The sequence below is a fragment of the Kitasatospora sp. NPDC001132 genome, assembly GCF_053598415.1.
Genome location: NZ_JBSFKF010000018.1, coordinates 1 through 166,415, shown reverse-complemented (window position 1 = coordinate 166,415; position 166,415 = coordinate 1). Strand labels below are relative to the sequence as shown.

The 166,415-nt window shown below is 74.0% G+C and carries 127 protein-coding genes and 4 pseudogenes; 68 read left to right on the top strand and 63 right to left on the bottom strand.

All coding sequences use genetic code 11. The features are described 5' to 3' along the window. Window positions 1–9: 9 nt before the first annotated feature. The 3 genes from ACWDBE_RS23725 to ACWDBE_RS23715 are packed head-to-tail and all read left to right on the top strand — an operon-like array spanning window position 10 to window position 13,159. On the top strand, window positions 10–9,747 hold the full coding sequence (locus tag ACWDBE_RS23725; protein WP_449808988.1) for an SDR family NAD(P)-dependent oxidoreductase: 9,738 nt from the start codon (window positions 10–12) through the stop codon (window positions 9,745–9,747). Then, window positions 9,744–11,996, top strand: a complete 2,253-nt coding sequence (locus ACWDBE_RS23720; protein WP_449808987.1) for a cytochrome P450 — start codon at window positions 9,744–9,746, stop codon at window positions 11,994–11,996. The genes ACWDBE_RS23725 and ACWDBE_RS23720 overlap by 4 nt, the downstream gene beginning before the upstream one ends. Continuing rightward, complete coding sequence (locus ACWDBE_RS23715) at window positions 11,996–13,159, top strand: macrolide family glycosyltransferase (RefSeq protein ID WP_449808986.1); 1,164 nt, start codon at window positions 11,996–11,998, stop codon at window positions 13,157–13,159. The genes ACWDBE_RS23720 and ACWDBE_RS23715 overlap by 1 nt, the downstream gene beginning before the upstream one ends. 85 nt (window positions 13,160–13,244) lie before the next feature. On the opposite strand, the gene ACWDBE_RS23710 is transcribed toward ACWDBE_RS23715, so the two are convergent. The 5 genes from ACWDBE_RS23710 to ACWDBE_RS23690 form a co-directional block, all read right to left on the bottom strand. Beyond that, window positions 13,245–13,439: a hypothetical protein gene (locus ACWDBE_RS23710; RefSeq protein WP_449808985.1), complete on the bottom strand. Its 195-nt coding sequence runs from the start codon at window positions 13,437–13,439 to the stop codon at window positions 13,245–13,247. Next, on the bottom strand, window positions 13,436–14,110 hold the full coding sequence (locus ACWDBE_RS23705) for a hypothetical protein (RefSeq protein ID WP_449808984.1): 675 nt from the start codon (window positions 14,108–14,110) through the stop codon (window positions 13,436–13,438). Before ACWDBE_RS23705 ends, ACWDBE_RS23710 begins: the two co-directional genes overlap by 4 nt. A gap of 101 nt (window positions 14,111–14,211) precedes the next feature. Continuing rightward, window positions 14,212–16,071, bottom strand: coding sequence for a hypothetical protein (locus tag ACWDBE_RS23700; RefSeq protein WP_449808983.1), 1,860 nt, complete (start codon window positions 16,069–16,071; stop codon window positions 14,212–14,214). Window positions 16,072–16,247: 176 nt separating this feature from the next. Continuing rightward, window positions 16,248–17,027 carry a hypothetical protein gene (locus tag ACWDBE_RS23695; protein ID WP_449808982.1) on the bottom strand — a complete coding sequence of 260 codons (780 nt, stop codon included), beginning with the start codon at window positions 17,025–17,027 and terminating at the stop codon, window positions 16,248–16,250. Between the two features lie 109 nt (window positions 17,028–17,136). Then, complete coding sequence (locus ACWDBE_RS23690; RefSeq protein WP_449808989.1) at window positions 17,137–17,823, bottom strand: Crp/Fnr family transcriptional regulator; 687 nt, start codon at window positions 17,821–17,823, stop codon at window positions 17,137–17,139. 431 nt (window positions 17,824–18,254) lie between these two features. On the opposite strand from ACWDBE_RS23690, the gene ACWDBE_RS23685 reads away from it, so the two are divergent. After that, window positions 18,255–18,563 (top strand): sensor histidine kinase, encoded by a 309-nt coding sequence (locus ACWDBE_RS23685; RefSeq protein WP_449793436.1) that lies wholly within the window; start codon window positions 18,255–18,257, stop codon window positions 18,561–18,563. Between the two features lie 105 nt (window positions 18,564–18,668). Here the strand turns inward: ACWDBE_RS23685 and ACWDBE_RS23680 are convergent, their stop codons facing one another. The 4 genes and pseudogenes from ACWDBE_RS23680 to ACWDBE_RS23665 form a co-directional block, all read right to left on the bottom strand. Beyond that, window positions 18,669–19,985, bottom strand: a complete 1,317-nt coding sequence (locus ACWDBE_RS23680; protein ID WP_449808981.1) for an eCIS core domain-containing protein — start codon at window positions 19,983–19,985, stop codon at window positions 18,669–18,671. A 274-nt stretch (window positions 19,986–20,259) separates the two neighbouring features. Further along, window positions 20,260–22,458: a DUF7927 domain-containing protein gene (locus ACWDBE_RS23675; protein WP_449808980.1), complete on the bottom strand. Its 2,199-nt coding sequence runs from the start codon at window positions 22,456–22,458 to the stop codon at window positions 20,260–20,262. Window positions 22,459–23,212: 754 nt separating this feature from the next. Further along, window positions 23,213–23,497, bottom strand: a complete 285-nt coding sequence (locus ACWDBE_RS23670; RefSeq protein WP_449793442.1) for a hypothetical protein — start codon at window positions 23,495–23,497, stop codon at window positions 23,213–23,215. Window positions 23,498–23,732: 235 nt separating this feature from the next. Continuing rightward, window positions 23,733–23,885, bottom strand: a pseudogene (locus tag ACWDBE_RS23665) (DNA polymerase ligase N-terminal domain-containing protein); the annotation flags it as partial. Between the two features lie 331 nt (window positions 23,886–24,216). On the opposite strand from ACWDBE_RS23665, the gene ACWDBE_RS23660 reads away from it, so the two are divergent. From ACWDBE_RS23660 to ACWDBE_RS23645, 4 genes are all read left to right on the top strand, one after another. Further along, the gene (locus ACWDBE_RS23660; RefSeq protein ID WP_449793439.1) at window positions 24,217–24,489 is read left to right on the top strand and encodes a hypothetical protein; all 273 of its coding nucleotides are present in this window, start codon (window positions 24,217–24,219) and stop codon (window positions 24,487–24,489) included. 469 nt (window positions 24,490–24,958) lie between these two features. Next, the gene (locus tag ACWDBE_RS23655; protein WP_449808979.1) at window positions 24,959–26,290 is read left to right on the top strand and encodes an NADH-quinone oxidoreductase subunit D; all 1,332 of its coding nucleotides are present in this window, start codon (window positions 24,959–24,961) and stop codon (window positions 26,288–26,290) included. 375 nt (window positions 26,291–26,665) lie between these two features. Then, window positions 26,666–27,826, top strand: a complete 1,161-nt coding sequence (locus ACWDBE_RS23650) for a hypothetical protein (RefSeq protein WP_449808978.1) — start codon at window positions 26,666–26,668, stop codon at window positions 27,824–27,826. A 704-nt stretch (window positions 27,827–28,530) separates the two neighbouring features. After that, a complete protein-coding gene (locus ACWDBE_RS23645) occupies window positions 28,531–29,040 on the top strand; it encodes a hypothetical protein (protein WP_449808990.1) in 510 nt (169 codons plus the stop codon). A 75-nt stretch (window positions 29,041–29,115) separates the two neighbouring features. Here the strand turns inward: ACWDBE_RS23645 and ACWDBE_RS23640 are convergent. After that, window positions 29,116–29,361 (bottom strand): annotated as a pseudogene (locus ACWDBE_RS23640) (S1 RNA-binding domain-containing protein); the annotation flags it as partial. Between the two features lie 179 nt (window positions 29,362–29,540). On the opposite strand from ACWDBE_RS23640, the gene ACWDBE_RS23635 reads away from it, so the two are divergent. After that, on the top strand, window positions 29,541–30,623 hold the full coding sequence (locus ACWDBE_RS23635; RefSeq protein ID WP_449790527.1) for an alpha/beta fold hydrolase: 1,083 nt from the start codon (window positions 29,541–29,543) through the stop codon (window positions 30,621–30,623). Here ACWDBE_RS23635 and ACWDBE_RS23630 read toward each other — a convergent pair. From ACWDBE_RS23630 to ACWDBE_RS23610, 5 genes are read right to left on the bottom strand one after another with little or no spacing between them, the layout of a single operon-like run. Further along, window positions 30,613–31,902 carry an NAD(P)/FAD-dependent oxidoreductase gene (locus ACWDBE_RS23630; RefSeq protein ID WP_449790526.1) on the bottom strand — a complete coding sequence of 430 codons (1,290 nt, stop codon included), beginning with the start codon at window positions 31,900–31,902 and terminating at the stop codon, window positions 30,613–30,615. The genes ACWDBE_RS23635 and ACWDBE_RS23630 overlap by 11 nt on opposite strands. Then, entirely contained in the window at window positions 31,902–32,678 is a 777-nt protein-coding gene (locus ACWDBE_RS23625; RefSeq protein ID WP_449808977.1) for an ABC transporter ATP-binding protein, read from the bottom strand. The genes ACWDBE_RS23630 and ACWDBE_RS23625 overlap by 1 nt, the downstream gene beginning before the upstream one ends. Further along, a complete protein-coding gene (locus ACWDBE_RS23620) occupies window positions 32,675–34,552 on the bottom strand; it encodes a dipeptide/oligopeptide/nickel ABC transporter permease/ATP-binding protein (protein WP_449790524.1) in 1,878 nt (625 codons plus the stop codon). Before ACWDBE_RS23620 ends, ACWDBE_RS23625 begins: the two co-directional genes overlap by 4 nt. Before the next feature lies 1 nt (window position 34,553). Then, entirely contained in the window at window positions 34,554–35,522 is a 969-nt protein-coding gene (locus ACWDBE_RS23615) for an ABC transporter permease (protein WP_449790523.1), read from the bottom strand. A 14-nt stretch (window positions 35,523–35,536) separates the two neighbouring features. Further along, window positions 35,537–37,120: an ABC transporter substrate-binding protein gene (locus ACWDBE_RS23610; protein WP_449808976.1), complete on the bottom strand. Its 1,584-nt coding sequence runs from the start codon at window positions 37,118–37,120 to the stop codon at window positions 35,537–35,539. Window positions 37,121–37,397: 277 nt separating this feature from the next. On the opposite strand from ACWDBE_RS23610, the gene ACWDBE_RS23605 reads away from it, so the two are divergent. The 8 genes from ACWDBE_RS23605 to ACWDBE_RS23570 all read left to right on the top strand — a co-directional run bounded on the left by ACWDBE_RS23605 (window position 37,398) and on the right by ACWDBE_RS23570 (window position 68,921). Then, a complete protein-coding gene (locus tag ACWDBE_RS23605) occupies window positions 37,398–39,086 on the top strand; it encodes a DUF885 domain-containing protein (protein ID WP_449790521.1) in 1,689 nt (562 codons plus the stop codon). Window positions 39,087–39,398: 312 nt separating this feature from the next. Then, window positions 39,399–39,746: a DUF5132 domain-containing protein gene (locus ACWDBE_RS23600; protein ID WP_449790520.1), complete on the top strand. Its 348-nt coding sequence runs from the start codon at window positions 39,399–39,401 to the stop codon at window positions 39,744–39,746. Window positions 39,747–39,933: 187 nt separating this feature from the next. Beyond that, entirely contained in the window at window positions 39,934–42,231 is a 2,298-nt protein-coding gene (locus tag ACWDBE_RS23595) for an ATP-binding cassette domain-containing protein (RefSeq protein ID WP_449790519.1), read from the top strand. A 103-nt stretch (window positions 42,232–42,334) separates the two neighbouring features. Next, window positions 42,335–66,412 (top strand): non-ribosomal peptide synthase/polyketide synthase, encoded by a 24,078-nt coding sequence (locus ACWDBE_RS23590; RefSeq protein WP_449808975.1) that lies wholly within the window; start codon window positions 42,335–42,337, stop codon window positions 66,410–66,412. Between the two features lie 3 nt (window positions 66,413–66,415). Then, window positions 66,416–66,631: an MbtH family protein gene (locus tag ACWDBE_RS23585; RefSeq protein WP_392878922.1), complete on the top strand. Its 216-nt coding sequence runs from the start codon at window positions 66,416–66,418 to the stop codon at window positions 66,629–66,631. 5 nt (window positions 66,632–66,636) lie between these two features. Continuing rightward, window positions 66,637–67,938: a cytochrome P450 gene (locus ACWDBE_RS23580; protein ID WP_449808974.1), complete on the top strand. Its 1,302-nt coding sequence runs from the start codon at window positions 66,637–66,639 to the stop codon at window positions 67,936–67,938. Window positions 67,939–67,941: 3 nt separating this feature from the next. Further along, the gene (locus ACWDBE_RS23575) at window positions 67,942–68,712 is read left to right on the top strand and encodes an SRPBCC domain-containing protein (RefSeq protein ID WP_449808973.1); all 771 of its coding nucleotides are present in this window, start codon (window positions 67,942–67,944) and stop codon (window positions 68,710–68,712) included. Window positions 68,713–68,720: 8 nt separating this feature from the next. Beyond that, on the top strand, window positions 68,721–68,921 hold the full coding sequence (locus ACWDBE_RS23570) for a hypothetical protein (RefSeq protein ID WP_449808972.1): 201 nt from the start codon (window positions 68,721–68,723) through the stop codon (window positions 68,919–68,921). A gap of 75 nt (window positions 68,922–68,996) precedes the next feature. Here the strand turns inward: ACWDBE_RS23570 and ACWDBE_RS23565 are convergent, their stop codons facing one another. After that, on the bottom strand, window positions 68,997–69,677 hold the full coding sequence (locus ACWDBE_RS23565; RefSeq protein ID WP_449808971.1) for a hypothetical protein: 681 nt from the start codon (window positions 69,675–69,677) through the stop codon (window positions 68,997–68,999). A gap of 12 nt (window positions 69,678–69,689) precedes the next feature. Here ACWDBE_RS23565 and ACWDBE_RS23560 point away from each other — a divergent pair, with 12 nt between their 5' ends. Beyond that, on the top strand, window positions 69,690–69,824 hold the full coding sequence (locus tag ACWDBE_RS23560) for a hypothetical protein (protein ID WP_449790513.1): 135 nt from the start codon (window positions 69,690–69,692) through the stop codon (window positions 69,822–69,824). Window positions 69,825–69,920: 96 nt separating this feature from the next. After that, on the top strand, window positions 69,921–70,064 hold the full coding sequence (locus ACWDBE_RS23555; protein WP_449808970.1) for a hypothetical protein: 144 nt from the start codon (window positions 69,921–69,923) through the stop codon (window positions 70,062–70,064). 105 nt (window positions 70,065–70,169) lie between these two features. On the opposite strand, the gene ACWDBE_RS23550 is transcribed toward ACWDBE_RS23555, so the two are convergent. From ACWDBE_RS23550 to ACWDBE_RS23520, 7 genes are all read right to left on the bottom strand, one after another. Beyond that, entirely contained in the window at window positions 70,170–70,436 is a 267-nt protein-coding gene (locus ACWDBE_RS23550; RefSeq protein WP_449790512.1) for a dsRBD fold-containing protein, read from the bottom strand. Window positions 70,437–70,491: 55 nt separating this feature from the next. Further along, window positions 70,492–70,920: an Hsp20/alpha crystallin family protein gene (locus ACWDBE_RS23545; RefSeq protein ID WP_449790511.1), complete on the bottom strand. Its 429-nt coding sequence runs from the start codon at window positions 70,918–70,920 to the stop codon at window positions 70,492–70,494. After that, a complete protein-coding gene (locus ACWDBE_RS23540; RefSeq protein WP_449808969.1) occupies window positions 70,910–71,380 on the bottom strand; it encodes a CBS domain-containing protein in 471 nt (156 codons plus the stop codon). Before ACWDBE_RS23540 ends, ACWDBE_RS23545 begins: the two co-directional genes overlap by 11 nt. After that, window positions 71,377–71,604 carry a hypothetical protein gene (locus ACWDBE_RS23535; RefSeq protein ID WP_449790509.1) on the bottom strand — a complete coding sequence of 76 codons (228 nt, stop codon included), beginning with the start codon at window positions 71,602–71,604 and terminating at the stop codon, window positions 71,377–71,379. The genes ACWDBE_RS23540 and ACWDBE_RS23535 overlap by 4 nt, the downstream gene beginning before the upstream one ends. A gap of 518 nt (window positions 71,605–72,122) precedes the next feature. Further along, window positions 72,123–73,163 (bottom strand): zinc-dependent alcohol dehydrogenase family protein, encoded by a 1,041-nt coding sequence (locus ACWDBE_RS23530; protein ID WP_449808968.1) that lies wholly within the window; start codon window positions 73,161–73,163, stop codon window positions 72,123–72,125. A gap of 43 nt (window positions 73,164–73,206) precedes the next feature. Continuing rightward, on the bottom strand, window positions 73,207–75,570 hold the full coding sequence (gene ppsA / locus ACWDBE_RS23525) for a phosphoenolpyruvate synthase (RefSeq protein WP_449808967.1): 2,364 nt from the start codon (window positions 75,568–75,570) through the stop codon (window positions 73,207–73,209). 196 nt (window positions 75,571–75,766) lie between these two features. Next, window positions 75,767–76,726, bottom strand: a complete 960-nt coding sequence (locus tag ACWDBE_RS23520; RefSeq protein ID WP_449790505.1) for a LysR substrate-binding domain-containing protein — start codon at window positions 76,724–76,726, stop codon at window positions 75,767–75,769. A 129-nt stretch (window positions 76,727–76,855) separates the two neighbouring features. Between ACWDBE_RS23520 and ACWDBE_RS23515 the strand changes: the two genes are divergently transcribed. Both ACWDBE_RS23515 and ACWDBE_RS23510 read left to right on the top strand, forming a co-directional pair. Then, the gene (locus ACWDBE_RS23515; RefSeq protein WP_449808966.1) at window positions 76,856–77,611 is read left to right on the top strand and encodes an SDR family oxidoreductase; all 756 of its coding nucleotides are present in this window, start codon (window positions 76,856–76,858) and stop codon (window positions 77,609–77,611) included. 87 nt (window positions 77,612–77,698) lie between these two features. Then, a complete protein-coding gene (locus ACWDBE_RS23510; protein ID WP_449808965.1) occupies window positions 77,699–78,292 on the top strand; it encodes an ester cyclase in 594 nt (197 codons plus the stop codon). Window positions 78,293–78,402: 110 nt separating this feature from the next. Here the strand turns inward: ACWDBE_RS23510 and ACWDBE_RS23505 are convergent, their stop codons facing one another. Continuing rightward, window positions 78,403–81,990, bottom strand: coding sequence for a hydantoinase B/oxoprolinase family protein (locus ACWDBE_RS23505; protein WP_449808964.1), 3,588 nt, complete (start codon window positions 81,988–81,990; stop codon window positions 78,403–78,405). A 199-nt stretch (window positions 81,991–82,189) separates the two neighbouring features. Here ACWDBE_RS23505 and ACWDBE_RS23500 point away from each other — a divergent pair, with 199 nt between their 5' ends. Continuing rightward, on the top strand, window positions 82,190–83,347 hold the full coding sequence (locus ACWDBE_RS23500) for an NAD(P) transhydrogenase subunit alpha (protein WP_449790501.1): 1,158 nt from the start codon (window positions 82,190–82,192) through the stop codon (window positions 83,345–83,347). A 25-nt stretch (window positions 83,348–83,372) separates the two neighbouring features. Here ACWDBE_RS23500 and ACWDBE_RS23495 read toward each other — a convergent pair whose 3' ends face one another. The 3 genes from ACWDBE_RS23495 to ACWDBE_RS23485 form a co-directional block, all read right to left on the bottom strand. Continuing rightward, complete coding sequence (locus tag ACWDBE_RS23495; RefSeq protein WP_449808963.1) at window positions 83,373–84,587, bottom strand: flavodoxin family protein; 1,215 nt, start codon at window positions 84,585–84,587, stop codon at window positions 83,373–83,375. 153 nt (window positions 84,588–84,740) lie between these two features. Beyond that, complete coding sequence (locus ACWDBE_RS23490; RefSeq protein WP_449808962.1) at window positions 84,741–87,272, bottom strand: cation-translocating P-type ATPase; 2,532 nt, start codon at window positions 87,270–87,272, stop codon at window positions 84,741–84,743. A gap of 12 nt (window positions 87,273–87,284) precedes the next feature. Continuing rightward, a complete protein-coding gene (locus ACWDBE_RS23485) occupies window positions 87,285–87,527 on the bottom strand; it encodes a DUF1918 domain-containing protein (RefSeq protein WP_449790497.1) in 243 nt (80 codons plus the stop codon). A gap of 261 nt (window positions 87,528–87,788) precedes the next feature. On the opposite strand from ACWDBE_RS23485, the gene ACWDBE_RS23480 reads away from it, so the two are divergent. Next, complete coding sequence (locus ACWDBE_RS23480; protein WP_449808961.1) at window positions 87,789–88,406, top strand: Rv1733c family protein; 618 nt, start codon at window positions 87,789–87,791, stop codon at window positions 88,404–88,406. 57 nt (window positions 88,407–88,463) lie between these two features. Here the strand turns inward: ACWDBE_RS23480 and ACWDBE_RS23475 are convergent, their stop codons facing one another. Next, window positions 88,464–90,830, bottom strand: a complete 2,367-nt coding sequence (locus ACWDBE_RS23475; RefSeq protein WP_449808960.1) for a glycoside hydrolase family 65 protein — start codon at window positions 90,828–90,830, stop codon at window positions 88,464–88,466. A gap of 175 nt (window positions 90,831–91,005) precedes the next feature. Between ACWDBE_RS23475 and ACWDBE_RS23470 the strand changes: the two genes are divergently transcribed. After that, window positions 91,006–93,726 (top strand): bifunctional acetate--CoA ligase family protein/GNAT family N-acetyltransferase, encoded by a 2,721-nt coding sequence (locus ACWDBE_RS23470; protein ID WP_449808959.1) that lies wholly within the window; start codon window positions 91,006–91,008, stop codon window positions 93,724–93,726. A 198-nt stretch (window positions 93,727–93,924) separates the two neighbouring features. After that, entirely contained in the window at window positions 93,925–95,025 is a 1,101-nt protein-coding gene (locus ACWDBE_RS23465) for a D-TA family PLP-dependent enzyme (protein ID WP_449808958.1), read from the top strand. Window positions 95,026–95,334: 309 nt separating this feature from the next. Here the strand turns inward: ACWDBE_RS23465 and ACWDBE_RS23460 are convergent, their stop codons facing one another. Both ACWDBE_RS23460 and ACWDBE_RS23455 read right to left on the bottom strand, forming a co-directional pair. Then, window positions 95,335–95,904, bottom strand: a complete 570-nt coding sequence (locus ACWDBE_RS23460) for a TetR family transcriptional regulator C-terminal domain-containing protein (RefSeq protein WP_449790492.1) — start codon at window positions 95,902–95,904, stop codon at window positions 95,335–95,337. Window positions 95,905–95,955: 51 nt separating this feature from the next. Further along, window positions 95,956–96,816, bottom strand: coding sequence for an enoyl-CoA hydratase/isomerase family protein (locus ACWDBE_RS23455; protein WP_449790491.1), 861 nt, complete (start codon window positions 96,814–96,816; stop codon window positions 95,956–95,958). A gap of 155 nt (window positions 96,817–96,971) precedes the next feature. Here ACWDBE_RS23455 and ACWDBE_RS23450 point away from each other — a divergent pair, with 155 nt between their 5' ends. Beyond that, on the top strand, window positions 96,972–97,691 hold the full coding sequence (locus tag ACWDBE_RS23450) for a hypothetical protein (RefSeq protein WP_449790490.1): 720 nt from the start codon (window positions 96,972–96,974) through the stop codon (window positions 97,689–97,691). A gap of 73 nt (window positions 97,692–97,764) precedes the next feature. Next, on the top strand, window positions 97,765–98,658 hold the full coding sequence (locus ACWDBE_RS23445) for an alpha/beta hydrolase (RefSeq protein ID WP_449790489.1): 894 nt from the start codon (window positions 97,765–97,767) through the stop codon (window positions 98,656–98,658). A gap of 45 nt (window positions 98,659–98,703) precedes the next feature. Here ACWDBE_RS23445 and ACWDBE_RS23440 read toward each other — a convergent pair whose 3' ends face one another. The 3 genes from ACWDBE_RS23440 to ACWDBE_RS23430 all read right to left on the bottom strand — a co-directional run bounded on the left by ACWDBE_RS23440 (window position 98,704) and on the right by ACWDBE_RS23430 (window position 101,056). Then, a complete protein-coding gene (locus ACWDBE_RS23440; protein ID WP_449790488.1) occupies window positions 98,704–99,333 on the bottom strand; it encodes a CGNR zinc finger domain-containing protein in 630 nt (209 codons plus the stop codon). A gap of 144 nt (window positions 99,334–99,477) precedes the next feature. Beyond that, complete coding sequence (locus ACWDBE_RS23435) at window positions 99,478–100,188, bottom strand: flavin reductase family protein (RefSeq protein ID WP_449790487.1); 711 nt, start codon at window positions 100,186–100,188, stop codon at window positions 99,478–99,480. A 25-nt stretch (window positions 100,189–100,213) separates the two neighbouring features. Then, a complete protein-coding gene (locus ACWDBE_RS23430; protein ID WP_449808957.1) occupies window positions 100,214–101,056 on the bottom strand; it encodes an MBL fold metallo-hydrolase in 843 nt (280 codons plus the stop codon). Between the two features lie 180 nt (window positions 101,057–101,236). On the opposite strand from ACWDBE_RS23430, the gene ACWDBE_RS23425 reads away from it, so the two are divergent. Next, window positions 101,237–101,689, top strand: coding sequence for a nuclear transport factor 2 family protein (locus tag ACWDBE_RS23425; RefSeq protein ID WP_449790485.1), 453 nt, complete (start codon window positions 101,237–101,239; stop codon window positions 101,687–101,689). 463 nt (window positions 101,690–102,152) lie between these two features. On the opposite strand, the gene tgmC is transcribed toward ACWDBE_RS23425, so the two are convergent. Genes tgmC through tgmA form a run of 3 tightly spaced genes read right to left on the bottom strand, consistent with a single transcriptional unit; the run spans window position 102,153 to window position 104,529 of the window. Then, entirely contained in the window at window positions 102,153–103,295 is a 1,143-nt protein-coding gene (gene tgmC / locus ACWDBE_RS23420; RefSeq protein WP_449790484.1) for an ATP-grasp peptide maturase system methyltransferase, read from the bottom strand. Beyond that, complete coding sequence (tgmB, locus tag ACWDBE_RS23415; protein WP_449808956.1) at window positions 103,292–104,257, bottom strand: ATP-grasp ribosomal peptide maturase; 966 nt, start codon at window positions 104,255–104,257, stop codon at window positions 103,292–103,294. The genes tgmC and tgmB overlap by 4 nt, the downstream gene beginning before the upstream one ends. Further along, the gene (tgmA, locus tag ACWDBE_RS23410; RefSeq protein WP_449808955.1) at window positions 104,254–104,529 is read right to left on the bottom strand and encodes a putative ATP-grasp-modified RiPP; all 276 of its coding nucleotides are present in this window, start codon (window positions 104,527–104,529) and stop codon (window positions 104,254–104,256) included. Before tgmA ends, tgmB begins: the two co-directional genes overlap by 4 nt. A gap of 720 nt (window positions 104,530–105,249) precedes the next feature. On the opposite strand from tgmA, the gene ACWDBE_RS23405 reads away from it, so the two are divergent. From ACWDBE_RS23405 to ACWDBE_RS23380, 6 genes are all read left to right on the top strand, one after another. After that, entirely contained in the window at window positions 105,250–105,945 is a 696-nt protein-coding gene (locus ACWDBE_RS23405) for a CBS domain-containing protein (protein ID WP_449790482.1), read from the top strand. 9 nt (window positions 105,946–105,954) lie between these two features. Further along, complete coding sequence (locus ACWDBE_RS23400) at window positions 105,955–106,557, top strand: CBS domain-containing protein (protein WP_449790481.1); 603 nt, start codon at window positions 105,955–105,957, stop codon at window positions 106,555–106,557. A 14-nt stretch (window positions 106,558–106,571) separates the two neighbouring features. Then, the gene (locus tag ACWDBE_RS23395; protein ID WP_449790480.1) at window positions 106,572–107,378 is read left to right on the top strand and encodes a universal stress protein; all 807 of its coding nucleotides are present in this window, start codon (window positions 106,572–106,574) and stop codon (window positions 107,376–107,378) included. 72 nt (window positions 107,379–107,450) lie between these two features. After that, window positions 107,451–108,125 (top strand): response regulator, encoded by a 675-nt coding sequence (locus tag ACWDBE_RS23390; protein ID WP_449790479.1) that lies wholly within the window; start codon window positions 107,451–107,453, stop codon window positions 108,123–108,125. 121 nt (window positions 108,126–108,246) lie between these two features. Further along, window positions 108,247–108,546 carry an SHOCT domain-containing protein gene (locus tag ACWDBE_RS23385; protein ID WP_449808954.1) on the top strand — a complete coding sequence of 100 codons (300 nt, stop codon included), beginning with the start codon at window positions 108,247–108,249 and terminating at the stop codon, window positions 108,544–108,546. 22 nt (window positions 108,547–108,568) lie between these two features. Then, window positions 108,569–109,543 carry an Acg family FMN-binding oxidoreductase gene (locus tag ACWDBE_RS23380; protein ID WP_449790477.1) on the top strand — a complete coding sequence of 325 codons (975 nt, stop codon included), beginning with the start codon at window positions 108,569–108,571 and terminating at the stop codon, window positions 109,541–109,543. 3 nt (window positions 109,544–109,546) lie between these two features. Here ACWDBE_RS23380 and ACWDBE_RS23375 read toward each other — a convergent pair whose 3' ends face one another. Then, entirely contained in the window at window positions 109,547–111,256 is a 1,710-nt protein-coding gene (locus tag ACWDBE_RS23375) for a GAF domain-containing sensor histidine kinase (RefSeq protein WP_449808953.1), read from the bottom strand. 228 nt (window positions 111,257–111,484) lie between these two features. Between ACWDBE_RS23375 and ACWDBE_RS23370 the strand changes: the two genes are divergently transcribed. After that, on the top strand, window positions 111,485–112,528 hold the full coding sequence (locus ACWDBE_RS23370; protein ID WP_449790475.1) for a zinc-dependent alcohol dehydrogenase family protein: 1,044 nt from the start codon (window positions 111,485–111,487) through the stop codon (window positions 112,526–112,528). Between the two features lie 5 nt (window positions 112,529–112,533). Next, the gene (locus tag ACWDBE_RS23365; RefSeq protein ID WP_449808952.1) at window positions 112,534–113,208 is read left to right on the top strand and encodes a pyridoxamine 5'-phosphate oxidase family protein; all 675 of its coding nucleotides are present in this window, start codon (window positions 112,534–112,536) and stop codon (window positions 113,206–113,208) included. 42 nt (window positions 113,209–113,250) lie between these two features. Here the strand turns inward: ACWDBE_RS23365 and ACWDBE_RS23360 are convergent, their stop codons facing one another. The 11 genes from ACWDBE_RS23360 to ACWDBE_RS23310 all read right to left on the bottom strand — a co-directional run bounded on the left by ACWDBE_RS23360 (window position 113,251) and on the right by ACWDBE_RS23310 (window position 119,411). Beyond that, a complete protein-coding gene (locus ACWDBE_RS23360; protein WP_449808951.1) occupies window positions 113,251–115,116 on the bottom strand; it encodes a complex I subunit 5 family protein in 1,866 nt (621 codons plus the stop codon). 6 nt (window positions 115,117–115,122) lie between these two features. Beyond that, a complete protein-coding gene (locus tag ACWDBE_RS23355; RefSeq protein ID WP_449790472.1) occupies window positions 115,123–115,467 on the bottom strand; it encodes a sodium:proton antiporter in 345 nt (114 codons plus the stop codon). Further along, entirely contained in the window at window positions 115,464–116,204 is a 741-nt protein-coding gene (locus tag ACWDBE_RS23350; RefSeq protein WP_449808950.1) for an MnhB domain-containing protein, read from the bottom strand. Before ACWDBE_RS23350 ends, ACWDBE_RS23355 begins: the two co-directional genes overlap by 4 nt. Next, the gene (locus tag ACWDBE_RS23345; RefSeq protein ID WP_449808949.1) at window positions 116,201–116,470 is read right to left on the bottom strand and encodes a Na(+)/H(+) antiporter subunit B; all 270 of its coding nucleotides are present in this window, start codon (window positions 116,468–116,470) and stop codon (window positions 116,201–116,203) included. Before ACWDBE_RS23345 ends, ACWDBE_RS23350 begins: the two co-directional genes overlap by 4 nt. Further along, complete coding sequence (locus ACWDBE_RS23340; protein ID WP_449790469.1) at window positions 116,467–116,754, bottom strand: monovalent cation/H(+) antiporter subunit G; 288 nt, start codon at window positions 116,752–116,754, stop codon at window positions 116,467–116,469. The genes ACWDBE_RS23345 and ACWDBE_RS23340 overlap by 4 nt, the downstream gene beginning before the upstream one ends. Continuing rightward, on the bottom strand, window positions 116,754–117,011 hold the full coding sequence (locus ACWDBE_RS23335; RefSeq protein ID WP_449790468.1) for a monovalent cation/H+ antiporter complex subunit F: 258 nt from the start codon (window positions 117,009–117,011) through the stop codon (window positions 116,754–116,756). Before ACWDBE_RS23335 ends, ACWDBE_RS23340 begins: the two co-directional genes overlap by 1 nt. After that, window positions 117,008–117,454, bottom strand: a complete 447-nt coding sequence (locus tag ACWDBE_RS23330) for a hypothetical protein (protein ID WP_449808948.1) — start codon at window positions 117,452–117,454, stop codon at window positions 117,008–117,010. The genes ACWDBE_RS23335 and ACWDBE_RS23330 overlap by 4 nt, the downstream gene beginning before the upstream one ends. Window positions 117,455–117,635: 181 nt before the next feature. Further along, entirely contained in the window at window positions 117,636–117,812 is a 177-nt protein-coding gene (locus ACWDBE_RS23325; protein WP_449790466.1) for a hypothetical protein, read from the bottom strand. Between the two features lie 18 nt (window positions 117,813–117,830). After that, window positions 117,831–118,004 (bottom strand): CsbD family protein, encoded by a 174-nt coding sequence (locus ACWDBE_RS23320; protein WP_449790465.1) that lies wholly within the window; start codon window positions 118,002–118,004, stop codon window positions 117,831–117,833. 242 nt (window positions 118,005–118,246) lie between these two features. After that, the gene (locus ACWDBE_RS23315) at window positions 118,247–118,516 is read right to left on the bottom strand and encodes a hypothetical protein (RefSeq protein ID WP_449808947.1); all 270 of its coding nucleotides are present in this window, start codon (window positions 118,514–118,516) and stop codon (window positions 118,247–118,249) included. A gap of 445 nt (window positions 118,517–118,961) precedes the next feature. Beyond that, window positions 118,962–119,411 carry a nuclear transport factor 2 family protein gene (locus ACWDBE_RS23310; protein ID WP_449790463.1) on the bottom strand — a complete coding sequence of 150 codons (450 nt, stop codon included), beginning with the start codon at window positions 119,409–119,411 and terminating at the stop codon, window positions 118,962–118,964. Between the two features lie 529 nt (window positions 119,412–119,940). On the opposite strand from ACWDBE_RS23310, the gene ACWDBE_RS23305 reads away from it, so the two are divergent. After that, window positions 119,941–120,306, top strand: coding sequence for a DUF488 domain-containing protein (locus ACWDBE_RS23305; protein ID WP_449808946.1), 366 nt, complete (start codon window positions 119,941–119,943; stop codon window positions 120,304–120,306). 133 nt (window positions 120,307–120,439) lie between these two features. Here the strand turns inward: ACWDBE_RS23305 and ACWDBE_RS23300 are convergent. Further along, a pseudogene (locus tag ACWDBE_RS23300) lies at window positions 120,440–120,697 on the bottom strand (transposase); the annotation flags it as partial. 243 nt (window positions 120,698–120,940) lie between these two features. Here ACWDBE_RS23300 and ACWDBE_RS23295 point away from each other — a divergent pair. Beyond that, window positions 120,941–121,861, top strand: a complete 921-nt coding sequence (locus ACWDBE_RS23295; protein WP_449808945.1) for a tyrosinase family protein — start codon at window positions 120,941–120,943, stop codon at window positions 121,859–121,861. Window positions 121,862–122,233: 372 nt separating this feature from the next. Here ACWDBE_RS23295 and ACWDBE_RS23290 read toward each other — a convergent pair whose 3' ends face one another. After that, window positions 122,234–122,965 (bottom strand): SDR family oxidoreductase, encoded by a 732-nt coding sequence (locus ACWDBE_RS23290; protein ID WP_449790459.1) that lies wholly within the window; start codon window positions 122,963–122,965, stop codon window positions 122,234–122,236. A 95-nt stretch (window positions 122,966–123,060) separates the two neighbouring features. Between ACWDBE_RS23290 and ACWDBE_RS23285 the strand changes: the two genes are divergently transcribed. After that, window positions 123,061–123,912: a LysR family transcriptional regulator gene (locus ACWDBE_RS23285; protein ID WP_449790458.1), complete on the top strand. Its 852-nt coding sequence runs from the start codon at window positions 123,061–123,063 to the stop codon at window positions 123,910–123,912. 366 nt (window positions 123,913–124,278) lie between these two features. Here the strand turns inward: ACWDBE_RS23285 and ACWDBE_RS23280 are convergent, their stop codons facing one another. Then, window positions 124,279–125,784 (bottom strand): hypothetical protein, encoded by a 1,506-nt coding sequence (locus ACWDBE_RS23280; protein ID WP_449808944.1) that lies wholly within the window; start codon window positions 125,782–125,784, stop codon window positions 124,279–124,281. Between the two features lie 386 nt (window positions 125,785–126,170). Between ACWDBE_RS23280 and ACWDBE_RS23275 the strand changes: the two genes are divergently transcribed. The 8 genes and pseudogenes from ACWDBE_RS23275 to ACWDBE_RS23240 all read left to right on the top strand — a co-directional run. Beyond that, entirely contained in the window at window positions 126,171–126,317 is a 147-nt protein-coding gene (locus ACWDBE_RS23275; RefSeq protein ID WP_449808943.1) for a hypothetical protein, read from the top strand. Window positions 126,318–126,809: 492 nt separating this feature from the next. After that, a complete protein-coding gene (locus ACWDBE_RS23270; RefSeq protein ID WP_449808942.1) occupies window positions 126,810–127,976 on the top strand; it encodes a 4Fe-4S dicluster domain-containing protein in 1,167 nt (388 codons plus the stop codon). After that, window positions 127,973–128,425 (top strand): cyclic nucleotide-binding domain-containing protein, encoded by a 453-nt coding sequence (locus ACWDBE_RS23265; RefSeq protein ID WP_449808941.1) that lies wholly within the window; start codon window positions 127,973–127,975, stop codon window positions 128,423–128,425. The genes ACWDBE_RS23270 and ACWDBE_RS23265 overlap by 4 nt, the downstream gene beginning before the upstream one ends. After that, window positions 128,422–129,240 carry an FAD/NAD(P)-binding protein gene (locus tag ACWDBE_RS23260; RefSeq protein ID WP_449808940.1) on the top strand — a complete coding sequence of 273 codons (819 nt, stop codon included), beginning with the start codon at window positions 128,422–128,424 and terminating at the stop codon, window positions 129,238–129,240. Before ACWDBE_RS23265 ends, ACWDBE_RS23260 begins: the two co-directional genes overlap by 4 nt. Window position 129,241: 1 nt before the next feature. Further along, window positions 129,242–130,081: an NADH-quinone oxidoreductase subunit B family protein gene (locus ACWDBE_RS23255; RefSeq protein WP_449808939.1), complete on the top strand. Its 840-nt coding sequence runs from the start codon at window positions 129,242–129,244 to the stop codon at window positions 130,079–130,081. Then, the gene (locus ACWDBE_RS23250; protein WP_449808938.1) at window positions 130,078–131,439 is read left to right on the top strand and encodes a Ni/Fe hydrogenase subunit alpha; all 1,362 of its coding nucleotides are present in this window, start codon (window positions 130,078–130,080) and stop codon (window positions 131,437–131,439) included. Before ACWDBE_RS23255 ends, ACWDBE_RS23250 begins: the two co-directional genes overlap by 4 nt. Beyond that, entirely contained in the window at window positions 131,436–131,921 is a 486-nt protein-coding gene (locus ACWDBE_RS23245) for a hydrogenase maturation protease (protein WP_449808937.1), read from the top strand. The genes ACWDBE_RS23250 and ACWDBE_RS23245 overlap by 4 nt, the downstream gene beginning before the upstream one ends. A gap of 236 nt (window positions 131,922–132,157) precedes the next feature. Beyond that, window positions 132,158–132,479: pseudogene (locus ACWDBE_RS23240) on the top strand (hemerythrin domain-containing protein); the annotation flags it as partial. Between the two features lie 109 nt (window positions 132,480–132,588). Here ACWDBE_RS23240 and ACWDBE_RS23235 read toward each other — a convergent pair. Both ACWDBE_RS23235 and ACWDBE_RS23230 read right to left on the bottom strand, forming a co-directional pair. Beyond that, window positions 132,589–133,545, bottom strand: coding sequence for a ferritin family protein (locus ACWDBE_RS23235; protein ID WP_449790455.1), 957 nt, complete (start codon window positions 133,543–133,545; stop codon window positions 132,589–132,591). A 1,241-nt stretch (window positions 133,546–134,786) separates the two neighbouring features. Then, on the bottom strand, window positions 134,787–135,140 hold the full coding sequence (locus ACWDBE_RS23230) for an ArsR/SmtB family transcription factor (RefSeq protein ID WP_449790454.1): 354 nt from the start codon (window positions 135,138–135,140) through the stop codon (window positions 134,787–134,789). Between the two features lie 356 nt (window positions 135,141–135,496). On the opposite strand from ACWDBE_RS23230, the gene ACWDBE_RS23225 reads away from it, so the two are divergent. From ACWDBE_RS23225 to ACWDBE_RS23195, 7 genes are all read left to right on the top strand, one after another. After that, window positions 135,497–136,291 carry an MBL fold metallo-hydrolase gene (locus tag ACWDBE_RS23225; protein WP_449790453.1) on the top strand — a complete coding sequence of 265 codons (795 nt, stop codon included), beginning with the start codon at window positions 135,497–135,499 and terminating at the stop codon, window positions 136,289–136,291. A gap of 223 nt (window positions 136,292–136,514) precedes the next feature. After that, window positions 136,515–137,126, top strand: a complete 612-nt coding sequence (locus tag ACWDBE_RS23220) for an AraC family transcriptional regulator (protein WP_449790452.1) — start codon at window positions 136,515–136,517, stop codon at window positions 137,124–137,126. Continuing rightward, complete coding sequence (locus tag ACWDBE_RS23215) at window positions 137,020–137,958, top strand: NUDIX domain-containing protein (protein ID WP_449790451.1); 939 nt, start codon at window positions 137,020–137,022, stop codon at window positions 137,956–137,958. Before ACWDBE_RS23220 ends, ACWDBE_RS23215 begins: the two co-directional genes overlap by 107 nt. Window positions 137,959–137,963: 5 nt before the next feature. Then, window positions 137,964–138,575, top strand: a complete 612-nt coding sequence (locus ACWDBE_RS23210; RefSeq protein WP_449808936.1) for a MarR family transcriptional regulator — start codon at window positions 137,964–137,966, stop codon at window positions 138,573–138,575. Then, window positions 138,572–139,420, top strand: a complete 849-nt coding sequence (locus tag ACWDBE_RS23205) for an ATP-binding cassette domain-containing protein (protein ID WP_449790449.1) — start codon at window positions 138,572–138,574, stop codon at window positions 139,418–139,420. Before ACWDBE_RS23210 ends, ACWDBE_RS23205 begins: the two co-directional genes overlap by 4 nt. Then, a complete protein-coding gene (locus ACWDBE_RS23200; RefSeq protein ID WP_449790448.1) occupies window positions 139,380–140,273 on the top strand; it encodes an ABC transporter permease in 894 nt (297 codons plus the stop codon). Before ACWDBE_RS23205 ends, ACWDBE_RS23200 begins: the two co-directional genes overlap by 41 nt. 415 nt (window positions 140,274–140,688) lie before the next feature. Next, complete coding sequence (locus tag ACWDBE_RS23195) at window positions 140,689–141,075, top strand: AMP-binding protein (protein ID WP_449790447.1); 387 nt, start codon at window positions 140,689–140,691, stop codon at window positions 141,073–141,075. A 436-nt stretch (window positions 141,076–141,511) separates the two neighbouring features. Here ACWDBE_RS23195 and ACWDBE_RS23190 read toward each other — a convergent pair whose 3' ends face one another. Both ACWDBE_RS23190 and ACWDBE_RS23185 read right to left on the bottom strand, forming a co-directional pair. After that, window positions 141,512–142,240 carry an SDR family oxidoreductase gene (locus ACWDBE_RS23190; RefSeq protein WP_449790446.1) on the bottom strand — a complete coding sequence of 243 codons (729 nt, stop codon included), beginning with the start codon at window positions 142,238–142,240 and terminating at the stop codon, window positions 141,512–141,514. A 193-nt stretch (window positions 142,241–142,433) separates the two neighbouring features. Beyond that, window positions 142,434–144,356: an FAD-binding protein gene (locus tag ACWDBE_RS23185; protein ID WP_449790445.1), complete on the bottom strand. Its 1,923-nt coding sequence runs from the start codon at window positions 144,354–144,356 to the stop codon at window positions 142,434–142,436. A gap of 266 nt (window positions 144,357–144,622) precedes the next feature. Here ACWDBE_RS23185 and ACWDBE_RS23180 point away from each other — a divergent pair, with 266 nt between their 5' ends. Beyond that, window positions 144,623–144,922 carry a YciI family protein gene (locus ACWDBE_RS23180; RefSeq protein WP_449790444.1) on the top strand — a complete coding sequence of 100 codons (300 nt, stop codon included), beginning with the start codon at window positions 144,623–144,625 and terminating at the stop codon, window positions 144,920–144,922. Window positions 144,923–145,170: 248 nt separating this feature from the next. Next, the gene (pgm, locus tag ACWDBE_RS23175; protein WP_449790443.1) at window positions 145,171–146,811 is read left to right on the top strand and encodes a phosphoglucomutase (alpha-D-glucose-1,6-bisphosphate-dependent); all 1,641 of its coding nucleotides are present in this window, start codon (window positions 145,171–145,173) and stop codon (window positions 146,809–146,811) included. Between the two features lie 124 nt (window positions 146,812–146,935). Here the strand turns inward: pgm and ACWDBE_RS23170 are convergent, their stop codons facing one another. After that, window positions 146,936–148,117: an MFS transporter gene (locus tag ACWDBE_RS23170; RefSeq protein WP_449808935.1), complete on the bottom strand. Its 1,182-nt coding sequence runs from the start codon at window positions 148,115–148,117 to the stop codon at window positions 146,936–146,938. 135 nt (window positions 148,118–148,252) lie between these two features. On the opposite strand from ACWDBE_RS23170, the gene ACWDBE_RS23165 reads away from it, so the two are divergent. After that, window positions 148,253–148,597 (top strand): ArsR/SmtB family transcription factor, encoded by a 345-nt coding sequence (locus ACWDBE_RS23165; RefSeq protein WP_449808934.1) that lies wholly within the window; start codon window positions 148,253–148,255, stop codon window positions 148,595–148,597. 179 nt (window positions 148,598–148,776) lie between these two features. After that, the gene (locus ACWDBE_RS23160; RefSeq protein WP_449808933.1) at window positions 148,777–149,991 is read left to right on the top strand and encodes an alpha/beta hydrolase family protein; all 1,215 of its coding nucleotides are present in this window, start codon (window positions 148,777–148,779) and stop codon (window positions 149,989–149,991) included. A 127-nt stretch (window positions 149,992–150,118) separates the two neighbouring features. On the opposite strand, the gene ACWDBE_RS23155 is transcribed toward ACWDBE_RS23160, so the two are convergent. The 4 genes from ACWDBE_RS23155 to ACWDBE_RS23140 form a co-directional block, all read right to left on the bottom strand. After that, window positions 150,119–150,769 (bottom strand): GNAT family N-acetyltransferase, encoded by a 651-nt coding sequence (locus tag ACWDBE_RS23155; RefSeq protein WP_449808932.1) that lies wholly within the window; start codon window positions 150,767–150,769, stop codon window positions 150,119–150,121. 341 nt (window positions 150,770–151,110) lie between these two features. After that, the gene (locus ACWDBE_RS23150; RefSeq protein WP_449808931.1) at window positions 151,111–151,713 is read right to left on the bottom strand and encodes an AAA family ATPase; all 603 of its coding nucleotides are present in this window, start codon (window positions 151,711–151,713) and stop codon (window positions 151,111–151,113) included. A 71-nt stretch (window positions 151,714–151,784) separates the two neighbouring features. Then, window positions 151,785–152,309, bottom strand: coding sequence for a DUF6328 family protein (locus ACWDBE_RS23145; protein ID WP_449792001.1), 525 nt, complete (start codon window positions 152,307–152,309; stop codon window positions 151,785–151,787). Then, window positions 152,306–152,914 carry a MarR family winged helix-turn-helix transcriptional regulator gene (locus tag ACWDBE_RS23140; protein ID WP_449808930.1) on the bottom strand — a complete coding sequence of 203 codons (609 nt, stop codon included), beginning with the start codon at window positions 152,912–152,914 and terminating at the stop codon, window positions 152,306–152,308. The genes ACWDBE_RS23145 and ACWDBE_RS23140 overlap by 4 nt, the downstream gene beginning before the upstream one ends. A gap of 50 nt (window positions 152,915–152,964) precedes the next feature. Between ACWDBE_RS23140 and ACWDBE_RS23135 the strand changes: the two genes are divergently transcribed. The 5 genes from ACWDBE_RS23135 (at window position 152,965) to ypfJ (ending at window position 158,896) form a co-directional block, all read left to right on the top strand. After that, the gene (locus ACWDBE_RS23135; RefSeq protein ID WP_449808929.1) at window positions 152,965–153,900 is read left to right on the top strand and encodes a DMT family transporter; all 936 of its coding nucleotides are present in this window, start codon (window positions 152,965–152,967) and stop codon (window positions 153,898–153,900) included. 68 nt (window positions 153,901–153,968) lie between these two features. Next, entirely contained in the window at window positions 153,969–154,541 is a 573-nt protein-coding gene (locus ACWDBE_RS23130; RefSeq protein WP_449808928.1) for a nuclear transport factor 2 family protein, read from the top strand. Window positions 154,542–154,703: 162 nt separating this feature from the next. Then, window positions 154,704–155,225: a hemerythrin domain-containing protein gene (locus ACWDBE_RS23125; protein ID WP_449808927.1), complete on the top strand. Its 522-nt coding sequence runs from the start codon at window positions 154,704–154,706 to the stop codon at window positions 155,223–155,225. A 427-nt stretch (window positions 155,226–155,652) separates the two neighbouring features. Beyond that, window positions 155,653–157,740, top strand: a complete 2,088-nt coding sequence (gene fusA / locus ACWDBE_RS23120) for an elongation factor G (RefSeq protein ID WP_449808926.1) — start codon at window positions 155,653–155,655, stop codon at window positions 157,738–157,740. A 250-nt stretch (window positions 157,741–157,990) separates the two neighbouring features. After that, window positions 157,991–158,896, top strand: coding sequence for a KPN_02809 family neutral zinc metallopeptidase (ypfJ, locus tag ACWDBE_RS23115; protein ID WP_449791995.1), 906 nt, complete (start codon window positions 157,991–157,993; stop codon window positions 158,894–158,896). 15 nt (window positions 158,897–158,911) lie between these two features. On the opposite strand, the gene ACWDBE_RS23110 is transcribed toward ypfJ, so the two are convergent. Continuing rightward, window positions 158,912–159,889, bottom strand: coding sequence for a LysR family transcriptional regulator (locus tag ACWDBE_RS23110; RefSeq protein ID WP_449791994.1), 978 nt, complete (start codon window positions 159,887–159,889; stop codon window positions 158,912–158,914). 37 nt (window positions 159,890–159,926) lie between these two features. On the opposite strand from ACWDBE_RS23110, the gene ACWDBE_RS23105 reads away from it, so the two are divergent. The 4 genes from ACWDBE_RS23105 (at window position 159,927) to ACWDBE_RS23090 (ending at window position 164,778) form a co-directional block, all read left to right on the top strand. Further along, the gene (locus tag ACWDBE_RS23105) at window positions 159,927–160,394 is read left to right on the top strand and encodes a multicopper oxidase domain-containing protein (RefSeq protein ID WP_449791993.1); all 468 of its coding nucleotides are present in this window, start codon (window positions 159,927–159,929) and stop codon (window positions 160,392–160,394) included. Window positions 160,395–160,723: 329 nt separating this feature from the next. After that, on the top strand, window positions 160,724–162,361 hold the full coding sequence (locus ACWDBE_RS23100) for an alkaline phosphatase D family protein (protein WP_449791992.1): 1,638 nt from the start codon (window positions 160,724–160,726) through the stop codon (window positions 162,359–162,361). Between the two features lie 253 nt (window positions 162,362–162,614). Continuing rightward, on the top strand, window positions 162,615–163,691 hold the full coding sequence (locus tag ACWDBE_RS23095; protein WP_449808925.1) for an alpha/beta hydrolase: 1,077 nt from the start codon (window positions 162,615–162,617) through the stop codon (window positions 163,689–163,691). A 235-nt stretch (window positions 163,692–163,926) separates the two neighbouring features. Next, window positions 163,927–164,778 carry an alpha/beta fold hydrolase gene (locus tag ACWDBE_RS23090; RefSeq protein ID WP_449808924.1) on the top strand — a complete coding sequence of 284 codons (852 nt, stop codon included), beginning with the start codon at window positions 163,927–163,929 and terminating at the stop codon, window positions 164,776–164,778. 123 nt (window positions 164,779–164,901) lie between these two features. On the opposite strand, the gene ACWDBE_RS23085 is transcribed toward ACWDBE_RS23090, so the two are convergent. Further along, window positions 164,902–165,399 carry a hypothetical protein gene (locus ACWDBE_RS23085; RefSeq protein WP_449791989.1) on the bottom strand — a complete coding sequence of 166 codons (498 nt, stop codon included), beginning with the start codon at window positions 165,397–165,399 and terminating at the stop codon, window positions 164,902–164,904. A 99-nt stretch (window positions 165,400–165,498) separates the two neighbouring features. On the opposite strand from ACWDBE_RS23085, the gene ACWDBE_RS23080 reads away from it, so the two are divergent. Further along, a complete protein-coding gene (locus ACWDBE_RS23080; protein WP_449791988.1) occupies window positions 165,499–165,999 on the top strand; it encodes a winged helix-turn-helix transcriptional regulator in 501 nt (166 codons plus the stop codon). A 106-nt stretch (window positions 166,000–166,105) separates the two neighbouring features. Here ACWDBE_RS23080 and ACWDBE_RS23075 read toward each other — a convergent pair whose 3' ends face one another. After that, window positions 166,106–166,258 (bottom strand): DUF397 domain-containing protein, encoded by a 153-nt coding sequence (locus tag ACWDBE_RS23075; protein WP_449791987.1) that lies wholly within the window; start codon window positions 166,256–166,258, stop codon window positions 166,106–166,108. Window positions 166,259–166,415 lie beyond the last annotated feature (157 nt).

The following is a 166,415-nucleotide window of genomic DNA, read 5'->3' as shown; positions in this document are numbered from 1 at the left end:
CTGGAGCGGGTGGATGTGGTGCAGCCCGCCCTGTTCGCGGTGATGGTGGCGCTGGCGGAGCTGTGGCGTGCCCATGGTGTGGAGCCCGATGCGGTTGTCGGGCATTCGCAGGGGGAGATCGCGGCGGCGTACGTGGCCGGCGCGCTGTCCTTGGACGATGCCGCGAAGGTGGTCGCCCTGCGCAGCCGCGCGCTGGCGGTGTTGGCCGACCAGGGCGGGATGGTGTCGGTCGGCCTGGGGCATGAGCAGGCGGCCGAGTTCGTGGCCCGCTGGGACGGCCGGCTGACGGTGGCGGTGGTGAACGCCCCCGGTTCGGTCGTCGTGTCGGGTGATCTGGACGCGCTGGACGAACTGCTGAAGTCCTGTGAGGCCGACGGCATCCGCGCCCGCCGCCTGCCGGTGAACTATGCCGCCCACTCCGTCCAGGTCGAGGCGATCCGCGAGCAACTGCTCACCGACCTCACCGACATCACACCGCACCCGGCGGTGATCCCGTTCTACTCGACGGTGACCGGCGAGGAGATCGACACCTCCGCCCTCGACGCCGACTACTGGTACCGCAACCTCCGCGAACCCGTGCTGTTCGACCGGACCACCCGGCTGCTGCTCGCCTCGGGCAGCGACCCCGTCTTCGTCGAGATCAGCCCGCACCCGGTGCTCACGCCCGCGCTGGAGGAGCACGAGGCGGGTGTGGTGACCGGGACACTGCGCCGTGACCACGGCACCCCGGCCGAGTTCCTGGCCGCCGCGGCGCGGCTGTTCGTCGCGGGTGTGCCGGTGCGGTGGCCGTTGCCCGGAGGGGAGCCGGTGGCGCTGCCCACCTACCCCTTCCAGCGGACGCGGTTCTGGCTCGCCGGAGGCGCGGGAGACGTGTCCGCGGCCGGGCTCGACTCGGTGGACCACCCCCTGCTCGGCGCCGCTGTCGAGGTGGGCGAGCAGCGGGTCCTGACGGGTCGGCTCTCCCTGGCCACCCACCCCTGGCTCGCGGACCACTCCGTCCTGGGGACGGTGCTGCTGCCCGCGACGGCGTTCGTGGAACTGGTGGTGCACGCGGCCGGGGCGGCAGTGGAGGAACTGGTCCTGGAGGCGCCGCTGGTGTTGCCCGCGGACGGCGCGGTGGACCTGCAGGTCGTCGTGGGCGAGCCGGACGGGACCGGCCGCCGCACGGTCGACGTCCGGTCCCGCACGGACGGCTGGGTGCGGCACGCCACCGGCACGGTGAGCGGGCAGCCTGTGGTCGGGCGGGCCGTGGTCGGGCGGGAACTGACGCAATGGCCGCCGGCCGGCGCGGAACCGGTCACCGGGCTCTACGACACGCTCGCCGCGGCGGGCTACGAGTACGGGCCGGCCTTCCAGGCCGTGCAGGCGGTGTGGCGCCGCGGCAATGAGGTGTTCGCCGAGGTCACCGTGCCGGACGCGGCCCGGTTCTCCGTCCATCCGGCCCTGCTGGACGCCGCCCTGCAACCGCTGGCGCTGCTGTCCGGTACGGAAGGCGACGTGCGGCTGCCGTTCTCGCTGGGCGGGATCGCGGTCCACCGCACCGGTGTGACCTCGGCGCGCGTACGGCTGACGGTGGTGCGCCCCGGCACGTACGCCATCCACCTGGCGGACCGGTCCGGCGAGCCCGTGGCGACCATCGAGGCGCTGACCACCCGTCCGATGGCCGAACGCGGCCCGCTGTACGCCCTCGACTGGATTCCGCTGACCCCCGGCGAAGGCGCGCTCGGCGACGCCGTCGTCTCGCCCGGCTCGGTCGTCGAGGCGCTGGCGGCCGTCCAGGGCTTCCTGGCCGGGCCCGGCGAAAGGCTCGTGGTGCGCACGCGGGGCGCGGTCGCCGTCGTTCCCGGTGACGCGGTGAGCGACCCGGAAGCCTCGGCCGTATGGGGCCTGGTCCGGTCCGCGCAGTCCGAGCACCCCGGCCGGTTCGTGCTCGTGGACGCCGACGAGCTGCCCGACGGCCTGTCGGTCGGCGACGAGGACCAGCTGGCGGTGCGCCGGGGGGCCGTCTACGTGCCCCGGCTCGTGCGCTGCGCACCGGAAGAGGCGTTCGACGGACGGCTGACGCAGGCGGGCACGGGCAGCCTGGACGACCTCGCCTTCCTGCCGTACGAGCAGGCCCCGCTCGGACCCCTGGAGGTGCGCGTCGCCGTGCGGGCGGCCGGCCTGAACTTCCGGGACGTGCTGATCGCCCTCGGCGTCTACCCGGACCCGGCGCTGCTCGGCAGCGAGGGCGCGGGCGTCGTCACCGAGGTCGGCGCCGAGGTCACCGGGCTGCGGCCGGGTGACCGGGTCGCCGGGCTGCTTCCCGGCGCCTTCGGCCGGGTGGCCGTCGCCGACCACCGGGTGCTGGTGCGCATCCCCGACGAGTGGACGTTCACCCAGGCCGCCACCGTGCCGATCGCGTTCATGACGGCGTGGTACGGCCTGCGCGACCTGGGCGGGCTGAAGGCCGGTGACCGGGTGCTGATCCACGCGGGTACCGGTGGTGTCGGCATGGCGGCGATCCAGCTGGCCCGGCGGCTCGGGGCGGAGGTGTTCGCCACCGCCGGCCCGGCCAAGTGGCACGTCCTGCGTGCCCTGGGGCTGGACGAGGACCACATCGCCTCGTCGCGCACCCTGGAGTTCGAGCAGAGCTTCCCGCCCATGGACGTCGTCCTGAATTCGCTGTCCGGCGAGTTCCTGGACGCCTCCCTGCGGCTGCTCGTGCCGGGCGGCCGGTTCGTGGAGATGGGCAAGGCCGACGTCCGGCCCGGCGTGCTGGCCTTCGACCTGGCCGATGCGGGACCTGAGCGGCTGGCGGAGATCCTGGCCGAGGCCGTCCGGCTGCTCGGTGCGGGCGAGCTGCGGCTGCCACCGCTCACCACCTGGGACGTCCGCCGCGCGCGGGACGCCTTCCGGTTCATGAGCCGGGCCGCTCACGTGGGGAAGATCGTTCTCACCGTTCCCCAGCCGATCGGCCCCGACGGCACCGTGCTGATCACCGGGGGTACGGGGACGCTGGGGGGCCGTGTGGCCCGGCATCTGGTGGCCGAGCGGGGTGTGCGGCACCTGCTGCTGGTCAGCCGCGGTGGTGGCGGGGCGGCGTTGCGCGAGGAGTTGGAGGGGCTGGGCGCCGAGGTGACCGTGGCGGCCTGTGACGTGGCCGACCGGGACGCGCTGGCGGCCGTCCTGGACTCGATCCCGGCCGCGCACCCGCTGACCGCGGTCGTCCACGCCGCCGGCGTGCTCGACGACGCCGTGGTCGAGTCCCTGACCCCCGAACGTCTCGCCGCGGTCTGGGAGCCCAAGGCACGGGCGGCCTGGAACCTGCACGAACTCACCCGGGGAAGGGACCTGACGGCGTTCGTCCTCTTCTCCTCGGCGGCCGGGACGCTGGGCGCGGCAGGGCAGGCGAACTACGCCGCGGCGAACGCCTACCTCGACGGCCTGGCCGCGTACCGGCGTGCCCAGGGCCTGCCGGGGGTGTCGCTGGCCTGGGGCTACTGGGCCGAGGCCAGCGGGCTGACCGGGCAGATGTCCGAGGCCGACGGTGAACGCCTCGCCCGCGCGGGGCTGCTGCCGATGGCGACCGACTACGGACTCGGGCTGTTCGACGGGGGCCTGGACACCGCGCAACCGGCGGTGGTCGCGGCCCGACTCAAGGTGTCCGCACTGGGCGACCGGCCGGTGCTGCGCGCGCTGACACGCGCCCGCAAACCGGTGCGGACCACCGGACTGGCGGGCGAGCTGGGATCGCTCCCCGAGGCCCGGCAACGCGAGGTTCTGCTCGGCCTGGTCAGCGCCCACGCCTCGGCCGTGCTGGGCCGCAGCGACGAGATCGGTGGCGACCTGGCCTTCAAGGACCTGGGCTTCGACTCGCTGACCGGCGTGGAGCTGCGCAACCGACTGTCCACGGCGGTCGGGACCAGGCTGTCGGCGACGATGGTCTTCGACCACCCGACCCCGACCCGGCTGGCCGAATACCTGCGCGAGGTGGTCCTCGGCAGGGAGCGCCGGACGGTCGCGCCCGTGCCGGTGGGGGTTCCGGTGTCGGATGATCCGGTGGTCGTGGTGGGGCTGGGGGCCCGCTATCCGGGTGGGGTGGGGTCCGCCCAGGAGTTGTGGGATGTGGTGTCCGGTGGGGTGGACGCGGTGGGGGAGTTCCCCTCGGATCGTGGGTGGGACGTGGGTCGTCTCTACGATCCGGCCGGTGGTCCGGGGAGGTCGTACACGCGGTCGGGTGGCTTTCTGGGGGATGCGGGTGGCTTCGACGCGGCGTTCTTCGGGATCTCGCCGCGGGAGGCGTTGGCGATGGATCCGCAGCAGCGGGTGCTGCTGGAGACGGTGTGGGAGACCTTCGAGGACGCGGGGATCGATCCGACGTCGCTGAGGGGCAGCCAGACGGGCGTCTTCACCGGCATCTGGGCATCCGGCTACGCGGGCGGAGTGGACCAGATCTCGCGCGACGCGGACGGCTACGTGGCCACCGGCACGGCGACGAGTGTGACCTCCGGGCGGGTGTCGTACCTGCTGGGGCTGGAGGGTCCGGCGGTGTCGGTGGACACGGCGTGCTCGTCGTCGCTGGTGGCGATCCACCTGGCGGCGCAGGCGCTGCGCTCGGGGGAGTGCTCACTGGCCCTGGCCGGCGGGGTGACGGTGATGGCGACACCCGCCGCCTTCATCGACTTCTCCCGTCAGCGGGGGCTTGCGGCCGACGGGCGGGTGAAGGCGTTCGCCGAGGCGGCCGATGGTACGGCGTGGGGTGAGGGTGCGGGTGTCGTGCTCCTGGAGCGGTTGTCGGACGCCCGTCGTCACGGTCACCGGGTGCTGGCGGTGGTGCGGGGTTCGGCGGTGAACCAGGACGGGGCGTCCAACGGGCTGACCGCGCCGAACGGTCCGTCGCAGGAGCGGGTGATCCGGCAGGCGCTGGCGAACGCCGGGCTGGAGGCGTCCGAGGTGGATGCGGTGGAGGCCCACGGCACCGGCACCACCCTCGGTGACCCGATCGAGGCGCAGGCGCTGCTGGCGACGTACGGCCGGGACCGGGTGGAGCCGTTGTGGCTGGGGTCGGTGAAGTCCAACATCGGCCACACCCAGGCGGCGGCCGGTGTGGCGGGTGTGATCAAGATGGTCATGGCGATGCGGCACGGTGAACTGCCGCGGACCCTCCACGTCGATGCGCCGACCTCGCACGTTGACTGGTCGGCGGGCCAGGTCTCACTGCTGACCGAGGCCCGGCCGTGGCCGGAGACGGGGCGTCCCCGCCGCGCCGGCGTGTCGGCGTTCGGCATCAGCGGTACCAACGCGCACGTGATCCTGGAGGCCCCGGCGCCGGAGCCGGCCGAGGAGACCTCGCCTGAGTCCCCCGCCGCTCCCGCAGCCGTCGTGCCAGTGCCGTGGCTGCTGTCGGCCAAGTCCGAGCAGGCGCTCCGGGCCCAGGCCCGCAGGCTGCAGGCGTACGCGGCCAAGGCCCCCGACGCGGACGGAATCGCCGCCGCGCTCGCCGCGCGGACCCGGTTCCCCCACCGGGCCATGGTGACCGGACCGGAGGCACTGGCGGCCCTGCTGCGCGGGGAGGCGCATCCCGGGCTGGTGACCGGCGATGCCCGCGACTCGGGCAGGTCGGCGTTCGTGTTCTCCGGTCAGGGTGGTCAGTGGGCGGGGATGGGTCGGGGCCTGTACCGCGAGTTCCCGGTGTTCGCGCGGGTGTTGGACGAGGTCTGCGAACTGCTGGAGCTGCCCGTGGAGGTGCTGTTCGAGGACGAGGAGGGGGTGTTGGGGCAGACGCTGTTCACCCAGGGTGCGGTGTTCGCGCTGGAGGTGGCGCTGTTCCGGCTGGTGGAGTCCTTGGGTGTGCGGCCGGACTTCGTGGTGGGGCACTCGGTGGGTGAGGTGGCGGCGGCCCATGTGGCGGGCGTTCTGAGTCTGGAGGACGCGTGTGTGCTGGTGGGTGCGCGGGGCCGGTTGATGCAGGAGTTGCCCGGTGGTGGGGCGATGGTCTCGCTCCAGGCGTCGCTGGAGGAGGTGGAGGGGTCGCTGGTGCCGGGTGCCGAGGTGGCGGCGGTCAACGGGTCGGATGCGGTGGTGGTGTCGGGGGACGAGGCCGCGGTGGCGGCGGTCGCTGGGGTGTGGCAGGGCCGTGGGCGCCGGGTGAAGCGGCTGGAGGTCAGTCACGCGTTCCATTCGGCGCGGATGGATCCGGTGCTGGAGAAACTCGGCAAGGTGGCGGCTGGTTTGTCGTTCGGTGAGCCGGTGATCCCGGTGGTCTCGACGGTGGCCGGACATCCGGTGGACCTGGGGGAGCCCGGGTACTGGGTGCGCCAGGTGCGGGAGCCGGTCCGGTTCGCGGATGCGATGGAGTGGCTGACGGGCCAGGGTGTCACGGGGTTCGTCGAGGTGGGTCCGCATCCGGTGCTGGTGGGGAACGGCTTGATGCGCCGTGATGGTGACTCCCCGGAGCGGCTGTTCGCGGGGCTGGGGCGGTTGTGGGCGGACGGCGCCGCGCGCTGGACGCCACCCGCGACCACGACGGCGGGAACGCCGGACGTGCGGGTGCCTTCGTACGCCTTCCAGCACCAGCACTACTGGCTCCAGCCCACCACCCCGTCGGAGGGCCTCGACACGCCCGACCACCCGCTGCTGCGGTCCCTGGTGAAGCTCCCCGACGGGCAGGGCGTGGTGCTGACCGGGAAGCTCTCCGCTTCCCTCCACCCGTGGCTGGCCGAGCACACCGTACTCGGTTCGACGCTGCTGCCCGCGATGGCGTTCGTGGACATGGCCGTCCACGCCGGCGAGCACACGGCCAGCCCCGTCCTGTCCGAGCTGGTCCTGGAGGCGCCGCTCGTGCTGTCCGAGCGCGACGGCGTGCACGTGCAGGTCACCGTCGGCGCGCCCGACGACACCGGACACCGGCCCGTCACCGTCCACTCCCGCACCTCCGCCGAGCCCGACGAGTGGACCCGCCACGCGACCGGAGTGCTCAGTCCGCCGGACCGGGCGACACGGGCCGACGGGACGGCCGTGCCCGGGGCGGACGACAGCGAGGCCGCGCCGATCGACATCGGCTCGCTCTACGACCGGCTCGCCGAAGCCGGCTACGAGTACGGGCCGGCCTTCCAGGGGCTCACCGGCATCCGGCGGCACGGCGAGGACCTGCACGCCGAGGTGAGCTTCCCGGAGGACCCCGCACAGCTCACCGGTTACCGCGTCCACCCCGCGCTCCTGGACGCCGCCATACAGCCGCTGACCCTGCTCGCCGGCCTCGCGGCCGAGGACGGCGGCGCCGGCGGCAGCCCGGCGCGGATGCCCTTCTCCTTCTCCGGCGTGTCGGTCACCGGGTCGGCCGCGACGGTCCGCGTGGTGCTGCACCCGACCGGGCCGGACACCTACGCGGTGCGGATCACCGACACCGCCGGGACACCGGTCGTGAGCATCGACGAGATCGTCCTGCGGCCCGTCGAAGCGGCGGGTCACGGGGTCGGGCGTCGGCCGAACACGCTGTTCGCCGTCGACTGGACCCCGATGGCGGCACCGGACGGCCCGGACACCGAGACGGTCCTCCACGAGGTCGCCGGCGAGGGCGAACCGGTCGCGGCCGCCCACGCGGTGACCCGTGAACTGCTCGGCAGGGTACGGGAGTTCCTGGCCACCGACATGCCGGCCCGGCTCGTGGTCCTCACCGGCGACGACCTGGCCTCGGCCGCCGCCCGCGGCTTCCTGCGCAGCGCGCACAGCGAGAACCCCGGGCGGATCCTGACCGTCCGGCACGACGGCACGGCCGCCTCACGACGGGCGATCCCCGCCGCGGTGCGCGCCGCCGTGAGCGACGGCGAGCCCGAGATCCAGCTGCGCGACGGAACCGCCCTCGTGCCGAGGCTGGTGCGGGCTGTCCCGACCGCACCGACCGCCCCGGCCAGGCCCCTGGACGGTGCGCCCCTGGACGGCACCGTGCTGATCACCGGCGGCACCGGCACCCTCGGCGTCCTGGTCGCCCGGCACCTGGTCGCCCGGCACGGCGCCCGGCACGTGGTGCTCGCCGGCCGCCGCGGCGTCGAGCCGCCCGGGCTCCGGGAGGAGCTGGGCGCGGCCCTCACCGTGGTCGCCTGCGACGCCGGTGACCGCCGGGCACTGAGGGATCTCGTCGCCTCGATCCCCGACCTGCGGGCCGTCGTGCACGCCGCCGGGGTCGTCGACGACGCCGTGGTGGGATCGATGACACCGGAGCAGATCGACACGGTGCTGCGCTCGAAGGCCGATGCCGCGTGGCACCTGCACGAGGCCACCGAGCACCTGGACCTGCGGGCGTTCGTGCTGTTCTCCTCGGCGTCCGGGGTGTTCGGCGCCCCCGGGCAGGCCAACTACGCCGCCGCGAACGCGTTCCTCGACGCGCTCGCCGAGCACCGGCACGCGCGCGGTCTGCCGGCCACCTCCCTGGCCTGGGGCCAGTGGGCCGAGTCCAGCGGCATCACCGGGAACCTGACCGAGGCCGACCAGCGCCGGCTGGCGAGGACCGGGATGCTGCCGCTGGCCACCGAGCAGGCCCTCGGCCTGTTCGACACCGTCCTGGCCGGCGAACGCCCGGCGCTGGTGCCGGTCCGCCTCGACCTCGCGGCGATCGACACCCCGCCCGCGCTGCTGCGCGGACTCGCCCGGCCGCGGCGCGCGCCGGCCCCGGCGGCCGGCCCCGGCGACCTGCGGGCCAGGCTCGAAGCCCTGCCCGAGCCCGAGCAGCGCGCCCTGCTGCTCGACCTGGTCGTCAGGCACAGCGCGAGCATCCTCGGGATGGCCCCCGGAGGGATCGACGACCCGCGCCGGCTGTTCCGCGACCACGGCGTCGACTCGCTGACCGCCATCGAGCTGCGCAACCAGCTCAACGCGGCCACCGGGCTCCAGCTCCCGGCGACCCTCGTCTTCGACTTTCCGACGCCCGAACAGCTCGTCAACCACCTCTACGGGCAGCTGTGCTCGCCGGAGAACCGGGTCGCCGGGCCGATGGAGCGCCTGCTGCGCAAGGCCGTCGACGTCGGCCGCACGCAGGACGGCCTCGATCTGCTGGCCACGGTGTCCCGGCTGAGCCCGGCCACCGACGCGCCCGAGGCCGAGGCCGTCGCCCTCGCGACCGGCTTCCTCCAGCCGTCGCTGGTCTGCCTGCCGTCCGCGCTGGCGTCCGGCGGCATCGAGGAGTACGGGCGGTTCGCCGCGGCGCTGGAGGCCGCCCGCGACGTCATGGCGGTCACCCTGCCGGGCTTCGCCGGCGACCCGTTGCCCGCGGACGCCGACGTCCTGGTCCAGGCACTCGCCGAGGCCGCGTCGGCCGTCGCCGCGCCGGTGCTGGTCGGCCGTTCGGTGGGCGCGTGGCTGGCGCTGGCGACCGCCAGGGAACTGGAACGGCGGGGGGCCCGGCCGAGCGCCGTGGTGCTCATCGACGGCTACCCCGACGACCTGCCGGGTGTGCTCACCGGCATGCTCGACGCCGGCCACCAGGTCCACCCGGTCGACGACGACCGGCTGGTGGCCATGGGCCGCTACCTCGATCTGGCCGGCGCCCCGGAGCCCGTCACCGCGCCGGTGCTGCTGGTGGGCACCGGGGAGCGCTCGTGGCCCCGGCTGTCCACCACCGTCCAGGAGGTGCTCACCGTCCCAGGCGACCACTTCACCGCACTGGAGGAGAACTCCGCGGCCACGGCGCTGGCCATCAGTACATGGCTCCTCGACTTCGACGGGTACGGGGCCGGGTTGTCCGAACTCAGGGGAAAGGACCAAGCATGATCTGGGACAACGTCTACATCGGCGGAACGGGGCGGTACCTGCCGCCCCGCACGCCCGCGACGCAGGCAGTGCCGGACACCGAGACCATGCGGCGGCTGCTCGCGCTGTCGGACTTCGTGTCGTTCACCAGCTCCGACGACGTCACCGAGCACGCGATGGCCGTGCACGCGGCGATCGGAGCCCTGCGCGAGTCCGGCCTCAGCGGCGCCGACATCTCCATGGCCGCCTACGCGCAGATGGACCACCAGGACCACATGGCGTCCTCCTGCCACCTGCAGCGCGTCCTCGGCCTCGGCCACGCCCTCGTCTACGAGGTCGAGGCGACCAGCAACGGCGGCTCGGCCGCGCTGCAGTCCGCCGCCGCGCACCTGGTGGCCGACCCGGCCGCGACCGCGACCCTGGTCACGGCCACCGCCCGGTTCCTGCCGCCGCGGTGGGAACGCTGGCAGCCCACCGTCGGGATCTTCCTGGCCGACGGTGCGGTCGCGGCCGTGCTCAACCGCGAGGGCGGCCGGGCGCGCCTGGTCGCGACCGCCAACAGCTCCGCGACCCAGATGGAGGTCCTCGCCACCCCGACGATCCCGGACCCCAAGGGCCACCGCAACCGTACGCCGATCGAGGTCACCGGCCTGGCTCCGTACCTGACGCTCATGAGCGGGGCACTGGTCACCGCGGTCGAACAGGCCGCCAAGGAGGCCGGCGTCAGCATCGCCGACATCACCAGGTTCGTCGTCACCGGTCTGGGCCTGGCCCAACTGGAGGTCGTCGTGCTGGAGCCGCTCGGCATCGACCTGAGCCGCACCACCTGGCCGATGCTGCGCGAGCTCGGCCACGTCGGGCCGTGCGACCAACTGCTCGGCATGGACCACCTGCTGCACGACGAGACCCTCAAGCCCGGCGACACCATCATGTCGATCGGCCTCGGCATGGGCTCGCGGTTCACCGCGACCCTGCTGGAGGTCACCGAGCCCCCCAAGCCCCGTACGACCACCGTCTTCACCGAACCGGTGCGCGCGCAGGCCCCGTCCGCCGACACGTACGTCATCGACCCCTCGGGCGGCGACATCTTCGGCGAGGCCGCCGCGTTGCGCGAGCGCGGCCCGGCCACGCCCGTCGAACTGCCCGGTGGCGTGTCGGCCTGGGCCGTCACCGGGCACGACCTGACGAAGAAGCTGCTGCTCGACCCGAAAGTCTCCAAGGACGCGAACAAGCACTGGCCGCTGTGGCGCGACGGCGACATCCCGCCGGACTGGCCGCTGATCATGTGGGTCGCGATGCAGAACATGTTCACCGCCTACGGGTCCGATCACACCAGGCTGCGCAGCCTGGTGGCCAAGGCGTTCACCCAGCGCCGCATCGAAGCGATGCGGCCGCGCGTCGAGGAGATCACGGCCGGCCTGATCGCCGACCTGGCCGCGGTGCCGCCGGGGCAGACGGTCGACCTGCGCGCACGGTTCGCGTTCCCGCTGCCGATCCAGGTCATCACCGGACTGTTCGGGGTGACCGCGCAGACGGGCGCGGACCTGCGGCGGCTGGTGGACGCGGTGTTCAGCCTCGACGCGGACCCGGCGGGCGTGCAGGCCGCCTCCGGCGAGCTGTACATGCTGCTCAAGGACCTCGTGGCCGCCAAACGGCGCGACCCCGGCGACGACATGACCAGCGACCTGATCGCCGCGCAGGAGGCGGACGGCACACGACTGTCCGAGCGGGAACTGCTGGACACCCTGCTGCTGACCATCTCCGCCGGCTTCGAGACGACGGTCAACCTGCTCGACCACGCCATCCACGCGCTGGCCACGCACCCGTCCCAGCTCGCCCTGGTCCGGTCCGGGACCAGCACCTGGGAGGACGTGGTGGACGAGACCCTGCGCTGGCAGGCGCCGGTGCCGAACCTGCCGCTGCGGTACGCCGTGGAGGACATCTCCGCGGACGGCGTGCAGATCCGCAAGGGCGAGGCGATCCTGCTGTCCTACGGCGCGGCCGGCCGCGACCCGGCGCGGCACGGGGCCGACGCGGAGGACTTCTCCGTCACCCGGCCGTCGCGGGCCGACCACCTCACCTTCGGGCACGGCGTGCACTTCTGCCTCGGCAGCCCCCTGGCGAAGCTGGAGGCGACGACGGCGCTGTCCGCGCTGTTCTCCCGGTTCCCCCGGCTGCGGCTGGCCGTCCCGTCGTCCGAACTCGAGCCGCTGGGTTCCTTCTTCACCAACGGGCACAAGACCCTTCCGGTCATCCTGGAGGAGAGCTGATGGCCCATGTCGCCTTCGTGAGCGCGCCCGCGTCCGGGCATGTGAACCCGACCCTGCCGCTGGTCGAAGAGCTGGTGCGGCGCGGTCACCGGGTCAGCTACGCCACGGGACCGGCCACCATGGACGCCGCCGTCGCCGCCGGGGCGTCGCCGGTGACCCTGCCCTCGCAGCTGCCGCCCGACATGGCGGCGAGGGGCGAGTTCACGGCGGAACAGCTCGCCGTGACGATGGAGCACTACCTCGACGACGCGCGTGCCTCCTTCCCCGTCCTGGCCGAGCACTTCACGGCCGACCCGCCGGACGCGGTGTGCTACGACTCGGTGACCTTCACCGGGAGGATGCTGGCGAACCTGCTCGACGTGCCGGAGATCTCCCTGGTGCCGACCTTCGCGGAGAACGAGTCCTTCTCGGCGGCGCAGGTGTACCTGCCGGCCGACTTCGACCACACCGACCCCCGGCTGGTGGCCGCGATCCAGGACATGGGGAAGTTCGCGCAGGGTCACGCCTTCCTCGGGGACCCGAACCTGATGTTCGGCCACGTGGCCCCGACGAGCCTGGTGTTCATCCCCCGCGAGTTCCAGATGGCGGGGGACACCTTCGACGAGCGCTTCCACTTCGTCGGGCCGTCGCTGAGCAGCCGGCAGACCACCGAGGAGTGGAGCCCCCGGTCGCAGGCCCCGGTGCTGCTGATATCGCTGGGAACCGTCTTCAACGACCGGCCCGAGTTCTACCGGACCTGCATCGAGGCGTTCGGGGACAGCGACTGGCAGGTCGTCATTGCGGTGGGTGGGCTGGACCAGGAGTCGCTGGGCCCGATCCCGGCGAACGTCGAAGTGCACGCGCACGTGCCGCAGGTGGCGCTGCTGCGACACACCGAGGTGTTCCTGAGCCACGCCGGGATGAACTCGGCGATGGAGTCCCTCTACCACGGGGTGCCCTTCGTGGCGGTGCCGCAGATCCCGGAACAGCGGGCGGTCGCCCGGCGGGCGGAGGAGCTGCGGGTCGGCAGGACGCTCGCCGAGCCGACCGTGCAGGGCCTGCGCGACGCCGTCCAGGACGTCCGGTCCTGCCGCCCCCGGGCGGCGGCCCTGAGCCGGATCGTGCGCGGGGCGGGCGGCGCGTCAAAGGGGGCCGACGTCCTGGAGGAGCTGCTGACGCGGTAGCGGCCGGACTCCACCGGGCGGTGCGCGGGTGCGGACCGCCCGGTGGAGCCCGTTCCCGCGCAAGAACGACGTCACCAGAAGTTCCCTAGCCGGGGTCGTCGCTGCGAGGCGGCCGCTGTCGTCCCCGCCCCCGATAGACCATGTCGTCGGGGCGCAGCATCAACCGGGCGTACTGCCAGGCCGCGTCGAAGGGCATGCGGGTCGAACCCGCTGCCCGGATTCGCAGCGCCAGGAGACTGGTCACCGGAGCCAGGACCCAGCGCCACACGGACAGCCTCATCTCGCCGCTCCCGACCCGCCGGCCCGCGGCCGCGCCTCGTGACCGGCACCAGTCTTCGTGTCCGGTTCGGACGGCTCCCACCAAGTCCTGGTGTCTGCCCACCCCATCCGGTCGAAGACGTCCTGCACGGTGGCGGCGAACCGGGCGTGCCTACCAGGGTCGTTCTCCAGCTTGTCCCACAGGTGGGCCACCCCGTGCGCGAAGCGTTCCGCCTTGGCCTGCGCGTCGTCGGCGGCGCCGACGAGCGGCAGGATGTGCTCCCGGAATTCCTTCCACCCCGGATGCGGAGCGATTTCGGTGTGGTTGAGCAGCCACCAGACGCGTGCGCTGTCCGGCGCGGCGAGTACCACGTCCCGGATCCAGTCCTGTCTGACCTGCTCCTGTTGTGCTGTCCGTCGAGCGTCGCGGAGGGCATCGAGGTAATCCTGGGACCTGGCCTCGTCCTCCTGGCTCAATGTCAGCGTGAGCCGTGCCCGCCAGCGGGCCTCCGAGCCGTCCCCGACGTCGCGCCATGACCGGGTCTCCTGGGCGAGCCGCTGCCGGACGATCTCCAGCTCGTCCGGCGCGTGATCTCCCGCGATCGCCCGCCCCGTGCGCTCCAAGGCGAGCCGTGCGGCCGCCTCGGCGGCCGCACGGTCACCCCGGGCTCCGGGCGGTGGGCGGAAGCTCACGGCTCCGCGCACTCGGAAGCCGATTCCTGGAATCTTCGTCGGCCACCGGCCCTTCACCCGCCCCCGTCTTCTCCACCACCGAAAGCCGGGCCCACCGGTCCTCACGGTGCGGTGGTCTCTCGCGGCGGCTCGGGCGGCACGTGCGTGCGCCGCAGGGTCTCGCGCCAGAACGGGATGACGCTTCCGCTGTCGTCCACCATCACCATGTCGAAGAACCGCTGGAATTCGCTCGCGCCGAGGACTTCGGCGAGCACGTTCTGCACCGTGTCCCGCTGGGCGGCGTCCTCTTGGTCGAACCGGGCCCGCCAACGCTGCATCTGGGCCACCCCGGCCTCCTTGCCGCCCTCGATGCTCAGCAGGCCCTGCCAGGCCTGGACGATCTGCTCCCGGGCGGCCGGTTCGGCAGCGCCGGCCAGGACGAGGTCGGTCCCCTCATCGCTGCCGATGACGGCGAGGAAGACGCCGAGCACTTGGCGCTTCAGTTTCGGGTCCGCCCACACCCGGGGGGCGGCGAGCCACTGATCGACCGCCTTGCGCACCTCGTCCGGTCGTTTGCCGGCCAACTGCCGGAAAGCCCGGCGCACGCCATCCGATCCGAGCTCCTTGCGGCCCGCGGCCTTGCCGAGTCGGGTGAGGGCCGGCCCCGGGTTCTCCTCGCCCCACTTTCCACCGCAGATCTCGACCACCAGGTCGACCTTGTGCTCGGCCGTTCTGCTACTGCTGACCCACTGCAGCAGCCTGTCGCGGACGTAGCGGCCGAGTTCGGGGTCGCCGGCTGCCTTCGTCAGCGTCTCCGCGGCGAGGGAGCGACGGCTGGACTGGACGTCCGCCAGCTCATCGAGGATGGACCGGTCGCGCCGGTCCACCGCCAGGTTGTGCAGCGCCTCGGCGGCGAGACGGGCGTCGGCCTCGGGAATGCTCCGATTGCTGATGACGCCGACGGCCCAGCGCCGGATCAGGCCCCGCTGTGTGGGGAACTCGGTCCAGAGGCTGCGCAGGACCGCCATCGCCAGGCCGGGCTTGCTCGGGTCGTGGTGGACGCGTTCTCCGTTGGACTCGATGCCGGCCGCCTTGAGCCTGCTCGCGCTGGTGGCGTCGGCCAGCACCTGGGCGGGCGAACGCTCCAAGGCGAGTTCCTTCTGCAACTCGTCGCTGGCCCGAATCACCGAACTGCGCTGTCCGCCGTCGAGCAGTGCGCCCGCCCACACCGTCGCGCGGATCGCCAGAACCGTTTCCTGCGCTGCTGCCGCACCCCGCTGCAGCAGCTTCTCCACAGCAGTCGGCCAGTTCATGAACTCATCCACCAGCAGGGCGAGTCCGTCACGCTTCTCGGCTCGGGAGATGACGCCGGCCAGCCGGTGGGCTTCACGGGCGCCCGGATTCCCCGACCAGATCCTGTCCAGTGCCGGCTCGTTCAACCAGTCGATGCGGTCGGCCACCGGTCCGGCCCGCAGTTCTGCCTCCACCAGGGCCCGAGCGTCGGGCGCCTCAGGCCAGGCCGTGAGCTCGACGGTCCGGTCGGCCAGGTGACTGTTCCAGTCATCCGGCGTAGCCAGCACCACCAGGTACGACCCCTTGGCACGGAGCTTCTTGCCGTAGGTGACCAGGTCGGCCGCGAACCGGTCGGCGGGCGGCTCGGGAAGGTTGGAGAGGTCGAGGACGAAACCGCAGTCCTGGTCGTCCGGCAGCGGTCCGGTGGACACGTTGGACCACTCGGGGATCAGGTCGTCGATCTGGCGCACGGCAAGGTCGCGAAGCAGCCGAAGCGCCTGCGTCCGCCTGCCGGTTCCCGGCGGGGCGTTCAGCACGACCACCCCGAAGGTCCGGCAGGTGTCACGGGCGGCATTCCACTGCGCCGGGTTCCGCGGCAGCACGAACCGCCCGTTGGCCGAGGCGAGGAACTCGGCGTCCGTCGGCGGCACCTGCACCCGGTTCACGAAGTCGCCCTGCAGGAACAGCATGTACGCCTGGACGTTCCGGTCACCGAACTGGGTCAGGACGGGGGAGTTCTGGCCGGTCTGCGACGGCAGCGGCCCCGCGGCACCGGTCTCTCGACCCGGGCCGATCGGTTCCGTGGGCCGAGCGGATGGCACATCCTGCGGTTCGGGTTCTTGAGGCGCCCCGGCTCCGAAGTTGTTCACTTGATCTCCAGCCTTCCAAGGTGCTCGACCTGGACGTTCTTCTGCCCGTGTTGCGTGAACGAGGCCCCGGTCGAACGGGGGGACGCCGACTGCGGCGGTCGGTCTCCCGCTCCGTCGGCCGACGCCGCCGGGCCGGGTCCGTTGCCCTGCTCGAAGATCGCGGGGTCGGCGAGCCCCCAGTCGAAGCCCGGGATGTGCAGCCATGCGGGGCGCTGAAAGGTCTTCACCCGCACCAGGTGCGGGACGAACTGCCCGGTCAGGGCGTCGCCGCCGATGCAGCCGCTCTCGAAGACGTCTTCGTGGACCCGCTGCGAGATGATCACCGCGGTGTTGGTGATCGCCGGATTGGCGCGTGCCAGCAGGTCCCGCAACGCCTGGTCGTCCAGCAACCGGTGGGTCTGAACCATCGGCACACCGAGGCCGCTCACGGGAAGCGGGCCGACATGGATGCTGACCCGCAGCTGCAGTGGCGTCCCGTGGGGGCGCTCCTCCTGACGGTGCGCCAGCTCGTCGCGCAGGGCGCCCGGGAAGCACGCGACCAGGGCGGGAAGGGCCTCCGGCTCCACACCGGCGACGTAGCCGTCGCCCGTGTGCTGACCGAAGACCCTGCGCTCCCAGTGCGCACTCACGTTGCTGGTACTCAGCGCCTTCGCGAGCAACTGCGGGATGTCCGCGTTGACACGCTGCATGTCCCGGCTGGTCAGCGTGCCGAAGTTCCGTGCGTCGACCGCGAGTACGGCCCGGTAGGGCCACAGCGGCTCCCAAGACGGCAACACGAAGTGTTCCTCTCGTCGTGTCTGGCACCGCGTTTCGCGGCAGCAGCCACCTTCCCGGGGCCGGCCGGGTGAGAATGTCCAGCGCTGGACGCTACGGATGTGTGACAGGTCACATCGCGCCGGGAGCTCGCCCGTACGCCTCTCCGCGGGCTGCGGCCGCCAGCTGCCCGGGGTCGGTGACGATCAGATGCCGCCGCGCCAGTGAGAGGACTCCAGCCGCCTGGAGACAGCCGAGCGCCACTGCGGCCGAGGACCGCTTCATCGAGGCCATGGCAGCCAGCTCGGCCCGCGCCATTCCCAGGCCCACTACCACCGTGTCGCCCTCCGGTCTGCCCAGTTCCTCGGCCAGCAGGCTCACCACGCTCGCGATCCGGGCCACCGGGCTGGTGTGCAGCAGTGCGACCCGCAGCCGCTCATGGCTGTTCAGTCGCTCGACGGTCAACTGGTAGATCACCGCCTGGAGTTTGTGCCGATCGACGTAGTGGCGGAACGCGTGGGTCGGCAGCACCATGCCCACACAGCGCTGCGCCGCTGTCACATTCGCCGACCGTGGGCGCCCGACGAGGGCTCCCATCTCCCCCAGTACTTCGCCCGGCCCGCGGAGCATCAGGACCAACTCATCGCCGCACTCGTTGAGTTGCGTCACCCGTACCTGGCCCTCGACCAGGGCGATCACCGAGTCCGGAGACTCGCCCTGACGGAGCAGTAGCGTCCCCCGCGGGAAGGTCCGTCTCCGTCCGCGTTCCACCAGATCGCGCCACGCCTCCGGTGGCACCAAGGAGCGGAAGTTCACCATGGCCACCGGTGTCGTCACCTCACGATCGCAGCGAGACCGAAGGCGACACATCCGCCGACGGCGTGGAGCGGCGACCACTGCACACGCCGATGCCAGGCCCGGGCCGGATCGCTCGGCGCCACCACCTGCCACGCCATCTCGGCCGCGCCCGTCGCCACCGCACCAGCTCCCTCGGTTCGACCGGCACGCCGCCGGCACGCGCTCACCATCCTGCGCTCGGCGCCGAACAGGAAAACCCGGCCGGTGGACATTGGCCGATATCCGGCCGGTTACGGAATCACGCAGAAACGGGCCGAAGATTCCCGCCCGAACCAGTTCGGACCGCATATATCGACCTCCTGTCCGAATCCGCGCCGACCCACGGAAACGGCGGTGGGCCACCGCTTTCAGGACAGTCATCGGACAGCGGGCACGACACAGCCGGCAGGGGGATGCCGTGCCGGCGCCTGGTGGGCAACGCCGTCAAGTTCAGCCCGGACGGCACCCCGGTGGAGATCCGGGTCACCGGCACCCGGCTGTCCGTGCGCGACCACGGGCCCGGCATCGCCCCCGGCGACCGGCAGGCCGTCTTCGAGCGCTTCTTCCGCGCCGCCGGCACCCAGGCCACCCCGGGCTCGGGGCTGGGGCTGGCCATCGTCCACGACCTCGTCGCCGCCGACCACGGCACCGTCTTCGCGACCGCCGCCCCCGGCGGCGGTGCCGAGGTCGGCTTCCACCTGCCGCCCGCCCCTGCGCACTGACCGCCGTCGGGGAGCACTGACCACCCGTCGGGCAGCCGAGCGCCGCTCGCCCCGCGCCGTGAGGACCGCGGTGCGGGGCGAGGGGAGCTATCCGACGATCAGCGGCTACCTGGATTCCTCGCGGATCCTGTTCATGACCTGCAGGTACTTCTGGAAGAGTGCCAACATGTGAGCCTTCGTCGCTCGGACCCAGTCGTTGAGCGAGTCCTGCTTCTTCTTCCCCCTCATCCCGTTCTCCTGCACCTTCCTCCGGTAGGCGTCCTGGTCGAAGATCTTCGCCTCGAGGTCGCCGGCGGTCGTCACGGCGGTCACGGACAGCACCAGCGGATCTTCCTCCCAGGCGACGCCGTAGTGCAGGATGTCAGCCGCGTGCCGCATGCCCTCGACGAACTTTCCGTAGACCTGGGAGTTCGCGTCACCGGCTCGGCCGGCACCACCCCCCACCACGGCCTGCGCCGATTCGTACTCCTCGTTCGCACGCAGCCGCTTCGCCTGCTCCGCGAGCGTCTGCAGCTCGTCGATCAGGCCGTTGACAGCCTGCTGCGCGTCCGGACTCTCGTACAGCAGGCTCTCGTTCTGTTCTCTGAGCTTCGGGATGAGGCTGATCATCGCGTCCCCGAGGGCGTTGAAGAGGTGGTCGCCCTGCTTGGGGCCGTCCACGGCCTTTCCTTTTGTGGCATCTCCTTTCGAGGACCAATGACCGCTGTTCTTCTTGCCCATCCGCTGGACCGGTCCCGCTCCCGCGTGCGGCACCGCGCGCGGTGCCCGCTGGACAGCGGTCTCGCCGGCGGGCGCCCGCATGACCCGGGCGGTCGCGCGCATGACCCGGATCGCGTTGGCCTCCGCTTCGCGTTCGAAGCGGTCGGAGGGGTCGGAGACCCGCAGGCCCGCTCCGTTGTCGGTGCCGGCGACGGAGCCTTGGCGCTGTTGGATGACGTGGGTGAGCTCGTGGGCGAGGGTGTGCCGGTCGCCGCCGCCGTCGCCGAGGACGATGTGACTGCCGCTGGTGTAGGCGTGAGCCCCGATCTCGGCGGTGGAGGCCCTGGCGGCACCGTCGTCATGGACGCGGACATCGGTGAAGTCGGTGCCGAAGCGGTTCTCCATGTCGGTGCGGGTGGCCTCGTCGAGGGGCCGTCCAGCGGTGCGCAGGACGGCATGGACGGAGGAGCGCTGCACCGCGGGCACGTTGTGCGCGGCTTGCCGGTCCTCGAGGCCGGCGCTGTGCCCGGGCCGCCGCCTGCCATCGAGGAGGCCGGCCCGGCGCATCATCTGGACGACGGCGGCGTTGCCGGCCGAAGCCTGCAGGCCGAGGAGTCCCTGATCGGGGGTCAGTCCCGGGGCGGGCACCGAGGAGGAGCGCGCGGCAGGCCGCTGAGCGGGTTTGCGCCGGCCGGTCTCACGGCCGTGGTCGTGTACGGGCATGGGCACACTCCGGTATCCGATGTCACTACCCGGACAGCACAACAGACCGAGCGTGAACGCACCATGCCGAGAGGGGCAGTGTTCGTGTACCAGCTGATACGCCCGGGGTGCCCCGCAATGGTGACGGGAAAGGAACGTCAGGCCGCCCGCGACGGCGGAGGCGGTGCGGGAGCCGGCCGGGGGCGACTGCGCCCCGGCCGGCCCCCGGCGGCACAACGGCGGCAGGGCGGTCACCACCAGGTGGTGACCGCCCTGCCGCCGTTCGGTGTCCGGCTCAGTGGCGGTGGCGCTTGCGGCGGGAAGCCGCCAGCAGGATCAGTCCGCCGCCGATGACGAGCGCGGCGATGCCGGTGGTGAGGGCGACCTGGCTGCCGGTGCTGGCCAGGATGCCGCCGCCCGAGGACGGCTGGCTGGGCCGGCCGGTGGGCGCCGGGCTGTGGTCACCGCTCGGGCCGGTGCTCGGGCCGGTGCTCGCACCGGGGCTCTGCGTGGGCGAGCCGGTGGGTGCCGGGGTCGAGGTGTGGACCGTGACGGTCGCGGTGCACTCGCCGGCGGTCGCCGCGGGCGGGCAGTTGCCGCCGGGCCGGTCCGCCGTGACGGTGTTGCGCAGGGTGTGGTCCCCGGCGGCCGGGTTGTGGAGCGTGACGCTGTACGTCAGCTTGGCGGTGGCACCGGCGGCCAGGTCACCCTTCCAGCCGAGGACGGGCTGGGCGTAGGTGGTCGTGCCGGTGGTGGCGGTGGCGTCGTCGTTGTAGGCGGCGTCGTCGAGGACGGCGGTGAGGTCGTCGCTGACGGTCAGTGCGCTGAGCGGCGTGTTGCCGGTGTTGGTGATGTCGACGCGGTAGTGGACGGTGTCGCCGGGGTTCGCGTCGGTCTTGTCCGCGGTCTTGGTGAGGCGGTAGCCGGCGTTCTCGGCCACGGTGTTGCGGACGGTGTTGCTGGTGCGCTGCTGGTCGCGGCCGGTCTGGGCGCCGCGGTAGGCGAGGGAGGCGGTGTCGTCGAGCTTGGTGCCAGGGGGCAGGGAGGCGTCGACGCGGGCCCGGAAGGAGACGGTGGTCTCGGCGCTGGGGGCGAGGTCGGCGGTCGGGCAGGTGACGGTCTGTCCGGAGGCGGTGCAGCCGGGGCCGGAGCCCTCGACGTAGCTGGTCCCGTCGGGCAGGCGGTCGGTGAGGGTGACGCCGGTGGCGGTGTCCAGGTCGGCGCTGGTGCCGTCCTGGTGCCGGTTGGCGAGGGTGAAGGTGTAGGTGATCTCGGCGCCGGGCTGGACGAGTCCGGGGGCCTGGCCGCTGGTGTCGCCGGCCGGCTTGTTGGCCTTGGTGAGCTGGAGGTCGGGCTCACGCGCCTCGACGGCCAGCCAGATCGCCTGGGGCTCCAGCGCGTCGCCCTGGCCGGTGACGCGCAGGACGGCCTTGGTACTGCCGGCGGGCAGCTTGCCGGTGACGTCGATCATCCGTGCGTCGTAGCCGACGTTGTCGACCGGGTTCGGGGTGCGGTCGGTGATGTTGCTGCCGGTGCCGTCGGCCGTGACGCGGTCGATGCGGCTGGTGAAGGCGTTGTCGGTGGCCGGGCCGCCGGAGGTGGGCATGGGCAGGGCGGTCAGCTTGCCGGCGTCGGGGCCCACCTCCAGCGAGTCCCCGGCGATCGGCGCGTCGCCGTCGCCGACGATGACGCCCATGGTCGCCGCCGGCGCTCGGCCGGCCGGGGTGCGGATGCCGTCGAGGGTCATGGTGATGCTGGGCACGGGCGGGCGGATGAGCTGGTACCCGTCCCAGACCTGGAGGTAGCGCAGCGGCTCCTTCGGGTCCTCGTAAGCGACGACCAGGGACCAGCCGCCCCAGCAGCCGACGTTCTGGCCGCCGAAGTCGCCGGCGGAGGAACGGCCCTGGCAGGCCTGGATGTCGGCCACGGTGTACTCGCCGGAGCCGGCCGAGCGCACCAGCTCCGTGACGTCCTTGACGCCCGCGTGGGCGGTCAGCGGCGCCGGGGGCGTGCCGCCGACCTTCTGGTCGAACCAGTCGTAGGTGTCGGCCGTCAGGCGCTGGTAACCGGTGGCGCCGGGGACCTTCACGGACACCTGGTCCGCCTTGGACGCGTCCCCGGAGGTCGAGGTGAGCGAGGTGCCGACCGGGTTCAGCTGCCAGTACAGGCGGGCGTTCAGGACCCGGGCGCCGGCCGGAATGTTCAGCTTGGCCGAGGAGGCCGTGTTGCCGGGGGCGCCGGGGTCGGTCTTGACCCAGTTCACCCGGTTGTTGTTGTAGGCGTTGTCGTCACAGGCGGAGTCCTCCGGGTCGCAGGACACCACCGAGTTCGACGCCATCGTCAGATTGCCGTGCGCCAGCAGGTCCACCACCGGCTTCGGCCCGATCGGCCGCTCCTGCCCGGAACCCCGTACGGCCTGCCCGCCCGAGCCCGCCGCCCCGGCGGTGGTGGCCGGTATGACCGGCGACAGCGAAAGGACGGCGGCGGTCAGCACACCGACAGCGGTGCGCAGAGCGGGCCGACCGCCGCCGGGACGAGCGCCTCTCGTTGGTTCGCGGCGCGGGAAGGGGTAGGACACGGGAGGGCCTCCGAGGGTTTGAGGTAACCGTCAGGAGGCCGACAGAGCCACCTGAACGGCCGTAATATGAAAAGAGTATATATGTCGGAAATTCACAGAACCGTCACCGGGTCATGGGGTGCCGCGCCGACCCGCGGCGCACGCGCGTGGTGATCCCTCGCCGTCCGCCGAGAGCCCCGGGCAAGGAGCATGGCCCTGACCGGGTCGCCGGGAACCGTGCGGTCCGGGGGAGTCTCCTGATCGGGCGTCCACCGCGGATCAGGCGTCCACTGCCGGTGGGATCGAGGCCGCCCGTCGCCCACAGCAGGCCGAGGACCTCGGCGGGGACGGCGACGTCCTCGGGGAGGATGCCAAGCTGCGGGAAGCACTGCCGACTCGGGCCGTCCAGTCGCCGCAGGCTCGCCTCGACGGTCATCGCGACGGCCCGCTCCCTGCGGTCGGAGCAGTCCGGAGCGAGACTGCCGGGCCCGTCCCGGACGAGCTGGTCACCGATCAGCTCGACGGCCTCGTCCGGCGTCAGCCCGTCCACAGGGCCGTGTCGGGCGACAGCGGCGCGCGGTCCGGTCCCCGATCGGGTCGGCCGTCGGCCGCATCGGGAGCGGGCGCCGGTCCAGAGGGACGGGAGGGCCGGGAACTCGCGGATCCCGGCCGCCTCGCGGTATCGCGGTGGTCACGCCGACTCGAACTCGACCACCGCGTCGCCCGCAGCCGCGGCAGCGGCGAAGAAGTCCCTCAACCGGCTCAGGTCCGCCGTCAACTCCCCAGCCCGCGCCGGGCCCCACGGAGAGGAGAAGCCGAGGGACACGACCTCTCGCGCCAGCGCGGCGTCCAAGCGGTTGGGTGCGGCCGGGTGTGTGGCCGTCAGGTCGACGGCCGTCAGATGTCCGGTCTCCTCCCAGGCCACCGCCCGTCCCCGGGCCGGCCAGGGTTCGACCTCCTCCGGTTCCGCGGGCATCCTTATCCAGGTCCGCGGCACGGACACCGAGGCACGGCACTGCGGACCAGTGACTCCTCGGCCTCTGGCAGGACATGGTGCCCCATCTCGTCGGGGTTGTCCGCCACCTCGATGGAGAACCGACCGCCGCCGAGTGTCCGACCGAACGGAATCGCCCGGCCGTGGCGCGGTCCGTCGCCAGGCGGCGGTGGGTGCCCTCGTCCCAGAGGATGACGGTGCCCGCGCCGCACTCACCTCCGGCGATGGCGCCCTCGAAATCCGCGTGATCCATCGCATGGTCCTCGGCCGGCATCTCCAGGAGCCTGGCATGCGGGTCGTCGGAGGGGGCCTCGGGCCCTGTCCAGGACTTGAGGACGCCATCCACCGCAGACCGGAAGTCGAAGCGCATCGTGCTGGGCATCGTGGATCTGCACCAGGAAAGCGGGCTCGTCCGACCTCCGGCGAACCCTGCGTCTCCCTGTCCGTCGCGCCGGTCAGGTGACCGGCTCGGGTGCCGGTACGGGTCCCGGCATCGGGCCAGGGTGAGGGCCCGGTTCCGGCGCGGGCGCAGGGGGCGGCTGCGGATCGGGCTCGGGCTGCGGAGGAGCCGGCGGTACCGGGTCGGGGCCACCAGGCGCGGGAACCGGGCCGGGTACGGGCCCGGGCTCCGGCCCACCGGGTCCACGGCCGGGGCGGCATGGCAACTGGCGCTGAGGCACCGGTCACGCGAGCATCGGGCCATGACGGAATCCGAGCCTCCACCGGTGAGCCACGACGCCCACTACCTCGGCGCGACAGCCCATCTCTATGGCTGGCAGGTCACGCGCGAGCAGGACGGGGCGATGCGGTTCTCACTGCTCGACTGGACGCTGCGGGTGGAGTTCTCCCCGGACGGCCGGTTCTCGTCCGCCAGAGCGACCGGTCCCGGCAGCACGGACACCCGACTGGACCTACGGACGGTGATCGACGCGCTCGAGGAGTACGGCAGCCCTGCACTGCCCAAGCAGCCCTGAACCGCCGGTACGCGGCCGACGCCAACGCCCGCCCCGACCGGAGGGACGAGGCGGGGAACCGTAACCGGCACGCAGGCGCCCGCTACGGCCCGCCCTGGGACGTGATCGCCGATCCTGTGGCAGCCAGTCATGTGCCCCGCCCCTCTCCTCCCGGCAGGCCGCTGCGCTCCGGCTGCGCGGTCCCGCCGGACCTTCGGCGCGTGCCGATCATGCAGGCGGTCCGTCTGGCCCGGAACCCGTGACCGTTCCGCAGTATGGCCGTGGCCGTGGCCGGTGCACTGCCGGTCCGGCCGGGTGTTCACGGCAGATGTGCGAGATCCTGGACGTGAGCAGTCCGCGCCCCGAGTCGGGCCCGTGTGGCCGGCGCGAGGCCGGCCTGCCGAGACCGAGGCCCGGCGCGCCCGATCGTGCGTCGCGACACAGGCGCACAGACCGTGACCAACGGACCCGAGCGGAGGTCGTACGGCTGATGAGCGGCATCGAGCACGAGTCGGCAGAAGCGCGGGACACGACCGAGGGCCGCGTCTACACCGTCACCGGTGGCGACTGGGAGGAGGTCGCCGCTGCGCAGCGACGGGCGGACGACGAGCGGATCATCGTCAACATGGGTCCGCAGCACCCGTCCACGCACGGCGTGCTGCGCCTGGTCCTGGAGATCGACGGCGAGACGGTGAAGGAGGCGCGCTGCGGCATCGGCTACCTCCACACCGGCATCGAGAAGAACATGGAGTTCCGCAACTGGGTGCAGGGCACCACCTTCGTGACCCGGATGGACTACCTGACCCCGCTGTTCAACGAGACGGCCTACTGCCTGGCGGTGGAGAAGCTGCTCGGGATCACCGAGCAGGTCCCGGACCGGGCCGGCGTCATCCGGGTGATGATGATGGAGCTCAACCGGATCTCCTCGCACCTGGTGGCACTGGCCGCCGGCGGGATGGAGATCGGCTCCACCACGCTGATGGTCTACGGATTCCGGGACCGCGAGGTCGTCCTGGACGTCTTCGAGCTGGTGACGGGCCTGCGCATGAACCACGGCTACGTCCGGCCGGGCGGTCTCGCGCAGGACCTGCCCCCGGGCGCGCCGGACCAGATCCGCGAGGCGGTCAGGCTGCTGCGCTCGCGGATCCCGGAGTACGACAAGCTGGCGACCCACAACCCCGCCTTCAGGGCCCGACTGGTCGGCGTCGGCTTCCTGGACCTGCCCGGCTGCCTGGCCCTCGGCGCCACCGGGCCGATCCTGCGGGCCACCGGCCTGCCGCACGACCTGCGCAAGAGCGACCCGTACTGCGGTTACGAGACCTATGAGTTCGAGGTCGCGGTGGCCGACACCGCGGACTCCTACGGCCGGTTCCTGATCCGGCTGGAGGAGATGCGCCAGTCGCTGCGGATCGTCGAGCAGTGCCTCGACCGGCTGGCTCCCGGCCCGGTCATGGTGGCCGACAAGAAGATCGCCTGGCCCGCCCAACTGGCCGTCGGACCAGACGGGTTGGGCAACTCCCTCGACCACATCCGCAAGATCATGGGCGAGTCCATGGAGGCGCTGATCCACCACTTCAAGCTGGTGACGGAGGGCTTCCGCGTCCCGACGGGGCAGGCGTACGTGGCGGTCGAGTCCGCCAGGGGCGAGCTGGGCGTGCACGTCGTCTCCGACGGCGGCACGCGGCCGTACCGGGTGCACTTCCGGGATCCGTCGTTCACCAACCTGCAGGCGGTGGCGGCGATGTGCGAGGGCGGGCAGGTCGCGGACGTCATCGTCTCGGTGGCGAGCATCGACCCGGTGATGGGAGGCGTGGACCGATGAGACCCGGCGCACCGCGGACGCGCCGCCAGGCGGGCCGGAAGCAGGCGCGGCGTTCGGCCTTCCGCGCGCGGCGGCAGATACATCTGGCGCGCGGAGCGGGGCTCGGTGCCCGTGTGGCGCCGCTGCAGCACTACCAGGAGTTCCTCCTGGAGCAGGGCGGGAATTGACGTCCCCTCACCCGTCCGCTGCGGCCTCGGAAAATTTCTTCGAACCCGGGTGCAACCCCCCGGCGGGATGGACGTCTATCAGGGTGAGAGGCGGGGAGAGCGAGCCGGCGAAGCCGGGGGGCTCGGGCCGGCTCCTCGGGGCGCGACAGTAGGCGCCCGCTCATCCGATCAAAACCACCATCACCATGTCCTTTGGGGGGACTGTCACATGAACGCGTCCGTTATCGCCCGCATTGCGAAGATCGTCCCGCTGGCCGTCGTCGCCGCCGTCGGTGTCGCCGCCTGCGGCCCGACCAACGGCGGGTCGTCCGTCGCCGCCTCCGCCCCCACCCCCTCGGCCAGCTCCTCGGCCACCCCCGGCGCGGGCGCCGTCCCGACCACCCCCGCCCCAGCCGCGCCCACCACCGCCGCGCCCACCGCCGAGGCCCCGGTCGGGCAGGGCCCCGCCGTCGCCAAGACCGACGTCAAGGCCGACACCAAGTCGGCCGTGAAGCCGGCCACTAAGGCCCCGGCCAAGCCCGCCGGCGGCATCGGGATCACCTTCAACGGCCTCCACCAGGGCCAGAAGATCCAGGTCGGCAACCAGGTCTCGTTCTCGGTCACCTGGAAGAACAACGACGCCTCGGGCACCCGCAGCGTGGCCCCGGTGGTCGCGACCCAGCAGTACGAGGGCGCGCAGTGCCAGCGGATGCTCTCCATGGCGCAGGGCACCCTGGAGCGCAAGGACGCCTCCGGCTGGAAGGCTATGCCCTCGCTGAGCCAGGGCGGCGGCATGGACTACGCCGGCACCGGCAACGACGCGGCCTTCACCCTGGCCGCGGGCGAGAGCCGCACCGTCGAGTACCGGATGGTGCTCGACCGCGGCAACCAGCCGGGCCGACTGCTCGTCGAGGCCGACGCCGTGACGCCGTCCACCTCCCAGGTGCTCACCAAGGGCGTCGTGACCACCTCGGTCGTCGACAGCCACCGCCCGGCAGTGGCCTCCGCCTCCAAGCCCTCTCCGCTCGTCATCGGCAAGACCCCCACCGAGTTCACCTTCAAGGTCACCTCGCCCGACGGCCCGGGCCGGCTGCGCCCGACGGTGTACCTGTCCCTGCCCGCCAGCGAGGGCCTGACCGGGCAGGACGTCACGGTGGAGGCGAAGGTCGGCAACGAGTGGAAGTCCTTCGAGGTGACCGAGGACTGCAACGGGCGGCTCGGCGTGGCGCCGGCCCAGCTGGAGGGCGTGATGAAGGGCAACCCGGTCGAGTACACCTTCCGGGTCGGCCTCAAGCGGGCCCCCGCCGCGCCGGTAGGGATCGAGGTCGGCGGCGCCTCGGACGGCCACTACGGCGCCATCACCACCCTGCGGCCCACCGTCCGGAACTGACGCCGCAAGCCCGCACCTGAAGCCGAGGGGCCAGGCCTCCCGCTGCCCGGGAGGCCTGGCCGCCCAGGCCAACCAGGAATGGTGGTTCGAGCCCGTCGGTTCCGCCTACTACGTCAAGAGCAACGTCAACGGGGCGTACTGCCTGTCCCGCACCGCGCCGGACGCCCAGGGGCAGGTCGCCTGGTACCTCCTTGCGGCCCGCAACGCCAACCCGTTCCGCCTCTGACCACCGCCCTCCCCCCGCTCGAAGGGCCGGCCCCCCGCCGGCCCTTCGACGCGTTCCCGAGCGGTGGCGCCCGCGCCGGGGCGGGCCGACGGCCGGACCCCGGCTCGGACGCTCCGGCCGCCCGCCCGCAGGCACCGGTGACGAAGGCGGCGAGGAGAACTGGTCCAGGGCGCACAACCCGACGACCCGGTCGTCCTTCGGCCGGGCACCGCTACCTCGGACCGGCGAGCAGCTCCTTCACCACGTCGATGCCGACTTCGGAGGTCTCCACCCAAGTGCCGGGCACCGCCCGAGACATGGACGCGGCCCGACAGGTGGGTTCGGTGGATCGGACTCACCGACGCGGCGCGGCGCACGGTCGACCGTGGCGCCCGCCCGCGAGTGCCTTCAGCTCGGGGGCCGAACCATGCGCAACCCGCACCGATCCCCCCAGGGGAGCGGTACGTTGATGCTGCCGACTACGAGGAGAACCACCGACGTGACCATCGACCAGGCTGCCCTCGGCAGCGCCGTGAAGGCCGTCGCCGCCGCCGCGCGCGACGATGATGTGGCTGCGCTGTACCAGGCCGTGATGCCGCCGACGGGCGTGGACACTCCTCCCGGCGAGGCCGCCCAGTGGTTCGGACTGCTCCTTGTCCATCTGGCACTCACCGCCGCGAACGCTTCGAAGCTCGAACAGGGCTGCTCCCGGGAGGCCGTGTCGGCGTGGATCGGGGAGGCGCTGGGCCCTGCACCCACCCCGGCACGGTTGCGTGCCGAGGATCCTGTCCGCATCGACCACGTCGAGGCGGTGAGCGCCGCGGCGGACTACTCCCGGTGTCACGAGTATGCCGTCGACCTGGTCCGGTTGGGCCTGACCGACCCGGACGCGGCACCGGACGAGCGGGGCGTCGACGCCCACTGCGCGGTGACGAACGACAAGAAGACGCGGATCATCGTGATGGCGATGCTCGGCCGCCTCGCCGCCGAGGCCGGCGGGAGAGGTTGACGGCACGGCTTCGGTGGTGCGCGGGCGCAGGGGCCGCAGGGCGATCAGGGACAGGACAGCCTGCCCGCGCCTCTCGGCGTCGACTCCGAGGACCGCCGTGGTCACCCGCTGCCCGGTCGTCACGGCCTCGCCGCAGGAGGAGATCCACTTCCACGAGACCTCCGGTGGTGGGATGAAGCCCACCGAGGGTTCGGGGGCTCCGTCAACGTCGACGAACACGCCGAAGGTCTCGATCGAGGTAACCACTCCCGAGCGTTCTTCGCCCCGACGGAGTGTCGCCAGGAACTCCTTGAGCGCCGGGGAAGGCAGCGGATGGGTCACGGCTGTGACCCTGTGCCACCCCTACTTCGGTGGGCGACCGGCTTGGGCGTTCGATGCGTCGGCGCAGGTCGGGGCGGTTGAGAGGAAGAGGAAGGCGCGGGAGGCGCCGGCCTCGTGCTGGACGGCCCGGGGGAGGATACTGGCAAGGATCGGTTTTCGACTGCCCTCGCGGAGGACCGATGCGCCAGGACGGACGGGTCGCGGACTCCCTGCTCGCGCTGTTGAGCCGGGACTGGCTGGGAGTGCCCGTCGCGGTGCTGGTGGTGGCAGTCGGGGGCCTGCTGGTCGGGACGGGGGCGGCCTGGGCGGTGGCGCTCGGTGGCCTGGTGATGGCCGTCGGTGTGCTGCTGGCGGCGGGAGCCGTGCGGCACCTGGTGCTGGTGGCCCGCGGGGCGCGGGGGAATCCGCCGCCGGGGCGGCTGGTGGACGTGGGCGGTCACCGGATGCACGTCCTCGCCGAGGGGGAGGCGGGGGGCGGGCCGACGGTGGTCTGGGTGCCCGGCGGGCACGCCCCGGGTGAGGACCTCCGGGAGCTGCACACGATGCTGGCGGCGAGGGCCCGGTCGGTGCTGGTGGACCGCCTCGGGACGGGCTGGAGCGACGTCGGGCCGTTCCCGCGGACGACGGCGGCCGAGGCGCAGGAGCTTCCGGCGGCGCTGGAGGAGGCGGGGGAGCGGGCTCCCTTCGTGTTCGTCGGTCACTCCTTCGGCGGGCTGCTGGTCGCGAACGTGGCCAGGCGTCGGCCGGACCTGGTGGCCGGCCTCGTGCTGCTGGATCCGACGCCCCTGGAGGTGATCGCCTTCGCGCCGCCCAACCGGCAGCTGGCGGCGATGCGCCGTGGCCTCCTGCGGACGGCGGTGCGGCAGCTGTTCGGCGCCCGCCGCGGCCCCGGGCTCAGGACCGGGCCGGCCTGTGCCGCCGCGTCGGTCTTCGCCGAGCTGTCGCCGTCCGGGCTGGCGCGAGTGGGTTGGGAGACCGTGGTGTACGACGGTGACCTCGGCGACCTGCCGCTGGTGCTGGTGATACCGCGGGACCTCGTCGGCGGTGAGGCGGTGCTGGCCGGTGCCCGGGACGCGGCCGAGGCGGAGCGGATCAGCCGCTTCTACCTCCGGAGCAGGACGCGGTACCTGGCGGCGTCGACATCGTCCCGGCTGGTGTACACGCCGGAGGGGACGGGCCATGACTTCCCGCACGAGGCGCCCGAGTTCGTGGTCGGTGTGGTCGAGGACCTGGTGCGGGAGCTGGGCGCGGTCAGCCCATGACCGTCCGGGCGGAGTCGGGTCGCAGCGGGCGCAGGCGGGAGTAGGCACCCAGGTCGACGACGTTGCCGGTGTGGTCGCAGCGGTGGCGGACCGGGGTGCGGTCGTGGTCGTGGCCGGACTCGACCGCGTCGATCAGGGCGGTCAGGTAGCGGCCCACCAGCGGGGCGTTCTTGAACTGGTTGCCGCTGGTGCCCATGGCGACGTAGTAGCCGGCCAGGGCGGTGCGGTCGTAGATCGGGGTCCAGTCGTCGGCGACGTCGTACACGCCCGCGATCCCGAGGGGCCGGTTGGGGACGCCGATCTCCGGGAAGCGGCGGGCCGCCCGGGTGACCTGGGTCCGGAAGCGGCGGGCGGTCGGGCGGGGGTCGGCTTCGTCCGGGTCGTCGATCCACTGCGGCGGGTCGCAGGCCGGCTCGGTGCCGCCGACCAGGAGCCGGCCGCCGGGGGCCGCTCGGAGGTAGGTGCCGAGGTCGAGGTCGGCGACCACCGGGCCGAAGCCGGGGGCGGTGACCTGGTGCACCTCCTCGCGCAGCGGCCGTACACCGACGGTGAAGTCGTCGCCGACGCCGGCCAGCCGGTTGAGGCCGCCCGACCACGGGCCGGCGGCGTTGACCACGACCGGTGCGGCGATCCGGGTGCCGTCGGCCAGCCGTATGCCCGTCACCCGGCCCGCGGCGCGGTCGACGGCCACCACGGTGTGGTGGAACAGGAAGCGCGCGCCCAGCTCGCCCGCCGCGTCCGCGAGGTTCTGGGCGGCGAGCTGCGGGTCGTCGACGAACCCGGCGTCCGGGGTGAAGAGTGCGCCGAGTTCGCCGGAAGGCGCGTCGAAGAACGCGTCGTCGTCCACGGGTTTCGGCGGCCAGTACCGGCCGGCGTCGATCCCGGGCAGGTGGCGGCGCAGCGCGCCGGCGTCCCACCGTTCGTACGGGACGCCGGCGCGGTCGAACAGCGCGGTGACGGCGGACGGGTCGGCGGCGGGGGAGTCGAGCAGGACGACGCCGGTGCGGTGGAAGGCGGCGAGCGGGCGGTGGCCGGTGAGCCGGAGGTGCTCGGGCCAGGACGTCCAGAGGTGTTGGGCCTCCCAGGCGGTGGCGACCCCGTCGAAGGTGGAGTAGTTGAACCGGATGATCGCGCTGGAGGCGCTGGTGGAGCCGTGGCCGGCGGCGCCCGCCTTGTCGACGACGGTCACCTGCCGTCCGGTGCGGGCGAGTTCGAGGGCGATGGCGGCGCCGATCACTCCGGCTCCGACCACCACGGCGTCCGCTGGGCGACTGGGCATCAGGACCTCCCGGAGGGCAGGCGGGGCACGGCGTCGAGCAGCGCCCGAGTGTAGGGGTGCCGCGGCGTGCGCAACAGGGCCTCGGTGGGGGCGGTTTCGACGATCCGGCCGTCCCGCATGACCGCCAGCACGTCGGAGACGTGGCAGACCGCGGGCAGGTTGTGGCCGATGAACAGCATGGACAGGCCGAGCCGCCGCTGGAGGTCGCGGATGGTGTTGAGGACGGCGGCCTGCACCGACACGTCCAGGGCCGAGGTGATCTCGTCGGCGATCAGCAGGCCGGGCTCGACGGCCAGGGCACGGGCGACGGCGACCCGCTGGCGCTGGCCGCCGGACAGCTGGTGCGGCAGGCGGTCCGCGAACTCGGTTCCCAGGCCGACGAGTTCGAGCAGGGCGGGGACGCGTTCGGCCCGGGCCGGCCGGTCGAGCCGGTGGAAGGAGGTGGCCGCTTCGAGGAGCGTCCGGCGGACGGTCATCCTGGGGTCCAGTGCGGTGTCCGGGTCCTGGAGGACGATCTGGACCAGTCGGCCGAGCCGGCGCCGGTCGCCGACCGTCCGGACCCGGACCTCCCGGCCGTCGAGCAGGACCCGGCCGCCGTGCACGGGCGTGAGACCGACGATCGCGCGGGCCAGGCTCGACTTCCCGGAGCCGGACTCGCCCACGAGCCCGAGCGTGGTGCCGGCCGGGATCTCCAGCGAGACCCCGTCGACGGCGGCGACGGGGCCGTACGGGCCGTGGTGGCGGACGGTGAGGTCGAGGAGCTGAAGGGTGGTCATGGGGCGAGGACCTCCACCGGCGCCGGGTTCCAGCACGCCACCCGGTGGTCCGCGTCGAGCTCTCCCAGCGGCGGGGCCTGTTCGGCGCAGTGGTCCCGGCGGCGCGGGCAGCGGGGCTCGAACGGGCAGCCCGGGGCGGGCGCCAGCGGGTCGGGCGGTGCGCCCTGCACCGTGGGCAGCGGCCGGTCGCGGTCCGCCGCGAGGTCCGGTACCGACGCGACCAGGGCCCGGGTGTAGGGGTGCCGGGCGCCGCCGGCGAGCCGGTCGGCGGGCAGCGACTCGACGACGGCCCCCGCGTACATCACGAGGACGCGGTCGCAGAACTCGCCGACCAGTGCGACGTCGTGGCTGATGAACAGGACGGCGGCGGAGGTCTCCCGCCGGATGTCGGACAGCAGCCGGGTGATCTGCCGCTGCACGGTGACGTCCAGCGCGGTGGTCGGCTCGTCGGCGATGACCAGGCCCGGTCGCAGCATCAGCCCGGCGGCGATCATCACCCGTTGGCGCTGGCCGCCGGAGAGCTGGTGGGGGCGCGAGCGCAGCAGTTCGGGGGGAAGGGCGACCTTGCGCAGCGCGTCGGCGGCCTCCGACAGCGCCTGGGCACGGCTCGCGCCGCGGTGCGCCCGGACGGCCTCGGTGAGCTGGGTGGAGATCCGCAGGGACGGGTTGAGCGCGGAGGCCGGGTTCTGGAAGACCGTCGTCAGGCCGGTCGCGAGGTGGCGGTCGCGTTGCTTCGGCGTCATGGTGGCGAGGTCGGCGCCGAGCAGCCGGAGGGTCCGCCGGGTGACGCGGGCCCGTTCGGGCAGCAGGTCGGCGATGGCGAGCGCGGTGAGCGACTTGCCGGAGCCGGACTCGCCGACGAGCCCGACGATCTCGCCGGGGCGCAGGGAGAGGCTCACGTCGCGCACCGGCCGGATCATCCCGCCCGGGGTGGGGAGTTCGACGCTGAGGTCCTCGACCTGGAGCACCAGGCCGTCCTCGGCGGACACTCCCCCGGCCTTCGGTCGGGGGGACCCGCATGGGGCGGTCGGCGGCGCGGGTGTACGGGGTGCCGGGGTGCGCCGGGCGACGCCGCCGGCCAGGACCTCGCCGAGCAGTTGGAACGTCACCGCCGCGTAGAGGACGGCCAGACCGGGGGCGAGCGCGGGCAGGGGGTCGGCGTAGATCCGGTCGAGTCCCTGGTTGAGCAGCTGCCCCCAGTCGTAGTCGGGTGGTTGGACACCCAGGCCGAGGAAGCTCAGCCCGGCGAGCGCGACGAGGGCGGTGCCCGCGGCCGTGGTGGTGGCCAGCAGCAGCGGTTCGGCGATGTTCGGCAGGACGTGCCGCCACAGCAGCCGGTGTCGGCGCAGGCCGAGCACCCGGGCCGCGGCCAGGTGGTCGGTGCCGGCGACGGCGGCGGCGAGCGTCTGGGCGAGCCGGGCGAAGCCGGGGACGCCGGCGACGGCGAGGGCGAGCACCGCTCCGGCGGCGCCCGCGCCGAACACGACCGCGAGGAACATCGCGACCAGCAGCGCGGGGAAGGCGAGGAGCAGGTTGATCAGCGCGGTGAGCAGCCGGCGGGCGCGGTGGCCGACCACGGCGGTGGCCGCGCCGAGCAGGACGCCGCCGGTGGCGCCGAGCAGGGTGGCGGCCAGGGCCAGCAGCAGGGATGGCCTGGTGGCGGTCAGGACCCGGGCGAGGACGTCCCGGCCGAGGTTGTCGGTGCCGAACGGGTGGGCGGTGGAAGGGCCCTGGAGCACCGCGAAGGGGTCGGGACGGTCGGCCGCGGTGCCCCACAGGAGCGGTGCGACCAGTGCGAGGACGAGCAGCGAGGCCAGCATGACCGCCGAGGTCCAGGCCATCGGTGAGCGGAGGTGCCGGGTGGGAAGGGACATCTCAGCTCTCCCGGATCGTGGAACGCGGGTCCAGCACCGCCAGCAGCACGTCGACCAGGAGGCCGGAGAGCAGCACGGTGGAGCCCAGGATCAGCACCATCGCCTGGATCACCGGGTAGTCCTGGCTGACCACGGACTGGGCCATCGCCGAGCCGATGCCGGGCCAGGCGAACACCTTCTCCACCAGGACGGTGCCGGCGATCATGGCGGGCAGCAGGCTCCCGGCGACGGTGAGCGCGGCGGTGGCCATGTTCGGCGCGGCGTGCCGCAGGTAGCGGCGGGCGGGGGACAGCCGTTTGCCGCGTGCGGTGCGCAGGTAGTCCTCGCCCAGCACCTTCAGCGCCTCCACCCGGACGATGCGCACCAGGACGGCCGTCGGCGCGAGGGCGAGCGCGAGGACCGGCAGCACGAAGGACTCGGCACCCGCCGCGCCGGCCACCGGCAGCAGCTGGAGGCCGACGGCCAGCAGTGCGGTGAGCCCGGCGGCCAGCACGAAGTCCGGCACCCCGGCCAGGCCGGCGGTGAGCACGGTGAACGCCAGCTCGCTGCGCGGGCGCCGGCCGTCGCGGGTGCGGACCGCGGCGAGCAGCCCGCCGGGCAGGGCCACGGCGAGGGTGACCAGGAAGGCCAGGCCGGCGATCTCCAGGGTGGCCGGCAGCCGGGTGCGGACCAGCTCGGCGACCGGCGTGCCGGTGACCAGCGACGTTCCGAGGTCGCCGTGGACGAGGCCGCCCAGGTAGTGCCGGAACTGGGTCGGGAACGGTACGTCGAGGCCGAGTTGGTGTCGGCGCGCGGAGACCAGGGCGGGGGCGGCGTCGACACCGAGGGCGGCGCGGACCGGGTCGCCGGGGACGAGGCGGATCATCGCGAAGGAGGCGGTGAGCACGATGACGAGGGAGAGGACCAGTCGGGCGGTGCGGCGGCCGAGGAACGCCGTCCAGGGGTTCCGCAGCAGGCGGGGCAGGGACACGGTCGGCCTCCCGGTCACCGGTGGAGGCGGATGCTGGTGGGGACGAGCTGGCCGCCGAAGGTGGTGGTGAAGGTGGTGCTCCGGCCGTACACGGTGCTCCGGCCGTCGGCGATCGGCAGGGCGTCGGCCGAGCGGAAGAGCGCGGCGGCGGCCCGGTTCCAGGTGCCGCAGCCTTCGGTGTCCTGCTCCCGGAGGGCCTGGGCGACCAGGGCGTCGTACTCGGGGTCGGTGACGCCCGCGAAGTTCAGCCCCTGGGAGGGGGCGGGGCCCGAGAAGAACGGGATGAAGCCGACCGGCAGGGCGAAGCCCGGAGTGGTGCCGACCACGACGTCGAAGTCGCCGGTCTGGTACATGGCGTTGACGAGGGCGGGCAGGCTCTCGGTGACGAGCTTGACGTCCGCGCCGAGCGCCGTCCAGGTCCGGGCCATCAGCTCGGCGGCGGGTGGCAGGGTGGGGCCGAGGTCGGGGCTGGTGATCAGGCGCAGCCGCAGCGGTCGGCCGTCCTTGGTCAGCCGGCCGTCCGGCCCGCGGGCCCAGCCGGCGGCGCGCAGGGCCTCGGCGGCGTCCTGGGCGGGCAGGTTGGCGTCGGCGAGGTCGGCGTGGCAGACGGCGCCCTCGGCGCCGAAGTCGCCGGCCGGGTGGCCGGTGCCGCCGACGGCGACGTTGGCGAGGCCCTGGCGGTCCAGGGCGGACACCAGGGCCCGGCGCAGTGCCGGGTCGGCGAGCGGGTGGCCGGGGCGCTGGTTGAAGAAGGTCAGCCCGACCACCGTCGCCACGTCCTCGGCGGTCAGGCCGTGGCCGGTGAGCCGGGCGCGGTCCGGCCCGTTCACGCTCGCGATGTCGATGCCGCCGGTGAGCAGCAGGTTCGCCGCGGTCGCCGCCTGGGGCACCACCGAGAGGACGATCCGGGCCGGCAGGCCGGGCGCAGCGGTGGTCGCCCCGGCCGGGCCCCAGCTGTAGCCCTCGCGGACGGTGAACTCGTAGGGCCCGCCGGGGGAGTAGCGGGTGAGCACGTACGGGCCGGTGCCCCGGGTGGTGCGTCCGAGCGACGGCGGATCGTCGAGCCCGGTGGGGCAGACGATCGGCAGCAGGCCGAGGGTGCGGGTGAGGAACGGGAAGGGCGCGGTGGTGGTGGCGGACACCGTGCCGGCCCGGTCGTCGGCGCTCGCGGTGAACGGGACGTTCGGCAGGACGGTCTGGGCACCGGCCAGCTGCTTGGCCGGGTCGCTCGCGTACGTCAGCGCCCGGGCCACGGCGGAGGCGGTGAGCGGGGTGCCGTCGGAGCAGGTGACGTCCGGGCGGAGGGTGAAGGTGGCCGTGGTGGTGGAGGCCTGCCAGGAGGAGGCGAGGCCGGAGACCACGGTGCCGTCGGGGGCGAGGTTGACCAGCGAGTCGTAGGAGAAACGGGCCTGACTGGCCCCGAAGGTGGAGTACGGGTCGAAGCTCGGCGTCTCGCTGGACGCGGCGATCCGGACGGTCCCGCGCTCCACGAGCAGAGTGCTCGTCGAGGACGGGGCGGCGCCCCCGCAACCGGCCGTCGCGAGGGCCAGTACGGCGGCGGTGAGGGAGCGGGCGGCCGACGGGGTGCGACGGGGCATGGGCGTCATGGTGCCACCGAGTTCTGTCCCTGGCGAGTCAACTCGCCTGCACAGTAAGCGTGTTCGAATAGCGCGTGGTGCAGGTCGGGGTCGGATCGTTCCTTCCCGGGTGACGCCTCCCGGAGGCCTCGGTCGGGACGGCCCGACGGGCCGGCACGGGGGTTCCGTACCGGCCGGCGCCGGTGCGCCCTCCGTCGCCTCACCCGTTCGAGGGACACGGGGGCTGCCGCCCCGTGGACCGGGTGGCAGGGCGGCCCGTCACCGCCACACTGGCCGCATGAGCGTGAGGACGAACGAGCCCGGCCATCTGGCGGACCGCTACTGGGAGTTCCTGCTGGAGCGCGAGCCACTGCTGAGAGTCCGCCAGGGGCTCCCGGTCGAGACGCTGCCCCCGGCCTCGCCCGCCGAGGCCGAGGAGCGGGCGCGGTTCGCCGAGGGGGTGCTGGCCGGGGTGCGGGCGCTCGACGGCGCGGAGCTGTCCGGCACGGATGCCGACACCGTCGGATTCCTCGCGGGGCTGGCCGAGCAGGAGGTGCGCGCCCACCGCTGCTACTGGCTGACACCCGCGGCCACGCCGTACCGGCTGTTCCCGCTGTCGCTCTACGTCGACGCGGTGTTCCGCCCGTTCGTCTTCGCCGGACGGGCCGACTGCGAACGGTACGTGTCGCTGGTGCGCGAGCTGGCCCGGGTGGTCGGCTCGATCGCCGACCGGACGGCGGAACAGGCCACCCGTGGCTTCCGGGTGGCAGCCCCGGCCCTGGCCGGGGCGCGCGCCACGCTCGTCGGCCTGCGGACCTCCGTGGCGCAGCGGGTGGAGGTGGACGACGGTCGGCTCCGCGGGCTGGGACCGGCCGAGCACGGGCACCTCAGGGCCGGCGTACGGCGGCTGGTGGACGGCGAGTTGGTGCCGGGCTTCGACCGGCTGCTCGCCCTCCTCGACGACCCGGACTACCGGCGGGAGGCGCCGCAGGAGGTCGGCTGGGCGCGCTACGAGGGCGGCGAGGAGGCGTACCGGGACTTCGCCCGGACCCACAGCGGGGGCGACACGCCGCCCGAGCGTCTGCACGAGCTGGGCCGCGAGCAGTGCCTGGAACTCGCCGAGCGGATGCGGGAGGTGCGCGGAACGCTGGGCTTCCACGGCTCGGAGGCCGAGTTCCACGAGCGGCTGCGCACCGAGCCCCGGCTGTACGCCCGGACCCCCGAGGAGGTCGAGGCCCGCTACCGGGGCTACCTCGACCGGCTCGCCCCGCTGCTGCCGCGCTGGTTCGCGGTGCTACCGGCCGCGCCGTACGGGCTGGCGCGGCTGGACCCGGCACTGGAGGCGGGGATGACCTTCGGGTACTACGAGCAGCCGACTCCGGCCGCGCCGGTCGGGCGCTACCGCTACAACGGGTCTGGCCTGGAGGGGCGTTCGCTGATCGGCGCGGCCTCCCTGATCCACCACGAGCTGGCTCCCGGGCACCACTTCCACCTCGCCCGGCAGGCGGAGAACCGCGCCCTGCCCCAACTGCGCCGCGAGGTGGCCGAGTTCGGCGCCTTCAACGAGGGCTGGGCCGAGTACGCGGCGGGTCTCGGCTGGGAGATGGGCCTCTACGACGATCCGTGGGACGCCTACGGGCGCCTCGCGCAGGAGCGGTTCACCGCGCAGCGCCTCGTCGTCGACACCGGGCTCAACCTCGGGACGATGGGCCTGGAGCAGGCCCGGGACTTCATGCGCGCCAACTCCACCGAGGCGGAGGGCCAGATCGCCTCGGACCTGCTGCGCTACGCGACGGATCTGCCCGGGCAGGCGCTCTCCTACCGGGCGGGGTACCTGGAGTTCGTCCGGCTGCGGGCCCGGACGGAGGCCGAGCTGGGCGCCGGGTTCGAGGTGCGGGCCTTCCACGAGGCGGTGCTGGGTGGCGGTGGGCTGCCGTTTCCGGCGCTGGGGCGGCGGGTGGAGCGGGAGGCTGGCAATCTGCATTGATCTGAAAATCGGATCATATGTTAAATCAATGGCTCCGCGTGTCACAACCTGCGGAAGGGGTGTTTTGTAAAGCACTCGCACGGGTGAATCTGCCGAGGATATTTGGCCCCGACGGGACCGGCTCGACTACGGTGACCAAGGAGCGGGCGGTGGACCCCATCGACTGAGGAATTCGGCCCAGTAGGGAAATCCGGCACGGGAATCGAGAATTCCGGACATGGGTGCTTCGGCCCGCTCTGTTGTGCGTGCTCCGGAGTTCGCAGTGCCCCCGGGGTCCCCTGTCATCCGTCTGCGTAGAGAGGTTGGAGCATCATGCCGCCCGTAGTACCGCCCTTCCTGGTCGGCCTCATCGTCGCGCCACTGGCCAAGCGCCTCCTCAAGCCGCTGGTGCGCGGCGTCGTCAAGACGTCCGTCGGAATCGTGATGGAGGTGAAGAAGGCGGCCCACGAGGCCGGGGAGAACATCCACGACCTCGCGGCCGAGGTGGCCGCCGACATGGTGGCCGCGCAGGTCGCGTCCGACGAGCACCATCACCGGGCCGCCGAGGGCGCCACGCCGAACGGCGAGAAGGAGGACGAGGCCGTCCACCGGACCGAGCAGGAGGCGAGGGGCCCCAGGATCCGCGCGACCGCCGGCTCCGGCGCAGGCAAGACGAACTGACGCCCCCGCCCGAGCCGCCGCCTGGGCGCGTGTTCCGGTCGAACCCGGAGGATGTGTCCGAGCGGCGGGTCGGCCGTCGGCCCGAGGGCCGCACCGCATTCCCCTCCAGAATTCCCACTTCGTCGCAGTGCTCCGCCATGCCCAATGACGGCCCATCCGCGACCTCCGCAAACAGGTGATCGTACACATGCCATCTCTGCTGGGTGCCGCAGCCGGGAACCTCTCCGTGGATTCGGACGTGCGTCCGCGTTCGGTCGTCCCGGGGCGCCAGCGCTGGGACGTCAAGCCGGTCCTCGGGCGGCCCAGGACCGCCGAAATCCTCGCCGCCGCCCTACGGCGCGTCCCCGGGATCACCGAGGCGCAGGCAAGCCCGATCACCGGTGGGGTCCTCGTCCGGTACGACGCGCGGGTGCGCGCCGCGGACGTCGGCCGGATCATCCGCAGGGCGGTCGCCCTGGTCACCCAGGGGCCGGCCGGGACAGGCGGTCCGCTGCCGCCCCGGCCCGCCGCCGCACCGGCCCCGCGCCCGGACCGTGGCCTGGTCGTACGCCCGGTCCTCGCCGTCGGCGGCGGGGTGGCGGCCGGCGTCGCGCTGATCCGCGGGTCGGCGCTCAGCAGGCAGCTGGTGGCACTCGGCGGGGTCGCGGCCGCGACCGTGGCCGTCCTGCGGAGGGCCTGGCGCAGAACCGTCGACACGGCCGGCGAACTGGCCGGGCTCGGGGACGAACGCCACCCCCTGCTGGAGATCGTCGGACCACACCGGCGGCGGCTCCTGCGCGCCTCCGCGCTCTCGGTCGCCTGCCAGTTCTCGGAGATGGCGCTCGCCACCTTCCTCGGCTGGACCGCCCTGGTCCTCATCAAGGGCGAGGCCGCACCGCTGGTCCGCCTCGGCCTGACCACCGCCTCCGCCCAACTCTGGGGCCTGGCCGGGCTGGTGGCCGTCGCCTGCGCCGCCGTCGCGGGCCTGTCGTACTCCTCGAACCTCCAGTGGCGCGGGCTCGGCCAGGACATCGAGCACGACTGGCGCAGCCGCACCTACGACCACGTGCAGCACCTCGAACTGCGGCACCTGGAGGGCGAGCGGACCACCCGGATCGCCGGAGTGCTCACCGACGACGTCCGCCAGCTCGGCGCCTTCTTCGCCACCTCGGCCAACGACGTGCTGCAGATGGGCACCAGCCTGGCCGTCCTGGTGCCGGTGTTCCTGCTGCTGGCACCGCAGATCGCCTGGATCGCCTTCCTGCCCATCCCGGTCATCGCCTGGCTGTCGCTCCGCTACCAGGAGAAGGTCACCGCCGACTACGCCGTCGCCGGGGAGGACCGGGCCAGGCTGCACAGCCAACTGGTGAACACCCTGGAGGCCGGCGCCACCGTCAAGAGCTTCTGCACCGAGGACTACGAGGCCGGGCGCATCGACCGGCTGAGCGCGCGGGCCCAGGACAGCAACGAGCAGACCGACCGGAGCACGATCCGGCACGCCGAGACCGTCCGGGTCTGCACGACCAGCTCGATGGCCGGCACCCTGCTGATCGGCGGCCGGTCGGTGCTCGACGGCAGCCTGCGGTTCGAGGTGTTCAGCCCGCTGATCGGGCTGCCCCAGATGGTGCTGCTGCGGATGAACCGGCTCGGCGGCATCGTCGACCAGTACCAGCGCACCCTCTCCGCCTACGACCGGGTCCACCGGCTGCGCGCCCTGCCCGTCGAGGCCGAGGGCACCGGCGACCCGCTCGACACCGACAAGGTGCGCGGCGAGATCGTCCTCGACGACGTGACCTTCGCCTACCCCGGCCGGCCGCCGGTGCTGGAGGACCTCTCGCTGACCATCCCCGCCGGGCGGGTCACCGCCCTCGTCGGCGCCACCGGCTCCGGCAAGACCACGGTCGCCAAACTGCTGATGCGCTTCCAGGACGCGGAGTCCGGCAGCGTGCTGCTCGACGGACAGGACATCCGGGAGCTGCGGCGGCACGACCTGCGCCACGCCATCGGCTTCGTCGCCCAGGACCCGTTCCTCTTCGACGGCAGCATCGCCGACAACATCCGCTACGGCAGCTTCGGAGCCTCGGACGAGGCCGTGGTCAGGGCGGCCACCATGGCCGAGGCCCACACCTTCGTCGCGGCGCTCCCGGACGGCTACGACACCCTGATCGGCGAACGCGGCGCCGCGCTCTCCGGCGGCCAACGGCAGCGGATCGCCCTGGCCCGCGCGATCCTCAAGGACTCGCCGGTGGTGATCCTCGACGAGGCCACCTCCGCCGTGGACAACGAGACCGAGGCCGCCATCCAGCGCACCCTGCGCAGCTTCGCGGCCGACCGGACCATGGTCGTCATCGCCCACCGGCTCTCCACCGTCCGCCACGCGGACCGGATCTACGTCATGGACAAGGGCGGCGTGGTGGCCGAACAGGGCACCCACGACGAACTCCTCGCCCTGCACGGGCTCTACGCATCCCTCTGGCAGCTCCAGGCCGGCGAACTCGCCGCCTGACCACAGCGGCAGCGCCCGCCCGCCGACCGCGTGACGCCACCGCGGTCGGCGGGGCCCGGCGCGCCCTGCCCGCACGCCTGCCCACACTTCTGGAGGTACCCCCATGTCCCGTCGCGACGGCGACGTCCTTCCGCTGACAGCGGCCCAGCGCGAGATCTGGCTCGCCGAGCAACGCTCCAGGACACCGATCCCGGGCTACCGCGTCGGCGAGTGCCTGGAGATCCACGGGCCGGTGGACCGGGAGCTCTTCGAGACCGCGCTGCGCCGGGTCGTCGACGAGGTCGACGCCCTGCACGTGACCTTCGTCGAGGACGGCGAGGGCCCGCGCCAGGTCCTTCGGGAGAGCTGGGACTGGGCGCCCGCGCACCTCGACCTCAGCGGGGAGCCGGACCCCCGGGCGGCGGCCGTGGAGTGGATGCAACGGGACCTGCTGCGCCCGCTGGACCTCGCCCGGGACCCACTGTTCGGCCACGCGCTGATCAAGGCGTCGCCGACGGAGTTCCTCTGGTACCTGAACTACCACCACGTCGTGCTGGACGCGATCAGCAGCTCCATGCTCCGGCAGCGGGTCGGCGAGGTGTACTCGGCGCTCGCCGAGGGCGGCGGCGCCGTGCCGCCGTGCCCCTTCGGCTCGCTACGGGACCTGGTCGACAGCGACGCCGCCTACCGCGCGTCCGCCGACTTCACCGCCGACCGCGCCCACTGGACCGGGCGGTTCGCCGACCTGCCCGCCCCGACCCGGCTCGCCGACACCTCCGCCACCGACCCGCACCGCGCCCTCCGGCTGGCCGAGGAACGGGAGCTGCGCCGCCCGGACGCCCTGCGGGCCGCGGCCGACCGTTCCGGCGTCCGGTGGTCCCGGCTGGTGATCGCGGCGACGGCGCTCTACGTCCACCGGCTGACCGGCAACCAGGACGTGGTGCTCGCCATGCCCGTCACCGCGCGCCGGGGCGCCGACCGCGACCTGACGGCGGTGCCGGGCACCCTGTCCAACGTGGTGCCGCTGCGGCTGACGGTGCGACCGGGCCTGCCGTGGCGCGACCTCGTCGCCCAGGCGGCGCGGGAGGTCGAGACGGCCGTCGCGCACGAGCGCTACCGCAGCGAGGACCTGCTGCGCGACCTCGGCGCCCCCGGCAGCATCGGCACGGCGTTCCCGCTGATCGTCAACATCATGGCGTTCAACTCCCGGCCGAGCTTCGCCGGGCACCCCGCCGACGTGCACCACTTCGTGTCCGGGTCGACGACCGACCTCGCCGTCTGGGTCTTCGACTACCGGGACGGCAACCCGCCGCTGCTGCGGCTGCACGGCTCGCCGGAGGCCTACGGCGACGCGGACCTCGCCGGCCACCAGGAGCGGCTGCTCGCGCTGCTGGACACCGTCGCGGACTGCGACCCGGACGAGCCGGTGGGCCGGATCGAACTGCTCACCGCCGAGGAGCGGCGCGAGGCGGCGGTGCTCGGTACCGGGCCGGTCGCGCCGGCCCCGGCCACGAGCCTGCCGGAGCTGTTCCGGGAACACGCGCGGGCGACCCCGGACCTGGTCGCGCTGGTCTGCGGCGACGTCTCGCTGACGTACGCGGAGCTGGACCGGCGGGCCAACCGGCTGGCGCACGCCCTGATCGCGCGGGGAGCCGGGCCGGAGCGGCGGGTCGCGGTGGCCCTGCCACGCTCGGCGGAGCTGGTGGTGGCGATCCTCGCGGTGCTGAAGACCGGCGCGGCGTACGTCCCGGTCGACCCCGAGTACCCGGCCGCCCGGATCGCCTACCTGCTCGACGACGCCCGGCCGGCCCTGCTGGTCACGGACTCCCGCGGCGAGGGGCGGCTTCCGCAGGCCGGGCCCGTCGACCGGCTGGTGCTGGACACCGCCGACCTGGACGGGCTGCCGGACACCGACCCGATGGTGGCCGTCCACCCGGACCACCCCGCGTACGTCATCTACACCTCCGGCTCCACCGGGCGGCCCAAGGGCGTGCTGCCGACCCACGGCGGCCTGCTCGACCTGCTCACCGACCTCCGCCAGGTGCAGCTCGCGCCGGTGCTCGCGGAGCGGCGGCGGCTGCGGGTGGCGCTGACCACCTCGGTCTCCTTCGACGCCTCCTGGAACCAGCTGATCGCCCTGTTCGGGGGCCACGAGCTGCACGTCCTGGAACACGCGACCTGGACCGACCCGGACGCCTTCGTCGCCTACTCCGGGCGGTGCGGGCTCGACTACGTCGAGGCCACCCCGTCCTACCTCCGGGTACTCGTCGAGCACGGGCTGCTGAGCGACCAGCGGCGGCGGCCGGCCGTGGTCGCGGCGGGCGGCGAGGCCGTCCCGGAGCGGCTCTGGGCGCAGCTGCGGGCGGCTGAGGGGGTGCGCTGCCTCAACCTCTACGGACCGTCCGAGTGCACCGTCAACTCGGTGGTGGCGCCGCTGGGTTCGAGTCCGCGCCCGGTGATCGGGCGGCCGGTCGGCAACGCCCGGCTGTACGTGCTGGACGGCGCCCTGCGGCCGCTGCCGGCCGGTGTGGCGGGTGAGCTGTACGTCGCGGGTGCGGGGCTGGCCCGCGGCTACCTCGACCGGCCGGGGCTGACCGCCGGGCGCTTCGTGGCGGACCCGTTCGGGCCGAGCGGATCGCGCATGTACCGCACCGGCGACCTGGTGCGCTGGGACGCGTCCGGCAACCTGGAGTTCCTCGGCCGCACCGACGACCAGGTGAAGGTCCGCGGCTTCCGGGTCGAACTCGGCGAGATCGAGGCCGTGCTCACCGAGCACCCGCTGGTCGCCCGGGCCGCCGTGCTGGTGCGCACCGAGGAGGAACCGCGGCTGGTCGCCTACGCCGTCGCGGAGCCCGGAGCCGCGCCGACCGACACCGTGCTGCGCGACCACCTGCGGGACCGGCTGCCCCGGCACATGGTGCCGGCCGCTTACGTGCTGCTGGACGCCCTGCCGCTGACCCCGAACGGCAAGCTCGACCGGCGAGCCCTCCCGGCGCCCGAGCAGACCACCGCCGTCCGGGGCCGCGCCCCGCGCACCGCGACCGAGCACCTGCTCGCCGGACTGTTCGCCGAGGTGCTCGGGGTGTCCGAACCCGGCTTGGACGACAGCTTCTTCGACCTCGGCGGGCACTCCCTGCTCGCCACCCGGCTGGTCGCCCGGGCCCGCTCGGCACTCGGCGTGGAACTGCGGCTCGGCGACCTGTTCGACGCGCCGACGGTGGCGGAACTGGCGGCGGCCGTGGACGTCGCGGGCCGCGCGCGCCCGGCGTTGGGGCGGCGCGAGAGGCCGGACACCGTTCCGCTGTCCTTCGCGCAGCGGCGGCTGTGGTTCCTGCACCGCATGGAACCCGCCCAGAGCGCCACGTACAACATCCCGCTGGCCCTGCGGCTGTCCGGCGAGCTGGACCAGCGGGCCCTGGAGGCCGCCCTGGCGGACCTGGTCGAGCGGCACGAGAGCCTGCGCACCGTCTTCCCGACGGTCGACGGCGTGCCGTGCCAGCGGGTGCTGGACCCGGACGAGGCCCGGCCTCGGCTGCGGATGACCGAGACCGCCGAGCGCGAGCTGCCCGAGCGGCTGGCGGCGGCGGCCCGGTACGGCTTCGACCTCGCCGGGGAACCGCCGCTGCACGCCGAACTCTTCCGGACGGCGGCCGAGGAGCACGTGCTGCTGCTGGTGATGCACCACATCGCCGGTGACGGCTGGTCGGCCGGGCCGCTCTCACGGGACCTGACGACCGCCTACGCGGCCCGCGCGCAGGGCGCGAAGCCGCAGTGGTCGCCGCTGCCCGTCCAGTACGCCGACTACGCCCTCTGGCAGCGCGAGCTGCTCGGCGACGGCACCGACCAGGACAGCCTGCTGAGTCGTCAACTCGCCTACTGGCAGGCAAAGTTGGCGGACCTTCCGGAGCAGGTCGAGCTTCCCTTCGACCGGCCCAGGCCGGCCGCGATGTCCTACCGGGGCGCCCACCTGCCGGTGCGGATCGACGCCGAGCTCCACCAGGGCCTGCGCGCGCTCGCCCGGGACGGCGGGGCCAGCCTCTTCATGGTGCTCCAGGCCGGACTGGCCGCGCTGCTGGGCAAACTCGGCGCGGGCACCGACGTCCCGATCGGCACCCCGATCGCCGGACGCACCGACGAGGCCGTGGACGAGCTGGTCGGCTTCTTCGTCAACACCCTGGTGCTGCGCACCGACCTCTCCGGAGACCCGTCCTTCACCGAACTGCTCGGCCGGGTGCGCGCCGACGCGCTCGCCGCGTACACGCACCAGGACGTGCCGTTCGAGCACCTGGTGGAGGCGCTGAACCCGACCCGGACACTGGCGCACCACCCGCTGTTCCAGACCATGCTCGCCCTGCAGAACGCACCGCTCGGCACCTTCGACCTGCCGGGGCTGCGGGTGGCCACCGACCTGGTCCACACCGGGACGGCCAAGTGCGACCTGACCTTCATCCTGGCCGAACAGCCCGACGGGCTATCGGGCGTCCTGGAGTACAGCACCGACCTGTTCGACGAGGCCACCGCCGCCGGGATCGTCGAGCGGTGGCTGCGGCTGCTGCGCGCCGTGGCCGCCGACCCCGGCCGGCGGATCGGCCGGGTCGACGTGCTGTCCGCCGAGGAACTCGCCGCGCTGCTCCCGGCCCGTACCGACCGGGGCGAGCGGCCGCCGGAGCTCGGCCTGACCGCGCTGTTCGAGCGGCAGGTGCGGGCGAACCCGGCCGCCGCCGCCCTCACGGACGGCGAAGTCACCCTGACCTACGGCGAGTTGAACGCCCGGGCGAACCGGCTGGCGCACGCCCTGATCGACCGGGGGGTGGGCCCGGAGCAGCTCGTCGCACTGGCCCTGCCGCGCTCGGCGGAGCAGGTCGTGGCGGTGCTCGCCGTACTCAAGGCGGGCGGCGCGTACCTCCCGGTGGACCCGGACTACCCGGCCGCCCGGATCGCCTACCTGCTCCAGGACGGCCGCCCCGCGCTGCTGGTGACGGCCGGCGCGGCCGGCGAGCTGCCGGGAGCGGACGGCGTGGACCGGCTTCCGCTGGACACCGCAGACCTGGCCGGGCAGCCGGACACCGATCCGAAGGTCGCGGTGGACCCCGGCCAGGCGGCCTACGTCATCCACACCTCCGGCTCCACCGGCAACCCCAAGGGCGTCGTGGTCCCGCACCGGAACGTGGTGCGGCTGTTCGACGCCACCCGGGAGCTGTTCGGCTTCTCCGCCGAGGACGTCTGGACGCTCTTCCACTCCTACGCCTTCGACTTCTCGGTGTGGGAGCTGTGGGGGCCGCTGCTGCACGGAGGCCGGCTGGTGGTCGTCGACCACGAGACCAGCCGCTCGCCCCACGCGTTCCTGCAACTCCTCGCCCGCGAGCGGGTGACGGTGCTCAACCAGACGCCCTCCGCCTTCTACCAGCTGATGCGGGCGGACCAGGAGGCGGGCCCCGAACTCGCCCTGCGCACCGTGGTGTTCGGCGGCGAGGCGCTGGAGCACGTCCGGCTGGCGAGCTGGTACGAGCGGCACCCCGAGGACGCGCCGCGGCTGGTCAACATGTACGGCATCACCGAGACCACCGTGCACGTCACCCACGCGGCCCTCGACGGCCCCGGCACCGCCGCCGGGCAGATCGGCACGGCCCTGCCGGACCTGCGGACGTACGTGCTCGACGACGGCCTGCGCCCGGTCGCCCCGGGCGTCGCGGGAGAGCTGTACGTCGCGGGCCCGGGCCTGGCCCGCGGCTACCTGAACCGGCCCGGCCTGACCGCCGGGCGGTTCCTCGCCGACCCCTTCGGGCCGGCCGGCTCCCGGATGTACCGCAGCGGCGACCTGGTGCGCCGGGCGGCGGACCACAGCCTGCGCTACGTCGGCCGGGCCGACCAGCAGGTGAAGGTCCGCGGCTTCCGCATCGAACTCGGCGAGATCGAGGCAGCCCTCGCCGCCCACCCCGGCGTCGCCCAGGCCGCCGTGCTGGCCCGGCAGGACCGCGCCGACGACACCCGGCTGGTCGCCTACCTGGTGCCGGCCGCCGCGGCCGCGCCACGCCCGGCCGAGCTGCGCGGATACCTGGCCGAGCGACTGCCGGAGCACCTGGTGCCGTCCGCGTTCGTCCTGCTGGACGCGCTGCCGCTGACCGCCAACGGCAAGCTCGACCGCCGCGCCCTGCCCGCCCCCGACCTCGCCCCGGCGGCCGCCGCCCGCGCGCCGCGCACCCCGCAGGAGCAGGTCCTCTGCGAACTGTTCGCCGAGGTCCTCGGCGTGGCGTCGGCCGGCGTCGACGACGGCTTCTTCGACCTCGGCGGGCACTCGCTGCTGGCCACCCGCCTGGCCGCCCGGATCCGCGCGACGCTCGGCGTGGAGATGCCGCTGCGCACCCTGTTCGAGGCGCCGACCCCGGCCGGCCTGGCCGCCGCCCTGGTCGCGGCCGGACCGGCGCAGGCCGCCCTGGTACGGCGCGAGCGCCCCGAGGCGATCCCGCTGTCGTTCGCGCAGCGGCGGCTGTGGTTCCTGCACCAGCTGGAGGGCGCCGACGCGAACTACCACATCTCCCTGGCCTGGCGGCTGTCCGGGGTGCTGGACCGGCGGGCCCTGGAGGCCGCCGTGGCGGACGTGGTGGCCCGGCACGAGAGCCTGCGCACCGTCTTCCCTGCGGTGGACGGCGTGCCGCACCAGCGGGTGCTGGACGTCGCGGCGGCCCGCCCGCGGCTGCTCGTGAGCCCGACCACCGAGGCCGGGCTGCCGGCCGCGCTGGCGGCGGCGAAGGACCGCCCGTTCGACCTGGCGGTCGACGTGCCGCTGCGGGTCGGGCTGTTCGAGCCGGCACCGGACCACCACGTGTTCCAGCTGGTGCTCCACCACATCGCCGGTGACGGCTGGTCGCTCGGCCCGCTCGCGCGGGACCTGACCGCCGCCTACACGGCGCGCCGTCGCGGCGAGGAGCCGCGGTGGGAGGAGCTGCCGGTCCAGTACGCCGACTACGCCCTGTGGCAGCACGAGCTGCTCGGCGAAGCCGGCGACCGTGACAGCCTGCTCGCCCGCCAGTCCTCCTACTGGAAGCGTCAGTTGGCGAATATGCCGGAGCTGCTCCAGTTGCCCACCGACCGGCCCCGCCCGGCGGTCGCCTCGCACCGGGGCGGCTTCGTGCACGCCGGACTGGACGCCGAACTGCACCGCGGTCTGCGCGAGCTCGCCCGTGCGCACGGCACCAGTCTGTTCATGGTGCTCCAGGCCGGTCTGGCCGCACTGCTGAGCAAGCTCGGCGCGGGCGACGACATCCCGCTCGGCAGCCCGGTCGCCGGCCGGACGGAGCAGGCGCTGGACGAGCTGGTCGGCTTCTTCGTCAACACCCTCGTGTTCCGCACCGACACCTCGGGCGACCCGACCTTCGTGGAACTGCTGGGCCGGGTCCGGGACACCGCGCTGGCCGGATACGCCCACCAGGACCTGCCGTTCGAGCACCTGGTCGAGGACCTCAACCCGGCGCGCTCGCTGGCGCACCACCCGCTGTTCCAGGTCATGCTGGTGCTGCAGAACGCGCACGGCGCCGACTTCGCGCCGCCCGGGCTGCACGTCGACGACATGCCGCTGACCACGACCACCGCCAAGCTCGACCTGACCTTCACGGTGTCCGAGCGGCACGCGTCGGACGGTCCCGCCGGGTCCGGCGGCCCGGGAGGGGCCCCCACCCCGGAGGGGATCGACGTCGTCGTCGAGTACGCCGCGGACCTGTACGACCCTGCCACCGTCGAGACGATGGTCGGGCGCTGGGAGCGACTGCTCCGCGCCGTGACCGCCGACCCGCGGCGGCGACTCAGCCGGTGCGACGTGCTCTCCGCCGCGGAGCACGGCGACCTGGCGGCACTCGGCACCGGACCGGAGGTGGAGCTTCCGGCCGCGAGCGTGGCGGAGCTGTTCCGGGCGCAGGTGCGCGCCACCCCGGAGCAGGTGGCACTGGTGTGCGGGGACGTCTCGCTGACGTACGAGGAAGTGGACGCGCGGGCGAACCGGCTGGCACACGCCCTGATCGCCCGTGGCGCGGGGCCGGAGCGGCTGGTGGCGGTCGCCCTGCCGAGGTCGGCCGAGCTGGTGGTGGCGGTCCTCGCCGTGCTGAGGACCGGAGCGGCCTACGTCCCGATTGACCCCGAGTACCCGGCCGCGCGGATCGGGCACATGCTCGATGACGCCGGTCCGGTCCTGGTGGTGACCGACGCCCGGACGCGGGACGGGCTGCCGGAGGCGGGCCCGGCCGGGTGGCTGGTGCTCGACGACCCGCGGACGGCCGCCCTGGTGGCCGGCTGCCCGGCGACGGACCCCCTGGTGGCCATCGACCCGAGGCATCCGGCCTACGTGATCTACACCTCCGGCTCCACCGGGAAGCCCAAGGGCGTGGTGTCGACCCACGGCGGCCTGCTCAACCTCTTCGTCAGCCAGCGTCCGCTGCTGTTCCCCCGGCGGACGGAGGAGCGGCTGAGGATCGGACTGACCACCTCCGTGTCGTTCGACGCCTCCTGCGACCAGATCTCCAGCCTGTACGCGGGCCACGAACTGCACGTCCTGGACGAGGCGACCTGGTCCGACCCGGACGCCTTCGTGCACTACGCGGCACGCGCCGGTCTGGACTACGTCAACGCCACCCCGTCCTACCTCCAGGTCCTCGTGGCGCGGGGGCTCCTGGACGATCCGGTGCGTCGTCCGGCGGTGGTCTCGATGGGTGGGGAGGCCGTTCCGGACCGGCTGTGGGAGCGGCTGCGGGCGGTCGAGGACGTCTCCTGCCTGAACTACTACGGGCCGTCCGAGTGCACGGTCGACGCGGTCGTCGCGGCAGTGGCGTCGAGCCCCCGCCCGGTGATCGGCCGGCCGCTCGGAGGCATCCGGCTGTACGTCCTCGACAGCGCGCTGCAGCCGGTGGCCGCGGGCGTGGCGGGCGAGCTGTACCTCGCCGGAGCGGGCCTGGCCCGCGGCTACCTGAACCGGCCAGGACTCACCGCGGGACGGTTCGTGGCGGACCCGTTCGGTCCGAGCGGTTCGCGGATGTACCGCACCGGCGACCTGGTGCGCTGGGGCGCGGACCGGAACCTGTGGTTCCTCGGCCGGACCGACGACCAGGTCAAGGTGCGCGGCTTCCGGATCGAACTCGGCGAGATCGAGGCGGCGCTGGCGGAACACCCGCAGGTCGCCCACGTCGCCGTGATCGTCCGGGAGGACCGGGAAGGGGACGTGCGCCTGGTCGCCTATCCGGTGCCCGCCGCCGGGGCGGAACTCCGCGCGGACGAGCTGCGGGCGCACCTGCGCGAGCGACTGCCGGACCACATGGTCCCGGCCGCCTTCGTGCCCCTGGAGAGCCTGCCGCTGACGGCCACCGGCAAGCTGGACCGGCGCGCGCTGCCCGCGCCCGTCCACGGTGCGGCGCGCACCGGCCGGGCCCCGCGCACACCCCGGGAGCAGGTCCTCGCCGAGCTGTTCGCCGAGGTGCTCGGCGTGGCCGAGGTCGGGGCCGACGACGACTTCTTCGACCTCGGCGGGCACTCCCTGCTCGCCACCCGGCTGGTCGCCAGGGCACGGGCGACCCTCGGAGTGGAACTGGAGCTGCGCGCCCTCTTCGAGACGCCGACGGTGGCCGGGCTCGCCGCCGGGCTCGGCCGGAGCGGCCGGGCGCGGACCGCGCTGCGCCGCGCGGAGCGGCCCGGCACCGTGCCGCTGTCGTCCGCGCAGCAGCGGCTCTGGTTCCTGCACCAGCTGGAGGACGCCGGCTCCGCCTACAACATGCCGCTGGCGTGGCGGCTGTCGGGCGGGCTCGACCGGGCTGCCCTGCACGCGGCGCTCGGCGACGTCGTCGCCCGGCACGAGGGCCTGCGCACCGTCTACCCCCAGGTCGACGGGGTGCCCCACCAGGATGTGCTGGACGCCGGAAGCGCCCCGCCGCGGCTGCCCGTCACCCGCGTCGGCGAGGCGGAGCTGTCGGGGCTGCTGACGGCCGTGGCGGCGCGGGGATTCGACCTCGCGACCGAACCGCCGCTGCGCGCCGAGCTGTTCGAGCTCTCCGCCGACGAACACGTGCTGCTGCTGGTGATCCACCACATCGCCGGTGACGGCTGGTCGCTGGGCCCGCTGGCCGCCGACCTGGCCACCGCCTACGCGGCGCGCCGCCGGGGCGAGGAGCCGCAGTGGGCGCCGCTGCCCGTGCAGTACGCCGACTACACCCTGTGGCAGCGGGAGCTGCTCGGCGAAGCCGCCGACCCGGACAGCCTGTTCGCCCATCAGCTGGCCTACTGGAAGCGGACGCTGGCGGGCCTGCCGGAGCAGATCCGGCTCCCCGCCGACCGCCACCGCCCCGCGACCCCCTCCCACCGCGGCGGCCACCTGGCGGTCGAGCTGGACGCGGAACTGCACGCCGGGCTGGTCCGGTTGGGCCGGGAGCACGGCGCCAGTGTGTACATGGTGCTGCAGGCCGCCCTGGCCTCGCTGCTGGAGAAGCTCGGCGCGGGCACGGACATCCCGCTCGGCAGCCTGATCGCCGGCCGCACCGACCAGGCGCTGGACGACCTCGTCGGGTTCTTCGTCAACACCCTGGTGCTGCGGACCGACACCAGCGGCGACCCGACCTTCGCCGAGCTGCTGGGCCGGGTCCGGGAGGCCGCGCTCGGCGCGTACGCCCACCAGGACCTGCCGTTCGAGCACGTCGTCGAGGCGATCAACCCGTCCCGCTCGCTCGCCCGCCAGCCGCTGTTCCAGGTGCTGCTCGCACTGCAGAACACGCCCCGCACCGAGTTCACCCTGAGCGGTCTGAGCGCCGAGATCCTCCTGGTGCGGACGCCGACGACGATGTTCGACCTCGGCTTCCACCTGCTGGAGCGCGGCGGCACCGGCGGGCCGGCCGAGGGCATCGTCGGGCGGGTCGAGTACCGCACCGACCTGTTCGACCTCGCCACGGTGGAGGCGCTGGTCGCCCGGTGGCTGCGGCTGCTGGCGGCGGTGGCCGCCGAGCCGGACCGGCCGCTGAGCCGGATCGACGTCCTCACCGCCGAGGAGCGGCACGAGCTGCTGGTCGCGCGCAACGACACCGCCCGGCCGGTGCCCGCCGCCACGCTGCCGGCCCTGTTCGAGGCGCGGGTCCGGGCCACCCCGGAGGCCGAGGCGGTGGTGTTCGAAGACACCGTGCTGACCTATCGCGAGCTGAACCGCCGGGCCAACCGCCTGGCGCACGCCCTGATCGCCCGCGGGGTGGGGTCGGAGCAGGTCGTCGCCCTGCGGCTGCCGCGCTCCGCCGAGCTGGTGGTCGCCGTCCTCGCGGTGCTGAAGACCGGTGCGGCGTACCTGCCGGTCGACCCGGACTACCCGGCCGCCCGCATCGCGTACATGCTGGAGGACGCGCGCCCGGCCGTCGTCCTCGACGACCTCGCCGCCGTCACCCCGGCCGGGGATTGGCCGGAGCACGACCCGGCCGTCGCCGTGGACGCCCGGCACCCGGCCTACGTCATCTACACCTCAGGCTCCACCGGCCGGCCCAAGGCCGTGGTGATGCCCGCCGCCGGCCTGCTCAACCTGCTGGCCTGGCACCACGAGGCCGTCGGCGGCGAACCCGGCACCCGCACCGCGCAGTTCACCGCGATCAGCTTCGACGTCTCGGTGCAGGAGCTGCTCTCCGCGCTGCTGTACGGCAAGACGCTGGTGGTGCCGACCGAGGAACAGCGCCGCAGTGCCGAGCTGTTCGCGCACTGGCTGGACCGGCACCGAGTGGGCGAGCTGTTCGCGCCCAACCTGGTGGTCGAGGCGCTGGCCGAGGCCGCCGAGGAGGCCGGACTGGAGCTGCCGAGCCTGCGGCTGGTCGCCCAGGCCGGCGAGGCGATGCGCCTCGGCGGTGCGGTGCGCCGCTTCCAGGCCCGCCGCCCTGGCCGGGTGCTGCACAACCACTACGGGCCCGCCGAGACCCACGTGGTCACCGCCTACCCGCTGCCGGCCGACCCGGCGGACTGCCCGCTGCCGGTGCCGATCGGCCGACCGATCGCCAACTGCCGTGCTTACGTGCTGGACTCGGCGCTCCGGCCGGTCGCCCCCGGGGTGCTGGGCGAGCTGTACCTGGCCGGCGCGGGGCTGGCCCGCGGCTATCTGAACCGGCCGGGGCTGACGGCGAGCAGGTTCGTCGCCGACCCGTACGGCCCGGCGGGCGCGCTGATGTACCGCACCGGTGACCTGGCCCGCTGGCGCGCCGACAGGGAGCTGGAGTTCGCCGGGCGGGTGGACCACCAGGTGAAGGTGCGCGGCTTCCGGATCGAGCCGGGTGAGATCGAGGCCGAGCTGACGGCCCACCCGGGCGTCGCCCAGGTCGCGGTGCTCGCCCGCGAGGACCGGCCGGGCGAGACCCGGATCGTCGCGTACGTCGTCCCTCCGGCCGGGACCGGTGCGACGGCGGCGGAGCTGGCGGCGTACCTGCGCGAGCGGGTGCCCGACTACCTGGTGCCGTCCGCGTTCGTGCTGCTGGACGCGCTGCCGCTGACGCCCAACGGCAAGCTGGACCGCGCCGCGCTGCCCGCGCCCGAGCCGACCGGCACGGCCGTCGGCGGTCGCGGGCCGCGCACCCCGCAGGAGCAGATCCTCTGCGAGCTGTTCGCCGAGGTGCTGGGAGTGGCCCGGGTCGGGGTCGACGGGGACTTCTTCGAGCTGGGCGGGCACTCCCTGCTCGCCACCCGGCTGGTCTCGCGGGTCCGGGCGACCCTCGGGGTCGAGCTGGAGCTGCGCAGCCTGTTCCGGACCCCGACACCCGCCGGACTGGCGGCCGGGCTGCACGACGCCGGCACCGCGCGGCAGGCCCTGGTGCCCCGGCCCCGCCGTGACCCGATGCCGCTGTCCTTCGCCCAGCGCCGGCTCTGGTTCCTCCAGCAGTTCGGCGCGCCGAGCGCCACCTACCACCTGCCGCTCGCCCTGCGGCTCTCCGGCGACCTCGACCGGGCCGCGCTGAGCGCCGCGCTCGCGGACGTGGCGGCCCGGCACGAGACCCTGCGCACCGTCTTCCCGCACCTCGCCGGAGTCCCGTACCAGCGGGTGCTGGACGCCGCCGAGGCCGCCGTCCCGCTGACCGTGCGAGCGGCCGGGGAGGCGGAACTGCCCGCCCTGCTGCGCGAGGCGGCGGTGCGCGGCTTCGACCTCACCTCGGAGGTGCCGCTGCGGGCGGAACTGTTCGCGGTCGCGGAGAAGACCGACGAGCACGTGCTGCTGCTGGTCATGCACCACATCGTCGGGGACGGGTGGTCCCTGGGCCCGCTGGCCCGCGACCTGGCCACCGCCTACACCACCCGGCAGCGGGGCGGGGCGCCGGCCTGGCCGCCGCTGCCGGTGACGTACGGCGACTACACCCTGTGGCAGCACGAGATCCTGGGCGACGAGCAGGACGGCGACAGCGTGTTCGCCCGTCAGGTCGGCTACTGGAACGAGGCGCTGGCGGGGCTGCCCGAGCAGCTGCGGCTGCCCGCCGACCGGCCGCGCCCGGCCACCATGTCGTACGGCGGCGACCTGCTGGAACTCCGGATCGACGCCGAACTGCACACCGCGCTGGTGGGGTTGGCGCGCCGCTCGGGCGCGACCCTGTTCATGGTGCTGCAGGCGGCGCTGGCGGCGCTGTACACCCGGTTGGGTGCGGGGACGGACATCCCGATCGGCAGTCCGATCGCGGGGCGCACCGACGAGGCGCTGGACGACTTGGTCGGGTTCTTCATCAACACGCTGGTGCTGCGGACGGACACCAGCGGTGATCCGTCGTTCACCGAGCTGCTGGGGCGGGTGCGGGAGACGGCGCTGGAGGCGTACGCGCACCAGGACGTGCCGTTCGAGCACCTGGTGGAGGCGCTGAACCCGTCCCGCTCGCTGTCCCACCACCCGCTGTACCAGACCGGGCTGGTCGTGCAGAACGCGCCGGGCGGCGACTTCGACCTCCCCGGCCTGCGGGTCTCCGGGGTGACGGTGCTCACCGGGACCGCGCGGCTCGACCTGACCTTCGGATTCGCGGAGGAGCACGGGCCGGACGGCGCGCCGGCCGGGCTCAGCGGGGCGGTCGAGTACAGCACCGACCTGTTCGACCGCTCGACGGTCGAGGCGCTGGTGGCCCGGTGGACCAGGCTGCTGGCGGCCGTCGCCGCCGCCCCGGAGCAGCCGATCGGCGGGATCGACCTGCTGTCCGCCGAGGAGCGGCGCGAGCTGCTGCCCGCCGTCGACGGCGAGGTGGCGGCGGCGAGTCTGCCGGAGCTGTTCGCGGCGCAGGTCGCGGCGACGCCGGACGCGGTCGCTCTCGTCTGCGGGGACACGGAGTTGACATACCGTCAGTTGAGCGCGCGGGCGAACCGGTTCGCGCATGCGCTGATCGCCAGCGGTGTCGGCCCGGAGCAGCTGGTGGCGGTGGCGCTGCCGCGCTCGGTGGAGTCGGTGGTGGCCGTCCTCGGTGCACTGAAGGCCGGGGCGGCGTACCTGCCGGTGGATCCGGCGTACCCGCCGGCGCGGATCACGTTCATGCTGGACGACGCCCGTCCGGCGGTGCTGGTCGACGATCCGGCGATGGTCTCGGACGGGGACTGGCCGGACGGCGACCCGGGCGTCGTGGTGGACGTCCGGCACCCGGCGTACGTGATCTACACCTCGGGCTCGACCGGCCGCCCCAAGGGCGTGGCCGTGAGCCACAGCGGGGTGTCGGGCCTGGTGGCGGCGCAGACCGAGCGGCTCGGCATGGGGCCGGGCAGCCGGGTGCTCCAGTTCGCCTCGCCCAGCTTCGACGCCTCCTTCTGGGACCTGTGCGGCGCACTGCTGACCGGTGCCGCCCTGGTCCTGGCCCCGGCCGAGGCCCCGCTGGAGGCCCTGGCGGGCCGGCGACTGGACGTCACCCACGTCACCCTGCCGCCCTCGGCCCTGGCCGCGCTGCCGGAGGACTCGGTGACCGCGTCGACCCTGGTGGTGGCGGGCGAGGCCTGCCCGCCGGAGCTGGTCGCCCGCTGGGCGCCGGGCCGGCGGATGATCAACGCGTACGGTCCGACGGAGACGACGGTGTGCGCCACGATGAGCGAGCCGCTGTCCCCGGGGGCGGGCGTGCCGCCGATCGGCCGGCCGGTCGCGGGTTTCCGGGCGTACGTGCTGGACGAGCGGCTGCGTCTCGTGCCGCCGGGGGTGACGGGGGAGCTGTACGTCGCCGGCCCCGGGTTGGCGCGCGGCTACCTCAACCGGCCCGGTCTGACGGCCGGACGGTTCGTCGCCTGCCCGTTCGGTCCCTCGGGCGCCAGGATGTACCGCACCGGTGACCTGGTGCGGCGCCGTGCATGGGGGTCCCCCCGGTCGGAGGTCGGGGGAGGCGAACTGGAGTACGTCGGCCGGGCCGACGACCAGGTGAAGGTGCGCGGCTTCCGCGTCGAACTCGGTGAGGTCGAGGCCGCCCTGGCCGGCCACTCCGCCGTCGCCCAGGCCGCCGTCCTGGCCGGGGACGACCGGCTCGTCGGCTATGTGGCGGCGCGTCCCGGCGCGGCGGTCCGGCCGGTGGAGCTGGCGGCGCACCTGCGCGACCGGCTGCCGGACTACCTGGTCCCGTCGGCGTTCGTGGTGCTGGACGCACTGCCGGTGACGCCGAACGGGAAGCTGGACCGCGCCGCTCTGCCCGCGCCGGAGGCCGCGGCCACCGAGGCGGGCCGGGCGCCGCGCACGCCGCAGGAGCAGATCCTGTGCGGCCTGTTCGCGGAGGTGCTCGGCGTGCCGCAGGTCGGGGTCGACGAGGACTTCTTCGACCTGGGCGGGCACTCCCTGCTCGCCACCCGGCTGGCCGCGCGGGTGCGCTCGGTGCTCGGCGTGGAACTGGGGCTGCGCGCGCTCTTCCAGGCGCCCACCGTGGCGGGCCTGGCCGGGGTGCTGGCCGGGGCCGGCCACGCCCGTCCGGCACTGACCGTGCACGAGCGACCGGACGCGGTGCCGCTGTCCTTCGCGCAGCGCCGGCTCTGGTTCCTGCACCGGATGGACGCCGCCGCCGCGACCTACCACATCCCGCTGGCGCTCCAGCTGACCGGAACGCTGGACCGGGCGGCGCTGGACCGGGCGCTGGCCGATGTGGTGGCCCGGCACGAGAGCCTGCGGACGGTCTTCCCGGAGATCGACGGCGTCCCCCGCCAGTGCGTCCTGGATCCGGCCGCGGCCCGCCCCCGGGCAGGGTCGACGGAGGTGCTGGAGGCCGAACTCTTCGAGCGGCTGGCCGAGTTCGCCCGTCAGCCGTTCGACCTGGCGGTGGAACCCCCGCTGCGGACCGGGCTGTTCGCGCTCGCGGACAAGGCCGGCGAGCACGTGCTGCTGCTGGTCATGCACCACATCGCCGGCGACGGCTGGTCCACCGGCCCACTGGCCCGGGACCTGGCCGAGGCGTACGCGGCCCGCAGCCGGGGTGAGGAGCCGCAGTGGGCCCCGCTGCCGGTGCAGTACGCCGACTACACGCTGTGGCAGCGCGAGCTGCTCGGCGACGCCGATGACCCACAGAGCCGGTTCGCCGAGCAACTCGGTTACTGGAAGCGGCAGTTGTCCGACATCCCGGAGCTGCTCGCGCTGCCCACCGACCGGCCCCGGCCGGCCGTCGCCGGCTGGCACGGGGACCACGTCGGCCTGGAACTCGACGCCGAACTGCACGCCGCCCTCACGGAGTTGGCGCGGCGCACCGGCACGAGTCTGTTCATGGTGCTGCAGGCGGCGCTGGCGGCGCTGTACACCCGGCTGGGTGCGGGGACGGACATCCCGATCGGCAGTCCGATCGCGGGTCGTACCGACGAGGCGCTGGACGAGTTGGTCGGGTTCTTCGTGAACACGCTGGTGCTGCGCACCGACACCAGCGGTGATCCGAGCTTCGCCGAGCTGCTGGGCCGGGTGCGGGAGACGGCGCTGTCGGCGTACGCGCACCAGGACGTGCCCTTCGAGCACCTGGTGGAGGTGCTGAACCCCGCCCGGTCGCTGTCCCACCACCCGCTGTTCCAGACGATCCTGGCCGTGCAGAACGCGCCGATGGGCCGGTTCTCGCTGCCCGGGCTGGACGTCGCCACCTACGCGGTGGCCACCGGAACCGCCAAGTTCGACCTCGGAGTGAGTCTGGTCGAGCAGTTCGGCCCGGACGGGAGCCCCGCCGGGATCGTCGGCGCGGTCGAGTACGCCACCGACCTGTTCGACCGCTCGACGGTCACCGCCCTGGCCGCACGGTGGGCCAGGCTGCTGGAGGCGGTCACCGCCGATCCGGAACGGCCGATCGGGGGGATCGACCTCCTCGACGCCGACGAGCGGCACCGGCTGCTGGAGCGCGGCAACGAGACCGCCCGCGAGGTGGACGCCGTCCCGGTGCCGCGGGCCTTCGCGGCGCAGGTCGCGGCGACGCCGGATGCGGTCGCGCTCGTCCATGGCGAAATCGAGTTGACGTATCGCCAGTTGAACGCGCGGGCGAACCGGTTCGCGCACGCGCTGATCGCGCGCGGCGTCGGGCCGGAGCAGCTGGTGGCGGTGGCGCTGCCGCGCTCGGTGGAGTCGGTGGTGGCCGTCCTCGGTGTGCTGAAGGCCGGGGCGGCGTACCTGCCGGTGGACCCGGCATACCCTGCCGCCCGGATCGCGTTCATGCTGGACGACGCCCGTCCGGCGGTGCTGGTCGACGACCCGGCGATGCTCTCGGACGGCAACTGGCCGGACACCGACCCGGAGGTCGCGCTCGACGTCCGGCACCCCGCCTACGTGATCTACACCTCGGGCTCGACCGGCCGCCCCAAGGGCGTCGTGGTCGGCCACGGCGGCGTGGCCAGTCTGGTGGCCGCCCAGATCGAGCGGTTCGCGATCGAACCCGGCAGCCGGGTGCTCCAGTTCGCCTCGCCCAGCTTCGACGCCTCGGTGTCGGAGATCTTCACCGCCCTGCTGTGCGGCGCGGCCCTGGTGCTGCCCCCGGCGGCCGAGCCGCTGTCCGCGCTGACCGACCCGGGCCTGGCGGTCACCCATGTGACCGTGCCGCCGTCCGTCCTGGCCGCCCTGCCGGTGTGCTCGGTGGCGGTGGTGTCCACGGTGGTGGTGGCCGGTGAGGCCTGCCCGCCGGAGCTGGTGGACCGCTGGGCACCGGGCCGGCGGATGATCAACGCGTACGGTCCGACCGAGACGACCGTGTGCGCGACGATGAGCGACCCGCTGTCGCCGGCGTCCGGCGTGCCGCCGATCGGCCGTCCGATCACCAACGCCCGGGTCTACGTGCTGGACGAGCGGCTGCGACCGGTGCCGCCGGGAGTGCCGGGGGACCTGTACGTGGCCGGCGCCGGCCTGGCGCGCGGGTACCTGAACCGGCCCGGACTCACAGCCGGGCGGTTCGTCGCCTGCCCGTTCGATCCCTCGGGCACCAGGATGTACCGCACCGGGGACGTGGTCCGCTTCCGTGCCGACGGCCAGCTGGAGTACCTCGGCCGGGCCGACGACCAGGTGAAGGTGCGCGGCTTCCGGGTCGAGCCCGGCGAGGTCGAGTCGGCCCTGACCGAACACCCCGCCGTCGCCCGGGCCGCCGTCCTCGCCCAGGACGACCGGCTCGTCGGCTACGTCGTCCCGCGGCAGGAGCCCGCCCGCGACAGCGGCATCGAGGCCGACCACGTGGACGAGTGGCGGGGCATCTACGACGCCCTGCCCATCACCCCCGAGGAAGCCGCGTTCGGCCAGAACTTCGTCGGCTGGAACAGCAGCTACGACGCCGCCCCGATCCCCGTCGAGCAGATGCGGGAGTGGCGCGACGCGACCGTCTCCCGGATCCTGGCCCTGTGCCCCCGCCGGGTTCTGGAGGTCGGCGTCGGCACCGGGCTGCTGCTCTCCCGGATCGCCCCGCACTGCGAGACCTACTGGGCGACCGACTTCTCCGCCACCGCGATCGACGCGCTGTCCGCCCAGGTGGCGCGCCAACCGGACCTGGCCGAGCGCGTCGTGCTCCGGACCCGCCCGGCGCACGACACCGACGGGCTGCCGGGCGGGACGTTCGACACCATCGTGATCAACTCGGTGGTGCAGTACTTCCCGTCCGCCGAGTACCTCGCCGACGTGATCGGGAAGCTGACGGCGCTGCTCGCCCCCGGCGGCGCGCTGTTCATCGGCGACGTCCGCAACCTGCGGCTGCTGCGCCCGCTGGCCACGGCCGTCCAGCTGCACCGCGCCGGGGACGGCGCCGACCTCGCAGCGGTGCGCCGCGCGGTGGAGCAGGCCCTGCGGGTCGAGAAGGAACTCCTGGTCGACCCGGACTTCTTCACCGCCCTGCGGGAGCGTGGCGCGGAGCACGGCACGGAGATCGGCGCGGTGATCGTGGAGGTCAAGCGCGGCCGCCACCACAACGAACTGAGCCGCTACCGCTACGACGTGACGCTGCACAAGCGGCCCGCCGTGCCCGTCCAGCCGCTCGACCTGGCGTGGGGCCGGGACGTCACCGGCCTGGCGGAGCTGCGCGAACTGCTCGGGCGGCCGGGCACCGGCCCGGTGCGCCTCACCGGGATCCCGAACCGCCGCGTCGCGCGCGAGGCCGAGCTGGCCCGGGCGGTGCGCGACGGGGACGGCACGCTCGCCGGGCTGCTGGAGCGGCTGCACGGCCCGGACGGCGCCGACCTGCCCGACCCGGAGGACTTCCACGCCCTCGGCGGGGAGCTCGGCCGCCGGGTCAGCCTCACCTGGTCGGCCGACGCGCCCGAAGCCCTCGACGCGCTCTTCACCGGCTCCACCGCCTCTGCCGGCTCCACCGACGGGCCGGCGGACGCACCCGTCGAGGCCTACCGGCCGGCGCGGCGGGCCGGCGTCCCGCTGTCCGGGCTGACCAACCGCCCGACCGGCAGCCGGGGCACCGGCGCCCTCCTCGGCGAACTCCGCGACTGGCTGCGGGGCCGGCTGCCCGACTACCTGGTCCCCTCGGCGTTCGTGGCGCTGGACGCGCTGCCGCTGACCGCCAGCGGCAAGCTCGACCGCCGTGCCCTGCCCGCCCCCGACCTCGGCCCGGCCGTGGCCGGGCGGGCGCCGCGCACCCCGCAGGAGCAGCTCCTCGCCGAGCTGTTCGCCGAGGTGCTCGGGCTGGCGCAGGTCGGGGTCGAGGACAGCTTCTTCGACCTGGGCGGGCATTCCCTCCTGGCGACCCGGCTGGCCTCCCGGGTCCGGGCGACCCTCGGCGCGGAACTGGAGGTCCGCACGCTCTTCGAGACCCCGACCGTGGCCGCCCTGGCGGCCCGCCTCGACGGCTCCGGAACGGCGCGGCCCGCGCTGACCGCCCGGCCGCGTCCGATGGGGGCACCTCCCGGCCGTCAAGGCTGGGGGAGGGTGCCGCTGTCCTTCGCCCAGCGCCGGCTGTGGTTCCTGCACCGGATGGACGGGCCGAGCGCCACCTACAACATGCCGCTCGCGCTGAGCCTCACCGGTGAACTCGACCGACCGGCCCTGCACGCGGCGCTCGCGGACGTGGTCGCCCGGCACGAGAGCCTGCGGACGGTCTTCCGCGAGACGGACGGCGTGCCGTACCAGGTCGTGCTGAGCGCCGCGGACGCGTACCCGGAGCTGCCGCTGGTCGAGCTGGACGAGGGCCGCCTGGCCGAACGGCTGGCGCGGACGGCCCGGCGCGGCTTCGACCTGGCCGCGCAGCCGCCGGTCCGGGCGGAGCTGTACGCGCTCGCGCCCGACCGGCACGCGCTGCTGGTCGTGGTGCACCACATCGCCGCCGACGGCTGGTCGATGGGCCCGCTCTCCGCCGACCTGGCCGCCGCCTACGCGGCCCGCTGCCGGGGCGAGGAACCGCGGTGGGCCCCGCTGGCGGTGCAGTACGCCGACTACACGCTCTGGCAGCGCGACCTGCTCGGCGACGCCGCCGACCCGGACAGCCTGTTCGCCCGGCAACTTGCCTACTGGAAGGACGAGTTGACGGGAATGCCGGAGCAGCTCCAGCTGCCCGCCGACCGGCCCCGCCCGCCGGTGGCCTCCCAGCTGGGCGACCGGGTCGCGGTCCGGCTGGACGCCGAACTCCACCAGGCCCTGCGGGACCTCGCCACCGCGCGCGGCGCCAGCATGTTCATGGTGCTCCAGGCCGGCCTCGCCGCACTGCTCACCCGGCTCGGCGCCGGTACCGACATCCCGATCGGCAGCCCGATCGCAGGCCGCACCGACCAGGCACTGGACGACCTCGTCGGCTTCTTCGTCAACACCCTGGTGCTGCGCACCGACACCGGAGGCGATCCCGGATTCGCCGAACTGCTCGGCCGGGTGCGGCAGAAGGCGCTCGCCGCGTACGACCACCAGGACGTGCCGTTCGAGTACCTGGTCGAGGTGGTCAACCCGGCGCGGTCGCTGGCCCGCCACCCGCTGTTCCAGGTCATGCTGGCCCTGCAGAACGCGCCGCTGGGCGAGTTCGCGCTGCCGGGGCTGGAGACCGGCCACCTGGAGGCGCCGACCGGGACCTCCCGGGTCGACCTGACCTTCAGCCTGGCCGAGCAGTTCCGCCCGGACGGCGGCCCCGACGGCCTGGTCGGCGCGGTGGAGTACGCCACCGACCTGTTCGACGCGCCCACCGTGGAGCTGCTATTCGACCGCCTGGCCCGGCTGCTTCGTACCGCGGTCGCCGACCCGGACCGGCCGATCGGCCGGATCGACCTCCTGTCCGAGGCGGAACGCCACCAACTGCTGCACGGGTTCAACGACACGGCCGCCGAGCTGCCCCGGGCCGCGGTGCCGGAGCTGTTCGCCCGCCAGGTGCGGGCCACCCCGGACGCGGTCGCCGTCGTGGCGGGCGGCACCGAGCTGACCTACCGGGAGCTCGACCGGCGCTCCAACCGGCTCGCACGGGCACTGGTCCGCCGGGGCGTCCGGCCGGAGACGCCCGTCGCGGTGCTGATGGAACGCTCGGCGGACCTGGTCACGGCCATCCTGGCGATCGTCAAGGCGGGCGGCGCCTACGTGCCGCTGGACTCGCGCTTCCCGGCGACCCGGATCGAACTGATCCTGCGGGAGAGCGGCGCGGCCCTGGTGCTCACCGAGGAGGTGCTGGCCGCCCTGGTGGACGCCGAGCCCGATCCGTCCGACGTCGAAGTCCCGTGCGAGCCGAAGCAGTTGGCGTACATCATGTACACCTCAGGATCGACCGGGCGGCCGAAGGGCGTGGCCGTCACCCACCGCGACGTGGTCGGCCACGCGCTGACCCCCGAATGGCGCGGCGGCGGACACGAGCGGGTGCTGATGCACTCCCCGACGGCCTTCGACCTCTCGACCTACGAGCTGTGGGTGCCGCTCCTGGGCGGCGGCCGGATCGTGGTCGCACCGCCCGAGCAGCTCGACCTCGACCTGCTCCAGCACACCATCGGCACCCACGGGGTGACCGGTCTGTGGCTCACCGCCGGACTCTTCCGGCTGGTCGCCGAGGAGCGCCCCGGCCTGCTCGCCGGGGTGCGCGAGGTGTGGACCGGCGGCGACGTGGTCTCCCCGGCCGCCGCCGCCCGGGTGCTGGAGGCCTGCCCCGGCATCGAGGTGGTCAACGGCTACGGCCCCACCGAGGCCACCACCCTGGCCACCTGCCACCCGGTGCGCGACCTGCCCGAGCAGGCCGCCTCCGTGCCGATCGGCGGCCCGATGGCCAACATGCGCGCCTACGTGCTCGACGACCACCTGCGGCCGCTGCCCGTGGGGATGGTCGGCGAGCTGTACCTCGCGGGGGTCGGCGTGGCCCGGGGCTACCACGGCCGGCCGGGACTCACCGCGGAGCGCTTCACCGCCGACCCGTACGGGCCGTCCGGGAGCCGGATGTACCGCACCGGCGACCTGGCCTGGTGGCGCGCCGACGGCACCCTGGAGTTCGCCGGACGAGCCGACCACCAGGTCAAGCTGCGCGGCCTGCGGATCGAGCCCGGCGAGATCGAGGCCGTCCTGGCGGGCTGCCCGGGCGTCGCCCAGGCGGCCGTGGTCGCCCGCGAGGACCGGCCGGGCGACAAGCGGCTGGTCGCCTACCTGGTGCCCGCCCCCGAGGGCGCGCCCGAGGCGGTCGAGCTGTCCGCCCGGCTGCGCCGCGAGCTGCCCGACTACATGGTGCCGGCGGCGTTCGTCACCGTGGACGCGCTGCCGCTGACCGCCAACGGCAAGCTCGACCGGGCCGCCCTGCCCGCCCCCGAGTACGGGGCTTCGGACGCCGGCCGCGGCCCCCGGACGCCGCAGGAGCAGCTGCTGTGCGGCCTGTTCGCCGAGGTCCTCGGCCGGGAGCCGGTGTCCATCGACGACAACTTCTTCGACCTGGGCGGGCACTCGCTGCTGGCCGCCCGGCTGGCCTCCCGGGTCCGCGAGACCCTCGGCCTGGAGCTGGGACTGCGCATGCTCTTCGAGGCGCCGACCGTGGCCGGGCTCACCGAGCGCCTGGTCATGAACGATCCCGACGACGCGCTGGACGTGGTGCTGCCGCTGCGTTCGACCGGGACGGGCACGCCGCTGTTCTGCGTCCACCCCGGGGGCGGCATCAGCTGGTCGTACAGCGGGCTGCTGAACCACGTCGGCCCGCAGCACCCGGTCTACGCGATCCAGGCGCGCGGCCTCGGCCGGCCCGAACCGCTGCCGACGTCCTACGAGGAGATGGCGGCCGACTACGCCGACCACATCCGGAAGATCCAGCCGGAGGGCCCGTACCTGCTGCTCGGCTGGTCCGCCGGCGGGCTGATCGCCCACGCGCTCGCCTGCGAGCTGCAGTCGCGCGGTGAGCGGACCGCGCTGCTGGCGATCCTCGACGCCTACCCGGTGAAGGACGTGAAGTTCGAGGAGGTGCCGGTGCCCACCGAGCGGGACGTGCTCGTCGGGGTGCTCGACGTCGACCCGGACGAGCTGGGCGACCGGGAGATCACCTACGCGGAGGTCGCCGAGGTGCTGAACCGGCGGGGCAGCGCGCTGGCCGGCCTGACCGAGCGGCAGGTCGAGGTGGTCGTCCAGATCATGATCAACAACGCGAAGCTGGCGGTCGACTTCGTCCCCGGGACCTTCGACGGGGACCTGCTGCTCTTCAACTCCACGATCGACCGCAACGCCGAGGACAACGCCGGGCCGGGGATCTGGCAGCCCTACGTCACCGGCCGGATCGAATCGCACGAGGTCACCACCCGGCACAACCGGATGACCCAGGCCGGCTCGCTGGCCCAGATCGGACCGGTCCTGGCCGCCAGGATCGCCGAGGCCACCGGCGACACCACCGTTTCCCACCACCACCAGGAGGACTGACCCATGACCAACCCCTTCGACGACCAGGACGGCACCTTCCTCGTGCTCGTCAACGACGAGAACCAGCACTCGCTGTGGCCGCAGTTCGCGGACGTCCCGGCCGGCTGGACCGTCGCCCACGGCCCCGACACCCACGCCGCCTGCCTGGAGTACGTCGAGAAGTCCTGGACCGACATGCGGCCCAGGAGCCTGGCCGAGGCCATGGACGCCCGGCGGTAGCCGACGTGACCACCACCGACACCAGGGGCGGGGCCCGCGCCACCGCGGGCCCCGCACGGCCCGGCGGCCCCGCCGAGCCTGGAGATCCCGCCGAGCCCGGAGATCCCGCCGGGCCCCGCGACCTCGCCGCGGACCTGCTCACCCCCGAGGCCCGCCGCGACCCGTACCCGTTCTACGCCCGGATGCGGAGTGAGAGCCCGGTCCACCGCAGCGCCCAGGGCATCTGGTACCTCACCCGGTACGCCGACGTCGAGGCGGCGCTGACCGACCCGAGGCTGTCCAACGACCGGGACCGGATGACCCGCGCCTACGTCGCGCTCGGCGGCGACCTCAAGGCCTTCAGCCGGCTCACCGACCGGCTCGGCCGGGTGATGTCCAACACCGACCCGCCGGACCACGCCCGGCTGCGCAAGCTCGCCAACCGGGCCTTCACCGCCCGGCGCGTCGAGGCCCTGCGCGACGGCATCCAGCGGATCGTCGACCAGCTGATCGACCGGGCCGTCCAGGCCGGGCCGGCCATGGACCTGATCGAGGCCGTCGCCGCCCCGCTGCCGACGTCCGTCGTCTGCCGGCTCTTCGGCATCCCGGACGACGACCTCCCGCAGGTCAAGACCTGGTTCAGCCGCTTCGGTCGGCTGAGCGAGGACCTCGACAAGTCCGAGGAGGCGATCGGCCAGTACGAGGAGTACCTCGCCCGCCTCGTCCGGCAACGCCGGGCCGATCCGGGCGACGACCTGATCAGCGCCCTGGTCGCCACCCAGGAGCAGGACGACCGGCTCACCGACTCCGAACTGCTGTCCACCTGCTTCGTCCTGATCACCGCCGGCGACGAGACCACCACCCAGCTGATCGGCAACGGCATGCTGGCCCTGCTGCGCCACCCCGACCAGCTGGCCCGGCTGCGCGCGGACCCGGGGCTGATCCGCGGCGCCGTCGAGGAACTGGCCCGCTACGACACGGTGACCCAGGCGATCGTCCGGGTCGTCGCGGAGGACCTGGAGATCGGCGGGCGGACGCTGCGCGAAGGCGAGCTGGTCTACCTGTTCCTCGGCGCGACCAACCGGGACCCCGAGCGCTTCGAGGACCCCGACCGGCTCGACCTGACACGACCCGACAATCGCCACCTCAGCTTCGGCAACGGCCCGCACTTCTGCCTCGGCGGCCCGCTGGCCAAGCTCCAGGCGGAGGTGGCGGTCGGCACCCTGGTGCGCCGGCTGCCCGAGCTGCGGCTGGCCGACGGGGCGGCGCTGGAGTGGCGGCCCAACCCGCTGCAGCGGCGGCTGAGCGCCCTCCCGGTCAGCTACTGACCCATGACGACGACGAAGGAGAACCCGACCATGGCCCGAGAGTTCGAGGTCCGCAAGGAACAGGACCTGCCCGCGACCCCCGAACAGGTCTGGGCCGCGGTCGCCACCGGCGTCGGCAACCTCGGCTGGCTGTACCCGATGGAGATCGAGCCGCGCGTCGGCGGAAAGGTCACCCGGGCCGAGAGCACCGTCGTGGCGTGGGAGCCGCCACACCACTTCGCCGTCCGGGCGACCCTGGGCGACGAGTTCTCCAACACGCTCAGCTACCGGATCGAGCCGGCCGACGGCGGAACGAGCCACCTGCGGATGGGAATCCACTGGGTGCACCAGGGCGTCTGGGACGAGATCTGGGACCGGAAGGCGGACGCGGCCGAGAAGCACGTCCACTTCTACCAGCACAGCCTCGCCGAGTACCTGCGGCACTTCGCCGGCCGCCCCGCCGTCTACGTCAAGGCCGTGCGCCCCGAACCCACCGCCGACCCGGCCGACTGCGCCGCCCTGCGCCGACGTCTCGGCCTCGCCGAGGACGCGGCCGTCGGCGACCGGCTCGCCGTCCACGTCCCCGGCCGGGACGGCGGCCCGGAGGAGGTGGTCGTGGACTGGCTCAGCCCCGACTTCGTCGGGCTGCGCGGCCCGGACACGCTCTACCGCTTCTTCAACGGCAGCACCTGGAACACGCCGATCTGGCTGGCCCACCACGTGTTCGCCGGGAACACCGACGAGCAGCGGGCCACCGAGGCGTGGACCGCCTGGCTCAACGACACCCAAGCCTAGGACCCCCGATGCGGACCTCCACCGAAACCCTGCTCTACGCCGCCGAACTCGTCGAGGAGAACGGCACCTACACCCTCGTCGTCCAGGACGTGCGGAGGGACACCGTCCAGACCGTCCCGGTCCCCAAGTCCATGGTCGACAAGCTCCCGACCTTCCTGTCGGCGCTCGCCGCCAGGCTCAACCCCGCCCCCTCGCGCGGCCGCTGGTAGTTCCGGGACATCCGGGCGCCGGGTCGTCTCCAGCCGGGGACGACCCGGCGCCCGGTCCCGCGTCCTGCGGCGGGATCACCGCCCGGCCGGCGCCTCCGGGTCGGCGGCGCCGGCCGGGGTTCCGCGCGAGGAGAGGAGCTCCGCGACCGGATCGGCACTGCCCGAGGCGCTCAGCTCCTGCACCAGCTCGCAGTTCCGGGAAACCCTGCCGGAGACCCACTCGCGCAGCCACGCGGACAGCCGGGGGAGCGGCAGGTCGGACGGGGCCAGCCCGGCGAGCACGCACCCGGTGGCCGCCGCCCCGCCGACGTTGACGACCACGTCCGGCAGGACGGTGTGGCCGGCCTCGCGCAGCAGCCGGCGGGCCGGTGCGGTGCAGCTCATGTTCCCGCCCTCGACCACCAGACGGGCCCGCACCGCCGGTACCGCCTCCTCGTCGACCGCGGAGGCGGACGCCGCCAGCACCAGCACGTCGGCGTCGACGTGCAGCCACGCCTGCCCGGGCCCGTGGACCGTGACCCGGGCGGGCAGTCGGCTCCGGTCGATCGTGCCGTCGCTGCTGGTGAGTGCGGCGAGTTCGGCGACGGGCAGTCCGCGCTGGTCCTCGACGGTGCCCCGGACGTCGGCCACCACCCGGTGGCCGTGCGCGGCCAGGTGACCGGCCACCGCGCGTCCGACGGTGCCGAAGCCCTGGAGCGCGACGCGCTGCGGGGTCCGCGACCGTTCGGCGTCGGCGCGCACTACTGCATCGGACACACCGTCGCACGGGTGGCCCTGCGGATCCTGTTCGCCGAACTGCTGGGCCGGTTCACCGACTTCGAACTCGCCGGTGCGCCGCGGCGCATGCGCTCGAACGTCATCGCGGGCTTCACGCACCTGCCGATCACCGCGCGGACCCGATAGGAACCGCTCATCGCCGCCTTCACCGCAGCCGGCGTCACCTGCACCGGCAGCACCGCGGTCGAATCCGAGAAGAAGCCCCCACCCGGAAGGACATCAGTGGACGCTCCGACGGCCCCCATCCGCAACAAGTGGTTCATCCGCGAGCCGTCGCCGGTGGCACCGGCGCGGGCGCCGGCGGAACTGCTGGCGCTCCTGGTCGCGGATCTGACGCCCGACCGGCGGGAGAACGGGCGGGTGTGATCACCCGCGCCCGGGCGGACCGGCGAAGGGCGGTGGCGCATCCCGGCCGCGCGGCACAGCTCACCACCCACCGGTTCGGACCCGACACCACCGATCCGGTCGACCTCACGGCTCGTTCGCGGCGGCGTCCGTCCTTCCGGCGTGGAGCAGCTGGCGTGCGAGCTCTGCGAGGGCGCGGCCGGCGGCGTACTCGTCGCCGATCTCGGGGACGGGCGGGTCGTGGGGGCTGCGGTGGGCGGTGGTGCGGGCCTCCAGGGTGTTGTCGCCGGTGTCGAGGACGGCGTGGACCTTGGTGGCGTCGCCCTCCTCGAAGAGGTCGAGGCGCAGGGTCCAGCGCTTGGTGCGCATCGGTGTCGGGGTCTTCGTGGTCATCTTCGGCTCCAGGGTCCGACGGGCCCGGGGTGGTGCCCGGGCCCGGAATCGGGGGTCAACTGCCCCGGGTTATCTCGATCCTGCGGGCGGGTCTGGCGACTTCGCCGACGGGCGCCCGGACGGTCAGGACGCCCTGGTCGTACGACGCGGTGACGTCCTCGTCGCGGACGCCGGCGGGAAGCCGGACGCTGCGGCTGAACGAGCCGTAGCGGAACTCGGAGTGCTGCTTGTCCTTCGTCTCCTCGGTGCGTTCGGCCTGGACCGTCAGCACGCCGTCGTCGATGCTGATCGTGATGTCCTTGTCGGGGTCGACGCCGGGGAGTTCGGCCTTGAGCTGGTAGACGCCGTCGGTCTCGGACTCCTCGATGCGGATCACGTGCTCGCCGTGTGGCATGCGGAACTCGGCGGGGAAGTCCTCGAAGAAGTCGGGCAACGACGGCCACCGGCCGCCGAACGGGAATCGTCTGCGAAGGTCACCGGCCATGACGGCCTCCAAGGGGTTCGAGGGGAGGGTGAGGGCGGACAGCGGCTTCCCGCAGGGCGCTGCGGGAGACCGGGATCAGCACGTCGAGGAGCCGTTGGACGACGTCACGGAGCAGGTCGTCGACGGTGAGCATGCCGATCGGGCGGCCGTCGTCGATCACGGGCAGGCGGCGGACGCCGGCGTTGCGGAAGGTGCGGTAGGCGGTGTCGAGGTCGTGGTCGGCATCCAGGGTGGCGACCCGCACGGTCATGAGCTCGGTGACGGGCCGCTCGGGGCTCCCGTCGTGGGCCAGGCCGCGGACGGCCAGGTCGCGGTCGGTGAGGATGCCGAGCAGTCGGTCGTCCTCCGTGACGAGGACGCAGCCGACCGCCGCCTCCTCCATCCGTCTGGCCGCCTCGACGGCCGTCGCGGTGGCGCCGACGGTCACCGGGGGTGACGTCATCAGGTCGGAGGCCCTCATGACGCGGTGGCCTTCGCGGTGTCGTTCCCGACCGGCCGCCGGGCCTCGGCCGGGGTGAGCGAGAGCCGGACCCGGTCGGTGTCGTACGGTTCGCGGGCGGGGTCGAGGGCGACGCGGCCGGTGTCCGGCAGGACCTCCGGGGCGAAGCGGGACACGGACACGGTCCGCCCGGCGGCGGTGTGCGGCAGCAGCCGGGTGGTGGTGCGGGATTCGTCGGTCAGCACGGCCGGTGCCTCCGCTCGTCAGGGCCCGGAACGGGGAGCGGGCCTTCGTATCCAGCAGACCGCCGCCGCGAGCGGGGCGGCAGGGCCGTTCGGCCCATCACCGGGCCCCATTGGTGGGGCCGTCCGGGTCGGTGCGGTGCGGCCGGGTGCGTCCGGACGGTACCGGTGAACCGGGGCAGGGCCGGGGCGGAGGCGTACCGCACGGCTCGCCGGGTACCGCGACCCCGGTGAACAACTGTTCCTCGACGACCTGCCGCGCTGGCGCTCCCGGGCGCCGGGCGGTTGACGCGCACCGGGGGCGCGGGACCGGGCCGTGATCCGCCCGCCCCGGGAGTCAGCGGGAGAGCGATCCGATCGTGGGCGATCGAGCGCCGTGCTCCACCCGCGGTGCCTCCGGTGTGCGCCGCACGGTGAGGCGCCGGCGTTCGCCCGGTACACCGTGTTCGCCGAGCAGGTCGAACAGTGCGGTGACGAGGCGGTCGCCGCGCTCTTCCGGGGTACCGCCGCGGTGCGTGGCCCTACTTCGGGACGAGCACCGCGACGCCGGTGACCCGGTCCGCGGCGAGGTCCGCGAGGGCGGTGTCGGCCTGCCGCAGGGGGTAGCGGGTCACGTGGACGGCCGGGCGGGTGCGGGCCGCCTCCGTGAGGAAGGCCCGCCCGTCGGCGCGGGTGTTGGCGGTGACGCTGCGCAGGGTGCGTTCCTGGAAGAGGTGCCGCTGGTAGTCGAGTCGCGGGATGTCGGTGAGGTGGATGCCCGCGACGGCGAGTGTGCCGCCGCGGTCCAGGGCGGCGAGGGCGGCGGGTACGAGCTCGCCGGCCGGGGCGAAGAGGATGGCGGCGTCCAGTGGTTCCGGGGGCGGGTCGTAGGAGTCGCCGGCGAAACCGGCGCCGAGGTCCAGGGCGAGCCGCCGGGCGGGTGCGGCGCGGGTGAACACGGCCACCCGGGCGCCCCGGGCGAGGGCGATCTGGGCGGTCAGGTGCGCGGACGCGCCGAAGCCGTAGATGCCGAGCAGTCCGCCGGCGGGCAGTTCGGCGCGTTCCAGGGCGCGGTAGCCGATGATCCCGGCGCACAGCAGCGGGGCGAGCTGCTCGGCGGGCGGGCCCTCGGGCAGCCGGTAGGCGTAGCGGGCGTCGGCGGTCAGGTGCCGGGCGTAGCCGCCGTGCCGGTCCCAGCCGGTGTAGCGGGAGTCGGGGCAGAGGTTCTCGCGGCCGCTGCGGCAGTAGCCGCACCGGCCGCAGGTCCCGGCCAGCCAGGCCACCCCGGCCCGGTCCCCGACGCCGAACCCCTCGGCCCCGGCGCCGACCGCGAGCACGCGGCCGACCACCTCGTGCCCGGGGGTGCACCGGGCCGTCCTGGGGGAGAGGTCCCCCTCCGCGAGGTGCAGGTCGGTGCGGCACACCCCGCAGGCCTCCACCTCCACCAGGATCTCCCGCGGCCCGGGCGCCTCCAGCGGCCGCCGCTCCCACAACAGTGGTCCCGGCCCGGGACCGCCGACCGGCCCCGGGCGGTCCACCACCCAGGCGTCGGTCTCCGTGGGGAGGGGTTCCGTCGTGCTCATCGCCGTCTCCTGCCGCTCGGCCCGTGACGTCGGACGTCCGCGTTCAAGTCTCCTGCTCCGCGGCTGCCACCGCGTGCTTCACGGCGGCGAAGCTGTCCGGGGTGACGGAGATCGAGTCGATCCCGGCCCGCACCAGGAATCGGGTGAAGTCCGGGTCGTTGCTGGGGCGCTGGCCGCAGAGGCCGACGTGGCGGCCGGCCGCGTGGGCGGTGGCGATCAGGGACTCGATGCTGCGGGTGACGGCCGGGTCGCGCTCGTCGAAGAGATGGGCGAGCAGACCGGAGTCGCGGTCGACGCCGAGGGTGAGCTGGGTCAGGTCGTTGCTGCCGATCGAGAAGCCGTCGAAGCGTTCGGCGAACTGCTCGGCGAGCAGGATGTTGGCCGGGATCTCCGCCATCACGTACACCCGCAGGCCGTTCGCCCCCCGCGTCAGCCCGTTGTCGGCCATCACCGCGAGGACGCGGTCGGCCTCCTGCGGGGTCCGGCAGAACGGGATCATCACCACGACGTTGGTCAGCCCGAGCTCGTCCCGGGCCCGGCGCAGCGCCCGGCACTCCAGGGCGAAGCCCTCGCGGTAGCCGAGGTCGTAGTAGCGGCTCGCGCCGCGCCAGCCGATCATCGGATTGGCCTCGACAGGCTCGAATGGCGTGCCGCCGATCAGCCGGGCGTACTCGTTGGTCTTGAAGTCGCTGGTGCGCACGACCACCGGGTCCGGCCAGCGGGAGGCGGCGATCCGGGCCACGCCGCGGGCGAAGAGGTCCACGAAGTAGTCGGTGCGGTCGGGGTAGCCGTACGCCAGCTCGTCGACCCGGCGCCGGTCCTCCGGCGAGAGCCGCTCCGGGTGAACCAGTGCCATCGGGTGGACGCGCACCTGGTGGGCGACCACGAACTCGGTGCGGGCCAGGCCCACGCCGTCCGCCGGCAGCCGCCACCAGCGGAAGGCCGCGCCCGGGTCGGACAGGTTGAGCATCACCTTGGTCCGGGTGGCCTGCAGTGAGCCGAGGTCGGTCTCGGTCGCCTCGTACCCGACGAGGCCCGCGTAGACGTGGCCCTGCGCGCCCTCGGCGCAGGAGACGGTGACCTCCTGTCCGCCGGTGAGCACGGCGGTCGCCGATCCGGTTCCGACCAGGGCCGGTACGCCCAGTTCGCGACTGACGATCGCCGCGTGCGAGGTCCGGCCGCCGTGGTCGGTGACGATCGCGGCGGCCCGCTTCATCAGCGGCTCCCAGTCCGGGTCGGTGATCTCCGTGACCAGGACGGCGCCCTGCGGGAAGCGTTCCAGGCCGACCGGCTCGGACAGCTCGCACACCGGCCCGGCGCCGATCGCCTCGCCGACGGCGATGCCGTCCACCAGCCGCTCGCCCGTACCGGTGAGCCGGAACCGGCGCAGCACCTCGCCTCGGCGGCGGGACTGCACGGTCTCCGGCCGGGCCTGGACCAGGAACAGCCGGCCGGTGATGCCGTCCTTGGCCCATTCCAGGTCCATCGGGCAGCCGTAGTGCTCCTCCACGGCCACCGCCCACTCGGCCAGCGTGCGGACGTCGCCCTCGCCGAGCACCGGGCGGGACCGCTCCCGGGCGTCGGTGTCGACGACCGTCGTCGAGCCGTTCCCGCCGTAGACGGCCTTGCGGCGCTTCGCACCGAGCCGCACCTCGATCACCGGGTCGATGCGGTGGTCCTTGAGCACCGGCTTGAACACCGTGTACTCGTCCGGATCCACCTGGCCGCTGACCACCGTCTCGCCCAGCCCCCAGGCGGCACTGATCACCACCACACCGGGGAAGCCGGTCTCGGTGTCGAGCGTGAACGCCACCCCCGCGCCCGCGAGGTCGGAGCGCACCATCAGCTGCACGCCGACGGAGAGTGCGAGGGAGAGGTGGTCGAAGCCCATCCGCTCCCGGTAGTCGATCGCCCGGTCGGTGAACAGCGAGGCGAAGCAGCGTCGGCAGGCGTCCAGCAGGGCGGCGGGCCCCCGGACGTTGAGGAAGGTCTCCTGCTGCCCGGCGAAGCTCGCCTCCGGCAGGTCCTCGGCGGTGGCGCTGCTGCGCACCGCGACGTCCGGGTCCTCCCGCCCCGCCTCAGCGGCGAGCCGGGCGTACGCGTCCACGATGTCGTGTTCGAGCGCGGGCGGCAGCGGGACGGACAGGACGGCGGCGCGGATGGCGGCGCCGACCTCGGGCAGCGGGGCGCCCCCGTGCAGCCGGTCGACCTGCTCCGCGACCCGCTCGCGCAGACCGTCGGCGCCGAGCAGTTCGCGGTAGGCGTCCGCCGTGGTGGCGAAGCCGTCGGGCACCCGGACGCCGGCCGGGCCCAGGCCGTTGATCAGTTCGCCGAGCGAGGCGTTCTTTCCGCCGACCAGGCCGACGTCCTCCCGGCCGAGGTCGCGGAAGCGGATGACACGGCGCATGGCTGCCTCCAGGCGCGCTGGCAGGATGGCCCGGCGGCGCCGGACGCGCCGGGGGTCCGTCTCTTCCACTGTCCTCTGCGGGGCGGGAAGCTTCGAGAGGACGTACGCCCCTCGGGCCGGGCCTGGTCGGCCGCCGTACCGGGGCCGTTCGGCCCAGGAGCCGATGTGGAGGCGCGCGGGTGGGTACCGGGCGTGATCAGGCGTTCGGCGCTGTGCCGGGACCGCCCGGCCCGTCCGGCGCGGCCCCGGCCGACCGGCCGGGGCCGGCGGGGTCCACCCGGGCCCGGCGGGCCAGGAGGTCGGCGAAGGCCACGGTGAGCGGGTCCGGGCGGGTGCGGGTGTAGGCGGTCAGGGTGCGCAGGATCGGGGGTGCCGGGCGCAGCAGGGCGCCCTCGAAGTGGGCCGGGACGATGTTGGCGGGCACCAGGGCGGGGCCGAGCCCGGCCGCGGCGAGCAGCGGTGCGGCGGAGGTCTGCTCCGCGCGGATCGCCGCCCTGGGGTGGAAACCGGCCCGGGCGCAGACCTGGTCCAGGAGATCGGCGAGGCCGTTGTCGGGGGCGTAGTGGACCCAGTCGCGGTCGGCGAGTTCGGTCAGTTCGACCGTGCCGGTGGGGCGGTCGGCCAGTGGGTCCTCGGCGGGCAGCACGACGGTGAACTCCTCGACGCCGAGCTCCCGGATCGGCCCCTCCCAGCCGGTCGGCGTGGGCCCGATGGCGAGGTCGGCGCGGCCCGCGAGCATGGCCTCCTGGAGCCGGTCGGTGTGGGCGTACTCGCGCAGCCGGATCCGCACGCCGGGGTGGCGGCGGTGCCAGTCCCGGAGCACCGGCGGCAGGATGCCGAGGCTGACCGAGTAGACGACGGCGACCTCCAGTTCGCCCTCCTCCAGCCCGGCCGTCCGGCGGGCCGCCGTGTGCAGGCGCTCGGCCTCGGCCAGCGCGGCGCGGGCGTGCGGCAGGACCGCCCGGCCCATCGGGGTGAGCCGTACGGAACGCGGCAGCCGTTCCAGCAGCGGGCCGCCGAGGGTGCCCTCCAGGGCGCGGATCTGGTGGGAGAGCGCGGGCTGGGTGACGTGCAGTTGTTCGGCCGCCCGGGTGAACGATCCGGTGTCGACCACGGTGGTCAGGTACTCGAGCTGCCTGAGCGTCGGCGTTGCCATGAACGGATTTTATCGCTGGGGTAGAAAACAAGCCTTGGACTCATCACGGGCGGCCGGGAGAGGGTCGTGGTGTGGCCGCCGCGGGAAACAGCGGGCGGTCTGATTCCCCGACGATCCCAGGAGTTCTCCATGTCCGTTTCCGCCTCCGCACCCGGCACCACGTACCCCCCGGCCTCGCTCCAGGGCCGACGGCTCGTGGTCGTCGGCGCCGGCTCCCGCACCGGGCGGGCCCTGGCCAAGGCGGCCTCGGCGGCCGGCGCCTCCCTGGTGCTGGCGGGCCCGGACCCGCGCAAGCTGGAGTGGACGGCCGGCGAGCTGACCGGGCCGTCCGAGGTGATCGCCCTCGACATCGCCGACGAGCGGTCGATCGCCGACTTCGCGGCCCGGGTCGGCCGCTTCGACCACCTGGTCTCGACCGCCGCGATGCCCGCCAACGGCCCCCTGCGGGAGCTCGAGGCGGCCGACGTGCAGCGGGCGTTCGCGGCGAAGGTGATCGGCCCCCTGCTGCTGGCCAAGCACCTGGTCGGGCAGGTCGCCGAGAGCGGCTCGTTCACCTTCTTCTCCGGCGTGGCCGCGTGGCGCCCGGCGCCGGCGCGCACGGTGATGGCCACCACCAACGGCGCGCTGGCCTTCCTGGTGCAGGCGCTGGCGGTCGAGATCGCGCCGGTCCGGGTCAACGCCGTCTCTCCCGGCATCGTCGACACCGGCTCCTGGGACGGCCTGGGCGCCGACAAGGAGGCGTTCCTGCGCGGGGTCGCCGAGCGCAATCCGGCCCGGCGCGTCGGCACCCCGGAGGACCTGGTCAAGGCGGTCCTCTACGCCGTCGACAACCCGTACGTCACCGGCACGGTGCTGCACGTCGACGGCGGCGGCCGGCTCGCCTGAGCCGCGGCCGCGGCGTCTTCTTCCCCGTCCTTCTCCCGGCACGCCCGGCCCCCGGGCGTGCCCACCCCGATCCGAGGAGCTGTTCCCATGCGCTCGCGCACCCTGATCCGTACCGCCGCCGTCCTGGCGGCCGTGGCCGCCCTGGCGGGTGGCACCGCCGCGGCCGCCCCCGCCCACGACTCCGACCGTGACTGGCCGCAGCGCCTGGTCGACCGTTCGCCCGGCCTCGTCCAGCCGAAGGCGCTCACCGCGGACCGCTCCATCGGCGCCCGGCGAGCGGCCCAGGAGGTCCACCTGGCCCAGCAGTTGTACACCTTCTGGAACACCGGGCAGCAGCGCTACCTGGATGCGGCGGTCAGCCCGCGGTTCCGGGACAACACCCTGCCGCCGGGCCGTCCGCAGGGCCCCGCCGGGCCGCTGTTCGCCTCGAGGAACTTCCGCGCCGCGGTGCCGGACCTGACCTGCGAGCTGTCCGACCTCCTCGTCAGCGGCGACAAGATCACCGCCCGGCTGGTCTTCCGCGGCCACTTCACCGGCACCTTCGACGGCGTGCGGGGCCAGGGCCAGCGCGTCGAGTTCAACGCCATCGACATCCAGCACGTCGGCACCGACCGGATCACCGAGGACTGGCACATCGAGGACAACGCGACGCTGCTTGCCCAACTGGGCGTCCACGCCTGACGGCTCGCGGCAGCCGGCCGCGTTCACCGGGCGAAGGCGGTCACCGCCTCGGCGGCCCGGCCGGTCCCGGCGCCGACCGGCCGGATCGGGTCAGGGCCGGGCGGATCGCCTCAGGCCGGGCTGCCGTGGCCGCCGCCGCCCGGTGTGCGGATCTCCAGGGCGTCCCCGGTGGCGAGCTCGGTGCTCCCGCAGCCGGGCAGCTCCTCGACGGTGCCGTCCGCGCGCAGGACCCGGTTGTCGCCGAGGGCGCCGGGGGAGCCGCCGTCGAGGCCGTACGGGGGGACCCGGCGGTGGCCGGTGAGCAGGCTGACCGTCATGGGCTCGCGGAAGCGCAGCCGACGCAGCGCGCCGTTGCCGCCGTGGTGGCGCCCGGTGCCGCCGCTGCCGGGGCGGACGGCGAACTCCTCGACCAGGACCGGCAGCCGCCACTCCAGGACCTCGGGGTCGGTGAGGCGGGAGTTGGTCATGTGGGTCTGGACGGCGTCCGCCCCGTCGAAGTCCGGGCCGGCGCCGGAGCCGGAGGCGATGGTCTCGTAGTACTGGTGCTCCGCGTTGCCGAAGCTCAGGTTGTTCATCGTGCCGGAGCCCTCCGCCTGCACACCGAGTGCGGCGTAGAGGGCGCCGACGATGGCCTGGGAGGTCTCCACGTTCCCGGCGGCGACGGCGGCGGGGTACTCGGGGGCGAGCATGGAGCCGGGCGGCACGACGATCCGCAGCGGGCGCAGGCAGCCGTCGTTGAGCGGGATGTCGTCGGCGACGAGCGTGCGGAAGACGTACAGGACGGCGGCGGTGACGACGGCGGAGGGCGCGTTGAGGTTGCCGTCGAGCTGGGGGGAGGTGCCGGTGAAGTCGATGACGGCGCCGCGCTCCCGGCGGTCGACGCGCACCGAGACGGCGATCACGGCACCCGAGTCGGTCTCGTAGCGGTACGTGCCGTCGGTCAGGCCGTCGACGGCGCGGCGCACCGCCTGTTCGGCGTTGTCCTGGACGTGCCGCATGTAGGCCTGGACGACGTCGAGGCCGAAGTGGTCGATCATCGCGTTGACCTCGTCGACGCCCTTGCGGTTGGCGGCGATCTGGGCGCGCAGGTCGGCGAGGTTGGTGTCCGGGTCGCGGGACGGGTACGGCGCCTCGGTGAGCAGCCGGACGGTCTCCTCCTCGCGCAGCCGCCCGTCCACCACCAGCGGCCAGTTGTCGAAGAGCACGCCCTCCTGGTGGATCTCGCGGCTGTCGGCGGGCATCGAGCCGGGGGCGGTGCCGCCGATCTCGGCGTGGTGGCCGCGGGAGGCGACGAAGAACAGCACGTCCTTCCCGTCCGGGTCGAAGACCGGGGTGACCACGGTGATGTCGGGCAGGTGGGTGCCGCCGTGGTACGGGTCGTTGACGGCGTAGGCGTCGCCCGGGCGCATCCGCGGGCCCTGCCGGCGGAGCACCTCCTTGACGGTGGTGCCCATCGAGCCGAGGTGGACGGGGATGTGCGGGGCGTTGGCGACGAGGTTGCCGTCCGGGTCGAAGAGCGCGCAGGAGAAGTCGAGCCGCTCCTTGATGTTGACCGACTGGGCGGTGGACTCCAGCCGGGCGCCCATCTGTTGGGCGATCGCCATGAAGAGGTTGTTGAAGACCTCCAGCAGCACCGGGTCGGCGGTGGTCGGCACGGCCTCCTCGGCGGTGGCGCCGACCTGTTCGACCAGCAGGTGCCCGGCGGCGGTGACGGTGGCCTTCCACCCGGCGTCCACCACGGTGGTGGCGTTGGCCTCGGCGATCACGGCCGGGCCGGTGACGGTGTCGTCCGCGCGCATCGACTCCCGCTCCAGCAACGGGACTTGGCTCCACGCGCCGCCGGTGTACAGGCGGACGGAGGCGGGCTCGGCCGCGGTGCCGGCGGGTTCGGCCGCGGCGCCGGCGGGGCAGAGGGCGTCGAGTGCGGGCTGTTCGGTCAGGCCGGTGCCCTCCACGGCGAGGGCCTCGACCACGAGCGGGCGGTCCATCAGGAAGGAGTAGGTGGCCCGGTGCCGCTCCTCGAACTCGGCCCGCATGCCGGCCGGTTCGCCCAGTGGGACGCCGATCGTGGTGTCGGTGCCCTGGTAGCGCAGCCGGGCCCGGTGCGCCAGCCGGATCCGTTCCCGTGGGACGCCCTGGTCGAGCAGCTCGCCCGTGGCCGTCTGCGCGAGTTCGTCGGCGAGAGCCCGTACCGCGGCCATCTCCTCCTCGGCGAGCGGCCGTTCGACGGCCCGCTCGCGCAGGACGGTGGTGTCGGCCAGGCCGATGCCGAGGGCGGACAGCACCCCGGCCATCGGCGGGACGAGGACGGTGCGGATGCCGAGTGCCTCGGCCACCGGGCAGGCGACCTGGCCACCCGCGCCGCCGAAGGTGGTCAGGGCGTAGCGGGTGACGTCGTGGCCCTGCTGGACGGAGATCCGCTTGATCGCGTTGGCGATGTCGCCCACCGCGATCCGCAGGAAGCCCTCGGCCGTCTCCTCCGCCGAGCGGCCGCCGATCTCGTCGGCCAGTTCGGTGAAGCGGCGCCGGGTCAGGTCGGTGTCGAGCGGCTGGTCGCCGTCCGGCCCGAAGACGCGCGGGAAGTGCCCGGCCTGGATGCGGCCGAGCAGCAGGTTGGCGTCGGTGACGGTCAGCGGCCCGCCGCCCCGGTAGCAGGCCGGCCCCGGGTCGGCGCCGGCAGAGTCCGGTCCGACCCGCAGGCGGTCGCCGTCGAAGCGCAGCACCGAGCCGCCGCCCGCGGCGACGGTGTGGATGGCCAGCATCGGTGCCCGCAGCCGGACTCCGGCGACCCGGGTGGTCACCACCCGCTCGTACTCGCCCGCGAAGTGCGACACGTCGGTGGAGGTGCCGCCCATGTCGAAGCCGATCACCCGGTCGTGGCCCGCCAGTTCGGACATCCGCACCATGCCGACGATGCCGCCGGCCGGGCCGGAGAGGATCGCGTCCTTGCCCCGGAAGTGGCCGGCCTCGGCGAGGCCGCCGTTGGACTGCATGAACATCAGCCGGACACCGGCGAGTTCCTCCGCGACCCGGCGGACGTAGCGGCGCAGGCCCGGGTCGAGGTAGGCGTCGACCACGGCGGTGTCCCCGCGCGGCACCAGTTTCATCAGCGGGCTCGCCTCGCTGGACAGCGACACCTGGTCGAAGCCGAGCCGCTCGGCGAGCCGCCCGATCTCCTGCTCGTGGGCGGGGTGCAGACAGCTGTGCAGGCAGACCACCGCGACCGAGCGGATGCCGGCGTCCAGGCAGCCGTGCAGGTCCTCGGCGAGCCGGTCGAGGTCGGGCGGGCGCAGCACCTCGCCGTCGGCGGTGATCCGTTCGTCCACCTCGACCACCCGGGCGTAGAGCGGCTCGGGCAGGACGATCTCGCGGGCGAAGATCTCCGGCCGGTCCTGGTAGCCGATCCGCAGCGCGTCCGCGAACCCGCGGGTGACGCACAGTGCGGTCGGCTCGCCGGTGCGCTCCAGCAGGGCGTTGGTGGCCACCGTGGTGCCCATCCGGACGGAGTCGACGAGGGCTCCGAGGTCGGCGCCGGGCGGCAGCAGGGCCCGGATCCCGGCGACGGCCGGGTCGCGGTAGCGGGCCGGGTCGTGCGAGAGCAGCTTGCGGGTCAGCAGCCGGCCGTCCGGAGCCAGCGCGACCACGTCGGTGAAGGTTCCGCCCCGGTCCACCCAGAACTGCCAGCCCCTGGCTGCCATGACCGGCTCCCTCCGCCCTGCCGCGCGGCGTTCCGTGTGCGCGCGGCGTTCCGTGTGTGCGTGGTGTCCGGATGCGCGTGCCGTCCGGATGCGCGTGGTGGTGCGCGCACGAGTGGCCCCGCGCACGAGTATCCGACCGGGCGAACGACCCGGGCAAACGGGACATACTGGGCGGGAGGGCCGACCCCTGGAGGCAGCGTTGACGGCCACGACGGTGGGGGTGCTGCGCGAGACCGTGCCCGGTGAGCGCCGGGTGGCCCTGGTGCCCGACCTCGTCCCGGCCGTCGCTCGACTCGGTGTGACCGTCCTGGTCGAGTCCGGAGCCGGTGCACCGGCCGGCCACCACGACGCGGAGTTCCGCGCCGTGGGCGCCACCGTCACCGGTCGCGCCGAGCTGCTGCGCCGTGCCGACGTCCTGCTCGGCATCCACCCGCCGAACGTCGACCCGGCGCGCGAGCTGCGGCCCGGGCAGGTGCTGGCCGCGCTGCTGCGGCCGCAGCGGATCCCCTACCTGGTCCGGCAGTGGGCGGACCGCGGGGTGACGGCGATCGGCCTGGACCTGGCGCCCGACCTGCCCGCCGCCTACCCGCTGGACGCCGGGGCCTCCCAGGCCAGGGTGGCCGGGTACCGGGCGGTGCTGCTCGCCGCCGGCCGTCTGGGCCGCTGCCTGCCGCCCTGGGGCACGACGGACGGCCTGTTCGACCCGGTCCGGGTGCTCGTGGTCGGCGCGGGCCCGGCGGGTCTCCAGGCGATCGACACCGCCCGCCGTCTCGGCGCCCCGGTCGACGCCGTCGAACCGCGCCACCGCGAGCGCGCCGCGGCCGTGGCCCTGGGCGCTCGGCTCTCGGACCTGCCCGGGCTGCGCCCGGTCGCGGACGAGGGGGAGCCGGGTGAGTCGCTCGACCGGGACCGTTCGGCCTGGTCGGCGGCGCTGGCCGAGGCCGTCCTGCGGTACGACCTCGTGGTGACGGCCCTCGCCCTGCCGGGCCGGCCGCCGCCCGTCCTGCTGCACGGGGCGACGCTCGCGCGGCTGCGGCGCGGCTCGGTGCTGGTGGACCTCGCGGCCGGCCCGGAGGGCGGCAACGTCGAGGGCGTCCCGCCGGGCACGACGACGGCGGGGGCCGGGGGCGGGGCCACGGTGATCGGCGCGGCGGACCTCGCGGCGCAGGCGCCCGGAACGGCCTCGCGGGCGTACGCCCACAACGTGCTGGCGCTGCTCGACCGGCTGACGCGCACCGGTCGGCCGGGCGCGGATCCCGTACTCGGCCCGATGCTGGTGACCGACCGGGGCGCCGTACGGCACGAACCCACCGCCCGGCTGCTGATGGCGGCGACCGCCGTCGCCGGTCTTCCCTGAGGGGTTCAGACCGCGTGCGAGGGGTTCAGACGGCGTGCGAGAACAGCCCGGCGTGCCGGGCGATCGCCCCGGCGCGGTCGGCGCACTGCTGGTAGCAGCACGACAGCAGCACGAGGTCGGTGACATCGACCGGATCGCCGCCCTGCTCGCCGAGCAGCAGCTCGTACAGCAGCCGCTGCCGCTGCCCGAGCTCGTGCATCCGCGTCAGCAGGTCCGCGACGTCCTCCGGCGAGCCCGACTCCAGGGCGTCGGCGGAGCGGGCGACCAGGTCCAGCGCAGCGTCGGCGATCCCGATCAGGGGCGCTCGCAAGCGTTCGTCGAACGGCTCCCGCTCCTGGCGCGCCCAGGCCGCCTCCAGCAGCCGCAGAGCCAGCCGACCGAGAGCCTCCACCTCGCATCCCACGTGGACGCCGACCACGATTGCGGCCCGGCCGCCGGGCGTCGCGGCGGCGTCCTCCTCGACGCGGGTGAGCAGTTCCGCCAGGGCCTTCTCCGCGGCGGTGATCCCGGCGCCCCCGTCGGCCGGGTCCGTGAGTGCGGCCGTCGCGCCGCCCAGCGCGGTGTTCGCCAGCCGTACCAGACCGGCCAGCTCGCCGACCAGGGCGCGGCGCCCGGTTCCTCCGCCGTCGGACATCCCGTCGTCTCCTGTCCTGCGGCCCCTCGACCAGTCTCCCTCCGGTGCGGCGAGGGCGCCTCGGCGCGGGATCAGACCAGGCTCGCGCCCCCAGGCGCGGGCACGGTCGAGTTCACCGGTGCGCAGCGGCCCGTCGTTGTCCTCCACGATGAAGCCCTCGGGTTCGACGACCACGTCGTAGCGGTGGTGGGAGAGCCGGTGGGCGATGCCCTTGGCCGCGCCTCCGGCCCGGGGCGTGTCGATGCGGGTGTCGAACGCGGCGGCATGGGTGCCGGACTCGGTCTCCGGGAGGTCGTGGAACCAGGCCCGCAGGCCCGGACCCTCGACCGTCTCCCGCGCCTCGGCCGCCTTCTCGTCCGCGCCCTCCTTGTGCCCCTCGGCCGTGGCGGCCATCCGGCGGCTGAGCCCGGAGGACATGCCGTGCATGTGGGTCGGGCCGCCGACCACCAGCAGGTCCGCGGTCCGGGTGACGTCGGCGCGGGCCTCGGCCACCGGGATGCAGTCGACGGCCGCCCCGGGATCGGCCTGGTGCACGCCCTCGGCGATCGCCTCGGCGACCTCCCGGGTGTTGCCGTACATGCTCTCGTACACGATCACGGTGTGCATGGTCTCCACCTTCCGTCGTCTCCAGTCTTGCGCCCGAATTCCACCGCCGACTTGGGCCGTTCGGCCCGGACCGGTCGGCGGGACGGGCACGTCCGCGCAGGCCGGTGGCGGACGGGCCGGGACGCCGCCGGCCGGGCCCGGCCGACGGGGACGTCAGTCTCCGGGCCCGTACAGCCGGGCGGCCGCGAAGCCGACGAGTCCGGCGGCCACGGGGGCGGCGAGGTCGGCCCAGCCGAGCGGTTCGGTGGCGAGGACGTCGCGCAGGAAGGGCAGGTAGAGGGCGGCCACGGCGAGGGCGGCGGAGGCGAGGACGGCCAGCGGGAGGAAGGGGTTCGCGCGGGTCAGCAGCCGGTCGCGCAGGCCCAGGACGGTGCCGAGCTGGGCGGCCAGCAGGGCGAGGAACAGGACGGTCTGCCAGGGCCGGTCGTCGTCGTGGGCCCGGAGCGCCGCGCCGAGGGACGCGGCCGCGACGACGAGGCCGAGCAGCAGCACCCGCTGCCAGACGCCGGAGCCGAGGATGTTCTGGTCCGGTGGGCGCGGGGGCCGGGACATCGCGCCGGGGGAGACCGGCTCCGCGCCCATGGCCACGCCGGTCAGGCCGTGGGTGAGCAGGTTGATCCAGAGGATCTGGCCGGCGCGCAGGGGCAGGGCGAGGCCGAACAGCGGGCCGGCCAGCATCACCAGGATCTCGGCGCCGCCGCCGGCCAGGCCGAAGACCAGGAAGCGGCGGATGTTGTCGTAGACCCGGCGGCCCTCCTCCACCGCGCCGACCACGGTGGCGAGTTCGTCGTCGGCGAGGACCAGGTCGGCGGCCTGGCGGGCGACCTCGGTGCCGCGCCGACCCATGGCCACGCCGATGTCGGCCTGCCGCAGGGCGGGGCCGTCGTTGACGCCGTCGCCGGTCATCGCGGTGACGGCGCCCCGGGTGCGCCAGGCCTGGACGATGTCGACCTTCTGCCGGGGATCGGTGCGGGCGAACACCCGGGTACCGGTCGGGTCGGTGACCGCGCCGGTGACGAGGTCCCGCCCGGTCGCGACCGCCCCGGCTCCGGCGGACGCGTCCAGCAGCCCGATCCGGACGGCCAGGGCGCGGGCGGTGGCGGGATGGTCGCCGGTGATCAGGACAGGCAGGATGCCGGCCCGGCGGCAGGCGGCCAGGGTGGCGGCCGCGGACGGCTTGGGCGGGTCGGCCATCGCGGTCAGGCCGAGCAGCCGCATGCGGTGCTCGGCCGCCTCCGGAGGGTCGGGCACGTGGTCGACGTCCCGCCGCGCCACGGCGAGCACCCGGTAGCCCTCGGCGGCGAGGTCGGCGGCCGCGTGCCGGGCCCGTTCCAGCAGCTCCGGGGGCTCGGCGAGGACGACGGGGTCGAGGACGGCCTCCGGGGCGCCCTTGAGGCAGGCCGACAGGGTGCCGTCGGGCCCGCGGTGGAGGGTGCTCATCCGTTTGCGGGTGCTGTCGAACGGCGTCTCGGCGACCCGGGGGAGGTCGGCCCGCAGCCGTTCGTGGTCCAGCCCCGCCTTGCCGGCGGCGGTCAGCAGGGCGGCCTCGGTGGGATCGCCGAGGGCCCGCCACTCGGTGTCCCCCTCCGCGGGCGGGCGCAGCTCCGCGTCGTTGCACAGGACGGCGGCGGTGAGCAGCGCATCCGCTTCACCGGGGGCGGCCCCGTCGATCCGGACCTCGCCCGCGGGCCCGTAGCCGAGGCCCGTCACGGTCGCCGTGGAGTGCGGCGTCCAGAGGCGCTCGACCACCATCCGGCCCTCGGTGAGGGTGCCGGTCTTGTCGGTGGCCAGCACGGTGACCGAGCCGAGCGTCTCCACGGCCGGCAGCCGCCGGACGACGGCGCGGCGGGCGGCCATCCGGCGGGCGCCGAGGGCGAGGGCGAGCGTGACGACGGCGGGCAGCGACTCCGGCACCGCGGCGACCGCCAGGCTGATCGCGGTGACCGCCATCTCGCCGGGCGGCTGGTGCCGGACCAAGCCGAGGACGAAGACCAGCGCGCACAGGCCCACGGCCACCGCCGCCAGCACCCGGCCGAGCCCGGCCAGCCGCCGCTGGAGCGGGGTGGGTTCGGGCCGGGGGCGCAGCAGCGCGGCGATCCGGCCGAGCGCGCTGTCCGCGCCGGTGGCGGTGACCCTGGCCATGGCCCGGCCGCGCAGGACGACCGTGCCCGCCCACAGCACGCCGTCCCCGGCCTCCTTGGCCACCGGCAGGGACTCGCCGGTCAGCATCGACTCGTCGAGCAGCAGGGCGGCGGCATCGAGGATCCGGGCGTCGGCCGGCACGATGTCCCCCTCGGCGAGCGCCACCACGTCGCCCGGGACGACCTCGGCCGAGGGCACCTTGCGCGGTTCTCCGTCGCGCACCACCCGGGCCGCCGGTGCGGAGAGCCGGGACAGCGCCGCGACGGCGCTCTCCGCCCGGACTTCCTGGACCACGCCCACGGTGGTGTTGACCACGATCACCAGGGCGATGACCACCGCGTCCGGGTGGTCGCCGATGGCCAGCGTCAGGGCGACGGCCGCGAGCAGCACGGTGATCAGCGGGTCGCGCAACTGGGCGACCACCCGGGCCCACAGCGGTACCCGGCGGTCGGCGGCGACCTCGTTGCGGCCGTGCTCGGCGAGCCGTCGGGCGGCCTCGGCGCCGGTCAGCCCACGCGTGCGCGGATCGACGGTGACGGTCACGAGGGCGGCCCGTCAGTCGGCGAACAGGTGCGGGTTCGGCGGTACGCGGTCCGGGGCGGCGGGCTCGTGGGCGAAGTGGTGGATCCGGGCGTCCGGCCCGGGGAAGTACTCGGTGACCCGGTCGTCGTCGGACCAGCGGACGTCGTACGGCGGGCTGCCGTCCGGGTGGTGCAGGCCGACGATCTCGCCGTCCCTGCGGGCCGCGCCCGGCCGGGTGCCCTGGACGATGATGCGGTCTCCCACGGCGGCTTTCATGCCCGCCTCCCTGGCTCGGTGCGGGGCCCGGGCCCGTGGCCCCGGCCGTTCGTACTTCCATGGCACCACCGAACGAGCGTTTCGGCAGGGGCCGGACGGTCCCCGGGGACGGGACCGGGCCGGCCCGGTCCGGGACCAGCGGCCGGTGGACCGCGGCCCGGGGGCCCAGAGGAGCAGGGCCGTCAGGCCCTCGGCGGCGGCCGGCGGGCCCGGAAGACTGATCGGTGAGACAGAGCCGTTCCGGCACCGAGGAGACGCGTCATGTCCGCCGCAGCCGCCACGCACAGGCGTCCCGCCTCGCACACGACCCTGCGCGGGCACGTGCGCCGGGCCGCCGGTCGGGACCACAACCCGCTCTGCCGGCCGGTCGACCGTGCGTACAGCCGCCTGGTGGCGTCGGCGGTCCTGACGGCGCTCGCCTCCATCGTCCTGGCGGCGGTGGCGGCGCTGCTCGTCCACCACGTGGAGACGGCGGACGCGCGGGACGCCGCCCGCGACCGGCACGTCGTCACCGCCGTGACCACGGGCCCGGCCCAGTCGGTCGACCCGCGTGCGGGCCGCGTGCGGGAGCAGGCCCCGGCCCGCTGGACGTACCCGGTGGGGCCGGAAGCCGGCCAGGTCTCCGTGCCGGCGGGCACGCCGGCCGGGACGGCCGTGGCGGTCGGGCTGAACGGCGCCGGGCAGCCGGTCGACGCGCCCCGGTCGGGCGAACTGATCGTCGCGGACGCCGTCCTGGCGGGCCTGGGCACGGTCCTGGTGCTCGCGCTCGGGGCGGACGGCTGGTTCGCGCTGCGCCGACGCCGGTTGGACCGCCGGGCCGAGCGGGACTGGGAGTCCGCATGGGAGCAGGTGGAGCCGCGCTGGTCCGGGCGGCGGTGAGCGGGCCGCTTCCGAGGTCGCGTGTTCCGGGACCGCGTCTTCCGAGGGCCCCGTCGCTCAGAGGTGGAAGAGCCTCGCCTCGCCGGGCCGGACCGTTGCCGTGCTGCCCCGCAGCCGGATCCGGACCGGCTCCTGACGGTCCTCGCGCAGGCTGACCGTGACGGTGCGGCGGTCGACGGCGATCGTGAGGCCCCAGTGGCCCCGGTAGCGCAGGTCCAGCTCCAGCCGGCCGAGGGCGGAGGGCAGCCGGGGATCCAGCCAGAGGGCGTCCTCGCGGACCTCCAGGCCGGTGTAGCAGCGCTGCAGCAGGTCCACGGCGCCTGCCATGGCGCCCAGGTGGACACCCTCGGCGGTGGTGCCGTGCTGGCTGTCCCTGAGGTCGGCGACCAGGGCGTCGCGGAAGTGGTGCCAGGAGGCGCGGCGGTCGCAGCGGGTGAGCACCCAGGCGTGCACCACCGAGCTGAGGGTCGAGCCGTGGACGGTGCGCCGCAGGTAGTAGTCGGTGGTGCGGCGCAGCAGTTCGTGGCCGGCGGGGTGGCCGAGGCGGCGCAGCAGGTCGCGGACCTCGCGGGCGGAGAAGAGGTACCAGAGCATCAGCGCGTCGGCCTGTTTGGAGGCCTTGTAGCGGTTGACGGTGTCGCCCTCGGCCTCCATGATCCGGTCGAGTCGGCGCAGGTCGGGGTAACGGCGCCGGTAGGTGGGCCAGTCGAGTTCGGCGAGGCGCTCGTAGCCGTCGAACTGGCTCAGGACGCCGTCGTGGAACGGGACGTGCAGGTGTCGGCCGACCTCCTGCCAGCGGTCGAGCTCGGCGGCGTCGAGCGCCAGGCGCTCGCGCAGCTCGTCGCGTCGGTAGCCGGGCAGGACGTCCAGGGCGTCCTGGGCGCGGGCCAGCACCCAGGAGGCCAGGACGTTGGTGTACGCGTTGTCGTCCAGGCCCGGCCGGGTCTCCCACGGGTAGGCGTCGTGGTACTCGTCGGGGCCGACCACCCCGCGGATGGACCAGCGCCCCCGGGTCGGGTCGTGGACGGCGGCGGAGGACCAGAACCGGGCGATCTCCAGCAGCGTCTCGGCGCCGGCGGTGGCGAGGAAGTCCCGGTCCCCGGTGGACTGGTAGTACTGCCAGATGTTGTACGCGACGGCGGAGCCGACGTGCCGCTGGAGGTGGCTGTGGTCGGGCAGCCAGCGGCCGGACAGCGGGTTGAGGTGCAGCCGCTGGGACTCCTCGCGGCCGTCGCGGGCGCTCTGCCACGGGTAGACCGCGCCGCGCAACCCGAGGGCCCGGGCCTGGCGTCGGGCCGCGTCGAGGCGGCGGTGGCGGTAGCGGAGCACGGCGCGGGCGAGTTCCGGGAAACGGAGGTTGAGCAGCCGCAGGACGAACAGCTCGTCCCAGAAGACGTGCCCCCGGTACGCCTCCCCGTGCAGCCCCCGGGCCGGGATGCCGACGTCCAGGTCGACGGAGTGCTCCGAGTAGGTCTGGAGCAGGTGGAACAGGTTCAGGTGCAGCGGGCCGGCCCCGTCGAAGTCCGCCTCGATCCGGCAGCGGCGCCACAACTCCGCCCAGCGCAGAGCGTGTTCGGCGAGCAGCCGGTCGAACTCCCCGGCCTCGGCGGCGAGCAGCCGGGAGGCGAGCAGCGGAGCCTCGACGGCCCGGTCGCGGGAGGTGTGCACGGCTACGGTCTTCGTCACGGTGACGGGGCGGTCGGGGGTGGCCTCCACGGTGAGGAGGTGGGCCGCCCACCCGTCGCGGACCTCGGCCGTCCGGGCGTGCTCGCGGTCGGCCTCGGTCCGGGCGCACAGGGCGATCCGCAGCGGCGAGTTGACCGTGTCGGCTTCGAGCCGGAGCAGACCGCTCTCGTCCACCCCCTGACCGGCCGGGACGAGGTGGCGTTCGGCCAGCCCCCGGTAGCGGGCGACCCCGGCGTTGGCGACGCGGCCGTCCAGGCCCGAGCGGACCTCCAGCGGGCCGGACCAGTTCTCCGGGGTGAGGATGCTCTCCAGTGCCAGCAGGTGCGGCCGGGCCTGGCTGGCCAGGCGGCGCTGCACCAGGCGGGTCCGCCGCCCCTGCCCGTCGACCACCAGCGCGGTGCGGGTCAGCAGCCCCCGGCGCAGGTCCAGCTCCAGCGTCTGCTCGGCGGGCGGGCCGGCGAACCACCCACCGCCCGCCGGGCGGAAGGTCAGCGGCAGCCAGTTCGGACAGTTGACCAGGTCCTCGTTGGCCACCAGGTGTCCGGCGGCGACGACTGACTCCGCACGGTCGTAGCAGCCCGCCAGGTACGTCCCCGGGTAGTGCACCCCGTCGGCGGCCGACTCCGGCGCGGCGCCCCGGCTGACCACGTAGCCGTTGCCGACCGCGCACAGCGCCTCGCGCAGGCCCTCCTCCACCGGGTCGAAGCCCCGGTAGCGGAGGGTCCACGGGTCCGGCATGTCGGGATACCCCCTGGGTGGGTCTGCTGCCACGACCTGACCTCCGTGCCGACCGGCCTGCCTCCAGTCTGCGCACGGCGCCGCCGGGCCGCCGCCCGACCGGCCCGGGCCGGTCGGCCCTTCCATCGGCCGGGGGTGGGCGTGGAGCCTGGGAGACGGAGACAGGAGGTGTGCCATGTCCACCGTCCACCCGCTCGGCGGCGCCGAGGCCCTGCTGGCCGACGGCACGACCGTCGAACTCCGGCCGCTGCGGCCGGACGACCACCCGGCGGTGCTCGACCTGCACACCGCCGGGATGTCCGAGGAGAGCCGCCGGCTGCGGTTCTTCGGCGTCAGCCGCAACGCGCCGCGGCAGGCCGCCGACCGGCTGTGCGGGCCGCCGCGCACCGACCTGCTGGCGCTCGGCGCCTGGGTGGGGGAGGAACTGCTCGGAGAAGCGGACTGCGAGCTGATGGACGACCCGCCCGAGACGGCCGAACTGGCCCTCGCGGTGGCCGACCGCTGGCACCACCGGGGCGTCGCCACCCTCCTGCTGGAGCACCTGGTGCACGCCGCCCGGGCCGTCGGCGTCCGCTTCTTCGAGGCCGACACCCTGGGCGGCAACCACGCCGTCCACCAGGTCTTCGCCGACCTCGGCCTGCCCGTCGAGCGCCGGTACGCGCAGGGCGAGGTCAGGCTCCGGGTGCCGCTGGACGAGGGCGACGAGCGCTACCGCTCGGCAGTGGACGAACGCGGGCGCACCGCCGACCTGGCCAGCCTCGCCGCGCTGCTGCGCCCGGCCTCGGTGGCGGTGGTCGGGGTGTCCCGGCGGGAGGGCTCGGTCGGCCGGACCGTCTTCGGGAAGATCCGGCGGGGCGGTTTCGCCGGTGCGGTGTGGGCGGTCAACCCGCACGCCGGCGAGATCGACGGCGAGACCTCGTACCCGTCCGTCCGGGTGCTGCCCGCCGTGCCGGACCTCGCCGTGCTGGCCGTGCCCGCCGGCGCCGTCCCCGGGGCGGCCGAGGAGTGCGGCGCCGCCGGGGTGCGGGCCCTGGTCGTGCTCACCTCCGGGCTGGGCGCCGAGGAGGCCCGCGGGCTGATGCGGGCCTGCCGCCGGCACAGCATGCGGCTGGTCGGACCGAACAGCCTCGGCATGGCGCAGACCGACCCCGCCGTCCGGCTGGACGCCGAGTTCGGCGGCGCCTTCCCGCGGCCCGGCAGCGCCGGGGTCGCCGTGCAGAGCGGCGGCGTGGGGATCGCCCTGCTGTCGCGGCTGGCCTGGCTGGGCATCGGCGTGTCGAGCTTCGTGTCGCTCGGCGACAAGTACGACGTCAGCGGCAACGACCTGCTCCAGTGGTGGGAGGCCGACGGCCGCACCGACCTCGCGCTGCTCCACCTGGAGTCCTTCGGCAACCCGCGGGCCTTCGCCCGCACCGCCCGCCGGGTGACCAGGAGAGTCCCGGTCCTGACCGTCGACGCCGGACGTTCCACCGCCGGGCGCCGGGGCGCCGCCTCGCACACCGCGGCCGCCGCCACCCCGACCGTCACCCGGGAGGCGCTGTTCCGGCAGGCGGGCATCACGGCCACCCGCAGCATCGACGAACTCGTCGAGGCGGCCGCCCTGCTGCGCTCCCAGCCGCTGCCGGCCCCCCGCGGCGCGGTCGCCGTGGTCTCGAACGCCGGCGGCATCGGCATCCTCGCGGCGGACGCCTGCGCCGAGGCAGGCCTGGAACTGCCGGAGCTCCCGGCGGAACTGGGCGAACTGCTGCCGCCCGGAGCCTGCGTCCGCAACCCGGTGGACACCACGGCTGCCATCGGGCCGAACGAACTCACCTTCTTCCTGAGGGCGTTGGAACGCGAGGAGGCCGTCGACGCGATCCTGGTGTGCCTGGTGCCGACGGCGCTGGGCAGCACCCCCGCCCAGGACCCGGTGCGCGCCCTGCTGGAGGGCCCGGCCCGGCGCCGCGTCCCGATCGCCGCCGTGCTGCTCGACCAGCAGGTGCCCGTTCGCTACCGCACCTGCGCCGACGGCGGCGTGCTGCCCGCCTACTCGGACTCCGTCGCCGCCGCCCGGGCCCTCGGCCACGCCCGGGACCGCGCCCGCCGGCTCGCCGAAGCCCCGTCCCCGCCCGCCGACGCCCCGGACTGCGACCGCCGCGCCGCCCGCAGCCTGATCGACGGCCACCTCACCGCCCACCCCGACGGCGGCTGGCTCGACCCGCTGTCCACCGCCGACCTGCTGGAGGCGTACGGGCTGCCGCTGACCACCTCGGTGTGGGCCCGCGACGAGCATACGGCGGTCGCCGCCGCGCGCGGGCTGCGCTGGGTCGGGCACGACCACGAGGTGGCCCTGAAGGCCTACTGGCCCGGGCAGCTGCACAAGAGCGCGCTCGGCGCCGTCCGCACCGGGCTGGGCGCCGAGGACGAAGTGCGCGACGCCTACCGCGAGTTCGCCGAGCGGTTCGGTCCGCAACTGGCCGGAGCGGTGGTCCAGCCGATGGCGGCGCCCGGTGTCGAGCTGCTCGCGGGCATCGTCCAGGACCGGGTCTTCGGGCCGCTGGTGGTGCTCGGGGCGGGCGGCACCGCCGCGGACGTCCTGGCCGACCGGTCCGCCCGGCTCGCCCCGCTGAGCGAACGCGACCTGACCACCATGGTCGACGAGCTGCGCAGCGCGCCGCTGCTGTCGGGCCACGCCGGGGCGCCCGCCGTCGACCTCACGGCGGTCCGCTCCGTCCTGGCCCGGCTCTCCCGCCTCGCCGACGACTTCCCGGAACTCGTCGAGGTCGATCTCAACCCCGTGATCCTGCGCCCCGACGGCGCCGTCTGCGTGGACGCCCGGGTGCGCCTGGAACGCCGTCCGTCCTTCGACCCCTACCTGCGCAGGCTGCGCCGCCCGGCGGCCGCCGAAGGGGAGTGAGCCCGGCGACGCGCGGCCCTCACCGTGCGGCCGTACGCGCCCCAGCCCTCGGCCGTCGACGGAGCCTGGCAGCCCCGGCCCTGTTGCCCGCCGCCCGACCGGTCCCGGGACCCGCACCGAGTCGGCGCGCCGGCATGTGGCAGATTTGCCCGTGCCCGCGCGCCCGCACGGGCGTGGTCCGAGACGACGAGGAAGCCGATGACCAGAGTCCCCGAGGACGTCGACACCCCGGACATCGTGGTCGAGCTGGACGTGCTCCGGCGCAACGTCGACCGCATGGCGGCCGGGCTGCGGGCCAAGGGCCTGCGGCTGCGTCCGCACGCCAAGACCCACAAGATGCCGGAGATCGCCGAGTTGCAGCTCGCCGCAGGGGCCGTCGGGCTGACGGTGGCGACCATCGGGGAAGCCGAGGTCTTCGCCGAGCACGGCGCCACCGACCTCTTCATCGCCTATCCGCTCTGGATCGGCCCCCGTCAGGCGCAACGGCTGCGGCGGCTCGCTGCCGGGGCCAGGATCGCGATCGGAGCGGACTCCGCGGAAGCCGTCGGGGCAGCCGGTCGGCAGCTGGGCGACGCGGCCGGTGACATCGAGGTCCTGGTGGAGATCGACAGCGGCCACCACCGCAGCGGTGTCCTCCCGGCCGCGGCCGTGGCGGTGGCCCGCGCGGCCGCCGCCGCCGGGTTCCGGGTCGGGGGGGTGTTCACGTTCCCGGGCCACGGCTACGCGCCGGACATGCCCGAGCAGGCGGCGCGGGAGGAGGAGCAGGCCCTCGGGCGGGCCGCCGAACTGCTGACCGCGGCGGGATTCGACGTCACCCGGGTGAGCGGCGGATCCACCCCCACCGCTGAGCTGGCGGGAACCTCGGCGATCACCGAAGTACGGCCGGGCGTCTACGTGTTCGGTGACGCCCAGCAGCTCGAACTCGGACGGTGCGCGATCGCGGACATCGCGCTGACGGTCGCGGCGACCGTCGTCAGCCGTCACGAAGGAGACGGCACCGCACCCCGGCGGATCGTCCTGGACGCGGGCAGCAAGGTCCTCGGCGGCGACCGGCCCGCGTGGGCCACGGGCTTCGGCCGGCTCATGGACGAGCCCGACGCCCGCATCACGGCCCTGTCCGAGCACCACGCCACCGTGGTCTGGCCCGACGGCGGCGACCTGCCCGCCCTCGGCGAGCGGCTGCGGGTGATCCCCAACCACGTCTGCGTGGCGGTCAACCTCGTCGACGACGTCGCGGTCGTCAGCGGCGGCGAGGTCGTGGGCCGCTGGCGCGTCGCCGCACGGGGCCGGAACTCCTAGCTGGAGAGACGCGGGAACGAGCCGGGTCAGCAGCCGGGTCGATCTTGCCCGATGCTCACGGTCGCCGACCTCACCGAGGCCATCGGCTTCATCAACGACCGCGACAAGCCGCTGGCCGTCTACGCCGTCACCGGGAACGACACCACGAAGTCCCGGATCACGGCCGAAACCTCCTCCGGCACCGTCAACGTCGGCAACTGGTTCGGCCGCTACTCCCTGGAATCCTTCAGCCACCGGAAGACGGCCTTCGACGTCCCGCTGAACCGACCCGGGTACGGCCGGCGTCCGTCCCCGGCGCCGGCCGCCGGGTCAGGCGGTCAGCGAATCGAACACGGTGAGGAAGTCGTCCAACGGCGCGCTGCCGCGGACGACCTTCGCCTGCATGGCCGCCCCCTCCCACGCGCTCACCAGGAATCGGGCCAGGACCGCGCTGTCCACCTCGCTCGCCAGAGTCCCGGCCGCGCTCGCCTCGTCCAGCGCCGAGGCGAGCGCGGAGGCCCAGCGCCCGAGCCGGTTGCCCACCTCGTCCCGGACCGCGGGGCTCTGCGTGGACAGCTCCGCCCCGAAGTTGCCGAACATGCAGCCCCGAGCGTAGTCGTACCGCTCCAAGTCCGCGATCAGGTAGGCGAAGTGGCCGCGGATGCGTTCGACGGGAGGAACGGACTTGTCGGCGAGCATGTCCAGCCCGCGCGATGCGGCGTAGCGGCGCATGACCTCGACGGCCATGGCTTCCTTGCTGTCGAAGTGGTTGTAGAACGAACCCTTCGGGGTGCCGGCGGTGTCGGTGATGTCCTTGATGCCGACGCCGTTGAAGCCGTGCTCGTGGAAGCGATCGTGCGCGGCTTCGAGCAGATGTTCGCGCATGCTGGGACGCGGCACGGTGCACACTCCTTCTGTCGTTCTCAATATGTCCGGTCGTCTTTCAATATGTCAAGCAGTGCGGTCGGCGTCGGGCCAGTGGGGGAGCTGTCCGACGGCCTCACCCAGGTCGGCCTCGAGGTCGCCGGGTGTCTGGAGGCCCAGGCGCGCGAGGCGGTCCAGGCGCTCGCGCGTCTGAGGCAGGGCGACGAGGCTCTGGAAGACGGCAGCGTCGGAGCGGACCTGCGCGGGCTCTGCCAGCGTGAGATCGCCGATGGCGCGTTTGGTGGCCCTGACTCCCTCGGGCGGGAAGCCGGCGATGCGCTTGGCCAGCCGCTCGACGAAGCCGTCCAGCTCGTCGTCGGGCAGGGCGCGGTTGATCCAGCCATAACGCTCGGCGAGGTCCGCGTCGAAGTCGTCCGCGCCCACGATGGCCTCGACGGCCCGCGCCCGGCCCAGTCGCCGGGTCAGGTGCTGAATGCCGCCGGCGCCGGGCAGGGCGCCGGTTCCGACCTCGAACTGTCCGAAGACCGCGTTCTGTCGCGAGGCGAAGATCATGTCGCAGGCCAGGGCCAGCTCGTTGCCGCCACCGCGGGCCCGGCCGCGCACCTTGGCGATGGTGATCACCGGGACCCGCGCCAGCCTGTGCAGGAACATGCCGAGCGAGGCGTCGCCCGGGCCGCCGGCCTTCGCGGCCTCGGCGGTGTACTGCGGAACGGCCGCAAGGTCCACATGTGCCGAGAAGTACTCGGGAGAGGCGCTGTCGAAGACGATGACCCGCACGTCGCCGGGGTCCGCGTACAGCGCGTCGACGAGCCCGGCCAGGGCGCGGACCAGGTCGACGCCGATCAGGTTGAGCGGGCCGGCATCGAGGGTGGCGAACAGGACGCCGTTCTCCAGCCGGGTGCGGATCGAGGGGTGGTCGAAGGTCATGATGGCTCCCAACGGTTCGTGGATGCCGGGCAGTTGCCGCCCGATCCGGCCGCGCGAGCTCGCGGCGGAGTTCCTTGACACTACCAAGACGACCGGCCATATTTATGTCCGGTCAACGGCCGTACCCGCCATCGCCGAAGCTGGGAGGAGCGCAGATGAACACACTGCTCGACGAGGTGCTCGAAGCCCACGGCGGGATGGACCGCTGGCGCCGGTTCAGCTCCGTCCACGCGACGATCGTCAGTGGCGGCGACCTGTTCGCGATCAAAGGGCTTCCGCAGGACCCGACGCCTCGGCAGATGACGGTGCGGCTGCACGAGGAGCACGCCTCGGTCGCCCCGTTCGGGGCCCCCGACCAGCGGACCGACTTCACCCCCGACCGCGTCGCGATCGAGCGGACCGACGGCACCGTGGTCGCCGAGCGCACACAGCCGCGCAAGGCCTTCGACGGACACGTCCTGCAGACCCCGTGGGACGCGCTGCACCGTGCGTACTTCAACGGCTATGCCCTGTGGACCTACCTGACCACCCCGTTCCTGCTCGCGACGCCCGGCGTGGACGTCGAGGAGATCCGGCCCTGGCGCGAGGACGGCGAACAGTGGCGCGTCCTGCGCGCGACCTTCCCCGCCGCCCTCGCCAGCCACAGCACCGTCCAGGACTTCTACTTCGGCCCGGACCGCCTGCTGCGCCGCCACGACTACCAGGTCGACGTCGCGGGCGGCCTCGCCGCCGCCCAGTACGTCCACGACACCGTCGAGGCCGACGGCATCCTGCTGCCCACCCGGCGGCGCGCCTACAACCGCGACGCCGACCTGCGTCCCGTCCCCGGCCAGGTCATGGTCGCCATCGACCTCAGCGACATCCACTTCGGCTGAACCCGGCGCCCGCCGCCGACCCGGCCCCCCTCCACCGGGGCCGAACCCCGACAAGCCCAAGGGAGCGATTTCCATGGTTGAACGCCAAGACGTCGAGTTCGAGGCCGACGCGGGGGCGATGCTGCGGGGCTGGCTCCACCTGCCGGACGGGCCGGGCCCCCACCCGGCGATCACGATGGCCCACGGCTACGCCGGGGTCAAGGAGCACGGTCTGGAACCGTTCGCGCGCACCTTCGCCGAGAACGGGTTCGTCGTGCTGCTCCACGACCACCGCGGCTTCGGGGACAGCGACGGCCTGCCGCGTCAGGACGTCGACCCCTGGCAGCAGATCGCCGACTGGCGGCGAGCCATCTCCTACTTGGAGAGCCGGCCCGAGGTCGACCCCGGCCGCATCGGCCTGTGGGGCACCAGCTACGCCGGCGGCCACGCCATCGTGCTGGGCGCGACCGACCGCCGACTGCGCGCCGTGGTCGCCCAGGTGCCGACCATCAGCGGCTACGAGCAGGGCCTGCGCCGCATCGCCCCGGAGGCCGTCGCCGCCCTGGAGGAGGCCTTCGACGAGGACGAGCGGGCCCAGCTGCGCGGCGAGGCTCCGCGCACCCAGGCCGTCGTCGGCGGGGACCGGGCGGTGGCGGCGTCCTACCGTACGCAGGAAGCCGTCGACTTCTACCTCCAGCCCGTGCCCGACGGCGCGTGGGAGAACCGGGTCACCATCCGCTCCACCCGCGCGGCCCGCATGTACGAGCCCGGCACCTGGATCGCCCGGGTCTCCCCGACGCCGCTGCTGATGGTGGTCGCCCTCGCCGACACCGTCACCGTGACCGACCTCGCCCTCGCGGCTTACGAACGCGCCTTGGAACCCAAGCGGCTGGAGCTGATCCCCGGCGGCCATTTCGCGCCCTACACCGCCCGGTTCGAGCAGGCGAGCGGCGCAGCACTCGCCTGGTTCCGGGAACACCTGGGGTGAACCGGGGAGTCGGGCACGTCGTGACCGGACGCGGCACCCGGGGTGTCAGGCCCCGGCTGCCGCGGCGTCTCGCCTGCGCGCGCGGTGCGCGCGCAGGTTCGCGGCGTTGCCGCAGGTGCGTACGTCGTGCCAGGCGCCGCTGTTGTTGCGCGAGCGGTCGTAGAAGGCGACCGCGCACCGGGGGTTGCGGCACAGTTTCAGCCGCCGGTCTTCACCGCTGTTGCGGGCCTGCCACAGCGTCAGCAGCAGCGTGGCGACCAGGAAGCCCGCGCCGCCGCCGCGCGGCTCCAGGCGCACCGTGCCGGTGGCGTCCAGTTCCAGCGCCGCCTGTGCGGTCTCCACGACGGGGGATCCGGTGTCCCCGCTCGGCTCCGGCGCTCCGTCGGCCGGCGGCGTCAGGGCGTCTCGCAGTGCCGTGCGCAGGTCGCGGAGCCGGCTCAGGTCCTCCTCGTGGAGGCGCGGCCTCGGAGAGGGCTGTTGTGTCGTGGCCGCCCAGGCGGCCAGCGCCGAGTCCGCCCAGGCCTGCGCGGAGTCGGTGTCCGCCAGCAGGTCCGGCCTACGGGGCCGGCCGGCCGGTAGGGTGTTGAGCAGGTCCTGGACCAGACCCAGCGCGCCGGGAGCCGACGCGAGCTCGTACCGGCCGGTCGCCTGCCACATGGCGTCCATGGAACCCATCGCCTTCCTGTCCCGGGGCGGTAGTGACCGCCCCATGCACGTCGAACAACCGATCCTAGACGGTCCTTCCCGAGGGCCTTCCGGTTCCCGCCCGGGCAGGCGTGCTGCCCTGCCCGGGCGGGCCGGCCGTGCTGCGCGCCGGGTTCACTCCCGGACGGCTCCGGCGGCGGACCAGCCCGGTCCGTCGACCGCCGAGTACTCCTCCCCGTGGCGGTCGATCCGCCGCATCCGACGCGCCATTCGCTCGGCCACGACCTCGTCGGTGAGCGGGGGAACGAAGGTGTTGTCGACCACGGTGTACTCCGCCGCGAGACGGCCGACAGGGGCGAGTGCGCCGAAGTCGATCCGCCCGTTGACGTAGATGTCGTCGCGGACATGGAAGCTCACGACCTCCCCCCACACCACGTGGTGCAGTCCGTCCGGGGCGGAGAAGATCTTGTCCACCCTGCACTCCAGGGCGACCGGCGCGCCCTTGACCCGGGGCGGGGTGACCAGCGTGGACGGCTCCTTCTCGACGCCCACCGCGTCGAACTCGTCCACGTCCGGCTCGAACTCGATGGCACTGCGGTGCAGCGGCACGATCTGCGGGAGCGTCGCGAGGTTCGTGACGAACTCTCCGGTGTCACGGATGTTCAGGAAGCTGTCCTTGAGCGACAGCCCGTCCGACTTGGGCTGGATGGACAGCGAGACCTTCGGGGGCTTGCGCCCCACGCAGGTGAAGAACGAGACGGGGGCGAGGTTGCCGACGCCGGCCGCCGACTGGGTGCTGATCCACGCGATGGGCCGCGGGATGATGCTGCCGATCAGCAGCTTGTACGCCGCTTTCGCGTCCAGCGTGCGCGAGTCGATGTCCATGGGTACTCTCCCTTCCCTTTCAGCCTCAGGCGCCCAGCAGGCCGACGGCGCCGTACCAGACCGGCCCCGGGTTGAGGCGGTCGGGGTGGAGCCGCAGCAGCTCCTCGTAGAAGTCGCGGGCGGTCGGCTTCTGCGCCAGCAGGCGGATCACGTCCCGCAGGTACTCCCGTGTACTGGCGATCGTTGCGGGGTCGTCCGGCAGCGCCGCGTTCTTGTGGCCGGCGACCACGTGGCGGGGACCGAGCGCCTCGATCACGTCGAGCGCCTCCAGCCAGGACTCCAGTCCGCCCTCCCCGCCCTCCAGGAGGTACTGGTGCACGCCGTTGTAGACGGCGTCGCCGGCGATCACCAGGCCGATCGGCGGCACGTGCAGCACCGAGGTGCGGTCGGTGTCCGTGTGACCGACATCGACGGCCCGCAGCAGCTCGCCCTCCAACAGGAACCCCTCGTCGGGCACCGGCTCGGCGAGCACGGGGGAGGGCGGGACCAGGCCGGGGAAGTCGACGTCCCACATGGCCGACCGCCCCTCGGCGGCCTGCTGGTGCATGACCTCGATCGTGCCCGGCGTCGCGTAGACCCGGGCGTCCGGGAAGCCGGGGAGCAGCGCGGCGGTGCCGAACCAGTGGTCGCCGTGACCGTGGGTGGCGAAGACGTACCGGACCTTCTTGCCGGAGGCGGCCACCCAGTCGCGCACCTGCGCGATCTGGGAGTCCAGGAACGGCGGGTCGACCAGCACCGCCTCCTCCCGCCCGTACACCAGGACGGTGGAGACAGGCGAGGAGACGATCGGATCGCCGTTCGGCAGGGACTTTCCGGCGCGCTCCGCGCCGGGTGTGACCAGCACGTCGTAACCGAGGTGGGAAGCCATGGGGCTGTTCCTCCAGCCGGGATTCGGGGGAGTTGCGGTGTGAAACAACCATACAGCTATTGCTTCTTTCGTGTAAGCCATCTGGCGCTTTGAGCTGCCAAGGTCGTAAGATGCGAAAAGTATTTGCTTGGTACTTGCTGTCATGGAAGCGGGACAGGCGAACGATCAGGGGGTTGCGGCATGGGTGAATCGACGGAACGGCCGGGTGGGAACACGGCGCCCGGGGTGGAGGGCGGCGCGTGGACGCGGGCGTTCGCCGCCCGCGAGGAGGACGCTTTCGCCGGCGCCTTCTCCCAGGACGTCGTCCTGGAAGGGCCGACACTGAGCCGGCCGGTCCGAGGGCGAGAGGAGGTAGCGCTGATCATGGGAACGGCGAGCAGGGTCTACGAGTCGCTGGTTTTCACGCACGAGGCGCACCACGGCGACCGCACCTACGTCGAGTGGGAGGCGACCGCCCTGGGCGGGACCACGCTGCTGGGCTCGACCATCCTCGTGCGCGACGGGGAGGGGCGGATCGTCAAGGCGGTCGTCCAGCACCGGCCGCTGCCCGGCCTGCTCGCCTTCTCCGCCGAGATGGGGCGCCTGCTGGAGGGGCAGGTCGACGACGACCTGTTCCACCGGCCTGTGGAATGAGCCCAGTTGGACCTGTAAGCGACTCGTCGCCGTCCGCGTCGCGTGTCGCGCCGGGGGACCGTGTCTAGGCGTTGCACGGCGCGCGGAACACGGCGTTGGCTTCGGCGAGGCTCCAACTGCGTTCGTAGGTGCCGTCGGGGTGCTGCGCGGAGAGGTCGGTGTGTCAGCGCGGGGGGATCGCTCCTGGGCGCCTTGTGTTCCTCATGCGCGCGGGATCCCTCGCACCGGTCGGAATCGGACGTCGGCCGGTCGTCCAGCTGGGGCGCCATGGGCGTCACCTCAGATTCAAAATGACCGGTCAGCTTAAATTTGTCAATGGCTGCCTGCGGGCAGTCGACCAGCAGGTCGTTCAGCGCGGCCCGTCCAGTCTTCGATCAGCCCCGAGCATGCCCACTGGCCAGGCTGGCACACCGGGAAAGCTCCAAGATCCCCGAAAGAGTCAAGCCAGGAGCCCGGCCTCGGCTCAGATCGGCAGGTCCCAGCCCGGACCGTCCTCCGTACCGATCCACACCCGTTGCCCGGCGGGTGAGACCGTGATCCCGAAGCCCTGCTGGTGCGGCTCGCCGGCCTGCTGCCAGAGGTGTACGGCCTCCTCGACACGGTCCCACAGCCGCAGTGGGCCCCGCTGGGTGACGGTCCAGCCCCCGTCGGGACAGGGTGTGGTGCGGGCCTGGGAGCCGGTGGCGACGTCGGAGAGGATCTGGGTCGCGCCGCTGCCCATGCGTTCGGCGGAGGGCGCGGCGAGCTGGGCGACCCAGCTGCCGGTCCAGGTGTCGATGACGGCCGGGTCGATCAGGCTCGGCCGTTCGTCGCCGGGCAGCATGGCGACGGTCGAGCGGGGCGGGCGGTCGTGCGGGCGGGCGATCATGAAGCTGGTGTAGCCGGGCAGGAACCGGCCGGTGGCTTCGCCCGGGCCGGTCACGGTGAGCTCCGCCAGGCCCGAGGCGTAGCTCCAGCCGGACAGGGTGACCAGGATGCGCCCACCCGGCTTCACCTGGTGGAGCCAGGGCATCGGCAGGTAGCGGACCGAGCAGGTGGCGATCAGCCGGTCGTAGGCGCCGCCGTCCGGGTCGCCGCGCAGCCCGTCGCCGAGGACGAGGCGGGGCGCGTAGCCGGCCGTCCGAAGGGCGGCGGCGGCGCGTTCGGCGACCTCGGGGTCGTACTCGATGCTGGTGAGGTTGGCGTCCCCGAGCCGGTGTGCGCCGAGGGCGGTCGAGTAGCCGGTACCGGTGCCGATCTCGAGGACGCGGTGTCCGGTGTCCGTTCCGAGCCGCTGCCACATTCCGAGGACGAGGGAGGGCAGGGTGGAGGAGGACGACGGGGCGCCGACCACCGGTTGCCCGCCCGCGTCGTCCGCTCCGGTGCGACCGTCGAGTTGGGTGATGAGCGTCTGGTCGGTGTAGATCCCCTCCAGCCAGCCGGGGTCTCCCCGCCGCACCGCCCGGTAGCCGGTCGGGTTGCTGCCTTCGACCGGGAGGAAGTACGCCCCGGCGAAGACCTCACGGGGAACCGCTTCGGCCGCCTTGATCCATGCCGGGTCGGACAGCGCGCCGTTCTCGGCGAGGCCGGCCGCCAGGGCGGCGCGCAGCTCTTCGGACGTGCTCATGCGTCAGGGCCTCTCAGTAGCTCGTCGGCGAGGGCGTGGGCGATTTCGTCGGTGGTCCCGGGCGGTTGCCACGCCCACTGGCCGTTGGGGTTGCATTCGAGGAAGGACCAGCTGCCGTCACTCGTCACGGCGAAGTCGAATGCCCCGAACACCAGCCGGAAGTGGCCGAGGTAGCGGACCACGGACCTCGCGACCGGCTCGGGTACGGCGATCGGTGTGCAGGTCATCAGGTCCTGCCGTCGGCGCCAGTCGAGGTCCGGGCTGTCGATCCGCACGCCGAACAGCCGGTCGCCGACGGCGGTCACCCGGACGTCGAACGCCTTGGGAACCCGGGCCTGGAACATGTGCGGGCAGGCCCGGACCGCGTCCGTGATCTCCTGCGACCTGACCTCCCGCACCCACACGGCCCGCGGCTCACCGTCGACGGAGTACGGGGTGTTCCACACGGGCTTGTAGACCGCCCCGGCCGGCCGGCGCGCCACGAAGTCCCGTGCTTCCTGCGGGTCGTTCGTGATCAGGGTGTCCGGGACGGCGAACCCGAAGCGCTGCGCGGCGGCGAGCTGCGCGGGCTTGTGCTCCGCGGCGCGGTTGGCCCACGGGTGGTTGACGTAGTGCGCTCCGGGAAGGGAGGCGAGGATGCCGCCCGCGCCCCACACGGACTGCGAGGCCGCGAAGCGGCGTTCCTGGCCGTCGAGGTCGACCGGCCCCTCGTACGGGGAGGCCCTGCGCACCCACACGGCCCCCACCTCGGTGAGGTCGAGCGCGCGGCTCCGGGTGCGCAGGGTGCCCCGCTGGTCGCCCGTACGGAACGAGGCGGTCAGCGAGGCGCCCGTGTGCAGGTCGGTGCCGGGGTCGAGACGGACCACGGTGGCGCGGCGGTGCGCGAGGATGCGCAGGACCACGTCCGCGGTGACGTCACACGGGTTGGTCAGCACCAGCACCGGCCGGCGGCGATGTGTCAACTGGCGCTCTGGTCCTGGTCGTATGACTCGGTGCTGTCGGCATCGGTCGAACCGCCCGGCCCGGCCCCGTCGCCGGGGCGGGTGGTGGTCGGAGTGAGCCCGCTGGTGCTGGTGCCGTGGGAACCCAGTTCCACCGTCCGGCCGTTCTCGTCCACGACGACCGCGATCTGCGTCTCGGGGTCGATCACGGGCGTGAGCGCCGGGAGCGTGGCAGTGGTGGCCGCGTACGGCCTCATCCTGCCGATGCCCCACGGTACGGGCGTCTGCGTCATGCATCCTCCTCGTATCGATGGTGCCGGTTCACTGGCCATCACTCTGCCGATCCGCGGGGGTGCTTTCAAGCCCGTCCTGACGGACGGAATATGCCAGGTTGACGGGGCCGGCTCCGCCCCTCACCACGGTCGGCCGATCCCCGGCCGCGCGGAGGGGGAGCATCGAACCCGCGGACCCCGCTCGGGGAACGCGGTCCGAAACCGCGGTACCGGACGCCTCGTCAGGGCTGGGACGGCAGCAGAGCTGGGCGCGTCGGCGGCTTGGGTGCCGTCGTCCTCCACGTCGCGCCGACGGGTGCGTCACCCGGTCGGTCCCGCACCTCCCGCGGCAGGCGCGCGTACCGCGCACGCTCGACCCGTGGCGGCGACATCACCCGTACGGATGCGGTGGTGTCCGCCCGCCGCGCGTACAACGCGGCAAGTCCGCAGACGGGAATCGCTGAGCACGATGTCCACGACCGCGACCCCGGGTGGCGGTGGATCCGACGGTCCGGGGGGCGTGCGCGGCGCGACCGCCTCGACCGGCGGGCGCGGAGGCCCCCGACGTCGGTGTCCAGCGGGACGGGGTCGAACATCCGCAGCGCGTTCCCGTCGTCCTGCCGACCGGCCGCACTGTCCTGGGGCCGGAGCGACCCGACGGCATGGCCCGACCGGCCCTGTCCGGCGGCTCCGGGCGGGCGGACAGTGAAGACGGGACCACCCGCAGGAGGAGTGAGGACGATGCAGCACCGCAGCGTCAACGACGTGATGACCCGCGAGGTCGTCACCGCCCGGCCCGACACGCCGGCCAAGGAGGTTGCGGCGCTGTTCCACCGCAACGACGTCACCGCCATCCCCGTGGTCGACGACCAGGGCCGCCCGCTCGGCCTGGTGTCCGAGGCCGACCTGATCCGCAAGGAGGCCGTCCTGCCGGACTCGGAGGGCCGCTACCCCGGCCGCTGGTTGTCGGCGGGCGACCGCGCCCGCGCCGAGGCGGAGACGGCCGGCGGCCTGATGACCAGCCCCGCCGTCACCGCCCGTCCCGGCTGGTCGGTTCCCGAGGCGGCGCGCGCCATGGACAGGCACAAGGTCAAGCGCCTGCCCGTGGTCGACGAGGTCGGTCGCCTGGTCGGCATCGTCAGCCGCGGGGACCTGCTGCAGGTCTTCCTGCGCCACGACGCGGCGATCCGGGACGAGATCAAGCACGACGTGCTGGGTGAGGCCCTCTGGGTCGTTCCCGGCGAGGTCCAGGTCGCGGTGCACAACGGAGTGGTCACCCTGAACGGGCGGCTGAGGTCGCGGAGCCTGGTCCCCGTCGCCGAACGGCTCTGCCGCACCGTGGACGGCGTGGTCGCCGTCCACGCCACCCTGGACTGGACCGAGGACGACACCGACCGCTCCGTGGAACACCCCCGCGCCTACCGCGCGGCATCGTAGGAGGCCGTCATGTCCCGTACACCGAGTACCGTCGCCGACGTCATGACCCACGCGGTGGTGGCCGTCGGCCGCGACGCGGACTTCCGTGAGGTCACCGACACCCTCCAACGCTGGCGGGTCAGCGCCGTCCCGGTTCTGACCGGCGACGGGCGGGTGATCGGGGTGGTCTCGGAGGCCGACCTGCTCGCTGCCGGGGACCGCGACGGCGCGCGCGCCGCCGCCCTGACGGCCGGGCGGATGATGTCCGTCCCGGCGGTCACCGTGCACCCCGGCAGCCCGCTCAACGAGGCTGCCCGAGCGATGGCGCGCGGCCACCTGAAGCGGCTGCCCGTGGTCGACGAGGAGGACTACCTCGTCGGCATCGTCAGCCGCGGCGACCTGCTGAAGGTCTACCTCGAGGACGACCGCGAACTCGCCGACCGGGTGCGCTTCGAACTGGTCGCCACCCTCGGCCCCGGAGCCGGGGTGGGTACCGACGTCCGGTCCGAGGACGGCCGGATCACCTTGACGGGCGAGCTGCCGGACGCCGTGTCCGCGGCGGTCCTGGAACGGCTGGTCGGCTCGGTGCCCGGTGTGGTCGGCGTCGAGGTCCGGCTCGCCGCCCCGGCCTGAGCGGAGGCGTGGACATGGTCGTGCTCGCCGCGGTGGACGGCTCCCCGGAGAGCCTCGCCGCCGCCCGCTGGGCCGCTGACGAGGCCGTCAGGCGCGGCCTGCGGCTGCGCCTGGTGTACGCCTGGCCGTGGCCGCAGCACGCGGCGCCCGGACTGCCCGGCGTCGGTGAGGTGCGCGGCCGGGCGGTCGACATGGTGGCCGACGCCGCCGCGTCGGTCCGGGAGAGCCACCACGGGCTGCACGTCGACACCGCGCTGCTGGACCAGCACGCGCCCGCCGGGATCAGGGCGGCCGCCGCCGCGGCCCCGGCCGAGCTGCTGGCGCTCGGCTCCTCCGCTCCGCACGTCCTGCCCGGCTCGGTCGGCGTGGCCGTCGCGGCCAGGGCGGTCTGCCCGGTCGTCCTGGTCCGGGAACCCCCGGACACGGCCGGAGTGCCGCGGGAGGTGGTGGCCGGGATCGACACCGACGACCCGGCGGAGGCGGCTCTCGCCTTCGCCCGCCTGAGCGCGCTGGCCGCGGACGCCCCGCTGCGCGTCGTCCACGCCTGGACACCACCGTGGGACTGGCCACTTCGCCCCGCCGCCGAGCGGGCGCTCGCGGCCGAGAAACAGGAACGAGCCCTGGCCGACCTGCTGGCATGGGAGCCCGATCCGCCCGCCGTCCCGGACGTCCGGCAGGCCCGGGCCGCCGACGCGCTGGTGGCGGCCGCCGGATCGGCCGGTCTGCTCGTCCTCGGCCGCAGGGGACACCGCCTCGGCCCGGTCACCCGAGCGGTGCTCCGCCGCGTCCGCTGCCCGGTCGCCGTCGTCCCGCGCGGCTGACGCGCTGCGCGGGCACGGGCGTGCGCGGAGAATCGGTGGTGTCAGCGCCCCCGCGCACCCCAGGAGCAGGCCATGGACACGCCCCAGCCCGTACGGGTGTTCCTGCTGGACGACCACGAGGTGGTCCGCCGGGGGGTGCGCGACCTCCTGGAGGCCGAACCGGACCTGCAGGTCGTCGGCGAGGCCGGCACCTGCGCCCAGGCCCTCGCCCGCGTCCCGGCGCTGCGCCCGGACGTCGCGGTGCTCGACGTCCGGCTCCCGGACGGCGACGGGGTGAGCGTCTGCCGGGACCTGCGTGACCGGATGCCCGAACTGGCCTGCCTGATGCTGACCTCCTTCGACGACGACGACGCCCTGCTCGACGCGATCATGGCCGGCGCGGCCGGCTACGTCCTCAAGCAGGTCAAGGGCACCGAACTGGTAGGTGCGGTCCGTACGGTGGCCTCCGGCCAGTCGATGCTCGACCCGGCGACCACCCGCAAGCTGATGGAGAGCCTGCGCCACCACGAGGAGAGCGGGACCGACGCCGCGCTCGCCGCGCTCACTCCGCGTGAGCGGGAGATCCTCGCCCTGGTGGGGGAGGGCAAGACGAACCGCCAGATCGGCCAGGAGTTGTACCTCGCCGAGAAGACCGTGAAGAACCACGTCTCGCGCCTGCTCGCGAAACTGGGCGTCGAACGCCGCCTGCAGGCCGCCGTCATCGCCGCCCACGCCGATCCCGAGCAGCACCATCAGCGCCCGCACTGAGCCCGGCGGGGCCGGAGGGGCCGGGCGGGCCCGGAGGAGGCCCGAACGGCCCAAGCGAGGCGGAGGGTGCCGGCCGCACCGTGGAGGTGATCGACCTCCCGCCACGGCTGAGGAGACGGCGATGATGTACTGGAACAACGGCGGCGTGAACGGCTGGGCCACCGGCCTGATGACCGTGAGCATGCTGCTCTTCTGGGCGCTGGTGGTCCTCGGTGTGATCGCGCTGGTCCGGTACGTGGGCCGCACGGCCGCGCACGGGCCCGCGGTGCCGCCCCCGACGACGGCCCCGCCCGCTGCGCGGCCGACACCGGAACGACTGCTCGCCGAGCGCCTCGCCCGCGGCGAGATCGACCCCGACGAGTACCGGGCCCGACTGGCCACCCTGCGCGGCGGCGTCGGTGACCCGCCCGCCTCCGGCTGACGCAGAATCCCTGGAGGCGGTCATGTCCACCCCGGCCCTCGACGCACCCATGCTGGAGAAGCTCGTCTCAGCGGCGGTCGCGGCGCCCTCGATCCACAACAGCCAGCCCTGGCGCTTCCGGCTCCAGCCGGACACCTCGACCCTGGAAGTCCGGGCCGACCGCAGCCGGGCCCTCCCCGCGGCCGACCCCGAGGGCCGGGCGCTGCACATCTCCGTCGGCGCGGCCGTCCTCAACCTGCGGGTCGCCGCCCGCCACCTCGGCTGGGCACCCGAGGTACGCCTGCTGCCCGACCCCGCCGAACCCGAGCTGGTCGCCGCCGTCGGACTCGACACCCCGGCGAGCGCGCCGGCCCCCGGCACCGAGAAGCTGTACGAGGCGATCTGGCGCCGGCACTCCATCCGCACACCCTTCACCGACGTACCGGTCCCGCAGGCCGTGCTCGACGAACTGAGCAGTGCGGCCCGGGTCGAGGACGCCGCGCTCCACCTGCCCGACGAGGCGGAGACCGCCCGACTGCTGCACCTCACCGCGGAGGCCGAGCGCCGCAACACCACCGACGAGGCCCAGCGCACCGAGAGCCGCGGCTGGATCCGCACCGGCGACGCACTGCCCTACGGCATCCCGGTCGACGCGCTCGGCCCCCAGGACGCGGCAGGCCGCCTGCCGATGCGCGACTTCTCCGCCATCCACGCCGCCGAGCACCGGGCCCCGGCCCGCTTCGAGCGCGAGCCCCGCATCGCCGTCCTCACCACCGGCCGCGACACCCCGGGGGACTGGCTGCGGGCTGGCATCGCCCTGGAACACGTGCTGCTCGCCGCCACCGTCCACGGCGTCCGTGCCTCCCTGCTGCACCAGGCGATGGAGTGGCCCTACCTGCGCTGGGAGGCCCGCGACCCGCACCAGCGGCCCGGCTTCGTCCAGATGCTGATCCGCCTCGGCTACGGCCCCGAGGGGACCCCGACACCCCGCCTACCGGCTGGCACGGTGTTGGAATGACGTCTACCGGAGCGGCACCTGCCAGACCAGCTCGGTGCCGCCCTCGGGGCGCGTGCGGGCGGTGAAGGTGCCGTTCAGGGTCGAGGCCCGCTCGGAGAGATTGGCGAGGCCGCTGCGCCGGCCGCCCTCGGGGAGACCGACCCCGTCGTCGGTGACGGTCACCGTCAACTCGTCGTCGGCGGCGACGGTGACGTCCACGGCGCCGGCCCGGGCGTGGCGGGAGGCGTTGGACAGGGCCTCCTCCAGGACGGCGACTGCCGCGTCCGCGACCTCATCGGGCACGGTGACGTCGATCAGGCCGCTCATCCGCAGGTCCGGGGCGAAGCCGAGGGAACGCGCGGCCCGGTCGACCACCTCGACGATGCGGGCGCGCAGGCCGCTCGCCGCCGGGCCGCTCTCGCGCAGGCGCAGGCCGAAGATCGTGGCGCGGATGGTCCTCGCGGTCTCGTCCAGGTCGTCGATGGCCCGCAGGACGCGGGTGGTCGCCTCGGGGTGGTCGATGAAGCGGGTGGCGCCCTGGAGGGTCATGCCGGTGGCGAAGAGCCGCTGGATGGCCAGGTCGTGCAGGTCGCGGGCGATCCGGTCACGCTCCCGCAGCAGGGCGATCTGCTCGGAGTCCCGGCGACGCTCGGCCAGCTCCAGGGCCACGGCGGCCTGCCCCGCGAAGCCCAGCAGCGGACCGGACTCCTCCTCCTCGAACAACGGGGTGCCGGCGGCCCGGGCCAGCAGCAGCACGCCCCGGATACCGCGCTCGGCCGTGCCGACGGGCACCGCGACCGCGGGGCCGAGACCCTTCCATCGGGGCGGGCCGGCCGTGATCCGAGGGTCCCTTCGGACGTCGGGGCTCACCACGAGCCCGCCGGTGCGGAAGGCCGCGCCCATGAACGAACCCTCGATCGGCAGTACCAGACCACGGTGCTCCCGCTCACCGAGGCCGACGGCGATCCGCACCTCCAGCTCGGCGGTCTCCGGCAGCGGCACGGCGACGACCGCGAGGTCCGCTCCGGCGATCTCGGCGGCTCGGGAGAGCAGCAGGTCCTGCACCTCCTGCTCGGCGGCGCCCGACAGGAGGCTGCTGGACACCTCGGCACTCGCCTCCAGCCAGCGCTGGCGCCGGCGGGCCCGGGCGTAGAGCCGGGCGTTGTCGATCGCGACCCCGGCGGCCACCGCGAGGGTGGCGAGCACCGACTCGTCCTCGGCGTCGAACTCGCCGCCGCCGCGCTTCTCGGTCAGGTAGAGGTTGCCGAACACCCTGTCCCGGATCCGGATCGGCACCCCCAGGAAGCTGCTCATCGGTGGGTGGCCGGCCGGGAAGCCGTAGGAGGCCGGGTGGTCGGAGAGCCGGCCCAGCCGCAGCGGCTCGGGTCGGCGGATCAGTTCGCCGAGGATCCCGTGCCCGGACGGGAGGTCGCCGATCAGCTTGACCTGCTCGTCCGTGACCCCGACCGGGATGAACTGCGACAGCCTCTGGTCCTCGCCGATCACGCCGAGCGCGCCGTACCGCGCGTCCACCAGCGTGACCGCCGCCTCCACGATGTGCCGCAGCGCCTGGGACAGCTCCAGGTCCCGCCCGACCGCGAGCACCGCCTCCAGCAGGCTGTGCACCCGGTCCCGGGTGCCGCGCGCGGCGTCCAGCCGGGCCTGGAGCTCTCCGAGGAGTGCGTCCAGCCGCAGGTTCGGCACGGGGGCGGGACTCTCCGACGCGCTGTCCAAGGGGAACCTCCGTGGCTCGCCCCCCGATGCCCACTGACCAGCGTAGGCGCGCTCGCCGCGGAGCAGCGTGCAACGGCGGGGGAAAGCGGGCAACGGGGTCCATCGGCCCACCGGGAGCACCCCACCGGCCCCCTGGCGACGGGCCCGGCCGCGGAGAACGCTGGAAGTACGAGCGGAACCGGTTCGGCTCCGCCCCGGCCAAGCCCTCCGAGAGGAGCGACCGCCGCCATGAAAGCGCTGACCTACCACGGACCAGGCCGCCGTACCTGGGGCGACGTCCCCGACCCGACCGTCCGCGACCCGGAGGACGCCGTCGTCCGGGTGGACGCGGTGACCATCTGCGGCACCGACCTGCACATCCTCAAGGGCGACGTCCCCGAGGTCGGGCAGGGCCGCGTCCTCGGCCACGAGGCCGTCGGCACCGTCACCGAGACCGGCCCCGGCGTGCGCACCGTCGCGGCCGGCGACCGCGTGTTGATCTCCTGTGTCTCCGCCTGCGGCCGCTGCGCCTACTGCCGAGCCGCGAGCTACGGGCAGTGCACCGGCGGTGGCGGCTGGATCCTCGGCCACCTCGTCGACGGCTGCCAGGCCGAGTACGTCCGCACCCCCTTCGCGGACGCCTCCCTCCACAGGCTTCCCGAAGGCGTCCGGGACGAGGACGCCCTGCTGCTCGCCGACATCCTGCCCACCTCCTACGAGGTCGGCGTCCGCAACGGCCGCGTCGGCCCCGGCGACACCGTCGCGATCGTCGGCGCCGGACCGATCGGCCTCGCCGCCGTCCTGACCGCGCGGCTCTACAGTCCCGCCCGCGTCATCGCCATCGACCTCGCCCGAAGCCGCCTCGCCGCCGCCGAGCGCTTCGGCGCCGACACCGTCCTCACCTCCGCCGAGGCCACCCCCGACGCCGTCCGCAAGCTCAGCCGTGACGGGCTCGGCGTGGACGTGGCCATCGAGGCGGTCGGCGTGCCCGAGACCTTCGAGCTGTGCACCCACCTGGTGCGCCCCGGGGGCCGGGTCGCCAACGTCGGCGTGCACGGGCGGCCGGCGGTGCTGCACCTGGAGGACCTCTGGATCCGCGACGTCACCATCACCACCGGCCTGGTCGACACCAGCAGCACCCCGATGCTGCTCGACATGCTGGCCGTCGGCCGGCTCGACACCGGCGGGCTGGTCACCCACCGCTTCGGCCTCGACGAGATGCAGGAGGCGTACGACGTCTTCGCCGACGCGGCCGACACCGGCGCCCTCAAGGTCGCGCTGTTCCGGACGTGATCGCCATGTACGCAGGAGTCGCCGGCACCACCGACCGTCCCGACCCGGCCGACATCGCCCGCCGGATCGACCGACGGCGCGAGCAACTCGGCCTGAGCGAGGGAATGCTGGCCCACCGGGCCGCGATGTCGCCCGCCTATCTGAGACAACTCCTCTGCTCGGGGCCCGAGTTCGACCCGCCCGGGTTCGTCCGGATCACCGCCGTGCTCGGCATGGCCTGGCCCGAGCTGCTGTCCGGTCGACGTCCGGACGCCCCGCCGGGCCGGACCGACGCCGCCCCGCGCGCCGGGCTCCGCCGCCTCACCGAGCCGCAGTGCTGGGAACTGCTCGGCACCCGGGGCATCGGCCGGATCGGCCTGCCCGGCTCGTCGGCGCCCGTCGTGCTCCCGGTCAACTACGTGGTGGACGCCCGGACGATCGCCTACCGCACCGCTCCCCGGGGCGCGGCCGCTCCCGACGAGGGGGCGCCCGTCTCCTTCGAGGTCGACCACATCGACGAACACCGCCGCCAGGGCTGGAGCGTCCTCGTCCTCGGCGAGGCCCACCACGTCGACACCCCGGAGGAGGAGCAGCACCTCTCCGCCCTCCCGGGCGCCGCCCCCTGGGCCGGCGGCCCCCGCCCCCTGTGGGTGCGCGTCCGCCCGGCAGGCATCACCGGCCGCCGCGTCCAGGCGGGGTGACCCTTCGCCGCGAAACCCACGCCGCTGCGCGGCGGCGTGGGTTCAGAGCTGCGCGGTGATCGTCACCAGCAGGGCCGCCAGGCCCACGGCGAGCCAGGCGACGTAGTCGCCCAGCAGGCCGGAGTGCAGGCGGCGCAGCGGCAGGACGACGGCGCGGTAGAGGCCGCCGGCGCGGTGGAGGCCGCCGGTGCCGCGCCGCGGGTCGCGGCGGACGGCGGCGACGGCGAACGCGGCGGCCAGCAGGGCGGAGAGCAGGCCGAGGCCGATCCCGGACGGCGTCCACCAGGCCTCGGGGGCCGGCGGCGCGGGGGGTGCGGGCGCTCCGAGTACGTCGGCGAGGTAGGCCGCGCGGTCGGTGAAGGCGGCGGCGCCCGCCGCGAGGGCCCGGCCGACGCCGGGCAGCACGCCGACGGCCAGGCAGCCGGCCAGCAGCAGCCCGGGGGCCAGGACCATCGGCGGGGGCAGCCGTCGGCCCGGTTCGCGGATCTCGGGCTCCTCGCCCTCGCCGGTGGTCGCGGCCACGTCCGGGTGCTCCTTCGGCGGTGCGCCGAACCCGCCGAAGACCCGCAGGGCCGCCCGCAGCACCGCGCCGCCGGTGAGCACCGACACCAGAACGAACACCGCGGGCAGCCAGGCCAGTTGACGTCCGGCGGCTTCCTCGGCAACGGCCTTGCCGAGGCCGGTGCCGAACGGCGGCAGCCCGGCCAGGGCCAGCGCGCCCAGCGTGAAAAGCAGCCCGGTGGCCCGGAGTTCGCGGGCCCGGCCGTGCAGCCCGTGCTCGTCCACCGAGCCGTACCGGTCGAGCAGTACGCCGGTGAGGCCGAACAGCGCGGCCTTGGCCCCGGCGTGGCCGGCCACGTACACGGCGGTGCCGGCCAGTCCGGCCGGGGTGAGCAGGGCCGCGCCGGTCAGGAACAGTCCGACGTGCCCGACCGTGGAGAACGCCAGCATGCGCTTCAGGTGCCGTTGCTGCCAGCACATCACGGCGCCGACCAGCGCGGTCAGCACCCCGACGGCCAGCAGGGTGTCCCGGACGACGGCGTCCGGCAGGCCGCCCGCGCCGGCGAAGACCACCCGGTGGATGCGGGCCGCGCCGTACACCCCGAGCTCGACCATCACCCCGGACAGCAGCATGCACACCGGGCTCGGGGCGACGGCGTGGGCGTCCGGCAGCCAGAAGTGGAAGGGCGCCGCGGCGGCCTTGACCAGCGGGCCGGCCAGGACCAGGACGAAGGCGAGGACCAGCAGGGCGTCCGGACCGCGGCCGGGGGCGGCGAGCCGGTCGAGTTCGGCGCCGAGCTGCGCCATGCCGAGCTCGCCGGTGCGGGCGTAGAGCAGGCCGATGCCGAGCAGCGAGAGGTAGGCGGCGGCCGAGTTGACCAGGCCGAAGGCCATCGCGCCGTGCAGCGGGCGCGGGTCCTCGATCCGGTAGCCGGTCAGCGCGTAGGCGACGGCGCCCATCAGCTCGAAGAAGACGAAGGCGTCGAAGAGGTCGCCGGTGAGCGCGAAGCCGCACATCCCGGCCTCGAAGAGCAGCAGCAGCGCGGGGAACAGGCCGCCGCGTTCGCCGGAGGGCTCGTCGAAGTACCGCCAGGCGTAGCAGAGCACGGCGAGCACGAGGACGGCGGCGAGCAGCGCGAGGCCGCTGCCGAGGCGGTCGGCGACCAGCACGATGCCGACGCTGTGTCCGCCGCTCGGGGTCCAGCCGCCCAGCCAGGAGACCGCCCGGCCGTCCGGGCTGGTCCGGGCCCACAGCAGGGCGAGGCAGAGGACCTCGGCGGCGGCGAGGACGGTGGCGAGCGCGTCGCGGCCGGGGCGGGGCAGCCACCGGCCCGCCACGGCGGTGACGGCCGCGCCCAGCAGGGGGACGGCGACGGCCAGGGGCAGCAGGTCGGAGGTGGGGAGCACCCGTCGTCAGCCCCGCAGTCCGGTGAGTTCTTCCGGGTCCACCGTGCCGTGGCGCTTGCGCAGTTGGATCACCAGGGAGAGGAGCAGCGCGGTGACGGTGGCGCCGACCACGATGTCGGTGAGGGTCAGTGCCTGGACCACCGGGTCCACCACCGGGGCGTCGGTCGGCAGGTCGGAGAAGACGGGTGCGGTGGCGCCGCGGCGGTAGCCGACGGCGAGCAGCAGCACGTAGGTCGAGGACTGCGCGACGGCCAGGCAGCCGACCGCCTGGACGAGGTCGCGGCTGGTCACCAGGCCGTACAGCCCGGCGAGCAGGATCCAGCCGGCCACCAGGTAGGGGAACAGGTTCATGCCCGCTCCCCTCGGGGCGCGACCTCGACGGCCTGGTCCAGGAAGTGGGCGAGCAGCACCACCACGCCCGAGGCGACCTCCACCCCGACGGCGGCGTTGATCACCGCCACCAGCCCGCCGGAGGAGAGCTGGTTGAAGGTGCCGAGCGGCAGGGTGTTGGCGAGGTAGCCGGCGCCCTGGGCGAGACCGATCAGGCCGAGCGCGGCGAAGGCGCCGGCGGCCAGCGCGTCGGTGACGTCCAGCGCGGCGAGCGGACGGATCCGCTTGAGCACTCGGTAGTCGGCGGCGACGTAGGCCAGGTGCAGGGCGGTGGCCAGGGCGACGCCGCCCTGGAAGCCGCCGCCCGGGCTCAGCGCGCCGTGCGCGACGAGGTACCCGCCGGTCAGGACGGCGACCGGCAGCAGGGTGGCGCCGAACAGCCGGGTGGTGGGCAGGACGGGCTCGGCGGCGGCGCGGCGCTTGCGCTCGTCCCGGGCCAGCCGCAGCAGGATGCCCGCGCCGAGCACCGAGCCGAACAGGATGGACTCCTCGCCGAGGGTGTCGAAGGCCCGCTGGTCGAAGTTGACGGAGGAGACGATGTTGGCCGTTCGCCGCTCCAGCCCGGCCGCCACCGCGCGCTCGCCGTAGGGGTGGTGGGCACCGCCGAAGCCGGGTAGCTCGCCGGCGGCGGCGATCAGGGCGGCGGCCAGCACGCAGGCCGCGAGGAGGAAGAGCCCGAGCCGGACGGTCCGGTTCACTCGGTGCGGTCCGGGTGGTCGTCGGTGTGCTCCTTGCGGCGCACCCGGCGGACGGTCAGCAGGATCAGCAGCGGGGTGATCGCGCTGCCGACGCCGAGCTGGGAGAGCGCGACGTCGGGTGCCTGGAGCACGGTGAAGAGCAGCGCGAGGCTCAGCCCGAGCAGGGCGAGGACGGCGGCCTGCCGGACGGGGTCGCGGGTGAGCGCGGCCGCGGTGGAGGTGGTGGCGGTGAGCAGCAGGGCGATCACGATCAGGGTGTCGGTCACCGGCCGGCCTCCGAGCGGCGGGTGGCCCGGGCAACGGCCATGGTGGTGACGGTGCCGCCGGCCGTCACCAGCAGGCCGATCACCAGCAGCTTGACCGCCGCCCGGCCCGGCCCGGTGTCCACGGCGAGCGCGAGCGCGATCAGCGGGGTGCCGAGCACGGCTGCGGGGGAGAGGGCGTGCAGGCGCAGGTACCGGCCGGGCAGCACGGCGAGTGCGACGGCGGAGAGCAGCAGCGCGGTGGTGCCCGCCCAGAGCAGCACCAGTGCCACGGCGTGCCGGCCCATCAGCGCTCCTCCCCGGCCAGGAAGCGGGTGAACACCAGGGTTCCGGCGGGCGCCAGCACGGCGAGGTCGAGCGCCAGGTCGGTGTAGGAGGGGCGGCCGAAGCCCTGGGCGAGCAGCAGCAGGACGACGCAGGTCGTCACGGCGGCGAGGTTCAACCCGGCCAGGCGCCGGTGCGTCGGGCCCCACAGCCCGAGCAGCAGGCACGGCGCGATCCCGCCGCCGGCCAGGACGGCCGCCGCCAGCAGCCAGGCGTTCACTCGGCCGCCTCCGTCAACGCGCCTTCCAGGGAGGAGGATTCACGGCCGAGCGAGTGCACCAGGAGGGTCTGGCCGTCGACGTCCACGACGTAGGCGCCGGGGGTGGAGGAGAGCAGCGCGGCCGCCCAGGCGGGCCCGGTGCCGGGCGAGAGGCGGACGGCGCGGAAGCCGGAGCCGCGGTGGCCGGGGGAGAGGACGGCGAGTGCCAGACGGCCGGTGTCGGCCAGCAGCGTCCCCGGGAAGGCCAGGAGTGCCGCGCCGAGGCGGGCCGGACCGCCCGGGGCCGCGCCGGAGGTCCGCCGGACGGCCACCGCGCCGAGTGCCGCGAGAAGGGCGATGCCGCCGCCCACGGCCATCTCGAGCGGCGTCACCGAGCTGATGAACACGACGTTCAGCAGGAGCAACAACCCCCACCAGATCAGGAGTTCGGCCACCGTCCGCATCTCGTCACCCCCGTCCCGACCATCGGAAACCACGCCGCTGCTGCGGCGAGCGGCCCCAGGTGTACCGTCCGGCCGGGGACGGCGTCCCGCGCGCAACGCCGTTGCGCGCGGGATCGCGGTGGCGGACCACCCGTTCGCCCGAGCGTGACGCCGGAACCTGTGATGATCGGTCCGGGGCCGCTCAGTCGGGCGGCTCGTGCGGTTCCGGGTCATCGGCCGGCCCGGTCGGTTCGTTCGAGGGGTCCGTCCCCTCCTCGGGAGGGGGCGGCGGCGCGCCCTCGCCGGTCATCCGGGAGTCCGGCGTCTCGACCGGCACCGGGGGGTCCTTCGGTACGGGCCGGTGGTCCTGGTCGCTCACCTGTTCAGTCCTTTCTGTTCAGTCCTTTCCGACGTCCTTGACCTTCTCGGCGGCCTGCTTCAGATCGCTCTTCATCTGCTTGCCCCGGCCCTCGGCCTCGACCGCGCGGTCGCCCGTGGCCCGTCCGGCGGCCTCCTTGGCCTTGCCGTGGGCCTTCTCGGCGGCGTTGCGCAGCTTGTCCTGGGTGCCCATGGTGTGACTCCTCTCGTTGCTGGGGCGTTCTGTTCGCCTGTGCCGCGTCTGCCCGGAAATGCTCGTTCCACTCCGCGCGGCCGGAAGTCGTCGGGAGTCGAAGCAATCGGAGGGCCGCGACGTCTGCGGCCGGAGCCGCGGACCGTGACGAACGCGGGTGACGATCCCCCGTGTCGGTCAGCCCCGCTGGGCGGCTCGCCCGTAGGTGAAAGCGCAAAGGTGAGAACGGAGTTGACGACGGATCACTGCGCAGGGAAGGGGTGTGTTCGACCAGCCGGACGAACCCTTCCCGGAACGACGGCCCGACCGCTTCGGCAGGCGGGCACACCGCGACGCCGGCCAACCCGTCCGGGGCGCCGATCCCGGCCGGCCCGGCACAGCTCGACGCCGCTGCCGAGCACCGCGACGGGCTTGCCGTGGCGCAGCGCCTCGGTGAGGAAGCGGACGGCGTCCGGATCGGAGGGCAGCGCCTGCTCGCCGCCGTCCGGCACCACCAGCGCGTCGTAGAGCACCGAGACGGTGGTGGGCGGCGCCGGTCCACCGGCAGCCGGGCGCCGTCGCCCGCCAGGACGTGGCCGTCCTGCGCGGCGAGCGTCTCCACCACGGCGCCCCGGGCTGCCAGCCGGTCGTGCGCGGCCCGGACCTGGTTCGGGTCCGCCCCCTCATGGTTCCCGCGCGAACCGCGCCTACCTGCGCGGACGCCGGACGCTCGTGCACTATTCCGGGGAAGACGGACCAGGTCCGCAACCGCGAGAACCTCGGCTCCCGCGGGCAGGCCGCGCCGAAGTTCGACCGGGAAGACTACAGGCGGCGTCACGCAGTGGAATGCGGTATCAACCGCCTCAGAAACGCCGTGCAGCGGCGACACGGTACGACAAGCTCGCGGTCAGCCATGAGGCAACCGTGCTGGTCACGGCCATCAACGAGTGGCCGTGACCAGCGGACTCACCGTCCACATCAGCCGGTCGCCCTCGGCTCTGCGCAGGCGTCGGCGATGACCTGTGTGTCCCAGTAGAACGGACGGACCTCAGTGATCTTCCCGTCCTTGACCGTGATCGTCTGCAGGATCGGAAAGGAGAGTTCGCGGCCGGTCGCACGAGCACGAGCACGGACCTGGGTGAGCACTACGGCAGTCTCACCAGTGGCGAGGAACTCTTGCTCCACCATCTCGAATGACTCCCAAACGGAACCCATCGTGAGGAAGAACCGTGTCATGCCCGAGTGCCCGCGCCAGGTGCCCCCATAGGGCAGAGAATCGGCTTGACGCAGCACGACATCCGGTGCGAAGAAGGGGGCGAGCAGGTCGAATGAAGCCTCGCCGGGGCCTCCGGCCGCCAGGTACTCCGCCTCAGCCGCATACATGCCGGTGAGGACAGTAATCGAGTCTGTAGTGGACGACATGGTCATGCCGCCAGTGTGATCAGTAGGGGCAGACCACGCTGGCGGCAATCAGACATCGAAGGGCACCGGCGGGAAGAAGAGCACCTCGCGCTCCCGCAGCGGGGGCGGGAAGCTGGCCGCGAAGAAGCGGGTCTCCGTCGGCGACGAGGACCCGAAGCAGTTCACCAAGGCCGAGCTCTACGAGAGGGCCACGCAGTTGGACGTCCCGCACCGTTCGACGACGAACCGCGACGAACTCCAGAAGGCGGTCGAGAAGGCCTCCGGTGGACGCCGGCTGCGTGTCGCGCCGTGAACCGGCTGGTCGTGGCTTGGCTGGTCGTGAATCGGCTGGTCATGGATCGGATGTGCGGCGGAGCCGCGGCCAGGTGAGGATCCTCCTGATGCGGGCAGACGCCCTCGTGGGACGCCCGCGGTGTCGCGGGCCGTCCCAGCCGGTCGCCGGACCGGCGTCCGGCGTCCCGAGCGCTGCCACGACCCACCGCCGCCAGGGTCGAAAGCGCTCGAAGCAGCCGATCGACCTGGAAGGAAGCCGCCCATGGCCACACGGATCGCCTACCGGCGGATCTACGAGGAAGCCTCGCCTCAGGACGGGCGGCGCGTGCTCGTCGACCGGGTCTGGCCGCGCGGGATGAAGAAGGAGGACGCCGCCCTGGACGAGTGGCTGCGCGACGTCGCCCCGTCGACCGAGCTGCGCCGCTGGTACGGCCACGAGCCGAGCCGGTTCCCCGAGTTCCGCCGCCGCTACCTGGCCGAACTGCGGGATGCGCGACACCACGAGGCGGCCGGGCACCTGCGCGACCTCGCCGCCCACGACAAGCTCACGCTGCTGACCGCTACCAAGGATGCGGACCACAGCCAGGCCGCCGTGCTCGCCGAATGGCTGGCCCGGCGGCGACACTGACTGCCACGGACACCGAGTCCTGCCACGCGCCCGCCGCCGTCGTCGCCGGAACCTCCGAATGCGATGCCCCTCATGGATCCGTCCGTCACCGGCTGGTCGACGTACAGGAGATGCACCCGCTCGGCGTACCCTCCTACCCGGTCCCCGTCCGGGGGCCTGCCCGCTCGGCTACTGCCCGGACTCGGCCCGGGACATGCCGTTTGCCCTGGCCGATCTTCCTGTCGTCGTAGGTGCGGGAGGCCGGGTCGCTGAGCGAGGCGAACGCGGCCAGAAAGAACGCTCGTTTCAGCTGCTCGTCATCCCTCCGGGAGGGTTGTTCGCCGCGTACGGAGGATCCGGAACTGCGGGTCGCGGGGGCAAGGCCGGCGTACGAGGCGAGGTGGGCGGCGGTCGGTAGGCGCTCGCGTCGCCGACGTCGATCAGGGGGGCCGGTCCTGGTGCCGCGCCACCCGCCAGGGTGCTCCCGAGCGCGCCAGGTAGCAAGGGCAGTCCGGGTCAGCGCATCTGATGACTCAAACCGCTGATCTGGCGGAGTGAATGTCTGCCCGCTCGGCGCGTCCCGACCGCGACCCGCGCACCCGCCGCGTGACCGTGGCAGCAGACCCACCAGCCACGCACCGACGGGATGCTCCGTATGCCACCCATCGACCAGGCCGCCGCCGAACTCCCCGAGACCGGGCACTTCCCCGACCACGACGAACTGCTCCGCCTCAAGGACGGCTGGGGCCTGCACCCCGCGCTCGACCCCGAGGCAGTGGCCGTCCGCTTCGACCGACACCTCGCCACGCTGCCGCCCCAGCTCGGCGCCGCAGCCGGGGACGGGGCCTGGTCGAACCTGGTGCCCGCCGACACCGCGCGGGACTTCATCATCCAGCTCGCCGGCAGCCTCACCCGCACCCGGGTCGACCACCGCAAGCTCAGCCAGGCCGACAAGGACGCCTTCAACACGGCCCTGAAGGCCGCCCACGCCGCCGGGACGTACAAGACGCTGGCCGACATCCACGGCGACATGAGCCACCGGATGCACTCGATGAGTGGCCCGATCGGCACTCAGCGCTTCCTGCCCTGGCACCGCCGCTACACACTGCAGGCGGAGAACCTGCTGCGCTCCGTCCAGCCCGCCAACGGCGCGCCGACCCTGACCATCCCGTACTGGGACTACGCCAACGACCACGCCCGCCCCGACTGGGTCTGGCAGCCCCCGAACGTCACCCGCGGCGTCCCCGGCGCGAACGGCGGCTCGCTGCCGACCCAGACGCTGATCGACAGCCTGCTGCTGCGCCCGCGCTACACCCCGTTCACCAGCCACCTGGAGACGGACGCGCACAACGACGTGCACAACTGGTGCAACGGCACCATCAGCGACATCATGGCCGCCCCGCACGACCCGATCTTCTGGCTTCTGCACGCCAATGTGGACCGTATCTGGGACCGCTGGCAGCTCGACCACGCCGGCAAGCCGAGCCTCTCCGGCAACGATGCCATCCTCGACCCCTGGACCAGCACCGCCACCGACGTGGCCAGTACCATCGCCCTCGGCTACTCCTACGCCTGACCGCCGACGATGCGCCGCCGCCTCGCTCTCACCGTCCGGCCGGCTCAACTCCTGGCCGGTGAAACGGCCGTGGCCGCCGAGGCAGCGGCCTTCGACCCGGGTCCGACCTCGAGCGTGCGTCGCACGGTGCCCGACCCGGATCCCCGGGGCACGATTGTTGGAACCAAGTGGTCACGCCGCTTGCAACCTGCGATGAACTGCCATCCATGTCGAACCAGTAGCGGTGCGGAGCGTTGCCCCGAGCACCGGGGCGTTGCCCCGAGCACCGGAGCGTCGGCCGGGGCGGCCGACGCAGTCGATGAAGCTGTTCGAGACGTGCGGGCGAAGCGGCCTCACCCTGGTGGCTGCGCGGGTGATGACAAGCCGTTCACTTCACCAGGGCACTACGCCAGCGTCGTCGAAGAACTGGCCCGTCGGGCCGTCGTCGGGCAGGGTCGCGAGTTTGATGGCGATGGCCGCGCCCTGTTCGGGGGTGCGCACGCCCCGGAAGCCGTTGAGGTCGGTCGCGACGTAGCCGGGGCAGCCGGCGTTGATCAGGATGTTCGTGCCGCTCAGCTCCCGGGCGTACTGGAGGGTGACGGCATTCAGGAACGTCTTCGACGGCGCGTACGCCACGGCCACTGGACCTGTGGTCAGTTCACCAGCAGGCCCTGACTGCAGGGTGAGGGAGCCGACACTGCTGGACATGTTCACGATCCGCGGTGAGGCGGAGCGGCGCAGCAGCGGCATCATCGCGTTGGTGACGCGGATGACGCCGATGACGTTGGTCTCCACGACCGTGCGGACGGTGGCGGGGTCGACGCGGGTGGGTTCCTGGGGAGTGCCGCCCGCGATGGCGGCGTTGTTGACGAGCACGTCGAGGCGCCCGGCCTGTTCCTCGATCAGCCGTGCCGCGGCTGTCACGCTCGCGTCGTCGGTCACGTCCAGCGGTACGCCGAACGCGTCGATGCCGGCCGCGCGCAGTCTCTCCACCGCGGCCTTGCGGCGCTGATCGTCGCGGGCGCCGACGCCGACGCTCCAGTTGAGGGTGCCCAGGCCTGCGGCGATCTCGTAGCCGATTCCCTTGTTCGCGCCGGTGACCAGCGCGATCGTTCGTTCGCTCATGGGGACCATGCTGCTCTCGGACCCCGGCGGGGGTCCAAGACCGATGGGGTGGGCAACGATACCTTCCAGGTATTGATCCGGAGTACCGTGGCCGGATGGAGACCAGGGAACTGCGCTACTTCGTCGCTGTCGCCGAAGAGTTGCACTTCGGGCGCGCCGCGCTGCGGCTCGGGATCGCGCAGCCGCCTCTGTCACGGGCGATCCAACGGCTCGAACGCCGACTCGGGACGGCGCTGCTGGACCGGACCAGCCGCACCGTCACGCTGACCGAAGCCGGCTCGGTGCTGCTGGCCGAGGGCCGGGCGGCCCTCGACGCGATCGAAGCGGCCGAGCGCCGGACCCGCCGCGCCGCCCTTGCCTCGACCGGCCGTCCCGGCCTGGTCCTGGTCGCGAAGGCCAGCGCGTCCCGCGAACTGCTGGCGAAACTGCTCGACGCGTACGCCGCCGAGCCCGGCGCGGTCCCCGTCGACGTCATCCTGTGCGGCCCGGCCGAGCAGGAACGACTTGTGCGCGAGGGCCGGGCCGACGTGGCGCTACTGCACCGGCCGTTCGACTCGACGGCCGGGTTCCACACCGAAGAGCTCAGCACGGAGGGCCAGGTCGTGGTCCTGCCGGCCGGACATCCGCTCACCGTCCGGTCCCATGTGCACATGGCCGACATCACCGGGCTGCCCGGCCTGCCCCTGCCACGCTGGCCCGACCCCGACGGCACGTACCCGCCCGGTCCCGGTCCGCGGGTCCGCGACCATGCGCAGTTGTTGCAGCTCGTCGCGCTCGGCCGTGCTTGCGCGGTCTCACCGGAGTCGTGCCGAGCTCAACTGCCCGGTGACCTCGCCGCCGTGCCCGTGCTGGACGCGCCGACAGTCACCACCGTGATCGCCTGGCCGCCGCACAGTCGGTCCAGAGCCGTCGCCGACCTCGTCCGGACTGCGACCTGTCTCCGGTAGTCCCAATGCGCCCGGCCAGGTTCCACCCAGCCCGGCTCAAGACCTGGGACGCTGCATGCTACCTGTCGTCAAGTGCGCTGGTTGACGTGCGGTTCTTCGGTCGGTTCAGCGCGACAACTGTCGCCGGATCAGTGAGATGTCTGACGGGCCGTTGTTGTTCAGACGGCCCGTTGTTGTTCAGCACGCAAGTTGTCGCCAGCCCCGACTCTTGTGACGATCTTGTGGCGCCAGTCGGCCTTCGGGCCCAGCTCACCCCGGGAGCGAGGACGCCTCACCCATCGTGGCGAGCAGTTCGAAGGGCAGCTCCCGGTCCGCCTGACCGATGGCCAGCGCGAGCCATCGACAAGAGGACGGCAGCCGCACGCCTCAGTGCCGGCCCTGCACCGCCGGATCGGTGAAGCCCACGGCGAACACCGTGCGCAGCGAGGCCGTGATGCTCCCGCCGTAGTTCTTGCAGACCCCGGAGTCGTCGGCCCCGGCGGCGAAGTGCTTGTCCCCCTTGGCCCGGCAGATGCCCTCCGTCAGACCCCACAGCTCATCGACCTGGCTGGCCCCCAGCTTGGGCCAGTAGCTGAGCGCCTGGGGCGAGCCCGCGCCCCAGTTACCGCCCCAGGCGGTCTCGCTGCCGCAGCCGGTGACCGGACGGGTGTCGCCGACCCAGGTGTGTGAGAGCACCGCCGGCTTGGTACCGCATCCCTTGGAGAACGCGAAGTTGAGCGTCCCCTGCGCGTCGGTCCAGGTCATGCCGCCCTGGAGGCCGCGGTAGCCGGGGGTGGTGAAGGCGTCCTGGACGACGGTGCGCTCGGCGGAGGTGGTGAGCAGGCCCGGATCGGTGGCCGAACTCGCCGGGTTGAGCCGGTAGCGGACCACCCGGGAGCCGTAGGTGTCGCCGTACCACTCGCCGGTGACCAGCTTGAAGGTGGAACCGCCGCCGGTCTTGTCGAGAGCGAGCCAGGAGAAGCAGAGCGAGGCCGGGTCGATCGGCGCGTCCGGGGCGCAGCTCGGCGCCTTCTTCGCCTGGAAGTAGCGGTGGGTCTCGGGCAGCACGTACGGGTAGCCGCAGGCGGTGGACTTCCCGCCGCTCATGCCTGCGGTGCTGACACCGGAACCGTAGGTGTCGACCTTGGCGAGCTTGTTGAGATCGAAGACCCGGATGCCGTTGGCGGTGTCCGTGACGTACAGGTAGTTGGCGTACCAGGCGATGCCGCCGCCGTGGCCGGTCACGTACGTGAAGTCGGCGGCCGAGCCGGAGGTGCTGGTGGGTTCGACCAGGAGGACGTGCCGGTACTTCTGGGTGGTCCGGTCGATCAGGGTGAGCTTGAGCAGGTTGTTGGTCTTGCAGCCGGTGGTGACCGTGTCGTCGTCGTACGTGGTGTAGTGCCAGGCGACCGCGGTGACGCTGCGGCCCTGGATGGCGCCGTCGCCGCCGTCGGCCGTGCCGGTGGTGCTGAGCCCCTGGGGGAACCAGTGCTGGGTGGTGTCGTCGCCGTAGGCGCTGGACCAGCACCAGGCGACCTTCTTCTCGACGTCGGCGGGTGGCAGTCCGGCCTGCTCCAGGCCGGTGCAGGGGCGCATCTGCCGCAGGCCCAGCCAACCGTCAATCTGGCCAGCCGAGTTGACAGTGTAGTCGGTGGTGACGACGTCGGTCAGGTCGGCGTGCTTGGTGAGGTGCCGGTTGTAGAGGTTGGTGGTGGCGGCCGTGTAGTCGGTGTCGGTCAGCCGGAACTGGTCCGCACCGGGGGTGAGCGACTGGACCACGGGGGCGTCGGCGGCGGCCGCGGGGCCCGCCGCCGGCCCGGTCAGCAGCGCGATACAGGCGGTGGCCAGGGCGGCGAGGGCCGCCTTCCACCGCAAGGCGCGGACTCGTGCCATGAGGGTGTACTCCTTGCGCGATGATCGGCTACAGCGGGCAGATGATCGCACAGACGCCCGCTGTCAGGTGCACATCGCACCCAACCTGCATAACATCCCCGAACCCACCACCCGCTCCGTCACTTCCAAGCGCCGTGCGGGCCACCGCCGTCCCCCGTCCGCTCCAGCAGTTCCCTCAGGCCGACCATCCCCTGCGGGGTCGGTCTCTCCTCGCCTGGGCCGTCGTGCACCTCGCCGTGGTACCGCGATGGGAAGCGGTTGTCACCGGTCGGGCCGCGCAGTCCCCGGCCCGCTCAACAGGTCGGCCCAGCGCCTCGCGGAGACATCGGTCGACTTCGGGGCCGACTCGGCCCGCCCCCTCAGGTGTCCGGGGCCGAGGCGTCTGTATGTCCGGGGCGGAGGTCCCTCTCGGCCACGAGGCCGCCCCGGCGTCGATGCGCCTCCCTGCGCTGTCGCTGCTCCTGTTCCCGCTGCTCGACCCGCGCGCACTTGGCTTCCAGGACCTGGAAGGTGAGCGGAAGCAGCTCAAGTGAGGTGTTCTGACGGAGGCGGCGAGGGACTCCTGTCTCGGGGTGGAGACCCGCAGCCGAAGCGTCGCCTGTCCGGCCGTGCTCTTGTTCGTTTCCGCGGTGACGGGCCGGCAGGTGATCGGCGCGTTCGGCGTCGGGCGCGAGGTGGTGCTGATCGCCGCTGTCGAGATCGTCGGCAGTCCGCACCTGGCCGCTCGTACCGTCCGCGCCGCCTGCCGGGCGGGTGGCCGGCGGGTCCTGGCGGTGGACGGGGCCGACCCGCCCCAGGCCGCCCGGCCTGCCCGTACGGCCCTATCGGAGCTGTGTCGGGCCCGAAATCCGGCTCATCCGGGCGGTTCTGTGCAACAGATGGGCCGGTGGCAGCCAGGGACCTGCCGTACCGGAACCGCCGGAGAAGGAAGTGCACCCGTTGAAGTGGCTCGGATCGGATACAGCTGGTGGAACCCCTGCGCCCGTGGGCGGGCGCGGGACCATGAGTGACGAGAGGACGTCGTGATGAGCACTCCGGCGGCTCCGGCAGCCGACGAGGCCGTGATCGACCGGGAAGGCCTGGCCGCCTTGGTCGACGTCCTGCGCTCCCGCGGCTTCACCGTGATCGGTCCGACCGTACGGGGCGGCGCCATCGTGCTCGACGCGCTGGAGTCCGCCGAGGGTCTGCCTTACGGCTGGGGCGTCGAACTCGAGGCAGGACAGTACCGGCTACGGGAGCGTACGGACCCGGCGGCCTTCGCCAACGCCGCCGGACCGCAGTCCTGGAAGACCTACCTGCACCCCGCCCGGGTCCGCCAGTGGCGGGCCGAACGCACCGACGAACAGTTGACCTTCGAGGCGGACGACACCCCGCCGCCCCGCTACGCCTTCCTCGGTGTCCGCCCGTGCGACCTGCGCGCCATCGCTGTCCAGGACCGGGTCCTCACCGGCGGCCGGCACGCCGACCCGACCTACCAGGGACGGCGTTCGGGGGCGTTCCTGGTCTCGGTGGAGTGCACCGAGCCCGGAGGCACCTGCTTCTGCGTCTCCATGGGCACCGGGCCGGCCGCCGGCCCCGGCTACGACCTGGTGCTCACCGAGCTGGTCGACGACGAGGGAGGCCACCGGTTCTGGATCCGCAGCGGCAGCCCTGAGGGCACCGAGGTCCTCGCCGAGATCCCCGGCAGGAGTGCCGACGACGCCACCCGCGCCGCCGCCCGCACACAGGTGTCCGCCGCCGCCGACCGGATGGGCCGCACCATGCCCGAGGTCGACCTGCGCCGGCTGATGGCGGGCACGCTCGACGCCCCGCGTTGGGACGACGTCGCATCCCGCTGCCTGACCTGCGGCAACTGCACCATGGTCTGCCCGACCTGCTTCTGCACCACCACCCAGGACGTCACCGACCTGACCGGCGACCATGCCGAGCGCTGGCGGCTGTGGGACTCCTGCTTCGACCTGGACCATTCCTACCTGCACGGCGGGACGGTGCGCGCCTCCTCACCCAGCCGCTACCGTCAGTGGCTCACCCACAAACTGGGCACCTGGTACGACCAGTTCGGCTCCTCGGGGTGCGTCGGCTGCGGCCGGTGCATCGTCTGGTGCCCCGTCGCGATCGACATCACCGAGGAGGCGGCCGCCCTGCACGACTGGGCCAACCAGTCGCCGCACGAGGGCGAGGCACCCGCATGACCGAGCTGCCGTTCCTGCTCGATGGGCTGCCTCAGGTGCACCGGGACCGGCTGCTGGCCCTCGCCCGCGACAGCTCCTTCCCTCCGGGCAGGCGGCTGTTCGACGAGGGCGGGCAAGCCGACCGCTTCTGGCTGATCCGCTCCGGCGAGGTCGCCCTCGACCTGTACGTACCCGGCCGCCCGCCGCCGGTCGTGGAGACCATCGGGCCGGGCCAACTCCTCGGCTGGTCCTGGCTCTTCCCGCCCTACCGCTGGCACCTGGGCGCGCAGGCACTCAAACCGGTGGACGCCTGGGAATTTCCCGCCGACCAGGTCCGAGTGCTGTGCGCAGCGGACCCGGCCCTCGGGCACCAACTGACCCTGCGCTGCGCCGAGGTGATCGCCGAACGGCTCCAGGCCACCCGCATCCGCCTGCTCGACCTCTACGCACCTCGCCCGGGCACGCCATGACCACCGTCACGCCACCGCTCCCGTACCGGGTGACCGCCTCGCGACCGGAGACCGCGGACGCCGTGTCACTCGAACTGCAACCCGTCGAGGCCGTGTTGCCCGCCTTCCTGCCGGGACAGTTCGCCATGGTCCACGCCTTCGGCGTCGGCGAGGTTCCGATCTCGGTCAGCGCGATCCGAAGCCGGAACGGTGCCCTGGCGCACACCGTCCGCGCGGTCGGCGCGGTCTCCGGGGCACTGTGCCGACTGCGACCCGGCGACATCGTCGGCCTGCGCGGACCCTACGGCACCGGCTGGGACCTCGACTCGGCGACCGGGGCCGACGTCCTGGTGATCGCCGGCGGCATCGGACTGGCTCCGCTGCGCCCGGTGGTGCACCAGGTGCTGGACCACCCGCAACGGTATGGCAGTCTCCGCGTCCTGGTGGGCGCCCGCACCGCCGAGGACCTCCTCTACCGGGACGAGCTGGAGAGCTGGCGGGCCTCGGCCCGGGTGGAGGTGACGGTCGACCGCCCCACCCCCGGCTGGCGGGGCACCGTCGGTGTCGTCACCGGACTGCTCGACCGGATCGAACCGCTCGGCGACGACACCCGTCCACTGCTCTGCGGACCCGAGGTGATGATCCGCCACAGCGCGCAGGCACTGCTCACCCGAGGCGTGCCCGCGCAGCGCATCCAGGTGTCGCTGGAACGGAACATGAAGTGCGGCACGGGCCATTGCGGCCACTGCCAGCTCGGACCGCTCCTGCTGTGCCTGGACGGACCGGTGGTCGACTACGCCCGATCCCAGTCTCTCCTCGCCGTGCGGGAGTTGTGACATGACCGACGACAGGATCCCCACACTCGCGGTCTGGAAGTTCGCCTCCTGCGACGGCTGCCAGCTGACCCTGCTCGACTGCGAGGACGAACTGCTCGGCCTCGCCGAAAAGGTACGGATCTCACACTTCCTTGAGATGTCCGGCGCCGAGGGCCCGGGCGGCGTCGGGGCGGCCACCCTGGACGGCGTCGGACCCTACGACCTCTCCCTGGTCGAAGGCTCCGTCACCACGGCCGAGGACGCCCGGCGGATCCGCCGCATCCGGCAGATCTCCCGCCGCCTGGTCACCATCGGCGCCTGCGCCACCGCCGGCGGCATCCAGGCCCTGCGCAACTTCGCGGACGTGACGGAGTTCCGCGCCGCCGTCTACGCACACCCCGAGTACATCGCCACGCTCGCCACCTCCACCCCCATCGCGGCCCACGTACCGGTCGACTTCGAGCTGCGCGGCTGCCCCATCGACCGACGCCAGCTGCTGGAGGTGATCACCGCCTACCTGGCCGAACGCAAGCCGAACATCCCGGCGAACAGCGTCTGCTCCGAATGCAAGCGGCGCGGCACCACCTGCATCACCGTCGCCCACGGCACCCCGTGCCTCGGGCCGGTGACCCACGCCGGCTGTGGCGCCATCTGCCCGGCCTACGACCGAGGGTGCTACGGCTGCTTCGGACCGTCCGACAGCCTCAACATGGCGGCGATGGTGCGCCAGCTCCAGCACGACGGCATGGACGAGCGGGACGTCCTGCGGGTCTTCCGGACCTTCAACGCGGCCTCCCCCGAGTACGCCGAGCTACCCGACCTCGTCCACCAGGACGGCTCGAGCGACAGGCAGACCCGATGAGCCACCGGGGAGAGCGGATCCTGCGCCTGGACGCACTCGCCCGCGTGGAGGGCGAAGGCGCCCTCCACCTGGCCATCCGCGACGGCGAAGTCACCGGCACCCGGCTGCGGATCTACGAACCACCGCGCTTCTTCGAGGCGTTCCTGATCGGCCGAGGGCACACCGAACCGCCCGACATCACCTCACGGATCTGCGGCATCTGCCCCGTCGCCTACCAGATGACCGCCTGCCAGGCCGTCGAGGCGGCCTGCGGGGTGTCCGTCGACGGCCAACTCGCCGAGCTGCGCCGCCTGCTCTACTACGGCGAGTGGATCGAGAGCCAGTCCCTGCACATCCACCTCCTCCACGCCCCCGACTTCCACGGCCACCCGAGCGCCGTCGAACTCGCCCGCGAGCACCGTGAACCCGTCGAGCGGGGACTGCGGATCAAACAGGCCGGCAACGCCGTCATGGAACTGCTCGGCGGCCGTGCCATCCACCCGGTCAACGTCCGGCTCGGCGGCTTCTACCGGGTACCGACGCGAAGCGAACTCGCACCCCTGGCCGAGCAGTTGCGCCGAGTACGGGACGACGCAACGGAAACGGTGCGCTGGGTGGCGGGCTTCGACTTCCCCGACGCGCAAATCGACTGCGAACTGCTGGCCATGCAGGACAGCGGCCGGTACGCCATCGACTCGGGTGTGCCCACCGCCCTGAACCTGACCGGCGGTACCACCAGGAACCAATCTGCCGCACAACGCCCTGTCCCCGTCGAAGAGTTCGAACAACACGTGGTCGAGGAACACGTCCCCCACTCGACCGCCCTCACATCGAGCCTCGACGGCAGACGCCATCTCACCGGCCCACTCGCCCGGTACGCCGTCAGCGGCCGCTGGCTGCACCCGACCGCCGCCGAAACCGCACGGGCAGCCGGACTCGGTGACCCGGCCACCGGCGCGGTATGCCGCAATCCCTTCCGCAGCATCATCGTCCGCGCCGTCGAAGTCGTGCACTCGGTAGAGGAAGCACTGAGGATCATCGACGCCTACGAGCCGCCGCCCCGACCGCACATCGACGTCCCCCCGCGCCCGGCCGAAGGCTGCGCCGCCACCGAGGCGCCACGCGGCCTCCTCTACCACCGCTACGCCATGGACCCGGACGGCACCCTCACCCTCGCCCGGATCATCCCGCCAACCGCCCAGAACCAAGCGGCGATCGAGGAGGACCTGCGGCGGCTGGTGCAGTCCCGCCTGGACCGACCCGGCGACGCACCCACCGACGAGGAGTTGACCGCACTGTGCGAACGGGCCGTCCGCAACCACGACCCGTGCATCTCCTGCTCCGCCCACTTCCTCCACCTGACCGTGGACCGGGCGTGACGGGCCGGGTCGTCGTGATCGGCGTCGGGAACTCCTACCGCCGGGACGACGGAGCAGGCCCGGCCGTCGTCGAAGCGCTGAGCGGACAGGTCCCCCAGGAGACGCTGCTCACCGTCAGCGACGGCGAGCCCGGCCGAATGCTAGACCACTGGATCGCCCAGGACCGAGTGATCGTGGTCGAGACCGTGCACGCGCATCCCGGCAACCCGGGGCGGCTGCACACCCTGGACGCCGATGCCACCGCCAGGTGCGCGAGCGGCCCGGCCAGCAGCCACGGCCTGGGCCTCGGCGAGACCGTCGCCCTGGCGGTCGCACTCGACCGCATGCCACTCGAACTCGTGGTCCACGCAGTGGAGGGCGAGGACTTCGGCCTCGGCCCCGGACTCAGCGCCCCGGTCCAAGCAGCACTACCGGACCTGGTCAACCAGGTGGCCACCGCCGTCCGGCTCGCGCACCGGCGTCTTCGCTCGCGGCTCGGCTGAGACACGGCCACCGAGGGGACAGGCACTCACCGATCGGCCGCTGACCAGCAGGGAAGAGCGGCGCCTGCGTCCCGGGCAACGTCGACGCCGGCTCGACCCGCCACGCCGTGGCCGACGGGCTGTCGCTTCGGCCCCGAACTCGCCGGCGCCCCATGGCCGTGACGTGCCATGGGGGCCCAAGGCCCGGCAGGGCTGGGTTGTCCGCTGGTTGAACCGTTCACTGGCGGGGCGGACACCCGGCCGCCCTGGACACCGTGTGCCGCGTCGACCGGCTGCCCACCGACCGACGCCTGCCGCGCGAACTCGCCGAGGAACACCGGCTCTACCCGGCCCTCGCTCCCGCGCTCGGCGGCCCCGAAGCGACCGCCACCATGAGCCGCGCCCGAGATCCACCGCCTCGCCCGCCGCATCACCACCCACCTCCAACCCGCCGACGAGGAAGGCTGCTCGCGCCCCGAAAAACCCGACGATCTACGCGCCCGCCCCTACGGCCTGCACGGCGTGCTGCGCCTGCACTTCACCCAGGAAGAGGAGAACCACTTCTCCCTCGCCCGCTGACCGAACAGGGAGAAGTCGGGAGCGGTCGAGTTCGCCCGCTCCCGACTTCTCCGACACCGTTTCGGGCGGGCTCCGGGGAGCCGACCGGAACGGGGCGGTCACCCTTTGGTCAGCCGAGGCCCTTGCGGGCGGCCTGGAACGCCTGGGCGTGGCCGGCCTCGTCGGTGGCGTTGTGCTGGAAGAGGGCGACCGCGGCGATGTCGCCGGCGGCCTTGGCCTGCTGGGCGAACGTCGGGTACATGGTCCTGGACTCGTAGGTCTCTCCGGTGATGGCGGTGGCCAGGTTCTGGCTCGTGGTGCCGACCGTTCCGGCCAGCGCCGCCTCACCGGAGAAGTGCTCCTGCAACTCCACATCGGAGATGCCGGTGAACAGGCGTGCCAGGGCGGGATTGCCGCTCTGCTGGGCGCGTTGGGCATAGAGGCTGTACTTGGCGTGTGCCAGGGCCTCACCGTGCATGGCGGTGTCGAGGTTGGCCTTGGTCTGCGCCGAGGTGACCTTGGGCTTTCCTGCTGTCACCGTGACGGGGCCGACGGCCGGGGGTGCCGGGACGGTGCCCTTGCCGGTGCGGACCGCGGTGAGGGCGGCCTGGTACGCGGCCAGGTGCGCTGCCTCGTCCTTGGCGATCTCGGTGAAGAGGTCGGCGGCGGCGGTGTCGCCGGCCGCCCTGGCCTGGCGGGCGAACGTCGGGTACATGGTCCTGGACTCGTAGGTCTCTCCGGTGACGGCGGCGGTGAGGTTGGCCTCATTGCTGCCCAGGAGGCCGCCCAGCGCGGCCGCCTGGGCGAAGTGCTCACCCAGCTCCACACCGGAGGTCTTCCGGAAGAGGTCGGCCACGGCCGTCCGGCCTTCGCGTCGGGCCTGGGCCGCGAAGAGGGTGTAGGAGGCGTCGGCGAACGCCTCGCCCCGCATGGCCTGTGTGAGGTCGGTTTGCGTCCGCTGCTGGAGAGCCGGGATCGTGGCACCGGCAGCCGGGCTTCCGGCAGCCGATGCGGCGGGGACGGTGCACATCGCGACGCTCGCGGCCAACGTACCGGCGACCAGAGCGCGTATCGGGTAGGCGGTCATTTCAACCTCCTTGGCGGACACCGGATCGGGTGTCCTCGCCAAGCACAGCAAGACGCCCCGGACACGGCCATCCGGTGCTACCCATTCAGGTGACTACGCGAAATGACGAACGAGCCGCGCACGCCGACGCCTCCGAGACCATCGACTGGCTGCGCCCGGTCCCCGGCCCGCCCTCCCCGGACCCACCCGGCCCGCCCTCCCCGGTCCCAGGTCGTGTGTGTTGCGGTGGTCGGCTTCTTCCGGGGCGTGGCCTTCTTGCGTGTCGGTGTCCGCGTGGAGTGGCCGGCGTCTGCTCGCCGTCCTTGGTGGCGGGGCCTGGGGTGCGGTGGAGGCTGTCGGCGGGGGCGTCGTCGTGTTCGTGTCCGGGCGGCGTGTGGAGACTGTGTGCGTGTTCTCCCGGAAGGGCTGCGGTGTCTGTGGCGCCTGCGTCCTGGTCCGCGCCCGGGCGGCCGTCCCGTGCCTCGAACACCTCGCTCCGGTCCTGGGGTGTCGCCGGGTGGATGTCCTGCCTCGCTGCCTGCGGGGTGCTCGTCGGGGATGGCTGTCTGCGCCCCCGGCGGCGTGCTGGTCGCCGCCGTCCGTGGCGGGGGCCTGCCGCTAGTGGTGCTGTCCGTCGTCTGGGTGCCCGCCCCGTCGCTACCACCACCTGGCACCCGCGTCCGCGCGGAGGCGCGGCGTCTGCCGGCGCCGGCGGCGGTGTCGCCGGCGGGGAGGGCTTTGTCGCCGGGGTCGATGCCGTGAGTGCCGGACGCGGTGTGTGCATCGTCTTCGGCCCCCGTTGCGGGACCTGGGGTCCTCGTTCTCGCGCGCGTCCTCGCCCCGACCCGGTCGCGTGGTCGTGTACGGCGGCCTCGGCCTGGGCGACACTCCATGGCCCGGCCCGGCCCGGCCCGGCCCGGCCCGGCCCGGCCCGGCCCGGCCGGGTCGCCTTCGTCCTCGTTGCCGGCTCTTCCTCGGTATGCGTGAGGTGGCCCGCGACGGCGAACGCCTGCGCTGTGCCCGCGTGTTCGTGACCGCGGGCCTGGCCGGTGGCTGGTTCACCCCCCCGGGTTGTCGACCGTGTCTTCGAGGACGCCTGGACGCCGTTGCCGACGCCCACCGCCACCTCGAATCCGGCGTCCGGATCGGCGAGATCGTCCTGCGAGATCGTCCTGCGTGATCGTCCTCTCCGTCCGCGACCGACCCGCCCTCACGCCCTCGGGGTCCGGGTTCCTGTCACGCCCTGGGGGTCCGGGTTCCTCTCATGCCTTCGGGGTCTGCTGTGCTTCCGCGTCGGCGGCGGCTACCACTGCCGACAGCAGGCCCGGGAAGCGTCGTTCCAGCTCCTCGGTGCGTAGCGCGTTCATCTTGGTGGTGCCGACGTAGTACTGGCGTAGTACGCCGGCTTCGCGTAGCACGCTGAAGTGGTGGCTGGAGGTCGAACGCCCGACCGGGAGGTCGAAGGAGCCGCAGCTGAGGTCGGCTCCGGAGTGTGCGAGTGTGCGTACCACCGTCCTGCGGGCTGGGTCAGCGAGTGCCTCCAGTACCTGCTGGACGCTCACGTCCTCCACGCCAGGGTGCACGATCACCCGCGCCGCCACGCGTGCCCGTCCCACACCCACCACCCCTTCCCAATATTCGGCCCCCGTCCGTTCGATGGTCAAAGTCCGCGCGGTGCGCGTGACTTCACGCGCATGACGCTACCAGGGCCGATCGCCTGGCCTGCCGGCGTTCAGGGCGGTGGGTGAAGCCGCCTGCCTGCGCCGGGGCATCCGCGAGCGACCCGCCGTGAACAGGACGGGCAGGACAGGGCAGGGGAGGGCGGGGGAAGACAGGGGATGGGAGGGGTGTGTGGTCTTCGGGTGTCGGTGGGAATGCCGTGTCGCCCGGGGTGGTTGTGGTCGAGAGTCCGCGTGACCGGTTGCCGGTGTGCGGCGGGCGTGTTGACGTGTGGTCACGGGAGGGTGTGCGGATGAGGATCGGTGACATCGAGGTTCTGGCGGTCATGGACGGAACGGGTACGGAGAGGGCCGCGGACATCCTCACCCGTCCCGGCGTCGACGATCCGTGGGCCTGCCACCGTCATCATCTCGGGCCCGGCGGTACCCTCGCCCTGCCGCTCGGCGGGTTCCTGGTACGTGGTGGTGAGCGTACGGTGCTGGTCGATGCCGGGGTCGGCCCGCACGACGACGGCCGTTACCGCGGGGGTGCCCTGCTGGACTCGCTCGCCGCCCACGGTACCGCCCCCGGCGACGTGACCGATGTCGTTTTCACCCACCTCCACTTCGATCACGTCGGCTGGGCCTGTGTCGGGGGCCGGCCCGTCTTCCCCAACGCCGTCTACCGCGCCCACCGCGCCGACTGGCAGCACTTCGTCACCGGTGACACCGCGACCCCCGAAGCCGTCGCCAAGCTCAGCCCCCTCGAGGGCCGGTTGGAGCTGTTCGACACCGATTTCACCCTCGCTCCCGGTATCGATGCTCTCCACCTGCCCGGCCACACCCCGGGTACCACCGTCTACGTGCTTTCCGGTGGCGGGCGCCGGGCCCTGCTGCTCGGGGACGTCGTGCACTCCGTCGTCCAGTTCGGTGAACGGGACTGGCAGGTCGTCTGGGACGTCGACCCTGTCGCCGCCTCGGCCGTGCGCAACCGCCTCGCCGACCAGGCGGCCGACACCGACGACCTCCTCGTCGCCGCCCACCTGCCCGGTATGCGCTTCGGCCGCATCCTCGCCGCCGACGGCCACCGCCGCTTCGTCGCGGTCTGAACCCCCGGCCCCCGGCCCCCGGCACCGCCCCCCGGCACCGCCGCGCCCTCGGCGCCGCCCCCGGCCCCGGCCCGGCATCGCCCCTCCGGCACCGGCACCGGCACCGGCACCGGCTAACCGGCCCCGGTGCCGGTGTCGGTGTCGGTGTCGGGCCGTCGCGCTCTTGGTTGTGGGGCGCGGCACACTGGGGGTCGGACATGTGACGCCGTATGAGGGAGCAGTGATGGCACAGGTCGCCGTGGTCACCTTCGACGGGTTCAACGAACTCGACAGTTTCATCGCTTCCGCACTGATCAACCGCTGCCGTAACGACGGTCTGGAGGCCTTCGTCACCACGCCGACGCCGCAGGTCACCTCGATGAACGGTGTCCGGGTCGCCGGGCAGCGTCCGATCGAGTTCGTCGCCGAGGCCGACGTCGTGTTGATCGGCAGCGGGGTGCGGACCCGTGACGTGGTCGCCGATGCCCCGTTGCTGGCCCGGCTGCCGCTGGACCCCGCCCGGCAGCTGATCGGTTCCCAGTGCTCCGGCGCGCTGGTGCTGGCCCATCTGGGTCTGCTGGGTTCCATGCCGGCCTGTACCGACGCGACGACCCGGCCCTTCCTCGAGGCCCTCGGTGTCACCGTGCCCGGCGCGCCGTTCCACGCCGAGGGCAACATCGCCACCGCGGGTGGCTGCCTGGCCTCCCAGTACCTCGCCACCTGGGTGATCACCCGCACCCTGGGCGAGGATGCCGCGCGTGCCGTCCTCGACTACGTCGCCCCGGTCGGCGAGCACCGGGAGACCACCGCCCGTGCCCTGCGCGCCGTCGGCGTGGGGGAGCCCGCCCGCGCCTGACGGGCCGTGCCGGCCGACGGGCACCGATCCGCCCCCGACGCCGCCGGTGTCGCCGCTTTGCCCCGGTGTCGTCACCGCACCGCGGTGTCGCCGTACCGGGAGTGGCGGCGCCGGGGCGCGGACCGCCGACCCGCCGCCCGTCCGCCCGCCGGTCGCCCGGTCTTCGGCGCCACCTTGTGTGAGATCAACGCCGGGGCCCTGGTCCACTGCGGCGACATCAACCGCGAGTTCCCCGCCGGCCTCTTCGGCCGGGAGGTGCTCGCCCGGCTCGCCAAGCCCCCGTCTGCCGGCTCGGCTGCCTCGTCCTCGTCCGCAACCCCGCGGCGACGTCCTCCTCGTCGACCCCGACGACATGGACGGCATGATCCTCCCGGGCGGCTCCGCCCGCCCCGACGAGCCCCCGCACCTCGCAGCCGCCCGCCACCTCAACGCCGAGACCGGCCTCCACCTGCGCCTGACCGACATCCTCGCCGTCGACTTCACCCCCGCCCACCACTACCTCCAGCCCTCAGCCTCGTCTTCGACGGCGGCACCGTCCCCGACACCACCCCCCTCACCGTCCCGCCCCGACACCACAGCGGCCTGCTCGGCGCCCGCTTCGTCCCCGTACGCCAACTGCCCGACACCATGGCCCCCCGCCCAGTACGCCCGCACCACCGAAGCCCTCGCCGACCGCACCCTGCCCGCCCTCGTCCACGGCCAGCGCACCACCCACCAACCCGCCCACCCGACAACCCACCCACCAACCCGACAACCCACCCACCAACCCGACAACCCACCCACCAACCCGCCCGCACACCCGACCAATACCTCGCACACAGAGCTAAAATGAGGGGTATGACCGCGACAGAGCCCGCAACGCTCGACGTCGCGCTGGCCGACGAGTTCTCCACCCTCCTCGTCGGCATCCAGCGCCTGGTCCGCCGCCGCCTGCGCCAGAGCACCCCACACGAACCCCACCTGCGCGGCGCCCAGATCGAACTGCTGCGCCTGGTCCACGACACCCCCGCACTGCGCGTCTGCGAAGCCGCCGACGAACTGTGCCTGGCCGGCAACTCCGTGTCCACCCTCGTCAACCAGCTCGTCGCCCAAGGCCTGCTGCGCCGCGAGAGCGACCCCGCCGACCGCCGCGCCGCCCTCCTGCACGCCACCGCCGAGGCCGCCGAACGGATCGAGGACTGGCGCCGGCGCCGCCGCGCCCTCATCGGCGACATCGTCACCGGCCTGCCGCCGGCCCAGCGCGAGGCCCTGGCCGCCGCCCTGCCCGCCCTGCGGCAGGTCGCCGACGCCCTGCGCACCCCGCCGGCCGTCCCGCGTACCCCGCCGGCCGTCCCGCGTACCCCGCCCGACCTCCCGCGCACCCCGCCGGCCGTCCCGCGTACCCCGCCCGACCTCCCGCGCACCCCGCCGGCCGTCCCGCGTACCCCACCAGGGCAGGGGGAGCGATGAGCACCGACGACGCCGACGCCGTGGTGTGCCAGGGCCTGACGTACGTCTTCCGCCACGGCCGCGGCAAGGCCACCCGGGCCGTCGACGGCATCGACCTGAGCGTGCGCACCGGCGAGGTGTTCGGCCTGCTCGGCCCCAACGGCGCCGGCAAGACCACCACCATCCGCGCGATCACCACCCTGCTGCCCGTCGGCCCCGGCATGGTCCGCGTCTTCGGCCACGACGCCACCCGCCACCCCATGCGGGTACGCCGCCTGCTCGGCTACGTCCCCCAGCAGCTGTCCGCCGACGCCGCCCTGACCGGACGCGAGAACGTCGCCCTGTTCGCCCGCGTCTTCGACGTCCCGCGCGCCGAACGCGTCCGCCGCGTCGACCAGGCCCTGGCGGCCGTCGACCTCACCGACGCCGCCGAACGGATGGCCGCCACCTACTCCGGCGGCATGGTGCGCCGCCTCGAACTCGCCCAGGCCCTGGTCAGCGCCCCGCGCCTGCTCGTCCTCGACGAACCCACCATCGGCCTGGACCCCATCGCCCGCACCGGCGTGTGGGAACGCGTCGACGCCGTGCGCGCCGCCACCGGCATGACCGTCCTGGTCACCACCCACTACATGGACGAGGCCGACCGCCACTGCGACCGCATCGCCCTCATGGACCGCGGCCGCATCCGCGCGCTCGGCACCCCCGCCGAACTCAAGGACCGGGTCCGCCACACCGACCCCGCCCACGACAATCCCACCCTGGACGACGTCTTCCGCCACTTCGCCGGCCGCCAACTGGCCGACGCCACCGAAGGAGACTTCTCCGATGTCCGCCGAACCCGCCGCACAGCAGGCCGCGTCGGCTGAACCCGCCGACCCGCGGGCCGCGTCGGCCGAACCCGCCGACCCGGGCCCGGACCTGTCCCTGCTGCTGGTGCCCCCGCGCGCCCGCACCGGCTGGCGCCTGGTACCCGCCCGCGTCGGCGCCATGTGCGCCGTCGAACTGCAGAAGCTGCGCCACGACCGCACCGAGCTCTACACCCGGGCGATCCAGCCGGCGCTGTGGCTGCTGATCTTCGGCCAGACCTTCACCCGTCTCAAGGCGATCCCCACCGGTGGCATCCCCTACCTGGACTTCCTCGCACCCGGCATCATCGCCCAGTCCGCGATGTTCATCGCGATCTTCTACGGCATCATGATCATCTGGGAGCGGGACTCCGGCGTCCTCACCAAACTCCTGGTCACCCCGACCCCGCGCGCCGCCCTCGTCACCGGCAAGGCCTTCGCCGCCGGAGTGAAGGCCGTCCTCCAGGCCGCCGTGGTCGTGCTGATCGCCGCCGCCCTCGGCGTCGCCATGACCTGGAACCCGCTGCGGCTGGCCGGCGTCGTGGCCGTCGTCCTGCTCGGCTCGGCGTTCTTCTCCTGCCTGTCCATGGCCATCGCCGGCATCGTCCTGACCCGCGACCGCCTGATGGGCATCGGCCAGGCCATCACCATGCCGCTGTTCTTCGCCTCCAACGCCCTCTACCCCCTCGCCCTGATGCCCGGCTGGCTGCAGGCCGTCAGCAAGGCCAACCCGCTCAGCTACCAGGTCGACGCCCTGCGCGGCCTGCTCATCGGCACCCCCAGCCACCTGCCCCTGGACTTCGCCGTCCTCACCCTCGCCACCCTCCTGGGCATCGGCGCCGCCTCCGCCCTGCTCGGCCGCCTCGCCCGCTGAGGACCTGTCCCGCGGCCGCCCACGCGGCCCGGAACCCACCGTGGGCCGCCGCGCGGGTGAGGTGGCCGACCCACTCCTCCCGGCGCGGCGTTCGGGCGAACGTCCCGGCCCGGGCCGAGGCGGGCCGCGCCGCGAGGGCGGCCAGGGCGGCGCGGATCCCGCCCGGCGTCACCAGCCGGCCGTCGTCGGTGCCGCCGACCTCGTAGTCCCGGATGCCGGTGGGCCGCTCGGCCTGCCGGCCGCTCACCGCCCGCCAGGCGGCCCGGAAGGCGAGCACGGCCGGCGACACCTCGCCGGCCGCGCTCGGCAGCGAAGTCGGCGGCCGTCAGGCCGAAGTCCTCGATCCCCGGCCACGGCAACGGCTCATGGCCGTGCGACAGCATCCCGGCCCCCCGCCGCCCCCGGGAGCCGACCCGTGCCGACCACGCCGACCCCACGCAGCCACGCCTCCGGCACCGCGGACCTCCCGCTGCTCGGTGACATCATCGGGGAGAACCCCGCCCGCGCGCTGCGCACCTTCCCCGAGCGCGACGCCCTGGTCGACCGGGCCGCCGCCCGCCGCTGGACGTACACCGAACCCGCCACCGACGTCGACGCCCGGGCGCCCGGCCTGCTGGAGCTCGCGATCGCCCAAGGGAACCGGGTCGGCATCCGGGCCCCCGACTGCGCCGAGCGGACGCTCACCCAGTGCGCCACCGCCAAGCTCGGCGTGATCCTGGTGACGGTCAACCAGGCCTACCGGCCCATGAGTTGGAGAACGGTCCATGGCCCGCTTCGCCGGGGCCCGTGCCGGAGAGGTTGAACCGGCACTCCGGGTCGCCGGTCGCCTTCCGGCCGCTCGACGTCATGTCCCAGCCCACACCCGCCGCCGCCCCCGCTGCCCCCGCCGTGTCCGCGGTGCGGCACCCCCACGGATGCCGGACACACCACAGGGCCCGCGACGGCGCCCGGACCGGTGGCTTCCGCGCCCGGCCCACCGCCCGCACCCCGGCCGCGGTACCGCCGCAGGTGGTCATGCCGCGGGAGGTCGCCGCCGGCATCCGCCGCGCGCGGGCGAACGGCTGGACACCGCGCACGGCCGGCCGCCGTTCAGGCTCCTGCTCCTGTCCGCGCTCTGACCCCCCCGGGCGCCCGGCCCCTCCCCGGCCCCCGGGCGCCCGGCCCCTCCCCGGGATCCCAGGCGCCCGGCCCCTCGGGCTCCCGGGCTCGCCGGGTTCCCGTGGGCCGGTGAGGGCGGGTCAGGACAGCCAGTCCGCGTAGCGGGTGGGGGCGAGCCGGGCGTTCCCGTCGGTGAGGACGTCGCCCTGGACGGCGGCGAACATGCCGGCGGTGGGGTCGGTGACGACGGTGCGGTGGTCGCCCTTGGCGGCCAGGGTGATCCGGCCCAGCTCGTCCAAGGGGAAGACCTCCGGGCCGGCGATGTTGCGGATGCCGTTCAGCGGGGTGCCCGCCGCGACCAGCGCCACCGCTTCGGCGACGTCCTTGGAGGCGATCGGCTGGATCGGCGTGGCGGGCAGCCGGACGGTGTCGCCGTCCGCGGTCCAGGACAGGACGGCGTCGACGAAGTCCATGAACTGCGTCGCCCGGACGATCGAGTAGGGCAGCGGCCCGGCCGCGAGGATCTCCTCCTGGAGCGCCTTGGCGCGGTAGTAGGCCAGTTCCGGCACCCGGTCGGTGCCGACGATCGACAGGATCACGACGTGGCCGACGCCGGCGCGCTCGGCGGCGGCCAGCAGGTTGTCCATCGAGGTCCGGAAGAAGGCGGGGGAGGCCTCGTCGAAAGTCGGGGAGTTCGTCAGGTCGACGACGACGTCGGCCCCCGCCACCGCCTCGTCCAGCCCCCGGCCGCTGATGACGTCGACCCCCGTGGACTTCGAGTGCGCCACCGCCTCGTGACCCGCGGCGTTCAGGTTCCTGACGACCTGCGACCCGATCAGCCCGGTGCCGCCGATGACTGCGAACTTCATGACCTGCCCTCTCGTCGTGACCATGTCCGCAATATCGCACAGCGGCACCGGGCGGGCGCCGCATCGCCGCCGGACGCCGCCACGGCCCCGACCGCGCCGCCGGCCCCCCGCCCGCCGGCCCCCGCGCCGGGGAAGGAAGGCGGACAGGCCGCCGGGCCGCCCGCACCGGCGCGGGCGGCCCCGCACCGGCGCGTCAGGACGCGTGGATGCCCTGCCCGGGCGTCAGGATCCCCGCCGGGTCCCAGCGCCGCTTGGCCGCCACCACCCGCTCCCACAGCCCCCCGTAGTGACGCTGCCAGTCCGCCCGCGTCATCCCCGGCACCGCCCCGATCAGGTACCGCTTGCCGCCCAGCTCCACCGCCAGGTCGTACAGCAGCCGGTTGCGCTCCAGCATCGCCGCCGTGTCCGCCCCCGGCCCCGGGAACGCCAGCAGGTCGAAGTGCCAGCCCACCTCCTCCTGCCCCGGCAGCACCGCCAGCGGCGCCCGCACCTTCGAGCGCAGGTACGGGTAGAACAGCAGCAGCCCCGCCCCCAGGTCCGCCGCCGTCAGCACCTGCGCGGCCCGCGCCATGAACGCCCGCGCCGACGCCGCCGGCAGGAACACGCTCAGCCACGGCTTGGGCAGCGCCCAGAACCCCGCCGCCCGCAGGTACCCGGAGAAGCCGTCCACCCGGTACGCGTACTCCCGCCAGCTCTGCTCCACCACCTCCGTCTCCACCGGGACGAGCCCCGCCAGCAGCGCCGCCCGGTCCACCTGCTGCCCGGCGTCCGCGAACGCCACCAGCTCCGCCTTGTAACGCCAGCGCGAACCGTCCGCGCTGCGCACCACGTCACCGACCTGGAAGTCGAAGCGCCGCCCGGCCAGCACCTTCTCCTGGTCCGCGAGGTAGGCGTCCAGGTCGTCGTAGTACAGCGAGAACACGTGGGCGCGTTCGCGCACCTTCACCAGGGCGAGGGTGACGCGCACGATCACGCCGACCTGGCCGCCGCCGGCCAGCACCGCCTCGAACAGCTCCCGGTTGCGGGTGGGGGAGGCCGTCACCAGCTCGCCGGTGCCGGTCACCACGTCCAGCTCCAGCACGTTGTCGACCTGCATGCCGTAGCGCTGCACACCGCCGCCGATGCCGCCCACGCTCAGCGTGCCGCCCACCGACAGGTGCAGGTAGTCGGTGAGCACCGGCGGCACCCAGCCCGCCGCCAGGCCCGCCTCGGTCACCTGCGCCCACGTCGCCCCGGCCTCCACCACGGCACGTCCCGCGCTCACCGACACGATCCCGGACAGGCCGCGGGCGTCGATGGCCACGCCGCCGCGCGGGTTGGCCTGGCCGTAGCTGGAGTGCGACTCCAGCCCCTCCTCGCCGAGCTGCGCGAGGTCCCCGCTCTGCCCGTTGACGGCCACCGGGATGCGGTGGCGGCGGGCGAAGGCGACCAGCTGCTGCACGTCGCGCACCGAACCGGGGCGCAGCACCGCCCGGGGCGCGGCGGTGACCAGGTGCCCGAAGTCGCCGCAGAAGCGGTCCAGGCCCTGGCCCTGCAGGGTCACCGTGCCGTCCAGGGCGGGCAGTCGGGCGATGTCGGGTACGGCTGCGTCGTCGGCTTCGGTGGCCCACGCGGCGGTGGCGGTGTTCCAGCCGATGACGGCGGTGACGGCCCCGGCGCCGGCGGAGGCGAGGAGGGCGCGGCGCGACAGCCCTGAGCTGCTCATATCAGGTCTTCTCCGATCAGTCGTCAAATAAAGGATTGTCGTTTGTATCGCACCTTCCGGGTGATCACCTACTGTCCTGCACGGTCGTTCTGCTGCTCCCTCGGTGCGGCGAGGCCGTGGAACACGGCGTCCACGACGATCGGCCGGTACGCCGGTCAGGTCCTGGTCCACCCACGCGGTCGCGGTCGCGGCCTCCTCCGGCAGGGCCGGCCGGGCCCGGGGCAGGTCGGCGACCAGCGGTGAGCGGCCGGCGTCCAGCAGCGTGTGGACGAGCTTGTGGGCGTACACGTGCGGGCTGGCCGCGAACAGCGTCCGGTACACCCACAGCGCGTCCTCGCCGGTCAGGATCCACTCGTGGCTCAGCAGCAGCCGCACCCGCGCCCTCGGCACCAGGTCCTCGTGCACGCGCATCCGCCCGTCCCCCTCGTTTCGTCGTTCCTGTGGCCCCCTGTGCCCGTGCGCGGGCAGCACGCCGTGCGCGCCGGGCGCCCGCGAAGGGGGCGGCGGCGCGGTGGGCGCGAAGGGGGATGCGCACGAGTCTGGGGGGCGCGCGCCCCCGCGCGGCAAGGCGAGAACGGGGCGTGCCGGGTCCTGCCGCGGGCCTTGCGCGCGGGGGCGGGACGGGGGTCGCCCCCCTCCCGGCGGGCGCCGCGCGGGCAGGCCCTAGCCTGGGACCCATGTTCGTACTGGAGCTGACGTACACCGCCGACCTGGAGTCGATCGACGCCGTGCTGCCGCAGCACGTGCAGTGGCTGCGGGAGCACTACGCGGCGGGCACCTTCCTCGCCTCGGGACGCAAGGTGCCGCGCGACGGCGGGGTGATCATCGCGGTGGGCGAGGACCGGGCGTGCGTCGAGGCGCTGGTGGCCACCGACCCGTTCGTGCGGGCCGGGTTGACCGAGTACCGGGTGACGGAGTTCCTCGCCACCACCACCGCCGAGGAGTTGGCGGCCCACCGCCAGCAACTGCCCGCCTGACGCCCGTTGCGGCGCCTGTCTCGAGCCCGGCCCGGCGCCTGGCTCGAGCCCGTTGCGGCCGCTTGCCTCAAGCCCGCCTGAAGGCCGCCTCAAGGCCGTCTCAAGGCTGCCCGTCCCCGTCCGTCCCCGCCCGTGAGCGGTGTCCCGGACCGCTCGCGCGGTTCGGGGCACGGTCGCGTTCTGGCTACGATCGGTGAACGCGCAGCGACGACGTATCGCGAGTACCGACTTTCGGCGGGAGAAGACGGATGGCACACGCACGGGCCGGGCAGCCGGCGCAGCCAGGCGACCTGGTGGACGTGGCAAGGCTGGTGACGGCGTACTACGCGCTGAACCCGGACCCGCAGGAGCCCGGGCAGCGGGTGTCGTTCGGGACCTCGGGGCACCGCGGCTCGTCGCTGGACGCGGCCTTCAACCAGGACCACATCGCCGCGACCACGCAGGCGATCTGCGAGTACCGGGCCGAACAGGGCGTCGCGGGCCCGCTGTTCCTCGGCGCCGACACCCACGCCCTGTCCGAGCCCGCCAAGGTCACCGCCCTGGAGGTGCTGGCCGCCAACGGCGTGCAGGTGCTGATCGACGCCGCCGACGGCTACACCCCCACCCCGGCGGTCTCGCACGCCATCCTCGCCCACAACCGGCGCAGCCCCCGGGCGCTGGCCGACGGCATCGTGGTCACCCCCTCGCACAACCCGCCGCGTGACGGCGGCTTCAAGTACAACCCGCCCAGCGGCGGCCCGGCCGGCTCCCGGGCCACCGGCTGGATCCAGGACCGCGCCAACGAACTGATCCGCGAGGGCATGCGCGGCGTCAAGAGGGTCCCCTACGCGCGGGCGCTGGCCGCCGCCACCACCGGGCGCCACGACTACCTCACCGCCTACGTCGAGGACCTGCCCTCCGTCCTGGACCTGGACGCGGTGCGGGACGCGGGACTGCGCATCGGCGCCGACCCGCTGGGCGGCGCCTCGGTGGCCTACTGGGCGCGCATCGCCGACACCCACCGCCTGGACCTGACCGTCGTCAACCCGGTGACCGACCCGACCTGGCGGTTCATGACGCTGGACCGGGACGGGAAGATCCGCATGGACTGCTCCTCCCCGGCCGCGATGGCCTCCCTCATCGGCCGCAGGGACGAGTACGCCATCGCCACCGGCAACGACGCCGACGCCGACCGGCACGGCATCGTCACCCCCGACGGCGGCCTGATGAACCCCAACCACTACCTGGCCGTCGCCGTCGACTACCTCTACCGCCACCGCACCGACTGGCCCGGCGACGCGGGCGTCGGCAAGACCCTCGTCTCCTCCTCGATGCTCGACCGCGTCGCCGCCGACCTCGGCCGCCCCCTGGTCGAGGTCCCGGTCGGCTTCAAGTGGTTCGTCGACGGCCTCCTGGAGGGCTCGATCGGCTTCGGCGGCGAGGAGAGCGCCGGCGCCTCCTTCCTGCGCCGCGACGGCGGGGTGTGGACCACCGACAAGGACGGCATCCTGCTCGCCCTGCTCGCCTCCGAGATCACCGCCGTCACCGGTGCCACCCCCAGCGCCCACTACCGCGAGCTGACCGAGCGCCACGGCGCCCCCTCCTACGCCCGCGTCGACGCCCCCGCCGACCGCGAGCAGAAGGCCCGCCTGGCCCGACTGTCCCCCGAACGGGTCGGCGCCGGCGAGATCGCCGGGGAGAAGATCACCGCCGTCCTCGCCAAGGCCCCCGGCAACGGCGCCCTCATCGGCGGCATCAAGGTCTGCACCGAGAACGCCTGGTTCGCCGCCCGGCCCTCCGGCACCGAGGACGTGTACAAGATCTACGCCGAGTCCTTCCGCGGCGACGAACACCTCGCCCGGGTCCAGGACGAGGCCCGCGCCCTGGTCGGCGAGGTCCTGCGGGGCTGAGACCCCACCGGCACCGCCACGGGGCGCCACCGCCACGGGGGTGCCACCGCGCCGGGTGCCCCGGTCCGCCCGACGGACCGGGGCACCCGCCCCTTCCGGGCCCCGCCCGGGCGCCCACCCCCGCTCAGGCGCGCACCGCCCCCCGCCCCGGGGCCGACGCCCGCACCGCCCGCACGTCCCGGGTCGACGCCGCCGCCACCGCACACGCCACCAGCGCCAGCCCCGCCGCCGCGAGGGGGAACCAGCGCCCGCCCAGCACCGCGATCGCCGCCGACCCCGCCACACCCCCCGCCGCCGTCCCCAGGTACAGCGCACTGCTGTTCAACGAGATCAGCAGCGGCGCGTTCGCCGGATCGATCGACGCCAGCCGGTGCGGCAGCGCCACCGACACCGCCCACCCCGCCAACGGCACCACCAGCGCGTACCCCAGCGCCCCCGGCATGCTGCGCCCCAGCCACGGCAGCGCGGCGAACGCGCCCGCGGCCACCGCCGAGCCGGCCAGCAGCACCCGCCGCACCCCGATCCGGTCGACCAGGCGCCCGCCCAGCCAGCTGCCCGCCACCGACATCACGCCGCAGGTCAGCAGGACGACGCTCAGCCGGTCGGCGTCGCCGCCGGTGGCGCCCGAGACGGCGGTGGCCAGGTAGATGTAGACGCTCTGGAAGGCGAGGAAGAACACCAGCGTGGTGGCCGCGGCGCCCAGCACCCGGCCCCGGCGCAGCGGCGCCAGGCGAGCGCGCAGGGTGGGCGCGGCGGTGGGGGCGGGCAGGTCGCGCAGCAGCAGCGCCAGGCCGGCCAGCGCCGCCAGGCCCAGCGCGGTGACCAGCCACATCGTCATCCGCCAGTCGGCGCGCCCCACCCAGGTGCCCAGCGGCACGCCGAGCGCGGTGGCCACGGTCATCCCGCCGAGCACCGTCGCCAGCGCCCGGCCGCGCCGCTCGGGGGCGACCAGGGTGGTGGCCACCGCGTTGGCGGTCGGCGTGTAGAGGGCGGCGCCGGCCGCGGCCAGGACGCGGGTGGCCAGCAGCAGCCCGTAGGAGGGGGCGAGGGCGCTGAGCGCGTTGGCCGCGCTGAACACCGCGAGCGCGGTCAGCAGCAGGCGCCGGCGCGGCCAGCGGGCGGTGAGCGTGGCCAGCACCGGGGCCAGCAGCGCGTAGCCGAGCGCGAAGACGGTGACCAGCTGGCCGGCGGCCGGCACCGACACCCCCAGGTCGGCGGAGATCGGGCCGAGGATGCCGGCGACGACCATCGAGTCGGTGCCCATGGCGAAGGTGCCGAGGGCGAGCAGGAGCAGACGTACGGGCACGGGAGGGCCCCCCGGGGCGCAAGAAACGATTGTTGGACAGACATGCAACAGTTTGACGCTCGCCAAACACTCGGGCATGGGTGGATGATTGTCAAACCGTCCTGATCCCCCTGCGGCCCCCGAGGAGCGTGCGCCATGAGCGACGACGAGCGGCTTCCCCAGCCCGCCACCGCCGACATCGAACTCGTCACGGTCCTGCACGCCCTCGGCGACCCCGTGCGCATGACCCTGCTGCTCAGCTACGCCGACGGCGGCGAGCACTCCTGCGACCCGCGCGGCCTGGGCCTGGAACACCTCCACAAGTCGACCGTCTCCCACCACATGCGGGTCCTGCGCGAGGCCGGCGTCACCACCACCCGCGTCGCCGGACGCAACCGCTTCGTCAGCCTGCGCCGCGCCGACCTCGACGCCCGCTTCCCCGGACTGCTCGACGCACTGCTGGCCTCGTCGGCTGCACCCGCGGCAACTCCGGTGCCGTAGCGGGCGGTTGAACCCCTAGGGGAAGGAGCCGCGGGGGTGGCGCCGCAGGCGTAGGCCCGCGGACCCAACCGCCCCGTGGCGACTCCTGCCGCGGGCGGACGCGCCCGGGCGGGCCCACGCGGCACGGTGGACGCGCACCCGCCGCACCCGCCGCCCCGCCCGCCGAAGGAGCCACGCCCATGACCGGACCCCAGCCCGGCCGCCCGCCCTCCCGCCGCCGCGTTCTCGGGGCACTGGCCCTGGGTGCCGCCGGCGCCGCCGCCGGTGCCGGGCCCGCACGCGCCGACACCGCGCCCGCCGACACCGCTCCCGCGCCCGCCGGCGGAGCGGGGGAGCCCCGCCTGAGGCTGCCCGCGCCCACCGGCCCGCGCCCCGTCGGCACCGCCCTGCTCCACCTGACCGACACCGCCCGCACCGACGCCTGGGCCCCCACCCCGCGCCCGCGCGAACTGCGCGCCCGCCTCTGGTACCCCGCCGCGAGCGGCGCCCGGGGCCCGTACGCGCCGTGGATGAGCCCCGCCGAGACCGCCCACCTCCAGGCCGCCTACTTCGGCGTCCCCGACGCCCGCCTCACCTGGCCCACCACTCACGCCCGCCCGGGCGCCCCCGCCGACCGCACCCGCCGCCACCCCGTCGTCCTCAACTCCCACGGCTCCGGCGCCGACAGCGCCTTCAACACCGCCCTCGCCGAGGAACTCGCCTCCCACGGCCACGTCGTCGCCGCCGTCGACCACACCTACGACGCCGGCGAGGTCGAATTCCCCGGCCGGCGCCTGGAAGTACGCGACAAGGCCCGCGTCCAGGCGATGACCGACGCCGAGATCGTCGCCTACCGCACCGCCGACGTCCGCTTCCTCCTCGACCACCTCGCGGGCGGCCCGCTGCCCGCCGGCCTGGACGCCGCCCTCGACCTCGACGCCGTCGGCATGTTCGGCCACTCCATGGGCGGCGCCACCACCGCCCAGGCCCTCCACGACGACCCGCGCATCCGCGCCGGCGCCATCCTCGACGGCCCCCTGTTCGGCACCAGCGCCACCGCCGACCAGAACCGCCCCCTGCTGCTGATGGCCTCCGCCTGGGACAGCCCCGCCCGCGACACCATGTGGGACACCCTGTGGCCGCACCTGACCGGCTGGCGCCGGCGCCTGACCCTCACCCACTCCGGACACCTGTCCTACTGCGACCTCCAACTGCTCGTCCCCCAGGGCCAACCCGCCTTCGCCTGGCCCCCCGACCAACTGGAGCACTTCCTCGGCACCGGCGACCCCCGCCGCGCCGTCGCCGCCCAACGCGCCTACCTCACCGCCTACTTCAACCTCCACCTGCGTGCCGTGCCCACCCCGCTGCTGGACGGCCCCACTCCGCACTGGCCCGAGATCCGCTTCGACGCCTGAACAGGCACCGACACAAGGACCCCCCATGCCGATCCGAGGCGCGGGGGAGGCGATGGTGGCGGGCCGGTGCGGGGCCGTGGCCGCGCGCCGGGGACGGCCGGGTGAGTCGCCCGCTCGTGCGGGAAAGTCAGCCGGGCAGGCCGAACAGGGCGCGGCAGCCGTCGCTCAGGCCGGTGACGGTGACCGGGGTGCGGGCGTGCTCGGCCCAGGCCTCGGGGGTCAGGCGCAGGCGCCGGGAGACCACCACCCGGCCGTCCAGGACGTCGCGGTCGATGCCGTCGTCGCGGTAGCCGAGCTTGCGGGAGACGGCCAGGGAGGAGTGGTTGTCGGCGAAGGACAGCGAGGTCGCCGACCGCGCGCCCAGCTCCGCGAAGGCCAGGTGGAGCATCGCGGCGCGCATCTCGGTGCCCAGGCCCCTGCCCTGGTGCTCCAGGCCGAGCCAGGAACCGGAGACGATCTCGCGCCGCACGCCGAACTCCTTGGCCCGCATGTCCTGGATGCCCACCGGGCGCCCCTCGTGGAAGGCGACCAGGTTCAGCGTCCAGTGCTCCGCGCTCCAGCTGCCCAGCCGCGCCCAGTGCAACTGCAGCACGTGCCGGGCGCGTTCGGCCGCCGGCAGCTCGCCCCAGGGCGTCAGGAAGGGACGGTCCTGGGGCAGGTGGACGCCCCGCGCGGCGACGTCCGCCACCTCGGCCAGTTCGTCCTCGTCGGGCAGGCGCAGCTCCAGGCGGGGCGAGGTCACGCGCAGCCCCCGCAGGGGCCAGTGGTCGGTCATCATCGGATCAGTGTGCCCAGCGGGCCCGCGCCGCGCACCGGCATTTCCGCCTCCCGGCCGCGTCCCGGCCGCGGCCGGGCGTCAGCGGCCGCCGGCGCCGGGGCGGGGGCCGGGACGGTCGAGGGCGCCGACCGCGATGGGCGTCGACTCCCGTGCGGCGCACGCCCTATCCGGTGCCGTGCCCCGGCCGGGCGCGGCCGCCCGCAGGCCGCGCCGGGCGGCCGGTGGCCGGGAGGGCGGGGCCGGGCGGCCGGTGGCCGGGAGGGCGGGGCCGGCCGGCGGGGCACGGCGGGCCGAGGGCCCGCGGCGTGGTGAGGCTGTCGGGCCGGTGGCCCGGCCGGCCGTCAGGCCAGGGCGGCGGCCAGGCGTTCGGGGAGGGTGGCGTACGGGCGGCAGTCGACCACGGGCAGGGCGTGGGCGCGGGCCTGGTCTGCGAGCCAGGTGCTGTAGCGGGCGCTGACGGCGGCGCGTTCCGGCTGGGGGCCGCAATCCGGCTCGCGGTCCGCGTAGTTGGCGCCGATGCGCCGCGGGTCGTCCTCGTGCAGGAAGACCGCGCGCACGCGCCGGCCCTGCCCGGCGGCCTCGGCGGCGGCGCGGGCGGCGGCGGCCGGGGTGAGGTAGTCGCCCTCCACGACCGCGGGCACGTCGACGGTGAGCCGGTTGCGCACGACGCCGAGCAGCGCGTCGTCCAGGGCGCGGGCGGTGGCGATCTGCAGCTCCAGGACGCGGTCGGCGGGCAGCGCGTCGGGGTCGGGCACGGCGGCGAAGTGGTGCAGGCCGGGGTGGCCGGCGGGAGTGGTGGCGGCCTGCAGGGCGGCCACGACGTCGTCGAACTCGACCACGAACGCGCCGTGCCGGGCGGACAGCAGGGCGGCGGCGCGGCTCTTGCCGAGGCCGGACGCGCCGCCGATCAGCAGGACGTCCCACGGGCTTTCGTCGGTATGCATACCGGCACGGTAGACGGTCCGGGGAACGGACCGGCCCCGAGGGGTGGGGCGAGAGGGCGGGGCAGGGCGGGTCAGGTGCGGTCGCGCGCGGCGCGGCGGCGCACCGCCCAGGGCAGGACGAACCACAGCACGGCGAAGATCAGCGCGATCGCGCAGGTGATCGGCACCGCCGGCGCCGGGCCGAGGACGACGTCCAGAACCAGCAGCACGGCCCCGGTCAGCGCGCAGGCGAGCAGCAGCAGGCCCACCTGGGCGATGCGGACCGAGACGGTGACGATCCGTTGCTTGCCGGGGTGGTGGTACAGGCCGCGGTGCAACGCGACCGGGGTGGCCAGCACGGCCGCGGCGACGACCGACAGCAGCAGGGTGGCGACGTAGATGTCCTGCTGGGCGTCGGTGAGCTGGGTGAAGCGCGGGGTGAAGGCGACACCCAGCAGGAAGGCGAAGACGATCTGCACACCGGTCTGGAGCACCCGCAGCTCCTGGAGCATCTCCACCAGGCGCCGGTCGGCCCGCACCTCCGGATTCTCCCAGCCGGGCGGGGGAGCGGGGAAGGGCGGCGGGGCGTCCGGGGGCGGGGGCGGTGCGCTGGTCATGCGTCAGCTTCCCACGGCCCGCCCTCCCCGCCGACGGAGCCCCCGACGGTGCCGCCCCCGGTGCCGGCGCCGTCCAGGCGGTGCTGCCAGGCGGCGAGCAGACCCCGCAGGGAGGCGGCCTCCTCGGGGCTCAGGTGGGCCAGCAGCCGGTGCTCGTTGCGGATGTGGGCGGTGAACGCCTCGTCGAACAGCCGCCGCCCGGCATCGGTGAGGGCCACCACCCGCCCGCGCCGGTCGTCCACGGCGGGACGGCGGGTGACCAGCCCGGCCCGCTCCAGACGGTCGATCCGCTTGGTCATCGCCCCGGTGGTCACCATCGTGTGCGCGGCCAGCTCGCCCGGGGCCCGCTCGTACGGGGCGCCGGCGCGGCGCAGCGCGGCGAGCACGTCGAACTCGCCCTCGCCCAGCCCGTAGCGCTGGTACACCAGGGTCAGCTCGGCGGTCAGGCGGGCGGCGAGGCGGTGCAGGCGCCCGATGACGGCCAGCGGGGAGACATCCAGGTCGGGGCGCTCGCGCCGCCACGCGGCCTGGATCTGGGCGACGTGGTCCGCGTACGGGGCCTCGCGGGGGGCCGCGTACGGGTCCTCGGGCTGGTCGGGCTCCATGAACCACCACCCTACCCGCAATCGCTTCCCAGGAAGCTATATTGCCTTCCATGGAAGCCAAAGCGCGGTGGGTACTGCTCACCGCCCTCGCCCCCGTCGCCTGGGGCGCCAACTACTGGGTCACCCACACCCACCTGCCCGCCGACCGCCCACTGTGGGGCGCCGCCCTGCGCGCCCTGCCCGCCGGTCTGCTGCTGCTCGCCCTCGCCCGCCGCCGCCCGCACGGCGCCTGGTGGTGGCGCAGCGCCCTGCTCGGCCTGCTCAACACCGCCGCCTTCTTCGTCCTGCTCTACCTCGCCTCCCAACTGCTGCCCACCAGCGCCGCCGCCACCGTCATGGCCGCCTCCCCGCTGGCCATGCTGCTCACCGCCTGGGCACTGGTCGGCCGGCGCCCGCGCCGCGCGCACCTGGCGGGGGCGGTGGTGGGCCTGGCCGGGGTCGCGCTGGCACTGGCCGGGCCCGGGGAGGGGATCGGCTGGGCCGGGCTGGCGGCCTCGGGCACGGCGATGCTGGTCTCCTCCGTCGGCTACGTGCTGGCCGCCCGCTGGCGCGAGGGCGCCGACCCGCTCGCCGCCACCGCCTGGCAGCTGACCGCGGGCGCCCTGGTGCTGCTGCCGCTCGCCGCCGCCGTCGAGGGCGCGCCCCCGCGCGCGGACGCACCCACCCTGCTCGCCCTCGGCTACAGCACCGTCGTCGCCACCGCGCTCGCCTTCACCTGCTGGTTCGCCGGACTGCGTCACCTGCCGGCCGGCACGGTCGGCCTGCTCGGACTGCTCAACCCGCTCACCGGCGTCCTGCTGGGCGCCGCGCTGGACGGCGATCCCTTCGGGGCGCGCCAGGGCGCGGGGCTGGCCCTGGTGGTCGCCGGAATCCTGCTCGGCCGCCCGCGCGCCCGCGCCGCGGATCCCGCACCCGCCGCCGGGTCCGATCCCGCCGACGGACGGGACGGGTGCGGGTCCCGAGGCCTTGATCTCAAGTCGACTTGAACTCCTAGTCTCCGTGGTGCGCGGCCGCACCGGCCGCGACCCGCACCGCGATCCCGGGGAGCCCCGCCATGACCACCGCCACGACTGCCGCCGCGCCCACCGCCGCGGACTTCGCCGCTCTCGAGCAGCGGGGCCGGGTCCTCGCCGACCGCGCCGACATCACCGGCCTCATCGACGGCTACCTGCTCAGCCTCGACGCGGTGCCCAGCGGCGGCGGGCGGTTCGACGAGGCGTGGTCGCGGCGCCACTTCACCCCCGACGTGCGGATCACCTCGCCGGTGGGGGAGCACGAGGGGATCGACGGGCTGGCCGAGTCCGAGCAGGCCACCCTCGGCAAGTTCGAGCGGACCCAGCACGTGGGCGCCAACTACATGATCGACCTGGACGGGGACCGGGCCGCGGTGCGCTGGAACGCCGTCATGACCCACGTCCACCTCGCCTCGACCCGGCGGGCGCGCGGCGAGGAGCCCGGCGGCCACTTCGACGTCGGCGGCACCTTCACCGGCGAGGCGGTGCGCACCCCCGACGGCTGGCGCCTGCGCAGCCTGGACGTGCGGGCCGTGTGGACGACCGGCAAGGGCCCGCTCACCCTGACCCCGAAGGCCGAGGCGACCCTGCGCGACCTCGCCGGCGGACAGTGACACCCGGCAGTGACGGCGGGTAGTGGCGGCGGCCCGGAGACCGGCCGTCACCGGCGGCGCGCTTGCCCGCCGGCCGGGACGCGTGATCGGATGGCGTGAGCATCGCGTGCCGGTGACGGGCCGCGTCAGGCATGGAGGTGCGCAACCGAAGGGACCGCCCCCGTGGCCTCCCGCCCCACCGGCCGTACGGCCGCCCTCAGCCTGCAACTCGCCCGCGCGCACCAGGAGTTGTGCCGCCGCCTCGCCGACCTGCGCGCCGACCTCGGCCGGCCCCGCCGCCCGGACGGCCCGGACGGCCACGACGACCCGCTCCTCGCCCACTGCCTGGCCTTCTGCACCGCCCTGACGCACCACCACCAGGGCGAGGGCACCGGCCTGTTCGCCCACCTCCTGCGCGAACGCCCCGACCTGGCACCGACCATCGGCAAACTCGTCGAGGACCACGGCCTCATCACCCACATCCTCACCCGTGTGCGCGACCTCGCCGACCAGGCCGCCACCACCGCTACCGCCGAGGCGGCCCCCAGCGCCGACCTGGAGGCCGTCGGACGCGAACTCGACGGCCTCGCCGCCATCATGGACTCCCACTTCGCGTACGAGGAACGCGCCATCGGCGCCGCCCTGGACGCCGGGGCGGGCGACGACGGCTGGTCCGAGGCGGTGCTGCGCTTCCGGGCCCCGTGAACCGCAGGCCGCACGCCGCAAACCGCGAGCCGTAAGCCGCGAGCCGTAAGCCGCGGGCCGTGAAAACCCGTCGCCCTGTACGGCCCGCCTTCCCTACACTCGCCACGCGGCCGCGCCCCGAAGCGCGGCCGGACCGCGACGACCGCGACGACGACAGCAACGAGGAGAGGAGGCGGGCGGCCATGCCGAAGCGCAGCGCCGCCGCCCCCTCTCCCGCGTCGCGGTACGAGGTGATCCTGATGTCCCTCCCCTCCCGGTGCCCGCTGCGCGGCCGGCACCGGAGCAGTGCCGCCACCGTCTGACAACCCAAGCGCCCCGCCACGTCCTCGCGCGGGCCGGCCACGACACCGGATCTGACGGACCATCAGCGGCACTGCACGATCGCGCGCCCACCCAGAAGCGAACCGCCTCGAAAGGCACCCGGGCCATGCGCACCCACACCACCACCGCCGCGAACACCACCACCGGCACCGCGAACGACGCCATCGCCGCCGTCCGCAACCTCGGCATCCTCGCCCACGTCGACGCCGGCAAGACCACCGTCACCGAGCGGATCCTCTACCTCACCGGCACCACCCACAAGCGCGGCGAGGTCCACGACGGCACCACCGTCACCGACTGCCACCCCCAGGAACGCGAACGCGGCATCACCATCTTCGCCGCCGCCGTCACCTGCGCCTGGGCCGGGCACCGGATCAACCTCATCGACACCCCCGGCCACGTCGACTTCGCCGACGAGGTCGAGCGCTGCCTGCGCGTGCTCGACGGCGCGGTGGCGGTGTTCGACGCGGTCGCCGGCGTCGAGCCGCAGAGCGAGTCGGTGTGGCGCCAGGCCGAACGCCACGGCGTGCCGCGCATCGCCTTCGTCAACAAGCTCGACCGCGCCGGCGCCGACCTGGACGCTGCCGTCGACGCCATCCGCGAACGCCTGCACCCGCGCCCGCTGGCCGTCCAACTGCCCATCGGCGCCGAGGAGTCGTTCACCGGCGTCGTCGACCTCGTGCACCTGCGCACCCTCACCTGGCACGACGACGGAACCCCGCACGAGGGCCCGGTCCCCGCCCACCTCGGGGCCGAGGCCGCCGAGCGCCGCCACGCCCTGGCGCAGGCGGTGGCCGAACTGCACCCCGACGCCCTGGAGGAGTTCTGCGCCGACGCCACCCTGAGTGCCGCCACCATCACCACCGCCCTGCGCGACCTCACCCGCACCGGCGAGGCCGTCGTGGTGCTGTGCGGCTCCGCCTACCGCAACCGCGGCATCGAACCGCTCCTGGACGCCGCCGTCGCCTACCTGCCCTCCCCGCTCGACGTCCCGCCCACCCGCTCCGCCGACGGCACCCAGCAACGCGAGGCCGACCCCGAACAGCCCCTGACCGCCCTGGCGTTCAAGGTCACCGCCGCCCCCACCGGGCGCCTGACCCACCTGCGCCTGTACGCCGGAACCCTGCGCAAGGGGGACACCGTGCTCGACACCACCACCGGCCGCCGCGAACGCGTCGCCCGCATCTTCACCGACCCGGCCGGCCGCCACACCGAGACCGACGAGGCGCGCGCCGGCGACATCGTCGCCGTCGCCGGCCCCAAGCACACCCGCGTCGGCGCCACCCTGTGCGACGCCGAGCACCCCATCGTCCTGGAGGCCCCCGTGAGCACCGAACCGGTCGTCACCGTCGCCGTCGAGGCCCGCCGCGCCACCGACACCGACAAGCTCGCCACCGCCCTCGCCCGCCTCACCGAGGAGGACCCCGCGCTGCGCGCGGCCACCGACCCCGAGACCGGCCAGCGCACCCTGTCCGGACTGGGCGAACTGCACCTGGAGGTCGCGGTGGAGAAGATCCGGCGCGAGAGCGGCGTCGAAGCCGTGGTCGGGCGCCCGCGCGTCGCGCTGCGCGAGGCCCTCCTCCAGGGCGTCACCGGCTTCACCTACCGGCACGCCAAACAGGACGGCGGCGCGGGCCAGTTCGCCCACCTCGTCCTCGACGTCCACCCCCTGCCGGCGGGCACCGAGGGGGACTTCGCGTTCACCTCCACCGTCACCGGCGGACGGGTGCCGCGCGAGTACGTCCAGGCCGTCGAGGCCGGCTGCCGCGACGCCCTGACCGACGGCCCGCTCGGCGGGCACCCGGTCACCGGCGTCGCCGTCACCCTCACCGACGGCGCCACCCACCCCAAGGACTCCTCCGAACTCGCCTTCCGCACCGCCGCCCGCCTCGGCCTGCGCGAGGCCCTGCGCGCCTCGCGCATGCACCTGCTCGAACCGCTCGCCGAGGTGGGCGTCACCGTGCCCGAGGACGCCCTGGGCACCGTCCTCGGCGACCTCGCCGCCCGCCGCGGCCACATCCGCGCCACCGAACCCGGCCCCGCCACCGCCACCGCCCACGTCAGCGCCCTGGTCCCGCTCGCCGAACTCTTCGGCTACGCGGGCCGCCTGCGCGGCCGCACCCAGGGCCGCGGCACCTTCACCACCCGCCCGGCCGGCTACGCCCCCGCACCGGCCCCCACACCGGCCGGCTGACCCGCACCGCCCGGCCCTCCCCACCCTGGGAGGGCCGGGCACCACCGGCCGCCAACCCCGCACACACCGCCACCCCCGGGCCCCGCCGCCCACCCCGCACACACCGCCACCCTCGGGCCCCGCCGCGCCCGCCCCCGGGGCCCCGCTGCGCCCGCGCCCGGGCCGGGGCCCGTAGGCTGGTCCGGGCCGTCGGCGGCACAGACCGTCACCAGTAGGGCGGAACACGACAGAAACGGGCAGGCAGGGGCACATGCAGTTCGACGACCAGGGCGACCTCGACACCTCGCAGGTGGACGACCGGCGCGGCATCCCCGGTGGGAAGCTCGCCATCGGCGGCGGGGCCGTGGGCCTGATCGCGGTGCTGGTCGCGGTCGCCCTCGGCGTCGACCCGCAACTGTTGGGCCTGTCCTCCGGCTCCGGCTCCTCCACCAACTCCTCCGCCGCGCGCACCTCCGGCGAGGCGCAGCAGGCCTGCAAGACCGGGGCGGACGCCAACAAGCGCCAGGACTGCCGGATCGTGGCGGTCACCAACAGCCTCCAGGAGTTCTGGCGCACCGAACTGCCGCGCGCCGCCAAGGTCCCGTACAAGAACGCCGAGACGGTGCTGTTCACCGGCCAGGTCTCCACCGCCTGCGGGCCGGCGACCTCCTCGGTGGGCCCGTTCTACTGCCCCGGCGACAAGAAGGCCTACTTCGACCTGGGCTTCTTCAACGACCTGTCCGCCCGCTTCGGCGCCAAGGGCGGCCCGTTCGCCGAGTCCTACGTCGTCGCCCACGAGTACGGCCACCACATCCAGAACCTCACCGGCGCCATGCAGAAGGTCGGGGGCGACCGCCAGGGCGCCACCAGCGGCTCGGTGCGCCTGGAACTGCAGGCCGACTGCTACGCCGGGGTGTGGGCGCACCACGCGACCACCACCCCCCAGCCCTCCACCGGCCGTCCGCTGATCGCCTCGCTCACCGACCAGGACATCGCCCAGGGCCTGGACGCGGCCGCGGCGGTCGGCGACGACCGGATCCAGCAGCAGGCCACCGGCCGGATCAACCCGGAGGCCTGGACGCACGGCTCCGCCGAGCAGCGCAAGGCCTGGTTCACCACCGGCTACCGCAGCGGCGACCTCGCCCAGTGCGACACCTTCTCGGCCGCCAAGCTGTAGGCCCGGCGCCGGTTCTCACAAGCCCCCGCCCGCCCGACCGCCCGCCGTGCCGTCAGCCCGACCGGCCGCCGTGCCGTCCGCCGGGCCCCGCGTCCAGTCCCAGCCGGCGATCGCCTCGCGCAGCAGGCGGGCGGGGGCGGGCAGGCGCACCTGCGCGTCCCAGAAGAGGGTCAGGGAGCGCCGGCAGTCAGGGCTGTCGACGCCGACCCACACCAGCGGCAGGCGGGTGGCGGTGCGCCGGGCGACGTCGGGTACCAGGCCGATGCCCAGGCCCGCGCTGATCAGCTCGGCGATGGCGCCGGCCTCGTCGCTCTCGCAGACGATCCGCGGCACCAGGCCCTGGGCGGCGAACAGCCGGTCCAGCAGGCGGCGCTGCCAGTGCCCGGGGCGGGCGGCGATGAACGGCCGCCCGGCGAGCTCCTCGATGCCCACCCGGGCGCGCCCGGCCAGCGGGTCGCCCACCGGGACGGCCAGCCCCACCTCCTCCTCCAGCAGCAGCACCGACTCCAGGCCCTCGGCGGTGACGGGCTGGGAGGCGACGGCGAGGTCGACGTCCTGGGAGCGCAGCCGCCGCGCCATCTCCTGCGCGGGCAGCTGGTGCAGCTCGATCTCCACCCCCGGGTGGCCGCACTTGAACGCTGCCAGCGGCCCGCTGAAGGCCAGGAACGTCTGCGAGGCCAGCCGTACCGTGCCCAGCCCCTGCCCGGCGGCCTCGGCCACCGCCCGCCGGCCCGCCTCCAGTTCGCCGAGCGAACGCTCCACGTAGCCGCGGAACAGGTGCCCGGCCGCGTTCAGCCGCAGCCGCCCGCCGCGCTCGAACAGCGGGGTGCCCAGCTCGGCCTCCAGCCGGGCGATGGAGCGGCTCAACGACGGCTGGGCGACACGCAGTTCCTCGGCCGCCCGGCTCAGGTGCTCCAGCCGCGCCACCGCCAGGAACTGCCCGAGCCTCGTCGTCGACTTCGCCACCGCCCCCGTCGGCTCCCTCGTACGCATCGTCAACCGCCTCGGCACCGGCCGCACCCGCGACGTCATGGCCTTCCGCATCACCCGCCGCCCCGCCACCGACGACAGCCGCATCCCGCCCACCCTCTGCATCGACCTGCCCGACTGGCACCGCCAGGACGCCGTCCGCACCCGCGACTTCGCCTTCCGCACCGGCCGGATGAACGGCGGCCACGGCTGGCTCATCGGCGGCCGCCCCTTCGACCCCGCCCGCACCGACGTCACCGTCCCCCTCGGCGACACCGAGATCTGGCGCCTGATCGCCGACATCCACCACCCCGTCCACCTCCACCTCGTCGGCTTCCGCATCCTCAGCCGCGCCGGCAGACCCCCACAGCCCCACGACGCCGGCCTCAAGGACACCGTCTCGCTGCGCCCGGGGGAGTCGGTGGAGATCATCACCCGCTTCGACGGCTACCGCGGCCGCTACCTCTTCCACTGCCACAACGCCGAGCACGAGGACATGGGGATGATGGCCAACCTCGAAGTCGTCTGACCACCCGGTCCCTCCTCACACGGCCCGGGGCACGCGCCTTGACCCGCCCATGGCGCACACCCCGCCCACCGGGCCCCCGGGCGGCCCGCGCACGGCCCCGGACGGCGCCCGGGCGGCCCGCGGGCGGGGCTCGCCGCCGGGCGGACCCCGCCCGCCCCCACGGGAACGCCCGGAACATGACGGTTCATCCGCTTCGGGGCGAAGTGCCGGACCTTCACGGGTCTGACATCAGATGCTCACTCTGCTGCCGGAATCCCGACCCCCGCAGTACGGGGTGGTCCACTCCAATTCCCTTCGCACACCCCCGAACCGCGAAAGGCCACCCCCCCATGACCCGCCCCGCCGACCGCCCCACGCCCGACCGGATGCTGCGCGAGGCCGCCGCCCGCCTGGACCGGCGCCGCTTCCTGACCGTCACCTCGGCCGCCGCCGCGCTCGCCTTCAGCGTCAACCTGCCCTCCGCGCACGCCGCCGACAACGAGATCGCCCCGCGCGCCATCGGCGACAACCCCTTCACCCTCGGCGTGGCCTCCGGCGACGCCACCTCCGAAGCCGTCGTGCTCTGGACCCGCCTGGCCCCGCGCCCCCTGGAACCCGGCTCCGGCATGCCGCCCACCGGCTCGGTCAAGGTCGGCTGGGAGATCGCCCGCGACGAGAACTTCCGCCGCGTCGAGCGCCGCGGCACCGCCCGCGCCCACGCCGAGTTCAACTACGCCGTCCACGTCGACGCCGACGGCCTCGACGCCGCCCGCACGTACTGGTACCGCTTCACCGTCGGCTCCTGGACCAGCCCCGTCGGCCGCACCCGCACCGCCCCGCCGCGCGGCCGCAAGCTCGACAGCGCCCGCATCGCCTTCGTCTCCTGCCAGGCCTACGAAGACGGCTACTTCACCGCCTACCGCCACCTCGCCGGCGAAGACCTCGACGCCGTCTTCCACGTCGGCGACTACATCTACGAGTACGGCATCGACGCCGTCGGCGGCGACCGCAAGTACACCGACCGCACCCTGCCGGCCCACTTCAACCACGAGACCACCACCCTCGAGGACTACCGGCTGCGCTACTCCCTCTACAAGACCGACCCCGACCTCCAGGCCGCCCACGCCGCCCACCCCTGGTACGTCACCTGGGACGACCACGAGGTGGAGAACAACTACGCCGCCGGCATCCCCGAGAAGAACCAGGACCCGGCCCCCTTCGTCGCCCGCCGCGCCGCCGCCTACCGCGCCTACTGGGAGAACCAGCCGCTGCGCATGCCCCAGCCCGACGGCACCGACCTGACCCTCTACCGGCGCGTCCACTTCGGCCGCCTCGCCCAGTTCGACATCCTCGACACCCGCCAGTACCGCGACGACCAGGCCAACGGCGACGGCTGGCAGTACCCCACCCCCGAGTCCGACGACCCCAAGCGCACCCTGATGGGCGCCACCCAGGAACGCTGGTTCGCCGACGGGCTGCGCCACTCCAAGGCCACCTGGAACGTGGTGCCCCAGCAGGTCGTCTTCTCCCGCCGCAAGAACACCACCGCCGAGCGCTCCAAGCTCTCCATGGACGCCTGGGACGGTTACCCCGCCGCCCGCGAGCGCTTCCTGCAGGCCGTCGACCAGGCCGGCGTCGAGAACCTCGTGCTGCTCACCGGCGACGTGCACGTCGCCTACGCCCTGGACGTCAAGCGCAACTTCGACGACCCCACCTCCCGCACCGTGGGCGTGGAGTTCGTCGGCACCTCGATCAGCAGCGACGGCGACGGCGAGGAGAAGCCGTCCAACTGGAACAACCTCATGTCCGCCAACGCGCACATGAAGTTCTACGACGGGCGCCGCGGCTACACCGTGCTCACCCTGGACCACCGCCGCGCCCGCGCCGACTACCGGGTGGTCTCCCACATCACCCGCCCCGGCGGCACCCTGTCCACCGCCGCCTCCTTCACCACCGAGGCCGGCAACCCGGGCATCCGCCCCGCCTGACACCCCGTCGGGGCCTGTCCTCCAGCCGCGGGGGAGTCGGCTAAGGCACAGGGGTGGGGCTGCGCAGCCCGAACGCGCAGCCCCATCCCTGCGCCCGTCGCTCCGCGGCGATCGGCACCCAGGTGCGGCGCCGGCGACGGGTGCGCGGACCGGCCGGAACGAGTGCGCTGCGTGCAAAGGCGGGGCGGACACGGGGTCCTAGCCTGGGGCCTTGCCCTCTTCGACCACCGAGAGGCGACTCAGGAGTTTCCCCATGCGCGCCGTCCCCTTCCGCATCAACCGCAAGGTCGCCGCCGCCGCGGCCGCCGCCCTCGTCGCCGGGGCCACGATCGCCGCCAACGCCTCGGCCTCCCCCGCCCCCGCGCCCGCCAAGTCGACCGCCCCGGTTCTGGAGAAGGACGCCCAGGCGTTCGCCGACGCGGCCGCGAAGAATCCGCCGATCTACACGCTGTCCTACGACGACGCCCGCAAGGCGCTCGACAGCGCGCAGAGCGGGCCCGTCGACACACCGCCGGCCGACGTCAGCCACCGCACCCTCAAGGTGGGACCCACCGGTGAGGTGACCATCCGGATCGTCCGCCCCGCCGGCGTGAGCGACAAGCTCCCGGCCGTCATGTACTTCCACGGCGGCGGCTGGGTCCTCGGCAACGAGAACACCCACGACCGGCTGGTCCGCCAGATCGCCAACGGCGCCCAGGCCGCCGTCGTCTTCGTCGACTACACGCCCTCACCCGAGGCCCGCTACCCCATCGCCATCGAGCAGGCCTACGCGGCCACCACGTGGGTCGCCGAGCACGGTGACGAGATCAACGTCGACGGCTCCCGGATCGCCGTCGCCGGCGACAGCGTCGGCGGCAACATGACGGCCGCCGTCACGCTCATGGCCAAGCAGCGCGGCGGCCCCGCCCTGCGCGAGCAGGTGCTCTTCTACCCCGTCACCGACGCCAACTTCGAAACCCCCTCCTACCGGGAGTTCGCCGACGGCCCCTGGCTGACCCGCAAGGCCATGAAGTGGTTCTGGGACGCCTACGCCCCGAACGCCAAGGACCGCCAGCAGATCCTCGCCTCCCCGCTGCGCGCCGGCCTCGACCAGCTCAAGGGCCTGCCCAAGGCCCTGGTCATCACCGACGAGGCCGACGTCCTGCGGGACGAGGGCGAGGCGTACGCCGCCAAGCTCCGCGCCGCCGGCAACGACATCACCACCGTCCGCTACTCCGGCGTCATCCACGACTTCGCCATGCTCAACGCCCTCGCGAACACCAACGCCGCCGAGGCAGCCGTCGACCAGGCCAACCGCTTCCTCTACACCGGCCTGCACAGCACCTCCTGACCCCGCGCCAGGGCGGTCCGGCTCCGCCCGGGCCGCCCCCAGGCGCCCCCGCACCCCCCCATGGCCGGACGCCGCGCACCGCGCAGACCCTTCCGGCCGACCGTGCTGGGCCCGACCGACCTCTTCGGTTCGGTCGTTCAACCATCGTCGCTGGTCAAAGCGTTTCGAAACGCGGCACATCCCGCGCCTTCCTGCCAGACCGTGTCACCGGCGACTGCCTTTCAAGGAGACCGTCATGTCCCGTCCCTCCCGCAGCCGTTCGGCTCTGCGTGCCGTCACGACCGTGGCCCTCGCCTCTGCCGTGGCGGGCTCCCTGCTGGCCGCCACCACGGTGAGCAGCAGCGCCGCCTCGCAGAAGGCCGGGGCGAGCCAGGCCAAGCCCACCGTCGTGCTCGTCCACGGCGCCTTCGCCGACGCCTCCAGCTGGTCCGGCGTCATCCAGCGACTGCAGCGCGACGGCTACCCGGTCATCGCCACCGCCAACCCGCTGCGCGGCGTGAGCAGCGACGCCGCCTACCTGCGCAGCGTCCTGGACGGCGTGCACGGGCCCGTGGTCCTGGTCGGCCACTCCTACGGCGGCTCGGTGATCACCCAGGCCGCCGCCGGCGACCCCGACGTGAAGGCGCTGGTCTACATCGCCGCGTTCATCCCGAACGTCGGCGAGAGCGCCGGCGAGCTGGCCGGCAAGTTCCCCGGCAGCACCCTGGGCGAGACCCTCAACACCAGCTCCTACCCCCTGCCCGGCGGCGGCACCGGCACCGAACTGACCATCAAGCAGGACCTGTTCCGCCACCAGTTCGCCGCCGATGTCCCCGCTGCCACCGCCGCGATCATGGCGGCCACCCAGCGGCCGGTCTCCACCCTCGCCCTGGAGGAGAAGGCTTCACAGGCGGCCTGGAAGGACATTCCCTCCTACGCCCTGGTCGCCGGCCAGGACCACAACATCCCGCCGAAGGCCGAGCAGTGGATGGCCGAGCGCGCCCACGCCCGCACCGTCACCGTCGACAACGCCTCCCACGCGGTCGCGGTCTCCCGCCCGGGCGCGGTCGCCGACCTCATCCTCCGCGCGGCCCGCGACACCCGCTGAACCGGCACCGGCCGCGTCGGCCCTGACGGCCTCCCACCCGGATCGCCACAAGGTCAGCACCCCCGTGCGCGGGAAGTCGGCCCCGCCGACTTCCCGCGCACGGCGCGGCCCGCAGCGCCGGCGTCAGGGCAGCAGGGCGCGTTCGGCGCGGCTGGCGGCGATCCGCTCACGCGCCAGCGCACCGGCGCGCCCGCTGTCGCCGCCGCCGAGCCGGGCGAGGATCGCCGCCAGCGGCCTGATCCGCCCCCAACCGCCCCAGTGGCCCTCCGGGATCTGCGTGGGGAAGACCCAGACGCGGCCGGGATCGCGCGGCCAGGCGCCGTCCTCGGCGTCCAGGATCGCCTCGGTGACCTCGGCGATGACACCCGCCCGCTTCCGCTCGTCGAGCTGCCCCTCGGGCACCGACGGCACGACCTTGTAGCGGGGCGCGTCCGCGGGCTTTCCGCCGACGAACACGGCCGCCGGCCGGTGGAGGAACAGCCAGGACACGGACCGGGCCACCGGATCGGCGGGGTCGAACCCCTCATGGCGGATCAGGATCTCCGTGATCCGCTCCATCAGCGCCGCCTCGGCATCGGGCCGCAGCGCACCGTCGGGAACGTACACGTCGAGCATGGGCATGGCCGAACCCCCTTTGGGTTTAGTTTTTAAACTCAGAACCTGACCGGAGGTTACCCCCGCTGAGTACAGTTCGTAAACCCAGATCGGTAGGCTGGTCCCATGGAGACACGGCGGATCGACCCGGTGAACTGCTCGGTGGCACGCGCCCTCTCGGTGGTGGGGGAACGCTGGTCCCTGCTGATCGTCCGCGAGGCACTCGACGGCGCCCACCGCTTCGGCGAGTTCCACACCCGCCTCGGCATCGCCAAGAACCTCCTCGCCAGCCGACTCGACACCCTGGTCACCGCCGGAGTCCTGCGCCGCGTCCCCTACCGCGAACCCGGAGACCGCCAGCGCTTCGCCTACGAGCTCACCGACCAGGGCCACGCGCTGCGCCCGACCCTCATCGCGCTCCTGGAGTGGGGCGACACCTACCTCGCCGACCCGCAGGGCCCGTCGGTCGTCGTCCGGCACCAGCCCGCCGACGACACGAGCCCGTGCGACGCCCCGGTCAGGGTCGTCCTGGAGTGCGCCGCGGGCCACGGCCACCTCGCCCCGCAGGACGTCCGCCGCACCCCAGGACCGGGCGCGATCGCCAGGTCCGACGCCGCAGCGAGCTGAGCGCCGCGGACCGGGTGGAGGCGGTCGTGCCCCGCCTCGGACGGCCGCCGCGTCCTGCCGCGGGGCGCGCGCCCGTCGGGCCTCGCGCGCCCGGCTCTCGCCAGGGTTACAGCTGGACCGGGAACTCGCCCGCCTTGACGGCGTCGAGGAAGTCCTGGAAAGCCGCGGGGGTGAACTCCAGGACGGGGCCGCGCCGGTGCTGCTTGGTATGACGCGCCCGCTGGAACGGGGTGGCTTCCTGGTGGCACCGCAGGCTCACGGACCGGGCAGGCGGGCGCGTCAAGTGCCGTCCAGGCCCGCTGTCGATGCAGCGCCAACATCCAATGCCACGAAGTTAAGGACTGGGCGGCGGTGTCAAGGGTGCGCGAGATAAGGGAAGTGCCTCTGCTATTCAGGGGATCGACCAAGATCTTCCT

What these genes read in the sequence shown, in the direction of transcription:
- ACWDBE_RS23110 (WP_449791994.1), bottom strand. Translation starts at nt 159,889, where the DNA reads ATGCGTACGAGGGAGCCGACGGGGGCGGTGGCGAAGTCGACGACGAGG.
- ACWDBE_RS23690 (WP_449808989.1), bottom strand. Translation starts at nt 17,823, where the DNA reads ATGGTGAACTTCCGCTCCTTGGTGCCACCGGAGGCGTGGCGCGATCTG.
- tgmA (WP_449808955.1), bottom strand. Translation starts at nt 104,529, where the DNA reads ATGACGCAGACGCCCGTACCGTGGGGCATCGGCAGGATGAGGCCGTAC.
- ACWDBE_RS23295 (WP_449808945.1), top strand. Translation starts at nt 120,941, where the DNA reads ATGCCACCCATCGACCAGGCCGCCGCCGAACTCCCCGAGACCGGGCAC.
- ACWDBE_RS23590 (WP_449808975.1), top strand. Translation starts at nt 42,335, where the DNA reads ATGTCCCGTCGCGACGGCGACGTCCTTCCGCTGACAGCGGCCCAGCGC.
- ACWDBE_RS23455 (WP_449790491.1), bottom strand. Translation starts at nt 96,816, where the DNA reads ATGACCTTCGACCACCCCTCGATCCGCACCCGGCTGGAGAACGGCGTC.
- ACWDBE_RS23475 (WP_449808960.1), bottom strand. Translation starts at nt 90,830, where the DNA reads ATGCCGGACCCGTGGACCCTCCGCTACCGGGGCTTCGACCCGGTGGAG.
- ACWDBE_RS23235 (WP_449790455.1), bottom strand. Translation starts at nt 133,545, where the DNA reads ATGACCGCCTACCCGATACGCGCTCTGGTCGCCGGTACGTTGGCCGCG.
- pgm (WP_449790443.1), top strand. Translation starts at nt 145,171, where the DNA reads ATGGCACACGCACGGGCCGGGCAGCCGGCGCAGCCAGGCGACCTGGTG.
- ACWDBE_RS23505 (WP_449808964.1), bottom strand. Translation starts at nt 81,990, where the DNA reads ATGGCAGCCAGGGGCTGGCAGTTCTGGGTGGACCGGGGCGGAACCTTC.
- ypfJ (WP_449791995.1), top strand. Translation starts at nt 157,991, where the DNA reads ATGCAGTTCGACGACCAGGGCGACCTCGACACCTCGCAGGTGGACGAC.
- ACWDBE_RS23155 (WP_449808932.1), bottom strand. Translation starts at nt 150,769, where the DNA reads ATGATGACCGACCACTGGCCCCTGCGGGGGCTGCGCGTGACCTCGCCC.
- ACWDBE_RS23080 (WP_449791988.1), top strand. Translation starts at nt 165,499, where the DNA reads ATGGAGACACGGCGGATCGACCCGGTGAACTGCTCGGTGGCACGCGCC.
- ACWDBE_RS23550 (WP_449790512.1), bottom strand. Translation starts at nt 70,436, where the DNA reads ATGACCACGAAGACCCCGACACCGATGCGCACCAAGCGCTGGACCCTG.
- ACWDBE_RS23480 (WP_449808961.1), top strand. Translation starts at nt 87,789, where the DNA reads ATGTCCGCCGCAGCCGCCACGCACAGGCGTCCCGCCTCGCACACGACC.
- ACWDBE_RS23440 (WP_449790488.1), bottom strand. Translation starts at nt 99,333, where the DNA reads ATGGGTTCCATGGACGCCATGTGGCAGGCGACCGGCCGGTACGAGCTC.
- tgmC (WP_449790484.1), bottom strand. Translation starts at nt 103,295, where the DNA reads ATGAGCACGTCCGAAGAGCTGCGCGCCGCCCTGGCGGCCGGCCTCGCC.
- ACWDBE_RS23210 (WP_449808936.1), top strand. Translation starts at nt 137,964, where the DNA reads ATGACCGCGACAGAGCCCGCAACGCTCGACGTCGCGCTGGCCGACGAG.
- ACWDBE_RS23105 (WP_449791993.1), top strand. Translation starts at nt 159,927, where the DNA reads ATGGCCTTCCGCATCACCCGCCGCCCCGCCACCGACGACAGCCGCATC.
- ACWDBE_RS23255 (WP_449808939.1), top strand. Translation starts at nt 129,242, where the DNA reads ATGACCGACGACAGGATCCCCACACTCGCGGTCTGGAAGTTCGCCTCC.
- ACWDBE_RS23685 (WP_449793436.1), top strand. Translation starts at nt 18,255, where the DNA reads ATGCCGTGCCGGCGCCTGGTGGGCAACGCCGTCAAGTTCAGCCCGGAC.
- ACWDBE_RS23190 (WP_449790446.1), bottom strand. Translation starts at nt 142,240, where the DNA reads ATGAAGTTCGCAGTCATCGGCGGCACCGGGCTGATCGGGTCGCAGGTC.
- ACWDBE_RS23390 (WP_449790479.1), top strand. Translation starts at nt 107,451, where the DNA reads ATGGACACGCCCCAGCCCGTACGGGTGTTCCTGCTGGACGACCACGAG.
- ACWDBE_RS23650 (WP_449808978.1), top strand. Translation starts at nt 26,666, where the DNA reads ATGAACGCGTCCGTTATCGCCCGCATTGCGAAGATCGTCCCGCTGGCC.
- ACWDBE_RS23520 (WP_449790505.1), bottom strand. Translation starts at nt 76,726, where the DNA reads ATGGCAACGCCGACGCTCAGGCAGCTCGAGTACCTGACCACCGTGGTC.
- ACWDBE_RS23545 (WP_449790511.1), bottom strand. Translation starts at nt 70,920, where the DNA reads ATGGCCGGTGACCTTCGCAGACGATTCCCGTTCGGCGGCCGGTGGCCG.
- ACWDBE_RS23165 (WP_449808934.1), top strand. Translation starts at nt 148,253, where the DNA reads ATGAGCGACGACGAGCGGCTTCCCCAGCCCGCCACCGCCGACATCGAA.
- ACWDBE_RS23380 (WP_449790477.1), top strand. Translation starts at nt 108,569, where the DNA reads ATGTCCACCCCGGCCCTCGACGCACCCATGCTGGAGAAGCTCGTCTCA.
- ACWDBE_RS23280 (WP_449808944.1), bottom strand. Translation starts at nt 125,784, where the DNA reads ATGGCACGAGTCCGCGCCTTGCGGTGGAAGGCGGCCCTCGCCGCCCTG.
- ACWDBE_RS23310 (WP_449790463.1), bottom strand. Translation starts at nt 119,411, where the DNA reads ATGACCATGTCGTCCACTACAGACTCGATTACTGTCCTCACCGGCATG.
- ACWDBE_RS23515 (WP_449808966.1), top strand. Translation starts at nt 76,856, where the DNA reads ATGTCCGTTTCCGCCTCCGCACCCGGCACCACGTACCCCCCGGCCTCG.
- ACWDBE_RS23320 (WP_449790465.1), bottom strand. Translation starts at nt 118,004, where the DNA reads ATGGGCACCCAGGACAAGCTGCGCAACGCCGCCGAGAAGGCCCACGGC.
- ACWDBE_RS23570 (WP_449808972.1), top strand. Translation starts at nt 68,721, where the DNA reads ATGCGGACCTCCACCGAAACCCTGCTCTACGCCGCCGAACTCGTCGAG.
- ACWDBE_RS23215 (WP_449790451.1), top strand. Translation starts at nt 137,020, where the DNA reads ATGCCGCGCGTGCCGTCCTCGACTACGTCGCCCCGGTCGGCGAGCACC.
- ACWDBE_RS23250 (WP_449808938.1), top strand. Translation starts at nt 130,078, where the DNA reads ATGAGCCACCGGGGAGAGCGGATCCTGCGCCTGGACGCACTCGCCCGC.
- ACWDBE_RS23630 (WP_449790526.1), bottom strand. Translation starts at nt 31,902, where the DNA reads ATGCCCAGTCGCCCAGCGGACGCCGTGGTGGTCGGAGCCGGAGTGATC.
- ACWDBE_RS23220 (WP_449790452.1), top strand. Translation starts at nt 136,515, where the DNA reads ATGGCACAGGTCGCCGTGGTCACCTTCGACGGGTTCAACGAACTCGAC.
- fusA (WP_449808926.1), top strand. Translation starts at nt 155,653, where the DNA reads ATGCGCACCCACACCACCACCGCCGCGAACACCACCACCGGCACCGCG.
- ACWDBE_RS23445 (WP_449790489.1), top strand. Translation starts at nt 97,765, where the DNA reads ATGGTTGAACGCCAAGACGTCGAGTTCGAGGCCGACGCGGGGGCGATG.
- ACWDBE_RS23470 (WP_449808959.1), top strand. Translation starts at nt 91,006, where the DNA reads ATGTCCACCGTCCACCCGCTCGGCGGCGCCGAGGCCCTGCTGGCCGAC.
- ACWDBE_RS23435 (WP_449790487.1), bottom strand. Translation starts at nt 100,188, where the DNA reads ATGGACATCGACTCGCGCACGCTGGACGCGAAAGCGGCGTACAAGCTG.
- ACWDBE_RS23095 (WP_449808925.1), top strand. Translation starts at nt 162,615, where the DNA reads ATGCGCGCCGTCCCCTTCCGCATCAACCGCAAGGTCGCCGCCGCCGCG.
- ACWDBE_RS23265 (WP_449808941.1), top strand. Translation starts at nt 127,973, where the DNA reads ATGACCGAGCTGCCGTTCCTGCTCGATGGGCTGCCTCAGGTGCACCGG.
- ACWDBE_RS23385 (WP_449808954.1), top strand. Translation starts at nt 108,247, where the DNA reads ATGATGTACTGGAACAACGGCGGCGTGAACGGCTGGGCCACCGGCCTG.
- ACWDBE_RS23585 (WP_392878922.1), top strand. Translation starts at nt 66,416, where the DNA reads ATGACCAACCCCTTCGACGACCAGGACGGCACCTTCCTCGTGCTCGTC.
- ACWDBE_RS23200 (WP_449790448.1), top strand. Translation starts at nt 139,380, where the DNA reads ATGTCCGCCGAACCCGCCGCACAGCAGGCCGCGTCGGCTGAACCCGCC.
- ACWDBE_RS23600 (WP_449790520.1), top strand. Translation starts at nt 39,399, where the DNA reads ATGCCGCCCGTAGTACCGCCCTTCCTGGTCGGCCTCATCGTCGCGCCA.
- ACWDBE_RS23660 (WP_449793439.1), top strand. Translation starts at nt 24,217, where the DNA reads ATGACGGAATCCGAGCCTCCACCGGTGAGCCACGACGCCCACTACCTC.
- ACWDBE_RS23205 (WP_449790449.1), top strand. Translation starts at nt 138,572, where the DNA reads ATGAGCACCGACGACGCCGACGCCGTGGTGTGCCAGGGCCTGACGTAC.
- ACWDBE_RS23395 (WP_449790480.1), top strand. Translation starts at nt 106,572, where the DNA reads ATGGTCGTGCTCGCCGCGGTGGACGGCTCCCCGGAGAGCCTCGCCGCC.
- ACWDBE_RS23365 (WP_449808952.1), top strand. Translation starts at nt 112,534, where the DNA reads ATGTACGCAGGAGTCGCCGGCACCACCGACCGTCCCGACCCGGCCGAC.
- ACWDBE_RS23270 (WP_449808942.1), top strand. Translation starts at nt 126,810, where the DNA reads ATGAGCACTCCGGCGGCTCCGGCAGCCGACGAGGCCGTGATCGACCGG.
- ACWDBE_RS23135 (WP_449808929.1), top strand. Translation starts at nt 152,965, where the DNA reads ATGGAAGCCAAAGCGCGGTGGGTACTGCTCACCGCCCTCGCCCCCGTC.
- ACWDBE_RS23680 (WP_449808981.1), bottom strand. Translation starts at nt 19,985, where the DNA reads ATGCCCGTACACGACCACGGCCGTGAGACCGGCCGGCGCAAACCCGCT.
- ACWDBE_RS23285 (WP_449790458.1), top strand. Translation starts at nt 123,061, where the DNA reads ATGGAGACCAGGGAACTGCGCTACTTCGTCGCTGTCGCCGAAGAGTTG.
- ACWDBE_RS23495 (WP_449808963.1), bottom strand. Translation starts at nt 84,587, where the DNA reads ATGCACACCGTGATCGTGTACGAGAGCATGTACGGCAACACCCGGGAG.
- ACWDBE_RS23605 (WP_449790521.1), top strand. Translation starts at nt 37,398, where the DNA reads ATGAGCGTGAGGACGAACGAGCCCGGCCATCTGGCGGACCGCTACTGG.
- ACWDBE_RS23635 (WP_449790527.1), top strand. Translation starts at nt 29,541, where the DNA reads ATGCGCCAGGACGGACGGGTCGCGGACTCCCTGCTCGCGCTGTTGAGC.
- ACWDBE_RS23180 (WP_449790444.1), top strand. Translation starts at nt 144,623, where the DNA reads ATGTTCGTACTGGAGCTGACGTACACCGCCGACCTGGAGTCGATCGAC.
- ACWDBE_RS23700 (WP_449808983.1), bottom strand. Translation starts at nt 16,071, where the DNA reads ATGCTGTTCCTGCAGGGCGACTTCGTGAACCGGGTGCAGGTGCCGCCG.
- ACWDBE_RS23710 (WP_449808985.1), bottom strand. Translation starts at nt 13,439, where the DNA reads ATGAGGCTGTCCGTGTGGCGCTGGGTCCTGGCTCCGGTGACCAGTCTC.
- ACWDBE_RS23575 (WP_449808973.1), top strand. Translation starts at nt 67,942, where the DNA reads ATGACGACGACGAAGGAGAACCCGACCATGGCCCGAGAGTTCGAGGTC.
- ACWDBE_RS23185 (WP_449790445.1), bottom strand. Translation starts at nt 144,356, where the DNA reads ATGCGCGTGCACGAGGACCTGGTGCCGAGGGCGCGGGTGCGGCTGCTG.
- ACWDBE_RS23275 (WP_449808943.1), top strand. Translation starts at nt 126,171, where the DNA reads ATGTCCGGGGCGGAGGTCCCTCTCGGCCACGAGGCCGCCCCGGCGTCG.
- ACWDBE_RS23620 (WP_449790524.1), bottom strand. Translation starts at nt 34,552, where the DNA reads ATGTCCCTTCCCACCCGGCACCTCCGCTCACCGATGGCCTGGACCTCG.
- ACWDBE_RS23370 (WP_449790475.1), top strand. Translation starts at nt 111,485, where the DNA reads ATGAAAGCGCTGACCTACCACGGACCAGGCCGCCGTACCTGGGGCGAC.
- ACWDBE_RS23090 (WP_449808924.1), top strand. Translation starts at nt 163,927, where the DNA reads ATGTCCCGTCCCTCCCGCAGCCGTTCGGCTCTGCGTGCCGTCACGACC.
- ACWDBE_RS23150 (WP_449808931.1), bottom strand. Translation starts at nt 151,713, where the DNA reads ATGCATACCGACGAAAGCCCGTGGGACGTCCTGCTGATCGGCGGCGCG.
- ppsA (WP_449808967.1), bottom strand. Translation starts at nt 75,570, where the DNA reads ATGCGCCGTGTCATCCGCTTCCGCGACCTCGGCCGGGAGGACGTCGGC.
- ACWDBE_RS23540 (WP_449808969.1), bottom strand. Translation starts at nt 71,380, where the DNA reads ATGAGGGCCTCCGACCTGATGACGTCACCCCCGGTGACCGTCGGCGCC.
- ACWDBE_RS23400 (WP_449790481.1), top strand. Translation starts at nt 105,955, where the DNA reads ATGTCCCGTACACCGAGTACCGTCGCCGACGTCATGACCCACGCGGTG.
- ACWDBE_RS23100 (WP_449791992.1), top strand. Translation starts at nt 160,724, where the DNA reads ATGACCCGCCCCGCCGACCGCCCCACGCCCGACCGGATGCTGCGCGAG.
- ACWDBE_RS23450 (WP_449790490.1), top strand. Translation starts at nt 96,972, where the DNA reads ATGAACACACTGCTCGACGAGGTGCTCGAAGCCCACGGCGGGATGGAC.
- ACWDBE_RS23510 (WP_449808965.1), top strand. Translation starts at nt 77,699, where the DNA reads ATGCGCTCGCGCACCCTGATCCGTACCGCCGCCGTCCTGGCGGCCGTG.
- ACWDBE_RS23405 (WP_449790482.1), top strand. Translation starts at nt 105,250, where the DNA reads ATGCAGCACCGCAGCGTCAACGACGTGATGACCCGCGAGGTCGTCACC.
- ACWDBE_RS23670 (WP_449793442.1), bottom strand. Translation starts at nt 23,497, where the DNA reads ATGCCCGCGGAACCGGAGGAGGTCGAACCCTGGCCGGCCCGGGGACGG.
- ACWDBE_RS23655 (WP_449808979.1), top strand. Translation starts at nt 24,959, where the DNA reads ATGAGCGGCATCGAGCACGAGTCGGCAGAAGCGCGGGACACGACCGAG.
- ACWDBE_RS23625 (WP_449808977.1), bottom strand. Translation starts at nt 32,678, where the DNA reads ATGACCACCCTTCAGCTCCTCGACCTCACCGTCCGCCACCACGGCCCG.
- ACWDBE_RS23145 (WP_449792001.1), bottom strand. Translation starts at nt 152,309, where the DNA reads ATGACCAGCGCACCGCCCCCGCCCCCGGACGCCCCGCCGCCCTTCCCC.
- ACWDBE_RS23140 (WP_449808930.1), bottom strand. Translation starts at nt 152,914, where the DNA reads ATGGAGCCCGACCAGCCCGAGGACCCGTACGCGGCCCCCCGCGAGGCC.
- ACWDBE_RS23465 (WP_449808958.1), top strand. Translation starts at nt 93,925, where the DNA reads ATGACCAGAGTCCCCGAGGACGTCGACACCCCGGACATCGTGGTCGAG.
- ACWDBE_RS23425 (WP_449790485.1), top strand. Translation starts at nt 101,237, where the DNA reads ATGGGTGAATCGACGGAACGGCCGGGTGGGAACACGGCGCCCGGGGTG.
- ACWDBE_RS23330 (WP_449808948.1), bottom strand. Translation starts at nt 117,454, where the DNA reads ATGCGGACGGTGGCCGAACTCCTGATCTGGTGGGGGTTGTTGCTCCTG.
- ACWDBE_RS23485 (WP_449790497.1), bottom strand. Translation starts at nt 87,527, where the DNA reads ATGAAAGCCGCCGTGGGAGACCGCATCATCGTCCAGGGCACCCGGCCG.
- ACWDBE_RS23715 (WP_449808986.1), top strand. Translation starts at nt 11,996, where the DNA reads ATGGCCCATGTCGCCTTCGTGAGCGCGCCCGCGTCCGGGCATGTGAAC.
- ACWDBE_RS23130 (WP_449808928.1), top strand. Translation starts at nt 153,969, where the DNA reads ATGACCACCGCCACGACTGCCGCCGCGCCCACCGCCGCGGACTTCGCC.
- ACWDBE_RS23290 (WP_449790459.1), bottom strand. Translation starts at nt 122,965, where the DNA reads ATGAGCGAACGAACGATCGCGCTGGTCACCGGCGCGAACAAGGGAATC.
- ACWDBE_RS23225 (WP_449790453.1), top strand. Translation starts at nt 135,497, where the DNA reads ATGAGGATCGGTGACATCGAGGTTCTGGCGGTCATGGACGGAACGGGT.
- ACWDBE_RS23595 (WP_449790519.1), top strand. Translation starts at nt 39,934, where the DNA reads ATGCCATCTCTGCTGGGTGCCGCAGCCGGGAACCTCTCCGTGGATTCG.
- ACWDBE_RS23340 (WP_449790469.1), bottom strand. Translation starts at nt 116,754, where the DNA reads ATGGGCCGGCACGCCGTGGCACTGGTGCTGCTCTGGGCGGGCACCACC.
- ACWDBE_RS23085 (WP_449791989.1), bottom strand. Translation starts at nt 165,399, where the DNA reads ATGCCCATGCTCGACGTGTACGTTCCCGACGGTGCGCTGCGGCCCGAT.
- ACWDBE_RS23530 (WP_449808968.1), bottom strand. Translation starts at nt 73,163, where the DNA reads ATGAGCACGACGGAACCCCTCCCCACGGAGACCGACGCCTGGGTGGTG.
- ACWDBE_RS23430 (WP_449808957.1), bottom strand. Translation starts at nt 101,056, where the DNA reads ATGGCTTCCCACCTCGGTTACGACGTGCTGGTCACACCCGGCGCGGAG.
- ACWDBE_RS23305 (WP_449808946.1), top strand. Translation starts at nt 119,941, where the DNA reads ATGGCCACACGGATCGCCTACCGGCGGATCTACGAGGAAGCCTCGCCT.
- ACWDBE_RS23720 (WP_449808987.1), top strand. Translation starts at nt 9,744, where the DNA reads ATGATCTGGGACAACGTCTACATCGGCGGAACGGGGCGGTACCTGCCG.
- ACWDBE_RS23355 (WP_449790472.1), bottom strand. Translation starts at nt 115,467, where the DNA reads ATGAACCTGTTCCCCTACCTGGTGGCCGGCTGGATCCTGCTCGCCGGG.
- ACWDBE_RS23160 (WP_449808933.1), top strand. Translation starts at nt 148,777, where the DNA reads ATGACCGGACCCCAGCCCGGCCGCCCGCCCTCCCGCCGCCGCGTTCTC.
- ACWDBE_RS23610 (WP_449808976.1), bottom strand. Translation starts at nt 37,120, where the DNA reads ATGCCCCGTCGCACCCCGTCGGCCGCCCGCTCCCTCACCGCCGCCGTA.
- ACWDBE_RS23260 (WP_449808940.1), top strand. Translation starts at nt 128,422, where the DNA reads ATGACCACCGTCACGCCACCGCTCCCGTACCGGGTGACCGCCTCGCGA.